Raw genomic sequence first — 221,942 nt, 5'->3', positions numbered from 1 at the left:
GACTAGATCCGGCAACTCCCCCTCTGGGAAGCTCGCCTCGAAAGCATCAAAGTGCGTGGACGCCGAAGCCAGCAGTCGTTCCGCTTCTTCCAGCAGCGGCTCGGGACGATCGAACGACGGCGTGCGAATCAACTCCGCCGCCCGATTCATCTGTACCCGGGCACGCAGTAGCTGCGTGTAAGCACTGTTCAGCTCACGCACCTGGGCCATGTCACGCTGCTGCATCGATGTAAACGCATCGCGCCCAAATTGGTTGGCAAACAGACCCAAGCCGCCGATGGCTAGCACCAAGCAGGTAAAGGTCACGAGTACCAGCGTCCAGCTTGCTTTGACGCTTAAGTTATTGATGAATTTCATGGTGCACTCCGTCGAGATAGGAATGATCAGCTTTTTTGTAGCGGTAGCCACAGCTGTAAACGGTGGCGGATCTCGAACAGCGCCTGCTCGTAAGCATCCAACTTACTCATCAGACGAGGGTCACGGATGTCCCAGAATAAAATCTCGTCAGCCTTTCCTTGCCACTCCCGGCACGCCTGCTGGGCTTTGTCACACAGTACGATCACCACGTCGAACGTGTCATTCTCGAATTGATCCAGCGACTTACTGTGCAGCCCCTCTGTCGAAAGACCCTGTTTTTTCAAGGCTTCAAGGGTTAACGCATGGGGCTCATCAGGTTCCGAGCCCGCACTGAAGGATTCGAAGCGATCACCGGCCATATGGCGAAGTAGCACCTCCCCCATGAGAGAGCGCGCAGAGTTGGCATTGCAGAGAAAGAGCACGCGACGCTTCGACATAATTCAACAACCTCTTATTTAATTTTACATCGTCACCATACGCCCCGATGATGACGGAGATATTGCAACCCAGACAGGCGGCTAGAAATATACGAAAAAACATATATCATGAAAACCACCTATCGATTGTCGACCAAGGAGCCCCAATGGCCCTGTTTGAGGAGTTACCCAATCTCGCACCTGAGTGCTTTCAAACCCCTAGCCTCGAATTATTGGGGTTACCGCCCTCCTCGCTTCCCGCCCCCAAGGTGCTACTGCTATACGGCTCTCTTCGTGAGCGCTCATTTAGCCGCTTGGCGGTTGAAGAGGCCGCCCGCCTGCTGAACGCGATGGGCGCTGAAACACACATTTTTAACCCGCGTGGCCTGCCGCTCCCTGATGCCGAAGATGCCAGCCACCCTAAGGTGGAAGAGCTGCGCTCCCTAGCACAGTGGGCAGATGGGATGGTGTGGTGCTCGCCAGAGCGTCACGGGGCGATGACAGGCATTATGAAAGCACAAATTGATTGGATACCCCTGGCGTTGGGCGGCGTACGCCCTACCCAAGGCAAAACCCTGGCCGTGATGCAGGTCTGCGGTGGTTCACAATCTTTTAACACGGTGAACCAGCTGCGCATTTTGGGCCGCTGGATGCGCATGGTGACGATCCCTAACCAATCGTCCGTGCCCAAAGCCTTTATGGAGTTCGATGACAACGACCGCATGAAGCCCTCGCCGTTTTATGATCGCATCGTGGATGTCATGGAAGAACTCGTAAAATTCACTCTACTGGTACGAGAGCGCAGCGACTTGCTCACCGACCGATACTCAGAGCGTAAAGAGAGTGCCGAAGAGCTCTCCAAGCGCGTTAACCAGCGGGCTATCTAATCAAGGAGCGAGCATGTCACATCAGGAGCAAGCAGCCCCCAGCAGTGCTGACATGGGGCTTTTCGAACGTTATCTGTCGCTTTGGGTCGCCGCTGCGATTGTGGCCGGTATTGCGTTAGGCCAATGGGCTCCCGCCATTCCCGAGGCTCTTTCACACTTTGAATACGCGCAGGTGTCGATCCCGATCGCCGTACTGATATGGGCGATGATTTTTCCGATGATGGCGCAAATTGACTTTAGCGCCATTGCTGGCGTTCGCCGTCAGCCGAAGGGGCTGGCCATCACCACCACGGTAAACTGGCTCATCAAACCCTTCACCATGTTTGCCCTGGCATGGCTGTTTTTCATGGTGATATTTAAACCTTGGATATCGGATGACCTAGCCAGCCAATACCTCGCGGGAGCCATCTTGCTGGGTGCGGCGCCCTGCACCGCGATGGTCTTCGTCTGGAGCTATCTGACCCGTGGCGACGCAGCCTACACGCTAGTGCAAGTGGCGCTCAATGACCTGATTATGCTGTTTGCCTTTGCGCCGATCGTGGTCTTGCTGCTGGGCATCTCTAATATTCAGGTGCCCTGGGATACGGTCCTGCTGTCGGTAGTGCTCTACATCGTCATTCCCCTGGCAGCAGGCTACCTCACGCGGAAAACCCTTATCGCCAAGCGCGGTGCCCAGTGGTACGACAACGTTTTTATGAAGCGCATTGGACCTATCACGCCGATGGGTCTGATCATTACGCTGGTTCTGCTGTTCGCGTTTCAGGGCGATGTCATTCTCGACAATCCGCTGCATATCGTACTGATCGCCGTTCCACTAATTCTGCAGACGTTTTTGATCTTCTTCATTGCCTATGGCTGGGCAAAAGCGTGGCGCGTACCGCACCCTATTGCTGCACCTGGGGCGATGATTGGTGCCAGCAACTTTTTCGAGCTTGCCGTGGCCGCCGCCATCGCGCTGTTCGGCCTTCAGTCGGGCGCTGCGCTAGCTACGGTGGTGGGTGTACTGGTAGAAGTCCCGCTGATGCTGGCCCTAGTGCGCATTGCCAATAACACGCGCCAGCACTTCCCTACTCATGCTTAAGGAGCCTGCTTGATGGCGCACTATTTGATTTTTCTCGGCTCGACCAGAACGTCAACGCCTCCCGCGCCCGCCCGCCTGGGCGAGCGGGTAGCCAAAGCGTGCTTGCGCTTACTCAGCGCCCAGCGCGATACGACGGCGGAGATTATTGACCCGCTCTCATTCGATTTGAGCGGTCCGTTTAAACCGCATTTTGCCTACTCTGCCTCCACCGTACCGGATGACTTGGATGCCCTGGCAACGAAAATCGACCGGGCAGACGGCTACGTGATGGTCAGCCCAGAGTACAATCACGCGATGAGCCCGGCGCTGAGTCATTTATTGAATCACTTTGGCGCGTCGCTATTTGCTTTCAAACCCAGCGCCATCGTGACCTACTCCATGGGCCAGTGGGGCGGCGCCCGCGCGGCGGTGAATATGCGCTCGTTTCTATCCGAGCTGGGCTGCTTGCCCGTTTCAGCGATGATACATATCCCGAAGGCCCACGAAGCCATCGATTGCGATGGACAATTTCAGGCGGAGCAGGAGCGCTGGGAAAGCTATTTTGGTCGGACGCTCGCGCAGCTCATGTGGTGGGCCGACGCCGCCAACGCACATAAAGCCGAGCAAGACCCCACTCGCCTATCGCCCGCGTTTCATCATACCCCTAGCCAACGTGACGCCCCCTCATGTCAGTAACCATTTACCACAACCCTAACTGTGGAACGTCCCGCAATACGTTAGCCATGATCAAGGCGTCAGGGGAGTCGCCTGACGTGATCCACTACCTGGACACACCGCCAAGCCGAGAGCGCTTGGTAGAATTGCTGGCGATGATGACGCTATCGCCGAGAGCGCTGCTGCGCCGCAAAGGCACGCCTTACGATGAACTGTCCTTGGATGACCCAACGCTAGACGATGAGCAGCTTATCGATGCCATGATGGCCCACCCTATTCTCATCAATCGCCCAATCGTCATCACCCCCAAAGGGGCAAAACTCTGCCGACCTTCCGAACAGGTGCTAGCGCTAATGGATCGGCCGGTGGCGCACTTTGTGAAAGAGGATGGTGAGCGTGTTGACTATCCACCCCAATAAGAGGCACTCACGCAGCAATGAACCCGATCATTGATATAGAAGAAACAGCGGCTGCGTTTATCAAGCAACAAGGGGGCGTGGTCACCGTGAGATGCTCCCCCCGTCACGGCTGCTGCGGAGGCACGTCGCGTATCGCCATCGCAGAGACTCACGCACCTGACGACACTTCGGCATTTGAAAGCCACTTTCTCGAAGGGGTCTGGCTCTGGATAGCCCCAGAGCTTGCTCGGCAGGGCTTGCGACTTCGGGTGGAAGGCTGGTGGAAACTGCAGCGACTCTTCGTCGATGGCGCCCCGCTACGCGCAGGGCACCAGGACACGCCCACGCCGTGAATCGGCGTGGTGCGCTTTGCTCACGCCACCTGCTTGGGCAACGCAAGGGCCATGACGGCGCTTGCCGCCACCAAGGCAGCCGCTACCCAGAGGCAGGCGCTCAGGCCGTACGCCATATAGAGCCACCCGGAGAGCAGCGTGCCGACCAAGCGCCCCATGGCATTGGCCATATAGTAAAAGCCGACGTCCATCGAGACGCCGTCGGCCCGGGCATAGTGAACAATCAAGTAGCTATGCCAACTGGAGTTCACGGCAAACAGCACGCCAAACGCCAACAGGCCCACCACTAGCCAGCCTACCTGCGCCAAGGGAAGTAGCGCTAGCAGGATGGCCAAAACGGCCAGGGCAGCGGCCCACCCAGCGGTGATGGTTCTCGCATCGCCTTTTAGCAGGGCTGTGAGTTTTGGTGCTTGGGTTTGTACGCCACCATAGCCGATGATCCAGGCCGCCAATAGGCCACCTACGGTCCAGTGGCTCCAGCCGTGCTGATCATAAAGAAAGACCGGCAGCGCCACGACGAACCACACGTCGCGCGAGGCAAACAGACAAAACCGCGCGGCCGAGAGCACGTTGATGGCGCGGGATTTAGAAAAGATCTCGGTGAACTTGGGTTTGACTTTTTGCTTGCCCAAATCCGCTTTGAGACGCCAGAGCGATAGCAACAGCACGACAGCCAGCATCACCGCCATGGCGATAACGGCTCCGCGAAAGCCAATCAGCGTGAGCAGCACACCGCCAACGAAAAAGCCTAGACCTTTCAGGGCATTTTTAGAGCCGGTCAACATAGCGACCCAGCGATATAAGGCGCTGTTGGCATTGGCACTCGTGGCCGGCACCAGCACCTTCACAGCGCTTTTTGCGCTCATTTTATTGAGGTCTTTGGCAATGCCTGACAGCGCCTGAGCGGCCATGACCCACACCACGGTCAGCATGCTCGCCGGTACCATGAGCATGGCGAGCGCCACGATTTGCAGACCCAACCCCACGTTCATGGTGCGGTTCAAGCCCAATCTCGCCCCTAACCAGCCCCCCACCAAGTTCGTCACCACGCCAAACGCTTCGTAGAAGAGGAACAGCATGGCGATTTCCAACGGCGAGTAGCCGAGCTGGTGGAAATACATCACCACCAGCATCCGCAGCGCGCCGTCGGTCACGGTGAACGCCCAATAGTTGCCTGTAATCAGCATGTACTGGCGCACCTCGAACGGTAGCGCCTTGACTTTATCCAGCAGCGATTCAGCCACGACCCACTGGCTCCTTGCCCACCTTACGTGCCAGCTCGGCGGTACGATTGGCATAGCCCCACTCGTTGTCGTACCAGGCGTAGAGCTTTAACTGAGTGCCGTTCACCACCATGGTAGAGAGGGCATCAATGATCGAGCTGCGCGGGTCGGTGCGGTAGTCGATCGATACCAGCGGGCGCTCTTCATAACCGAGGATGCCTTTCAACGGCCCTTCGGCGGCCGCCTTGAGCGCTTGATTTACCTCCTCGACGGTTACTTCCCGCTCAAGCTCGAACACCATATCGGTGAGCGACGCGTTGGCCAGCGGCACACGGATCGCGTGGCCGTTGAGCTTGCCTTCTAGCTCAGGAAAAATCGCCGTAATGGCTTTCGCCGAGCCCGTGGTAGTAGGGATGAGACTCATGCCGCATGCGCGGGCGCGACGCAGGTCTTTATGAGGAGCATCGAGAATGGTTTGGGTGTTGGTGATGTCGTGTACAGTGGTCATCGAGCCATGACGGATACCGAAATGCTCGAGAATCACTTTAACGACCGGCGCTAGGCAGTTAGTGGTACAGCTAGCGGCCGTGACGATGCGGTGCTTGGCTGGCTCGAACAGGTGATCGTTGACGCCCACCACCACGTTGAGCACGCCCTCCTCTTTCACCGGCGCACTCACTACCACGCGCCCAACGCCTTGATTCAGGTAAGCCTGCAGCTTGTCGGTACTCTTCATTTTACCGGAGCATTCGATGACCACGTCGCAGCTGGACCAATCGCTTTCCGCGATGGTTGTATGGGCGCTAAAGGCCACCTCATGTCCATCAATGACGATGGCATCCTGACGCGACGTCATGCCCTTTCCTGGCGTCCATTGGCCGTGGACGGAATCAAACTCCAATAAATGGGCAAAGGTGGCCGCATCACCACCAGGGTCGTTGATACGCACCAAGGTCACCTCGCCTGTCGCCACCTGCGACCAAAGGCTGCGCAGCGCTAGGCGTCCAATACGGCCAAATCCATTAATACCGATGCGAAGTGACATAAGGGAAGTCTCCAAATATGCAATAAAGGCCCAGCCTACCGCTTATATACGAAAAAACATATGTTGGTAGTCAAAAAAACGCTGCTTGAAAGCCCGCCATGACAGCGGGCCAACAAACAGCAGTCTATTTAGCCGTAACGGCCTGAGATGTAGTCTTCGGTCTTCTTCTGTGCGGGGGTCGAGAACATCACTTTCGTGTCGTTGTACTCGATGATTTCCCCCAGGTGGAAGAACGCCGTGTAGTCCGCCACGCGCGCCGCCTGCTGCATGTTGTGCGTCACGGTCACGATGGTGAACTGCTCTTTCAGCTTGTCCATCAGGTCTTCGATGGTGGCCGTGGAGATGGGGTCCAGAGCGGACGTCGGCTCGTCCATCAAAATCACATCCGGCTGAACGGCAATGGCTCGTGCAATGCACAAGCGCTGCTGCTGACCACCAGAGAGCGAAGTGCCCGGCTCTTGCAGCTTGTCCTTCACTTCGTTCCACAAGCCAGCATCGCGCAGAGCCTTCTCGACCAGCTCGTCCTGGTCGGCTTTACGGCTCACCAGGTCGTGCATACGCGGCGCGTAAGCGATGTTTTCGTAGATCGATTTCGGGAACGGGTTAGGCTTCTGAAACACCATCCCTACCCGGCGGCGCAGCGCCACTTCATCCATCTTGCCAGCATTCACATCCTGGCCGTCCATCTCCACCAGGCCTTCAATATGTACGCTGGGAATCAAGTCGTTCATACGGTTCAAGCAGCGCAAAAAGGTCGATTTACCGCACCCCGAAGGGCCAATCAGCGCGGTCACGTTCTTCTGGAACAGGTCGATGTTCAGCCCTTTCAGCGCTTGGCTCTTGCCGTACCACAGGTTGAGGTCGCGAACACGAATGCTGAGATCGTGACATGCTTGCTCGTTACGCGTGTAGGGCTGGCCAACGTCTGGTGCATGCTGCTGATTCATAACGGGTGCTTGGCTATTCATAAGGTGTCCTCTTGGGCGCCGGCTTACCAGCGGCGCTCGAATTTCTTGCGTAGCACAACGGCAAAGGCGTTGAGCGAAATCAGCACAGACAGTAGCACTAGGATGCCACCAGCGGTTTTTTCAACGAAGGCCTGCTCCGGCTCGCCTGACCAAGTAAAGATCTGCGCGGGCATGACCGTGGCTGCCTGGGTAAAGGAAGCGCTGACATCCGGAATGAAGGCCACCATCCCTACAATGATCAGCGGTGCAGTTTCACCCATCGCCTGCGCCAGGCCAATGATCGAACCGGTCATGATACCGGGCATCGCCAGCGGAAGAACGTGATCACGAACCACTTGCCAGCGCGAGCAACCTACACCAAATGCCGCATGGCGAATGGAGTCCGGCACACTACGCAGTGCCGTACGGGTGGCAATGATGATGACGGGAAGGGTCATCAGCGCCAGCGTCATACCGCCTGCCAGCGGAGATGAGCGCGGCACGCCAAAGAAGTTGATGAAGATCGCCAAACCTAGCAGACCAAACAGAATCGACGGAATCGCTGCCAAGTTGTTGATGTTGATCTCGATGATCTGGGTAAAACGATTATCCGGTGCGAACTCTTCCAGATAGATGGCCGTCATCACGCCAATGGGGAAAGAGATCAGCAGCGTCACGATCATGGTCATGACCGTCCCCACCACCGCCGACAAGATACCGGCGTTCTCGGCGATTTTCGAATCCCCTGAGCCGAAGAACGTTTTATTGAAACGCAAATCCACCTGACCTGAAGCAACCCGCTCGTCGATTTCGGCTTTTTCTTCGTCGCTCAAGCTGTTGCGGTGTCCTTTCAGATACTGGTCCACTTCGCTGTTGGCCAGCATCCAGCGCTGCTCGGAGGTACCGATCATGTCGGGGTTATTGCGCAGCTGCAGCGGAATGACGCGAACCTCGGTGCGGCTAATCAGCGGCACCAACTCCTCGTCAAACGCTTGACGACCATCGCGGCTCGCCTCTTCGGTGTAGTTGATCTCGGTATTGATATAGGCCTGCTGGAACGCAGGCAACCCTTTGCTCAGCATGTCGGCAAAGAACAGCACCAAGAACAGGCCTGCTAAACCCAGCGCGCCCATGGAGACCCACTTCAGGCGGGCCGACTTACGGTGACGCCGCTTAAGCTGCTGGCTGATCTCGTCAAAAGAGTGGCTCATCGAATCAGTTCCTCGGCGTTACAGGTTGTTCACGCGGTATTTTTCGCGGAAGCGACGAATCATTAATACAGAGACCAGGTTGAGCGTCAGAGTGACGACGAACAGCACCAGGCCCAGTGCAAAGGCTGACAGCGTCTCCGCACTCTCGAACTCTTGGTCGCCGGTCAGCGATGCCACGATACGGACGGTCACTGTCGTCATGTCTTCCAAGGGATTGGCCGTCAGGTTCGGGCGCATACCGGCCGCCATGACCACGATCATGGTTTCACCCAGCGCTCGGGACATCCCCAGCAGCGCCGCAGAGATGATACCGGGCAGTGCCGCAGGCACGACCACGTCGCGAATGGTTTCGCCTTTGGTCATTCCCAGTGCCAGCGAGCCCTGGCGCATGCTATCGGGCACCGAGTTGATCACGTCGTCAGAGAGCGAGGAGATAAACGGAATGATCATGATGCCCATGACCACACCCGGCGCAACGGCGTTGTTGTAAGACGCATCCAGCCCAAAGAAGCCGGCAATATTGACGATGATCGGTGCCACGGTAATGGCGGCGAAGAAGCCGTAAACCACGGTGGGAATACCTGCCAGCACTTCGAGCACCGGTTTAGCGATCGTGCGCACCCGTTGAGGCGCGTACTCCGACATGTAAATCGCTGACAACAGACCGATAGGCACCGCGACCAACAGCGCAATGGCCGTGATCATGAAGGTGCCCGCGAACAGTGGCACCGAACCGAACTCAGCGCTGCTGCCGTCACCGCGCCCTGCGGCCGCTAGAAAGCTCGCACCGGGGTTCCAGGTTGTGCCGGTGATGAAGTCCCAGAAACTGTGCATTTGGAAGAAACGCAGCGCTTCCGAGATGATCGAAAACAGAATACCGAACGTGGTAAAGATCGAGATCATCGCCGCGCCGGTCAGCACCCAGCGAATCACCCGCTCGATGGCTTGGCGAGCGTGAAAGTGGGGCTTCACTTGCGCCACCCCAACCGCCAACCCGGCTGCGGCGACCACCAAGCTCGCAGCCAGCAAATACATGGGCGGTATCTCCGCACCTAACAACAGCAGTAGCAACGACCCTAGCGCGCCCACCAGTACCGCAGGCCCTGCCGTTGAGAGAACAGCAAACCAGGCATACTGATCAGGCTGTGCGAACATCGCCGTGCCAGAAGCACGTACCCGCGCAGCCTTCGCTCGGCCTACAAAAAAGGCCACTAGCCCAAGCAGCAAGAGCACTGTGCAAAAGAGTAAAAGTAGCTGGTTTGTTTGCATCGAATTTCTCTCGCATCACCTAATGAAATCGTGTTGGCTGCTACTTTGGATTAAAAACATGACAGCAATATGACAAAGACAGCGCACCCCAAAACAAATGGCCGGTAGCATCCGCTACCGGCCATGTCATCACTATTGAATAGCGATTATTTCAGGTCAGCCGCCACCAGCTTGGTGCGGTCAGCCACTTTCTGACGAGCTTGCTCACGCTCGGCTTCCGGCAGCGGAATCAGACCAAGATCAACCAGGTAACCGTCATCGCCAATCATCTGATCTTCCATGAACATGTTGGCGTATTCGTACATCGGCGGCACTTCGTCAGCGTGCTGGTTCTTCAGGTAGAACCACAGTGAACGAGCTACCGGGTACTCGCCAGAGCTGATGGCTTCGACTTCCGGCTCAACACCGTTGATGGACGCACCCATGATGGTGTCCGGGTTCTCAACCAGGAAGGAGTAGCCGAAGATACCGAAGGCACCGGTGTCTTCTGCCAGGCGCTGAACGATCAGGTTGTCGTTCTCACCGGCGTCGATGTAAACACCGTCGGTACGGATGTCGGTGTAACCTTCTTCACCGTAGATGTCCATCTCGGCAGAAGCGGCTTCCATGACCAGTTCTTCGAACGCGTCACGGGTACCAGACGTGCTGGGCGGGCCATAGATAGAGATGGCGCGGTCCGGCAGAGAAGCGTCAATGTCGCTCCAGTTGGTGTAGGGGTTATCAACCAGTTCGCCGTCTACCGGCACCTGGGCGGCAACCGCCAAGAAGATTTGCTCAAGCGTCAGGTCGATCGGCTCGTTGGTGGCCGCCAGACCCAGAACGATACCGTCAGAACCGATTTTCGCTTCGGTGATGTCAGTAACGCCGTTCTCTTCGCAACGCTCGAGTTCAGAAGACTTCATGCGACGAGACGCATTGGTGATGTCCGGCGTGCCTTCGCCAACACCGTTACAGAACAGACGAATACCACCGCCAGAACCTGTGGACTCGATGACCGGCGTCGGGTAGTTGGTCAGCGCGCCGAACTCTTCAGTCACGTAGCTGGCGAACGGATAAACAGTGCTGGAGCCGACGATGCGAATCTGGTCACGTGCTTGTGCCACACCGGCAACGCTCATTACAGCCGCCGCGATGACGGTAGTTTTTAGAATACGGTTCATGCGAAATACTCCTGTCGATGTAGGGTTCTGGCCTTCGCATGACGTACTTTGCACCCCTTCGATGACATCTTTATGACATCACCCAAAACGTCTCCACTTTTTTAAGAAAATCTCGCGCTACAGCAATAAGCCCAATGCCGCGAGCGTGCATAGCCCCAGCGAAAGACGCTGCAACAGCGGTTTATCCAGTCGGTGTGCGATTGCATCCGCCAGCGCATTACCCAACAAGACGGCAGGTAGAAAAGTGAGCGCCAGCTTGAAATGCCAAACGCTGATCTGCCCTGCCAATGCCAGTGTCAGCAGGGTTAACAGCGAGGTGAGAACAAAAAAGGCGGCTAGGTTGCCGCGCATGCGGTCCGGCGCGAAACCGTGCATGAGCAGCACGATGGGCGGCCCGCCAATGGCCGCTACCGTGCCAAAAACACCGGAAAGAACACCCGCGATAAAGAGAGTGATGCGGTTCACCGGCAGCTCGAAACGGCATAACGTGACCAGTACCGCAAACAGTACGATGGCGGCTATCAGCTTTTCCAGCACTACCATTGGCGCGGCCAGCAACAGCCAAAGCCCCAGACCGTTCCCCGGTAAGCGCCCCACCAAGGCAACGCTCATCTCTTTTAGTCTCACTTCATGCCAATAACGGCGAACCATCATCAACGAGACCGTGAAACCAAACAGCACCAGAATGACCGGCACCAGCCGGGGTTCGATCATCAGTAGCAGCGGTGCGCCCACCACTGCCAAGCCAAACCCCGTCGCCCGCTGCACGAAAGCACCGAGTAGCAGTACGGCGGCGCTGCCAAGCCAATGGGTCAATGGCATGTCTAACCACTGCAGCAGGCTATCCATTACAATGCATCGTCTGCCTTAGGGGCCTGGGTCAGGACTCTCACGCCGATGTTGCCCAGTAAGGCCGCACCTAACATGGTTAGCACCATGGGCCACACATGCTCTACTTGGAACAGGCCCACCAGGACGCCCGCCAGCGCCCCACAGCTAAACTGGATACCGCCGAGCAGCGCGGTCGCTGTGGCACTGATATGGCCAAAATGATCCAGTAGCGATGAGATGGCGTTGGGAGTGATCAAGCCAATCATAGCGGTGAACATCATGACCAACGGCACCACCACATAGAGCGACGCCACATTCAGCGCTGCGGCCAGCACCAACCCCAGAGCAGCCGCTAACTGAACGGCCAATCCCAAGCGCAAATTTTGCTGCGGCGTGCGTTTTCGCAGCAGATAGATATTGACGCGGTTGGAGAGCGCAATCACCACGACGTTCACCCCAAACACCAGAGGGTAGACGCTGGGCGAGAGGGAGAAGTAATCCAAATATAGAAAGGGCGATGCGGTGACGAACGCAAACAGCCCCGCAAACGATGCGGCGACCGCACAGATGTATCCCATGCCCTCTTTATGACGCAGCACGCTGGCATAGTTGCGAATCACTTGACGAGGTGAGGCCGCTGGCAAATTGGTATCGCGGGTTTCGGGCAAGCGGGTTCCTAGCAGCCAGAGTAAGAAACCGGCATAAACGGCCAGAAAAACGAAGATCAGCCACCACCCCGCGATATGCAGCAGCAAGCTGCCCACCGCTGGCGCCACCAGCGGGGCCAGCATCATGATCATAGCCATGGTGGACATGACCTTGGCCGCCTCCCGCCCGCTAAAACAGTCGCGTACGATGGCCGCCGAATTCACGACGCAAGCACCACCGCCCAATGCTTGAATAAAGCGCCAAATCAGCAGTGACGTCAGGCTGTCGGCAGTGGTGATCATCAGGCTTGCCAGCATGAACACGACCAAACCGCTGAGCAGCACTGGCTTGCGCCCTACTCGATCGGAGAGTGGGCCAAAACAGAGCTGCCCGAGCGCGAACCCAAACAAAAACATACTGATCGAGAGTTCGGTATGGTGAATGCTGGCATCGATGCTCTCGGCCAGAACGCCGATGGCAGGCAGATAGGCGTCGATCGCAAACGGCGCCAACGCGGTGTTGGCCGCCACCAGCAGCGCCACTCGACGAGGATTAAGTTCCATAAGCCTCCTTACTATGGGCGTGAGAGAGCGGAGGAGACCGCCAAAAAGATAGGCCGCTAATCATAATCGATTTCAATTCATTTGTCGGTGTCTGTTCGTTGCGCGCGCCCCTTGCTAAAGTACCCCAAAGACAACCAAGGAGCACTGCATGGCCACGAGCTTACTAAGCCAATTAAAAGAGATGACCACCGTGGTGGCTGATACGGGCGACCTTGAAGCGATTCGCCGTTTTCAGCCTCAAGATGCCACGACCAACCCCTCACTGATTCTACAGGCCGCTCAGCAAGAAGAGCGTCGCGCGCGGCTGGCGAGCATTGCCAAAGAGAGCACCGACATCGACGAGGCTGTTGACCGTGTGGCAGTGGATATTGGCAGCGAAATCAGCGAGCTGGTACCCGGCTACGTATCGACCGAAGTCAGCGCCCGCCTCTCGTTTGACCGTGACGCCACGATTGCCAAGGCGCACTCGCTCATCGAACGCTATGCCCAACACGGCGTGGACCCGGAGCGGGTTCTGATCAAGATGGCCTCTACCTGGGAAGGCATTCAGGCCGCCCGCCAGTTGGAGCGCGACGGTATTCGCACCAACCTGACCTTGCTATTCGGCTTTGCTCAGGCGCAGGCATGTGCCGACGCCGGTGCCACACTCATTTCACCGTTCGTTGGCCGTATCCTCGATTGGCACAAAGCCCGTTCGCCGGAAGCCGACTTTAGCGGAGCCAATGACCCGGGCGTGCAGTCAGTGAAGCGCATTTACGACTACTACAAAGGCCACGGTTACCCCACGATCGTCATGGGCGCCAGTTTCCGGAACGTAGGTGAAATTCAGGCGTTGGCAGGCTGTGACCGTTTGACCATTTCCCCCGCGTTACTCAATGAACTTGACGAACAGCAGGGCGAGCTGCCGCGCCAATTGACGCCCATGGGAGCCAGCAGCTCTGTCGACCAAGCGCTGTCCCAGGCTGACTTTCGATGGGAAATGAACGAAGACGAGATGGCGACCGACAAGCTGGCCGAAGGTATTCGGAAGTTCATGGCCGACCAGCGTAAGCTCGAGGAGCTGCTTAGCCAACTACGCCAAGACTAAGACGACGCGACCGTCCGCGCTCGACGCCCTCTTGTCTGCCAGGCAAGGGGGCGCGTTATTTATGCGCCACCGCAGATTGCGCTTCGAGCATTTCGACCAGCGGCTGGAACTGCTCGCGATTATGCTCGTTCATGTGCATCAAAATGCGATGCGCTTCTAGTATACGCGTACGCAGGCCCTCTTCATCGGCAGGCTCGGCGGGCAAGTCCTGCATCGATGAGTTCAGCGTTGAACTCGGCTGCAAAGGAGCTTCCATGAGCGTGAAAAAGCGCGCAAAGCCCATGACGTCGAGCATCTGCCTGACATCCGGGTTATCAGCAATGATGGTCGGGGGTTGCTCCAAACGCCCTTTGACAGCCATGGCGACCTTCGCCAAGAAGCCAAGCGCCGTGGAGTCCACGTTACTGGCTTCCCGCAGGTCGATCATCACCGCCTGAAGGCCAGGGGTTTCCGCGAGACGTTGTGCTTGGGTATCGAGCGTGGCGCATAGCGTCAACCGCACGTCGCCACAGAGCTTTAAGACAAAAACACCAGAGTTGAACGCCGCTTTGATGCGGCCCTCTTCAATCAGCATGACCAAATCCGCTCACCATCATGATTGTCAGGTCATCGGGCAAAGCATCGCGGTCTTGGTTCGCCTCGTCATCCTCATCGCCCTCTTTGAGAAGCGAATTGGTGCTGGCTAGCCGGTCGCGCAACTGCTCAAGCGTGACACTTTCGCTAACGAGTTGCTCAAGTTCCGTGAGCCGCGTGTCGAGCGTTTTACCCGGCAAGCATTCCAATACACCGTCTGAACACAGCCATAACCGAAAGTTGGCCGGTAAAGCACAGCTAAGCGAAGGATACTCCACATCAGGGAAAAGGCCTACCGGCATTCCTTCCCCTGCTAAGCGCTCCAGCTTACCGTCGGCCGCTAGTAGCGGCATGGGTAACTGCGCACCGAGCGAATAGTGAAGAGTCTGTTGCTCGTGGTCAATAACACCGACAAATAAAGTGGCATGTTTTCCGATGTCGGTATCCTGAAGCTCTCGATTCATGGCAGCGAGCCAGTTCGGCGGCAGCTGCTCAGGCGCTTGGCCGTCCCACTCGTTAAGCCATCGGTTGCACAAATATTTGAGCAACACCGTGACGAAGGCAGACGATGCGCCGTGCCCCGACACATCGGCGAAGTAGAACGCGCTGAAACGGTCGTTGTAGCGCTGATAGTCGAGAAAGTCGCCCGACAAATAGAGCGATGGCGCGAACCAGTAGTCGTAGTATACACCGCTGATCACCTTGGGGTGCGCGGGCAGCAGGCGTCGCTGGATGTGCCCGCCGCTTTGCTGATCCATCCGCAGCAGGGCCAGATGCGTTTCGAGGCTCTCATTGAGCTCTGCCAGCCGCGCTCGATCCCGATCACGCTCCTGGGCCAAGGTATGCAGCTCAATCGCTTTACGGATCATTCTGCGCAGCAGTTCGGTGTGGCGCAGCGGATGAACGATGTAGTCCACCAGGCCTACATCGATGGCCTTGATCAAGTCAGCGTCCTGACGGGAGTCGCTGACGACCAACGTAGGCAGCCGATGCGTCAACTGTGACCACTGCTGACGCGGCACGGCTCGGGCGTGAGCCACGATCAGCGCGGTGCCGCTAGGAAGATGGTCAATGTTATCGGCGGCAAACACCCACATGCCGTCGCAGGTAATCGCCTCGGCCAGCGCATCGCGCTCAGGGCCGGGCTCGTCGATTACCGCGATCAACTGCTTAGCGTGATCCATGTCAGGCCTCAATCGGCGAAGTCGTCGTCACCTACATCGGTATCGTCGAAATCAAAATCGTCCATGGCAAACGGGTCATCGCCTAACTCCCCGTCATTGACTTGAAACTGTCGCCGCTGCAAATAAGCATCACGAACGAAGCGGTAGCGGTCTCCGGAAATCAACGACTCTTGATCCAGCAAGTCGGCGCGAAGATGAATGATATCGAGCGCCGTCAAACCTGCACGCAGTTGGTGATCATCGATATATGTGATCGGATGCGCGGCAAAGTCCACCGGTAGGCCCGACGCATCCCGCAAGGTGCGCGGGCCCAGAAGCGGTAACACTAAATAGCGCGAATCATCCCAGCCCCATACGGCCAGCGTTTGACCAAAATCCTCTTTATCGGCGGTAATCTCCATCAGCGTTGCGTAATCGAGCAAGCCACCGATACCCACCGTGGAGTTGATCAAAAATCGTGACGTTGCCAGTCCCGCGTTGGCAGGTTTGCCCTGCAGCAAGCTGTTCAGGGCCGTGCGTATTTCCCCTAAATTAGAGAAAAAGTTACCGACCCCGGTTTGCACCGGCTCGGGGGTAACGGCGTTATACCCCTGCGCCACGGGTTTGAGCGCGTAGCGATCCAGCACGTCATTGAACTCAAATACGCGCCGATTGAATCCTTCCCAGGGGTCCTGAGGGTCAGCCGCCATCGGTGGCTCAGACGCGTTGCCCTCTTGCGGCGACCCCGTACTGGCACACCCGCCCATGCTCAACGTCGCGAGCAGCAGTAACGGCAGCAGTTTTTGCCATGCACTTCGCGCCTGTGTTTGCATTGCCCACCCCTTCAACATGCACTGTCCTTCTTCAACATTGACCGCTTTTCTAGACATCCACTCACCCACTACCCACCCGATTACTGGCGACGAACGACCACGCTTCCCGCGCTGTAGCCCGCGCCAAACGAGCAAATCACGCCGATATCGCCTTCCGATAACGCCTCGCGGTGAAGATGAAAGGCGATGATCGAGCCTGCCGAGCTGGTATTGGCGTAGCGATCTAGGATGATCGGCGCCTGAGCCTCGCTGGGCTCTTCTCCCAGCACTTTACGGGCAATCAAATCATTCATGTGACGATTGGCTTGATGCAGCCACATCCGCGTCAGGTCGCCACCCGACAGTTCTAGAGATGCCAAATGGTCGGTGATGAGCTTGGCCACCATGGGGCACACCTCTTTGAATACGCGGCGCCCCTCCTGCACAAATAGCTTATCCAGTGCCTGCGGGTCGCTGTCGGTGACTCGATTCAAAAAACCCGCATTATTACGAATCGCATTGGAAAACTTGGTGACGAGCCGTGTACCTAAAATGTCATAACGCTCTTTAGCCACGGCCACATCGCTATTTTCCAATACCATAGCCGTACAAGCATCGCCGAAAATAAAGTGGCTGTCACGGTCTCTAAAGTTCAAATGCGCCGAACAGATCTCCGGGTTGACGATCAGCGCCCGCTTGACGCTGCCTGACGCAATCGCATTGGCCGCGGTTTCCAGCGCAAACGTGGCAGAACTACAGGCCACATTCATATCGAAACCGTAGCCAGACGTTCCCAGCGCTTGCTGCACTTCTACCGCCACCGCCGGATAGGCGCGCTCCAGATTCGAACACGCCACGATCACCAGCTCGATATCGGCTGCCTCGACCTGCGCCGCCTTTAGCGCCTGGCGCGCGGCCTGCGTGGCCATGTCGCACTGAATAGAGGGTTCGTCATTGTGCCGCTGTGGCAGTTTAGGTCGCATACGCTCAGGGTCAAGGATGCCCTCGGCATCGAGCACGTAGCGGCTCTTGATCCCCGACGCTTTCTCGATGAACTCACTGCTGGAGTACGCCAGTGCCTCTTGCTCTCCACGCGCGATGGCGTCTGCATGCCGGGCGTTGTGCTGATCGACCCAGGCATTGAAAGCAGCGACCAACGCCGCGTTATCGATGGCGTTTTCCGGCGTATAAAGTCCTGTACCGGTGATCACTACATTGGTCATGCTGTCTCCTTAGGCGGCCTCAAGGCGTCACGCCGAAACCATCCATCAACGAATGTCTTGCAGGCGTGTCCGTCCTGCTCTAAGGGGCATCGCGCTGTGCGATGCACCCAGCGTGTCAAAGACGAGTGATCTCGTCCCAACGTTTTTCCAGGCGCTTCACGGATACCGGCATCTTCGTACCGAGCTGCTGAGCAAACAGCGAAACGCGCAACTCTTGTATCCACCAGCCGAAGGCCACCAGCGCCGGGTCTTCGGCATCGCCGCGTCGCTCGCTGTTACGCCGCGCATCGAAACGTGCTTCGAGCGCTTGGATATCCTGCATCATCATTTGGTCACGGCCGCGTTCGCGTGCCGCCTTTTCAAGCCGGATCAGCGCTGCCTCGGTATAGCGCGGATACTCATCGAGCCACTCCCCGGCATCGCGAATGAAGCCAGGATAGACCAAGCGCTGCATCTGCGCGCTCACATCGCTATAAACGAGCGCTAGCGCAAAGTTGAGCTTCCCTTTGAGCACTTTGGTCACGGCCAAGTGCCCTTTGAGCGCAGCCTCGACACGCTCTAACAGTAACGTCGCGTGTGGCACCAGCGCCTCGTCGGTTACCTTGAGGCGCTCGGCCAGCTCTCCGGCAGAGCGCGGCAGCGGATCCGTGGCAACCACTTGCGTAAAGACCGCCAGCAGCAAATCATCCACGAGCGCCTGTTTACTACCCACCTTAGCAAAGAGTAACGCGCACTTTTCCACGCCCGGTAAGCGCTTGATCGCTTTGACCTGCTCGGGCCGCTTGGCGATGGCTAACCGGGCAACACCTTGTTGGTGGGCCGCCGTTGCTTTTGCCGGATGGTCGAATAGCGCCACCTTGAAATGATGAGAGTCGGCCACCAGCGCTGGGTAGGCCTCCACGCGGATACCGGCCTGAGTCGTCACCCGCGACTCTGGCAGCGGTGATTCTGGCAACTCGTCCAGCGCGGGCGCTTGGCTTGCCTGATCGGCCAGCGCCTGGGCGCCTGCACTCGCCGCCTCTTCGAAACGCCGCTCCAGCGCACGCACGTCGCGCCCTTGGCCCAGCGTTTTGCCCGCATGATCGACGACCCGCACGTTCATAAGGAGGTGCGGCGGCAGTAGATCGAGACGCCAATCATCCGGGTGAACGCGGGTGGCGGTGCGGCGACGAATGAACTCGCCCAGCGCTTCGGTGAGCGGCCGCTCATCGGGCACCAGCGTCTCAAGCGCGGCATCGACCCAGTCGGGAATGGGTACCACTTGGCGGCGAATACTTTTCGGCAACGATTTCAGCAGCGCAATGCACTTTTCACGCAGCAGCCCCGGCACCAGCCACTCCAACGCGTGCACAGGTAGCTGCGGCAGCATGGCCGCAGGGACGGTGAGGGTCACGCCATCATCGTCGGCGTCCGGGTCGAAGTGGTAGCTGACCGGATACGCGACGCCAGACAGCGTTAAATGATCCGGATACTGCGCCTGAGTGACGTCATGGGCGTCCCTGGCTTTGAGAGCGTCGATATCGAACTTGAGCAGCTCAGGCTCTTGGCGCTCGGCCTGCTTACGCCAGTGTTCGAAACCCTTGCCATTGACGACATCGACGGGGATTCGCTCATCGTAGAAGGCAAACAGCGTCTCTTCATCCACCAGAATATCTCGCCGACGGGCGCGATCTTCCAGCGCTTCTACCTCTTCGATCAGCGCACGGTTATGGGCGAAGAATTCTCCTTTGGTTTGGAACTCGCCTTCCACCAGCGCTCGACGAATAAACAACTCCCGCGACTCTTGAGGCGCAATGGGCCCGTAATGAACGCGACGACGCGCCACGATCGGCAAGCCAAACAGGGTGACTTGCTCGAAGGCGACCACCTGAGCACGCTTCATTTCCCAATGAGGCTCGCTGTAGCTGCTTTTCACTAGGTGTTGCGCTTGTGGCTCAATCCACTGCGGGTCGATCTTGGCAACGGTGCGCGCAAACAGCTTGGTGGTTTCAATCAGCTCGAAGGCCATGACCCACTTGGGCGTTTTCTTCGCCAGACCAGAGCCGGGGTGAATCATGAACTTGCGGTTACGCGCGCCGAGGTACTCTCGGTTCTCAAGCAGCGTACCCAAATTGGAGAGCAGGCCAGACAGCAGCGCCTGATGCAGCTTGCCCGACGTTTTGCGTCTGGCCTGTTTGGCCTGCTCTTCGCTCTCGTTCTCATCACGAGGCAACGGCGCGGGTACTTCGATGTCCATATCCCGCAGCAGTTGGCGCAACTGGCGGAAGGTATCGTGCCACTCGCGCATGCGCAGATAGTTAATGTAGTGCTCACGACACCAGCGGCGCAGCTGGTTGCCCGACAATGCCTCGCGGGCGTTTTCGATGCCGTGCCACAGGTTCAGCAGTGCCACGAAGTCGGAGTCCGGGTCGTGCCAGCGCTGGTGCGCTTGATCGGCGGCCTGACGCTTATCGGCGGGCCGGTCACGGGGGTCTTGAATCGCCAGCGCCGACACCACGATCAGCACATCCCGCAGGCTGCCTCGCTCTGCACCGGCCAACACCATACGGGCCAAACGCGGATCAATGGGCAGCTTCGCTAGTTTACGACCCAAACCGCTGAGCTGCTGCTTCTCGTTGACGGCGCCGAGCTCGAACAAAAGCCGGAAACCATCTTTGACGAAACGACCGTCGGGCGGGTCGACGAAGGGGAAGTCTTCGATGCTGCCGAGCTTTAGCGCCAGCATCGACAGGATGACCGACGCAAGGTTGGTGCGCTGAATCTCCGGGTCGGTGAACGCAGGGCGTGACAGAAAATCCTCTTCGTCGTAAAGGCGGATACACACGCCTTCCGCAATTCGCCCACAGCGACCCTTGCGCTGGTTGGCACTGGCCTGACTGACCGGCTCGATGGGCAGCCGCTGGATTTTCGCTCGGTAGCTGTAGCGGCTAATGCGTACAAGGCCAGGGTCGATGACATAGCGAATTCCCGGCACGGTGAGTGAGGTTTCAGCCACGTTAGTCGCCAGCACGATACGCCGTCCCCGGTGGGGAGCAAACACCCGGTTCTGCTCCTCGTTAGAGAGGCGCGCGTACAGCGGCAGAATCTCGGTGCCCTTGAAATCCGCGCGGCGCAGCGTATCGGCGGTTTCGCGGATCTCCCGCTCGCCGGGTAGAAACACCAGCACATCGCGGGGGCCATGCAGCCAGCCTTTTTCACGCTCGATTGTTTCGATCTCACGCACGGCATGCAAAATCCCCTCCTGCAGCGTGCGGTCATCCTCGTCCTCTTCGCTGCGCACCAGCGGGCGGTAGTGGACATCTACCGGGAACGTGCGGCCAGATACCTCGACCACCGGCGCAGGCGTGTTAGTCGAGCCGAAATGGGCCGCAAAGCGCTCTACGTCGATCGTGGCGGAGGTGATGATGACTTTCAGATCTGGGCGCTTGGGCAGCAGCCGCTTGAGGTAACCCAGCAAGAAATCGATGTTGAGGCTGCGTTCGTGGGCTTCGTCGATGATCAGCGTATCGTAGCGCAGCAGCAGCGGGTCGTGCTGCGTCTCAGCCAGCAGTATGCCGTCGGTCATCAGCTTAACGAGGGTGCTCGGCGAGCTTTGGTCGTTAAAGCGCACCTGATAGCCCACCTGCTCGCCAAGCGGCACGCTTAGCTCTTCCGCCAGCCGCCCCGCGACGCTGCGCGCCGCCAGACGCCGTGGCTGCGTATGGCCAATCAGCCCTTTTCGGCCACGGCCCAGCTCCAGGCACATTTTGGGCAGCTGCGTGGTTTTACCCGAGCCGGTTTCCCCCGCCACCACCACCACCTGGTGGTCACGAATCGCAGTGAGAATATCCTCACGTCGCTCTACCACCGGCAGCTCTGCCGGGTAATCCAGCGTCACGCGGAGGCTTTCCCGCTGGGCCAGCAGTTGCTTGGCTTTGTCGACCTCCCGTTCCACCTCGTTCAAGCCGCGGTCGATCGGTTTGTTCTCTCGCTGCCGACGCCGCAGGCCCGCCACCCGACGCGAGAGCCGCTCCTGATCACGCAGCATCACGTGACCCAGCGACTCCTGGAGCGCTGTGAGTGAAGGGGCGTTGTCTTGTGGGGTATCGATACGGGATGAGTGCGTGTCGGTGGTCACGTTAGGCTCGGTTCCATCTCAGAATAAACGTCGGCCCACTCGTAAGTGGGCCGACCATTGTAACGCTTTCGCGAACGAGACGCCTAACGCCCGCTTGACCGAGTGTTCAACCCTTAGGGCGCAGGGGTCGCTTCCTGGTCGCGCAGTTGGCGACGCAGCACCTTACCGACATTGGTTTTCGGCAGCTCGTCGCGGAACTCGATGTATTTCGGCACTTTATAGGCCGTGAGTTCTTTCTTGCACCAAGCGCGCAGCGTGTCAGCGTCAAGCTGGCTGTTTTTGGAGACCACAAACAGCTTGATGGCTTCGCCCGCGTTTTCATCGGCCACGCCGACGGCCGCCGCTTCCAAGACGTCAGGGTGGGCAGCGACGACATCTTCCACTTCATTGGGATAGACGTTGAAGCCCGACACCAGAATCATGTCTTTTTTACGATCAACGATTTTGATGTAGCCGTCACTCTGGAGCACGGCGATATCACCAGTATGGAACCAGCCGTTTTCATCAATGGCGTTGCGCGTCTCTTCCTCACGCTGCCAGTACCCTTTCATGACCTGCGGGCCTTGCACGCAAAGTTCGCCCGGCTCGCCAAACGGTACATCGTTACCATCAGCATCGACGACTTTCACCGACGTGCCCGCGACCGGCTTGCCAATGGTGCCCAGTTGAATGGCATCGTTAGGGTTGAAGCTGACGATGGGGGACGTTTCGGTCAGGCCGTAGCCCTCGGCGATCGGGCAGCCGGTCGTCTCTTCCCAGCGCTGGGCAGCCGCTTTGGTCAGCGCCATACCCCCTGAAATGGTCAGCTTCAATTTGGAGAAGTCGAGCTGCTTGAAGTCGTCCCGATTACACAGCGCGTTAAACAGCGTGTTGAGACCGATAAACCCCGTGAACGGCAGCCCTTTGAGTTCTTTGACGAAATTGGGCAGATCGCGAGGATTGGTGATCAGCAGCGAGTGGTTGCCGGTTTCCATCAGGAACAGGCAGTTCACGGTAAAGGTGTAGATGTGATACACGGGCAGCGGTGCAATCACTAGCTCTTCGCCGTCGGTCAGGTGCTCGCCAATGGCCGAGCGCGCTTGAAGCATGTTGGCCACCAGGTTGCGGTGGGTCAGCATCGCCCCTTTGGGCATACCCGTAGTTCCGCCGGTGTACTGCAGCGCCGCGAGATCGTCCATGTTGCGCTCGACCGGCGTGTGTTTCAGCGACGCGCCCTTCTTCAGCGCATCTCGGAAACCGACGGCACTCGGCAGCGAGTACGCAGGCACCATTTTCTTGACGTGCTTCACTACCGCATTGATCAGCCAGCGCTTGGGGGCGTCGTGCAAGTCGGCAAGCTGTGTCACCAACACATGCTTGATGTCCGTTTTATCAAGCACTTTTTCCAGTTTGTCGGCCATATTGGCCAGAATCACGATGGCTTTGGCGTTGGAGTCTTTGAACTGGTGCGCCATCTCCCTCTCGGTATACAGCGGATTGGTGTTGACCACCACCAGTCCTGCCCGTAAGGCACCGAACACCGCCACGGGAAACTGCAAAACGTTCGGCAGCTGAATGGCGATTCTGTCGCCCGGCACCAAGTCGGTTTCATGTTGCAGCCAAGCCGCAAAGTGGGCCGAGAGACGATCAAGGTCGGAAAAGCTCAGCGTTTTGCCCATGCAGGTAAACGCGGGCTTGCTGTTAAAGCGCGAGACGGCCGAGTGAAAAACGTCCGTAATAGAGTGGTAGTGTTCCAACCCCTCAAGCGCTGGCCCGCTCAAAATAGGGGTGTTGGCGTGTTCGCTCATGGGCTATCTCCGCTATCCGTGTCGATGTGAGACCGACCTTGTTATTGTGGTGTGGTTGTATAAAGAGATTAAACGCCAACGATATACGACGTTTATGATACTGTAAAACGATCGATTGAAACTTGCGTTTCAACTTTAGCTTATGCCCTGTCATGCGGGTTTAGGGGTTGGACAGTATCGCGCGTTGATTTCTCCTTCTCGCCATACCAATAGTTCCCCCGGCTCCATACGCTGCCACGCCTCGTTTTGGGTCAGCGGCTCGGTAGCAATCACCGACACGATATCGTTGGGCGTCGTATGCTCGATGAAGTTGACCGTCATCTCTGCATCGGATAGCTCCGCCTCACCAAAGGGGGCGCGCCGAGTGATATGCGCCAACTTGGTGGAGCAGTAGCTATAAAGATAGACGCCGTCGGAGAGGAGTAAATTAAACACTCCCAGGCCTCTCAGCTGTTCACACAGTGCGTGAAGCATTTCCCATAGCGCCTCCGGTGCAGCCGGTGGGGTAGGAAACGCACTGCGCAGTTCGCCCATGATCCAACAAAACGCGTGCTCACTATCGGTGTTGCCAACGGGGGTATAGACCCCTAAAGGTAGCGTCTGCCAGTCACTGAGTTGACCATTGTGAGCATAACACCAGGGCCGCCCCCACATTTCACGGGTAAACGGGTGTGTGTTGGCCAGTCGCACGCCGCCCACGTTGGCTTGGCGAATGTGGCTGATGACGACGTTGGATTTGATCGGATACTCACAAATCAAGCGGGCAATCGGTGAATCCACGGAGGGGTGAGGGTCTCTAAATTCACGATAGCCGCCCTCTTCATAAAAGGCGATGCCCCAGCCATCGCGGTGAGGACCAGTGCCCCCACCGCGATGCAAGAAGCCAGAGAAACTGAAGCAGATATCGGTTGGCACATTGGCGCTCATGCCCAACAGTTCACACATGGGCCCACTCCTTGGCAGTCCCTCGCATTAGCGGATGACCGGTTCGCGGCGACGCGTGGGCTGAGGCTCCTCCTCCGCTTGGCGACGCGGCGCGGGCTCGACGGCAGACGGACGGCGTCGCCACCACAGCGCAATGCCGATGCCGGCGCCGAGCGCCACGCCGAATACGGCCCACAGCAGGCCGTTACGCATGGCGCTGGCGCTGTGCTCGAAGAAGCCAACGGCGGCGACCATCGCCGAAGGTGCCCAGCCGGTGTAGAACTCACCCTCGTCGACCAGCGGTAACCGGTAGTTGGCCGGCATCCACATGGCCCCCGCCACGCACCACGTCATCACTAATCTTGGTAGGCGCGGCAAAAAGGACAGCGCAAAATAGACCGCCAGCAGAACCAGCAGTGAAAGACCGTAATAACTGAACCACAGCAGTGACATTGAGTCTGCAAACAGCATAATACCCCTCATGTGGGTGGAAGCACCCGACGTTGATTTCCCGTTATGGTACCTATCAATTTATGAAAGCACAGCCTGGTATGCACGAAGGCTCGCCCGTAGCGCGCTATTATCGCGCCGATGACCCTGAATGGCACTGGTTAGAAAATCGCGATAGCGCTGAGGTCAGCGATTTCATCGCGGCGGCCAACCAGCAGCATGCCGACTGGTTTGCTCCTTTCTCGCCCCTGGCGGACACGCTCTACCGCTCGCATTTGGCACGCAGAGAGTTAGCGGTCAAGAGTTTAGAGACAGCGCTTGACCACTTTACGTTCTGGAGCGAGACCGGCGCGGAAGATGATTACCCCTGCTGGTGGCGTCACCCCAACGGCAAGCCTGAGCAAAAAACCTGTTTTCTCGACGTCCGCGAGCGCGCCGCTGACCAGCCCTTCTTTGACATGGGGGACATGGCGCTCTCCCCCGACGAGCAGTGGTTGGCCTGGACGGAGGATACTCAGGGCGACGAGCGCTTTACGCTATGGTTGAAAGCCTTGCCCAGCGGAACGCCCCGCCAGCTACTCAGTGATATCGGCCCCAGCGTTTGTTGGGCGGAAGATCAGCGCGCAGAGGGGGCCACGCTACTGTTCACTCGCTTCGATGACACTCAGCGCCCGGATAGCTTATGGCGGCTATGGGTAGCGTTTGGCGAGGAAGAGAAACAGCCAGTCCCTGAAGTGATCTATCGCGAAGCCGATGCCGAATTCTGGGTCGGCGTGGGCAAAACGCGCTCAAAAGCGTGGTTAATGATCGAGACGGGCTCGAAAGAGACCACGGAAGTGCTCGCCCTCCCTGCCGATCAGCCCAGCGCCCAGCCCATGTGCTTGCATGCTCGCCAACCGGGCGTCGAGGTGAGCATCGACCATCGGCCAGGCACGTTTTATCGGCTGCATAACCAGGCGGGCCCCCACTTTCAACTGGATATGCGTGCCGAAGGCGATAACGCTAGTTGGCTGCCGCTGATTGCGCATCGCGATGACGCAACGCTGGAGGGGGTCGATGCGTTTGAGTGGGGCTTGATACTCGCTGAGCGAAGTCATCAGGATGCGCAGGTACTGCTGCGACATTTGGAGCTGGATAGTCATCACCAAACGCTGCTTGATAGCTACATTGACCTGCCCGAAACGCCCTGTTCACAGCTACTGGAAGACTCGCCACACTTTAACGCGCGCACGCTGCACCTGCGCGAAGAGTCGTTTACCCGCCCTCCGAGCTGGTATGCCTTAAACCTAGATAACGGTGTACGTACGCTCTTAAAACAGGTGCCCGTTCATGGCAGCCTCGCCCCAGAGCAGCTAGTCAGCCGCCGAGTCTGGGCCACCAGCCATGATGGCGAGCAGGTCCCAGTCTCGGTCGTCATGCGAGCAGATTTGGCAGGCCAGCCACTGCCCACCCTGTTATACGGCTACGGCGCCTACGGAGAAGCGCTGGACCCCTGGTTTTCGTTTGCCCGACTGGAGCTTCTGGAGCGCGGCGTCGCGTTTGCCGTGGCCCATGTGCGGGGCGGCGGCGAGCGCGGCGAACCGTGGTACTTGAAAGGCAAAATGGCCCACAAAGAGAACAGCTTTCACGACTTTTTAGCCGCCCGTGACGCCCTCGTCACCGCCAATATCAGTCAGCCTGAGCGAATGGTCGCCTATGGTGCCAGCGCCGGTGGGCTACTGGTGGGCACGTGCCTCAACCGCGCCCCCGAGGCGTTCTGTGCCGCCGTGCTGGATGTCCCTTTTCTGGATGTGCTGCGCACCATGCAAAACCCAGAGCTGCCGCTCACCACCGCCGAGTACACGGAGTGGGGAAACCCGGAAGCGCCAGAGGTCGCCCAGCGTATCGCGGGCTACTCGCCTATCGACAACATCCAACCGCGCCACTACCCAGCGCTGTGGATCGAAGGCAGCTGGTTCGATACCCGGGTGAGCTACTGGGAGCCTGCCAAGTTCTACGCCCGTGTCACGCAAGCACAGCAAGGAGACGCGCCCATTCTGCTGCATACCGACATGAGCAGTGGTCATGGCGGCGCTTCGGGAAGGTTCAAAGCCTGGCGAGATGCCGCGCGCCAGGATGCGTTCATTCTATGGGCGCTGGGGTTGGTGTAACGGGGTCGGCGGGCAGCGCCGCTGTGAGTGCTTGGATGAACTCGCCGAAGGCCTGCCGAGCGCCTCTCACGGCGTCAGGCCATGCGTGCTCAGGACACGCAGCCTCTGCATAGTGCCAAAAGGCAGCCCAGGCGTGGGGAGTCAGCGGCATGTCGGTAAAAAAACGGCATGGCACCTGCTCCCCCAGCATGCGCTGAGCATGGCGCCCTATAAAGTGGCCGCCCAGCCGCGAGCCTTCCAGCACGTAGAGCATGCCTACCCGCTCATACGTATTGACAGGCGCGGTGAACGCCCACGCTGAAGGCACTATTTGGCCCAGCCGCCTGATGTCATGGCGCAGCAGCGGCTCACGCAGGATCAATGCGTAGTGGCCTGGGTCACCACCCACCGTATGAGTCAGCGCCCGCTCTAGCCCGGCAATGGCGGGATAGAGCGCGGCAAGCCCGGCGCCGTAGCGTGCCATGTCCAGCTGGGGGCTCAGCAGCGACGCCAGCGCCGGGTGATGATCGACGCGGTGATGGTCGGCTTTCGTTGCCTGCCGGAGCCGCCGGGCCAGTGTCATAGGCGCTGCCTCACTCGCCATCGTGACGCCAGGGCATGCTTTTGGCCTGCTGAAGAAGCGCACGCAGCTTCAATAGATAAAGGCGGGTACTGGCCGTCCAAGGGCGGCTGTGGCCCAAGCGCTGCTCGACCCATGCTTCGAAGGAGCGACGCGGCGAGACCACGCTCCCCCCATCACGGTAGTCCACTGGCTTATCGGGATTGCCCCCCCACGTGACGTCGTAAATATGCTCCACACGACACAAGTAGAGATTGACAGTGTGGTGCTGATCAAGAGGGAGATCGCTGATCAAAGCGACGCCAGCCACCTCACTGAGCGGCATGCCAGGACAGTCACGCTGCAGAGAGTCGCTGAGCCAAACATGGGTAGCCTCGGCCGCTGCCTGCTGCGCCACCATGCTCATGACGTGAGGCGTCAAGCCCACACCGTGCTGGTAGTACTCCTCGCCCATCTGCAACATCACCCCATCCGCAGCGAAGGTCTCCATGAGCCAGTCACTCAACTCTTCCCAAGCGCTTTCCAGCTCGCCGTGCCGCATCAATACCGTTTTGGCGTGGTCAAAATGGCGCTGAAGACCGTCGATCACCTGCTGGCGCCGCCGCGCCTTGAAGTCACGCAGGCGAAGGTTAAAGCCCTCGCTCAGAGCACGCATGGAATCCAACTGGCTGACCGTGAGCTGCTTGGGCGCTGCGGCGTGGCAGGAGATCAACGCATCCAGCTCCCCCCCTTGAATAATGGGTAGCGAAATAGCACCGCCCACGCCCATGTTGGCCATGTACTCCAAATGCACCGGCGAAGCGCTGCGCAAATCGACGAAGCTTAAATCGGGTGTGGCATCGGCCTGCGCCGCGTAAATCGGCACAGGGGCGGCGGTGGCATCAGGAATCGTGCGCCAAGGGTTTTTCAAATAGAGCTGACGCGCAATGTAGGGAATATCGCTGGCTGGAAAACGCAGTCCTTAATAGCTGCCCGTCACGCCTTCGCGACGCGCCTCGGCCAGCACCTCCCCATCGCCCTCCGGCATGAAGCGGTAGTACAGCACCCGATCAAAGCCACTGAGCGCCAGCAAGTTCTCTATCAACGTCTGACACTGGGTCGCCAGCTCCTCCCCACTCTCGGGCACGGCAGCCACATGGCTGCTGGCCGCCATCGGCGCGGCATGGGCATCGACAGGGTACAGCTCGTAGATCCAACCGTTGCCGTGATGGCTGCTGACCACCACATCGAACTCCTGTTTAGGCGTATCGCACTGGCCAATATAGCGCTCGCCTGGGCCGAGTTCAGGCAGCGCAGCGGTCACATCGTGCAGACAATCCGGCAGCGGCTGACCGAGTCCGATAGGAGGCTCGACGTCGCTCAACAGGGTCTCGGCGTTGGCCGAGCAGTGAGATACCACGCCTTGGGCATCGGTGATCAGCAGTACGCCATGCGGCTGAATGGCGCCTGAGAGGTGCAGCTCCTCCTGCTCACACTGATGGATAAAGCCACGGGGTTGGGTCATGACAAGGCATCCTGGGAGGGGTCGTCGTTAGAAGAGGCGCTGGCGCCGATCAATGTCGTAAATTCGGCCAGCGGTAGCGGCATCGAAAGCAGGTAACCTTGAACAAAGTCACAGCCATTTTCAATCAACCACGTTAATTGTGCAGACGTTTCCACCCCTTCTCCTACGGTGCGAATCCCCAAGGCCTTGGCCATCCCCAAAATAGCCAGCGCAATGGCTTGATCCCCCTCATCGTTGCCACCCAAACCGTCCACGAAGCTCTTATCGATTTTTAGCTCGGCCAGCGGCAGCCGCTTCAAATAGGCCAGCGACGAGTAGCCGGTACCGAAATCATCCACCGCCAGCTTGATGCCCGCTTCGCGCAGTTTTTCAATATTACCCAGCGCCGAGCTAGACCGGTCCACCAGCGTGCTTTCGGTAATTTCTACCTGAACCAGTGAGTAAGGCACTCGGTACTGCTTCAAGCAGCTGAACAGGTGCGTGATGAAGCGCTCTTCCTGAAAGCTGCGCGCCGACACGTTCATGGCGATCGGCGGCGGCGTCAGCCCCTCGTCACGCCACTTGGCCAGTTGGCGGATCAACTGCAAAGCTACGTAGCGGTCCAACTCCAGAATCAGTCCGGTCGCCTCGGCCACCGGGATGAAGTCGGCGGGACTGACCTGCCCCAAATGGGGATCCGTCCAGCGAAGCAGCGCTTCCGCCCCGCATAGCGGGCCCTGGTCGACGCAGACGAACTTCGGCTGATATACCAGCTGCAAACGGCCGCGCTCCATGCCCTCACGCAGCGCATGCTCGATAGCGACATCGCGCATCAAGCGTGCCTGCAACTCGGGCTTGAACAGCTCGAAGCGGTCACGGCCGTTCTCTTTGGCTCGGTACATTGCCGTATCGGCGGCTTTGGTGAGCCCTGCCACGTCGTCACCGTCGTCCGGACAGAACGCCAGCCCAATACTGGACGTCACGAACAGCGCATGGCGGCGTACTTCGAAGGGCTTGGAAAGCGCATCGACAATACGCTTGGCGACCTGCTCGGCACCTTCGATAGAGGTATCCACGAGGATGATCGTGAACTCGTCGCCTCCCAGTCGGGCAACGGTGTCCATATCGCGTACCAACTCTTTGAGCCGGTTGGCCACTTGGATGAGAAGCTCATCCCCCACGTCATGCCCCAAGGTATCGTTAATACTCTTGAAGTTATCCAAATCCAAAAACATCAGTGCGCTGAGCTGCTCGCTGCGTTTGGCATGGGCAATCGCCACTTGCAGCCGGTCCTGAAACAGCGTGCGATTGGGCAAACCGGTCAGCGCATCGTGAGTGGCCAGATACTCAGCCTGGCGCTGAGACTCCTTGATATGCGTAATATCCGAAAAGACCGCCACACACAGCCCATCGTCTTGGCTGTCCGGGGCGATCATGTTGAGCGTTAGCCACTGGGAAAACAGCGTGCCGTCTCGGCGCTTGTTGAACACCTCGCCCTGCCAGTAACCGTGCTGTTTGACGATCTCCCATAGCACGTAGCAGGTGTCTGGCGTCTGCCCCCCGCCCTGGTTTTCGTCTTCGCAATACAGCAAAGGCAGCGCTGGCTGCCCCTCGACGGCGCTGGCGGGGTACCCGGTAATACGGCTAAAGGCGTTGTTGACCGATTGAATGTCACCGAGCGCATTGATCACGACGATGGCCTCGCCCGCTTGTTCGAACACTTTGGAGGCGACCAGCATGTCTCGCTCGGCGTGTTTGCGCGCGGTGATGTCTTCGGACTCGGTCAAAATGAGGTAGGGGTGCCCCTGCTCGTCGCGCAGCACCTGATGCACACAGGAAAGGATCCGCGTAGTGCCGTGCTCGCTGGGCAGCGTGTGCTCGGCCTCCACGATCCGCTGAAAACGCACCGCGTCCATGTCCCTCGCCCATACCGAGCCCGCGTAAATGTCGGGAAACACCTCGAACACGTTGCGGCCGATCAGTTGCTCTTGGGTGAGACCAAAGGCAGTGAGAAACTGCGGGTTGGCAAAGGTATAGCGCCCGTTGAGGTCTTTCAGCGCAATCATTACCGTGCTGTTTTCCATCAGCGCCTGCATTTGCGCCTGGGACTGCCGGAGCTTCGCTTGCACCTGACTGAGGTCGGTCACGTCCATCAGCGTCACCACGAGCAGCTCCACCTCCCCTTGCTGGTTCACGCCGGGGGTGATCAGTCGCTGTAGTAACCGCCCCTCTAGCTCGACGACGTTCTCCACCGGCGAGGCCTGTCGAGAGACGTTTGTCAGCGCCTCTTCCAGGTCGTTGAAGACGGAGGGTAGACGTAGCCCCGACACATGGCGCAATAGCGCCGTTGGGCGGACGCTGAACGAGCGCGCGGCGGGGGCGTTATAGCGTTTGAGACACAGCTCGCTATCGAACACCATGAGCGGAAAATCGAGCGCGTCGTAGAGGTAGGTATACTCATCGTTGAGCTTGGTCAATTCGCCCGTTTTGACGTTGAGCTCTTCGTTTAGGCTGATCAGCTCTTCGTTGGTCGCTTGGAGCTCCTCGTTAGAGGCCTCTAATTCCTCGTTCGTAGCCTGAAGCTCCTCGTTGGAGGCCTGAGCTTCTTCGTTGAGCGACTGCATCTCCTCATTGGCGGTCGCCAACTCTTCGATGAGTGATTGAAGATGTTCCCGGGTGGCTTCTAATTCATCTTCCAAACTATCGGCACCACCGAGCAGAGGTGGCTCCATCAACTGATCGAGCGGCAGGCTGGCAGGCTTTTCGATCTCAGCCAGTGGTGCCAACACGATCAGGATACGCCGGTCGTCCTCCTGTTCGGTGAGCCCGCGCACGCTGAGCCGCATCCACTCGTCGTCAAATCGTCGACGCCGCCCCACCTGGGGCTCCCGCTGCTTGTTGAACTGGTGCAGTAGCGACATCAGCTCGCCGCGAAAAGGATCGATCATGACATCCTGAATGCCCACTTGGGTGCGCCCGGCGGGAAAACGCAAGAACCGCTTCACGTCGCCCGCCGTGTGCTGCACGTTGCCTTGCGCATCACACAAGGCCACGGTAGCACCCATGTGCGCTACCAGTGCATCCAGCAGCTGCTGCATATCACGGTCTCTGCGCTTTAGGGGAGAGTTCGTCCGCCTAGAGGTCGGTGCGTTATCCAGCACGTCGCGACTTTCGCCCTGCTTGGCAAACAGTCGTTCACGTCGATCGATAGGCGTGAACAGCGCCTCGGAGTGGCCAATGCTCTCAGAGCGCCCCAGAAACAGCGCGCCCTTGACTTTGAGACCGAAATGAAACCGCTGCAGAACTTTAGACTGGAGCTCATTATCGAAATAGATCAAAACGTTACGACAAGTAATCAGGTTCAAGCGCAAAAACGGCGGGTCATCGACCAAATTGTGCTTGGCAAACACGATCATGTCGCGCAGCGTTTTATTCACTTCATAGAAGTGTTCATGGGCCGTAAAGTAGCGCGCCAACAGCGGTTGGGGTAACGCCTCCAACGCGGCCCCTAGGTAGCGCCCACGCCGGGCGATTTCCAACGCTTCCTCGTCGATATCCGTGGCAAAGACTTGCACCACCGCCTCGCTATCGAGCACACGTTTCGACTCGGCCACCAACAGTGCGATGGAGTAAGCCTCCTCGCCAGTGGCACAGCCCGCCACCCAGATGCGCAGCGGCCCCTTATCGACTTGCTCCACCATGGGATGGATGACTTTCTTGAGCGCGTCAAAGGCACTGGCATCGCGAAAAAAGGCGGTGACGGAGATGAGAATATCGCGCCCAAGCTGCTCCAACTCAGCGGGGTCCTGCTCCACCAGCGCGACGTACTGCTGCATGTCGGCGACCTGGGTCGCCACCATACGGCGGCGAAGCCGACGGCTGATAGTGCCCGGTTTATAGCCTGAAAAATCGAGCTGGCGACGCTCTTTCAATAGCGTCAGTAAGCGCTGCGGCACCGCGACTTGGTTGCCTTCGAGACTCGCGCACTCCAACCTCGCCAGCTCTGCCAATCGTGGGGCCATCTCTTCGACGTCGAGGATATAATCGATGACCCCAGCATCGATCGCCGATTGGGGCATTCCCTCATACTTGGCGCTGCCGGGCGTTTGCACCATGGTAATGCCACCTGCGGCCAAGATCGCCCGCAGCCCGGCGGTACCGTCAGACCCCGTGCCTGACAGCACGATGCCGACAGAGGCTTCGTGGGCATCACTGGCCAACGAGGAGAAGAAATCGTTCACCGACGGCTTGGGCACCACATGGGGCAATGCAGCCGTGGTGTAAAACACGCCGTCTTTAATCGTGGCATTGGTATTGGCGGGCACGACATAGATCACCCCCGGTTCGGGGCGCTGCAGGTTTTCGAGCCGCGTCACCCTTAGGCGCGTTTCGCGGCTGAGAATATCCACCAGCATGCTCTTGTGGGTAGGGGAGACATGCTGCAGCACGACAAACGCCATGGGCAAGGCAGGATCAAGCGAGCGGATCAATTTCGAAATGGCTTCGAGCCCGCCCGCCGAGGCACCAATACCCACCACAATAGGCGAGAGAGGAGCAGAGGTTGCAGCCGTCATGAGGTTCCCTTACGAATCGATAGGTCTTTTCCCCAGTCTACACAGCTCGATAGCAAAGCTATATGTTCTCGCTCGATAAACTGCCCGCCTGACCGCTGTTTATCATTTATGAGCCAGGTCTTTTCGCCGACCTAGGCGACAAGGTCGTTACACCCCTTAACATGGCCTGCCTCTTTTTAACGCTGTCGTTAAAATATGGCGGGTTACGACCTAATGCGCCTTGCCAGCCCCTTACTTCGCTGAGATTATTCGAACGCCACCCGGCTTGGCGACAGCCAGTCTGATTCTCTCCCTGCTTTAGATGATTCCTGCCTAATGGATGTAAACAACCGTGAGCTAGCGTTACAAACGGGCCTACTCATGCTGCTAACCACCACCGTTATCATCGGTGGCGCTAGCCTAGTATTCGGCGTCGTTCCCAGCTTGCCTCAGCCTCAGGCGCTGGCCGTCCTGCCCGACAGCTCGCTGGTCATTCTGCTCTCAGGCCTTGGCTTGAGTGCCGTCATGGCCAACGCTCCGCGCTGGCGGCGCATCGCAGGCCTTGCCCTATTGATATTGGCGTTTTACACGGCAGTGCATAACGTCATCGCAGGCAACACCGGCGTCTCCTGGCTCACCGGCCAGCCCAGACTTCCCACTCAAGCCGCGCCGACCTTACTGCTGGCGGCCTTCTGTTTGTGGGTAGGCCCCCAGGGCACTTGGCAGCGTCGCGTATGGCAAGTGGGTGGCATCGTGCTGTGGGGCATTGGCAGCTTGACGCTGCTCTATCAGGCGGGCCTTCCACTGCCTAGATGGTTCCCCCGTGCCAGTGCGCTGTTACCGGGGCTACTGTGCTTCTCGTTTGGTTTGGCCATGATCATGGTCAGCCGACACGTGCCGCATTTGGCGACCTCCCTGAGCAAAGCCGCTGTCGCCGCAGGCATCGTGGGGGTGGCGCTGAGTATGAGCGCGTGGTTTTTGATCAGTTGGAATCAACACGAAACGACCCGAGCCGAAGCACACAATACGCTCGCCAGCGTAACGACCAGTATCGAACGAACGTTCAACTCTCGCACCATCGTACTCGAGCGGCTCGCCGAACGCTGGCAAGACGTTTTCGAAGACGAGGCGTCCCGCCAACGGGAAGTCGCTCGCTACTGGAACGACTACCCCAGCATCCTGGCGCTGGCCTATTTCAACCCCTTGGCCCGGGATGTATGGCGCCGCGCTCAGCAGGGCCGCGATCTTTTATGGCTGGATGATCAGCTCGTTAGCTTGCCGGTATTACGCTGGCTCAATCAACAGCAGCAATCCGTCCAGTGGTTCTTTCCTGATCCCGAGCGTCCCGACATCGCCCTGCTGGCGTTGAAGCCTTCCGTCGAGCAGCGCTACCAACTCGTGGCAGTTATCGATATCGCTTATCTGTTGGCCAAAGAGACCCAGATTGCAGATCAAGCCTTCACGCTTTCGATCAGCCATCCCGATGGGCATATCCTCGCTCCAGGCATCGCGCCTGGAGTGCCAGCAGCGTTACAGGAGAGCACACCGCTCAGTGAGCAGCACCTGGGGTTACCCGGCGGAGCTGCGCTGCATTTGAGCCTTTGGCCGCCCCCTTCCTCCGTGTTCGAGCTGGCCAATTTCATTGCCGCCGGTATTGGCGTGGCGGGCCTGCTGCTCACCTACCAGCTAGTCCTGAGCCTGGCGTTGATTGCCGCACGGGCACAGCGCACGCTGGAACTTGCCAAAGCCAAAGAGGCACTGGAGGACCAGCACCGCATTCAGGCCATGATTGCCCGCGACGAGCCGTGCAGAGCCACGCTATTACAGATTTGCCGACTGTTGGAGCAACAAAGCCCCCATTGCCACACCGCGATATGGCGACTGGACAACGCTGCGGCCTACCGAGTGGAGCTGCTCTCCTGCAGCCTTCCCTTTGCCTTGCAGGAATCCATGCCCTTCAACGAGAGCCTCATCACCTTGGCGACCGAGCTGCATCAGCAAGGAGAGATGGCGGCGAACTTGCCGATAACCCCCAGCGCGTCGACGGCGTTTAGCCAGATGGCCGCCCAGTACGGCTACGTTAGCGCCACCGTCCATATACTAAGCAGCGGAGAGGCGCTGCCGTTAGGGGCGGTAGTCTTGCTGTCGAAACAGGACCAGCCCTTATCAGGCCACCGCGCACTCGAGGTAGAGTCATCGCTGCTACCTAGCGCGCTGCGGCTAATGCGTCTGGCCATCGAGCGCTATAACCATCAGCAAACGCTACAAGACAGCGAGCAGCGCTTTCGTTCACTGTTTACCCAAAACCCGGACGGCGTGTTTTCGCTGGATGTCGACGGCTACTTCCTCAGCGTGAACCAGTCGCTGCTGACCCTACTGTCCATGAGCGAAGCCGATATTATCGGCCAACACCTGTACAGTCTGCTGCCGACTGAACAGCGCGAGCCGATCAATGAGGTTTTTAGCCAAGCCCTCACCGGCGTATCACAGCGCTTCGAGATCGAGCTGCCCAGCCAAACGGGCGAGCTACATTTCGTCGATATCTCGTTTCTGCCGACCGTGGTCATGGAAACGGTGGTCGGCGTGTATGGGGTGGTGAAAGAGATGACCGCACTGCGCTTCAATGAAGCGCAGCTGCGCATTTTTCAACGCAGCCTAGAGGCGAGCAGTAACGGCGTCTTGATTTGTGAGGCGCAAAACGACGATTTCCCGATCATTTACGTCAACCCAGCGTTCGTAGAGATCACCGGCTACGACTTTGATGACGTGCGGCACCGAAACTGCCGCTTTTTACAGGGGCCGGATACCGACCCCAAACAAGTGCAGGAGATCTGTGACGCGCTTCTTCAGCAGCGGGACATCAGCTTGACGATTCGCAACTACCGCAAGGATGGTCGCGCCTTCTGGAACAACGTCTTTATTTCTCCGGTACGGGCGCAAGACGGGCAGGCCACGCATTTCGTCGGCATCATCAACGACATCTCCGAGCGCAAAGATCACGAAAACGAACTGGCCTTTCATGCAACGCACGACGCCCTCACCGGGCTTGGCAACCGAGCGCTATTCGAAGACCGTTTGCGCCATGACGTCGATCTCGCCAAACGCCACCGTCAGCAGCTAGCGGTGCTGTTCATCGATTTGGACGAGTTCAAGCCGATCAATGACACGCTGGGCCATGCGGTGGGCGACCAAGTATTGATCAGCGTCGCACGGCGCTTGGAAGAGGTGATTCGCCCCTCGGACACGCTCTGCCGCTTCGGCGGCGATGAGTTCGTACTGCTGCTGCCCGACTTGGACGCGCCGCATCAGGCCCAAGAGGTGGCCGAGCGCTTGCTCCTGGAGCTGGCCCAGCCCTATCGTATTGATCGCCATGAACTCTACCTCTCCGCCAGCATTGGTATCGCATTGAGCGATGAGGGCCTGGAAAACCCTGCAGCGCTCCTGCAACAAGCGGACATGGCGATGTACAAAGCCAAACAGCAAGGGCGCAACACGCTACAAACTTTCACCCACGACATTAATCAAAAGCTGACGCAGCGCGTCACGCTGAGAAACGACCTGCAAGAGGCCATCACACAGGAGCAGTTCGAACTCCACTATCAGCCGCTGCTGGGTCGAGCGGGCGATATCCGAGGGTTCGAAGCGCTCGTGCGCTGGAACCACCCCGTCAAAGGGCCGATATCGCCTGCGCTGTTCATTCCCATTGCCGAAGAGACGGGACAGATCATTGGCTTGAGCCAGTGGGTCATGGAGCGCGCCGCCAAGGATTTCTTACAGCTGCAGCCGCTGTTATCGAGCGACTGTCGCATGGCGGTCAACCTCTCTCCCATGCAGTTTCATCGTCCTAGCTTTTTAAGCTCGCTACGCAAAACGCTAGAGGTCACGGGATTACCGCCGACCGCCCTTGAGCTAGAGCTGACCGAGGGCATTTTGATGAACGACACCGACGCCGCCATCGATACGCTGCACGCCCTGCGCGGCATGGGCATCAGTATTGCGATCGACGATTTTGGCACGGGGTTCTCGAGCCTTAGCTATCTGCGCCATCTCCCCATCGACAAAATCAAAATCGATCGCAGCTTTATCCTCAATATCGAAGACAACAGCAAAGATGCCGCCGTCGTGCAAGGCATCATCGCCCTGGCGCACCATCTGGAACTCAACGTGGTTGCCGAGGGGGTAGAAACCCGCCAACAGGAGCAGCAGCTCCTCTCGCTGGAGTGCGACGTGCTACAAGGGTATTTGTTCGCCAAGCCCATGCCGTTCGACGCCCTCACCCATTGGCTAACCGAGCGTGGCACCCGCCAACATTAAGCGATGACATCGGTGAACGAGCAGCGCCTAGGCGCTGCTTTTTTGTTGGCGAGCACGGCCCCACCATATTTTATGAAAACATTTTCCATAAAAACTTCACAGCGTGCCTTTTTTACGCCATACTAGCCATAAGTTGTATATACCAACGTCTAACCATTTTGACGAGGCACATCATGAGCTATGAAGAGAAGTTTCTGACCATCTGGGACGCACCGGCCACCAACGCGGCGCAAAAAAAGGCCAAGCAAAACGTTCAGCAACGTTCCAACACACCGCAGCCCTCGACGCTGAAAGAAGCGTTCTTGACGATTTGGGACAGCACCAAAAGTAAAGCCGCCAGCTAACCCAGAGGGCAGCGAGCGGCTTCATGGCCAAGGATGGCAATGCCACACGGGCGTCCCATCACGTCATCGGAATCACGGCAATGATGTGCTCTTCGAGGTATTTTTCTGGCACCTCATCTTGCGACACGGCAAATCCACGTACGCTGACCCCTTTACGGTGCACCCGCTCGGCATCGTTACTCAACAAGGGGTGCCAACCTGCCAGCTTACGCCCTTCCGCTACGCGTCGATAACCGCAGGTGTGGGGCAGCCAAGTAAACTCCTTGACCAGCGCGGGGGTTAGCTGCGTACAATCCGGCACACTGTCAAAGCGGTTCTCATAATCACTGCACTGACAGCTATGAGTATCCAACAGTCTGCAAGCCACGTTCAGAATGGCCAGCTCTTGCGTCTCGTCATCGTGCAGCTTGAGCAAGCAGCACTGGCCGCAGCCGTCACACAGCGCCTCCCATTCGGGCTGGGTGAGTTCTTCCAGGGGATAGCGTTCCCAGAAGCGCTCGCGTAGCGCGGTTTCCATCTCTCGTCACCTCGGTTAACCATAGCATCGTTGAAGGTGTCAGCGTACGTCACCATGACTGGTGAGCTCGGCACGACATTCGCTCCATAGTCGACTGAAATCTTGTTCCAACGCGGCGTAATCTTCGCGCAACCAAGGGACGAGCTCGGCCAAGCGATTAGCGCCTGATAGCCGCTGCCCAATCCCCGATACCGCGCGGCACGTAAAGTCGAAATCCGCATAGCGGCGTAGCCAGTCCTGCTCGATCAGGATCGGCATCATCGTCGACAGGCGCTGTGGTGCGGGCCAAGCAGTCAGTAGACGATAGCAGCGCTCGACCAAGGCGTGTTGCTCTGTGCCTGCATGCTGGCGGGCAATAAAGTGGTCCCAAACGATATCCAGGGCAATACCCGCGTAACGCCGTTGCATCTTCGGGGCGCGCCGCTTGGCCAACAGGACACTAGGGTGCTGATCTACCCAGGCATCGACCCGTCGATGATGGCGAATACCGCTTGCGACGCTGGGCGACCACGCCGAGAGATCACTGCCCTTCACCCCATCGGCGATCAAGTTACCGTACAAAAAACCATCGTTTCCTGGCTGTGCCAGCCATGCGTGGGCCAGAAAATTCATGGTAAAGCCCCCCGACGGCGCCTTCGTCCGTTCACGAGCGGTCTGCGGACTGCGCCCGATGAATGTCGAGTAAATAGGGCTCTTTGGCAGGCGGCATTTGCAGGTAAAAGCCCTGCTCGTCAATGGCCGCCATGACATCCGCCGCCTTGACGCGGGCAAGCGTCTTGTCCTCGGTCAGGATCATGGTCAGCACAGGCACCGGCTTACCAAAGGTGTCCATCAGCGCATCCGGCACGCTCTCTATGCCCTTACGCTTGTCCACGTACAGGTACATTTCGTCTTTGCGTGAGCTTTTGAAAATCTCACAAAGTAACTTGTCGCTCATAAAGAGGCCTCCTCGAGCGCTTGGTGAATCGCCTGGGTGAGGCAGTGGCCACGCCAGCCGCCGAGCTCCGTCAGCGGCTGCTCGGCGAGCCGCTGCATCACGAGCACTTCGATATCCCGGCGTCGCAGCAACATTTCCGGGGCAATATTCAACGCGGACGCCTGTTCGGTCACGACCCCTTTGATGGCCTTGAAGCGGCGCTTGAACGCAGGCTGCATGGGGTCCGGCCAGCGCGCAGGCAAGTCACTCTCAGGGCAGAGTTGCGCCTGCTTAACGAGGGCCAGCAAGGCGTCGCCCTCTTTCTTGACCAGCGGCGGTTTGACACCCTCGACCTCGGCCAACTCATAGCGGTTTTTCGGCATCTTTTCCGCCACGGCAAACAGCAGCTTATCGCTCACTAACCAGTTACGCGGCAGGTCGCGGCGGCGCGTTTCGCCTTCGCGCCAGATGGTCATCAACCGGTACGCTTCGAGCTGGCGGGGCGACAGCCGCCACAGCTGACGCTGGCGAGTATACCACTGACCATCGCTTTCGACGCTGCGACCAGCCTGTTCGATCAGGCTTGCGCATTCACTCTCCAGCCAGTCACGACGCCCCAATGCGTCAAGCTGTTCCGCTTGACGCTGCCACACTTTGAGCAAGTAAATCACATCGAGGGCGGCGTATTCACATTGAGAGGGCGTCAACGGACGTTCCAACCAATTGGAGCGCGTCTCTTCCTTGGGAAGCGTTTCTCCCATCCAATGTTCGACCAGCTTTTGGTAGCCCATCCCCGGGTTTTCACCCAAAAAGGCCTGCGCTACTTGGGTGTCTACCAGCGGCGTGGGCAGCACGCCTGCCCAGTGCTGGAACACCTCCAAATCTTCACTGCAGGCATGCAGTAGTTTCACCGCGCTATTTTGCAACAGCGCTTTGAACGATGCCGTACAGGGGGTGGCGAGCGGATCGACCAAATAGGCGACGTCATCGCTGGCGAACTGGATCAGCGCAGGTACCGGGAAGAAGGTATTCTCGCGGAAAAACTCGGTATCGAGGGCAATGACGCGGGCACCGGCCACCTTTTCGCAGGCGGCGTCCAATGCCTCGGCATTATCAATCCATTGATATAAAGAAGAGCTTGAAGAGGACAAAGCAGTTTTCCGGGTTGGCACAACCGCATCAGCGCTTGCGTTTCTTATCAGTGTTAGTCGCCAGCAAAGGGTTGGCGACCGTTAAAGGCGCGGCTAAGCGTGCCGCCATCGACATACTCCAGCTCGCCGCCCATGGGGACACCGTAGGCGAGGCGCGAGAAAGAGACACCGTAATGCGCGAGCTGTGAAGCGATGTAGTGGGCCGTGGCCTCGCCCTCTACAGTGGGGTTGGTGGCCAATACCACTTCACGGACGGTGCCCTCTGCGACGATGCCTTCGAGCACATCGAGGCCGATGGCCTCGGGTCCGATACCGTCGAGCGGCGAAAGATGGCCATGCAGCACGAAATAGCGACCTTGGAAACCGCCGGCCTCTTCGACCGCTAGCTGGTCTGCGGGGGATTCGACGACGCAGAGCAAAGCGTCGTCTCGGCGCGGACTCTCACACAGCGCACAGATCTCTGCCTCGGTCAGCGTTCGACAGCGTTGGCAGTAACCGACCTCTTCAATCGCCTGCTGGATCACCGCTGCCAGACGCTGGCCGCCTGGGCGCTCGCGCTCTAACAAATGCATGGCCATGCGTTGGGCCGTTTTCGGCCCAACGCCTGGCAGCACGCGAAACGCGTCCATCAATTGCTCGACAAGCGGGGAAAATCGCATGATTTAGAAGGGCATCTTATAGCCGGGTGGCAGGTTCAGGCCAGCCGTTGCTTCTTCCATCTTCGCCTTGGAATTGGCCTCCACCTTGCGAACGGCGTCGTTGACGGCGGCCGCTAACAGGTCTTCCAGTAGCTCTTTATCTTCTTCCAGTACGCTCGGATCGATGGTGACATCGCTGACGTCATGGCGACCGTTCATGGTGATCTTGACCATGCCAGCGCCCGCTTCGCCATGCACTTCCGCTTTGGCGACTTCTTCCTGCACGCGCTGCATCTTTTCCTGCATCTCTTGGGCTTGCTTCATGATGTTGCCCATTCCGCCTTTGAACATGCGGTGTTCTCCTCAAATATTGAAACGAATATTGGGTCGCCGTTGGCCGTTACGAACGCGACGCTGGCGTGGGTTTGACACTGGACTCAATTAGCGTAGCCCCAAACGCCTGCTGTAACTTCTGAATATTGGGGTCGTGATGCAATAGATCAACCGCCTGTGCGTGACGCTCCTGCTGCTGACGCTCTTCCTGCTGACGGGGCGTCTCGAGCGCTGTATCTAGCTCGGCCACACTGAACTGAACGTTTCTCGCCATGCCCAGGGCCTTGAGCGCTCGCTCGATTCGACCGTTATGCACATCGGCTTGCATGGCCGATTGGCTGGGATCGAGTCGCAGTATCACGGTCTGCCCATCATCGCTCTGCAGTTGACAGTGCGCGGCCAAATTCCGCGTTAGGCCACCCAAACCCAGCGCGTCAAAATGGGCTAACCATGCCGCATGGTCCCAACGGCCATGCTCGGACACGGAGTCGGCACTGGGCGTCATCGCTGTCGAAGGGGGAGCTGGAGGCTCTGGCTCTGGCTCTGGCTCTGGCTCTGGCTCTGGCTCTGGCTCTGGCTCTGGCTCTGGCTCTGGCTCTGGCTCTGGCTCTGGCGAGAGGGTAGCGGCACTTTCTACGTCTTCAAGCGACCAGGGCGGCGGCGCTTCACTGCTGAGCTCTGGCCGATGCTGCTCAGCCACCTCGACGTGCGAATCGTTGGGTGACGTGGCGGCCTGCACCTCAGCGGGCGCTGGAGGCTCGTCCTCGGCGGCTACGGGTACAGGCTCAGGCTTTTTTGCGCTTGACTCATCCACCGAGTCAACGGTGTCGGTCGCGGCGTCGGCTGGCACGCTTGCCTCGGCGGCGGGTTCGCGGCGCAGAGGTAGCGGCGTTGCCGGCGGTTTCGGCACACCCTGGGGGCGGAACGCCAGCATACGCAACAGCGTCATTTCCAAGGCACTGCGCAAATCCGGGGCATGCACCATATCGCCACGCCCTTGAATACCAATCTGGTAATAGAGTTGGATGTCCTCGGCGGTAAACCGGCTGGCCAACTGCTGAATCTGCGCCCGATCTCCATGGCTGTTGTCCACTGCATCGGGCACCATCTGCGCGACGGCCAAGCGGTGGAGGATGGCCGTCAACTCATCCAGCACGGCAGCAAAATCCGGCCCCTGCTCGGCCAGCTGAGCCACTTCCGCCAACAGCTTCTGCACATCCACGTCCGCCAGCGCATCGACGAGCGCGAGCACATGGCGATGGTCTAGCGTGCCGAGCATGGCAGCCACATCGGCATGGCGAACGGCGCCTTGGCCAAACGCAATGGCTTGGTCGGTCAGACTCATGGCATCGCGCATGGAGCCCTCGGCGGCTTTGCCCAGTAGCCACAGCGCGCTCTCGTCGTAATCGACGCCCTCCTGCCCCAGCACGTAGGTCAAATGCTCGACGACACGCTCAGGCGGCATATGCTTGAGCGTAAACTGCAGACAGCGGGATAGAACGGTTGCAGGGAGTTTCTGCGGGTCGGTCGTCGCCAGCAAGAACTTGACGTGGGGCGGGGGTTCTTCCAGCGTTTTCAGCAGCGCGTTGAAGCTGCTGGTGGACAGCATGTGTACCTCGTCGATGAGATACACTTTATAGCGCCCTTGTGTAGGCGCGTACTGGACATTATCGAGCAGCTCGCGGGTGTCTTCCACTTTGGTACGCGAGGCAGCATCGACTTCGATCAGGTCGACGAAGCGCCCCTCGTCGATGGCTTGGCAGCTATCACACTGACCACAGGGGGTCGAGGTGATGCCTTCGTCGCCGCGCCCATTCGCCGTGCAGTTGAGGCACTTCGCCAAAATCCGCGCCAAGGTGGTTTTGCCGACTCCTCGCGTGCCGGTAAAGAGATAGGCATGGTGCAAACGGCCCTGATCAAGGGCATTGACCAGGGCGCGTTGAACATGGGCCTGGCCCACGAGCTCGTGGAATGTACGTGGCCGCCACTTGCGGGCCAGAACCTGATAGCTCATTGAGCAAAACTTCCTTTGGCGGGCTGACTATCGATGCGACGCGGCCCATCGTGAGCCGCGTTTGCTAAGAGTAAGCGCTTAGTGATTGCGCACCATTCTAGCGGCTGCACCGCAGCCCGCCAACCGCCCGGCGATGCTCAGGCGACTTGTGGCGTCACGCTTACGCGTTTTCGCCACCTTCAGCGGCCGCAGCACGCTGAGCGGCTTCTTTCACCAGCTTTTCCAGCTCGCCGTTTTGGTGCATCTCCATCACGATATCGCAGCCGCCCACCAACTCGCCTTCGACCCACAGCTGAGGGAAGGTCGGCCAGTTGGCAATTTTCGGCAGTTCTGCGCGGATATCCGGGTTGTCCAGAACGTTGACGAAGGCGAAGCGCTCGCCACAGCTCATCAATGCCTGGACGGTTTGAGCAGAGAAACCACACTGGGGCAGCTGAGGCGTGCCTTTCATGTAGATCAGAATGGGGTTTTCGCTGATTTGACGCTGAATATTTTCGGCAGTGGTGCTCATGATGTGCTCCTAACAAGTGATGTGATCCAAGCCAGTCTACGCAATTCGTCCACTGGCTTTAACCCCATGGCTAGCATTGCAAGGTATGGCGGCCAACGCCAATACCTGAGCAAACTACTCGGCCTTAACGCGTGGCCGCCATTCTACGCATGCTGCTCGCGTTGCGCATCCCCCGCCGCATCGCTAGGATGGTGTTTTTGCGCGGAGAGCAGTCATCATGGCGACACGCCATTTCCTTACCCTGCTGGATTTATCCCCAGATGAGCTGGCTTACCTGATCCAGCGTGCCATCAAGATCAAAACGGACTTGAAAGCCAACGGCCCCGTTTATACGCCCCTGCCTAATCGCACGCTGGCGATGATCTTTGAAAAATCCTCCACGCGCACCCGTGTCTCTTTCGAGACAGGGATGGCGCAGTTTGGCGGCCATGCACTGTTTCTCTCTCCTCGCGATACGCAGCTGGGTCGCGGCGAGCCGATCGAAGATACCGCTCGTGTGCTGTCTGAAATGGTCGACGCCGTGATGATTCGTACGTTCTCCCATGAAGGTTTGGAAACGTACGCCAGCGCCAGCAGCGTGCCAGTGATCAACGCGCTCAGCGACGACTATCACCCCTGCCAACTGCTGGCAGACGTGATGACCTGGACCGAGCTTCGTGGCAGCGTGAAAGGACGTACGGCCGTATGGGTGGGCGATGGCAACAACATGTGCCACTCCTGGATCAACGCCGCTCGCCAGTTCGGCTTCCATTTGCGGGTATGTTGCCCGAAAGGATACGAGCCACGCGCTGACATCATGGAAGCGGCTGGCGACTGCGTCACGCTACTCCACGACCCCAAAGACGCTGCCAAAGACGCTGACCTCATCACCACCGACGTGTGGGCATCGATGGGCCAAGAGGCAGAACAAGCCAAGCGCGAAGCGGACTTCGCTGGATTCCAAGTCACCGAAGCCATGCTCGATACTGCCAAACCCGACGCTCTCTTCCTGCACTGTCTGCCAGCCCACCGCGGCGAAGAGATCAGCCACACGCTGCTGGACGACCCGAGGGCGGTGGTTTGGCAGGAAGCCGGGAACCGCTTACACGCCCAAAAGGCATTAATCGAGTTTTTGCTGCTCGGCAAAGTCGACGCGTAGCACTCCCCCACCCTGCCATGCAGGGTGGGGGCTTCGCATAAAAAACGAACACAAAAAAAACGCCGCGTCGTGTATAACGCGGCGTTTTAGAATTTGGTGGAGCCTAGCGGGATCGAACCGCTGACCTCAACACTGCCAGTGTTGCGCTCTCCCAGCTGAGCTAAGGCCCCACGAACTGCAGTAGCCTGCAGCGGGGCGAATAGTAAGTGACAATCTTTACGAGGTCAAGGTTTAAAGTAAACAAGCATCAACTAATTCTCCTTTGCCAAGAGCTGTGGCACTCTATGGATTCGCAGCGTGCGTATCGCCCGAGCCAACGATGATTACCTGCAGGAGCCAGACCCTTGATCAACGTTTTAATTGCCGATGATCACCACCTGGTGAGAACTAGTATTGCTCACCTGCTCAATGAAGAGTGCGATATCAAAATCGTCGGTGAGGTCGATGACGGTGAAAGCGCCGTCACCCAGTGCCGCCAGTTAAAGCCCGACATCGTACTCATGGACATTCGCATGCCAGGAATCGGTGGACTCGAAGCCACACGGCGCATTCACCGCACCTTGGCCGATGTCAAAGTCATCATTCTCACTGCGCATTTGGAAGATAGCGTACTACGACGGATGCTCGAGGCCGGCGCCTCAGGTTTTCTCAGCAAAGGGGCCGATGCCGTCGAGATGACCGAAGCCATCCGTCAAGTCTTTCATGGCCGCCGCTATGTCAGCCAAGAGATTGCCCAGCGCCTCGCCTTGGCGCACTTCACCGACGAAGACAACCCTTTCAGCCACCTTTCACATCGCGAGTTACAAATCGCGCTGATGATCGTCAACTGCCAACGCGTTCAAGACATTTCCGACCGCTTGCACTTGAGCCCGAAGACCGTAAACACATACCGCTATCGCCTGTTTGACAAGCTACAGGTCGCGACGGACGTCGAGCTCACTCACTTGGCATTACGCCATGGACTGGTCGAGGGCTTTGACGCCATCTTGGGATAGACCTACCATCGCCTCTTCTGATGTTTGAGAGCGCCGATGCCCAGCCATGACTTTTGATGCCAAGCAGTTTTTAAGCTCCGTCAGCTCTTCGCCGGGCGTTTATCGTATGATGGACGAGGAGCAAAACACGCTTTACGTGGGCAAGGCGAAGCGCCTGAAAGCGCGGCTGGCAAGCTACTTCCGTGGCCAGCTCAACGCTAAAACTCAGGCCATGGTGGCGCGTATTGCCGACATCCAAATCACCGTTACCCGCAGCGAAACCGAAGCCCTATTGCTCGAACAGACGCTGATCAAAGAGCTTCGCCCGCCGTACAACATTCTGCTGCGTGACGACAAGTCCTACCCCTTCGTGTTCGTCACTGACCGCCACCCCTACCCTGCCCTTGAGTACAAGCGCGCACGTCAGCGGCGTGACGATGGCCGCTATCTAGGCCCCTACCCAAGCAGCGGCGCGGTCAAAGAGAGCCTCACACTGATGCAGAAAATCTTCCGCATCCGTAACTGCGAGGACAGCGTTTTCCCCCACCGCTCTCGCCCCTGTTTGCAGTACCAAATCCAGCGCTGCAGCGCTCCTTGTGTCGACTATATCTCCGAGGAGGAGTACCGGCGGGATGTAGAGCATGCCGTGATGTGCCTTGAGGGTAAGAGCGAGCACGTTACGCAGTTACTGACCCAAGAGATGGAGACCGCCAGCCAAGCGCTCGACTTCGAAGAAGCCGCCCGCCTACGCGACCAAATCCAGCAGTTGCGCCAGCTTCAGCAGCGCCAGTTCGTCGATAATGAAAGCGGCGACGCCGATGTGTTTGCCTTGGCCCAGCGACCTGGCGCGCTCGGCATCTCCATTCTGAGCGTGCGCGATGGCCGCCTTCTAGGCGCCCGGCACCATACGCCGAAAAACGATCTCGACCTACCGCCAGACATGCTACTGACCGAAGTGGTCAGCCAGTACTATTTCGGGCAACCCCATAACGTCCCTGGCGAAGTCATTACCAGCCATCCGCTGGAGGATAGCGCGCTGATTGCAGAGGCTCTATCTCAACAGGCGGGCAAAAAAGTCAGAGTCGCCAGCCAAGTCCGCGGGCACCGCGCCCAGTGGCAGCATTTGGCCATGACCAACGCCGAGCAGCAGCTCGCGTCGCAGTTAGCCAACAAGACTCAGTTGACGCAACGCTTCGAAGCGTTGCAAAACGCCCTCGGCCTCGAACACGTGCCAGAACGCCTGGAGTGCTTCGATATCAGCCACAGTCAAGGCGAGGCGACGGTGGCTTCGTGCGTCGTCTTCGACCATCAAGGCCCACGCAAAAGCGACTATCGCCATTTTCGCATTGAGGGCGTTGCCGCCGGTGATGACTACGCGGCCATGCAGCAAGCACTCACCCGGCGGTTGAAACGGGTCAAAAGTGGCGAAGCCGTGGCGCCCGATATCCTCATCGTGGACGGCGGCAAAGGGCAGCTCAACATGGCACGCGGCGTGCTGAACGATTTGGCGGTCACCAATATCGTGCTTCTGGGCGTTGCCAAAGGCACTACCCGCAAAGCAGGGCTGGAAACGCTTTTTCTCGAGAGTAGCGACAACCCGCTGCCAATGGATCCAGCGTCGCCAGCGCTGCATTTGATTCAGCACATTCGCGACGAGTCGCATCGCTTTGCCATTGCAGGGCACCGAGCCGCACGAGACAAAGCGAGACGCACCTCTACCTTGCAAGACATTCCAGGCATCGGCCCCAAACGACGGCGTGAACTTTTGCGCTTCTTCGGCGGCCTACAGGGCGTACAAAAGGCGAGCCGCGATGAACTGGCCAGGGTACCCGGCATCAACGCCTCGCTCGCAGAAGCCATTTATACGGCATTGAACGGATAAACTTGTTCTTAACATGGATGCAATGCGCTAAGGGGGATAGAATAACCCGCACATTACACTCCGACTTTCATGATTCTCCGGCAAGGATCGCGCCCTGCGATGAATATACCCAACATACTAACACTGGCAAGAATCGTCTTTATTCCACTACTGGTCGTGCTTTTCTATCTACCGTTTAGTTGGAGCATGCCAGTGGCTGCGGGCTTGTTTGCCCTTGCCTCCGTGACGGACTGGCTGGACGGCTACCTCGCCCGTCGCTGGAATCAATCTACGCCCTTCGGCGCCTTCTTGGATCCCGTGGCGGATAAACTGATGGTCGCCGTGGCCCTTGCCCTGCTTATCGAGCGCTTCGATACGTTAGTCCTTACGCTTCCCGCTCTGGTCATCATCGGGCGTGAAATCGTCATTTCGGCGCTGCGCGAGTGGATGGCCGAAATGGGCAAACGTGGCATGGTTGCTGTCTCCTGGATCGGTAAACTGAAAACCACGCTACAGATGATCGCCATTTTGGTGCTTTTGGCTTTCCCACCGGGGCACCAGATTGCCCTCTTAGGCGTTGTCGTTCTGTACGTCGCCGCCGCGCTGACGCTGTGGTCCATGGCCCAGTACCTAAAGGCCGCTTGGCCACACCTGAGCCGCTCCATGTGAGCGGCTTGATTCAGAGTCGCAAAGTAGCTCTTTGAACCCATTGATAAATTGATTGTTTGACAAGCGCGTGGCGATGCGTATAATTCGCCCTCGAGTCGAGCGGGAATAGCTCAGTGGTAGAGCATCGCCTTGCCAAGGCGAGGGTCGAGAGTTCGAATCTCTTTTCCCGCTCCAATTTGGTTGATACCAATGACTTGTTAGGCTGGATGGCAGAGTGGTTATGCAGCGGACTGCAACTCCGTGTACGCCGGTTCGATTCCGACTCCAGCCTCCATTTTCAGTGTAGCGATGGCTTTCATGGCACCGATACACTGCCCGGATGGCGAAATTGGTAGACGCAAGAGACTTAAAATCTCTCGGAGGTAACTCCGTGCCGGTTCAAGTCCGGCTCCGGGCACCATTGATGACTCACTCGAAATAATGAATAGATGACGCTGCGAGATGTTTACATCGACGCGGCTTTTTTTGTGTCTATTCTCCCCTCACTGCCTACCAACCCGCTGATTTTTTTGCGCAAACGCATCGCTTGGGCTATGTCGTCACGCTATGATGCCTCTTCTTACTCTATTCGTGATTGGAAGGAGCGGGCCGAATGAGCACGCTAACATCTGACATCGTGATTATTGGTGGCGGCGTCGCTGGACTGACCTTAGCGTTAGAAGTTGCTGATCATTTGTCAGTTACCCTGGTTCGCCCTGCCCAGGATGACCAAGGCGCCAGTCGCTGGGCACAAGGGGGCATCGCTGCCGTACTATCACCAGATGACCGCTTGGACGATCACATAAAGGACACGCTGATTGCCGGTGACGGCCTGTGTGACGAAGACGCCGTTCGCTTCACCGTGACGCACGGGCCGAATGCGATTCAGTGGCTCATCGACAACGGCGTGCCGTTTACTCCCGACCCCGATCCGAATGCCCGCTACCCCTATCACCTCACCCGTGAAGGCGGACACAATGCCCGTCGTATCATTCACGCCGACGATGCGACGGGCCGCGCCGTCGTCGACACCCTGGTGAGCAAGGTCGCGGCGCACCCTCGCATCACTCAGCGTAGTGACATCACCATTGTGAACTTGCTTCAGGATGCTGACGGCCGCTGCATTGGCGCCCAAGGCGTGGACAGCGCCCAACGGGTACAACGGCTTTTCGCCCACCGGACGATACTAGCGACCGGCGGAGCCAGCGGGCTCTATCGTCATACGACAACGCCCTCGCCCAGTAGCGGCGAAGGAATGATGATGGCCGCAGAGCTTGGTGCAACGCTATGCAATCTGGAGTTCCAGCAGTTCCACCCAACCTGCCTCTTCGACCCCGATGGCCCCGCCTTTCTCATCAGCGAAGCCGTGCGCGGCGAAGGGGGACACCTGCTCAATGAAGCAGGCCACCGCTTCATGCCCGACCTGGATGCCCGCGCCGAGTTAGCACCAAGAGACGTGGTGGCCCGAGCCATCGATGCGCAAATTCAACGGGGCACACTCGGGCACGTTTGGCTAGATATTCGCCACTTGGGTGAAGCCGCCATACGCCATCACTTCCCAACGATTTTGGCCCACTGCGCCACTCGAGGGATCGACATCATTCGTCAACCGATCCCCGTCGTGCCAGCCGCCCACTATAGCTGCGGCGGCGTTGCCACGAACCATGTGGGGGCCACGCAGGTCGCCAATCTCTATGCGATTGGCGAAACCGCCTACACCGGCTTACACGGCGCCAACCGAATGGCTAGCAATTCGCTACTCGAATGCTTGGTATACGCACGCAGCTGTGCGCAGCACTTATGCGCTTCTTTATCACACCCGCCCAAGACACTGCCGACAGACGTCGGAAAGGCGACTCTTCTACGCCCTGACGCTCCTCTAAACACTCACCAACTACTGGAGTGGCGGCGCGCGATGCGTGGCATCATGAGCCAATACGTCTCCATCGTCAGAAGCGATCATGGGCTGGCGGCCGCCAATGAAGCACTGGCCGCACTAACGAAGGAGTGGGAAACGAGCGACTCAACGAAGAACCACCCGGAGAGCGTGCGTTTCAAGCAGGCACTGACGCTGGCCAAAATGACGGTCATGGCTGCCGCACAGCGCCACGAATCGCGAGGATTGCACTACTCGACCGACTGGCCCAACCGTGCCGTGGATACACGCCCCTCGCAATTAACACTGGATCAGTTGGACTGACGCCTCAGCGACCCGGCCGATGAAAACAGCGGCGCAGCGCGCGTTGATTGGCAGTCGCCGAAGAGTCGGGCCACACCCACAGGCGCTGGGAACCGATGCGCAGACCCACCAGCCAGGGTCCTAAATAGTCGCAGCTGACACCCAGCACCACCCCTGCCTCTCCTGTGCTCTGCAGCCAACTACCTTCCCACTGACCGCCACGCTGAACCAAACGAAGCTCACCGCTCGGCTGGGCTCGATACGCCTTGATGGTCAGCCAGACACCGGCGGCGAGCACCATTGCACCTAGCCAAACGCCTAACGTCCACGCGGCGAGTAACACCAAGCCCGTCACCAGGGCGCTTTGTACGCCCATAGCCATTTTAGAGCGTGCGATATGCAGCGTTGTCGGTGGTTTCAGCATGTTCAACGATCATCTGCACGAGGTGGCGCAGCGCCGGATCTTCAGGCCACTCACGGTGCATCAACCACACGAACAAATCTTGATCCTCCTCGTCGATCAACCGCTGGTAAGTCTGTTGCTCCTGCTCGCTCAGCGTATCGAAGCGTTGCTCCAAAAAAGGGATCAACAGCAGATCCAGCTCCCACATACCGCGCCGGGAGTGCCAATAAAGCCGCTTTCGCAGAACGGCAGCAGGGGAAGTATCGTCGCTCAACGTTAGCCTCTCCGAGTAAATGAAATGAAAAGCCAGTATACCGAAGCTGTTGGGTCGCGCCAGCGCCGAGCATCGCCTATGCTGTTATTCAGCTTCGTACTTACTTACCTAGTACCTTGTTTTATCTGAATTGTTTTATGCGGTTATGCGCAGTATGCTGATTTCGAAGTTATCGAGGTCGCATGCGCGTTACGGCCTTTAAAGTTCGCAGGGAGCCAACCGATGACCAAATCTGAACTAATCGAACAAATTGCGATGCGTCAACCGGAGCTATCCGCCAAAGAAGTCGAAACGGCGGTGCGTATTATTTTAGATGATATGACCGATGCGCTCGCCAACGGAGGGCGAGTGGAGATCCGTGGTTTTGGTAGTTTCTCACTCCACTATCGCGAGCCACGCACGGGGCGTAACCCCAAAACCGGTGATCCGGTCGACCTGGACGGCAAGTACGTGCCGCACTTCAAACCGGGTAAGGAGCTGCGTGAGCAAGTCGATGCCAGCCGTGCGCTAGGCTATTAAGCGTCCGAATAGCGCTATCCGACCTTCTGCGGGATGACGCCACGCCCAGACTCAGACACAATAGCAGCATCGTGAACGTCACTGACTAGGAAACTCTCATGCGTTGGATCAAAGGGCTGATTCTGGCCGTTATTTTATTGGTAGTGCTGCTGGTCGGCATTCTGTTTGCCGTCAATAACCAGCAGGCGATTCCCTTGAACCTGATCTGGGCCGAGCTGCCCGCCGTATCGCTGTCCGTGTGGTTGCTGGCCACGTTAGCGGTCGGCGTCATCGTGGGCATGTTGGCCATGCTGGGCGTTTACGTGCGCCTGAAGGCGCAGCTTGCTCGCAGCGAGCGTCACAACAAGCAGCAGCGTAAAGAGCTCGATCGTTTACGTACCCAGGGGTTTAAGGAACTGGCGTAAATGCAGGATGCGGTGCTGCTAGGCGTTCTCTTGGCAGCCATAGCCATCGGCTTTGGCCTGGGGATACGCTATGCCCACCGCCGCCCTCAGCGCCCCGCTCGCCCTCCGGGTCTCTCTCGAGAGTATTTCGTCGGGCTCAACTACTTATTGAACGAGCAGCCCGACGAAGCCATCAAGACCTTCATCCATGCATTGGATGTCAACAGCGATACCGTCGATACCCACATTGCCTTGGGTAAACTGTTTCGTTCACGGGGTGAAGCGGACAAAGCCGTGAGCATCCATCAGAACCTGCTCGCCCGCCCCGCCCTCTCGACCACGACCAACGAAACCATTCAGCTCGAACTCGCACGTGATTTTATCGCCCTAGGCGTGCATGACAGAGCGCAACGATTACTGCGCACTCTGCTGGAACACACCCATCATGAAGGGCTGCGCCTAGAGGCCAAACGGCTGTTGATCGACCTCCTCGAACGGGAAAAAGAGTGGCAGGACGCGTTAGAGGTCGTCCAGCCACTGATGAAACAGCAACCGGCCATGCGTCGCCCCGCTTCTCACTGGCTGTGCGAACTTGCGCAGCAAGAGATCGACCAGTCCAGCCGCGCACTTGCGCGTAAACACCTCAAGAAAGCACTACAGTTGGATGAACGCTGTGTGCGTGCCACCCTGATGCTGGCCGAGCTGGAGATGGATAATGGCCACTACGCCAAAGCCATCGAGCGGCTCGACCACATTCCACAGCAGGACATTGCCCACATTCCGACCATGCTGCCCGCGCTGCAGCGTGCTTACACTCGCAACGATGACCTGCCCGGCCTGGAAACCCATCTGTACAAACTGCTAGGGGAAGCCCCCTATACCAGCGTCATCGTGGCGTTGGGAGCCCTAGTGCATCAACGAGAAGGAGTGGACAGTGCCATCGAACGCACCGGTGAATGGCTGGGCGAGGCACCGAGTTTGGGCGGGCTAGATTACCTGGTGGACCTTTACCTCGAGAGTGAACGACTCGCGGGTAAAGACACACCGGATACGCGACTGTTGCTACTGAAGCACCACACTCACGCCCTGCTGACCGGCAGGCCTCGCCACCGATGCCGACGCTGCGGTTTCAGCAGCGACAGCCTGGCATGGCAATGCCCGAGCTGTCGCCGCTGGGGAACGATCAAACCGATCACTGGCGTCGAGGGCGAATAATCACACGCCGGCAAGCTCTGCCTCGATGGCTGCCAGCGCGGCCATGGGGTCTTCGGCCTGCGTCACCGGACGCCCTACTACCAAGTGAGTGCTGCCCGCCTGCATCGCGTCAGCGGGTGTCATGATGCGCTGCTGGTCGTTCGCCGCGGCAAAGCGTGGCCGAATGCCAGGGGTGACTTTCAAAAAAGCGTTGCCACACTGCGCCTGAATGTGCGCCGCCTCTTGTGCCGAACAGACCACTCCGTCCAAGCCACTCTGCTGCGTCAGGGTGGCCAGTCGCATGACCTGCTCGGCGAGGCTTGCCGTAACGCCGGCCTCTGCCAAGTCCTCCGACTGCATACTGGTCAACACCGTGACCGCAATCAGATGCGTGGTGAGCCGATGGTCGGCAAGCCGCTTGGCGGCCGCTTCCATCATTTTGCGCCCACCCGAAGCGTGTACGTTCACCATCCACACGCCCTGCTCCGCCGCCGCTTGTACGGCACTGGCTACCGTGTTTGGAATGTCATGAAATTTCAGGTCCAGAAACACCTCAAAGCCGCGACCATGAAGCGCTTCCAGCACGGCTGGGCCACTCCGGGTAAATAGCTCTTTACCGACTTTGACGCGGCAACGGGCCGGGTCGAGTTGGTCGGCCATGCAGAGCGCCGCATCGAGTGAAGGGTAATCCAAGGCAATAATCAGGGGGGAATCGGTGGGCACGCGCTTACTCCGTGTTCGTGAACGCTGGTGGACAACGACGTCTTTGACGGGTGATACGCGCTAAGTGTACCAGTCTCACTAAGGGAGCTGTGTAAGCGATTCGCCATCTTCCCGTAGCAAAAGACTTACAAATGCTATCGTTGATCGCTTACAGCGCTTACGTTTTGAAAAGATTAAGTTCATTAAGGCGGCGACCATGAAGGTGACCGCGTTTACTCGCCATCACGTTGAGCACGTGGCTGGCTCCGAAGCACCAAAAAAGGGACATGAATCATGCCAACAACCGTCAAACGCTTTGTTATCGCACTGCTCATCAGCCTAAGCCTGGGCTTGTCCAGTGCCACGTTAGCGCAAACCGTTGCCCTCATTAACGTCAATAGCGCCGATGAAGAGCTGTTGACCGAACTACCGGGTATCGGCCCCAGCCGCGCCGCCGCCATCATTGAAGAGCGCGAAACCAACGGTGCTTTCACCGACGCCGATGATCTGACTCGCGTCAATGGCATTGGGCCTGCCACGGTGGATCGCATGCGCGATCAGGTCACGTTCGACGAGTAACGCGAGCCATCGCCGTGCTCTGCCGCCGCTTGGCACTAGCCAGCGGCGGCAGAATGCCTCCACCGATCAGAGGGTATCGCTGGGGATACGGACCTCACCCTCCATCAATACCCGGGCACTGCGGCTCATCAGCGCCTGATCGATCTGCCAACGCCCATCGACCAAACTGGCTTTCGCCCCAACCCGCAGTGATCCAGACGGATGCCCAAACGTCACCGCGTCATGCTCGACGCTTCCTGCGGCCATATTCACCAACGTGCCTTGAATCGCCGCTGCTGCGCCAATCGCCACTGCCGCCGTGCCCATCATGGCATGGTGTAGCTTGCCCATGGAGAGCGCCCGCACGACAAGGTCAATATCGTCCGCATGGACGGCTTTACCACTCGACGCCGTATAACTGGCCGGGGGGCCTACAAACGCCACTTTAGGGGTGTGCTGACGGCTGGCGGCCTCTTCCACATGGTTAATCAGCCCCATGCGGACGGCCCCATGGGCGCGAATCGTCTCAAACATTGCCAGCGCCTTGGCATCTCCATTGATCGCTTCTTGAAGCTCACATCCGGTATAACCCAACGCCTCGGCATTGACGAACACCGTTGGGATTCCGGCGTTAATCAACGTTGCTTTCAGGACACCAACGCCCGGCACCTCTAGGTCATCGACCACGTTGCCAGTGGGGAAAATCGCGCCCTCGCCGTCGGCAGGGTCCATAAACGCGACGGGGATTTCTGCCGCCGGAAAGGTGACGCCATCCAACTCAAAATCGCCGGTCTCTTGTACCTCACCATCGGTCATAGGCACTTGGGCAACAATGGTTTTCTGAATATTGACCTGCCAAATACGCACTTCCGCGATGCCGTTGTGCGGCACCTTGGCAGGGTCAACTAAGCCGTTGGCGATAGCATAAGGCCCTACCGCCGCGGATAGATTGCCGCAGTTACCGCTCCAGTCCACAAAGGGCTTATCGATAGAGACTTGACCGAACAGGTAATCCACATCGTGATCGGGCGAGTCACTCTTCGAGAGAATCACCGTTTTGCTGGTGCTGGACGTAGCGCCCCCCATGCCATCAATTTGTTTTTCATAAGGGTCGGGGCTGCCTATCACCCGCAGCAGCAGCTTATCCCGCGCCTCACCCGGCACCTGAGCGGCGGAGGGTAGGTCGCTCAGGGTAAAAAAAACGCCCTTACTGGTACCGCCCCGCATATAGGTGGCGGGAATACGGATTTGTGCTTTATGAGCCATGACGCACCTCTTAAACAATAGCCTGGCAACTGCCAGGCTATTCGCTATCCATCACACCCTTACCATCGCGCGGTAGCCACTAGGCAACGGAGGATTCCAAAAAGTCTTGAGCAAACCGCTGCAGCACGCCACCGGCTGAATAGATGGTCACTTCTTCAGCCGTATCCAATCGGCAAACCACCGGCACGCGCTCGGTGCTGCCGCTAGTGCGGTGGATGACCAGCGTGAGCATGGCGCGGGGTTCAGGCGTGCCTTCCACATCGAAGACCTCCGTGCCGTCCAGCTCAAGGGTTTTCCGCGTGGTGCCCTCCTCGAACTGCAGGGGCATGACGCCCATACCGATCAGGTTCGTGCGGTGGATGCGCTCAAAGCCTTCGGCGACAATGGCTTCCACTCCTGCGAGCGCGACGCCTTTGGCGGCCCAGTCACGGGACGAGCCTTGGCCATAATCCGCTCCGGCAATAATGATCAGCGGCTGCTTACGGGCCATGTAGGTCTCGATGGCTTCCCACATGCGGGTCACCTTGCCCTCCGGCTCGATCCGCGCCAGCGACCCCTGCAGCACCTTGCCCTGCTCGTCGTGGACCATTTCGTTGAACAGTTTCGGATTCGCCAGGGTGGCCCGCTGGGCGGTCAGGTGATCCCCGCGGTGGGTGGCGTAGGAGTTAAAGTCCTCCTCCGGCAGGCCCATCTTGTGCAGGTACTCCCCCGCCGCGCTATCGAGCATGATGGCATTGGAAGGCGAAAGGTGGTCGGTGGTGATGTTGTCCGGCAGAATCGCCAGCGGGCGCATGCCCTTCAGCCCGCGCTCTTTCGCCATATTGCCTTCCCAATAGGGCGGGCGGCGAATGTAGGTACTCTGGGGTCGCCATTCATACAGCGGGCTTACCTGCGTACGCGCACTTTTATCCAGATCGAACATCGGGATGTAGGTTTGGCGGAACTGCTCGGGCTTCACCGCCGACTTCACGATAGCATCGATTTCACTATCGTCGGGCCAGATGTCCTTAAGCGTGACCGGATTGCCCTGCGTGTCATACCCCAGCACGTCTTTTTCGATATCAAAGCGGATGGTACCCGCAATGGCATACGCCACGACCAGCGGCGGTGAGGCCAAAAACGCCTGCTTGGCGTAGGGGTGAATACGCCCATCGAAGTTACGGTTACCGGAAAGTACCGCCGTGGCGTACAGGTCGCGGTCAATGATTTCTTGCTGAATGTGCGGCTCCAGCGCACCAGACATCCCGTTACAGGTGGTACAGGCGTAGGCCACCACCCCAAAGCCAAGATTCTCTAACTCGTCCATCAAGTGCGCTTCTTCTAAATACATCTTGACGGTTTTCGAGCCAGGGGCCAGCGACGACTTCACCCACGGTTTACGGGTCAACCCTAATCGGTTGGCGTTGCGAGCAATCAGCCCCGCCGCCACCATATTGCGCGGGTTGGACGTATTGGTGCAGCTGGTGATGGCGGCAATAATCACCGCGCCATCCGGCATTTTGCCTGCCTGCTCATCGGCCCGGGCTTTATCCAAGTCGATGGCGATACCCCGCTTGGCCAGCTCGGACGTAGGCAGGTGGGCATGAGGGTTAGAAGGGCCAGCCAACGTACGCGCCACGCTTGAGAGATCAAACGTTAGCACTCGCTCGTAGTAGGCACTCTTGAGATCATCTGCCCACAGCCCAGTATGCTTAGCGTAGGCTTCCACCAGCGCGACTTGCTCATCTTCACGACCAGTGAGCTTGAGATACTCAATGGTTTGGTTATCGATGTAGAACATCGCTGCCGTGGCACCATACTCCGGCGTCATGTTGGAAATCGTGGCGCGGTCGCCCACGGTCAGCGCGTCCGCCCCTTCGCCGTAGAACTCTAAGTAAGCGCCCACTACCCGCTCTTTACGCAGAAACTCGGTAATCGCCAGCACCATATCCGTGCCGGTAATCCCCGGCTGCAGTTTGCCGGTAAGTTCAACTCCGACAATATCCGGCAGGCGCATCATGGAGGCGCGGCCCAGCATGACGCTCTCCGCTTCCAAGCCGCCGACCCCCACGGAGATTACCCCTAATGCATCCACCATCGGCGTATGGCTATCGGTGCCCACGCAGGTGTCCGGGTAGGCGATACGCATACCCTGCTCATCGGGGCGGCACTGCACCACGGGGGACATCTTTTCCAGGTTGATCTGGTGCATGATGCCGTTGCCGGGGGGAATCACATCGACGTTTTCAAACGCCAGCTTGGTCCAGTTAATAAAGTGGAATCTGTCATCGTTACGACGATCCTCCACTTGGCGGTTTTTCTCGAAGGCATCCTTCTCAAAACCCGCATGTTCGACGGCCAACGAGTGGTCGACGATCAGCTGAGTGGGCACTACCGGGTTGACCTTGGCCGGGTCACCGCCTTTATTAGCAATGGCATCACGCAGGCCAGCTAAATCTACCAGTGCGGTCTGACCAAGAATGTCGTGACATACCACTCGCGCCGGGTACCAGGGAAAATCTAAATCCTGCTTGCGCTCAATGAGCTGTTTTAGCGCATCAGTGAGCAGCTCAGGGTCACAGCGACGTACCAGCTGTTCGGCCAATACGCGCGAGGTGTAGGGCAGTTTGGCATAGGCGCCGTGCTGGATATCCTCGACCGCTTGGCGTGCATCGAAGAACTCTACCGGCTCGCCCTCTACCAGAACGCCCGGTAGCGGCTTGCGATAATTCGTGTTCATAACGCCTCTCACTTAGTCACCACGCAACCGATTAGTCACGCGCTTCGATGGGTACCCATTCGCTCTTCTCTGGACCGATGTAATCGGCGCTGGGGCGAATAATGCGGTTATTGGCACGCTGCTCGAACACGTGCGCAGCCCAGCCGGTCAGCCGTGACATCACAAAAATCGGCGTAAACAGCTTGGTGGGAATATCCATGAAGTGGTAGGCGCTGGCATGGAAGAAATCGGCGTTGCAGAACAGCTTCTTCTCCCGCCACATTACCTCTTCACAGCGAACAGAGACGGGATAGAGTACGGTGTCACCAACGTCATCCGCTAGTTTCTTCGACCACTCCTTGATGATGGCGTTGCGCGGGTCCGACTCCCGATAGATCGCGTGGCCAAAGCCCATGATCTTCTCTTTACGCTCCAGCATGCCCAGCATTTCCCTCTCTGCCTCCTCTGGCGATGCCCAGTTCTCGATCATCGCCATGGCCGCTTCGTTGGCACCGCCGTGTAGCGGGCCGCGCAGCGAACCGATCGCACCGGTGACGCAGGAGTGCATATCCGACAGCGTCGACGCGCACACCCGTGCAGTAAAGGTAGAGGCGTTGAACTCATGCTCGGCATAGAGAATCAGCGAAACGTTCATCACGCGGGCATGCAGTTCGGAGGCGGGTTCGCCGCGCAGCATATGCAGGAAGTGACCGCCTACCGAGGCGTCATCGGTTTTGGTGTCGATACGCACGCCGTCATGGCTGAAACGGTACCAATAACAAATAATCGAGGGGAGCACGGCCAGCAGGCGGTCCGCCACATCCTGCTGCTCGTCAAAGCTCTCTTCAGTTTCCAGGTTGCCCAGCATGGAGGCCCCGGTGCGCATCACGTCCATCGGGTGAGCGTCTTTAGGAATCTGCTCCAGCACGGTTTTCAGCGCATCAGGCAGGCCACGCAGGCCTTTGAGCTTGGCAATGTAGTGGTCCAGCTCGGCTTGGTTAGGCAGCTTTCCTTTCAACAGCAGGTAAGCGACTTCTTCAAATTTGGCCTTTTCAGCCAGCTCTTTGATATCGAAACCACGATAGGTCAGGCCAGAACCGGTTTTACCCACTGTACATAGCGCGGTGGCGCCAGCACTCTGCCCTCGTAATCCTGCACCTGCTAACGGTTTATCAGCCATGTGATGTCTCCTGACGTGCTTATTTATAAGAGTTGTTGGTCAATGTGGTGGGTCAAACTAGTGACAACCGAACGCGCGGCTTACGCGTCTTTCTGCTCGGCGAACAGCGCGTCGAGCTTCTGTTCGAAGTCGTGGTAGTTCAAAAAGTCGTATAGCTCATCGCGGGTTTGCATGGTGTCGACCACCTCACGCTGATGGCCATTCTCTAAAATGCTCTGGTACACCTTCAGCGCGGCCGCGTTCATGGCGCGGAACGCCGACAGCGGGTAGAGCACCATGCGGCAGCCCACTTCACCCAGCTCTTGCTGAGTAAACAGCGGCGTCGCGCCGAACTCGGTAATGTTGGCCAGAATGGGGGCATTCACTCGCTGGCAGAACGCCTGATAGTCATCCAGCGTATGCACCGCTTCAGCGAAGATAGCGTCAGCACCCGCTTCCACGCAGGCGTTCGCCCGCTCGATGGCCGCATCCAGCCCCTCTTTTTGGAACGCATCGGTGCGGGCAATCAGGTAGAAATCCGGGTCCAGCTTGGCATCGGCAGCGGCTTTGATGCGGTCTACCATCTCTTGCTGCGAGACGATAGCCTTGTTCGGCCGGTGGCCGCAGCGCTTTTGCGCGACCTGATCTTCCAGGTGAACGGCGGCCACACCCGCCCGCTGCATCTCTTTCACGGTGCGGGCAATGTTGAATGCACCGCCCCAGCCAGTATCAATATCTACCAGCAGCGGCAGGTCCGTCGCGCCGCAAATACGGTGTGCATCTTCCACTACGTCGTTCATGGTGGTCATGCCCAGATCCGGCAGGCCAAACGACGCGTTCGCCACCCCGCCACCGGAAAGGTAAATGGCTTGATGCCCTACTCGCTCGGCCATCATGGCCGTATAGGCGTTGATGGTGCCTAAAATCGGCAGCGGGCGATTGGCTTCCAGCGCGGCGCGAAAGCGTGCCCCGGGGGTCAGCGTGGAGGAGGTGATCGACATGAGTGTGGACTCCTAATCGGACGTTGTTGTGGATTGTTGTTCGAGGATAGCGGCGTAGCGGTCAGCCACATTGGCACGGGAAGCGCTGACATGGCGACGCATCAATAGCTCGGCCAGTTCGGCGTCACCTGCTTCGATGGCATCGACGATGCGGTGGTGCTCGACAAACGCCCGCTGGGGCCGCGTACCGCTGGCGCTAAACTGAGTACGGTAGAGGCGCACCAAGTAGTAAAGGTCGTCGCACAGCAAATTCATGAGCATTTTGTTGTGGCTGCCCTGAACGATGCGATAATGGAAGTCCAGGTCGCCTTCCCGCTGGTAGTAGGCTTCACCGCGTTTTAAATCGCCTTGGCTTTCATGCAGTGCCAGCACGTCGCGTAGCCCCTGTATTTCCTCTGGTGACATATGCTCGGCGGCCAAGCGGGCCGCCATGCTCTCCAAGGCTTCGCGCACGTCAAACAGCTCCAATAGCTCTTTCATGGAAAGTTTGACCACCCGAGCCCCCACATGGGGTACACGTTCGATCAGACGGTGGGCTTCTAATCGACGCATGGCTTCTCGTAACGGCCCACGGGAGATACCGTAGGTTTTGGAGAGCCCAGGCTCGGTAATTTTACTGCCTGGCGCTAGCTCGCCGCGCACGATGGCGCTCTGTAGCTGATGAAACACGCGCTCCGCGAGCGTGCGTACCTCTGGCGATACCGGCTCGGCAGCGGTTTCATCAGAAGTCGAGGAAGTAGTAGCAAGTAACGTCATGGCAAATTGTCGACAATTAGGGAATAAAAGAACTTTAGCCCGCTGCTTTTCCCCCGTCAACCATACGAAATAGGCGTTTTTATTCACCTTTCGTTGCAAGCATCCGCCTTCTCTCCCAAACAGTGTCAACAATCAGCGTTTTATAAGCCTTTTCTGCCTGACTGCGTGAGAAAGGCGTCGACGACGGCACTGGTGTCATCAAGTCGCGACCTCTAAAATACGTCGCCCCCACTGGCTTGGCGTTTGCTTCATGACAACGGCGTTGACGATTTCAGCCCTGCCCTACTCTACCGATCCTTTGGCGATCTTCGCCAAATTGCGACACCGCCCCGGCGCTGTGCTGCTCGATAGCGGCCGCCCAAAAGCGACGACCGGCCGTTTCGACATCGTCAGCAGCGATCCGCTGGCAACGCTAGCGATCACCTCAGAGGGCGACACGCTCTTCTCATCTGACACGCTGACGCTACCCGTTTCACTTGCAAACGACGTCACGGCGCAGCAGCAGTGGCTGCTAGAGCAGCTACCTGACGCTAACGAGGAGAGCGAACTGCCTTTTCTGGGCGGGCTGATGGGGTATTGGAGCTACGATCTGGGCCGCGATCTCGCCGATATTGCTAGCCAACACCCGGCAGCCACTCACCTACCCTCATTACGCGTAGGGCTATTTGATTGGTGCATTACACTTGACCATGTGAACGAGCAAGCGTGGTTCGTAGGCAGTCCGGCGCGTCGTGAACAGGTGATGGCGTGGCTGGCGGCGCCCGATGCGCCGGTAGCGCCGTTTAAACTTACTCGGCGATTTTCGCCAGAGCTCAGCCAAGCGACCTACACCGAGCGATTCGATGCCGTGCAGCGCTATATTCGCGCCGGGGATTGCTATCAAATCAACCTCGCGCAGCGCTTCTCGGCGCGTTACGAAGGCGACGAGTGGCAGGCCTATCTCCAGCTCAGGGAAGCCACGCCCACGCCTTTTTCCGGCTTCATGGCCTGGGGCGATCACGCCGTTCTGTCGCTTTCTCCCGAGCGTTTCATCCAAAGTCGTGATGGCTTGGTGGAAACGCGCCCCATCAAAGGCACTCGGCCACGGGGCAAAACGTCCGAAGAAGACCGCGTGCTGGCTGAAGACCTGCTCAAGAGCACCAAAGACCGTGCCGAAAACGTCATGATCGTGGATCTTCTGCGTAACGATTTGGGCCGTGTGTGCGTACCTGGCTCCATTCGCGTGCCGCAGCTATGTCAGTTAGAGAGCTACCCCAACGTTCACCACTTGGTCAGCGTGGTGCAAGGTCGTCTGGCACCTCAACACTCACCGCTTTCATTGCTGACGGCCGCCTTCCCCGGCGGCTCGATTACCGGCGCCCCCAAAATACGGGCGATGCAGATCATCGATGAGCTGGAACCCTGCCAACGCAGCGTGTATTGCGGCAGCTTGGGCTATATCGACGTGCGCGGCAGCATGGATACGTCGATTGCCATACGCACGATGGTGGCTGACAGGGGTGACCTACATGTGTGGGGCGGCGGCGGATTGGTGGCCGATTCGCAGGCAGGCGAAGAGTACACCGAGACGCTGGACAAGATTCGCCACTTGATCAGCGCTTTGGAATAAGCGCACTGCCTTCTTACATCGAAAAGAAATATAAAAGCCTAACCAAACGGTATTGGGGAGAAGCCCCTCGCCTTTGGTAGCCTAGAGACATTGCACGCTATTTCACAAAGGAGGCCGCATGTCCTCAACGCTTGAACAGATCAATCGCGATTTTGCCAACGACCCACAAGGACTCATCGAGTGGGCGTTCAGTCAGGGCGAGCGCCCGATCTGCACCACCAACTTCCGCCCGTTCGAAGCCGTCATCCTGCACATGGTGACGCAAGTGCGTCCGGACATTCCCATCGTCTGGATGGATAGCGGCTATAACACCGAAGCGACTTACCAGTTCGCCGATGCGCTGATTCAGCGCTTGAATTTGAATATCGTCAGCTTTTTGCCAACGCGTACTCGCGCTCATCGTGAAGCGCTGGACGGCCCCATGCCCGGCATCGATGACCCGCGCCACGCTGCCTTCACTCAAGAAGTAAAGCTGGAACCTTTTGAACGCGCGCTGCGTGAGATGCAGCCTGACGTATGGTTTACCGCACTGCGCGCCGAAGATACGCCAGAACGGGCAAAGATGCAGGTCGTCAGCCGCAACAGCGACGGCTTACTGAAAGTGGCCCCACTGCTGCAGTGGACCGCCAAAGACATGTACTACTACTTAGAAGCCCACGACCTGCCCAACAACTTCGACTACTTCGATCCCACCAAAGTGGAAGAGAAGCGCGAGTGTGGCTTGCACCTTCAGCACTGAGCGGCCAACCATGGACACATCACCTGCTCCGACGTAGCGTCGGAGCAGGTTTTTTTTGCTCAATACTCGGGCAGCTCGACCCCTTCGAACAGCGCCTGTTCGAAGCGTGGCCCGGCCATGAGCGCCTCGTCCACCCGGTCACGGGTCAAGTGCGGCGCAAAACGCGCCAAGAAGTCGTACATGTAGCCACGCATGAAGGTTCCACGCCGAATGCCGATTTTCGTCGTCGAGCTGGCAAATAGATGGCTAGCATCCAGAGCGACCAAATCGCTATCCAGGGAGGAATCAACGGCCATGTGCGCAACGATGCCCACGCCCATTCCCAAACGTACGTAGGTCTTGATCACGTCCGCGTCGGCAGCGGTGAGGACAACGTTGGGCGTCAGACCTTTTGCTTTGAAGGCATCGTCGAGCTGTGAACGTCCGGTAAAGCCAAAGACGTACGTCACCAACGGGTGCTCGGCCAACGCCTCCAGGGTCAACGGGCCTGATAAGGTGGCCAAGGGGTGCTCTTTCGGCACCAGCACGCAGCGATTCCAGCGATAGCAGGGCAGCAGCACCAAGTCGGTAAACAGTTCCAACGACTCCGTGGCAATGGCAAAGTCCGCCTGCCCCTCGCTCACCATCTGCGCAATTTGCTTAGGCGTGCCCTGCTGCATGTGCAGCGCCACTTCCGGGTATTTCAGGGTGAATTCACTGATGATCGGCGGCAGGGCATAGCGCGCCTGGGTATGGGTGGTCGCAATGGACAGGCTGCCGCGACGTTCGTCGCTGTGCTCTTGAGCCACTTGCTTGATATTCTCAGTAAGCTTGAGCACCTGCCCAGCCAGTTCGATGATCGACTGCCCGGCAGGCGTGACACGGGTCAGGTGCTTGCCGCTGCGGGCAAAAATTTCGACCCCCAACTCATCCTCAAGCAAGCGAATCTGTTTGGAAATGCCCGGCTGGGACGTGAACAGGCTCTGGGCCGTCGCCGAAACGTTGAGATTGTGTCGATTGACTTCCCAGATATAGCGAAGTTGCTGTAGCTTCATATCCTCACCTTATTATCTATGCAGGAAGCACGTAAAAGCGCATCCTCGCGCTGCAACTCTGTGCTTGGTCAAGCGCCCGGTTACCATGGCTCAATGAGCACATTTTTGAATAAAAAAACGGCTTATAATTCCCTTATAGTATAAAAAATAGAGACTATGGATATCTATTAATTTTTTCTATTTAAGGACAAATCGCATCAGGAATTTGCCAGCACCCTTCTCGCCCGCTAACATCTGGCAACTTGGCGCGGTGAAAGTGCGCTAATATATCGCGTAATGACCGTTGCTCCATTTGAGGCAACGAAACAGCAAGAGCAACGCAAACGGGAGAAGCAAATGGCTACCAATGTTGATGTCACCAACGCCAATTTTGAGCAAGAAGTCCTCAACGCCGAACAGCCTGTCCTGCTGAAATTCTGGGCCCCCTGGTGCGGCCCGTGTAAAGTCATGGCACCTGTTGTCGATGAAGTGGCCGCCGAGCGTGGCGACAATCTGAAAGTCGTCAGCGTGAACGTTGATGATGCCCCGGAAATCGCCGCCGAACAGGGCGTCCGCGGTGTACCGACCGTGATGCTGTTCAAGTCGGGCACCAAGGTTGCCTCTCTGGTCGGTGCGCAATCCAAGTCTCAGCTGACGCAGTTCATCGACCAGAACGCCTAAGCCGTTTACGTTACCGCTGGCACTGCCAGCGGTAACGCCGCCCCCCTTTCTTCACGTCTCTCTTTCACCAGCCGCCGCGCCTAGTCATCAAACGTCGCTCTCTTCACGCTTAGACCACACGCCACGCCGCCATGGCGGTCGGCGCGCATCGCCAGGTCGTCTTACCTGCACGTTTCGTTGCCTGCCAGGCCCCAGCAAGTGGGCAATCCAGCGCGTTTGTGGATGACTATCCAGCGCGATTTTCAACGTCATGGTGAGCACTACCGATAGCAACATACCCGCTGCACCAAAGATCCACCCCCATACCACTAGCGAAAGAAACGCCACGAAAGTGGATAACCCCAGCGCTTGGCCCATCACTCGCGGCTCGATCAAGTTACCCAAAATGAAATTGATGACGAGATACGCAGAGGCCAACAAAAATGCCTGTAGCAAACCGCCATCCTGGGAGACCAAGAGCAGCAGCACCGGAGGAATCGCCGCCAGTGCTGAACCGATGTTGGGGATGAAATTGAGCGCAAAGGCCAGCACCCCCCAGAGCAGCGGGAATTCCACCCCCACCATCAGGCATGAGAGCCATACCAGCACGCCGGTCGCCAGACTAATCACGGTTTTCACCGCCAAATAGCGTTTCAACGTCAAACTGAACTCGCTGAACCGCTTGAGGCTTGGCGCGGGATTCTCGAGTGCGCGCGACACCTTATCGCGGAAGTGCAGCGTCTCGAACAGCATGAAGATCACCAGCAGTGCGACGATACTGCCCTGCATGAACAGCGAACCAAGTTCCCCCAACAGCGTGGCAACCCAGGAGCCGTCTTCCTCCATGGCGAACATAGAGCTGAGCTGATCGGGATCGATGGCCAATCCATGGGAAGCCAACGTATTGAGCAGATCCCAATAGTGCTCATAGAGCCTGGACTCGATGTCCGGCAGCGCCTCGACGAAGGTACTAAAGCTATTGACCACCAGTAAGCCAATCAGCGATAGAAACCCCACCAAGACCAACAGCGTAATCAACGCCGACATTCGTCGGCTGAGGCCGCAGTGATGCAGCCACTGAACGGGAGAGGTACATACCACGGCAATGAACACCGCTAGCAACAGCGGCACCAATAAATCAGCCCCTACTTTCATGCCCGCAATGATCACCACCAGCGCAGCGAGCGCCAGCGTGGCATTGAGCGGAATACTTCGATAATCCTCATCCGACAACTTCGACATAGCCCTTTCCTTAGCATGTTATCTATACATGATGGTGGTTTGGCTGGTATTGCACAAACCATGCAAACATTCAGCAACTGTTTTTCGTCTAAGCTTAGCCTGTGAACTTTATGGCCACGCCCCCTTCAAAGCAGCGACATCACACGCTATTCAGCGCACACAACGTACTGGCTCTCTCAGCAAGGAAGTGACCAATGAAAACAGCAACGCACCCTTTGAAACGACTCCGCCATGGCGTGATAGGTGGCGCACTATTAGCCCTCTTGGCCGCCCCGGGCGCTCATGCCGCTCCCCCTGCCCCCCCTAGCCTGAGCGTTCAAGCGCAGTCGTGGGTAGAAGTCGAACCCGATAAAGCCACGCTCTCAGCACGCCTATGGGAGAATACGCCCGCCGTCTCTACCCTAGAAGATACGGACAGTGCCGCGCTTGGCAGCGCTCGCGAACGTCTCGAGCAGCGGGCCAGCGAACTCATCGCCGCCATGGAAGAGATGGGCATCGAGCAACGCGCGATCAATGCCGGTTCACTGAACGTTTATCCTGAGCATGTTGCGGGACCGCGCAATGAAGGGGGCGAGCAAGATACTCTGATGCGCACCCGCTTGGAGCGCCCCTTCAGCGTAGAGCTAACTAATATAGACCAATTAGGCGATGTGCTGGACGCGCTGATTGGCGCTGGCGTCAATGCGCTGGATGGCGTGCAGTTCGACCTGCAGGACCGGGACGCAGCGACCGACGAAGCACTGACCAAGGCGCTGGAAAAAGCCCGCCATAAAGCCGATCTCATGGCGAGCACCCTCGATGTCACGCTTGGCCCGGTTCAGCGCATCGAAGAGACCCAGGCGCCCATCTTTCAACCCCGCATGATGGCCATGCGCGCCGAAAGTGACGCCATGGGCAGCGGTTCAGCCAGCGACTACCGCCCCGGCACCATTCGCATCGATGCCGGGGTGAACGTCGAGTGGGCGCTTAGAGGGCAAGACGCTCGAGGCCGCCCAGGTAGGGTTGCAGGGGAGCCGGAACAGTAATCGACCCATCCGCCTGCTGGTGGTTTTCGAGCACCGCCAGCAGGCAGCGGCCAACAGCAAGGCCAGAACCATTGAGCGTATGCAGGAGCTGCGGCTTTTTGGCTTCCGGATGACGGTAACGCGCTTGCATCCGACGCGCCTGAAAATCTTCGCAGTTGGAGACTGACGAGATTTCCCGATACGTGTTCTGGCTCGGCAGCCACACTTCCAAGTCGTAGGTTTTTGCCGCGCCAAACCCCATGTCGCCCGTACATAGCGTCACTACGCGATACGGAAGTTCAAGCGCCTGCAGAATGGCTTCTGCATGGCCACGCATCTCTTCCAGCGCGTCGTAGCTCTTCTCCGGCTCTACAATTTGCACCATTTCGACTTTATCGAACTGGTGTTGACGAATCATGCCACGGGTATCGCGCCCATGGGAGCCGGCTTCCGAACGGAAACATGGAGTATGCGCCGTGAGCTTCATCGGCAGCGCAGCCAGCTCGACGATCTCATCACGCACGAAGTTGGTCAGCGGTACTTCCGATGTGGGAATCAGGTGGTACTCCCGCTCATCGTTCAGCTTGAACAGATCCTCGCCAAACTTGGGCAGCTGGCCCGTACCCATCAGCGAATCGCGATTCACCATGTAAGGCACGTAGCACTCCTCATAGCCGTGCTGCTGGGTCTGTGTATCCAGCATGAACTGCGCCAGCGCGCGATGCAGGCGCGCAACGGCCCCGCGCATCACTGCAAAGCGCGCGCCGGTCAGCTTGGCCGCCAGCTCAAAATCGAGATAACCAGACTTCTTGCCCAAGTCCACGTGATCCAGCACGTCGAAATCGAACTCTCGCGGCGTCCCCCAGCGGTGCAGCTCGACGTTATCGTCTTCGCTCTTGCCTTCCGGCACGCTCTCATGGGGCAGGTTGGGAATACCGCTAATCGCGTCATCCCACTCGGCCTGCACCTCGGCCAGCTCGCGCTTGGCCGCGTCCAAACGATCGCCTAGATCACTCACCTCGTCCAACAGCGGTTGAATGTCCTCACCGTTGGCCTTGGCCTTACCAATCGCTTTGGAGCGCATATTACGCTCGTTCTGCAGTTGCTCGGTCTGAGTTTGCAGCTCACGACGGCGCGACTCTAGCGCCTGCAGCGCTGCTGTATCGAGTTCGAAGCCCCGGCGGGCCAGTTGTTGCGCAGTCGCATCAAGATCACCGCGCAGCAGTTTCGGATCGAGCATGGATTATCCCTTGGCCTGAATACTGTGGAACACGGCACATCGACGCCGTGGCAAAGAGAGCTATTGTAGGCAAAAGCGAGACAGGGGGCTATGGGGCATGGCCTTAGCAACGCGCAGAGGAAGCGCAGGCATGCGCCATGAGCACATCACATACCCATCCCCAATCATTAGCCAAAAGTGATAGAGTGCCCGCCGCTTCATAGCAAGAACCACTAACAACGGGTTTTAGAAAAGGAGAATGTTGTGCAGGAAACCGCAACGAAAGGAACATTCGGCTGGTGGCGGCGTATCGCGCTGTGGAAAAAAATCCTGGCGGGTTTAGCCCTTGGGGTCTTGGCCGGTGCGCTGCTGGGTGAAACAGCGAGTGTATTTAAGCCACTGGGCGATATTTTCATCAATGCCATCATGATGCTGATCGTACCGCTGGTATTTTCCACCCTGGTGGTGGGCATCACCTCCATGCGGGATCCACAAAAGATGGGACGTATCGGTGCACGCACCATCACGCTTTACCTAGTGACCACTGCCTTTGCCATCACCATTGGCCTCGTCCTTTCCACTCTGCTACAGCCTGGGGTGGGAGTGGGGCTGAGCTTCGATGCCGAGGTCTCGGCCAATGAAGCGCCCTCTCTGGTCTCTATTTTGGTCAACCTCGTGCCGCGAAACCCGCTGGATGCTCTAGCGAACGGCAATATCATGCAGATCATCGTCTTTGCCATTGGTTTGGGAATCTCGCTTACCCTGATCGGCGAGAAGGGCGAGCCGGTCATGAAGGTTTTCGATAGCTTCGCAGAGGCCATGTACAAACTCACCGGCCTCGTGATGGCGTTCGCCCCGTTCGGGGTGTTTGGTTTGATTGCACACGTCTCCGGCCAATACGGATTGGAAATCCTGCTACCGCTCGCCAAACTCATCGGCGTGGTCTACGTGGCCAGCATTCTGCATGTTCTGGTGATTTACTCGGGCTTTATCTCCCTGCTGGGTCGTTTGAATCCCGTGCGTTACCTGAAAGGCAGCCTGGACGCCATTGTCGTCGCTTTCTCTTCTGCGTCCTCGGCAGGCACCCTGCCCGTCTCGATTCGCTGCGCACAGAAAAACCTGGGCGTCTCCGAAGGGGTGTCCGGCTTTGTACTGCCCGTAGGCGCCACCATCAATATGGATGGCACGGCACTGTATCAAGGCGTGGTAGTGCTGTTCATTGCACAGATGACCGGCACCGATCTCAGCATGATGGACTATGGCATGATCGTTGCCACCGGTACGCTGGCTTCGATTGGCACAGCGGGCGTTCCCGGTGCAGGGCTGATTATGCTCTCCATCGTGATGGCGCAAATTGGCTTGCCCTTGGAAGCCATCGCCGTGGTAGCGGGTATCGACCGCATTCTAGACATGGCACGCACCAGCGTGAACGTAGCCGGTGATTTGATGGTCACCACGCTGGTAGGTAAAAGCGAGGGCGAGCTCAACGAGGAGATTTACAACACCAGCCGTTCTTGATGCCAGGTTCTGCCACCTCACACGCCCGCTGCCCTTGGCAGCGGGCGTTTTTTATAGTGGCTGGCAAGCTGCTAGGATACGACTCTTCCACTCTCCCCAAGCGAGCCGCCATGACGTCCACCTTTGAAAAGACCCTTGTCGCTATCGATGCGCTGCACGCCCAAGACCCTCAGACGACCACCCTGCCAAATGGTGACGCCCGGCCCAAAGAGCTGGCTTATGCCCAGCGCATGAGCCGGTGGCTAGAGCGACTGCAGGAGACGCCAAGCGAGCTGTTGCGCATTGCCGTGCGCGCCCAGCATCTGCAGCGCTGGCAGCTGCCGCGAAGCGATTACCCAGAAGGCCGTATTGGCTACTTAACTTGGCGGCGAGACCAAAGTGCCCAGGCAGGCGATACCACGGCGGCAATCATGGAAGAAGCGGGCTATTCCCAAGAGGAGGCCAAGCGCGTGGCCAGCATGATTCGCAAGCAAGGCCTGGGGCGCGATAGCGATGTGCAAGCCCTAGAAGACTGCGCCTGCTTAGTGTTCTTGGAAAACTACTTCGCCGATTTCTCCCGAAAGGTAGAGCACGACCATATGGTGCGCATTGTGCAAAAGACCTGGGGCAAGATGTCGCCGCAGGCGCACACACTGGCTCTGGCGCTACCCATGAACGACGCCTGTTCAGCGCTCGTCAAAGAGGCGTTAGGCAGCCACTGAGACGCCACCTCAAGATGCACCGGCGCAGCAGCTGCGGTAAAGTAGCGCTATCCCCTATCCGCTTCCAGCAGTGACGGCTCAACTCTCTATGATTGCATCCCTGGATTCTCGCACGGCCCCTTTCGAACGAATTGGCAGCCACTATGTGCGTTTTCTCGAAGCCCTCCGCGCGCGTGGGTTCGAAGGTGAAATAGCGCCGGATTACGCCAACCGCACCGTGCTGGCAACGGATAACTCGATTTACCAGCGCCTGCCCCAGGCGGCGGTGTTTCCCAAACACGCCGAAGACTTAGAGCGCCTTGCCAAGCTCGCCTCCGAACTGCCCCATCGGGATATCGTCCTGACCCCACGGGGTGGCGGCACCGGCACCAACGGCCAGTCGCTGACCGATGGCATTGTGGTGGATGTCTCCCGCCATATGAACCAAATCATAGAGATCGATGTGGAAGCCCGCCGGGTGCGGGTACAAGCAGGCGTGGTCAAAGACCAGCTCAACGCCGCGCTGAAACCCCATGGGCTGTTTTTCGCCCCTGAACTTTCAACATCGAATCGCGCCACCATTGGCGGCATGATCTCCACCGATGCCAGTGGCCAGGGTAGCTGCCAGTACGGCAAAACCCGCCACCACGTGTTAGAGCTGGATACGATTCTGCTCGGCGGGCAGCATTTACACAGCCGCCCACTCAACGCGGAAGAGGAGCAGCAGGCGCTGGCTCAAGAAGGCGTGCTGGGTAAAGTACACCAAACCGCCGCTGCGATTATCGATCAACAGCGTGAGTTGATTGATTCGACGTTCCCGCCGCTCAACCGCTGCCTGACCGGCTACGACCTAGCGCATCTGCGCGAAGAGGGCCAGCTTAACCTGAATAGCCTGCTGTGCGGTTCGGAAGGCTCCCTGGGCTTTTTAAACGAAGCCGTGCTCAACGTCTTGCCGATCCCCAAGCACTCCACGCTGGTCAACGTACGCTACCCAAGCTTTATGGATGCCTTGCGGGATGCCAAAGCGTTGATGGCCAGCAGCGCGAAGCCAACGTCCATTGAAACCGTGGACGACACCGTGCTGCAACTGGCGATGGAAGACTTCGTTTGGGACAGCGTGGCAGAATTTTTCCCGGAGGGCAGCACGCCTATTCAGGGCATCAACCTGATCGAGTTCAACGACGATGACCCCGAACAGCTCGCAGCGCGTGTAACAGCGTTTACCCAGCACCTGAGCCAGGATGCCACCGTAGAGCGATTGGGCTACACCCTGGCGGAAGGCCGCCCGCAGATCCAGAAAGTCTACGCCATGCGCAAACGCTCGGTGGGTCTGCTGGGTAACGTTCAGGGGGAGAAGCGTCCGCTGCCGTTCGTGGAGGACACCGCCGTGCCGCCCGAGCACCTGGCCGACTTCATTACCGAGTTCCGCGCCGCGCTGGATGCGCGCAAGCTCTCCTACGGCATGTTTGGTCATGTGGATGCGGGGGTGCTGCATGTGCGCCCGGCACTGGATATGAAAGCCCCCGCCCAGGAAGCTCTGATTCGCGAGATTTCTGATGAAGTCGCTGCGCTCACCCAGAAGTACGGCGGGCTGCTGTGGGGCGAACACGGTAAAGGCGTGCGCTCCGAGTACGGGCCTAAGTTCTTCGGTGAGCTTTACCCCTGCCTGCAGCAGATAAAAGCGGCCTTCGACCCGCACAATCAGCTCAACCCAGGCAAGATCGCGTCACCTTCTGAAAGTACCACGCTGATTGCGAAGGAGAGTGACCCGGAACTGCTCACCGTTGACGGCGTGCCCATGCGCGGCCAGCTCGACCGCACGATTGATGAGCGGGCCTGGCAGGCTTATGACGCAGCGGTGTACTGCAACGGCAACGGCGCTTGCTACAACTACGATGTGGACGACCCCATGTGCCCATCGTGGAAGGCCACCCGCGACCGCCGCCACTCCCCCAAAGGCCGCGCCAGCTTGATTCGTGAGTGGCTGCGCTTGCAGTCGCAAGCGGGCATCGACGTGGTGGAAGAGTCGCACAAAAAGAAAGCCGAGCGCACCTGGGGCTTTATCAAAAGCTTCCCCAAGCGGGTGATGAACACCGTTAGCCGCCAGCAGCACCACGACTACTCCCATGAAGTCTACGACGCCATGGCAGGCTGCTTGGCGTGTAAATCCTGCGCGGGCCAGTGTCCGATCAAAGTCAACGTGCCGCAGTTCCGCTCACAGTTTTTAGAGGTGTATCACGGCCGCTATCTGCGCCCGCTGCGGGATTACGTGATTGGCGGCACCGAATTTATGCTGCCTGCGTTAACCAAGATGGCTCCGCTGTATAACGCCGCCCTTGGCCAGCGCTGGGTAGAGCAACTCATGCAGAAAGGGCTCGGCATTAGCGACTCCCCCGCGCTATCTCGCGCTAGCGTGAAAAAGCAGCTGCGCGCCTGGGGCGTTGCGGAAGCCACGCCCACATCGCTTGCGCTACTCACCGAGCAGCAGCGGGCCAACAGCGTCGTGATTGTGCAAGACGCCTTCACCACCCACTTTGAAGCCAAGCTGGTGATGGATGTGGTAGAGCTGCTATCGCGGCTAAACTTGCGCGTGTTCGTCATGCCGTTTTCCGCCAACGGCAAGCCGCTGCACGTACAGGGCTTTTTAGGTGCTTTTGAGCGCACGGCAGAAAAGCAGGCCAAACGCCTTCGCGCGCTTAGTGAGTTCGAGGTGCCCATGGTGGGCATCGACCCCGCCATGACGCTGACCTACCGCCAGGAGTACGTCAAAGCGCTGGGCCCTGAGCAAGTGCCGAACGTACTGATGCTGCAGGAGTGGCTAGCCACCCGCGTCAACACCCTCGCCCCCGGCCAGCTAACGCTCAAAGACCCTGGCTTTAAGCTGCTTTCCCACTGCACCGAAAAAACCAATGCGCCGGGCAGCCCAAAAGCGTGGCAGCAGGTATTTGCAGCGTTTGGTTTGCAGCTAGAGCTGGCCACCACGGGCTGCTGCGGTATGTCCGGTACCTACGGCCATGAGACCCGTAACGTCGCTACCTCGAAAACGATCTACGCTCAGTCGTGGCAGCCCCAGGTCGAAGCAGAGGAGAACAGCGGTAAGCTACTGGCCACCGGCTACTCCTGCCGCAGCCAGGTGAAACGCTACTCGGCGCAAACCCTGCCCCACCCGCTGCAAGCTCTGCTGACCAGTATCAAACAGGCCAGCCGCTAACGCGGCTGGCCTGCTGGGGCTTGCTGATATCCGTGTGGGCGTTTAGAAAAACAGCCGCTTGAGGGCCAAACCAGGGTCCTCTTCGCGCATAAACGCTTCACCCACCAAAAAGCCATTGACCTCGTGGTCACGCATTAGCTCTACGTCATCACGCGTGTGGATGCCTGACTCGGTGATCACGGTCACGCCTTCAGGGATACGCGGCAGCAGATCCAGAGTGGTATTCAGGCTGGTATCAAAAGTGTGTAGGTTGCGGTTGTTAATACCTACCAGCTTTAGGTCCAGCGCCAGGGCGCGCTCTAGCTCCTCCGCATCGTGAACTTCCACCAGCACATCCATCCCCAATGCGTTGGCCTGCTGGTGCAGGTCGCGCAGCTGAGCGTCATTGAGCGCCGCCACAATTAATAGGATGCAGTCCGCACCGATGGCGCGCGCTTCAATGACCTGGTAGCCGTGGGTAATAAAGTCTTTACGGATCACCGGCAGGTCGCAGGCATCGCGAGCGGCAATGAGGTAATCCTCATGGCCCTGGAAGAAGTCGGCATCGGTGAGCACGGAAAGGCACGCTGCGCCGCCCTGGGCGTAGCTTTTGGCGATATCCGCTGGGTGAAACTCTTCACGCATCACGCCTTTAGAGGGCGAGGCTTTTTTCACCTCGGCGATGACTGCCGCGTCGCCTGCCGCAATACGCTGATTCAATGCAGCAATAAAGCCACGGGGCGCACTCTGCTTCTCCGCTAGCGATAGCAGATCCGCTTCAGATACGGCTTGCTGGCGCTCAGCGACTTCCTGGTCTTTACGGGCCAAAATGCGCGTTAAAATAGTCGGCGTTGCCTGGTCACTCATTGGAAGTTTTACCCTTTAAAGACGCTAGTGAAGTGCGAAAGCTCTCTGAGCTTCTCAAGCGGTAGTTTGGAGGCCTGGGCATCCTGGGCCACCATCACGCCCTCTTTCAAGCTATCGGCCACGCCCGCGCAGTAAAGCGCCGCCCCGGCGTTGAGTGCCACCATATCTGCCGCAGCCCCCTCGCCGCTAAGTGCGGCTTTCACCAAACGCAGGCTATCTTCCGCGCTGGACGCTTTGAGGGTGGCTAGGCTTTGGCGCTCGATACCCAGGGATTCCGGCGTAATGGTGTACTGGGTAATCTCGCCCTCTTTTAGCTCTGCCACCAGAGTGGGTGCTGCCAGGGAGATTTCATCCAGGCCATCTTCAGAATGCACCACCATGACATGGCGGCTACCCAGCTTGCGCAATACTTCGGCCATCAGCGGCACCAGCTCCGCTGAATACACGCCCAGCACTTGATTGGGCGCACTGGCGGGGTTGGTGAGCGGGCCAAGAATATTGAACAGCGTACGCACGCCCATTTCCCGCCGTGGCCCAATGGCATAGCGCATGGCTGGGTGGTGGTTAGGTGCGAACATAAAGCCCACGCCTACCTGTTCAATGCAGCGCGCCACTTGTTCAGGCTTGAGATCGAGATAGATGCCGGCAATATCGAATAAATCGGCGCTGCCAGAAGAAGAGGAGACGCTGCGATTGCCATGTTTAGCAACATGGGCACCGCCAGCGGCGGCCACAAAACTAGACGCCGTGGACACATTAAACAGGTTCGCGCCATCGCCGCCGGTGCCGACGATATCCACCACGTTCTCGGTGTGTAGCTCGACGCGTTTCATTAAATCGCGCATCACCTGGGCGGCGGCGCTGATCTCTTCAGCGCTTTCGCCTTTCATGGCCAGCCCCACCAGCAGGCCGCCAATTTGCGCGTCGGAGGCTTCGCCGGTCATGATCTGGCGCATCAGTGCGTGCATCGCATTGAAAGAGAGGTCATCGCGGCGCATCACCGCGTTAATTGCGTCTCGCATTTGCATGAGCAGGAAAGCCCCTAAAGCGTATGAATTTGGCGATCAGCCGCGTTGTAAAAAATTGGCCAATAACGCATGGCCCTGGCGCGTGAGTATCGACTCAGGGTGAAACTGTACCCCTTCCACATCAAGGGTACGATGGCGAAAGCCCATGATCAGCCCGGGCGTTACGTCATCCTCGGCGGTCCAGGCGGTCACTTCTAGGCAGTCGGGCAGGCTCTCCTGCTCAACGACTAATGAGTGATACCGCGTCACTTCCAGCGGGTTTTCCAGCCCGCTGAACACGCCCTGCCCACGGTGTACCACGGCTGAGGTTTTACCGTGCATCACCTGGGGTGCCCGCACCACTTTGCCGCCGTACACCTGACCGATGGCTTGATGCCCCAGGCAAACGCCCAAAATAGGCAGTTTGCCCGCAAAATGCTCGATGGCCGCTAGAGAAATGCCCGCCTCGTTGGGCGTACACGGGCCGGGCGAAATCACCAGATGGGTAGGCGCCAGGGCGCACATCTGCTCCAGGGTAATCTCATCGTTGCGATAGGTCATCACCTCGGCATCCAGCTCACCCAGGTACTGGACGATGTTAAACGTGAAGCTGTCGTAGTTATCCAGCATCAACACTCTACAGCGCTTAACAGATTGAAATGGTTCAATATCGCTTGAATCTAGCTTCATCGTTACCCAGCTTGTTACCCAGGTTGGCTATCGGTTGAACGTTACCGCTGCAATGATGGGATTGTATCGTCTGAGAGTGGATGCCGCTATGCCAATAGAGTGCAGCGGATTTTGAATCCGCTGCCACACTTAAGCAGGGCCGCGCTTGCACAAGGCTTTGCTGAACAATCAACCGCTTAGCGGTTTACACTTGTTACACACAGCGCATTGGTCGCATGCAGTCTGCGACCAAAACGCGACCAACCCATAACCCAATCCGGTAGACGGCTCGCCCATGCGCTGGATATACTCGCCTAAATTACTGTATATATAACCAGCGAAAGAGAGGCGATGATGTCAGAGAAAACCTACGCTGCTTTGGTCAAGCGCGTTAAGCGGAAGATCAATAGCCCGGCCGCTCAGTCGGAAAACTGCACGGAGATCCAGCGCCAGCCGGACGACGCGGCAGACGATTGGGCGCGACTACTGGCGGATCTAGGCACGGTCGAGAACGTCACCATGGTACCGCTTGACGAGACCGCTGAGCATATCCGCATTCGCTGGAATCCTGCCGAGGCGATGTGATGGATTCGCGGTACCGGGCCACGCTCTGGAGAAAGGCGCTTGAGCGAAAGGGCTGGCGGAGAATATCTTCCATGCGTCTGCCCAGGTGCGTCATCGAGTTTCACGTGATCCAAGACGGCTACCTGTACAGCGGTCGCTGTGGCACGTTTAGCTTTGACGATAACGACATTAGACAGCCTGGCACCATGGCCTTTGTACTGAAGCGGAGAGATAGAGTTATTGAGGGCGTATGGCGGCGCGCTCGGGATCAGAGCGCCGAATGGGGAATGGTTCGCCGTCCTTGGCGATAGGCACAAAAAAACCGCTTAGCGCGGCCCGTGTGCAGTTGCGTTGTGCTGCCCTACCACTCGATAGCATCTACCGCTGCCACCGTCTCAGCCGCCCGCACTTGTTTAACCAACCGTTGCCGTCGCCCGGTGAGCTGCTGAAACTGCGTAAACCGCTCCGCATTACCCACCACAGCTTCAGACAGCTCGGCTAGCGTCTCGGTGCCGTCCTCACCGTTGCGGCCGATCAGAATGTTATCGAGCACTGGCGTTGCCGGGGCGTCGCCTTGCGGTGACGCGTGCCACTCAAGGTAGGCGCGGGCTTCGCGGTTTTGCTCTGTCCAGGACTGCTGCTCAACCTCGGGGTAGTCGCGCACCAACGGTTCGGCTTGCTCGCTGTACGCGGCGTTAATCTGTTTAGTCTTTGCCGCTTGTGCCTCGGCCAGTAACTCAGCCGGGGTTTTAGGCATCGTCACTTCGGCATCTTGTAACCAGCTCATGGGGTGGACTCCTGATCTTCTTCGGGCACTACGTCATATAGCGGTAGCTCAATCGGCCCGTAGTGGTTTTCCAGCGCGATGGGCGCGGGGAACCGTGTTTCGTGCGGGGCGTTGGGGCCGTGACCTAAGCGAATCGTGCATTCGTACTCGCTGCCATTGCGCTTCACGGTGCCGAGTTCGGGGTGTTGAGCCGTCGCGCCGTCGGGTAGTTCGGAAAGATCGTAGTCGGTGCCGTTGACGGTTAACACGGTGCTCGTGAGCGAGGCGGTGGTTTCGGGCTGGGCGCTAACAGGGTCAAGGTTAAGAATTAGTTTCAAAATGCGTACCCCTCTGCCACTAACGTTAAATTACGTACTTGCGAACCTGCTGGAACTGAATAACCAGACATCATATATAACTCTATAGTGGCGTTAGATGTTTTCCCACCTGTCACCCCTAAAGTGGATATTCTCTCTCGGGTTGCAGTATCATCAAAGTCTCCACTACTAAAACCCATCACAACGTCTACGTGTGCAGTAGAAACAAAAGCGCGGGGGAATGTCCATGTGCCGTTATATCGAGATTGGGTTTGGCTGAGTGTAAAGTCTGTTCTAATACATCTCATAAAACCATCTGCAAATAAGGTGTAGCTTCCATTGGCGTTACTTCCACGCTCAATAATCGCCCCAGTTGGTACGCCACCTTCCTGAGATACCGTCCCCAGAATATCCTTATCGCTAAGATAACGAATATGAGGCCCCCAATTAGCTCCATCCCAACGAGTTGAGCGTAACTCATTAGCATTCCCAAAAAAGAAAGCAACTGGCCTAGCGCCTCGGTTGACGACCCAACCTCCTACGGAACTTTCGCTGTAACCTATTTCCGAAACATCTATATTGTTGGCGTTAAAAAACTGATTGAGAGTACCATTGCCCGAAAAAATCTCTGCCCAAGTGACGTTAGCGTGCGTCTGTGAGCCGTCACCGCCCAGCCCAAACGCCCCCTCAGCCATCAAATCGCCAGAGCCGCCCACCACCCCGCGCCCCAGCAGCGGCCCCAGTTGTGCAATGACGCTATTTAACTCAGCACGATCAGGAAACTCAGCAATCAGTTCCGCGCTACTTCCCTGCCGACGGTAAAGCCGCATATACGCCCCGCCGCCAGGCACAGAGAAATATTTCCCGTCAGCGGTGTTCTGGCGACCTTCGGTGATCGTTGGGTAGATAGCGTTCAGGCCCATGGCCGCGTCGCGGAAACGCTGAACCTCGTTAATCAGCTCCGAAATTTTTACGTTGGCGTTGGCTAAATCCTGCTCTGCGCTCATAGCGCCCCCTTAAATTCGTGGTAGATGCGGTGCATGGCGGCGGCGGTCGCCGCGTTGCGCACCGATGCTTTGGCGGTGATCCGGGCTAGCTCGACGTGGTTGGTGTGCTGCTGCCAGCGGTGGTGGTTGCGCAGTACGGCGTTGCGCACCGTTTCGGGATCGGCACCCAGCGCCTTGGCTTCGGCGGTGAGCCGTGGCCCGCCGCCAGCCTTCGCTTCCGCCAATTTTTCCCGATAAACATCGGCTTGGGCGGGGTCGATGTGCCGCGCCTTGGCCGCTGCGCTGTCGATCAACGCCAGGTAGTGCGCCTCGGCATCGTCGCGGCGGGCGAACGTGTGGGCGTTAAGCGTCGTCAACGGTCACCTCCTCGACGCGGTCCAGGTACTCGATGTGGCCGCTTAAACGGATCTCATACGTGCCGGGCAGGTCATAGCTAACCACCAGCGGCGTGCCATCGGTCACGGTATCCATGCCGTTGGTGGCCACCGTTAAGCCAGCGGGCAAGCCCGCTAGCGTGACGGTCAGGCCATCGATACTTTGCTCGGCATCAATCGGGCGCTTGGCGTGAATCTCGCCCGTGGGAGCGTCGACGTAGTGGGTGTCATCGCGCACGGTGTTATCGCACGGAATGTAGAGATATGGCCCTTTAGAGACCCACGCGATACGCCCGCTGGGCTCAGCGACGGCGTAGCGATGCTCTATGATGTCATCCATATATCACCTAAATGATGTATCGAGGCCGAGGGTACGACCTGCGATGGTTGCATTACCGCCTACGGCATAGACGTAGACGCTGTAAGTTGACTGGCCGGAGCTCTCGCTGCCGACGTGAGCCGTGATCGAGAGGGTTTTCGTGCCGCCGGGGCGGGCCACGACCACTTGCCCATTCCGGCGAATTTCTATTCCCCCCAGTTCACCCGATGTCACACCAAAGGACAGATCAACGATGACGTTGGCACCTCTGGCATTGATCGAATCAGCGAGAATCGGCGCCCAACCCTGCCCGGGTGTGATCGTCAGCAAACTGCTAGCAGCGGTGGAGGTACGCAGCGTGACCGCGTTGCCCGCCAACTGCAGTGTGTCGATCGAAGCAATGCCCATCTGGGCGTTAGTAATAGTGACGTTCTGAATCTGGGCCCAATTAACGCTAAGCTGATCCGCCGCGATGTACTCGGCCTGCAGCTTGCCGTTTTGGAACACCAGGCTGCCGTCGCTGCTACGCAGCTTGGTGAATAGCAGCTGCTTGATCAGCGCGTCGTTCATCACCACCGAGCCGCCGTCCAAAATCATGGGGTAAGCGGCGTCATTGCTATCGGGATGTGCGAAGTAGATTCGGTCAGCGCGGAACCCCAGCAGGCTCTCCTCACCATCGTCGCCCAGTCCAAACCCGGACACCCGCCCGCCGTTGTCGATGCGCAACGTCCACATCGCCTCTAACCGCTGGGTAGTCTGGTTGTACTGCGCTTGGGTGGACTGCTGAACGCTGGCCAGCTCGTCGTCAAACTCGGATTGCACCGTGTTGATCTGCTGCGCTAGTGATGAAACAGCGTTAGCGCGGGTCGTGGCCTCGCTCTGGATAGCCGCACTATTGCTGTCCGCTTTACTTTGCGCAGTGTTGATCTGTGAGGTCAGCGAGCTAACGGCGTTAGCGCGGGTGGTTGCTTCGCTCTGAATGGCTGAGGCGTTGTTACCCGCCGTCACCACCAGTTCGTCAATCCGCCGCGCCATCGCGTCGTCAATGCGATAGCCGCGAATGTTGGTCACGTAGAGGTCACCGTTGCCGCCGGTTTCCCGGCGAATCAACACCCGAGCCTGCGTCGCGCCTTGCGGTGCAACCACGGTAAACGGCTCGCTTTTGGCCCATGATGTGCTGGTGGTAGAGATCGTGATGTAGTCCCACTGCTCGCTCAGCCCCTCCCCGCTCCAGCCCACATAAAACCGGAACGTCGCACTGCTGGACGCCCCGGCCGTGGCGTAGTCGATCATCAGCGTGTACACGTCGCCCGCGACAACAGGCATGTACTCGCTGCGCAGACGCTGCAGGTCGGTGTGCCCAGTATTCGGGAAACGTGCTGAATAACGGGCGGGCATCGTTTTCACAGCGTTGGAACCACTGTTGAGATTCCGCTCGGTAATCTGCATTTCCGACCAGACCAGCTCCCAGCCAGCAAACGTGCCGGTGCTGAACAGCCCGTTTTTAACCACCGATTCCCCCGCAATCGCGGTTTCGATCAGCGTGTTCACGGCGGCGATGTCGCCGCCTAATGAGCTGTTAACGGACTGAATCAGGTTGCTCAGCGCGCTATCCGCGTTAGCGCGGGTGGTTGCCTCCTCTTGAATCGCGGCCGTGTTGCCGTTGGCGGTGGCCACCACGTTATCAACACGGTTAGACAAAGCGCTGTCGGCATTAGCGCGGGCGGTTTGCTCTGAGCTGATCGCCGCCGTGTTGCTGTTCGCCGTGGCGACTACCGCGTTAATCCGCTGGCTCAGCGAGCTATCCGCGCTGGCACGGGTCGTCGCTTCGCTTTGAATCGCGGCGGTGTTGTCGTCAGCTTTGCTAATCGCAGTGCTGACCTGCTGAGTCAGCGCCTGATCGGCGCTGGCACGGGTGCTGGCTTCGTTCTGAATCAGCGCGGCGTTGCTGTTGGCTTTGCTTTGCGCCGTGTTGATCTGCGACGTGAGCGCGTCCACCGCGTTAGCCCGGGCGATGGCCTCGCTTTGGATAGCCGAGGCATTGCTGTTACTGGTGGCAACGACGCTATCAATCCGTTGACCCAGCGCCTCATCGGCATCCGCCCGTGCCGTGGCTTCGCTTTGAAGTGCAGCGGTGTTATCCGTGAAACTCGCGGCCTGCTCTTCAATGAGCTGTGCTAATGCCTCGTTTTCATTCGCCCGCACCAGGGCTTCCCGCTCAATTGCAGCGTTGGCATCCCCGATCTGAGCCAGTAGCTGCTCATTCACCACCGTTTGCGCTTCCCACTGGGTCACGCGGGTTTGCACGGTGTACTGATACGACGCCGCGTTAACGCCCTCAGCGGCGATCATCACCCGCTGCAGCGATGCCAGGTACTCATCTTCACTGGCAGAGACCTGCTGCAGTTCTTCGAGTGTGGCTTCACCTCCTTCAATCCGTGCGGTTTGCTGTAGCAGATCTTGGGCGAGGGCCTCGGTTTCCGTTGTCCACGCCTCACGCTCGGCCACAATCGCCGCGGCGTTCTGCTGAGTGCTGGCCTGTAGGGTTTGCACATCCTCTGCCAGCGCATCGGTGGCCGTGGTACGGGCGGTAGTTTCCTGCTGAATGGCAGCGGCGTTACTGTTCAGCTGCGCCTCAAAGCCGCTGAGTTCCTGCGCCACGGCCTGCTGTTGATCGACCAGCGCTTGCTGAATCTGCTCGATAGCCGCCGTGACTTCGGGAATGTCTGTCTCCGCGAAGGTCACCAACAGGCGGTCGACCTCTACACCGTTACCTCCGCCAGCGGTGCTACCCCAAATCGCCACGGCGTGCTGAGCGCCGCCGGTGCCCTCGGGCACGTCGATCACTACATCGTAGAACGCCCACTCAGCGGACGGCGTAAACCGCTGCCACTGCACCGACTGCCCAGCGACCTGATACGCCAACGCAAACTCTGCCGCCGCGCCGGTGGCGGGCTGCTTGGCATAAATCGCTAGGCGGATCTCATGCCCGGAAAACTCTGCCGCCGTTTCCGGCGCGATGATGCGACGCACGCCACCGCTGTTGGGGTTAGCACTGCTGGTGGTCGACGTGACCAACGCGGATTGCAGCCCGCTGTACACGCCGCTGGTGACGGCGCTAATGCCGTTGCCGCTGGTCGCGCTCCAGGCATCAAAATCCGAACCCGGTTCAAACCCACTGTTCAGCGATGGGCGAGCATCGAGGCGGGCAGAGAGGATGCCTACTTGTGTGGCAAGCGAGCTGTACTGATCAATACGAATCTGCCGCTCGTCGAGAATCAGCGCCGCGTTGTCATCCACTTTGCCACTCAGTTGGCTGATCTGAGTGGCCACCACTTCTGCATCGTTAATGCGGATCTGCGTCATCGTGTAGATCGATGCCGCCGTGGCGTCGTACGCCGCCGCAATCGCGTTGAGCTCTAAACCCAGCAGGTCGAACTCGGCTTCTACCGTGTCGCTCAACTGGGTAATCGCAACGGTGCGGTTTTGCGTCTCAGCGGCGATAGCATCGGCACGGGCCTGGGCTTCGGCAGCGAACGAATCAATCCGCTCGCTGCGCTCCTGATCTAACGCATCAATCCGCGCCTGCTGCTCGGCAGTGATTGCCGCTGAACGGGCGGCGGCCTCGTCCGCAATCTCTTGCGTACGCGCCTGGGCTTCGGCAGCGATCGCGTCGGCACGGTCGGAGGCTTCGGCGCTGAGTGCATTAGCCCGCGCCTGGGCTTCAGCGGCTAACCCCTCGGCCCGCGCCTGGGCTTCGGCGTTGAGGGCTTGGGCGCGTGTGGCCGCTTCCTGCGCTACCTGCTGGGCAACGCTGCCCTCTAGCGATGCAGGGCCGTCGATTTTGTCGATACGCTGTTGGAGGGATTGATCGAGGGCGCTTTCGCGGATCTCGCCTGTAAGTGCCTCTAACAGCTTTTCGGGGGTGGTGTCGGTGGTCGCTTGCACCGGATACCACGCGCTCACGCCGTAAGCGTTGGCACCGCGCACGTAGTAGTAATACGTGGTGCCGGGGCTTAGCTCGGTGTCCGTCAGGTCGGTGGAAACCGTCAGGCGCACCGCGTTACTGGTGATCTGGTTTAACGCTAAGGCGACGTTAGACCGCCAGAACTCGAACATCTGCCCCGGGTACGCCCCGCGTGGGCGTAGCGTGATCGTGAAGGTGCCTACTTCAATATCGACGCTATCCGGCGGCACCGGCAGCAACAGGCCCGCGATGTTGGTGGTCAGCGCGGCCCATGGCGAGGCGGTGCCGATGCCGGTGATGCCGCGTACGCGGATCATCCACTGGCCCGGCTCTACGTCGCGCAAATCAACGCTAGTCCCGCTCTCGGTGTACACCGTGCGCCAACGCAGGTCAGTCGGGCCTTGCACTTCTACCAAGTAACGCAATACGCGGGGGTCGTCGCTGGGCGTCCAGCTAATCGTCATGCCCTGGTGTTCGGTGCCACCGGCAAGGTAGGTAAACGCCTGCGCGGTGAGACTGTACGGGGCCACGACCGGGCCGGTGGGCAGTAGCGAGTAGTCAGGCTCCGGCAGGTCTAGTCCTAGCTCGATGCGCCCGTACTTGGTCGGGTCATGCTCCAGCGCGGTGATGTGATACACCCGCGCCGCTTCTTCGATGTTGGCAAGCACGCGAAAGCGCCGGGGCTCTACGGCTTGGCTTGATAAAATCCACACCGCGCCCACGATGGGCGGCGCGGATAGCGGATTAGCCAACGCCACTTCATCACCGTTGAACGATGCCACGGCGCGGCGCTCCACTGCCCCGCTGGGCAGCATGACGTCGAGGAACCAGTTAGCGCCGCTGGCCTGTTCCGGCACGTTATCGAGTGTCAGCGCCTCAGTGCCGGCGACCACAACGCGACCGCCCAGCCGCGCCCCGGCGGTGGTCGGGTCGGAAACGCTGATAATATCGCCGGGCCGCACGTCGGCATGGTCCAGGCTCGCCCGGTAGCTCACGGTTTCGGTTTCGGCGCGCTCGCTGGCCAGCGTCCATTTGCCTAAGCGGTGCGCTTGCCCACGGGAAGTACACGCCACCGCGTTGATCTCCAGCGGCCGCCAGCCGTACAGCTCAATTGCCTCGGCATCTTCGACCACCTCTACCTGCTGACGGTAGTTATCGTTGGGGTCGTTGTAGCTCACCATCGCCACGCTGTGGCGCGCCTTTAGCCCGGTGCCTTCATAGACGAACTCGCCGTCGATGACGTTGGCAGGCGTCACCAATTTCACCGGGTCGGCGGGCATATCGGCCACCGGCATGACGGTGTTGGTGCCCCAATAGGTCATGCCACGAAACGCGCTGGCGAGCGTGTGCAGCGCGGTGATGGCATCTTCCGCGCTGGCTAGCACGGTGTTGAACGTGAAACGCGGCTCTTCGCCGCCGAAGCCGTCCGGCACCCGCTCATCACAGTATTGGGCGATCTGATACAGCGCCCATTTATCGACGTTGGCCAGCGCCGCCCCGTAGCGGGTTTTGGTGGCTAGGTCGTAGTAGCACCATGCCGGGTTATCGCTCCACGCCAGCTTGAAATTGCCGCCCCAAAAACCGCTATAGCTGCGGGTGGCCGGGTCGTAGTTATCCGGCACGCGGATGATGAGCCCTTTTACGTCATAGCTACGGGCGGGAATCTGGTTGCCGAACTGCTGGGCGTCGACTTCCAGGGCCACCAGGGCGGTGTCCGGGTAGCTCAGCTTGGCGTCGATGACTTCGGTGTACGTGGCCCAATAGGTGGCGTTGTTCAGCGTGGCCGCGTCGCTATCCGGGGTAATGCGGCGAACGCGCACGTCCCATGGGCCGCTGCCGGTTAGCTCAATGCGATAGGTGCGCTGGTACGGGCTGGTGGTTTTGCCCGCGATAGTGTCACGCTTACGCTCTGCCCACGTGCCGCCCATGGGGCGTACATCGATGGCCACCTCGACAGATGCGCCCAACAAATCACCGTTGCTGGTGTTCTGTTCGTTCAGCGCAGGCAGCTGCACCGTCACGCGCACGGCGTCTGCATCCAGGTTACCCACAGTGCGCACGATGGGCGCGCCTTGGGTCACCTCGGTAGAGACATCGTTGGCGGTTTCGACGGCGGGGAAACCGGGGATATGTGGCTGGTCAGGCTCGCCCGTGCGCGTATGCACGGTAACGCCCTGAAAGTTGAACGCGCCGCTTTCGTCCTGCAGCGGGGTATCGTCCAAGAACACCGACTGCAGGCCGTTGGCGAGGCCGACAATCTCCCCCTCCCCCAGCGCATCGATGATGCGGGCCTTGCTGGTCGAACGCAGCGTGTTGGGCGCTTCCTGCGGCGTGCGCTGGCTGCCGCCGCCGCCTTTACCGCCACCGCCCGCACCTTCAATCCATTCAGCTGCGCTCATGTGTCTAACTCCTCGGCGGTCATGCCCGCGCTAATCACGATGCTGCCGGTTTTCATGCGCCCGTAAATCACGGGCATGGGCAGCCCCTGCGTTGACGTATTCACCGGGCCGTTAAACAGGAACGAGGGGCGCTGGTCGGGGCGTTCGCGCTCTTCATAATTGCTCTGGGGGGACGGTGCCAGCATCATCGAAACGCCGCCCAACGCAAGGCTGACGCCCAGCCCGGCCACCGCGCCCTTGGTGATGATGCCCGCCCCAAACGCCCCCGCACCGGGCACAAGGAAGCTCGCCCCAATCAAGGCCGCGCCCGCCAGGGCTTTGCCTACGCCATCGCTGCCTGCCCCTTCTATGGCGGGCATTAGGTGCAGGGTGTCCGCATTGCCAAGCGCCAGCGCTAACCCCTGCGCATCCAGCGCGGTGCCGTTCTGTGCGCTACCGCGCACGACCTGCCACTCCCCTTGCTCTAACGCGTCACGAAAGCCCGCCAGCTGGGCGCATAGGGCGCGCACCGCTTCGGCGGTATCGCGCACCGCTAATGAAAAAGGCCCGCCGAAGCGAGCCTTTAGGGAACCGTGCAAGTGTAGGTTGATCATCCATCTAACTCGCTGTGTCTTAACCAATGGGTAATATGGGGCAGCCAGCGGCCTAGCGGCTCGCGTACCGATAGCCGCGAATCATCGACCGGCAGCCGCCCACACGGGTGATGCAGCGCCAGCCCATGCTCCAGCACAATGCCGCCGTGGCTGGGTACGGGGCTGCGTAGCTGGGCCAGCCACATATCGCCGGGGCGCGCTTCGTGCTGCTCGATCATCCGAAAGCCCGCCGCCGCGAACCCGTCGCGGTAGAGGTCTTGGCCGTTACGCCACCACTCCCAAGAGCGTGGAAACTCCGGCAGCGTGATGCCGTGGCTCTCGGCGTAGTAGTCACGAATTAGCCCGTAGCAATCCGCGATGCCATGCACGAACCCCCGCCCTACCAGCGGCGGGCGGCCATCGTGGCCCCACCAGCGGATGGGGGTGGTCTGCTCGCCGTCGGTGGCCACAATGCCCCACGGCACCCCGCTCGCCAGCTGGCCGCGCATATCGGCCTCACTGGGGCAGTCGGGGTAATCCGGGTGGCTATGCACCACCGCCAGCAGCCCCACCGCCTGCGCATGCACCATGTCCACCTTGGCCACCCGGAACGTCTCGGCGGGGCGGGCGGCGACGTTCTCGACCTGTTGGCAGCCCTGCGTGGTAATCAGCCACACCGCCTCATTGGGGTACGCCGCCAGCGCCCCGGCGCGGATCTGTTCAGCAAATTTTTTAAACATAAGCACCACTGTATGGAATACCATCGCACGTTAGAGGCATTGCAATAAGCATTGCTTAACCTGATTCTCCTAGCTTCCATTAATTTAGGAGTACGTAAGAATGTCGAACAACGATGTTTTGAGCGAAGTTAGAGCTGTTTCTTACGCAGTTAGATGCTTAGCGGCAACGCTGAAAGAATCAGGCCACTTGGATGCTGAACGCTACGTAGCGAGAATGCAGTCGCAGATAGATAATATTGACACCTATAACGGCGTCACCAATAAACCTATCTTCACAACTACTCTCAATAGATTTATTGATGATATTGATAGCGTTAAGAAGAGCGACTCGTAGCAATTTCTTCAGCGAGCGCGCTATCAAAACGCGCTCGCATTCGGGCCTCTTCAGCAATTGCGGTTAATTCTTCTGATGATAACCCGTTCTTTTTAAGCACTACCCGATCCTGCTTACCCTCTAGCGCAGCTCTTAATTCTGCTAGTTCAGCGTCTTGCGTGCTAAGCGCCTGAAATAGTGTTTGAACCTGATATTGCAATTCAGCAACGTCTTGCATGGTTTGCTTATCCATAAATCACCTCACACTCGGCCAACACCAGGAAAGGCGCGGGTTGGCAACACGCCGTTTTGCCCAAAGCGTAAGCGGCAATCACTCAGCCGCTTGCCGCACTTGTCGTTACCTGGGGCGGCGGGGGTGCCGCTGGGCTCCCATTCGCCGGTGCCCGCGTAGGGGCATGTCACGCCCTCATAGCGGTACTGCGTGCCGTCCCACCAGCGGTAGCGGTGGGTACAGCTATCGCGCAGCACCTGCCGGGCGGGGATCTTGCGGCCCTGCTGGTCCATTTCGACCGATAGCTCGAACGTGATAGCCGTGCGGTTCTGGGCCTGTTTGCGCTCGATGGTGTAGTGATCGACCGGGAATAGCGCCTCCGGGTCCGGGTCGGTGCCATCGTCTAGGTGCTTGCGGTAGGTGCGCAGCCGCTTGAACGGCACGCCTACCAGGTCGTCAGCGCTCAGCACCAGGCTTAAAAAGGCCAGCTGCATGGCGGTGATGTTAAGCGTGGGCCGGGGTAACGTGCCTTGCCCGCTCCACTCGAACCCTTCGGCCTGAATCGGCAACGGCTGGTACTGGTAGCCGTTGAACAGCGCCGGGCCACCGTTCACCGGCTCCGGGCAGAAACGCAGCACGCCCTCGCCAAAGCGGGTGGCGTCCAGCTCGAACAGCGTCACGATGGCGTCTTGGTGCAGCTGCTGGGATTCCCGCGCAATCAGCTGGCTCATGGCGTGAAATCCTCTTCAAAGGTGGCGGTGATGGAAGCAAACATCGTTCGGGTGGGTCGCTGCCCACTGAGCTGAGTGCACACATATTTGCGTGGGGCGTCTTCCCAGGGTGGCTGCCACAGAAACGGCTCTACCCCTTTTCGGCTGAGCAGGAAGGGGTAGAGCTGGTCGTATTCATCGCGATCGAGCAGCGACCAAGACACGCGCCAGTTTTCGCTGACGCTATTGATGCCGCTGGGGGCGCGCTGTGTGTAGCCATCCCCGAATTTCACAGTATCCACACGAAACTCTGGCTGTGGCTCCATGCCGTAGTCGGGCGCAATATCGGGCAGCGTTTCCATACTCACTTCCTATACAGCAGGCCACCGGGCCGCATTTGCTTTTGCAGTACGCGAACGACTGCCCCTTCTACCGCCTGCCCAATGGTTTGGCCTTGCTGTTGCGCTTGCTCTTGGTTCATCCCCGGGGCGGCGTGCACCGTGACCGGCACGCTCACGCTGAACGACACGTTCTGCTGAGAGGTGTGGTTATGCTGATTGAAGCGCTCAAGGCTAACGGGGCCGGGCGAGCTAACATAGCCGCCATCGGCATAGCCCTGACTCAAACCAAGGGTCGGAATGGCTGGCGGTGAATCGGGCACCACATAACCGCCGTTGGCAAACTGCGCCGCCACGCCTTGGTTAAGGGCTTCGAGCATGGGCCGCACGCCCGGGCGCTCAACGACACTCTTCTGCACCACGAACTCCCCCCGGTGCACAATGCCCGCGGGTTCAAGCCTGCCGCCAGCGCCGGTGTAGCCACCTTCGGAAAAGCCGCCAAACAAGCCACCCACTGCACCGCTTACCCAATTGCCGATAGGTGCCGTCACGGTTTGGCGTAACGTGATGCGGGCGATGTCTTGCGCGATGCCACCTAACACACTGCGCAACCCTTCCCCTTGAATGATGGCGTTCTCAAAGGCGCTTTCAAACGCGAAGCCAAGGTCTTGCGCGGCCTGGTTGTTTTGCTCCGTCACCTCTTTAACAACGTTGCCGGTTTCCCGTTGTGATGCCTGAAAAGACTCCTGCAACATGCCCATGGCCTGCATGTATTGCACGGTGGTCATGCGGCCCGTGGCCAGCGCCAAATTCAGCGTGCCCACGTCCTGCGCGTACTGCCGTGCGGCGCGGCGGTTGGGCTGGATGCGGTCCAGCAGGTTTTCGTAGCTGTTGGCGAGGGTGGTGGTTTTGTCGACTGCCTTTTCGGTGCTGTCTGTTAGGCCGTCGATGGTGATTTGTAATTCGCGCTTAATGTCCTCGCTATCCGCATCAGCGGCATTCATCTCCTCAATGCGTCGTGTGAGCTTAGTAATGGCCTCCTCGCGGGCATTGATTTGATTGTTGATGCTTTCTAGCTGAGCTCGCTGTCGATCAGCGCCTGCGGTAAGGTCGCCTTGCTGGCCTTGGCCGTAGCTGTAGGGCTCGCTAGCAGTGCGCTCAAGCCGTGCCAAGTTTTCCTCTGCTTGCTGCGCAGCGGTTTGAAGGCTGACTAGCTCAGCAGTAAATGCGGCCACCTCAAACTTCAGCATGGAGTCCGCAGCGCCATCCACGCGCAGTGCCAGCTCATCAACAGCACCAGCAGCGGTGATAGCGGGGCGCTCCACCAACCCTAGCTCTTCACGGAAATAGTAAATTGCGCCCGCCGCCACTACGGCTGCGCCGACCGGGCCGCCCACCAGCGCAAGGGCGCCAGAGGCTGCGCGGGTGGCACCGGCCAACGCGGTCTGTGCGGCAGCAGCGGTGGTGGAAACCCCAGCCATGCGCGCCAGCGCCATTTGATAGGCGATAGACTGCTGGGTAGCCGCCAGTTTTGCCGCCGTAGCAGTAGCGAACGCTCCCGCGTAGCGGCCAGCCATCAACGCAGCCAAGACCTTGCCGCCGTCGATCAAATGCCCCACCACCACTTCGGCGCCACCCACCTGCTGAATAAACGCGTTGGTCTCTTGTAGGCCCGCTGTCATGGCAGGAACTAGCTCAGCTAGCAAGGTTTGGCTTACTCCCTGAGCGGCAAACTTTAGGCGATCGACCTCATCGTTATAGCTTGCCATGGCATTGGCGGTGTCTTGGCTGATCGTCAGTCCCAGCGCGTCCGCCTCTGCGCGCATCGCGGCCATGGCACCAGTGCCCTGGTTAACGATCTGCACCAGTTTTACGCCCTCGCTATCCCATAGCTGCTGGGCAAGGCGCACCCGCTCACTGCTGTTTTCCACGCCTTGCATGGCTTCCGCAATGCGTTCGAACTGATCTTCTGGGGCCAGCTGGTTCAGCTCTTGAGCGCTAAGGTTGAGGCGATCCAGCGCCGCGACGGCTACCCCTGTGCCTGCAGCGGCTTCGGCAATACGCCGAGTTTGGCGCTGCCAAGCGGTGGTTAATTGACCAAATTCTACACCGCTTAACTTGGCCACGTAGCTGTACTGGCTCAGCGCCTCGGTGCTGGCCCCAATCCGTAGATTGGTTTTTTGCAGCTGGTCACCCCAGTCGATCTGACTTTGCAAGGTATTGGCCGCAAACATGCCTGCAATAACACCAGCAATAGGCGCGGCGGCGCGACGCAGCACGCCCAAACCTTGGCTAGTGGCGTTAACGTCTTGGTTAAACTGACGGCTACGGCGTGAGCCGCGGTCAAAGCCCTGGTTGAGCTTGCCTAGTTCGTCATCCGTGGCCTTGATGGCCCGAATGCCACCACTGGCATCCCCGGTGATGATTAAGCCAGTTTTATAAGTTTGAGCCATGAGGCCACCTCAAATTGCGGGCACAAAAAAGCCCGCACGTGGCGGGCTGGATGATTGTCTGCTTTAGATCATGGTCTGTACGTTTTACTGCACATATAACCCATAACCGTTACCACCTGGGAAAGACTTCCAGGAGCATATTGAAACGTGTACGCCTCAATGGCTTTATAAGCCGCGGCCTGAAGACCCGGGGCTTCAATGCCTCCAGCCCACATCAGCAAGCTGTCTTCTGATTCTCCACTGCTTACGCGATCTCTGACTTCCATAGCCATCTCGGTTAGCTTTTGTCGGTCTCTGCATTCGTTAATTGTTTGACCGAAAGCTAAAGAAGGAAATAACACGATTAAAAAAACCGCTCTCAAAATCATCTTCATTGCTACGCTCCGTGCCTACGCGCCAGCCATTATGATCTAACTCCACAAAGTCGCCGCAGCCTTCACATAGCTCGGTGTAGGTATCGCCCTTTCTACAAAGGACGCGAAAATGCTTGGCTGCTACGCTTTCGCCAAAGAGCTTTACCGCACAGTTCCGGCAATATTCAGCCACGACAAATTCCCCGTTGAGTCACCCCAACAGGGAACGTAGCGCACTTGGTTAAGTTTGGCTAGGCTTTACCGCGCCAGCGTGCTTTGCAGGCAGCCAGTGGTTTTGGCGAGCGAGCCGACGAAGTTCTGAATATGCGCCAGCTTTTCCTCTGCTTTGCGCTTCTGAATGCCGCGTGTTTGGCAGAGGTGTGTGAGCGCTTTTAGCTCTTCTTGGATGCCTGCCACGCTACCCACCTGCAGAGTGGCCCCGGTGCGGGCGGCTTCTAAGAGTTGCTTAATCAGGCGGCGAATATCGGAGTAGTACATGGCATCCATGCCTACCAAGTGGTGCTCTTGCCATTCGTTCCAGGGCCGCGTGATTGGGTAGTCGATGCTTTCTACCGTGGGGGCGGGTAGCGCTTGCTTGCCCAGGTACTCGCCTTCCAGCGTCATGCGGTGGATGTACTCCACGGCCTCGGGCAGTTGCTCGGGGGTTAGCTCGTCGATGTGTTCGACGTTGAACCGGTGGTGCACCAGCGAGTAAGCAGCGCTGTGCATTAAGCCGCGCTTGGTGGTCAACATGGTGACCGCTGCCCGAAGGCCCGCACGCTCGTCGGGTGTCACGGTGCGCGCAAGTTTTTCCGCCATCCAGTTGAAGGCGTTGATGTAGGCTTCTTTGATCTGCGCGGCCTTCTGGCCAGTAAAGCCCATCACCAAAAACATGAAGCCGTCTTTGTCCATTTCGACCACTTTGGAGCGGCGTTTAACTGCCCCTGCCTGAATCACCTCCTCGTGAGCGCAAAAATGCGCTGACGTGAATTTCTCGCTGCAATCAAGCTTGTCGATCTTGCGAAGCACGTCACGATGGTTCTTTCCGAAAGCAGCAGCAACCTTCAGGGATGTGGTACGTAAAGCACCCTGAACCGACTTGATGAAGTCTTCAGGGTTAGAGGTAATATGGGTGCTGGTAATAGCTGTCATGATGAGGCTCCGTTTATCTATACCTCACGTGAATCCATTTTTGGACTCACGGGAGAAAAGGGATCCGCCACCACTGTCGCCATTCAGATGGGGGCGGACTGCGCAGGGTTGGCGAACCGGGATAAACGGAAACCGGCATACCCGAAGGTATCCCCACGCAGCCCGCCATAACAGGCATAAAAAAAGCGCTGTCATAAGCGCCTTGTGCTGCGCCGTTTAATTCCAGGTCGCCAAACCCGAGCCACTGATTTTGCAGCGGCAAGGGAATGTTGGCCCAACTCGGCGCAGGCGTCAAGCTGCCTGTGCATTATGGCGGCGTTGCCCGCTGTTCCCAAGCCTCCCGATTGACCTGTTTGCATCATCAGTGGAGCGGCGGACGCCCACAAAAAACCCCGCCGGGGCGGGGTTTTCGTCGAGGCTTGCGCCTCTGTCTCGGTACTGTTGGTGCAGCGCCGATCTTCGAAAGGTCTGATGACACCTTCACTTTATGCGTTTTCTTGAACGGCTGCAAATTAAGCGATACTTCCCTTTCTGTGCTCACAACACCTGCAGGCCTTTCCGCTGCGCCGCCAATCGTGCCCTGCTTTGATCGAAGCCTTCTCCCGTTTCGCAAGACGCCATGAACACTTCCATCATGGAGTGGCCGTTCTGCTCTTCGTAGGCTTTGGAGCCCGCCAGCACCACTTCCATGCCGATAGCACTGAGCGCCTTCATCACTCTGCCTGTATTCTGATGATGCTCCTTCCAGTCGGGCTGGATGTCTACGCAAGGAACGCCCAGCAACCGGGTAATGGCAGCCTCCCAGTCGGCGTAACACAGGTAAACCATCGTCGGGAGAATACGCTGGTTGTGGGGGTCGCCTGCGCTGTTGCCCGTCGCTTGCTCGTAATCGTTGATGGGGTCAATAAAGATGGCGGATAGCGTGTCTTGATCGACGCGGCTGCCGTCCTTCCCCACTGCCTGGGTGACGAGCGCCAGCAGCTTACCCATATTGACCATACCCTGCATGACAGGCTGGCCGTCCATGAGCCATGCCACCACGCTTTCTTTGCTGTTGAGTTCCATGTGAGTCATTACTCCAAAGATAAAGGCAGTTGGACGCGCTCTCTCCAATACGCTCGCTCCGACTGCAGCACTGGCTTTTCCCAGCGTCGACGAGCTAGCCCGCGCGCATGATCGCTCGCCAAGGCGCTGCTTTGACTCTCTCGCTGTTCGGCTAGGTACAGCTGCTGAATATCGCTTGGAGCCGATCGCAGCAACGCATCAATTCTAAGGTCGCACCAAACTGCAAAGTCGTCATCAAGCCATCGAGCGAACGCTACGGCAAGCTTTGGGTGAAGCCATGTACCTTGAAATGAGCCGCCCTTTTTACTCACCACAAGACCGAAGTCCGATTTTCGGACATCGGTTTTCTTGAGCGCCCTGGCCAGTGCAGCCATGTAGCGCTTCGTTGATGACAACTCTAGCCATTTCGCAGGCCGCTTGCCAAAGCGCTTGGCTATATCAGTAGCGTTGATCCATGCATCGGTATTGAAATTGACAGTATGGCCATTGTATTGAAGCGGTATAACGCTCGCATTCATGAGAGTGTTCCTTCTGGTGATGAGCCATGTCCACCGGGCATCAGCAATCCACAGAGTCAGCACCAACTGCTGGCCCCATGACTCATCCCGGAAGGCTCTGTGTGTTAGCGGCGGTGGATGCCGCGCATAAAAAGCCCCGGCGGGTGCCAGGGCATTGTTGATTGCTGCTAGAGGTGCAGCGAATTGAAGTCGGTAAAGATCGTTACGCCACAAAAGCCCCAACCCCATCGGGCAGGTGCCGCACGTTCGTAAGCTCCATGGCCTTGAGACGCTGCTGATTTTCAAACTGGTAAACCAGCTCGACGCGGGCGTCGATAGCCTGGGCCATTTGCTGCTGTTGCTCGGCTTCCTGATCAGCCATGCGGTGCTGTTCGTTGAGCGTATCCAGCGCGCCCGTTTCGATGTGCTGGATCTGCGCCAGCAAGGCGTCTTGCTCCTCATGGTTCAACCGTGCAAATTTGGGGTGGCCGTACAGGGCGGTGTAATCGATGCCCTGGTGATGTACGCCGCCCATCCCAGCAATCACGCGCCACTGTGTGCGTAGTGCGTTGAACAGCTCTAGCGCTGGCCAGTGTTCTTCCCACACCCCAAACGTTTCGGGCGCGGCGGCGCGAGGCTTTTTGCGCTGGATGCCCCACGCCTTGGCGTCTTCTTCGGTGTGGTCTTTAATCGACCGGGCACCCGCCCACCACCGGCCAGCGCCGCTTAGTTTTTTGCGGCGGCCTGGCTACGGCCTTCTTGGGCAGCGAACCATGAGAGGATCAGCGGGCGGCGGATGTAGGTGGTTTGCATTAGCTGCTCCACCAGCTCTTTCCTGAACGGCATATCGCTGCCGGTTTCGTCCTTGATGCCGGTGACGTTCTCCAAGTCGTCCAGCAGCTCTTCGTCGTTTTTCTTGCCTGCCTGCTGCGCTTCTACCGTGGCGCGGTAGGTATCCCAGTCGTGCAGTTTCCAGGTGGCTTGGATAGTAGCGGTCTTCTCTTCGCCCGGTACGTGAACGGGTACATCAACGGTGGTGGTGGGGATCTTTTTCAGCACTAATGACATGGTGTGTTCCTTGATGGTGATAAGCGTTAACAAACACGCCGCCTCAGCGGGCGGCGTGGTGTGGTTGGTTGGTTGGTTGGTTTAGGTGAAGACGTACTTCACGTCGTCGTCGTTGCTGCCGGTGGGCAGGTAACGGATTTCCATGCCGTAGTGCATGATGCCTTGGTTGTCGCTGGGCGTGATGTTCGCCGCCTGCGCCTGCAGCCCTTCGGCGGTGATGATGTTGCCGGAGGAAGTGCCGTGAGTGAGCGCGACCGCGCCCAGCGTGACGCCCTGGTGGCTTTCGACCTTTTCAAAGGCGTTGAAGTCGGCCAGCGCGGGGGCTTCGATGGTGATGTTGCCCGTTACGCGGCGGTCAGTAATGTGCACGCCTTCATAGCCCACCAAGTTGCGGTATTCCACCTGGTTGCCTGCGTTTTGGCTGAACGCCTGCAGGCGGGCTGGGTAACCGAACAGGGTAAACGTGCTGTTCTGCTTGTTAATCGGCACTTCACCGGCCACCGTGCTTTCTGCGCCCTGCACGCTGGGGGCGTTTTCGGGGCGGCTGTACAAGCCAGTGAGGTTAAATTGCCAGTACGGCAGGCTCTGGGCATCGGCGCCGATTTCGTAGGTGCCGCGTGCCCCGCGAATCTCTTGCACCTGGCCGTCCTCATACCACCAGATCGTCACGCTATCCATGCCCTGCGACACAGGCTCATAGGTGACGCTTTCGCTATCGACGGTGTTGTCGATGGTTTCGGAGAGCCCACAGGCACGCAGCAGCGGGGAGTACGCGGGCGGCTCGCCAGCGGTACCGGAACCGGAAAACGGCACGCGAATTTGCCGTTCGACGTTGGGGCCGGTATTGATTTGCTCAAACCCACCGAACCCGTAGCGCATGCGTTCACGCTCCACGGTGTTACCCGCGTAGGGGTTGCCTGCATCCAGCATGACCACCTCTAGGATGGTGGCGGTGGCAGGGTCAGGGGCTACACCGTACTGGGTTTCTACGGCCACCACGGCTAGGCGGCGTCGCCATTGCTTACTCATCGGAATCTACCTCGGGCTTGGTCGCCGCCTTGGCGGGCTTGGGCGCTGCGCTGGTGGCGGGCACCGGGGCAGCTGCGGGGTTGGCTTGGGCCGTTTTCGCGGGCTTCGCGGGCGTGGGCTGGGTGTTGTGTACCAGCACGCGCTTGCCGCCACGGATCTCGTAGCGGCCTCCTGCATTGGGCATGGGGGATACCTCCGGGCATAAAAAACCCGCACGCGGCGGGGTTTGGGTGGTGGTGAATGGCGGGTTAGTTGCGCAGCCAGGTATCAGTGGTCCAGAACTCCCGCCACCAAATGAGCTCGCCGCGAATGTCAGTGGTTTGCCCTCCCCGGTACTGCATTGGGTTGTGCTGGGGGCTAAAGCCGTGGCCCATTAGCGCTTCGCGCAATGCTTGGCGTTGGGCTTTGAACTGGTCACGCTTGCACACCAACCACACGCCGTAGGTCAGCCGCACTTCCTGCACCGGGCGCGTGGTTTGGGCATCGCCTTTGGCGGCATCCTCAGCAAAGTAGGCCAGCGCGGCGGGGGTTTGGGCGTCAAAGTTATCAATCGGCTCGGCAAACCACGCTTCGTCTACTGTCGCCATACCTGGGCATTTGTCACGCAATAGCGCCAGTAGGTCGTCGATAATATCCGGGTCAGTCATACCAGCCCCGCCTTGCGGTTGAGGATGTAGTTCAGCCGGTCGTTAAACTGCTGGGGTAGGTCGTCACGCACTAGGTTTTGCGCGGCGTCCATGACCTGCTCATTACCTACCATTTCAGGGATTGAGGGGCCAAAGCGCATTTCTGGGGTGCTTTGGTTGTCGGTGCGGCTAGAACGCCGGAATATCTGACTCTTAGCCAGCCAACCACCCTGCACCAGCTGCCGACCGCGATCCTTACGCACCCGCACGGTGACGCCACGGCGGCGGGCCATGCTGCCCTTGCGCGGCCCGCTTTGCACCCGGCGTTTAGAACTCACCGACACCCAGCGCTCACGGGGCTTGAACTGCGCCAACGGTAAGCGCCGCCCGGCGTAGAGAATCGCCCGGCCATCGCCACGGTCTAACCGCTGAATACGCAACCGCTTACGAATATCGTCCGCGCTAATGTCGTAACGCTGGCGGGTTTCCCGGCTAATCAACGTCGACGCTTTGCGGGTGGTGGCATTGATCGACCACCGCAGCGCTTTTTCTACGTCCTTGGGGTCGAACTGCTGTTTCAGCTTTTGCAGCTCGCGCACGTCAAATTGCAGGTTGGGCATAGCGGCCTCCCCTCACGACACCCAGAGGCGTCTTACGTGTCCATCATCTTCAAGGGTCTGCTGAACTGTCCATGTTCGTGATGGCATCACAATCTGGTCACCTTGTTTGGAGCTGGGAACGTCGGCACACTGGACGCTGATCGTTGTCACGCGCATGGCAACTTGATCTTGGTCATACACCTCATGACTATCATCCTTAATCGCATGCACCCCATGCGCTGCAAACCCCGCACCTTGGTAGTCAACTGCAACACCAGCATCTGCAAAAATGTCGGGCATATCGCCCATCACTTCCTCATCAAACGCGCTCATTACTTTCTTGGCCGTTTGGTAGTCACAGGCTTGGCTGGCGAGGCATCGCCATCCGGCTGGGCGGGCGTTTGCTGCTGTTCATCATCGCCTCTTTGATCGTCGTCGCCGTCATCATCGAGCAACTCTTCCTCTGGGTCGATCACCGGCGCAATCACGCCAGAGGCCAGCAGGCGCTCTTGCTCTTCCTTATTGCGAGGCGTGAAGGGTGAGCCCTGTTTGGCGAGCACCTTTTTTCCTTCCTCAATTTGGCCTCGCACTACTAAAAATTGCTGAGACATTGCGAATACTCCCCTTTGCTGTGAGAACAAGCCCCGCGCCAAGGCGGGGCTTAGCGGTTAGCGCTGGCTTACACCACCTTGGCGTAAACGAAAGCGTCCGGCTCGTGGAAGCCGGGCAGCGGTGCGGCTTGCATCATCAGCCAGCGCACGCTGGGGTCTTCCTCAATCCAGCTTTTCGGATAGCGGGCTACATCGAACATGCCACCTTCGATGGCTCCCATGTCTTGAATTGCGCCGTACAGCATGCCGCAACGGCTGGTGGTGGGACCCATGACCAGCCCGCCTGCGGGAATCATCGGCTGCTCATTGCCTGCCGGGTCTAGGTACCACTCTTCATAGGAGTAGAGATCCAGGCCGGGGTCGTTGAGGTAACCCAGGTAGGTCACGCCATCGGGCAGCTCTTCTGGGCGAATCATGCCGAGATCAATGCGGCGCGTGTTCAGCTTCTTGATCACCGACTCGTTATCAAGGAAGGCGTCCGCCGCTTCGGCGCTCATCACTACGGCGTTCGCGGTGCGGCCACTGTCTTTTGCAATGCGGCGCTTGTACTTGCGAAGGTCGGCAATCGGATCGGCGGTGGCTTGATCCCACGTCACCGCTTCTGTGACCTGGTGAGCCGCGGCCATCTGGTAGTCGATGATGTCATCAACGCCATCACCCACAACGTGCACTTGTCCGCTAGTGAGCGCTTGGGCGGCCATCCACTCTTCACGGCGGTTGATCTGATCGTCCAGATCTTCCATATCGCGCGCCAACTGTTCGCCTGCCCGCTGCAGCGGCGTACGGCCAGAGTAGATGTGCTCCCCTGGCTGACGGTGATTCAGCAGCAGGCCTGCGCTCGTTTCCAGCTTTGGCTTGATGTAGGGCGGCGTATAGCTCCGCATCACGCTGCCGCTACGATCCACGACTTGGCCTGGGCGATTAGGGCGAACAAACGGCGCCATTTTGCGCTGCCCCTTGATGATGTCGATGTCGACATGCTTGGTGACGAAATTCACCGGGTTAGCGCCAAAGAAGGTGGTGCCGAGGAAGCGGCGGGCGCGCTTCATCTGCTCGACCGCCTCCAGCATCGTGCGTGGTTCAAATAGATCCATGGGCATGGGGGTTCTCCTGGGAATTAATGCCAGTGATGTGGGGCTAAGCCCCTGGCGGCGGTGTTAGCGAACGAAAATTGAGAGGGAGCGCAGCGCTTTGCGCACTGACGCCACGGTGTGGCCTGCGCCTAGCGTGAGTTTATCGCCGCGAACGTCGCCACAGATCAGCGCCTCGGCTTCCACATCGCCGTCAGTGGCGTCGACGGCTTCCCAGAGGATGACGCTGGGCGTTTGGCTGCCATCGGTCGCGGCGGAAGCCGAGAGAATGTATTTCTCATCAGCAGTGACTTCCCCCATCACCGCGCCAGCGGGCCGAACTTGGCCAGACGCAACGGTGATGGTCATAAAACGGCGCGGAAAATCGCCCGCCAGCAGCGCAGCGGCTTCGGGGTGTGGTGTAGTGGTCATTCCAGGCATGACGAAAACCTCGTAAAGAGTGGCGTATCAGGGGTGCGCAAAGCGGCGTGAGTGGTGCGAGTTAACCGTTCTTCCAGCGTGCAGTGATGGCATTCACGCCTTGGGCACGGTCTGACGCTTCGGTGTCTTCTTTAGGCGGCGTGGCGGTGGGTGCGCCAGCACCATCTGACTGGATCGCTTGCAGGCTAATGCCGCGGTCTTGAGCGGCTTTGAAGAGCGCTAGGCCTGTGGCCTCCACGCTTGCGCCTTCATCAATAGCGGTGGCGACTTCCTTCTCAAATCCTGCCGAGGCGAGATCCATAATGCCTTTGCAGCGCGCGCGCTCGCTTTGCGTCGCCTCAGTTCGGATTTTGTCCGTGTCGACCGCTTCCGGCTCGGCAATCTGGATGGTTTTAGGGTCGGTGCCCGCCTCGATGGCGGCCTGCAATTCCGCCGTAGTTTTAACGGTCGTCATCGTGACGCTCCTTTGTGTGCTGAAAGATGCAGTTGGTGAGCCTGCCAGTTCGGCAATCAGGCCCTCTAGTGAGCCGAGGCGGTCGGCCATACCGGCCTCCACGGCGAGTGCGCCCGTGGCGATTCCGCCCTGGCGGAAACGGTTGTTCACCTCTTCGCGTGGGATGCCGCGATTGCGGGCCACTTTGTCGAGGAATACGTTCGCCAATTCGTCGGTGCGGGCTTGAAGCTGCGCGCGGCCAGATTCGGTATCCAGATCTGGCCGCTTATTGGGCGCGTTGCTGGAGACGATCTCGTAGGTTTTCTCGCCTGCTTGGTCGTCGCGTTTGCGAATGTTCAACACCACGCCCACGCTGCCTAACTGGGCGGTGTCGTCTACCACCACCTCGTCGGCGGCGCTGGCAATCCAGTAGGCGGCACTGGCACCCATGCCGCCGACATAGGCCTTAACGGGCTTCTTGACACGGGCCTGAAAGATCATTTCCGACAGCTCGTTAATGCCTGTCGCTTCGCCGCCGGGGCTGTCGACGTCCAGCACCAGCGCTTTAACGCTGGGGTTATCGAGCGCTTCCTGAATATCAGTGGCAAGGCTGCCCGTAGACGTGGCGCCGCTGATCTCCGTCATCAGGTTGGCATGGCGGAAGATGGGGCCTGTCACCGGAATAACGGCCACGCCATCGCGCACGGCGACGTTGCGCGTGTTGTCTAGCGGGCGGCCTAGCTTGGCTTCCAGTGCCTGCACGTCGCCTTCACGCGCGGCCACCGCCATGACGGTATCCAGCGCTTCGGCGGTGATCAGCCAGGTGTGATTGGCCGCTAGCTCAAACGCGGTACGCGGCAGGGTCATGGTGTGTCTCCTGGTCTATTCGTCAGCAGTGCTGGCGGGTTCTTGTTCGTGCACTTTGCCGCCTACGTAGATGGGCACGCCCTCAGCACGTTTGCGCTGGATCTCTCGGGCGCGGTCGCGATGCACGTCTTCCCAGTCCTCGCCATGCAGCGCCATGGTTTCGATATGCTCATTACTGGTGCCATTGGCGATACGCTCGGTGGCGGCTCTGGCGTCTACTTGCTCATTCAGCGAGCCCAGCGGCTCCCCGATCCATAGCGCTCTGGTGTAAGCGCGGCGCTTGGCGGGGTCGCGGTACCCGGGCAGGTTGACGATGCCGCGCGCGACCAGCTCATCAATCACTAGCTCATAGGTGGGCTGGCAGAACTGAACCGTGAGGTGGTGGCGACGCTGCTTGATGAACTTCCAAAGCTGGTTGAAGGCAGCGCGGGCAGCTGTGTAACTGGTGCTGAAGTGCATCAGCAGTACCTCAGAGGGCATTTCTAGCGCCGCGCCCATCTCTTTCACGATGGCGACAAAGAACGGGTCAAACTGTGCGTTAGGTCGGTTTGGGTTAATGGTGACCGGCTCGGCGCCCTCTTCCAGATCCCACACGGCGCCCTCGCCTAACGTGAGGCTGTCGCCTTCACTGGGCTGCTCGCCTGAACTGGTGACCACGGGCCGGTCTGGCTTGTTGGGGTCGTCGCTGTCATCGCTCCACATAGGGCCACCGGCTGACATATCAGGATCGTCGGTGGCGGTGTGCTTGATGGCCACGGTAAACATGGCGCTGATCACGGCAGCGGTAAGCTCGGCCTGAGAGAAACGCTCCAGCTTTTGCAGGGCTTCTAAAATGGGCGCCAGATAAGGCACGCCACGCACTTGGCCAGGGCGGCCTTTCTCATTCATCAGATGCAGAATGCGGCGGCGGCCGGTTTGCGCCCCGAAAATGGGGTACCAGTCCCACTCCTGCGGCGTGGTGTAGTCGCTGGGGTAGCCGCTACACACGCGCACATGCGTGGGCTTGCCGAGCCGATCAACACGAACACCGTCACTTTCCGTGGGGGTATCTGTCAGCGGGTTGCCAACGCGCTCGGCTTCAATAAGCTGCAGTTTTGTGCCAAACAGGCAGCCTGGGCGCTGATCGTCTGGTGTCATGGCGAGCACGTCACCGCTGACGAGTGCGCTGATAAACGCCAGCCGTTGGAGCATGTAAAAATCTAGCCCGGCTTCTACGTCGCATTCATTAGGGTCTTCTGCCCACAACCGAAAGCCACGCGCCAGCTCATCGTTCAGCTTATCCGCGGCGTCGTCATCCAGCCCTAGCGCATCGCCGTCGACGTTGGGGCGAACGGTTAGGCCCATGCCCACCACGTTAGTGGCAGTGCGGGTGACAGCAGCACGCGCCAGCATATGGTTTCGGTAGGCATCACGCGTACGGCTAATCAGCATTTCCCGCTCACCTGTCGGCGTGTCTTGGCGGGGGCTGCCTAATCCAGGTAGCCAGCTGAGCATGGAGCGAATCATGCGGCTTGCGCCACGGTGGCGGGTTTCGCTGCCGCTATTGGCCCGCGTACGGCCTTGCGCGCTCGCTAAGCGCTCAAACTCTTGGCGCATCACCTCTTCACGCTTTTGCTCTGCGGCGTTGCCTTTTGAGCGGCCAAATAGCTTCATGATTAAAACCCAATGTAGCGAATGCGATGACGACCACCTGAGGCGGTAGTGGCTCTCTCTTTGGCGGCTAGCCGCTCGAAGCGCTCTTCCATCTTGTACAGCGTGGGCAGGTCTGCCCGGGTGTATTGCCGATCACCAAATCGCCATGACTGCGAGCCGCTCAGGATCTTGTCGATAGCCGTGCGCACCTTAGTGAGGCGCTCGGTATAGGTTTCCGTGGTCATAAGCTGCTCTTAGTGGCCACGCGGGAACGCTTGCGCTTAGGTCGCGGCGCCAGCGTGGCGGGATCGTTGAGGTCTAGGCCAAAGCGCTGCTGGCAAATGCGTAGCGCGGCAAGGGCGTACACGAAGCAGTCGAGCGCTTCGTTTCGGCGGCCGCCGGCATCCCAGCGGTAAACGCGCCGGCCCTTTTCGATTTTGGCCACTTTGATTTCAGCCGTTAGCTGCTTGATCTCGTCTTCATCACAGATGAGATCGTTAGACGGCAGGTGTACGCAGCCGGGCACAGCCATGCCGGGTTGGGGCTGCAGCTTCAGGCGGTTGTAGATGGTTTCTTTGGCGTTGTCGGTGCCCACTTCCGTGAGGAAGACGCCCTTTGCGGTTTTCTTGCGCGGCATGTTGGCAATCGGCTTGCCGTACTTATTGGCGCCCTTGATGGGAATCACCCAGTACGGCCCTTGCTGCTTGCTCATGGCGTACACCTCATCGGTGTAGTGGCCGCCTGAGTCCCAGCACCAGCGCATCACCGGCATCCAGTTGCCATCGGTGCGCTGGTAGCCCTGGTGCAGCTTGTGGGCGACTTTACGCTTTAGCTCGGGGCCTGCTGGGTCGCCATAGATGATCCAGCGGTCTATCAGCCAACACTCTTCGTCCTTACCCCAGCCCCATACGCGGCCTTCATAGCGGTCATCTTGGGTATCAATGCCACCGGTGAGCGCCACCACCCTGTCGGGCACCTGCGGGTAAACTTCCCGCCTGCCGTAGATAGCTTCCCATTCCAGCTTTTCGCCTAGCTCGTCTTCCCAGGTTTCGCCTAGCGTGGTGTTGACGAACGTTTTTAACTTGGAGGGCGACCCTTTGGCCTTGAGGAAGTCGCGCACAATGCGCTCCCAAGTAGTAAAGGGGCTTAGCACTGTCCAGAGGTAGAACGTGATGCTGTCCGGCGTTGGGATCGGCTCATGTAGTGCGCTAAACCAATCGATGCCGTCTCGGGTCCATATCCCTGTTTCAGAGCAGACCCAAACGCCATCTTTAATGCTGTGCTCTCGGCTTTCGTCCTGCAGCTCATGCTGCTTGATCATGCAGCCATTGTGCTCGCAGAGGTAAAACGCAGTTTCCGGCTTGCCTTCATCCCACTTGATGCCAAAGCCTGCATCCTGCCCGCCCCACTTGAGTATTTGTTCCTCTCCACAATGAGGGCACGGCACATGGAAGTTGAGCGTGTGCGGTGACTCTTCGGCAGCGGCTTCGATTTGGCACTGGCCGCGCACCTTGGGCGTTGAACCTCGAATCGACTTCGGGAAGGTGGAGCCTTCTAGGCGCTTATCCCCCAGCGTGGTGGGCGAACCTTCTTTCTCGATGTCTTCATCAAAGGCGGCTAGCTCGTCATAAATCACTACGTCTACCGACTTTTCACGGTAGTTACGCGCGGCTTTGCCCCCATGCACGAACACTTGCTTGCCGTTGGCAAAACGCTTGGCACTGAGGGTGTTGTCCCGGTGTTTCATGCCATGCCAGGGCGCTAGCTCTAACACCACTGGCACGTCACGCACCATGGTTTCTAGGTGCGTTTTCATGAACGATTCCGCGTCAGTGTCGGTAGGGCTGAACGTCAGGATGTTGCGCTTTTTGTGCTCCAACAGGTAACCGGCGGCGGCAAGCAGCATCTTGGTGTAGCCAAGGCGCGCCGACTTGACCACGTTGACGGTGCGGATCTCGTCGTTACCCATCGCATTGAGGATGGCAACCTGAAACGGCAGCGTGGTCCAGCGCCCTTCGTGATAGCTCGACTCAGACGATAGATAGAAGTTTTGGTCTGCCCACTCCACCGCTGTCAGTGGCTCTGGCCGATAAAGCGCCAACAGTCCCTGCCGTACCGAGCGCCGCCACTCTTTAAGCTGTTGTGTCGAAACTATCGCAGTAGTCATCCAGCAGCTCCGGCAACATATTATCGAGCCCGCTGGCTTGGTTACGGGCGCGTGCTAGCTCCCGCATCAGGGTGTCTAGGTGTCGAGTCTCTAGGTCTGGGTGCTTGCGCTTCATGGTTAGCGGTAGCGTGTCGAGAATGGCAGCGATCTCTGCCGCGACCTTTGAAAGCGTGAAGATGGCGAACTCGCTGGGCACTACTTTGCGCGCGGCCAATTCGTTCTTCTGCTGCTGGCCAATGCGGCGCTCTTTGGTCAGCAGGTACTCTTCCTGCTCGCGCTTGTGATCGAGCAGCGGATCAAAGTCAATCCCGTCATCAGGTTGCGATGATTGTTGTTTCGCTTCCACTTCCGCCAGCTTCGAATCCAGTACTGAGCGGCAATCGAAATAGACGCTTCTGCCTATCTTCGCTACGGGCTTAATGCCCCATTTATCAAAGGCTTGAACGCTAATCCCTAGGCTGGCCGCCATCTGGCTTTTGTTCAGCCAGTAGGGCTCGGGCGATGGCTGTCTGCTGGCTGACATCTAAACAACAACCTCGCCTTAGAAAATTCTCATAAATAGCCGAATTCTGCGGCTATGTTCCCCCGTACTTTGCATGCGCCTGCCCAGGAGGACCCGCCGTTTTTTTGCACCAAAAATGTGCATTTAGCCATCAGGGGTAGGCCATTGATCCGATTTGCCAAGATTGCAGGATCGGCACAGAAGCTGTGTATTCTCTTTTGAGTGTTGGCCACCCTTGCTGAGAGGCCGGATATGATCCAGCTCAGGCGCAGCGTTCGCTGTGGTCCCGCGTAACACCTCAGGGGTCGGAACGTTGCATAATGCGCATTCCCAACCATCACGCTCAAAAACTTCAAAGGGATCAAATGCACCAAATGCCTTACGCCCTGCTCGCTCACTCGCTCTGCGGGCAGCCTTCGCCTTACGCTTTAATGACTGACTGGCTGCAACGGCACACTGATCAGAGCATAGCCGCGACTTATTCCCGTACAGGCGTGAAAAAATACAACCACACTGCTGGCAATGGATCGGCTTTCGGCGTTGGCTCTTTTTAACTTCCAGCTTTTTTGACCTAGCTCGACCAACTTCTAAGCGGCAGGATATAGAGCACAGCTTGACGCCTCTGCGTGAGGCAAAACGCTTTCTACAATGTTCGCAATTATGAAAAGTAATTCGGGTATGCGGCCCTGCACGCAGAGGGCTATAAGCTCCAGAGCAAGATCGGCTGCAGAATGTCTCGCCTTCACCTTTAGGTCGCTTAGTGAAATAGCTTTTCTGGCAGTGCTTACATTTGTAGGGACCGCGTCCCTCAGAGCTTGGCCGCGTACCATTGGCACACCGCCTACTGCAATATAGCTTCGAGAGCGCTTCAAAAGGCCTGAGGCTAAATGTTTTCGCGCACGCGTGGCACGACCAGTCAACACGCTTCTTTTTTCGGCCTTTGATGCCAGATGTCTTTTGCTTGTCTCGTTGTTGCCGCTGAAGGTCTCGGCACTGCTTGGAACAATAGACACGCCTGCGGCCTCTCGACGGCTGAACAAGGGTAGCGCTGCAAGCAATGCAGCACCCTGCTGACTGTTCTTTGCTCATACGACTTATAGCCCCTAGCTATCGTCACCTTTGCCGCTCTGGATAATATCAGCAACCGCCGCCCGGTCCGCATTGAACCGACGGCGTAACGCCTCATACTCAGCGAGCAGCAACAGCAAGCCACGCTGGCTGGATAGCAGTCGCTCAGGCGCGGGTAGCTCACTGGTTAGGTGTGTGGGTACCGTCGGGCAGTCGCACAGAACCACGGGCGCTGGGCTGCTGGAGCTCGCGCAGCCAGTCAGTAATACCAGTAGGCAGGTCACCATCCAGCCATTCACGCGCCTCAGCATCAGTCTCTCCCAGTGATTGGAGCGCCGCCGTGCTGGCGCGTATATCGTCAGCAATGATGGTTAGCGCTCTATCTCGCTCGGCAAGCGCATCGTTCAGCGTTTGGATCTGCTGGCGCTGGAACTGCTGGTGGCGCTTGAGTATCTCTGCGCGGTCGTTCGCATGCTCGGCCTGCATCTCTGCACGGTCGCGCTCAGCTGCCACCCGCTGTGTGTACTGATACTGGAATGCAGACAGGCCTATCAGCACCGCTAACAGCCAGGGCGTGACACCACCTAGCAAGCGGCCAATCATTTTAGCCACCTGCCGATGATCTTCTCGTATAGCGCGTCGATGCGGTCACGCACCCACTCAACGCCTAAGAACGCGATAGCTGCGCCTATAGCGATTGCCATATCTTGCGGCATGCCCAGGTACGCTAGCAGCGGCATTAACGCCAACGTAAGAAACCCGCACAGCACCGCTTCCAGTAAACTCTTCATGGGTCGGCCTCCTGCGTGGATGGCGCGCACCAAAGCAATCAGCATTGCAAGACCCGCCGCGTAGATTTGAGGCCACAGGCTAAGCACTACGTTTAACAGCGCCTGCCAGTTGTTAGGGTCTCGGTTGGGCATTGCGTCAGGCTCTTTATTTGAGTGCATGTTGGCCACCTCAGCGGCCGATAGTGTTCAAACAGGGGTGGTGTCTACTTCATCAATCCAGTGACCGTGCCACTGCGCGGGCTTATCTGCCCAGTAGTCGTTATGCAATGCATCACGGTAGGCGCGCCAATCGAAGCACGGGCAGCCTCGGCTCTCATGCCCAGGGAAACCGTTGTGCCCCATGATGACCGCCTGCGGGTAGCGTTGGTGTAGCTCAGTCAGTAGCGCGCGCAGTGTGTCCCACTGGGGCTGTGTGAAATTGTTCTCCGGCGTCTTAGCGTCAGCCGCCACGCCGCCCACTAAACATATGCCAACGTTGCCGGTGTTATAGCCGCCCACATGAGCGCCTGTCTGGCTCTCGGGTCGACCGCGCTCTAGCGTGCCGTCACGACGAATAACGTAGTGGTAACCCACGTCGCGCCAGCCTCTGCCCTGCGGCTTAGGGTCTGTATGCCAGCGGCGTATCTCATCCACGCCAATGTCCATGCTGGCCGTGGTAGCGGCGGCATGCAGTGTGAGATAGCGCATGGATGCCTCGAAGAAAAGGGCCCGGCACGACGGGGCAAGGCGCACCAGGTGGCACGCAATGGGAACAGCGGAAAGCAAAAAGCCCCGCTGGGTGACCAGCAGGGCTTTTGGTGTGGGGTGGCTTAAGCGCGTAGCTTGCGCAGCCTAGAGATAAGAGTGCATCAAACCCGACACTTTGGCAACGGAACAATGAAAAAAACTTGAAACGGAAACTTAGTTTCCATATAATGAATTCATCAACCGGGGAGAACAGACATGAAACTACTTCACACCAGCCCACGCGAAATCACCGAAATCAACTCCTTCGGCCGTTTTGGCGAGTTCCTGTTCTTTGCCGATGAAGCCTACGTCATGACCGCTGGTGAGCACGTTACTTACAGCATCGAGATTGAAGAAGACGCCATCATTGAAGCTGGCCAGCTGTTCTATCACGACGATGCAGAGAAGCTGAACACCCTGGTTGCCGAGCTTGCTGAAAAGCTGAACATCGACGAAGACGACGCCGAAGCCCTGATCGATGAAAGCAAAAGCATCTGGGATATGGATTTAGACATCGAGCCCGAGGATATGGCCGACGCGAGCTGGGACGTTCAAGTTTTCACCGCTCGCGCTGCTCAGATCCTCGGCTACCGCGCCGTACAAGTCGAAGACGAGCAAGGTGCCTCCTACATGGTCAGCATGATGGGCCGCGAAGCGGATCTGGTGAAAGCATGATAGATGCTCGAGTAAACTACACTCCGGAAAAAGCAGGCGAGCTAATCAGACAAGCCGAGAAAGCGGCGGGCAGCAAAACAGTGCTTGCAGAAAGAGTCGGAATGACCAGGCAGTATCTAAACGCCATTCTCAGGGGTGATAAAAAGATGAGCTATGGCTTACAAGTAATGCTCGAATGCATCGGAAATGAACAGCCCCGCCAATAGCGGGGCTAGACCTCAAGCCGCCTGCACCTCTCCTTGCGCCAGCCATTCCCACAACCGCTGGCGGGCGCGCTTACCTGCTACCTGCAAAGCCTCCACGCTCTCAAAATGCCGCACCCCCTCATGCAGCCCCAGGCAACGCAGCAACTCTCCCTGGCGCTCCACCATTTGCCGTGCGGTCACCATCCACTGGCTGGCGCCCATTTTCTCCGGACGCACGCGGGCAGCCTGTAGCAGCATCGCAGCGGCTTGGCGCTTGGGTAACTGGTCCAGCATCAGCGCGCAGGCTTTGTGCCACTGGCTCTCAGGGTGATAACGTAATGCGGCCAGCATTGCTTGATCGCTACGCCCACCGCCGCCAGGCATTTCACCCATTCGCGCTGTAGGGCTAAACGGCTGATAACCGGCGTTCTGGTGCCGGTAGTCCAACTGCAGCTCTAGCATGGTATCGATGATCCGCACCACCGCCGCATCACGCGCTTTCTCGTCGCGCTGAGCCGCTTCAATCACACGCCAAGGGTTGGCTACCCGTTTCCACTCATCAAATTGCATCACTCTCCCCTTAAGCCGCGTCATTTTCCTTTTCTCCACTCGGTACCGCTTTTCAAATGTACTCGGGCCGTATAGTGGTGAGTGCTGCGCACCAGCGCCGCATACTCTCTCAACACCGCCTTAGCCTCATCGAGCCCCACCGCAAGCACTGCGCAGTAACCGCGGTCATAAGCGAGCGCCAGCCAATCATGCTGACTCTGCGCCAGCGCTGCCGTATGCGGCGGCGAGGCTTTGAATTCCATGTACAGCCCAAACCAACCCCCTCGGGCATCCATTACCACCAGATCGCTCACGCCAGCCTTGGCCCCCTGCCTCTTCATCGCCGCGCCAGCTTTATAGCTACGCACGCCGCCATTGGGTACGTGATAGGTCACGTCATGCAGTTGCCCAACAGCGGTACCGCGCTTCTGCTCACCCAGCAGCCAACGGATAAGCACGGCTTGCTCTTTGCCCTCCCAATCAACAGGCCGCTTACGCAGTGAGCCATCCGCATTAGTTGCGCGTGGGCGACGCTTGCAGGCAGGTAGTCCGCGAACGGTCATAGGTCGAGCTCCTGATTTTTATCCCACACAGCAAAGCGGCGGGCGATTTGATCAAGCGAGGCTGCCGCTACAGGGTCAGTGGCTAAGCGCCCCAGGCTTTCCACGTCGCACTGCTCCTCGATCCAGCGGCGGGCGGTGTAATGGCTGTGAGGCCACCCGCTATCCAGCGCATCGATAGTATCCAGCCATTCACAAAAGCGGTTATCGTCTGCCAGCGCCTTGGCGTGGTCTTCTATCGGGTGTACGTTCTCAGTCATGCTGGCCTCGCTGGCGCAAAACAGCATTGCACCAACCACCGCACGACTTACCCTCACTCCCGGGTTTATGGCATGTGAAACGCCCCCTATCCTTAACGGCCTGGCTAAAATCGCGCTGAGTGTGAAGCGCCTTGCTCGCATCAGTACCCTTCCGAGCTGCGCAGCCGTCACACATCGGCACCGAGTCTCTTAGCGCCTCATCTAGCTCACTAGCTGATAAAGAGCGAACGGAAAGAGGCTCGTAGCTCAAGCAGGTAATGCCCGCTCCCGGATCAGTCACCCAGCCACCCTCAGGCCATGCGCCACCCTCTTTCATTTCAATCATGCCCTCTACAACATCACAGCCCGGAAAATGGCGACACGACTCACATAACATCGCCACGGCCTCACGCCACATATAAGGGCTAGGCACGATAGGTTTACGCTCAGCACTCGCTTGCTTATCGGTCGCAATCATCACACCGCACCCCCTACCACCCGATCATTCAACCGCTGCTGCCGCTCCCAACGTTGGTAGTCGGCAATCACGCGCTCCAGCATCGCCCGCGCTTGGTCGTTATGGTCCATCTCTGCACGGCTCTGGATGCCACAGGCCTTCCGCAGCCACCGAGTAGCGCCAGCGGCTTTATATGTACCGTTCGGAAACTCTTGGTACTCGAGCGCGTTCTTAGCGCGCCAGCGATAATCCAGATACAGCCAAAAGCGCGGGTTTTGGCACAGCATCGCGGCTTTACGGGCGTTAAGTCCTCCTTTTTTCACCTTATCCATCATGCTGTTCCTTCTTCCAGCTGGAGAGCTCAGTTCTCGTCGCGGGAGGCGGCGGTGGTGTGCGAAACGGCGGCTTGTGAGGGTTGAGGTTGGCAGGCTCCCCTTGGTCATCCAGCCCCTTAGCGCTACTGCAAAAGGCCAGCACTGCGCAGCCCACCGTTAGGACGACGCCCGAAAGGACGCCGAGCAGGTACCACGTCATGCCATCCATCATGATTTACCCCCAAGCGCCACTAGCTGCTGTGCCGTTTCCATGAGCCAGTGGAGATCACGCCACGCGTCTGGCTCACCTGCGGCATAAGCCTGCTTTGCCTGCGCCATCAACGTGGCGTTCATGGCCGCGCAGCGGTTCAGAAGGTCATCGCTTATACGGTCAGTGCCGAAGATGCTGCGGGTGATCTCTTTAACTTGCTCATCAACAAAGCGCTGCTTTGCCTGGGCAATCTCTTCAGTGGTGAAATTGCGGCTTTCTACGTGCTGTAGCTGCTCGGGCGAGGCTTGGATGCGACTCTGAGCACTGGCCTCCTGCCGCTCTTCCGATGCAATCTCGACTGCCTGAGACGCTGACGACCACAACGCCCCTTCCCCCTCAACAGTCGGCAGCCATGCCTCATCACCAAACACAACCAGCCCTCGCTTCTTTAGGGCCAGTAGCACGTCAACGATCCGTGCCTTTTGCTGGCTGTTCGCGGCATTCATGCCCACATGCACGATGGTGGTCTTAGCCCCTCGGCGAGTCTGGCGGTGCTCGTCGCAGATCAGCGTTAACACCTGGCGCTCTACGTTACTCAGCGGCACGGCGGGCAGTTCACACTCCCCTTGCGTGGTGAGGCGGTAACCCTTGATCGTGCGGCTCACAAACTGCTGGTCGCACAGCTCGTCACAGGCAACGCGCACTTGATGCAGCGATACGGGCAACTTATGGGCATGGGCCAGCGCGGTGAGGTGTTGGGCATCACAGGACGCCGAACGCGCCAGCAGGCGTAGGACGATGTTCTGGTGATCGATGGGTTTTAGGATGCTCACGACGCCACCCCCTCAGCCGCCGCTAACGCCCGGCCCTTCTCCGTTAGCTGCAGCTTTTGCCGAGCGGGCTTGTCTGCCGTCATGCCGGCCACTTCGATATTGCCCAGATCGAGCAGCTCACGGCAGCGGCCGCAGACGCTCGACAGAGGCAGCCCGGTAGCAGTTGCCAGTTCGTTACGCGTCATCGCAATGCCACCGCTGACCAGTGCCGCGATAATCACGCCTTGCGAGCTCTTCATGCGGCCGGAACGGCGATGCTCTTGAAACGCGGCGTGTTTCACTTCATTGCCGCTCGGTTGAAATGCGGTATTCATGGTTAACGACCTCCCAGGGCAGCGCGTAGCGAGCGCATCCCTTGCTCTGAATTCATACGGGGCGGCATGCCCGCCGCTTCGGCTTGGCGCTGTGCGGCTTCGCGGCTGACGCGCTCTGCCAATTCGGCGCGGCTCAATTGGCTGTCGTGGCCGATCAGAGTGCGCGCTTGCAGCTGCTCGCCTGCCATCACCCGGTTAACCAGCGCCGCGTACTCGGTGCGGAACGTGCGCTCCAGCTTGCTGGTGTGGGTACCACTGCTGCCGTGGGTCAGATCCCACCAGCCCACGGCAGCGCCTGCCATGCGCACCGCCTCATGGCTCCAGCGGTGGAGGCTGGGCTGGTTAGCATTCGCCACCATCTCGCGCCACGCCTCCCCCTCACTGGGCAAGCCCATGTCTTCCGGCTTCGGCTGGCACATCGCGGCAAACGCCAGGGGCGTGGGTGGCCATGCTTCGGTACCGGCGCGCACGGCTTCTTGGATCTGCTGGCGCACACGGCGCAAACCGATACCCAACTGAGCTGGAGCGAGGAACTGCAGCTCTGCCAGCCATGCGCCGGTTTCATCGAACACGCCCCACTGGCTAGCGAATTTGGAGCCGTACAGCTCGCCCAAGGTGTTGAACAGTTCGTCCACGTCAGCCGCCGTAACCGTGGGCTGGCTGCCATTCGCCGTCGAATGTGTCTCCCGCGCCTGCTGGCGCTCGGCCTTCGGCGGCGGCTCGCGCCTCTTGAGCGGTGAGACGACGTTTTGGAGTGCTGCTGCGGCGGTTTGCATGGGCGTTGCCTCCGGTGGTGGTCAGGGCGGTTTGCTGACGCTTGGCGTTCTCGGCTACCCAGCGCACAAAGCGGCGGGTCCAATCGGCTTGGGTGTGGGTTCGGGTAGGCTGTGCGGCGAAGTGCTCGCGGAAATCCAGCAGTGCATCGTGAACGTTTGCATCCGGTGCCAGCCCACGCTGCCAGCACGCAGTGGCGTAGGTTTCCGGCTCCGGCTCCCATTCGAGATGCATGGCGGTTGTGCGGGGCTGGCTGAGATCGTCGGCAGCGGGCTCGCCGTCGTCGGCTTGCTGGGCGGCACGCTCAAACACGTTTTGCGGGAAATGCGAATCGCGCTCGCCAGAGTGAGTGGGGGTTAGAGTCATACTGGTAGAGTCAAGGGGTGACACGGGTGACACCCTCCCCCTGTCACCGGTGACACCCTCCCCTGTCAAATTGTCACCCTCAGAGGGTGTCAGGTTGTCACCCTCCCCCTCGCAGCCAGATATAGAAGGGGTGTCAGATTGACACCCTACAAACAGGCCATCGACGGCCAAGAAATACAGGTTGCTCATCTGCCTGCCGTTCTTCGCCTGACGGGTTTCGACTCTGACTAAGCCATGCTTTTCAAGCAGATCGATAGCGCGCTGAACACTGCGTACCGAGCAGCCCATTTCCAGCGCCATGGTGTTGATAGACGGCCAGCTAGCGTGCTGCTCGTCGGCATAGTCCGCTAGCAGCATAAGCGCCAGCCGTGCAGGGGCTTTTACTGAGTCAGGCAGTGTCTTGAGCGACTGACGCGCCCAGTGCATGGCGTGGAGACTCATACAACACCCCCAAACACTGTACGCACAAACAGACCAGCGCTAAGGGCTGTGCCGTTATGCGTGGCTGCATATACTGGAATCATTGAGACTCCACCTCGTCAGCGGCTGGCTGAACAAATACAGACGGGCACAGTTGAGCAGCAGTGAACTTGCCTTCCGTTAACTTTTCGGCTCGAAGAGCCACAGCAGGAGACATGCCATGCTTTCCACGCACCCAGTTGGAAACAGCCCCCTGGTTGACGTTGAGAGCCTCTGCGGTTTGGTTTTGCCCGCCAAAATGGCTAACAAGGCTTTTGAATACGGTGTCCATCGGTCGCCCTCTTATGCGAATGCTCATAGAATAGACCATGCGCAAACTCATTTGCAACGCTATGAGGGCGCGCATAATAATTCAGGCATGGAACTCAAAGACCGAATCAGGCTGGCACGCAAGCAGGCAAAGCTGAGTCAAGTACAAGCAGCCGAAAAAGCGGGCATCGACCAAGCCACCATTTCAAACCTGGAGCGCGGTAGGCACCACAGCTCCACGCATCTGCTGAAAATCGCGGACGCTTTAGGCGTGAGTTACCGCTGGCTCACCACAGGCCTAGGCGATATGCACGGCGTGGAAGACGAGCGAGCAAGCTATATAATAAATACAAGCCCTACGGCGCAGCCTATCAGGCACTACAAGTACCCGGTTGTATCAGGCGTGCAAGCAGGGAAGTTCGGAGAATGCGTTGTGCCCTATCCCTCAGGCATGGAAGAACGCCACGAGATAACCGACTATGCAGCCAAAGGCTCGGCGTTCTGGCTGGAGGTGACTGGCGACTCAATGACAGCACCCCCAGGGGTTTCACCCAGCATTCCAGAAGGATCTCTGGTGCTCGTAGACACGGGCATAGAGCCAACACCAGGACGCCTAGTGGTTGCCCAGCTCGATGAGAGCAACGAAGCCACATTTAAAAAGCTCATCATCGACGGTGGGCAGAAGTACCTAAAGGCGCTCAATCCCGCCTACCCCCTCATTCCTATCAACGGCAACTGTCGTATTATTGGCGTGGCCGTTAAGTCTCAAATGACGCTGTAATCACGCCTGTTAATTTTTTCTACCGCTAAGTAGCCCGCCACTTGGCGGTTTTTTTGTGCCCTCATAAAAAATATGAGCTTTCGCATTGACAGATATTATGAGCCTTCGCATACTTCAATTCATAACACATGAGTTGCAAGGGGAAAGCAATGCAAATCACACAAGGCAATTGGCAAGCCACCATCAACCCAGAGCGTGGCAGCTTAGGTCTTACCCGCACTCAAGCGGTAGATCTCATGCTGCTGGCGGCAGGCAACACCTACAAAGAGATTGCTAAAGCCACTGGTCGCTCTCCTGACACCGTTAACGGCAGCCTCAAGAAGGCCTACCACAAGCTGAGCGTTTACAAGGCCGCTGGCGCGGTTGCCGAAGCCATGCGCCGTGGCTGGATAGCGCCGCTACTCGTCGCGCTCATGATTAGCGTGGTCAACAGCGATGCGGACGCCCTACGCCATCGCCAGCCCACCCGCCACCGCCAGCCAGTGGCCGCTAGCAAGCTAGCGCGCCGCGATGCAGGGAGTGTGTACGCATGAAACCGCGCATCTTGAAAAAGCTCAGCAAAAAAGCTCACGCCATATTTGCCGCCAGTCCGCGCCGCGATTTTCAGAGCGATGCCAAGCGCGTATGGATTGATGACGAGTTTGCAACTGATTGGGCGCGTCAGGCCGGAAGCTCTGAAAGCGGAAAAAAAGAGCGACTACATCGCCAAGGAAAGGTGAGTGTCAATCACGTACCAAGTATTGGTGGTGAGTACGACTCCTATGCAGGTGAAGGAACAGATTTTTACCCCCTATATGAGTGGGCTGCCAACTACGTGCTTATGTCTTCAATGCAATGGGAAGATTTTGATGATATGGGCGAATGCGGTTGGCCAGAGAGCAACATCAAGGGCCGACTAACAGGTAAGAAGGTCATCGAGCGCCTGCGTGAAGCCGCTCAGGAGCTAGACGCATGACCCCCTCTATCGCTCAAACCGTGGTGGCTGTGTTTACAGCCAGCAATCTCAAAACCGCGTTCATGTTTCAGGTGCAGCAAGCCCAGGAGCTAGCGCTGGCCGTCAACCTGCAGCGCAAGTACGCGGTGCAATTTGAGATCTCCCAGCACGGCATCTTCTGCGATAGCTGGCTGGCCACGCGCAACGCCCAGCACGAAAGCCACCGCCAGTTCGCGTGCTTCTACACCCAACCCAGCGCACAGACGCAGATCAACGCCATCCTGCGGCACCTGGAGGCGTTGCTACAGGAAGGTGGCCAATGAAACACGTCGCCAGCATCCGCTTCATCGTCCAGCGCTGGCGCGAACTGGCCATGCGCGACGGCTACACCGACCACACCACCGTGGTTTACGCCGAGCCCGTGGTAGACGGCTGGCTGCCCGCGTTCACCGCGCCCAACGGCACCCAGATCGTCGCCCGAATGAGCGCCCCGTTTCCCAATGAGCGCGCCGCCCGGAACAGCCTGCGCGACCTGCTCCAGCAGGCCCACGACGCCGGACGCATCAATCTCAACGAACACCCTGCTGCACAGGAGCAAGCCGCATGAGCACTCAACGCACCAACACCAAGTGGGCCATCGGCCTCGCGGCCGTTATCGGCGCCATGGGCATGCTGGCCGAGGGCGAAGCCGAAGACGCGCAGCGCGACGTGCTGGCGTACTGCGAAGGCGTGGCCGTGTTTGCCGCCGAGCAGGCGCGCGGCGTGCCGCTCGAGAACCGCGTCGGACACCGCGATTGGGACGACACGATCAACGTTGAGGAGCAATGCCCAGGCATGAAGCCCGCCCTCCCCGCGCTGGACGACTACGCGCCCGCTCAGTACGCGATGCCGACCACTGTTCCCGTTAACCAGCTTGTTCAGTTTTAGGAGGCCACCATGCCAACCGTCAGCGTAGATGTAGACGTAGATCTGGACGACTTCGACACCGACGACCTTTTGGAAGAGCTGAAAAGCCGCGGGCTTAACCACAACGGGGTGGGGCTTGAGGAGGGGTATTGCCCCATTGAATGCAAAAGCACGGGTCAGCTTGCAGAAGCTCTTTTTGAAGCCCGGCGTAATGGCAACGATCAACGTGCCCTGGAGCTGGTAGACCGCCTCATTTACGCAGCCCTCGGCCGAATCATTTAGGTGCCCGCATGATCGATCAAGCCGCCTTCGACCGAATTTTCAAACAGCCAGCGCCCGCTAAGGGCGATGACCAGAAAGGTGACACCAAATGAGCGAAGCAATGCCCGAATGGCCCGACAACCTGACGCGACAGCAGGCCATCAGCTTGCTGGATTCAATCACCGATCAAGAGGATCCGTACTGGGAAAACATCGTAGAGGACTTCTACCACGAAGAAACCGACACGATGCCCAGCGTTTTTCACCTCTTTGCCGCGCTCGGAATCACTAAAGACGAGTACATCGCTGCTACTGGCGCTCAAAACGTCAACTGGCCGGGAGATAAATAACATGTGGTTCAAACACCTACACCTCTACCGCCTGCACGACGTGCAACTCCTCAGCCCCGAGCAAACCGCCACGGTGCTGGCAGAGCATGCCGCCAAGCCCCTGGGCAACGCCGACGCCCGCCGCATTGGCTGGACAGCGCCAGCGGGCCGCATGGGCGGCGGCCAACTGCTCCACACCTTGCAGAACGATGCTCACCGCCTGATCAGCGCCTTGCGCCAAGAGCGCCTGCTGCCCGCCTCGGTCATCAGAGAGGAAGTCGAAGAACGGGTGGCCGAGATCGAGGCCACCGAGGGCCGCAAGGTCACTCGCAAAGAGAAAACCGCGCTCAAGGAACAGATCACCGAAGATCTGCTGCCCCGCGCTTTCGTGCGCAGCCAGAAAATAGACCTCTGGTGGGACACTGAGCGCAACCTGATCGGTGTGAACGCTAGCAGCCGATCACGCGCTGAAGACGTGCTGGACCTGCTGCGCGAAACCTTGGGGAGCTTGAAGGTCACACCGCTGACCAGCCAAACCCTGCCCATCCGCGCCATGACCACGTGGCTAGGTGATGCGTCCTCGCGCCCTGCCGATCTCCAGCTAGGCGACAACGTCTCGCTGAAAGCCAAGGGCGACGATGGCGTTGTGCGGGCACGTCAGGTGGATCTCGACAGCGACGAAATGCAGCAACTGCTCGAAAGTGGCCGGCAAGCGTCACAGCTCGCGCTCAGCATCGAAGGCCAGCTCTCTTTCATCTTGCATGACGACCTAGCGCTAAAGTCGTTGCGCTTCGGTGATGCACTGATTGAAGAAGCCGATCACGCCGACGATGGCGACGATGCCCTAGCTCGCTTTGAAACAGACTTCGTCTTGATGGCAGGAAGCCTGCGCCAGAACGTCGAGCGCCTACTCGAATGGCTGGGCGGTGAGGTAGAGCGCCAGCCAGCAGCTGATAAATGCGGGGTGCTGTCATGAGCTACGAAGCATGGCGTATCAGCTTCCAGAACAGTGAGCAGGCCGCGCGCGCGGCCTATGACCAACTGCAAGCCGCTTTAAGCAGGGCTGGCGTATGGCTCCCTATTGAGCAGGCGAACAAAGACAGTCAGGCCATGCTGCTCTACTCAGAAGAATTTATTTGCCTCGATTTCAACCCTGAAGGCGTGATCGAGGGTTACTGGCAAGACGACGAGGGCTGGATTGGCGCGGTGTGGAATGGCTGCCATGACCAGTGGACCGCACAGCCAGTGCAACCCACTCATTTCATGCCAAAACCAACATTCAAGGTCACACCATGAGCGCGATCAATGTCAACGACCCAGCCAACGGCGAAAGCGTCAGCCTCAGCGAGCTAGGCCGTCGTTATGGAATCTCTCCCGCTTGTCTCTCGCGTCGGTACCACCGCGGCGATCGCGGCCAAAAGCTGATCGGTCAGGTCAGCCGCGAAGAACTGGCCAGAGCCAAAGCTGCGGAATACCGCGAAAGCCTTGTGCGCCAGCACCGGATTGTCGAATTCAACACCGCCGCGCTCTCGCTGCCGCTAAAGCATATTGCGCAGGCCAGCAAAATGGTGGGAGGTGCATCGTGAGCAACCTCAACCTCTTCGGCCATGAACTGGTCGTCGATAACTTCGCTGGTGGCGGTGGTGCGAGCGAAGGCATCGAGCAGGCGTTAGGTCGTTCAGTCGATCTGGCCATCAACCACGACGCCAGCGCCATCGCCGTGCACACCGCAAACCACCCTGGCAGTGAGCACGCCGTGGCCGACGTGTGGGACATTGACCCCGAGCAGGCCACCAACGGCATGCCCGTAGGGCTGGCGTGGTTCTCTCCTGACTGCCGACACCACAGCAAGGCCAAGGGCGGGCGCCCGGTCTCAAAGAGCGTGCGCGGCCTCGCCTGGGTCGCGGCGCGCTGGGCGGCAAAAGTGAAGCCCCGCGTTATCGTGCTGGAAAACGTCGAGGAGTTTCTCGACTGGGGTCCGCTGATCAAAGACTCGGACGGCAAAACGCGACCCTGCCCCAAGCGGAAGGGCCAGACGTTTAACGGGTTCGTGCGCGCACTGCGTCGCCACGGCTACCAGGTAGACTGGCGGATCCTGCGCGCCTGCGACTACGGCGCGCCCACCATCCGTAAGCGCCTATTTCTGATTGCCCGCCGTGACGGCCTGCCCATCGCGTGGCCGAAGCCGACGCACGCAGACCCAAAACTGCCCGCCATGCAGCGGCGCAACTTGAAGCCATGGCGCACCGCTGCCGAGTGTATCGACTGGTCGTTGCCCTGCCCTTCGATTTTCGGCCGAAAGAAACCGCTGGCCACCGCCACGCTAAACCGCATTGCCAAAGGCGTGATGCGCTTCGTTGTGGAGCACCAGCAGCCGTTTATAGTGAAGCTTAATCACACGGCGGCTTACTACACGCCGTTTCGTGGGCAGTCGCTACTGGAGCCGCTGCAAACCATAACCACCACACCGGGCTATGCGCTGGTATCTCCGCATATCACTAAGTTTCGGACAGGCGCGGTCGGTCATGAGCTTTCGATGCCGCTGCATACCATCACGGCAAATGGCAACGCTGAAGGCTCCAAGGCGCGCCCCGGTGGCTCCACGCCTCTTGGCATCGTGACCGCCTTCCTAGCCAAGCACTACACCGGCGTTGTCGGTGCGGATCTGCGCGACCCGTTACCCACGGTCACCACCACCGACCATAACGCCCTGGTCAGCGCCTTCATGATCAATATGAAAGGCAGCCAGCGCAGCGCCAAAGATGCCCGGGAACCGCTGACGACGATCTGCGCCAGCACCACGCACGCCTATCTAACGGCGGCATTCCTGGCGCCCTACTACGGCAGTGGATCTGGTGAGACAGGCCGCGACATTCGCCAGCCAGCGCCTACGGTCACGACGAAAGACCGCCTCCAGCTGGTAACGGTCATGATCGACGGTGAGCAGTACGCCATCGTGGATATTGGCATGCGCATGCTACAGCCGCATGAGCTGGCCAAAGCGCAGGGTTTCCCCTACCACTACCAGTTTGCCGAGATCGACGGCAAGCCGCTGGCCAAGCACAAGCAAGTACGCCTGATCGGCAACAGCGTCTGCCCGCCGCTTGCCCGGGCCATCGTAGAAGCCAACTTCACACACGAACAGCGGTTCATGCCGCTAAGCGAGGTCGCGTAATGGCTATGGATCAACAGTACACCGATGCGCTGAAAGAACTGGAAGAAGTGAAAGCGCAGCGTGACGAATACCGCAACCACCTAGCCGTCATCGCTGACATGACCGGCAACAAGGGCGATATTGGCGCAGCGCATGAAGGGGTGAATGCGGTGATCGAAGAGCTCGCCGCGCGCTTAAAGCTCATCGAGTTTCTGAATCAGCAGAACACCATGCTGCAAGAGCAGAACGATACTCTGGCAGCGCATATGAAGGAGCTTTCTTCAAACGCCTTAGCCTTGGCTGCTGCTTGCGAAAACAAAGCCGACCTACCCCTTCATAAATGGGCAGTGAAATGCGCAATGCTGGTAAGTCGAGTTCAGGCGTCAGTTAATGAATTGCCGTCCACCAGCCTTACCCGCCGCGACGCTCTAAAGCAGGAGGAAGCGCTGAGCAGGCTTGGCCACTTATTGCAGGAGACGCATTTCGATAAAGCGCCAAACGTTGCCCGCGTGGTAATGCAAGTTAATGACGCTATTAATCGGGTTAAGCAGGAAGTCAGACCGCTTCGATTGACAGCATCGGCTGATAACGACTCACACTCTGATTGTGAAATGGAATGCGGCGCCTATGGCACGTACTGCAAATGTAAAGCCGAGGGCCACCAATGACCCAACCCACCCACACCCACCGCGAGAGCGGTGGGAAGTTTGCCGAGCTGCAGCAGCACATGGGCACCGGGCCTCTGCTGGAAGGGCATTGGCTGATCGTTTACGAAGACCTCGACAAGGGTGTTCAGAGCGTCACGACGCAAGACGATTGGTTGAGTCACTGGCGCCCGCTCCTTGCCGACGACTGCCCCGTGTGTCTGGCCAGCGGTCACGACCACATCAAGGGCAACAAAGACCGCCCCTGTGGGCACTGTTACGGGCTGGGCAAGGTACGTGTCGACGGCGAAGCCGCTACCGATCTATGGGAACTCGCCACGGTGGCCACCGACATCATCCACAGCCAACGCGCTCATATCGCCCAACTGAGCGCCATTGCAGAGAACCCCGCCGTTCAAGCGCTGCTCGATCAGCAGCGCCAGCAAGCAATAGACGACAGCACGGCACGCCAAGAGCAGAAATGGCGAGACGGTAACGGCCACGGCCCCGGTGGCCAGCGGTATACAGGAGACTAACGACATGGCGAAACTACTACCAATGAAGGCCGTTAGCGAGCGAGTGGGCTATAGCGAAAGCAAGCTATACGCCATGATTCGTGAAGGAGAGTTCCCGCCAGGGCGCAAGCTGGCCACTGGCGGTGTGCGGTGGCTGGAATCGGACGTTGATGAATGGATCATGCACGCATTCTCGCAGGCACCAGAGGCGCGTCTGCGCCTTGCATGAGCGCCTCAATGTAGTCGCTGTACCACTGCAACATTTCCCGCCGTTCTTTTAGATAGTCCGCATGGTTGTAAGCAGCGCGCACTTTGTCTCCGGGCATGTGCGCCAGCTGCTTTTCAATCAGATCCCCGCGCCAACCATGCTCATTCAGCAGTGTCGACGCGGTTGAACGAAAGCCATGGCCGCTAAACCTGCCCGCCCAGCCCATCCGCTCTAACGCCTTGTTGATAGTGGTTGCGCTTAACGGCTTGCCGGGATGCCGATAGGAGGGAAACATCAGGGGCATGTGCCCGGTGTAACCGTGCAACTCCTGCAACAGTGTCACCACCTGCTTTGATAGCGGCACCACATGCGGGCGCCGCATCTTCATGCGCTCAGCGGGAACCCGCCACTCTGCCCGCATGAAATCAACCTCTTCCCAGCGGCCTTGCCGAAGCTCTCCCGTTCTTAACATAGTGCGCATCAGTACGTGCATGGCAATGGCATTGATACGCCAGCCCCCGCGCGTATCTATCTGGTTAGCTAGCTCGGTGAGATCTTCGGCACTGAGTGATCTACTGTGCTGAACCGGCGGGCGCTGAACAGCCCCCTCAATGGGAGCGGCTGGGTCGTGGTCAGCACGTAATGTGCTAGCGGCATAGCGGTAGATCTGCGCCACCCACTGACGCACCAGCATGGCCACCGAAGGCGCGCCACGCGCTTCGATTTTTTGCACCAGGCGCAAAACGTCAGCAGGCGTTATCTGGCGAACATTCTTTGAGCCAAACGCTGGTCGCATTTCACGCTCAATGCCTTTTCGCACTTGTGACGCATAGTGATCGGTCCAGCGGGGAGAGTGCTTTTCCCACCACTCAATAGCAATGGCATCGAAAGAGTCCTCCTGACTGCGCTTTGATCGGTCGCGCTCTTCCTGCTGCAGCGCCTTAGGATCGATACCCTGAGCAGCATTATGTTTAACCTCGTCGCGCTGCTTTCGCGCTTCTTTGAGGGTCACTTGCGGGTACTGCCCGGGCGTGTAGAGGTTCTCTTTGCCGTGCAGAAAATAGCGGACGCGCCAGTACTTCTTACCACTGGGGCGAACGTCGAGATAAAGGCCATCACTATCAGGGATGCGGTAGGGCTTATCGGCAGGCGCGGCCTTGCGTGCTTTAGTATCTGAGATCGGCACCTGGGTAACGCTCTCGGCAAATGAGTGTACTGATAGTGTTACCCAGGATATTACCCAGGTCTAGGCCTAATTGCGGTGGAGTGTTATGGAGCGATATGCAGAGTTGGCGGGGCGTTACGGGAGGGAGTGCGCAGGCTGTGGAGTTATATACAGTACTATACAGTGTGATAGTGATTATCCAGCATCAACACCCGTTGCACTGCCTGCGCTTGCGCCATCGCCCCGCTTACTCCATCACATAAATAAAACCGCATAACCAGGATGATACCCCAACCGAGAGGCTCATTGCAGGGCTTGCCAGCGCTTAGGAAACTAAGGCTGGCTCTGCCTTGCTCAAGCGGCAAGCGGCGTACTTGAACTCGGGTATTTTGCCGTAGGGGTCCAGGGCCGGGTTGGTGAGCAGATTGGCGGCGGCCTCGGCGTAGGCAAACGGCACAAACACCACCCCATCGGGGATTTTGTCGTCCACTCTGGCGGTCAGCGTGATCGTTCCGCGCCGCGTGGTTATGGTGAGCTTCTCGCCCGGCACTACCCCCAGACGGTTGAGCTCGCCCGGTGAGAGGCTGGCGACCGCCTCTGGCTCTAGGGCGTCGAGCACCTGGGCACGCCGCGTCATGGAGCCCGTATGCCAATGCTCCAACTGGCGGCCCGTGGTCAGTACCGTGGGGTACTCGTCATCCACCGGCTCATCCGGCGGCAGTGGGCGCGTGGGGGCGAATTTAGCCAGCCCGCCAGCGCGCGGAAAGGCGTCGCTAAAGACCACGTCCTGGCCGGGGGCATCCTCGGCTGGGCAGGGGTATGTGACGGAGTTCTCCCGCGCTAGCCGCTCCCAGCTAATGTGATTGAACGAGTGCATGCCCTGCTGCATTTCGGCAAACACGTCTTGCGGGTGCTGATAGCGCCAGCCCAGCCCAAAGCGGTTAGCGATCTCTTGGATGATCCACCAATCCGGCTTAGCGTCTCCTGGCAGCGGTAATGCCGCCCTGCCCAGCTGTACTTGGCGGTTAGTGTTGGTCACGGTGCCGTCTTTTTCGGGCCACGCAGAGGCAGGCAGAATCACGTCGGCGAACTGAGCGGTTTCGGTGATAAAGAGATCCTGCACCACCAAATGCTCAAGCTTACCCAGCGCGGCGCGGGCGTGGGTAAGGTCCGGGTCAGACATCGCTGGGTTTTCACCCAAAATGTACATACCGCGCACCTCGCCTGCGTGAATCGCATTCATCACTTCCACCACCGTCAGCCCAGGCTCATCGCTCAGCGGCGTATTCCATAGCTCTTCAAACGCGGCGCGCAGCTGGCTATCGCCTACTGGCTGGTAGTCCGGCAGCACCATGGGAATCAGCCCCGCATCCGAGGCACCCTGCACGTTATTTTGACCGCGCAGCGGGTGCAGGCCTGTGCCGGAGCGACCGGTGTGACCGCAGGCCAGTGCCAAAGAGATCAAACAGCGGGCATTGTCGGTGCCGTGGGTGTGCTGGGAGATGCCCATCCCCCAGAAAATCATCGCTTTCTCGGCGTTGGCGTAGCGGCGCGCCACCTCACGAATAGTGTCGGGGGCTACGCCGCACAGCGCACTCATGGCGTCGGGTGTGCTGTGAGCCACGCTCTGCTTGAGCGCTTCAAAGCCTTCGGTGTGGGCGTCGATGTAGGCTTGGTTATACAGGCCTTCCGCGATGATCACGTGGAGCAGCGCGTTGAACAGCGATACATCCGCCCCCGGTGTAAAGCGCACGCTCATGGTTGCGTAAGCATCCAACGCCTGCCCGCGAGGGTCGAGAATAATGATCTCGGTGCCCTGCTTGGCTGCCTGCTTGAAGAATGTTGCCGCTACGGGGTGATTCACCGCCGGGTTGCAGCCGGTGAGAATCACCACATCGGCCTCCAGCGCCTGCATAAACGAAGCGGTCACCGCGCCTGAACCCAGGCACTCCATCAGCGCTGCGACGGAACTGGCATGGCAAAGCCGCGTGCAGTGGTCCACGTTATTGCTGCCAAAGCCGGTACGCACCAGCTTCTGGAACAGCCACGCCTCTTCGTTAGAGCACTTGGCGCTGCCAAAGCCCGCCAACACTTTGGGCCCTTGCGCCTGCTTAATCGCCATTAGGCCGCCCGCCGCGATTTCCAGCGCTTCGTCCCAGCTGGCTTCGCGGAAGTGGCTAAATGGATTGGCAGGGTCAAAGGTAGAGTCAAGCGCCTTGGGAATACCCGGTAAGCGTATCAGCGGCTTGGTCAGGCGTGTCGGGTGGCTCACGTAATCAAACCCAAACCGGCCTTTCACGCACAGGCGGTTCTGGTTAGCGGGGCCGTTGCGCCCTTCCACATAGGCCAGGGCATCGTCGTTAATATGGTACGTCAGCTGGCAGCCCACCCCGCAGTAGGGGCACACGGAATCCACCTGCCGCTGGCTTTGAGAATCGCCCTGACCTGCGGCATTGACCACGGTGGCAGGCATTAACGCCCCGGTGGGGCACGCTTGCACGCACTCGCCGCAGCCCACGCAGGTGCTCTGGCCCATCGGGTCGGCAAAATCGAATATCACGGTGGCGGCGGCGCCCCGCTGCGCCATGCCGATAACATCGTTACTCTGCACCTCGCGGCAGGCGCGCACGCACAGGTTACAGGTAATGCAGGCGTCCAAGTTAACGTGCATCGCCGGGTGGCTGGTATCTGACTGGCTCACCTTTGGCGCAGCCGCTGCATGGTTGACGGCTGCTTTGCGGCGTGGCGGCAGCCACGACTTAACGGCCGCTTCGTCGACCGCCAACTGGTCGGCTACTTCCCAGAAGTGGCTGGAGCGGTTAGGGCTTTGGGCGCGGCTGGGCTGGTCGGCCATCAGCAATTCTAATACCGTTTCACGCGCTTGTATGGCACGGGGCGAGTGGGCGCTGCGTACCACCATGCCGGGTTTGGCCTCGCGGATACAGCTTGCCGCTAGCACTCGCTCGCCTTCCACTTCCACCATACAGGCCCGGCAGTTGCCATCGGCGCGGTAGCCGGGGGCATCTTTAAAGCAGAGGTGGGGAATAGTCTCTCCAGCGCGCTTGGCCACCTGCCAAAGGGATTCTCCGGGGTAGGCAGTGACTTCTTGATCATCCAAGACAATAGTGAACGAAGCGGTCATGGTGCACTCCCTTCAGCGGCATCGCTGACGATAATCTGCTGCTGGGCGAGCGCAGGGCGGAAATCCTTGAGTAGCCCTAACATAGGGTTCGGTGCCGCTTGCCCTAGCCCACAAATCGAGGCGTCCTGCATCACCTGCGCCAGTCGAGTGAGCGCCTGCACATCCCATGTGGGTTGCTCTAACAAGCTGAGCATTTTCTCGGTGCCTACCCGGCAAGGCGTGCACTGCCCACAGGATTCATCGGCAAAAAAAGCCAGCAGGTTGGTGGCCACCGCTTGAAGATTGTCTTGCTCAGAGAGCACGATAATCGCCGCTGACCCAATAAAACTGCCGTGCGCCTGCAGCGTGTCAAAATCCAGCGGCACATCGGCTTTGCTGGCGGGCAGAATGCCACCCGAGGCGCCGCCGGGCAGATAAGCGGCCAGCGTATGCCCGTCTGCCATGCCGCCGGCATACTCCTCTATCAACTCGCGCAGCGTGATGCCTGCTGGCGCCAAGTACACGCCGGGCTTGTTCACTCGCCCTGAGACAGAAAAACTGCGTAAACCGCGCCTACCGTTGCGCCCATGCCCGGCAAACCACTCCGCCCCTTTGTGCCAAATGGCGGGAATCCAATAAACGGTTTCAACGTTATTGACCAGCGTGGGGCGGCCAAACAGCCCCTGCTGGGCTACGTAAGGCGGGCGGTGGCGCGGCTTGCCGGGCTTGCCTTCCAAGGATTCGATCAGCGCCGACTCCTCACCGCATATATAAGCGCCCGCGCCCCGGCGCATGATGATGAATCCAGACGCGACGATGCCCGACTGCTCAAGCTCTGCAATCGCTTCATGGAGCACGCGGTGCAGGCCGGGGTATTCGTCGCGCAGATAGATATAGAGCGCCTCGGCCTCTATCGCCCAAGCGCTAATCAGCGCGCCCTCAAGAAACTGATGCGGCGCGCGCTCTAAATAGTAGCGATCTTTAAACGTCCCCGGCTCGCCCTCATCAGCGTTAATCACGCAGTAGCGCGGCCCGGCGGCTTGGCGCACGGCCTGCCACTTTTTAGACGTGGGGAAGCCTGCGCCCCCCAAGCCTCGCAGGCCCGAGACTTCAAGCGCCTGCAGCACATCATCAATGCTGACCTTACCGCTGCGCACATGGGCCAGTAACTGGTAACCGCCAGCCTGCTGATAGGCGTCAAGCCGCTGCCACAAAATCGCTTCAGGGTGAAAGTGGCCGGTATCCACTACGGCCTCGACGCCTTCTGCGGTGGCATACAGCACATGGTGATGGCCCACCTCGGCCACCGGCGCGGTATCGCAGCGGCCCATGCAGGGCGCACGGATCACCCGTACACAGTCAGGATCGACGCGGGCTTCCAACGCTTTGTGTAGCGCACTGGCCCCCGCTAATTGGCAGGAAAGAGAATCACAGACACGAATCGTCGTATCCGGCGGCGGCGCTTGGTGGTCGTGCATCACATCGAAATGGGCATAGAACGTCGCCGTCTCGTACACCGCTGCCATAGGCAGGTTCATGTAGGCTGCTAGGGCACGCAGTTCCACGAGTGACAAATAGCCGTGAGCATCCTGAATGGCGTGTAAATGCTCTATCAGCAGGTCGCGACGTTTCAAGCGGGGCGTTTGGCGCTCATCGCCTAACAAATCGCGAAGCGCCGCCAGCGCCACAGGGGCCACATCGCGCCCTTTTGGGTAGCCGCGACGGCGGCGAGAAGACGTAACAGGTTGAGAGGTCATGACGCGCCATCCAGAGCAAGGCCAAAGAACGTTACAAATACCGCCGTCAAAGCCGCTATGCTCAGTGAAGCGTCCAAACGTTACGAAAGCGACTTGATGGGGCAGCCCGCCACGAGCGACGCCTGCGTTGACGGCTTTTTCATAGCATAGAGGTTAAGCGTCAGCGGGGAAACCATCGCGCCCTTCAGTCTCTTGCCACTTGCCACAGCAGCTCACCCAGCAGAGCAAAACTGGCAACGGGGCGCGACTCTCTTTATTATTTGCCGTCATTTTAATGAGTTAGGAGCGTGGCATGGATAAGCGAACCCCTTGGATCATCACGCTCTTGTTAGCAGCACTCCTCGCCTCCTCCCCAGCGCTCGCCGCGTCGTCGCTCAAGATCATTGCCTCTTTTTCAGTGATCGAGGACTTGGTCAAACGCGTTGCCGGTGACGACATCGCCATTACGACCATCGTACCGATTGGTGAAGACGTACACCGCTGGGAGCTTACCCCGCCTAACGTACTCGCCGTGGAAGAGGCCGATATCGTGTTCTATAACGGCCATGGGCTAGAGCCGTGGATTCGCCATGTCGAAGCGATGGCCAGTGACACGCTCACACTGATGGCCCTGGCCGAAACCGCCGATTACCCCACTCTGGCATTACAACAGGGCCAGCATAAGGGGCGTCCTGATCCGCATATGTGGATGGACCCTAAAGGCGCGGCGGCCTATCTCGATGTCATTACTCAAACGCTCAGCGTGCACTCGCCAGAGAAGGCCGCGGCCTTCCAAACCCGCGCAGCCGAAGCCAAAGAGGCGCTGGTGCTGCTCGACCAGCAACTCACCGAGCGTTTGGAAGGGATTCCTCAAACCAACCGCCTGCTCACCACGAGCGAAGCGGCACTGAGCTATTTCGCCCACGCTTATGGGTTTGAATTCGCTGCCATTTGGGGCATGAATAGCGAAACGATGGGCAGTGCGGATGCCATGGCTGCCATGAGCAAACGGCTCGCCGACAAGCGACCGCCCGCTCTCTTCTATGAGAGCACGACGCCCTATATCCACATGGATGCTCTGGCCCGTGAGACCGGCCTGACACTGGCAGGCCCGCTTTACGTGGATACGTTGAGCGAACCCGACGGCCCCGCTTATAACTACCCTGCCATGCTGCGCTACAACGCAGAGCTGCTGCACGAGGCCCTAGGGGGTGCCAGGGCCGGGGAGTAGCCGCTAGCTTACCAGCTCACGAAGCGAGGCCACGAGCAGGTCCGGGTGGCTCTGCTCGATGGGGTCGCCGTGGTTATAGCCATACGGCAGAGCCACGGTGGTGAAGCCCGCCGCCTTGCCCGCTGCGATATCGTGACGGGAATCCCCCACCATCACGCTCGCCGAAGGGGTAATGTCCAGCGTCTGGGCAACGTGCAGAAGCGGCAGCGGGCTGGGCTTTTTCTCGGCCAGCGAGTCGCCACCCACCGTCGACGTGAACAGCGAAAGCACGCCAAAGTGGCTTAAAATAGGCGCGATGAACCGCTCGGGTTTGTTGGTAATCAAGGCCAGCACAAAACCCGCTTCATGCAGCGCATGAAGCGCTTCAAAGGCACCGGGATAGGGTTGGGTTAACGCATTGGGGGCGGCCCCGTAATGGCGCATGAACGCGTCATAGGCGCTCTGCTGCAGCGCTGCCTCGGGAGGAGCACTAAGCGCCCAGGTCAGCGCTCGCTCCACCAGCACCTGCGCCCCATTGCCCACCCAGTCGCGCACCTGCGCTTCACTCGGTTGAGCCAGCCCCACGTCGTGCAGCGCCCGCTGTACGCCAACGGCCAAATCCGGTACCGAGTCGATTAACGTACCGTCTAGGTCAAAGGCAATTAACCGCTTTCCTTGCAACATGGTATGCACGAGCTGGCCTCACTGATGCGTCTAAGCTACTGGTTCACGATAATGTCGATTAATTCAGTCATCTTACCCGCTTAGACCTTCGTCATACACTGCAGAAAGTTCTATGCTGTGGCTATATTTGCCAAGGAGAGAGTAATGGCCATTCCCCGAATTGTGATTGTGGGCGGCGGTGCAGGCGGGCTAGCCCTTGCCACGCGTCTTGGGCATACATTGGGTAAGAAAAAGCGTGCCGAGATCGTCCTGCTCGACCGCAACGCCACCCACGTATGGAAACCGCTGCTGCACGAACTGGCCACCGGGGTGCTCAACTCCAGCATGGATGAAGTGGATTATCGTGGGCACTCCTCGGCCCACTACTACCGTTACCAGCGCGGTTCTCTCAACGGTTTGGATCGGGAACAGAAGGTCATTCACCTGGCCCCCATCGAAGACGAGGATGGCGTGGAGGTCCTGCCCGCCCGCCAGCTCACTTATGACTATTTAGTGCTGTCACTTGGCAGTATCTCGAATGATTTTGGTACCAAGGGGGTCGCAGAGCACTGCCACTTCATCGACTCCCCCCAGCAGGCCAAAGCCTTCCAGCGGGATATGATCAATACCTTCCTGCGCTATACCGACCCCAACCTGCGTCAGCACACCCAGCTCACCATTGGCATTGTCGGCGGCGGTGCGACGGGGGTGGAGCTTTCGGCGGAATTGTTAGACGCCTCGCGCCTGCTCAATGCCTATGGCGTCACGGCGGTCGATCACCAAACGATCAGCGTACACTTGATCGAAGCGGCCCCACGACTGCTGCCCGGTTTATCCGAACGTATCAGCCAGACCGTTCAACAGGAGTTGGAGAGCATGGGCGTCACCGTGCATGTCGGCACGGCGATTCAAGAAGCCCAGGAGTATCAGCTGGTCACAGGCGACGGAGAGGTGATTGAAACCGATCTCAACGTATGGGCGGCAGGGATCAAAGCGCCGCCGTTTTTGGCCGAGCTAGGCTTGAGCACCAACAAACGCAATCAGATCAACGTCAAGCAGACGCTGCAAAGCGTGGACGACCCGCATATTTTTGCGATGGGTGACTGCGCTTGCTGCCCCCAAGGCGATGAGGCCACGGTACCGCCGCGCGCTCAGGCCGCGCATCAGCAGGCCAAGCTATTGGCGAAGAACCTTGAGCGATGCCTGACCAAAAAGCCGTTGCAAGACTTCATCTACCACGACCACGGCTCGCTGGTATCGCTGGCCCGCTACGATGCGGTCGGGAACTTGATGCGCAGCTCGGCATCGCGGGGGCTGTTTTTGGAGGGCTGGTTGGCGCGCCAAGCCTACGCATCGCTCTACCGTATGCATCAACTCTCTATTCACGGTGCGCCAAAAACCGGGCTTGCCTGGCTGGTGGATAAATTGAACCGCTACCTCAAACCACGCATGAAACTTCACTAAGGACATGCAAAGGGCGGGGATCAGCCCGCCCCTCTTATGTCTTAGCGCGCCTTCCGTCTCAGCGAACCTTAGCGAGCGCCGCGCGCATCTGCTGAATCACGCTGTCGTAGTCGTGCGGGTCGCTTGCCTGATGGGCGTTAAAGATCGCTGAACCCGCTACAAAGGTATCGGCACCGGCGGCGGCGATATCCGCGATATTATCGACTTTGACGCCCCCATCGATCTCCAAGCGAATGGGCAAGCCCGAAGCGTCGATACGTGCCCGTGCCTCACGCAGCTTGTCCAGCGTACCGGGAATGAACGACTGGCCGCCAAAGCCGGGGTTGACGCTCATCAGCAACACCATATCGACTTTGTCCATCACATAATCAAGATACGAAAGCGGCGTTGCCGGGTTAAACACCAACCCCGCCTTACAACCACCGTCACGGATCAGCTGCAACGAGCGGTCGATATGCTCGGAGGCTTCTGGGTGGAAGGTGATGTAGCTGGCACCCGCCTCAATGAAATCGCTGATCATGCGATCCACCGGTTTCACCATCAGGTGCACATCGATCGGCGCCGTCACGCCATGATCGCGCAGCGCCTTACATACCATCGGCCCAATGGTCAGATTCGGTACGTAGTGGTTATCCATCACATCGAAATGCACCACATCGGCACCGGCCGCCAGCACGTTGTCGACCTCCTCGCCCAGCCGCGCAAAATTAGCGGAAAGTATCGACGGGGCAATCAAAAAATCCTGTGCAGCGCTCATGAAAGGGTCCTCGAGTAGGCGGAACGGGGAGAAAGAAACGGAGATAATCACGAGCGGGCCATCTTACCAGAGCCAACTCAGAAGCCCTATGCCCAGGGCCTCCCCAAGAAGTCCCCATCGCTTGTCTCGATATGCCCAGACATATTTCCAAATAGAATATAAAACACAATTGTAATTCCCCAATCCTAGGTTTAACCTTATCGGCATCGCGATGACATCGCCCTCAGCCTTAAGGAGTCTGCAATGACATTATCCTCTGCATTCCGTACCGGCCTTCGCCGCAGTCTATTGGCCGCTGCCGTGGGCACCGCCGTCTCTGGCATGACCTTTTCCAGTGCCGCTGTCGCCCAAGAGCGCGAGCTGCTGAACTCCTCCTACGACATCGCCCGCGAGCTATTCGCCGCGATCAACCCTGAGTTTCAGGCGTGGTGGGAAGAAGAGCATGGCGAAGAGATCGCTATCAGCCAGTCCCACGGTGGCTCCTCTGCCCAAGCGCGCGCCATCATGCAGGGCCTGCGTGCGGACGTAGTGACGTTTAACCAGGTTACCGACGTGCAGGTACTCGCCGATGCTGGCTTGGTGGCGGAAGATTGGCAGGATGCGTTTGAGAACAACGCGTCGCCCTACTACTCCACCACCGCGTTCCTGGTGCGTAAAGGCAACCCGAAAGGCATCGAGAGTTGGGACGACCTCGTCAAAGAGGACGTGCAGATGGTTTTCCCTAACCCGAAAACCTCCGGTAACGGCCGCTATACCTATCTTGCCGCCTGGGGTTTCGCCGAGAACGAGTTCGACGGCGATGAAGAGCAGATTCAAGACTTCATGCGCACGTTCCTGAGCAACGTGGCGGTGTTCGACACCGGCGGTCGCGGCGCGACCACCAGCTTTATCGAGCGCGGCATTGGTGACGTGCTAATCAGTTTCGAATCCGAAGTGAACAACATCCGCAGCGAATACGGCAGCGATGACTACGAAGTGGTCGTCCCGCCGGTAAGCATTCTGGCCGAGTTCCCGGTGGCCGTAGTGGGTGAGAACGCCGAGCGCAACGGCAACAGCGATTTAGCCCAAAGCTACTTGGAGTACCTCTACACCGAAGAGGCCCAGCGCCAATTGGCAGGCTTTAACTACCGCGTCCATAACGAGACGGTGGTCGAAGAGTTTGCCGACCAGTTCCCCGACACCGAGCTGTTCGAAGTCGAAAACGTGTTCGGTAGCTGGGAAGAAGCGATGGAGACCCACTTCGAAGGCGGGGCTCTACTCGATCAACTGCAACGTCGTTAACGGTATCCCATGAGCCAGTTAGCATTTTGGCGATCCGGCAGCACGCGCGTGCTGCCGGGTTTTGGTCTGTCGATGGGCATCAGCGTGCTGTTCATCTCGCTAGTATTGCTACTACCAATGACGGGCCTGTTTGGTCAGCTTTCCGAACTGAGCTTGGCCGAGTACCTTGCGATCATTACCGAGGGCCGCGTGGTCGCCAGTTACATGGTCACCATCGGCGCAGCGGCGGTGGCCGCGCTGGTGAATGCGGTGTTTGGCCTGCTACTGGCCTGGGTACTCGTGCGCTATGAGTTTCCTGGCAAGCGCCTGCTTGATGCCTTGATGGACCTCCCCTTCGCCCTGCCCACTGCCGTGGCTGGCATCACCCTGGCCACGCTCTATGCGGGTAATGGCTGGGTAGGCAGTATCATCGAGCCAATGGGGCTTCAGATCGCCTATACCTGGGTAGGGATTGCGCTGGCGATGGCTTTCACCAGTATTCCCTTCGTGGTGCGCACGGTGCAGCCGGTGCTGGAAGATTTGCCTGCCGAGGTGGACGAAGCCGCGATGTCCCTGGGCGCCACCGATGGCGTGGCGTTTCGCCGAGTGATTATGCCGCATCTATGGCCCGCGCTCGTCACCGGCACCGGGCTTGCCTTCGTGCGCTCACTAGGTGAGTTCGGCGCGATTATTTTTATCGCTGGCAACATGCCCTACGAAACCGAAATTACCGCGCTGATGATCTTCGTCAAACTGCAGGAGTATGACTACGCGGGGGCGTCTGCCATTGCCTCGGTGGTGCTGTTTGTCTCTCTGGCGCTGCTGCTCGCCATCAATATCTGGCAGGGCCGCTTTGTGCGTCGTCTGCATGGAGGGAAAGGATAATGCGCCGGATTGGTGATGCGCCTTTAATGCGGCGCTTATTAATTGGCGCAGCCCTACTGCTGTCTGCGCTATTTCTGCTGCTGCCGCTGGTGGCTATTTTTGCTCAGGCGTTCTCCCAAGGTGTGGCGGTGTTTTGGGAGAACGTGAGCAATACCTTCACCCTGCACGCGATTGGTCTCACGCTGGTCATCGCGTTAATGACCATCCCCATCTGCTTGGTGTTTGGCGTCGCGCTGGCGTGGCTGGTGACGCGCTTTAGCTTCCCTGGGCGGCGCATTCTGCAAACGCTGATTGATATTCCGTTTGCCGTTTCTCCCGTCGTGGCGGGCTTGATCTATCTACTGCTGTATGGCCGCAACGGCTGGATTGGCAGTTGGCTCGACACTCACGATATTCAGCTAATGTTCGCGTGGCCGGGCATTCTGATGGTCACCATCTTCGTCACCTGCCCGTTTGTGGCGCGTGAATTAATCCCGCTTATGCAGGCCCAAGGCTCACGGGAAGAAGAGGCCGCCGTAACGCTGGGCGCTTCCGGCTGGACGACGTTTTGGCGGGTCACACTACCCAACATCCGCTGGGCACTGCTCTACGGCATCATCCTCACCAACGCCCGAGCGGTGGGTGAATTTGGCGCGGTCTCGGTTGTCTCAGGGGCCATTCGTGGGCAAACCAATACGCTACCGCTGCATCTAGAGCAGCTCTATCAGGATTACAACGCCGTGGGCGCGTTCGCGAGCGCCGCCCTGCTGGCCCTGATTGCCCTGTTAACGCTTGCGGCCAAGGCAGGCCTGGAATGGCGCGCATCGCGCCGGGAGGCATTCTCATGAGTATCCGCTTACAGAATATTGCCAAGCACTTTGCCAACACCCAGGCGCTCGAACCGATCAACCTGGATATTCACGAAGGTGAATTAGTAGGTCTACTAGGCCCTTCCGGTTCGGGCAAAACCACCCTGCTGCGGATCATTGCCGGTTTGGAGAACGCCGACCGCTCTCCTCAGCCCGGCAAAATCCTGTTTGGCGACCGTGACGTGACCAACGTGCACGTTCGCGATCGGCGTATTGGCTTCGTGTTTCAGCACTACGCCCTGTTTCGCCATATGAGCGTTTACGACAACGTGGCGTTTGGCCTTACGGTGATGCCGAAGAAGCGCCGCCCCTCCAACGGCGAGATTCGGGCACGGGTGTTTAGACTGCTGGAAATGGTCCAGCTTGAGCACTTGGCGAACCGCCTGCCTGCGCAGCTCTCTGGCGGCCAGCAGCAGCGCGTATCGCTGGCTCGCGCGCTCGCCGTGGAACCTGACGTACTGCTGCTCGATGAGCCGTTTGGCGCGTTGGATGCCAAGGTGCGCCAGGATCTGCGCCGCTGGCTGCGCCGTCTGCACGACGAGCTGAACTTTACCAGCGTCTTCGTCACCCACGACCAAGAAGAAGCGCTGGAGCTGTCTGATCGCGTGGTGGTGATGAGCAACGGTCGCATCGAGCAAATCGACACGCCGGATACCCTTTACCGCGCGCCGAAGAACCGCTTTGTATTTGAGTTCTTGGGTGATGTGAACCACCTAGAGGGGCGCGTTCGCGATGGCGTCCTGACCTGCGGTGACGCGCACCTGAACGTCGACTTGCCCGATGGCGACGAAGAGCTGTTACTGCGCCCCCATGAGGTGCGTCTAGCGGAAGAGCCCAGCGCCGAGAGCCACCTGCCGGTGACGATTACCGCTATCTCCCCGGTCGGGGCCGAAGTGCGCGTAGAGCTCGAGGCCGACTGGCTGGCAAAACCTTGGCAAGCCACCGTGCGCCACGCCGACTTCGAGCGTTTACACATGCGCCGCGGGCAGCGCTTGTTCGCCCATCCACGCCAGTGGCACCGCTTCAAAGAGGACGCTAAAACGCCCGAGCAACAGGCGCGCGTGGCCTAGGCGCTGCTGGCTTCTCGCGTAAACACAGCGCTATACTGGGGCTTTCACCCTCAATGCCTTGTTACGACAGACATTTATCTCGTACAACCACGATGATTGCGGAGAGTTTTATGCGTCGGCGTCACTTTTTACGCGCGTCTGCTGCGCTGTTGGCCACCGTATTGCTGGCGGGCTGTGCCAGCCCTCAATACCTTCAGCTCAACCCTACGCGTAGCGCAAACGTGCCGCAAACCGGCTCTGGCCAGCAGGTCACCGTGGTGGCCGTCGATGCACGGCCGAGTGAAGTGATTGGTACCCGAGCGGGCGGCAGCATGTCGACGGCGCAAATCACCGTCAACAGCCATGAATTGATCCCACAACTGCAGGCCGAAGCAGAACGCGCTGCCAGAGACATGGGCTTTACACCCACGCGGGAAGCCGCCCAGGACCGCCCTAGCCTGACGCTGGAGCTGGCCAGCTTGCACTATGGGCGTGGGGATAGCGGGCAGCCACTGATCGACGAAGCGCGTATCGAAGGAGTGTTCCGCGCCATTGCGCAAAACCAGGGGACGACCTACACCGGCACGTATACCTCTCGCCGTACGCAGGGCTATGCGATCAAACCCGGTGAGGATGCCAATACGCGCATGCTCAATGACCTACTCAGCGATGGCTTGAACCGAGCGTTCAGCGACCCAGAACTAGGCCAGCTGCTCGCTCGTTGAGTTGCTCGCCAAGCGAGCCCTCATACCCGTGGCCCGCGGCGTTCCAGAGCCCACAGGCTCTCGCTGCGGCCACGGTCATCGGCAGGCAGATGGGCAAGCCGCTCGATGCGGAAATTAGGCGCCATCAGCCGTTCGATCTCCTCATCCGGCACGCTGAAAGGCGGCCCCGCGTCGCCAGCGTCATGGGTGAGGCCCACCAATAGCCCCTTCGCTCCTGGCGGAATCAGCTGAGCCAAATGAAAGGCGTAGCGCTCACGGGTCGCTGGCGGCAGCGCAATCAGCGAGGCCCGGTCATAGAACGCGCCCACTTCTGCCGCCTGTTGAATATGCAGATGAAAGAAATCACCGCACCATAGCTCGATGCTGCCCTGACGAGACACCTCGAACCCCGCTTGGCGATAGCGCGAAACGCCGCCGCTGCGCTGGGCCAGGAACTGTTCGATGGCCTCCGGCGCCAGCTCGATTCCTAGCACCGGATGCCCACGATCAGCAAGCCAGCGCATATCCAGGCTCTTACCGCAGAGCGGCACCAGTACTTTGGTCCCCTCTGCCACGCCAAGTGTAGGCCAGTGTTCGACCAGAGCCGGGTGCGCCTCCTCAAGGTTAAAGCCGATCCGCCCCTCTTGCCAACGCTGTCGCCAGGGATTCTCCATGAGCTACCTCTCGATGACTGGGAACTCGCGCTTAGAACCAGCGGTCCCGCTTTTTACGACGGCGCGGCAAATGCGGCACGATCAACCCCACCAGCAGGCCAGCGCCCGCCACACCGCCACCGTACATGAAGTAGCGCATCAGCAAGTCTTCCTCTTGCGTATCCAGACGGGCTTGCAACGCGCGCACCTGTTGGCGCGACTGTTCGGCTTCATTGTCCAGCTCGAGGTTACGGGCTTCCAAATCAGCGATGCGCTGCTCGCGGATGTCTAGCGTTTCGGTCATCGAGGAGACCCGCTGTTCCCAGCTTTCGTTGATACCGTCCAACTCTTGGGTCAGCTCGTCTACCTGAGCTTGCAGCTCGGGGAGCTGCTGGCGCGCGCTGGGCGTTTGCTGCAGCTCGTTGCTGAGTACCCACACGGTATCGCCACTGTTACTGCGAACGCGTGTGTAGTCACCGCTGGTGTCGAGCACTTCGACCTGCTCGCCTGCATTGAGCGTACCCACAATGCGATAGCCATCTGTCGGCCCGCTACGTACATAGGTGCTCAGCTCATCGCTGACCCAGGCTTGGCTATCGGATTGAGCCAGCGCTGCTTGGCTGCTCACGCTTAACAGCACGCCTATCGCGGCGGCGTAACAATTACTGCGAAATTTTTCTACTTGCATGACGTCATGTCCTGATCAAAAAACGCGCGTGGCCGACGAAGCCGCCGCGCGTGTCGCTCAAAGCGTTGCGCATGTCTTAGGCGCTTACCCTTCCCCGCGGGGCGGTAACGGGAAGGGACGAGGAAACTCTGCGACGCGGGCATCACTTTTCACGGCCTTTAGCGGGCCTTCACGCTCCACCTCGTCAATCCGCACAATGGCGTTCAACGGCAGGTAGCTACGCTTGACCCCCTCGAAGGTACGCTGCAGTTTTTCCGCTCCTGGATCCACCACCACCCGCGACGCATCGTCAAAGACAAACTCCTCGACTTCAATAAAGCCCCAGAGTTCGCTCTGAAATATCTCTCTGACGTATAAATCCCAAATTTCACCCTGCTGGTGAACCACCACACGGTAGATCGGCTTGGCCGCCATCTTGGCCTATTCCTCTTGCCACTTGAACGTATCGTTAAGCCGCAAGCCTACCATATTCGCGTGTTGCCCTTTAGCAGACATCGCCAAAGTGAACGAATTCCCCCTATTTTCGCTTCAGAAGCTGCTAATTAGCCCAGAATGGTTTGGGTCGTGTATGGTGAAGAGAGTATTTGGCAAGACCATTCATCACCCCAGAGGAGTCAACACCATGCAAAAGGATCCCAATAAGGGCTATATCGCCCTCTTAGGCTGGAGCCTCAATGCGATCGAAGCGGCGGAAAATTTTGACCGTCGATATATCGTGGTGGCACCCGACTGGGCGGAAGAGTACTGCCAAAAGCACGACATCCCCTATGTCCCCTGGAACTTCGAGCGTCTCAACGACCGCTCCATGGAGATCGCCGAGACGCTGAAAGAGAAAGGCGTCGACGTCGCGATCCCCCTGTTCGAAGAGACCGTGGAGTGGGCGGGCGCCATCAACTCGGTACTGCTGGACAACCCGCGTCTTTACGGACAATCGTTGCTCCTACGTGACAAAGCGCTGATGAAACGTCGCGCCCAGCTTGGCGGGATTCGCGTGGGCATTTTCGAAGAAGCCCATGACAAAGAGGACGTGATTCGCTTCCTCAAGCGGGTCAACCAGACGCTGCTGAAACTCGATGGCGACCCCAACGACCCGATTCACCTCAAAGCGTTTGATAAAGCGGGCTGCCTGGGCCACCGGGTCATTCGAACCCCTGACGAAGTCGATACCATCCCGGATGAAGAGTTTCCGGTGTTGATGGAGTCGCACCTGGACGGTTGGGAATTCGCCGTAGAGGCGTGGATTCATGACGGCAAAATCGCCTTCCTGAACATTTCCGAGTACGTCACGCTAGGCTACTCCGTCTTCGTACCTGCCTCTCCAGAACTGGAAAAATACCGTGAGCAGATCACCGCGCAGATCGAAAAACTGATCAAGGCGTTTGATATTGAGTTTGGCCTGATTCACCCCGAATACTTCGTCACCAGCGACGGCGAGATGTACTTTGGCGAAGTGGCCTACCGTCCGCCGGGCTTCAAGGTGTTCGAACTGCTGGAGCGGGTTTACGGCTTTAACGCTTACCAGGCGTCTATGCTGGTCTTCGATCCGAAAAGCACTAAAGAAGAAGTGGCTGAATTCTTCCCGAAAGAAATCGTCGATGCCGACGGCTTCGCGGGCTGCTTTGGGGTTTACCCGCGCCGCCGGGTCGTCAGCCGTCTGGAAATCCCGGAAGAGACGGAAGATCACCCGTACTTCGAGTCTCACGAACTGACACCACCGGTGGAAGAGACCGTCACGAAACGCACCGCCTTTGGTACGCATTGGGGGTTGATCTACTTTAAAGGCGACGATGCGCATACGATTCGCGATCTGCTCAAACGCCAAGAAGATCTCGACTTCTATGTATAATCCCCGCCAAGGCTGGGATAAGGAGTCACCGTGACGACCAAGCAAGAAGCCACTTCCACCGAAGATGGCAAGCTCGATGGATTACTGAGCAAATTCGATGATGCGGTGCGCCTGCTTTCGCAGGCGCCTGCCTTTTCTAAACCCGCAAAGCTGCCCCGCGTATTGGATACGGCTAGGCGCGTGCTCATGCAGGCGGGCGGCTGTGCTGCTCTAGAGCAGCGCGCGGCGGATTTTGAATCCGCTGGCATCTTTGCCGGGTCGGATTGGGAGACGCCACAATACCTAATCCCCACATTGACGACCTACTCGCTTAAAAGCGCCGATGCCAATGTGGTCGTCATTGAAGCATTGAGCGAGCTGCGGTTACTGGCCGTAGCCAAAGGCGATTACTCCCACCCCCTTATTTCCCAAGAGCAGGCGCACCACTACCTGACTCAAGTCATGGCGATCAATCTATGGCTGCTCTTCAATGCGCCCAGTGAAGCCGAACGGGAAACCCAGGGGCGTTTGGCGAACATCTCTCGCCACCTGTTTCAACACTTGGCCGAGCGCATCGGCTATGAGTACGTCATCGACCAGTTGATCGATGAAATTTGGCGCATCCTCAAACAGCGACCCATTCAGGTCGATGCCATCAAACAGATGATCACTCAGATCGCACTGTGTCAGGCCAACCCCGAGATCGACCTGGGAGCCAGCGGCCACGGGGCCGATAGACTGGTTAGCTCGCTGTACGGTCCGACCCAGGCGTGCCGTGAAGACCCCGGCATCGATATTTACCGCACACGCCTAGAGCGCATGGATAACGCCACGTTACAAGCCGAATCCACCGGTTTTGCCCGCGCCATGCACGATACTGGCCTGGTCTCCCCTTACCATGCGGTGCTGCTGCGCTACCTGTTGGAAGAGGGCGACCATCTGCTATCCGAAGCGCTGGGGCTCTCCTCTACGGGCCGCGACTGTTTGCTGTGCTACCGCGAGCTGGTGCATGCACTGATTCGCAGCGGCGTCTATCCAGCGACGGCACAAGCGGTGTATGGATTAGCGCTTCTGCTAGAGCGCGGCATCCTCTACCAGCCGCCGGTGGCCCCGGCCATGTGGCGTCAGCTCAACCTTCAGCTCTCCGAGTGGGCCGAGGCTCGGCTGTCGCTGGCCTATGGCGAGGTTGCCTCCCCCCGCGCCCGACTCATCGAGGGCGTATTGTGCATGCTGGGCCTGCCGCTGGGCGTGGGCCAGGGCAATAACCCGACCTGCCAATCGGCCCGGGCGCTCTCGATGTGGGCGTATAACGACCCGGACTATCTGCTGCAAATGGTCACCTGGGCCGCGCGGGATGACGAAATCATCATGCACTTCGAAGGCCAGCCCATCTCCTCTAACGAGAGCGTATCGGGCGTGGCCGCCGAACTGCCGATGGACCTCGACCCGGTGTCCTTGATCGTGGTGCCTCACCTGGACCGCATTTACGCGGAAATGGGGCGACGCTGCATTGGCCGGGAAGGCGACCCCCACCGCTGGGTGAACCCCGAATTTCACGGCTGGTGGTCTGGCCGTGGGTTCAGTATCAACGTCGATGTCGCCACGGGAAAACTCAGCGGGGTCGATACGTTCATTCGCCACTTCTATGCCAGCTATCACCCTTACTACAACGGCAACCAGCCGCTGATTCATCCCCAGCCTGCCGGTATCGCCGTCACCGACAGCGCCGCGCGGTTCATCGGCTGGCATGCCATTACGATTTTGCGGGCCTCGCTGGATCCCAACGACGTCATGCGGATCTACTTCTACAACCCCAACAACGACAGCGGCCAGGATTGGGGGGATGGCGTCAAGGTCAGCACGTCCGGCAACGGCGAGCGTTTTGGCGAAGCCTCCCTGCCCTTCGAGCAATTCACCTCACGGCTCTATATTTATCACTACGACCCGCTGGAGCGTGGCGAACTGGCTACCGTCACCGATGAAGAGCTGGAGCGTGTGAAGGGGTTTTTGCACCGTAGTTGGGGAGCGACCCGCCTTCCATCCACTGACTTACAGGCCGACCCAGGGCCCCAGTAACACGGGGCGCCTCAACCACGATAGACACGACCACGATGATACGACTCGATCAACTGCTGGTCAGCCAAGGGCTGGCCAGTTCTCGTACCCGTGCCCAACGGCTGATCAAAAACGGGCGCGTTTTTTTGCGCGATGGTACGCGGCTCACCAAACCCTCGGAAAAGTGGCCCTTGGACACGCCACTGCATATCGACGAAGACCCAGAGGAGCGCTACGCCTCCCGTGCGGGGCTCAAGCTAGAGGGCGTGTTACACGCGCTGGACATGCGCCTCGACGAGCGAGGCGTACTGGACATCGGCCAATCGACGGGCGGCTTCACCGATTGCGCCCTACAGTTTGGCGCTCGACACGTGATTGGTGTGGAAGTGGGTCACGACCAGCTCGCCAGCCACCTGCGCAGCGACCCGCGCGTGACCTGCTTGGAGGGCCTCAACGCCCGCCACATGAGCAGGGCAGCGGCGCTGTTGAACGCGCTGGCCGAGCGCCCCATTGATCTTGCGGTGATGGATGTGTCGTTCATCTCCCAGACGCTGATTCTGCCGGAGATTGCCGCGCTGCTGCCCCCTGGCGGGCAACTTCTATCGCTGGTCAAACCGCAGTTCGAGCTGGACCCTGGGGCGCTGGACAAGCGCGGTATCGTACGCGACCCTCGCCGCTACGCCGACGTCGAGCAACACATTCGCGCCGCCTGCGCACAGTGCGGCCTTGCCATCAGCCACTGGCAAGAGAGCCCCATCACCGGCGGAGATGGCAACCGAGAATTTCTCCTGCTCGCCAGCAAACGCTAACGGCTAGCTCAATGTGGCAGGCGGGAGAGTCGGTTGAGACTGCACTCTCACCGACTCCCCCTGCTCACGATGCAGCCATACATCGAGCTGTTCGAAGGCGATCTTCACTCCCGCCTCCTTGAACAGCTCATCCACCCGACAATTCACCTCATCGGCGGCGAACAGGCGGTCCAACAAGTCGTTGACGAAAATTCGCAGCTCAAAATTAAGGCTATGAGGGCCGTAACTTAGGCAGAACACCTGAGGCTCCGGGTCATCCAGCACGCGGGCATTTTCATCGGCGGCTTGGCGCAATAGCCGATGCACCAACGGTAAGTCGGAGCCATGGGCCACCCCATAGGTCAGCACCACGCGGGTCACGTTATCAGACAGCGACCAGTTAATGAGCTGATCCGTGACGAAGGTCTTGTTAGGAATGATGATCTCTTTACGATCGAAGTCGGTCACCGTGGTGGCCCGAATGCGAATCCGGCTGACCGTGCCGTGAAGATTCCCTAACGTAATGGTGTCACCGATACGAATAGGGCGCTCGAACAGAATGATCAATCCCGAAATGAAGTTGGCGAAGATCTCCTGCAAACCAAATCCCAACCCCACGCTCAACGCCGCCACGAGCCACTGCAATTTGTCCCAAGAGACCCCCAACGTCGCCAGCGACATGACAATGCCCGTTCCCACGATGGTGTAAGAGAGCAGCGAGCTAATGGCATAGGCGCTCCCTTGCTTGAGCGCCAAGCGTGACAGCACCATCACTTCGAGCAGGCCAGGCAGGTTACGGGCCATGATGAAGGTGACGGCGACCACCAGCAGCGCCGTAAAAAAGTCAGAAATAGAGAGCGCGTTGTCGACCAAATCGCCCTCGCCCGCCTCCCAAAGCGACACCTGATCCAAGTAACCCAACACCGAGAGCAGGTCCGACCACACCAAATAGAGCAGCGCACTGAAGCCAATCAGCAGGATCAGCTTGGAAAGACGCAGCGACTGGGCATTGATCTTTTCCATATCCAGCGGCGGCTCCTCGACCACCTCCAGCCCACCTTCGGCCCCCTCTTGCACTTGGGCGCGGCGCCTCGCCAGTGCTCGGCGATACGCCAGCCGACGGGCGGCCACGGCCAAACTGCGTACGACCGTCGCTTCCACCACGACCCAAAGCCCCAGCAAGTAGAGCGTAATGGCAAAGCGCGCCACCAACCTGAGCGCCGTGTACTCGTAACCCCAAGCGACCAGCCCCATCAGCACCAGCGGCACGGCGGCCATCGCCAATCCCAGGATCAACCTGAAAAGCCGCACACCAAAAATCGGCACATGAGCAAGAATGAGCTGCGCCAGCCACCAAGCCATGGCCACCAGCCCGCTCATGAACAGCCCCATGGCCACTGGCCGCATGGCCAGCGGTGTTTCCATCTGTTCAGACATGGCCGCAATGGCCACGACCGGCACCAGGGCAACCCCCAGGCCGATCAACAGGCGGCGCAGCCGCGCGTTATACGCTGGCGCCCAGGTGAAGTGGCGCTCCGCCACACCATCGGGCACCAGCAAGCGCCGCCCCAGTGCGATCACGAACCAGCTCAAGCCAAGCTGAAGCAGCGCAGGCGACAGCCCCAGTGAAAGGCCACCCTCGGCAGTGCGCAGGGCAACGCCCGCTCCCGCAATCGCCAGCGGCCCCGGCGACGCCAACAGCGCATTGAGCAGGACGGCCTTGGGGGTATGCAGTTGGGTGTCGCTCTTCAAACGGCCAATTTGCGAATGAATCAGCGCCAAACGCTGTTTGATCCGACCACGTAAGGCGATCAATACCACGCTCAGCAGCAGCAACGGCGCGCCCACCAGCAAATCCCACGAGAGTCCCTGCCAGCGGGTCGGTAACACGGCACGCCACTCCCCTTCGTACCACTCCTGTTTGAGATGCTGGGGGAGTTGACGCAGCCAGTTCACATCCAGCGGGCGGCTGTTGGCCACCCAAAAGAGCTGCTCATCGATCGTGGCGCGCAGATCGCGAGTAGTGGTGAGCAGCTGCTGTTGATTGAGCTGCAGCTCGATGGCTGAGCTCAGCAAACTGCCATAAGCCTGCTCGAGCTGCTCGACCAATTCGCGACGAGACTGATACAAGCGGGTGAGAGAGTCTACCAAGCCCGGCGTGACATCGACCCCGGCTTCCTCCAGGCGCTGGGTGGCCAAGCGCTCCCCTTGGCGAAGCTGGTCACGCTGACGAATGAGGTCGAACTGTTTCAAACGCAGGTCGGCGATTTCGTCCTGTAAATCACGCCGCGGCACCACGTCCGGCAGCGACTGGCGCTGCTCGCGGAGAATACGCGACAGCAGCTGGCTGCCACGAATCGCTTCCATCTGCTCGTTGAGACTGCGCTGAAGCTGGCGAACATGCTCCAATTGGCGCTGCGCCTCGATGTTCTCCCGCACGATGCCATTGGCGCGGTCGGTTGCCCGCAGTAACTCTAGGCTCAGCGTTTGGTTAAGCTGCTGAGCGTTCAACACGACCGGATGCCCTTCCGCGATGAGTGGGTCATTCTTGGCCGCATCGGCAATGGCCTGCTCGGACTGAAGGCGTCGCTGGCGGTCGATGACGCCCTGCAGCAGGTTAAGCTGCTGCTCCTGCTGATCAATCTGCAAGGCCAGCAAGTCGCGGCGCTGCTGGGCCAGCTCGCGCAAGCGGCTATTGGCACTCAGCTCTCGCTGGTTCAGGCTCACCTCTTGCTCAGCCAGTGCTCGCTCCAAGCGCCACTGAATGAGCTGCGCATCCTCACGGGCCGAGAGCTGGCGGTCGGCGAGCAGCGCCGCTCGGGTATCGTGCTCACGGCGTAGCGTTTCGGCGCGCTGCAGCGCATCGGAAATGGCCTGCTGTGCCCGCTCCGGCAGCGTTTGTGCCGCAAGCAGTTGGGAGTTCACTTCCGCCATTTGGCTCTGTAGCTGCTGCAGCTCGACTACGGCGTCCGCCTGCTCGGCCTCTAACGCCTCTAAAGGCATATCGCTGAGGCGATCAACCGATAGCTGCTGGCTCTCCTCTTCGGCATCACTCAGCTCGCGCTCCAAGCGCAGCAGCTGGTCAGGGGCTTGGTTGACCCGCTGTTCCAGCGCCTGCTGACGCTCTTCGATGGCCTGCAGCCGCTCGTAGGCTTGCAAGGCAGCGGTCAGTGCCGCCTGATCGCGCTGCTGGTCTTCAGTGAGTTCGGTGTCGAGCGATTCCAGCGCCGCTAGGCGTTCGGTCAGCTCTGTTTGAGGAGGGACGCGCTCAACCGGAGTGCTTTGAGCAGTGGCGGTACCTGCTAACATCGCCACCATACATAGGCAGCCGATGGCCGCCTTCAGGGCATTTCTAACCACGTGACGGATGCCTCATTGACATGTCGACCCGCTAAGTCGGGCAAGGGGCTTATTGTCATAGGTAAGCCATCGTGACGCAATCTTGTCCGTGCCCCTTCGCATCGAGAGTTGACTTACACAGGCGGCCTGTATAGAAACAATGCTGGTATATCTCTACTCTTACTTTGCGAGCCACGTTGATGGTTACCCGAAAACTGCTGTTAACCGGTATGGCGGCCTTCGCGAGCGCGACCGTGCTCAGCCAAAGTGCCCTGGCCGATTCCCGAGAAGACATTGAGGCGCGTATTCAGGCACTCAATACCGAGCTTTACCAACTGCGCCAGCAACTGCAGCAAATCGAAGCGCCTGAAGAGGCGGCACGGGGTGTCGAACCGGAACCACTGCCGGTAGAAGCGGCGCTGGAAGACCTGAGCGAGCGACGTCAGTTGGAACAGGAGTCGTCGCGTAACCCGTTCTCGATCACCACGCACCGTACCAACTACCTGTTTCCCATCAGCTACAATTCGAACCAGAATGTCGAGAACTTTCGCAGCATTTCCGATGAAGTGCAGCCGGATAGCGGCGAAGTCAAGTTTCAGTTTAGTGCCAAGTTCAACTTGGCAGAGAATGTCTTTGGTGACATCGGCGACGTTTATTTCGCCTATACCCAGCGTAGCTGGTGGCAGGCCTACAATACCGACGCCTCCTCCCCTTTCCGGGAAACCAACTACGAGCCTGAAGTGTTCATCGACTTCGACAACGCCTGGAGTGGTCTGGGCTGGGTAAATACGCGCAATCGCGTGTCATTCATCCACCAGTCAAATGGCCGTTCCGACCCGCTCTCGCGGAGTTGGAACCGGGTATACCTGGAAAGCACCTTCCAAAGCGGTGATTGGGCGCTCACCCTTGCGCCTCATTGGCGCGTGCCAGAGTCGGAGAGCGACGATGACAACCCAGACATCGAGCGCTTCGTCGGCTATGGCGACATTCGTCTCGCCAAGCGTCTGCAGAACAATCATGAAGTTGCCGGTCAACTGCGCGGTAACCCCAGCGCTGGCAATTACGGCACGCAGGTCGATTACAGCTGGCCCGCATTCAATGGCGTTCGCGCCCATGTGCAGTACTATTACGGCTACGGGGAGAGCATGATCGACTACAACCATCGTGTGCATCGCTTGAGCCTTGGTTTCAGCCTCAACCCACTATTCAGCGCCACCGGGCTGAACCGTTAACCCGGTAGGGTTGTCTATCCGGTGACGACTGCTATGCTGGAGTCGTCACTCATTTACTCGTCAAAGGAAGACATCATGGCAAAACGTAATACAGACACCTCCGCCCGCGCTGACCAGTTGAAAGAGGATCTGCGTCACCTCAGCGAGACCGTCGAAGAGCTTATGAACGCCACCTCCAAAGACGCCAGCGGTGAAATGCGCGACCTGCGTGAGCGTGCCGAACGACGTTTGAAGGATACCCGAGCCCGCCTGGAAGCACGCGGCGAACGTTTCTACGAAGATACCCGCGAAACGCTCTCCGAGCAGGTCGACTGCTGTGACCGTTATGTTCGTGAAAACCCTTGGACTAGCATCGGCATCGGTGCCGCCGCTGGCCTTGTCGTCGGTATGCTGCTCGGACGTCGCTAATGGCTTTGGGTCCTACCCAACGCGTCTTTTCTGCCGCCAAACGCTTGCTAAAAACACTGGTTGCCAACAGTGAAACCCGCCTGCGTTTGGCGGTTTTGGAATTAGAGGAAGAGCGCGCACGTCTATTGGTATTGCTGCTGCTGGCAGGCGCCAGCCTTCTGCTACTGCTACTTGGCGTCGCCACGCTAACCGCTTTGGTGGTCGTGCTCTTTTGGGATACGTATCGCCTGACCGCGATCAGCGTTAGCGCTGGCGTGCTCATTGCACTCAGCATTTTGCTGGCCGTCATTGCCCTGCGCCAAGCCAAGCGTCACACGCTGCTCAAAGAAACACTAAAGCAGCTCGCCGCTGATCGCGCCCTGCTGGAGGTGAATGAGGATGAGCCGTCACGACAGCGTCGTTAAACCGCCTACCCGCGCAGAGCAAAAGGCGGCATTACTGGCTGAGCTCGAGCAGCAGCGCATCGACATGCTGATCGACAGCGACACGCTTTTACGCGCGTCGTCGCCGCTGGACAGTCAATGGAAAAGCCTCAAGCTTCCCCTGTATGCCATCGGCGGCATCGCGGCTTTGCGCATTGCGCGCCATCCTGGCGGTGCCATGGCGGCTGGCCGTAAGGTGCTCGCAGGCTACATGCTCTTTAGGAAATTGAAGTTGCTGACCAAAGTGGCGACGTGATCTCACATCGTGTTCGCTGAGCTGAGGCTTTAGAAAAGCCGCTGCGGAGCAACGCAGCGGCTTTTTCGTGCGCATCGATAGCGTCTAGCACGCTTGACCACAGGCGACGCCGCTGGCCCACGCCCACTGAAAGTTATAGCCACCCAGTTGCCCCGTCACATCCAGCACTTCGCCAATGAAACGCAGCTGTGGAAGGTCTTTGACTTCGAAGGTTTTCGATGAGATTGCGTCAGTACTCACGCCCCCCATGGTGACCTCCGCCGTGCGCCACCCTTCCGTGCCTGCCGGTTTTAGCTGCCATTGGTTGAGCCGCTGGGCCCAAACATCGAGCGCATCGTTGCTATACTGCGCCAACGGGCTGGCCAAGTGAGCATCGGGGTACCACTCTTGCAGCGCCTGGGCAATACGCTTAGGGAAACGCTCGCCTAGCCACGTCGACAGCAGCCTTTTTGGGGTTTCATGACGCGCATGACGCAAAGCGTCAGCCGCGTTTTCGCCCGGCAAGAGGTCGATGGAGATCACGTTACCCGGCTCCCATACGCTGGAAATCTGCAGCATGGACGGCCCAGAGAGCCCCCGGTGAGTGAACAGCATCGGTTCGACGAAGCGCGCCTCCTTGCAGCTTACCGCCGTGGGCAAGCTGACCCCGGAAAGCGCTGCGGCACGCTCTTTCCAGCTATCGCTCAGGGTAAACGGCACCAGGCCGGGGCGAGTGGGCAGCACCTCCAGGCCGAACTGGCGCGCAATTTCGTAGCCAAAGCCCGTCGCGCCCATAGTGGGAATGGAGAGCCCTCCTGTGGCGACCACGACCACGCCTGCATCGATGGTACCCATGGAAGTGGTCAAGCGCATGCCCTCGCCTTGGCGCTCCAGTCGCGAGATGGACGTCTTGAGCGCCATTTCCACTCCCGCCCAGTCACACTCGGTCAATAGAACCCGGACGATTTCTTTGGCAGAGTCGGCGCAAAAGAGTTGCCCAGGCGCTTTCTCCACGTAGTCGACGCCGTGGGTATCGACCAGCGATACAAAATGTTCCGGGCGATAACGTTTCAACGCAGAAATGCAAAAATAAGGATTTTCAGAGTAAAAGTGTCCAGGTGCTGTATCAAGATTGGTAAAGTTACAGCGGCCTCCCCCAGACATTAGGATTTTTTTACCCGCTTTGTTTGCATGGTCGAGCACTAAGACACGTCGCCCGGCATAGCCAGCCTGTGCCGCACACATCAATCCCGCAGCACCCGCGCCGATGACCACGACGTCGTAGACCATAACAGAGGCTCCCAAGATGAAAAGTCGGGCATTTTAGCAGGTAAGACACCCTAAATTACTGTACTTTTTAAAAACCAATGTACAAGAAAAGCATAAGAAAAAACCTAGTCGCAACAACACCGCTGGGCGTTATGGCTAACGATTGCTCTCAGCTGCGCCTCCTGTTCAATACGATAGAGACACCTATGTTCGCTTTTAAACGCTTTTTTTGCTGCCTCTTGCTCCTGCTCGGATGGGCCGCTGGTGCCTATGCGCAATCGCAGCCACCGGTCATTGGTTACCACGTCAAGACCGAAACATGGTCCGATCCGCTGGAAGCGTTGGGCACCTTGAACGCCGATGAGAGCGTTACCCTATCCGCTACCGTCACGGACACCATCGCTGAAATCAATTTCGACGATGGCGAGCAGGTCGAGCGTGGCCGTTTATTGATTCGCCTCGAAGACAGCGAGGAGCAGGCGCTGTTACGGGCTGCCCAAGCCATTACCGATGAACGGCGTAACGCCTCTGGCCGCGCCTCGCAGCTACAGCAGCGCAACCTCGCGGCCAGAGCCGACGTCGAAGATACTCAATCCCAGCTTCGCCAAGCGCAAGCTGATGCCCAAGCGCTGGAAGCCCGCCTGGAAAACTATCGCATCCACGCGCCGTTCAGCGGCCGGGTGGGCTTTCGCAATGTCAGTGTGGGCGCACTCGTTACGCCTGGCATGGCGCTGGTGACTCTCGACAAGCTCGACGTCATGAAACTCGACTTCTCCGTGCCCGAAGTATTTCTAGACCGACTCTCAGCTGGGCTGAGCCTGAGCGCCACCACCGCCGCGTACCCGGATGAAGTGTTTCGCGGCGAGATCTCGAGTATCGGCACCCGTATCGACCCCGTCTCCCGCAGCGTCAACGTGCGCGCCGAGTTGGCCAATCCTGACTTAAAGCTGCGCCCTGGCATGCTGATGGAAGTCATCGTGCAGCAGCGCGTGCGCGATGCGTTAGTGCTGCCCGAAGCCGCCCTTCAACCCAGCGGCAACCGCCATTTTGTCATGGTGATTCAACAGCAAGAGGCCCCGCGCTTAGAGCGTCGTGAAGTCGCTATTGGCGAGCGGCGCAGTGGAGAAGTCGAGGTGTTGGAAGGTATTCGTGAAGGCGACTTGGTCGTGATTCACGGCCTGCAGCTCGCCCGGGAAGGCCAGGAAGTACGCATATTGGGCATTGCTGATGACACGACGGACATTCGCTCGCTGCTGGAGGCTGATCGCTAATGCGTTTATCCGACATTTCCGTCCAGCGGCCCGTTCTGGCCATGGTGATTGCCGCCCTGATCATTGCCTTTGGCTTGCTGGCGCTCAACCGCTTGCCGCTGCAAGAATACCCTACGGTCGACCCGCCCATCGTCAGTATCGATACCCGCTACCCCGGTGCCTCTGCCAGCGTAGTAGAAACACGCATTACCCAAGTGTTAGAAGATCGCATTGCCGGGGTGGAGGGCATCGAACTCATCACCTCGCAAAGTGAAGATGGCCGCTCGCGCATCGAGATCGAGTTTGCCATCACCATGGATATCAACGCTGCCGCTAACGATATCCGCGACCGCATTTCAGGCGCACTACGCAACCTACCCGACGACGCCGACAACCCGGAAGTTACCAAAGCCGACAGCAGCGAAGAGATCGTCGTTTGGCTCAGCCTCTCGGGAGCGGACTACTCAATTGCCGAGCTCACCGACTACGCCAACCGCTTTCTTGTCGATAGCCTCTCGGTGCAGCCGGGCGTTGCCCGCGTTCGCGTGGGCGGCGGGCAGGATTATGCCATGCGCATCTGGCTCGACCGTAACGCCTTGGCGGCTCGCGGCCTCACCGTGGGCGACGTGGAAGATGCACTGCGGGCGGAAAACGTCGAACTTCCCGCAGGTTCGATCGAGTCCGACGACCGCCAGTTCATCGTCCGTCTGCCGCGCAGCTTCTCTACCGCCGATGATTTTCAGCGTTTGGCCCTGGCCCAAAGCAGCAACGGTTATTTGGTACGTCTTTCCGATGTCGCCCGCGTGGAAGTTGGGTCGGTGGAGGATCGCTCGGTGTTCCGAGCCAACGGCGTGCCCATGGTGGGCCTAGGGATGATCATGCAGTCCACCGCCAATGTGATCGAGCTGTCAGAAGCGGTGCAACAGGAGTTGACGCGGCTACAAGGCACTCTGCCCGAAGGCATGTCGCTGGCTCTGAATTACGACGCCTCGGTATTCGTCTCCGGTGCCATCGAGCAGGTGGTGATGACCCTCTTTATCGCCATGGGGCTCGTGGTGGTGGTGATCTTTCTGTTCCTGGGCAACCTGCGCACGACCCTCGTCCCCGCCGTCACGGTGCCGATTGCCGTGATTGGCGCTTTCACGGCGCTCGCGGCGATGAACTTCTCCATCAACCTGCTCACCCTGCTCGCCCTGGTGCTGGCCATCGGGCTGATCGTGGACGACGCCATTGTGGTGCTCGAAAACATCAACCGACGCATGCATGACTACGGCGAAACGCCGCTGGTGGCCGCCTTTCGCGGCACGCGTCAAATCGCCTTTGCGGTGATCGCCACGACGCTGGTGCTAGTCGCCGTCTTTGTGCCGCTCAGCATGCTGCAAGGCGACATTGGCCGGCTGTTCTCGGAATTCGCCCTCACCATGGCAGCGGCGGTGGTCGTCTCTACCCTGCTCGCGCTCACCCTAACGCCGATGATGGCCTCCAAAATTCTTAAGCCCGGCATGCACGATAGCCGCGTTGGCCAAGGCGTGCAGTGGCTGCTGGACGGCACCAAGCGCCGCTACCAGCGAGCGCTGGAAGTCGTGCTGGCGGCCAAGTGGCTGGTGGTCGCCCTGTTTGCGCTGCTGATTGCAGGCACAGCGTGGCTGGCATCGGAACTGCCCAATGAGTACACCCCGCAGGAAGACCGCGGCAACTTCATCGTGCTGGTCAACGGGCCTGAGGGAGCTACCTTCGACTACATGATGGATTACATGGATGAAATCGAAGCGCGGCTGACGCCGTTTGTTGAGAGCGGCGAGCTGGAGCGCGTGGTCGTGCGTGCCCCGCGCGGCTTCGGCAATATCGAGAACTTCAACAGCGGCTTCATCATCGTCAATATGGCCGACTGGGGCAGCCGCCGCAGCGCCTGGGAGATCATGGCCGACGTGCGCCAGCAGCTCCGCTCGCTGCCGGGCGTTCAAGCCTTTCCAGTGATGCGCCAGGGCTTTGGCCAGCGCACCCAAAAGCCGGTGCAGTTTGTGTTGGGCGGCGGCACTTACGAAGAGCTTGCCCGCTGGCGTGATCGATTGATCAATCACGTGCGGGAAAACAACCCGCGTTTGACGGCCATCGAGAGCAACTACGATGAAACCCAGCCGCAGCTGCGGGTCGATATCGATTACGAGCGTGCCGCCTCGCTAGGTGTGACCGTTACCGAGATTGGCCGCACGCTGGAAGTGCTGCTGGGGGGCCGTAACGTGACCCGTTACGTGGACGACGGCGAAGAGTACGACGTCATCGTGGAAGGCGACCGCAGCCGCCAAAACAGCCCCCGCGCGCTGGATAACATTCAGGTCCGCTCGGCGCGCACGGGCGAACTGATTCCACTGGCCAGTCTGGTCACGCTGTCCGACTTTGCCGGTGCCAGTACGCTCAACCGCTTCGACCGAGTACGCGCCATCACCATCGAAGCGAACCTCGCCGACGGCTACCCGCTGGGCGAAGCGCTGGCCTACCTGCAAGATACCGCCGACACCCTGCTGCCAGAAGAGGTACAAACCAACGTGGCGGGGCCATCCCGGGATTTCCAGCAGGCCAGCGGTGCGACGATGTTCCTCCTGGTGCTGGGTGCGGTGGTGGTGTTCCTGGTACTGGCCGCCCAGTTCGAAAGTCTCATCCACCCGTTTGTGATTATGCTCACGGTGCCGCTGGCCATGAGTGGCGCACTGCTCGCGCTGCTGCTCAGCGGCCAGTCACTGAATATCTACAGCCAAGTGGGCCTGGTGCTGCTGATTGGTTTGGCAGCCAAGAACGGTATCTTGATCGTCGAGTTCGCCAACCAATTGCGCGATGAGGGCCAAGGATTTCGCTCGGCGCTGATTGAAGCCTCGGTCACTCGCCTGCGGCCCATTTTGATGACCGCCGTGACCACCATGGCGGGGGCCATTCCACTGATCATCTCCAGCGGCCCGGGGGCAGAGTCGCGCTTGGTGATTGGCACGGTGATCATGGCCGGGGTTGGGGCGGCAACCGTCTTTACGCTGTTCGTCGTGCCAGTGGCCTACGATCTGCTGGCCCGCCACTCTGGCTCGCCTGGAGCAGTGAAGCGCCAGCTCGAAGAAGAAATCGCTAATGCGCCCACGGCTCAACACACGCCGCTTGATACGCCCGAGCGATAAAGCATAACCACCAGAAACACTAAGGGCGCCAACGCGGCGCCCTTAGTGTTTAATCGTCACAACGGCTGTGCTTATTCGCAGTCGCCGATGCGCTCGCCTTCAATCGCGGTGTTCATGGTCAGCTCACCCATGGGGGACTGCGTCAGAATATCCACGGTGCCTTCGATCTGCTCGCCCATGAAGCGCATTTCGCCGTCGATGGTGGCTTCGCCACCTTCAGCGCGGCATACCATGCTGTAGGAGAGGCCGTCGGCATTCATGTCTTGGTCAAGCAGCTCGCAGCCCTCTTCCTCTTCGATGAACCCAAACTCCGCGCCTTCCAGCTCTTCCTGCGTGATGCACTGACGCTCGGTTTCGGTTTGATCGGGAATCTGCATATCGCCGCTGACGCTGGTCACGCTGACGAACTCCCATTCGCCGGGCGTCACGTTGGGTGTTTCCGCCTGGGCGACCATCGGGAAGGCCGCTAGGGCCGCAACTGCCATGTATCGTTTCATCATCGCTTTCATCTCGCTAGGTGATTCGGGACAACCTGCCACTATCCTACCTGATTCGCGCCTCAGGTGCCTGCTTGCCAACAGCACTGCTACACTAAGAAACCATCATGCTGTTGTACCACGAGTGTAACGCTAAAAAGGGCAAATACCATGCAAGACGATGCGTTAGTCAATCACGATTTTCACTGCCCTTACTGTGACACGCCGCTCACCTTCGTGATCGACACCTCCCAGGGCAGCCACGACACCTGGGAGGATTGTCACCAGTGCTGTGCGCCCATTCAGCTACAGGTCATCGTCTCTCCCATGACCGGTGAGCTAGACGCCGTCATCACGGGGCGTGACGACGACGTCCTCTAGCGCTTTACCGCCCTGCCCTCAAGCCCCTTCGGCCTGCTGAATGGCTGCCAAACGCTTGGCCTCGCTGCGGCGCATGAAGTACCACGCCAGCAGCGTCGCCAACGACACCGTCAAAATGATCAGCGTCGCCAGCGCATTGATCTTCGGAGACACCCCCATACGCACGGAAGAGAACACCACCATCGGCAGCGTATTCGCACCGGGGCCCGACACGAAGCTGGCGATGACCAAGTCGTCCAGCGATAGGGTGAACGCCAGCAGCCAGCCCGCGGCCAGCGCGGGCGAGATCACTGGCAGCGTCACGAAGAAGAAGGTTTTGACCGGCGGTGAGCCTAAGTCCATGGCCGCCTCTTCGATAGAGCGGTCCACTTCCCTCAGACGAGCGGCCACCACGACCGCCACGTAGGCACTGCAGAACGTGGTGTGGGCAATCCAGATGGTCGCCATGCCACGGTCGGCGGGCCAGCCGATCAGCTGCGCCATTTGCACGAATAGCAGCAGCAGCGAAAGACCGGTGATCACCTCCGGCATGACCAGCGGCGCGGTCACCATACTCGAGAGCGCCGTTTTCCCCCGAAAATGGCCGTAGCGCGTCATGACGAAGGCAGCGACCGTGCCTAGGCACACCGCCATGCTGGCGGCAAAGAAGGCGATCTCCAGGCTGGTCCAAACCGCCGACAGAATCTGCTGGTCACGGAACAGCTCGCCGTACCACTGGGTGGAAAACCCGGCCCATACCGTCACTAAGCGGGATTCGTTGAACGAATAGACCACCAGCACGACCATGGGTAGATAGAGAAACAGCAGCCCTGCAACCAGCATCACGGTGGTAAAACTTGGGCGTCGACGCGATCTCATCATTCTTCAAGCTCCCGTGACTGGTAACGGTGAAACCACACGATGGGGACAAGCAACAGCAGTAGCATGACCATGGCGAGCGCCGAGGCCACGGGCCAATCCCGGTTGAGGAAGAACTCTTCCCACAGCACCTTACCAATCATCAGCGTATCTGGGCCGCCCAGCAGCTCAGGAATGACGAATTCCCCGACTGCCGGTATGAACACCAGCATCGAGCCTGCGATGATGCCCCCCATCGAGAGCGGCAGCGTGACTTTCAAGAAGGTGTTGAATTTACGTGACCCAAGATCCGACGCCGCTTCCAGCAGCGAGTTATCCAAACGCGTCAAGTGGGCATACAGCGGCAGCACCATGAACGGCAGGTAGGCGTAGACGATCCCTACAATCACCGAAAAATGGGTGTTCATCATCTGTAAGGGGGAGTCGATGATCCCCAAACCGATCAGCAGGTTATTGATCAAGCCGCTATTGCTGAGAATGCCCATCCAGGCGTAGACCCGAATCAGAAATGAGGTCCACGATGGCAGCATGACCAACAGCAGCAGAATGAGCTGCCAGCGGCCCGGCGCACGCGCCATGGCATACGCCATTGGATAACCAATCAGCAAACACACCGCCGTGGCGATGAAGGCGGTCTTGATCGACCCCCAGTACGCCGCCACATAAAGGGAATCGGACAACAAAAACAGATAGTTGCCCACATTCAAAAAGATGTTCAGCGTTTGGTCGGCATACTCCACCAGCGGCCCATAGGGCGGTATGGCAATCGCTGACTCTGACAGGCTGATTTTCAGCACCAGCGCAAACGGGAGCAGGAAAAACAGCGTGAGCCACACCAGCGGGAACGCAATCACGGCGCGACGGCCTAGCTGCATCCGCTTGATCACGCCTGCAATGCGAGATGGCATCATAATAGGCAATCTCCTCTCAGCCACCCGGGCATTAGCGGTTCAGCACGATAGCGCTATGGTCTTCCCAATAAACGTACACGCTATCCTCCCAGGTGGGACGGTCGCCGCGACGCTCGGTGTTGGCCATGCTCACCTTGATCATCTGCCCTGAGGCGGTGCGCACGTAGTAGAGCGAGTAGCCGCCCAAATAGGCGATATCGTCCACTTTGCCCGCTTCCCAGTTGTACTCACACGTCGGCTGTTCGCGAGTCAGCCAGATTTTCTCGGGGCGCAGCGCTGCCCACACCCGACGGTCCACCGCTTGCGTGGTGATGCCGTGGTCGATGTAGATCGGCCGAGACAGCGCCGGTGATTCGATGCGGCAATGATCGGCGGCGTCTTCGATGATCTCGCCTTCGAACAGGTTCACCGTGCCCACGAATTCGGCCACCATACGGCTAGCGGGACTTTCATAAATATCCACCGGCGAGCCGACTTGCTCGATCCAGCCATCGGCCATGATCGCCACCCGATCCGCCATGGTCATGGCTTCTTCCTGGTCGTGGGTCACCATGATGCAGGTCACGCCTACCTGCTCGATGATCTCGACCACTTCCAACTGCATTTCGGTACGCAGCTTTTTATCCAGTGCGCCCATGGGCTCATCGAGAAGCAGCAGCTTGGGTCGCTTGGCGAGCGAGCGGGCCAAAGCCACACGCTGACGCTGACCACCCGAGAGCTGGTGAGGCTTACGCTTGGCGAAGCGCTCCATGTGCACCAGTTTGAGCATCTGGGCAACCCGCGCATCGATTTCAGCTTTAGGTAGCTTGTCCTGCTTCAGGCCGAAGGCGATGTTTTGGGCCACGGTCATATGCGGAAACAGGGCATACGACTGAAACATCATGTTGATGGGACGCTTGTGTGGCGGCATCTCGGTGATGTTCTCGCCACTCAACAAAATGCGCCCTTCACTGGGCGTTTCGAACCCGGCCAGCATGCGCAGCAGCGTCGACTTACCCGACCCCGAGCCGCCCAGCAGGGCAAAAATTTCGCCGCGCTTTACCTGTAAATTCACGTCATCCACGGCAAGCGCATCATCGAATCGCTTGCTCAAACGCTTGACCTCTAAAACGATATCCTCGGCAAATCGAGGTGCCTTCCCCTGGGCGCGAGCCGGAGGAGGAACGGCAGACGAAGCAGAGGAGGCGTCGTTCGACAGGGGCGTAGTGACCATTCGCCACTCCCATCAAAAGGCCCGGTTAACCGGGCGATAAAAGACAAACAGCGAGCCGGGCAGCAGCCCGGCTCGCCGTCAGACGATGATTGGCATTAACGTCCAGATTTGACGCGGTTCCAGGTGCGCGTGCGAGCACGCAATAGTTCCTGGGGTTTCTCGACTTGAACGTAGAGGTTCTTCATCACGTCGGTCTCGGGGTAAATGGCCGGGTCGTTGATCAGTTCATCGGACAGGTACTCGTTAGCCGCCAGGTTGGGGTTGGCGTAACGCACGTACTCGCTTATCTCAGCGGCGATTTCCGGGTCGAGGATGAAGTTGATGAAGGCGTGAGCGTTCTCGGGGTTCGGCGCATCCGCCGGCACCGCCATCATGTCGAACCAGAGGGCAGCGCCCTCTTTCGGAATGCTGTAACCGATGGTGAAGTCGCGACCCGCTTCTTCGGCACGCGCAGCGGCTTGGAAGATATCGCCAGAGTAACCTGCGGCCACGCAAATATCGCCGTTGGCGAGGTCAGACACGTAACGCGAAGAGTGGAAGTACGTAATGTTGTCACGAACGTTGGCGATCAGCTCACCGGCGGCTTCGATGTCTTCGACGGTCTCGTTCAGCGGATCCAAACCAAGGTAAACCATGGCCGGCGACAGCATTTCATCGCCTGAATCCATCATGGCCAGGCCGCAGCCTGCTTCGCTCAGCTGGGTGGTGATTTCCGGGTCGAACAGCAGCGCCCAGCTATCCAACGGAGCATCGTCACCGAGAATTTCGGTGACACGCTCGACGTTATAGCCGATGCCATTCGTACCCCACATGTAAGGAACGGAGTATTCGCTACCTGGGTCGATGGACTCGAGGTTGGCCATCAGCTCAGGGTCGAGGTTGTCCAGGTTGGGCAGCAGCTCGTGGTCGAGCGGCTGAAACACGCCTGCTTTGAGTTGGCGCGTAAAGTAGTAGGTTGACGGCACCACCACGTCATAGCCTGAACGGCCGGACAGCAGCGCAGCGTCGAGAATTTCGTTACTGTCGTACACATCGTACGTTACTTCGATACCGGTACGCTCGGTGAACTTCTCCAGCGTTTCCGGGGCGATATAGTCAGACCAGTTGTATACCCGCACTTCGTCAGCGTGGGCAGCGGCAGCCGCTACGGCGAAAGAGATGGCCGTAACGGCCCCTGAAAGTTTTTGGATGTTCCCCATTGACCTACTCCTAAAATGTAAAGTCCACACCATCACAGCCCACGTTCGGCCACCGGCTGTTCGTTGGCAGGTGTCGTCATGTGCCCACCGAATCCAACTGAAAACAGCTTAGGCGATTATCGCAACCGTGCGAATTTTGCGGTGCAGTGCCGTCTATCGCAAGAGTAACTGAAAAATTCTTGTATTCAGGAGCTACCGCCCCCACCTCAAGGGTCGCTGACGGTAGCCACATCGTTCAATAGCCACTACCTATTGGAAAGATTCGCTTTTCCAATTTTAGCTATTAGTCGTAGTCCGCTACCATGAGCAACAACTTTTTCTACTGCCATTCACCTTTTGTGGAGACGTTCTGAATGTCTTTGATCAACACTGAAGTAAAACCGTTTAAAGCCACCGCTTACCTGAACGGCGAGTTTATCGACGTCACTGAAGCGGATTTGAAAGGTCAGTGGTCCATCTTCTTCTTCTACCCGGCCGACTTCACGTTCGTCTGCCCGACTGAGCTTGGCGACTTGGCCGACAACTACGAAGCCTTCAAGAAGCTGGGCGTCGAGATCTACAGTGTGTCTACCGACACTCACTTCACCCACAAAGCATGGCACGACAGCTCTGACACCATCGGTAAGCTCCAGTACCCGATGATCGCTGACCCGACCCTACAGATTTCTCGCAACTTCGAAGTTCTGATCGAAGAAGCAGGTCTGGCCGAGCGCGGCACCTTCGTCGTCGACCCGGATGGCAAAATTCAGATCGTCGAAATCAATGCTGGCAACATCGGTCGTAATGCCGAAGAGCTGCTGCGTAAAGTGAAGGCTGCTCAGTACGTTCGTGAAAACCCGAACGAAGTGTGCCCGGCCAAATGGAAAGAAGGCGAAGAGACCCTTGCCCCGTCTCTGGACCTCGTAGGCAAAATCTAAATCGCCTACCGCTGCCCCAAAGGCAGCACGACACCCGGGCACTCGGCCCGGGTGTTTTGTTTAAGTACCCGTATCACCGCATCCCTGTTTTCCCTAGCGCCATCGGCTGCCCGACTAATTCGGCAGCGTGCGTTTTAGGTCGAGAACGACTTACTGCTGACTGCGAGGAAGCCACTGTCATGCTGGACGCCAATTTAAAAAATCAGTTGAAAGCTTACCTGGAAAAAGTGACTCAACCGTTCGAGATCGTTGCGTCCCTCGATGACGGTGCCAAGTCACGTGAATTGCTGGGTTTGCTGGAAGATATCAGCAGCCTCACCGATAAGATTACTCTGCACACCGACGGGCAAGACAGCCGTACCCCGTCGTTTGCGATTAACCGCCCCGGCGAAGAGACCGGCGTGGTATTTGCTGGCATCCCCATGGGCCACGAGTTCACCTCGCTGGTACTGGCGCTGCTGCAAGTGGGTGGCCACCCACCCAAGACTTCTCAAGAACTGCTCGATCAGATCAAAGCCCTCGACGGCGAGATGCTGTTCGAGACCTACTACTCGCTCTCCTGCCAGAACTGCCCGGATGTCGTGCAAGCGCTGAACCTGATGGCGATCTTCAACCCGAAGGTGCGCCACGTCGCCATCGACGGTGCGCTGTTCCAGGATGAAGTCGAATCGCGCGAAATCATGTCCGTGCCCAGCATCTACTTGAACGGCAAGCCGTTCGACCAGGGCCGCATGACCCTCGAACAGATTCTGGCCAAAGTAGATACCGGCGCTGCCGAACGTGAAGCCAAGAAGCTGAGCGAAAAAGCCGCGTTTGACACCCTCGTTATCGGCGGCGGCCCGGCAGGTGCGTCGGCAGCGATCTACTCTGCCCGTAAGGGCATCAATACCGGCGTTGCTGCCGAACGTTTTGGCGGCCAAGTTGCCGACACCATGGGCATCGAGAACTTCATCTCCGTCACCCATACCGAAGGCCCCAAGCTGGTCAGCGCCCTTGAAGAACACGTCAAAGAGTACGACGTCGACGTGATGAACCTCCAGCGCGCCACGTCGTTCAAAGCGGCGGAAGCCGAAGGCGGCCTGCACGAAGTCACTTTCGAGTCCGGTGCCAAGCTGAAAAGCAAGACCCTGGTACTGGCGACCGGTGCCCGCTGGCGTGAAATGAACGTGCCCGGCGAGCAAGAGTACCGCAACAAAGGCGTTGCCTACTGCCCTCACTGCGATGGCCCGCTGTTCAAAGGCAAGCGTGTGGCGGTCATTGGTGGCGGTAACTCTGGCGTCGAAGCCGCGATCGACCTAGCCGGTATCGTCGGTCACGTGACGCTGGTGGAGTTCATGGGTGAAATGCGCGCCGACGCGGTACTGCAGAAGAAGCTGAAGAGCTTGCCGAACGTGGATATCGTGCTGAATGCCCAAACGACTGAAGTCACCGGTGACGGCAGCCGTGTCAACGGCCTGACCTACAAAGACCGCAACACCGATGAAGTGAAGAGCATCGAGCTGGAAGGCATCTTCGTACAAATCGGCCTGGTACCCAATACCGAGTGGCTGAAAGGCTCACCCATCGAAATGTCACCCCGTGGCGAGATCATCGTCGATGCCCACGGCATGACCTCGGTGCCCGGCGTGTTCGCCGCAGGCGATGTCACTACCGTGCCCTACAAGCAAATCATCATTGCCATGGGTGAAGGTGCCAAGGCGTCACTGGGTGCCTTCGATTACCTGATTCGTAACTAACCGAATGACTGGCTAAGAGGGCGGCAGCGCCGCCCTACTGAGTTCGTTCCCTTTGACGTGAAGACCGTGACGTCGCGCCCGCCTCCCTGCGGGCGTTTTTTTATGCGCGGGCGCTACACACCGAGCAGGCGGGGTCTCTCGGCACCTGGAAATGGCGCCACTGGCCGGTCAAACCATCGAAGGTAGATAAGCCTTGATGCGTCCTCCCCGCGCCGCTTAAAAGCTTAAACGCTTCCACCGCCTGGAAGCAGCCAATCAGCCCTACCAGCGGAGCCATGACACCGCTCTCTGCACAGCTCAGCGCTTCGTCGTCGCTGTCTGCTGGCGGGTAGAGGCAGGCGTAGCAAGGGCACGCCTCATCAAGCGGGTCGAACACCGCCAGCTGGCCCGAAAAGCGAATCGCCGCGCCGGAAATCAGCGGCACGCCTGCCTGCTGGGAGGCGGCATTGATGGCATAGCGGCTGGAGAAACGGTCGGTACAGTCCAGCACCACATCGGCCGAGGCCACCAGTGCAGTGAGCGCTTCGCCTTCTGCTTGCTGCTCTACCGCCACGACCTGGCACTCAGGATTGAGCGCCTGCATACGCTCCTTGGCTGAACGCGCTTTGTTCACCCCCAGGCTTGCCTGATGATGGGCAATTTGGCGCTGCAAATTGGTTAGCTCGACATGGTCAGCATCGGCGATGGTAATGGTGCCTACGCCCGCCGCCGCGAGATAGAGCGCCACCGGCGAGCCCAGCCCACCGGCACCGATGATCAGCGCATGGGCAGCGCGCAAGCGCTCCTGCCCTTCAATGTCCACCTCAGGCAGCATGATTTGGCGGCTATAGCGCAGCAGCGCCTGGTCGTCCATCATCGCGTTACTTATCCTCAAATTCCTCGAAGTCGGGGATGTGCAGGCTAAAGCTCTCCTTCACCTCCTCCATCACCACGTAGCTTTTCGACTCTTTCACGCCGGGCAGGGTCAGCACCACATCGCCCAATAGCTGACGATACGCGGCCATTTCGGGAATGCGGCACTTCAAAATGTAATCGAACTGCCCAGAGACCAAATGGCACTCCTGAATTTGCGGCAGCTTCTCCACCGCACGGCGAAACTCGTCGAACACGGCAGGTGACTGGGTTTCCAGGCTAATTTCCACGAAGACCAGCAGGTTCGCCTTGAGTGCCCGAGGGTCGAGAATGGCCTGATAGCCGCGAATGATCCCCGCACGCTCCAGGCGCTTGACGCGCTCTAGGCAAGGGGTTGTGGATAACCCAACCTCTGACGCGAGGTCTACATAAGAGATGCGCGCGTTTTCTTGCAGGCAACGCAAAATTTTCAGGTCGATACGGTCCAGCGTTCTATTTTTTGGTTTCATGGCAGGATCCAATACTGATGAATCAGGCAGTTAGTCGAGATGCCCCAGGGTAACCCGTTCATGGCCGCCGATGTCTTGCACGCTTTCAACGTTTTGATAACCCGCATGAATCAGCGCTTGGCGAACAAGGGGCGCCTGCTGGTAGCCGTGCTCCAGCGCCAGCCAGCCGCCCGACGAAAGAAACCTTTGCGCAGCGGTGATCAGATGCAGCAGGTCGGCCATGCCATCGGCCCCGGCCACCAGCGCTGAACGCGGCTCGAAGCGCACGTCACCCTCGGCTAAATGCGGGTCGTCGGCTGCGATGTAAGGCGGATTACTGACGATGATGTCAAAGGCCGCGCCCTCAGGCGGCGCCGTCAGCGCGGCAAACCAGTCGCTTACCAGAAAAGTTGTGTTGGGGATGCGCAGCGACTGAGTATTGTGAGTGGCTAGTGCCACTGCTTCCGGGCGAACATCGACCCCAACGACCTGCCATGCCGGTCGTTCACTGGCAAAGGCCAGCGCGATGGCCCCAGTGCCCGTGCCCAGGTCTAGCAGCCTGCCGACGGACGTTTTGGCACGCGCCAGCACGGCGTCCACTAGCGTTTCGGTATCGGGGCGGGGAATCAGCGTGGAGGGAGAGGTCGCCAGCGGCAACCCCCAAAACTCGCGCTCTCCGGTCAAATAAGCCACAGGCTGGCCCAGGGCGCGGGCGGCGACCAGTGCATCAAAGCGGGCATGTTCCCAAGTAGGGCATTCACCATCGCCCCAGGTGTATAGCCATGTGCGGCTGCGCCCCGTGGCAAAGGCCATCAGCACCTCGGCATCGATCCGTGGCGATGGCGAACCGGCGCGCTGCAGCCGCTGGGCCGCGCTGTTCAGCAAGGCATCGAACGTCATTACGCGTCCTGCAGGGCCGAAAGCTGTTCCGCTTGGTACTCGTGAATCAGCGGCTCGATCACGTCGTCCAACTGCTCACCGCTCACTACTTCGGTCAGCTTGTAGAGCGTCAGGTTGATACGGTGGTCGGTAATGCGCCCCTGAGGAAAGTTGTACGTCCGAATTCGCTCGCTGCGGTCACCAGAGCCTACCAGCGAGCGGCGGGCATCGGCTTGCTCCTGGCGCTGGGAATCCACCGCGTTGCGCTTGAGCTTGGCGGCCAGCAGCGACATCGCTTTGGCGCGGTTCTTGTGCTGGCTACGCTCTTCCTGGCACTCCACGACCACGCCGGTGGGCAGGTGGGTAATCCGGATCGCGGAGTCGGTGGTGTTGACGTGCTGACCACCGGCACCGCTGGAGCGGTAGGTATCGACCCGCAAATCGGCCGGATTGATATCGATATCGCCCACTTCGTCCACCTCGGGCATCACCGCGACGGTGCACGCTGACGTGTGGATACGCCCCTGGGATTCGGTCGCCGGTACGCGCTGCACCCGGTGAGCGCCCGATTCGAACTTGAGCCGTGCATAAACGCCATCGCCCTTCACCCGGGAGATCACTTCTTTATAACCGCCCTGCTCGCCGTGGCTAGCGCTAACAATTTCGACGCGCCAGCCGCGCTTTTCCGCATAGCGGGAGTACATACGAAACAGGTCGCCCGCAAAAATCGCCGCTTCATCGCCCCCGGTGCCCGCGCGCACTTCCAAGAAGACGCCGCGACCATCGTCCGGATCTTTCGGAATCAGCAGGCGCTTGAGTTCTGCATCGAGCGTTTCCAACTGCTCGCGGCCATCGAGAATCTCCATCTCGGCCAGCTCGCGCATCTCGGGGTCGCTATCGCGGCTGAGCTGCTCGGCCTCGGCAATGCCCTGTTCCACGTCGAGGTAGCGTTTCCACGCGGCGACCAGCTCTTCGAGTTCGGCGTACTCACGGGAGTAGTCGCGAAAGCGCTGCTGATGGTTGATCACCTCAGGATCCGACAGCAGCATGGCCAGCTCTTCGAACCGGTCGGAAAAGCTGTCTAAACGTTGGCGCAAAGTCTCTTTCATGCGGGCGTATCATCCTTCTGGCGTTTTGCCGAGGGCGCAGGCTGCTCGAAGGCGGGCTTCGGAGGCAGTAACAGGCGCGGCGCGGCGCTGAGCAAATCGTGGTTTTCCTGGGCGGCCGCTTCGCGAATGGTCAGCGTCGGCTGATGCATGAAGCGGTTAGCGAGCTGGTGCGCCAAACGCTCGACCACTTTGGCAGGGTCTTCGCCTTTGGCCAGGCGCTCCAACGCTTGGTCGCGGGCTTGGTCGCGCAGCGATTCACCGTGACGCCGAAAATCGCGAATCACCTCGCCCCCGTTGCGTACCCGCCGCTCCTGCTGCCAGCTCCCCACGCCGTGTTCGATCAGCGACTCGGCTTGGTCGGCCGCAACCTGGCGATGACGCCGATTTTCTTCGATCACCTCTTCCAGGTCATCGACGGTATAGAGGAACACGTCCGCCAGCTCCCCCACTTCCGGCTCGATATCCCGGGGCACGGCGATGTCTACCATGAAGACCGGGCGATGGCGGCGCTTTTTCAGCGCCCGCTCGACCATACCCTTGCCCAGAATCGGCAGCGGCGAGGCAGTGGAAGAGATGACGATGTCGGCGCGTTCCAGCGCATCGGGAATCTCCGGCAGCGTAATCGCCGTCCCCCCCAGCGAGGAAGAGACCTGCTCGGCGCGCTCTCGAGTACGGTTGGCAACGGTGAGCTGGCGCACCCCGGCTTCGTGCAGGTGACGGGCCACCAGCTCGATGGTCTCACCGGCCCCAATCAGTAACGCGTTGGCGCGGCTGAAATCATCGAATATGCGGCTAGCCATGCTCACGGCAGCATAGGCAACGGACACCGGATTTTTACCGATGCCAGTTTCGGTGCGCACCTGTTTGGCCACGGCAAACGTGTGCTGGAACAGGCGCTCCAGCTCACCGCCCAGGCCTTTGGCCTGACGCGCCTGCTGATAGGCCTCTTTCAACTGGCCGAGAATTTGCGGCTCGCCCAACACCATGGAGTCCAGACCAACGGCCACGCGCATCAAGTGCCGAGCGGCGTCGTTGTCGTGGTAGTGGTAAGCGCAGCGGGAGAGTTCTTCCACGCGTAAATTGTGAAAACGACCCAGCCAGTCCAGCACGGTCTGCTCACCGGCGGCATCCGTCACACAGTAGAGTTCCGTGCGATTACACGTCGATAGCACCGCCGCTTCGCTGATGTGCGGCAGGCTACGCAGCTCGGCCAACGCGCTTTCTAGCTGCGTCGGCGTAAAGGCTACCTGCTCACGCACCGCTACGGTGGCAGTACGATGATTGATTCCCAGGGCAAGAAGCGTCATGGGTTATGCGTCTTCGCTAGTGGATCGGTCGTCACGTCACTGTCGGTCATTGTTTCTTGGCTTGCTGATACAAGTCTAAGAGAGCAGCCTATTGAGTGAATTGCGCTGACTCGGCTCTTTTTCAAGGTGGATCATTCTATCACAGCCGAGCATCTTCTGGCGCACACCACTTTGCCGCAGGCAGCCAAGCCGCTATGCTGAACACTCGGCCACTTGATCGAGATACGCATGCCCCATCGCGCAACACTTCTGGGTATTCCCCTTTCGTTTTCGGGTTTTCCACTGTTTCCCCTGGCCGCCACGCTGCTACTGAGCGGCTGCCAGCTCTCGCCTGCGCTGTTGGGTGACGACGAGCACGCTCGCGTCGAAGACCCCATGGCCTCGGCGCCGCCCGTCACGCGCGGGTTAGATGCCGCTGGGTTGAGCACCCTGCTGGCAGCGGAGCTGGCCGGGCAGCGCGGCGACTATCGCTATGCGGGGCAAGGCTATCTCGACGCCGCGCAGCGCTATCCCTCACCGGGGCTTGCCGAACGCGCTACCTTCGCCGCTCGGTTTGGCAACGACGCTGCGCTAATGGAAGCCTCGGCGCTGCGCTGGCGGGAACTCGACCCCCGCGCAGAAACGCCCAATCGCCTGCTGGCATCGCTGTCGCTGCAGCGGGGCGACTGGCTCGACAGCCTCGAGCAGCGGCTCGCCATTGCTGAAGCAGATGGCAACGGCGAGATTGCCACCTTCGCTGAAATTGCGGTGGCCGAAGAGGCACCGCTGCGGCTACTGGCACAGCAGCTACGCAGCTATCTGGCCCAGCCCGAAATATCTGAACGCGAGTTTCATAGCGACGTCCTGCTCGGCACGGCACTGATCGAAGCCGCCTTAGGCGAAACGCAAACGGCCCAGCGTTATTTAGATGAAGTAGAGCAGCAGGAGCCCGAGTCCGCCGCCCTGTGGCTGGCGAAAGCCCGCTTAGCGCTGGAAACCGGCGACCATCGCGGCGCCCAGCAAGCTGCCCAACAGGGCTTGAGCCTAGCCCCTGACGACGTACGCTTCATCCTGATGCTGGCGCAGGCGGAAATTCGCCTCAACAACATCGCTGCCGCCGAAGTGCAAACCAACGCGCTGCTCGATAGCCACGGCGGCAACCAGGATTTGCGTATCGCGCTGGCGCAGCTCTACTTAGAAGAGGGCCACAGCGAGCCTGCCTACCGGTTACTGCAACCGCTGATCGGTCAAGAGAACATCCCCAACGTCGCCTACTTTCTGATGGGCGCGATTGCGCAGTCGCAGGGTGAAGTGGACAACGCCCTTCTCTACTACCGCCAGGTACACGAGGGCGAAGAGTTCCTGCCCGCCCGGGCCGCTGCCGCCAACATGCTGATTGAAGACGACCGCCTTCTGGACGCCCGTGCGTTCTTGCGCATCGAGCGTATGCGCCACGACGCCTATTTCGGCGACTTGGTCCGCTTAGAAGTGCAGCTATTGGACGAACTCTCACTGCAAGAGGACGCCACGGCGCTGTTGGATCGCGAAATCACCCGCACGCCGGATGACACTAGCCTGCTCTACCTACGCGCCATGCGCGCCTGGGAGATGGGTGACTTGGCAGGCATGGAGCGGGACTTACGGCAAATTCTGCGCACCGAGCCCAACAACGCCGATGCGCTGAACGCGCTGGGCTACACCCTCGCTGACCTCAACCTCCCCGGCAGGCTGGAAGAGGCCCGCGACCTCATTGAGCGTGCCTACGAAGCCGACCCGGATAACCCGGCGGTGCTCGACAGCATGGGGTGGGTGTACTTCCGCCTCGGTCAGCCCGACGACGCGCTGGCATGGTTGGAAAGCGCCTACGCTCAGATGCCCGACCAAGAAATTGCCGCCCACTTGGCTGAGGTGCTGCACTCGCTGGGCCGTAGCGACGAAGCGCGGCAACTCATCGAGCGCGTTCTTCAGCGCGCGACGTATCATCCGCAAATAGACGACCTGCTCGAGCGCTATCCTGAACTTACCCCCTCGCGCACGCCCTAAGGCATACGTTTTGTGGGCGCGCGTCACCGCCGCCCGCGTTTCCTCTCTATCGACAGCACGGACATGGAGCCAGTTATGTTGACTTCTTTTTTGCACAGCACGCCGACCTCGCCACGCTACCGCTCTGCACGCCTATGGGTAGCTGCGCTGGCCATGGCCGCACTGGCGGGGTGTGCCAGCCAAGCGCCCGTCGATGAGAGTGGCCGTCAAGCCGGACAGTGGGAGCGCCAGCAGGCCGAGGTGGAAGCGTTCGATAGCTGGACGCTGGTCGGTAAAGCAGGTCTGCGCACGCCCCAGGAGAACACCAGCGCCAACCTGGACTGGAACCAAACGCCCTACTACTTCCGCATGCTGATCAGCGGCCCCTTCGGTGGCGGCCGCAGCGTTCTGGAAGGCCGTGAAGGACGTTTCTCACTGACCACCAGCGAAGGCCGTTTCGAAGCCGAAACCCCCGAAGCCTTGATGGAAGAGCAGCTTGGCTGGTCGTTACCGGTGCGCGCCATGCCCGACTGGGTGCGCGGCCTGCCCGGCGACCACGCCAGCTACCAGCTCGAAACCGACGAGCTGGGTTTCCCCAGCTTCTTGCAGCAGGACGGCTGGGACATCGATTACCGCGACTGGGAGCAGGCCGAAGGCATGTGGCTGCCGCGCCGCTTGGTGATGAACTACGGCGACGTGCGCATTACGCTGGTCGTCAACCAGTGGCAGGCGACGGAATAGGCTCCTCGGGCTGGCCCAGCGCCAGCCCTTTTTCATACGTTTAGCAGTAGAGAGACGGCATGTCCGCAATACTCCACACCCTTACCCTACCTGCTCCCGCCAAGCTGAACCGTATGCTGCATATCGTAGGGCGTCGCCCAGACGGCTACCATGAACTGCAGACGCTGTTTCAACTCATCGACCTGTGCGACTACCTGAGCATGACACTACGCCACGATGGCGTCATCGAACTCATGACGCCAATGGCAGGCGTCGCCCACGATGACAACCTGATCGTTCGGGCAGCCGCGTTATTGCAGCAGGCCAGCGGCACCCACCTAGGTGCGTCGATCACCATCGAGAAGCACCTGCCCATGGGCGGCGGTCTGGGTGGGGGCAGCTCCAACGCGGCCACCGTGCTCAAAGGACTCAACCAGCTCTGGCAGCTGGGGCTTAGCGATGCCTCCCTGGCAGAGCTGGGGCTAGCCTTGGGTGCCGACGTGCCGGTTTTCGTCCATGGCCGCAGCGCCTGGGCGGAAGGCATCGGCGAAAAGCTGACGCCCGTGACCCTCGACACTCCGTGGTTCGCGGTCATTCACCCCGGCATTAGCGTTTCCACCCCGGCCATCTTCCATGACTCGGAATTGACACGCGACAGCCTCCCCATTACTATGGCGCGCGCACTGCAGGGGGGAGTGGCCGAGTGGCGTAATGACTGCGAAGCTACCGTCAAAAAACGCTACCCGCATATCGCGGAAGCGCTTGACTGGCTCGCGCAGCATGCACCTAGTCGGCTGACGGGCACAGGCGCCTGTTTGTTTGCAGCATTCGATTCCAAAGAAGCTGCGCAAACGGTGGTTGAACAGGCTAATCAGCGCTGGCAAGCATGGGTCGCGCGCGGACTTAACACCTCTCCCCTACAAGATGCTCTGGGCTGCTGAAAGCGCCCGGTCATCGCATTAGGTTATTGCTGGGGTATCGCCAAGTGGTAAGGCACCGGTTTTTGGTATCGGCATTCCCAGGTTCGAATCCTGGTACCCCAGCCAATTCTAATGTTGATCTGCGTTTTCTCCCCTGATCCCCAACACTGCAAAGGTGGCTGCGCGTGTCAAAATTGATGGTTTTCACCGGGAATGCCAATCCCGAACTCGCTCAAAAGATTGCCGAGAGCTTAGACAGCCGTATGGGTAACGCAACGGTTGGTCAATTTAGCGACGGCGAAATCGCGGTCGAGATCAATGAGAACGTGCGTGGTAAGGATGTCTTCATCCTGCAATCCACCTGTGCCCCGACGAACGACAACCTGATGGAACTGATCCTGATGGTCGACGCTCTGCGTCGCGCCTCAGCGACCCGTATTACGGCAGTGGTTCCCTATTTTGGTTATGCCCGCCAGGACCGTCGTGTACGCTCCGCCCGTGTTCCCATCTCTGCCAAAGTCGTGGCGGACATGATGGTGAAAGCAGGCGTTGACCGCGTCATGACCATGGACCTGCACGCTGACCAAATCCAAGGTTTCTTCGACGTACCGGTTGATAACGTGTACGGCTCACCGATCCTGCTGGACGACATCGAGCGTCAAAACTACGACGATCTCGTGGTTGTTTCCCCCGATGTTGGTGGCGTCGTGCGTGCCCGCGCCATCGCCAAGCAGCTCAACGCTGATCTGGCCATCATCGACAAGCGTCGCCCCCAGGCGAACCAAGCCCAGGTGATGCACATCATCGGTGAAATCGAAGGCCGCACCTGCGTGGTCGTCGATGACATGATCGACACCGCCGGCACGCTGTGTAAAGCCGGTGAAGCTCTGAAAGACCACGGCGCTGCGCGCGTTGTTGCGTACGCCACGCATCCGATTTTGTCCGGCCCCGCGGTCGACAACATCACCAACTCTGTACTGGACGAGGTTGTCGTGACCGACACCATTCCGCTCGCCGACCATGCGCGTCGCAGCGGAAAAATTCGCCAGTTGAGCGTTGCTGGCCTGATTGCGGAAGCCATTCGCCGCGTCAGCAACGAGGAATCCGTCAGCGCGATGTTTCACTAACGCCTGACGTTATGAGCCCCCACTTGGGGCCCTGGAAACGTCGTCGTCTGGTCGCGGGCGGCGGCGTTTCCTTACTTAAACCAAGAGGCAAATTCCATGTCTGATTTTATCCTGCAAGCCAGCGTTCGTAACGACCTGGGGAAAGGTGCGAGCCGCCGCCTGCGTCGTGCGAACCAACAAGTACCGGCCGTTGTATACGGCGGTGAGAAAGGCGCTCAGTCGATCTCCGTAGAAAAAACTGCGTTCTACAAGGCGATCGAAGACGAGTCCTTCTTCTCCTCTGTCATCAAGCTGGTGATCGACGGTAAAGAAGAGCAAGTGGTTGTTCGTGACCTGCAGCGTCACCCGTTCAAGCCGCTGCTGACCCACGCTGACTTCCTGCGTGTTGACGCCACTCACGAAATCACCATGAACGTGCCGCTGCACGTGGTGAACGAAGAGAAGTGTGTCGGCATCAAAGACCAGGGCGGCGAACTGCACGTGCTGGCGAACGAAGTCGCCATCAGCTGCTTGCCGAAAGACCTCCCGGACTTCCTAGAAGTGGACATCAGCAAGGTCGAGCTGGGCACTACCCTGCACCTGTCTGACCTGACCCTGCCGGCCGGCGTCACGTCTGTTGACCTGGCCCACGGTGAAGAGCACGACAACGCCATTCTGAGCATCACCAAAGTGAAAGTACGTGGCGATGACGAAGAAGAAGGCGAAGGTGAAGGCGACGCAGAAGGCAGCGCCGAGTAAGCCTTGCTAAAGGTGCTGACAGCCCACGCTGACCAGCGCTACCTGGGCCATGCTCGCATGGCCCAAGGATGTTAAAATCAAGCGCTTCGGCGCTTGATTTTTTTTTGCGGCACGGGGCTCGATAGCCTCAGTCAGCTGCCTGCGGAGGCAGCTCCGTCACACGTCGTCATATCTTCCAGAACCGTTGGAGGTGGGAAAATGAGCCAGGTAACGGCCATTATAGGACTGGGCAACCCAGGCGCTGAATACGACGCCACCCGACACAACGCGGGCTTTTGGCTAGTCGACGCCATTGCACGCAGCGCCCACACCGAACTGCGTCCTGAGAAAAAGTTTTTAGGGCTCTACGCCAAAGCCCGTGTGGGTGACCATGAGCTGCACTTGCTCAACCCCACCACGTTCATGAACCGTAGCGGTGCGGCGGTCGCAGCGCTTACCCAATTCTTCAAACTATCCCCGGAGAATCTGCTGGTCGCGCACGACGAGCTCGACCTTCCCCCGGGGCAGTCACGCTACAAAACCGGCGGCGGGCACGGCGGCCACAACGGGCTGCGCGATATTATCAGCGCCCTGGGCAACCAGAAGCAGTTTCACCGCGTGCGCATTGGCATTGGCCATCCCGGCGAGGCGAAGCAGGTGGTCAATTACGTGCTGGGCCGCCCCGGCAAGGCCGAGCAAGAAGCCATCGAGCGCTCGCTGGACGAGTGCCTGGCCACGCTGCCGCTCGCGCTTTCCGGTGACTGGGCTAAAGCCATGAACCGCCTACATAGCGTAAAATAGCAGCACGCTGTCGGACTCTATTACCACGCGTTACGAACGCACTCTTTTCACACCGGGCAGGTGCACGAACGGTTGCGCCGCCCTAGCGGTCAGGAAGTTATTTTATGGGCTTTAACTGCGGTATCGTCGGCCTACCCAACGTAGGCAAATCCACGCTCTTCAATGCGTTGACCAAATCTGGCATTGATGCGGAGAACTTTCCGTTCTGCACCATCGAACCCAACGTCGGTATCGTACCGATGCCCGACCCGCGACTGGACAAGCTGGCGGCCATCGTAAAGCCCGAAAAAGTGCTGCCCACCACCATGGAGTTCGTGGACATCGCGGGCCTCGTAGCGGGCGCCTCCAAGGGGGAAGGCCTGGGTAACAAGTTCCTGGCCAATATTCGTGAAACCCAAGCGATTGCCCACGTGGTGCGCTGTTTCGATAACGACAACGTCATCCACGTCGCCAACCAGGTCGACCCCCGCGCCGATATCGAGACCATCAACCTGGAACTTGCCCTGGCCGACTTGGACACCGTCGAGAAAGCCAGCCAGCGCCTGGTGCGCGTGGTGAAAGGTGGCGACAAAGACGCCATTGCCACCAAAGCCGTGCTGGACAAGATCCAACCGCATCTGGCCGAAGGCCAGCCGCTGCGCAGCTTTGGGCTAGACGAGGACGAGAAGCGCCAAGTGAAAAGCTTCGGCTTCTTGACCCTCAAGCCCACCATGTACATTGCCAACGTCAATGAAGATGGTTTCGAGAACAACCCCTACCTGGACATCGTCAAAGAGATCGCCGCCGAAGAAGGCGCGGTCGTCGTGCCGGTGTGCAACCAGCTAGAAGCCGAAATTGCCGAGCTCGAAGACGAAGAGCGCAGCATGTTCCTGGCCGAAATGGGTATGGAAGAGCCAGGACTCGACCGCGTGATTCGTGCGGGCTACGCCTTGCTGGGCCTGCAAACCTACTTCACCGCCGGTGTGAAAGAAGTCCGCGCCTGGACCGTGAAACAGGGCGCCAGCGCGCCGGAAGCCGCCGGTGTGATTCACACCGATTTCCAGAAGGGCTTCATTCGCGCCGAAGTCATCGCCTATGACGATTACGTCGCGCTGGGCGGTGAGCAAGGCGCCAAAGACAACGGCAAATGGCGCTTGGAAGGCAAAGAGTACATCGTCAAAGATGGCGACGTGATCCACTTCCGCTTTAACGTATAAGCTAGAAAAGAAATAAATGCTTGACGGGCGGCGTCTCCCTGAGTAATATTCGCCCCCGTTGAACGGCTACGTAGCTCAGCTGGTTAGAGCACATCACTCATAATGATGGGGTCCCCTGTTCAAATCAGGGCGTAGCCACCAACACCGAATTACGCTAGCAATAGCAAGGCCCGCTGACTCAGTCAGCGGGCCTTTTTCGTTTCTAACCGGGCGGTTGAATCAGGAGAGCGTTGGGCGATTCAGGAACACCGTCAGCGCCCGCGTCAGGTAATCCACATCTCGCGTGCCGGACGTTTCACGAATCGAGTGCATCGCCCACTGGGGCAATCCTACGTCGATGGTCGGCACGCCCACTTCCGTAGCGGTAATCGGCCCAATCGTGCTGCCGCAGCCCATATCTGCCCGGGTGACGAATGACTGCACCGGCACATCCGCTTCGCGGCACACATCCCGGAACAGCGCGCCGGTGACACTATTGGTGGCGTAGCGCTGGCTCGCGTTCACCTTGATCACCGGGCCACCGTTGATGGCCGGGCCGTGGCGCTCATCGTGCTTGTCGCGGAAGTTCGGGTGCAGCGCGTGGGCATTATCGCAGGAGATCATCAGCGACGACTGGATCAGCTGAATCAGCGACTCCTCACTGCCGCCACCGACCTGGGCGTTCAAGCGCTTTAGCACATCGCCCAGGAACGGCCCCTGTGCGCCGCAGGCGCTGGCACTGCCCACCTCTTCATGGTCGTTCGCCACCAGCAGCGCTCCTTGGCTGCCATCGCACTCCAGCAGCGCCTCTAGGGCAACGAAGCACGACAGCAGGTTATCCAGCCGTGCGCTGGCCAGCAGCTCTTTGCGCAGCCCAACCAGTGACGGCGGCTGAACGTCGTAAAAGCCCAGCTCGAAATCCACCACCTCGACCGCACGCAGGCCGTGCTGCTCTTCCAGCCACTGCCCCAATAGCTCGTGCAATTTGGCGGTATCGCTCTGCATCAGCACCGGTGCCATTTGCGTTTGCGGATTGATCGAGCGCCCCCCGTTCACGTCGCGGTCCATGTGGATCGCGAGGCTCGGAATCATCGCGATGGGGCGGTCTACGTTCAGCAGCACGCTTTCCAAACGGCCATCGGCATGGCGCACGTGTACACGCCCCGCCAAACCCAAATCGCGGTCGAACCAGGGGGCTAGCAGCACGCCGCCATATACCTGCACGCCCAACTGCAGCCAGCCGGCCGAGTACTGGGTCGCGTTGGGCTTCAGGCGCAGCCCTGGGCTATCGGTGTGAGCGCCCATCATACGCAGGTTAGTCAGTTTGCCAGCGGGTAACTGAAACGCGATCACCGACGAATCGTTACGCGTCACGTAGTAGCGCTTTCCTGGCGCGAGCTGCCAGTTCGCGGTCTCTTCCAGGCGCGTGAAGCCCGCCTGCTCCAAACGCTCAGTCATGCTCTGGGTGGCATGCCATGGCGTAGGCGACTGCTGCAAAAAATCGCACAGCCGCGTTAAACGTTCCGCGTTGAAAGCCTCGGACATGGAATTCCTCATAACAGTAATGATTGAGTCTCACAGGGGAAATGACCTGCTACAATGCTCCCTCGGCCTACGCAACTCATAGGCTAACTGCGGGTCTAGGGAAGAATGAGTGTACACAAATCCGGGAGAGCTTGACTGATGAGCTTGTTTGCAACGCTTTCGCGCTCGGTCGCCCTTGCCGTGATGCTGGTGATCACCAGCCCGGCAGCGCTGGCGCAACTCGCGCCGACCGACGAACAACGCCAAGCGGCAGTGGAAATTGCGGATTCACTCCGCTACGGCCACTATGCTGATATTACTTTCAACGAGCAGTGGTCGCAGGAAGCTTTCCAACGCTATCTGGATATTCTGGATGGTCAGCGCGCCTACCTACTGAACCGAGACATCGAACCCTATCGCCACCTTGAGAACGACATGGCCGACGTGCTGTTCGATGGCGACCTGGACGACGCTTTCGCCCTTTACAACCGCCTGAGCGAGCGTCACACCGCCCGCCTGGAGTGGCTGCTCGCCGAATTGGACGAAGGATTATCGCTGGAGTTCAACAGCGACGAGCGCCTGGAAGTGGATCGTGAAGACGCTCCCTGGGCCACCCGCGACAGCGAGCTGGACGAGCTATGGCGCAAACGGTTGAAAAACGACGCCCTGACCCTCGCTCTTACCGACCAGGACGCGGAGCAGATCGAAGACAACCTGCGCCAGCGCTACGAAGGTCAGCTCTCGCGATTACGCCAAGCGGAATCGGAAGATGTGTTTGGCCTGCTGATGGCCGCTATCTCCGGCACCATCGACCCACACACCGGCTACCTCTCCCCTCGTCAAGGCGAATCCTTCGATATTCAGATGAGCCTCTCGCTGGAAGGCATTGGCGCGCTGCTGCAAGCGGACGGTGAATACGTCAAAGTCTCCAGCCTCGTGCCCGGCGGCCCCGCTGAGCGCGCAGGCGTGCTGGAACCGGCCGACCGCATCATCGCCGTCGGCCAGGAAGAGGGCGAGATGGTCAACGTCGTCGGCATGCGCCTGGATAACGTCGTCGATCTGATTCGCGGCCCCAAAGGCTCCGTGGTACGCCTGGACGTAGTGCCTGCCCAAGCCGTGGACATGACCCGCTCGCAAATCGTCGAGATCACCCGCGACACGGTCAGCCTGGAAGATCAGGCGGCTGACAGCGAAGTGATCGAAGTGATGCGCGACGGCGAGCCACATCGCATCGGCGTCATCAACGTGCCCACCTTCTACGTCGATTTCGACGCCTGGCAAGCCGGTGAAGAAGAGTATCGCAGCACCACCCGCGACGTGGCCCGCGAAATCGAGAACCTCAAACAAGCGGGTGTGGAAGGTATCGTGCTCGATCTGCGCAATAACGGCGGCGGCGCACTGCAAGAGGCCAACTCGCTGATCGGCCTGTTTATCGATCGTGGCCCCACCGTGCAGGTACGCGACGCCCAGGGCCGCATTCAGCTCTACGGCGACACCGAAGCAGGCACCGTGTACGACGGCCCACTCACCGTGCTGGTAAACCGCCTCTCGGCCTCTGCCTCGGAAATCTTCGCCGGTGCCATTCAAGACTATGGCCGCGGCATCGTGGTGGGCGCCTCGACCTTTGGTAAGGGTACCGTTCAAACCCTGAACGAGCTGAGCCACGGCGAGATCAAACTGACCCGCGCCAAGTTCTACCGCATTTCAGGTGACAGCACCCAGAATCGCGGTGTCGAACCGGACATCACCTTCCCTAGCCTGATCGACCCCGAGCGCATTGGCGAAAGCAGCCTGGATAACGCCCTGGCGTGGGACAACGTGCAAAACGTACAGTACCGCCGTTACGGCGAGCCGGAACGCGTGTTGCCCGCGCTGATTGCTCGCCATGAAGAGCGCGCCAAAGAGAACCCCAACTTCCGCTACCTGGAGCGTCAGTCCACGCTGGCTCGCCAGCTGCGTGAACAGCACACCAGCGTCAGCCTGAACCGGGAACAGCGCCAACGCGAGCTAGAAGCCCAAGAAGCCGAACAGCTCTCACTGGAAAACCAGCGCCGCCGCGCCCTGGGGCTGCCTGAACTGGAAGAGTGGATGGACGCGCGTAGCGACGGCACCGCCGCCACGGAAGATGCCGAAGCTGAGAACGACAGCGACGACGAAGAGATGCCTGTGGACCGCGCCCACGTGCTCGAAGCCGCTGAAGTGCTGCTTGACTACGTTCACCTGCAAGAGAGCCAGCGCATGGCCAAGCGTTAACCCACGCTTACTCTGCGCTAGCAACAACAACGCCAGCCCGAGGGCTGGCGTTTTTTGTGGATGCTTGCTGGAACCGAAACGCTGCTAGCAGAGGGCAGCGCGCCGCGCCGGACGATCCCCCATACGCGCCAAGCGCTGCGTCAGCGCCTCAAGCTGCACCGCACTCCCCTGCGCACCTGAATCAATAATCGACTGCGCCCAGGCAGGCAGCTGCGGCGCTAAACGGTAGTAGACCCACTGCCCCTCCCGCTGATCCATCAGCAGGCCGCACTGGCGCAGCTGCGCCAAATGGCGCGACACTTTGGGCTGGGACTCCTTCAGCGCGTAGGTCATCTCACACACGCACAGCGACTGCTCCTGGGCAATCAACAGCACCAGCATCAGCCGCGTTTCATCGCTCAAACACTTAAAGACCTGCAGCGCCTGCAGGCTAGCCGCTTTCCCCACGACACCTTCCCACGCTATAAATTGAAGCAACTAGTTTACGCGAAGCGTGGACAAGCGTTAAGAAATGACTCGCCACAAACAGCCACGCACAAAAAATCACCCAAAATGCCAGTTGGCAGCGGGCGGGCACTCATTTAGATAGGAAAGATGGTAAGCTAGATGGCTCCCCGAGCAGGACTCGAACCTGCGACCCAATGATTAACAGTCATTTGCTCTACCAACTGAGCTATCGGGGAACAACAGAAAGATCTTTAGCAGAACAGCAGCTTGGCTCCTCGAGCAGGACTCGAACCTGCGACCCAATGATTAACAGTCATTTGCTCTACCAACTGAGCTATCGAGGAACATTGTTTGCTGTTGCGTTTGAAGCAGAGCCTATCACTTATCAGTATTCACTTAAAATGTTCTAAGCAATTGTGCTGACAAGTGTTTTGGCTCCTCGAGCAGGACTCGAACCTGCGACCCAATGATTAACAGTCATTTGCTCTACCAACTGAGCTATCGAGGAACTGCTCAAACACGGTGCGTAGTATACTGATTGAATCGCGCGGGTCAAGTATCGATTATGGGGGAATGCTAGCCCCTGGTTTGCTGTGTCCGTATAATGCAGCCATTCGACGGCAGCGCTGCCGCTGTCTCACCGTTATTTCATTCATCCCTCGTCCCCTTTGACGACCCATAGATGACAGGTACCGATGGCGAAGAAGCTCTTCATCAAAACGCACGGCTGCCAAATGAACGAGTACGACTCCTCGCGTATGGCGGACCTACTCGGCGAATCTCACCAGTTGGAGCTCACCGATAACGAGAAGGAGGCCGATGTCATCCTTCTCAACACCTGCTCCATTCGTGAAAAGGCGCAGGATAAGGTGTACCACCAGCTAGGCCGCTGGAAAAAGCTGAAAGACGCCAATCCCGATCTGGTAATTGGTGTGGGTGGCTGCGTGGCCAGCCAGGAGGGTGAGGCGCTGCGCAAACGCGCCCCTTACGTGGACATGATTTTTGGCCCGCAAACGCTGCACCGCGTGCCGAAAATGCTCGACGCCCGCAACAACAACCAAATTGCGGCGGTGGACGTCACCTTTCCGGAAATCGAGAAGTTCGACCACTTGCCCCAGCCCAAGTCCGATGGCGCGACGGCCTTCGTCTCGGTCATGGAAGGCTGCTCTAAGTATTGTACGTTCTGCGTGGTGCCCTACACCCGTGGCGAAGAGGTCTCGCGCCCCTTCGAGGCGGTGATGGATGAAGTCATCCACCTGGCCGACCAGGGCGTGCGAGAGATCAACCTGCTGGGCCAGAACGTGAACGCCTACCGTGGCGAGAACGACGACGGCGACGAGATCGACCTGGCCGAGCTGATTGCCTGCGTAGCCGCCGTCGATGGCATTGACCGTATTCGCTTCACCACCTCGCATCCGGTGGAGTTCACCGACAGCCTCGTGGACGCCTTTGCCGAGATACCGGAGCTGGTCAGCCACCTGCACCTGCCGGTGCAATCAGGTTCTGACCGCATCCTTAGCGCCATGAAGCGCGGGCACACGGCAGAAGAGTACATCGAGAAGATGGAGCGTATACGCGCGAACCGTCCGGATATCAGCTTCTCCTCCGACTTCATCATCGGCTTCCCCGGTGAAACGGAAGAAGATTTCGAAGCGACGATGGATCTGATTCATCGCATCGGCTTCGACCACTCGTTCAGCTTCGTTTACTCGGCGCGCCCCGGCACCCCGGCGTCTGGCTTGGCCGACGACACGCCGGAAAGCGTGAAGAAGCAGCGCCTCGCCATCCTGCAGGAGCGCATTCTGCAGCAGGCGGCGCAAATCAGTCGCCGTATGGTGGGTACCACGCAGCGCATTCTAGTGACCGGGTTTTCACCGAAAGACCCCGGTCAGCTCTCTGGGCGCACCGAAAACAACCGCGTAGTGAACTTCCGCGCGGCCAACCCGACCGAGCTGATCGGCTATTTCGTCGATGTCGAGATCACCGAAGCGCTGCCCAACTCGCTGCGTGGAGAGCTTGCCTCCGGCGAGCGTTATTAATCGCTCGCGTATCCTAGGTAATTGCCCCGGCCCCGCCGGGGCAGTAAGCTGAGACTCACACACATCAACTAACGGGTTTCTTACTCTTGAGCCAGCCATCACCTCAGGCCAATCGCATTATCACCCTAAGCCTTGAACCCAATGACCCGCAGCGTCTCGCAAGTCTCTGCGGCCAACAGGACGAGCATCTAAAGCTGATTGAGAGCCGCCTGGACGTGACGTTGCGCAACCGTGGCAACGTTTTTCAGCTGGCCGGTGCCGCGAACCGTATCAAAGCGGCCGCCAACGTGCTGGAACACCTCTACCGTGAAACCGCCGCCGATGAACTCTCGGCGGATACCGTGCACCTGTTCCTGCAAGAATCCGGCCTGGAAGCGCTGGAGGAGGAAGAGGATGGCGAAGGCGGTAGCGATGAAGTGATCATGCGCACACCGCGCACCATGATCAAACCGCGCGGCTTGAACCAGCAGCGCTACGTGCAGAGCATCCGCGAACACGACATCAACTTCGGCATCGGGCCAGCGGGTACCGGTAAAACGTACCTTGCCGTGGCGGCTGCCGTGGAAGCGCTCAACCAGCAAGAGGTGCGCCGCATTCTGCTGGTACGCCCAGCGGTGGAAGCCGGTGAGAAACTGGGCTTCCTGCCGGGCGACTTGGCGCAAAAAATCGACCCGTACCTGCGCCCGCTGTATGACGCGCTGTACGAAATGATCGGCTTCGAGCAGGTGGCGAAACTGATCGAGCGTCAGGTGATCGAGATTGCCCCGCTGGCCTACATGCGTGGCCGTACGCTGAACAACTCCTACATCATTCTGGATGAAAGCCAGAACACCACGCCGGAGCAGATGAAAATGTTCCTGACGCGAATTGGTTTTGGTTCCACCGCCGTGATCACCGGCGATATTACCCAGGTCGACCTGCCCCGCGGGCAGCGTTCGGGGCTGTCGCAGGTGCTGGACGTCCTCAAAGACACCCCCGGCATCGGCGTGACCCACTTTGCCGCTAAGGACGTGGTGCGTCATCCGCTGGTGCAGCGCATCATCGAAGCCTACGACGAGTTCGAGTCTCAGCAGGAAGTGGCCGAGCGCGCCCGGCGTGAAGCTCGCCAGCAGGAGCGCGAAGCGCGTATGCAGGCCATGGAACGCAACAGCTATAGCGACCGCTCGGGAGAGAACGACCGATGAGCGATATCGTGATCGACCGGCAGGCGGCCATCGACGAGCCGCGACTGCCGTCGCTCGAACAGCTCACCCATTGGGTGAGCTGTGTCTTTTCTCGCCATTCGGATGACGAACGCCAAGAGCTGACCATCCGTTTCGTGGACGAAGAGGAAAGCCAGGCGCTGAATCGCGACTATCGCGGTAAAGACAAGCCCACCAACGTGCTCTCGTTTCCGTTCGAGAACCCACCCGGCATCACCCTGCCGCTGCTGGGCGATCTGATCATTTGCCACGCCGTGGTCGCCCGCGAAGCCGACGAACAGCAGAAACCGCTGGCCCACCACTATGCGCATATGGTCGTACACGGCACGCTGCACTTAATGGGCTACGATCATATCGACGACCAGGAAGCCGAGGAGATGGAGCAGCTAGAGCGCGAGCTGTTGGCGACTCTCGATATTCCTGATCCTTATCACGCGTAAGCCGACCCTCTAAATCAAGCGAACGTTTAGAGTGGTGTCAACGGCCACTCAGTGATAAAACGATGGCGTGTACGTACGATCATCCTGGTAACACCTTTTTTCGTAACTGAGAGATTTGACGCAATGAGCGAAGACCGATCGAGCAACCCCAATCAAAAATCATGGCTCGAGAAACTCTTTGGCGCCCTTTCCGGAGACAACGACGAACCCAGCTCGCGGGATGAGCTGATGACGTTTTTACGCCACACCGCAGGGAAACTGAAGCTGGATCAAGACGCCATCATGATTATTGAGGGGGCGCTCGATATCAGCGATCAGCAGGTGCGTGAAATCTTGATCCCACGCTCTCAGGTGTCGGCCATTACCCTCGACCAAACGCGGGACGACTACCTGCCGTTGATCCAAGAGACCGGCCACTCCCGCTACCCGGTAGTGGGCGAGAACCTGGACGACGTAAAAGGCATTCTGCTGGTCAAAGACCTGCTGCCGCTGCTGTCGCAATCGCAAGAGAGCCGCGACGCGTTCAAACTGGAAGACGTGCTGCGTCCGGCGATGTTCATTCCCGAATCCAAGCGCCTCAATACCCTGCTCAAAGAGTTCCGCGAAACCCATAACCACATGGCGATCGTGGTGGACGAGTACGGCGGCACGGCGGGTATCATCACCATCGAAGATATTCTCGAACAGATCGTCGGGGATATCGAAGACGAGCACGACACCGATGAAGAGGACGACATCCGCACGCTGGAGAACGGCCACTTCGCCATTCGCGCCCTCACGCCCATCGAAGACTTCAACGAACGCTTCGGCACCGAATTCTCCGATGACGAATTCGATACGGTGGGTGGGCTGGTGATGCAGCAGTTTGGTCACCTACCCGGTCGCGGCGAACACACGACGCTGGGCGGCTGGCGGTTCGTCATTCTGAACGCCGATAACCGCCGCATTCGCCTGCTCGAAGCCTACCGCGACAGCAACGCCGCTGACGACGAACCACAGGACGACTAGGCGGTCGTTCTCCCACTGCCTCTACCACCCTAGATAGGATATCGCCATGGGGTTTACACCCACGTTGACGCTACAGCTGCTCGCCGCCCTGGTGGCGGGCGGCTTCACCACGCTGACTGCTTCCCCTTTCGAACTCTGGTGGCTAGGCCCGGTGGCCATGGGTCTGTTGTACGTGGGCCTACACACGCTTACCCCGCGCCAGGCAGCGCTAAAAGGCTGGCTGTATGGCGTGGCGCTGTTTGCCAGCGGCACCTCATGGGTTTACGTCTCGATTCACGACTACGGCTATACCGGTGTGCCGCTCGCGGTCTTTTTAACCGCGCTGTTTGTGGGCGTACTGGCGCTGTTCTTCGCGGGCACGTTCTGGCTCTACCGGCGCTTTATCGGCCCCCGCTGGGCGCTGCTCACTTTCGCAGGCGCGTGGGTGCTGGGCGAAGTGCTGCGCACTTACTTGTTTACCGGCTTCCCCTGGCTGCTGGTGGGCTCTAGCTACGTGGACTCCCCGCTGGCTAGCTGGGCACCCGTTGGGGGCGTGTACTTACTCTCGCTGCTGGTGGTGCTTACCGGCACGCTAGGGGTGGAAGTGCTGCGCCGCCAGTGGTGGGCCGCGCTTCCGCTGGCAGCCATTTGGCTAGCCCCGCTTGCGCTACCCCACCAGTGGACGACACCGGTCAGCGAACCGACTCGCGTGGCGCTGCTGCAGGGGAATTTGCCGCAGCTGCTCAAGTGGACCCCCGAAGGCCAGCGCACCGCCGCCAATACCTACAGCGAGTTGACTCGCGACGTCGCAGACGAGGCAGATCTGATCTTGTGGCCGGAAACCGCGCTGCCCATGATCGATAGCCAGGCGCGGCCCGTGCTGGAACGAGTGCAGGCCAACCTGCCCGTCGACACCGCGCTGCTGACGGGCATCGTGCAGTTGGATGAGGACGACCGCTACTTCAACAGCGTGATTGGCGTTGGCAACGTGGAAGGCAGCTACCAAAAAGAGCACTTGGTGCCGTTTGGTGAGTACCTGCCGCTGGAGAGCCTGCTGCGCGGCGCAATCAACTTCTTCGACTTGCCCATGTCCAGCTTTACCAAGGGCGCTGCGGATCAAACGCCCATGCAAGCGGCCGGTGTCGCTATCGGTAACGCCATTTGCTACGAGATCATCTACCCTGAGCTGGTCGCCCAACGGGCGGCAGACAGCGGCGTGATCGTGACCGTTTCAAACGATACGTGGTTCGGGGCCTCCATTGGCCCGCACCAGCACCTGCAAATGGCGCGCCTGCGCGCCTTGGAGAACGGCCGCTACGTGGTACGTGCCACCAGCAACGGTATTACCGCGATCATCGACCCGCGTGGCAACGTGGTGGACCGCGCGCCGCAGTTCGAGACCACCTACCTCACCGGCGAGTTTTACGCCATGGAGGGGCTCACGCCGTTCACCCGACTGGGCAGCCTGCCCGTTTGGTTGCTGGCGGGGTTACTGCTGCTGCCGGGGTTCGTGCGTCGGCGCTAATGCCCATAGCCCAGCGGCCATAAAAAAGCCCCCAGCCACGTTCGTGGCCGGGGGCTTCGTGTTAGGCGGCTTCGTTAAAACGCGCCGGCTAAGTACTGCTGGGGATTTCTCCTAACACTTCCGGAATGGTCATGCGCACGTAGCGGCCCGGTGCGGGTTCGATCACTTTTAACTCCCCCTCCCCCGGCTGGCGGGCGGGCACCATCTTTTTCGGGTCGGCATCCGCATAGCCGTTCTCCGTCACCCACGCTTGCCAGTGGGGCCACCAGGAGCCTTCGTGGAAGGTCGCGCCTTCCTGCCAGGCGTCGTGACTGTCGGGCAGCGTGTCGTTGGTCCAGTAGCCATACTTGTTCTTATGGGGCGGGTTCACGATACCGGCAATGTGTCCAGAACCGCCCAGCACGAAGGTCGTCGGGCCTTTGGGCAGCAGTGCACCGTAATACGTGCTGTTCCATTTGGCGATGTGGTCTTCTTTAGTGGAGACAAAGTAACTGGGGGCTGAGACTTTACGCAGGTCGATTTTAACCCCATCCAGCTCAATGCCACCGGGCTGTACCAAGCGGTTTTCAAGGTACATATGGCGCAGGTACCACGCATGGGTACCGGCCGTTAGGTTGGTGCCGTCGGTGTTCCAGTAGAGCAGATCGAAGGCCGCCGGAATCTCGCCCTTCAAGTAGTTATTGATATAAAACGACCAGAACAGGTCGTTTTCCCGCAGCAGGTTGAAGGTATAGGCCATGGAGCGGCCATCCAGATAGCCCTTCATCTGCATGGTTTGTTCGATACCCTGCACCACGCGCTCGTTCAGGAACACGCCGATATCGCCCGGATCGCGGAAATCCTGCAGCGTGGCCATGTACGTGACCGACTTCACCTTGCGGCCACGGCGGGTGCTGGTGAGGTAGGCCACGGTAGAGGCCGTCAGCGTGCCGCCCACGCAGTAGCTCAGCAGGTTGACCGACTTCTCACCACAGGCATGCTCGATGGCCTCCATGGCACTGATCGGGCCCATCTGCATATAGTCGGCCCAGGTAATGTCGCGCTGCTCGGGACCTGGGTTACGCCAGGAGATCAGAAAGACCGTGTGACCTTGATCGACCATCCACTTCACCAGCGAGTTATCTTCCCGCAGATCGAGGATGTAGTACTTGTTGATCCAGGGCGGCACGATCAACAGCGGCGTTTTGAACGTTTTTTCGGTGGTCGGCGTGTACTGAATGAGCTGAATCAGCTCGTTTTCATACACCACGGCGCCAGGCGTTACCGCGATATTCTCGCCCACGCCAAAGGCGCTGCGGTCGGTCATGCGCACGTTGATGCCCTCTGCCGAGTTGGCGAGGTCTTCCCGCAGCCGGGTCAGGCCATCGACGAGATTCTGGCCTTTGGTTTCTAGGGTGCGGCGCATCACTTCCGGGTTGGTGGAGACAAAGTTGGTGGGTGACATCGCATTCACCAACTGCCGGGCATAGAACGTCAGGTTGCGCTTATGTACGGGGTCTAACCCGTCGAGGTCGTTAATCAGCTCGTCGACCATCTGCGAAAACAGCAGGTATTGCTGCATGATCGCCATGTAGTAGGGGTCGGTGGTCCAGGCGTCGTCCTTGAAGCGGCGGTCATGTTTGGGCGGCGTCACCAGCGGAGCCACCTGTTCACCGGCCATGGCGCGCACGCCCTGCTGCCATAGCAGCCACTGGTCTTGCAGCAGCCGCGACTGGGTCTGCCACAGCAGATTCGGGTTGCTCATCAGCGAACGGGCGGCGGCTTCGAAGCTCTCGCGCATATCGCTGTAGACGGAGTCGGCGGCTTCGCTGGGCGCCATGCGCGTCAGCAAGTCTCCCAAGAGCGCTTTGTACTGCTCACCAATGTCGTCGAGCTGCTCTTTCCATGCCTCCATCTCTTCTTGCGAATAGTGTTGAGACGGCATTTTCCACCCTGACTGCATACCACTTCCCCCTCACCTGCTGGGCGGCGTCCGCCCTGGCAACGCACTAAAGAACACGACAAAAGAAGGCGGCGCCTTATGGGCGCCGCACGACTCTTTCAACGATTAGCTCTTGCGAGACGACTGACTGGACGCCTTGGCAGGCTGCTCGCCTTTGGCGGCCGCGCTGGCTTGTTCGCTCATTTTTTGTCCGGCTTCGCTAAACAGCTTTTCCATTTCGGATTTGAACTGCAGGCTCATTTCGCTCATCACCCGCGCGTCCTCCTGCATTTGCTGGGAAAGCTCGTTCATCATTTCCGCTTGTTTGGTACCAAAATCGCGCAGGCTTTCGGCGTCGCTGATCTCTGTGGCGCTGCGGATGCGCTCGGTGCCCATTTGGCTGTAGCGTTTCATCGCTTCCAGCTGGTATTGGGTCATTTTTTCCATGTTGTTGAGCATTAGCGAGTTCATCTTACGCATCGGCTCGAACATTTGGCGGGTTTGGGCGTTAAAGGCGTCCATCATTTTATCTTGCATTGTGGTTGCTCCTGTCTCTCGTTCCTTGGCATGAGCCTGGAGTGGCTCATCACATCGCAAATTGTTGCACCGCAAAAAAGAGTAATACGTGGCATGCTGCTTTGCAACATGCCACTAACTCCCACTGCAGGGCCCCTTTTGATAGCGCCTGACTCGCCTACCCTTTGGCTCGAGAGCGCGACGACGCCGTGGCTTTCGCCTTGGTGGTCTTCTCACTGGCCGCCGACGAGGGTTCGCTATCTGCTTGGCTGGCACCGCCACTATGGGCACTACCGGCCTGACGCAGCATATCCAGCATCATCTGCTGATAGGTGCCAAAGTTAGCAAGCCCCTGTGAAAGTCCTTGCTGCATCATGGGTTGCTGCAGGAAAGGACGCATCAAGCTCATGGGGTCGTAACCTTCTACCCCTGATTCCATCTGCCGTTGGATGTTGTCCAGCAGGCTCTGCTGGAACGCTTCCACATCGGGCAGCCCCAGCGACTGCCGAAATTCATCCGGCGTCAGGTCAAACTCAACGTTAATTTTCATAGGGCACTCCTTAACCGTCTTCTTTGAGTGTAGCAGCGAACCACTCAGCGTACCTTGGCGTTATTGCTGGCCTAAACGCGGTGTATCAACGCTGACATCAGCGTTTTGGCCCCGGTGGCGCAGCCAGTGGTCGAGCAGCGTAATCGCCATCATGGCCTCGGCAATCGGCGTTGCCCGAATGCCCACACAGGGGTCGTGACGCCCTTTGGTGATCACCTCGACCGGCTCGCCGTGCACATCGATGGAACGCCCTGGCGTGGTAATACTGGAGGTCGGCTTCAGCGCTAGGCGTGCGACGATGGGCTGGCCGCTGGAGATACCGCCCAGTACGCCGCCCGCATGGTTGGAAAGAAAGCCTTCCGGCGTCATCTCATCGCGGTGTTCGCTGCCGCGCTGGGCAATGCAGCCAAAGCCCGCGCCAATCTCGATCCCTTTTACCGCATTGATACTCATCAAACCGTGCGCTAGGTCAGCATCCAGACGGTCGAAGACCGGCTCGCCCAGGCCTACGGGCACGCCATCGGCAATCACGGTAATTTCCGCGCCCACGGAGTCTTGGTCCCGGCGCAGCTGGTCCATGTAGCTTTCTAGCTCGGCGACTTTATCGGGGTCGGGGCAGAAGAAGGCGTTCTGATCGACGGCTTCCCAGGTTTTGAAGTCGATCTTGATCGGGCCGAGCTGGCTCATGTAGCCGCGAATTTGAATGCCCTGTGCCGCCAGCACCTTTTTGGCAATGGCACCTGCCGCCACGCGCATGGCGGTCTCACGGGCGCTGGAGCGGCCGCCACCCCGGTAGTCCCGGTGACCATACTTGTGATGGTAGGTGTAGTCCGCGTGGGCGGGGCGGAACTGGTCTTTGATCTTGGAGTAATCTTTGGAGCGCTGGTCGGTGTTTTCGATTAGCAGGCCAATCGAGGTGCCGGTGGTCTTGCCTTCGAACACGCCGGACAGAATACGCACCTGATCCGGCTCTTTGCGCTGGGTGGTGTGGCGCGAGCTGCCGGGGCGGCGGCGATCCAAATCGCCCTGCAGATCCTCTTCGCTAATCGCAATGCCCGGAGGGCAGCCATCGACAATGGCCCCTAACGCGGGGCCGTGGCTTTCGCCAAAGGTGGTGACGGTAAACAGTTTGCCAAACGTATTGCCAGACATGGGCGTTAATTCCTCACGCAAAAGACGCCGCATGGGCGTCGAGTTCAGCGGCGCTCAGGGCAAACACGCCCTGGCCGCCACGCTCGAATTCAAGCCAGATAAAGGGCACCTCGGGGAAGGCGGCCTCCACATGGCGGTCAGAGTTGCCGACTTCGACGATCAGCCACCCCTCTTCCGTTAGGTGTGACCGGGCCTCGCGCAGAATACGCCGCACGATATCCAGGCCGTCGCTGCCCGCGCCCAGCGCCAACGAAGGCTCGTGGCGGAACTCGGCGGGCATGGTGGCCAGGTCGCGCTCATCGACATAGGGCGGATTGGAGACGATCAGGTCGAAGCGTTGGCCTTCCAGGCCGTCGAACACGTCAGACTCCACGGCGCGTACACGGTCGCCGACATCGTGGCGGGTAATATTCTGCCGCGCTACGGCCAAGGCATCCTGGCTGATATCCGCCAGCGCCACTTCGCAGGTGGGCAATACCAGCGCCGTGGCAATGCCAATGCAGCCGGAGCCGGTGCACAAATCCAGCACGCGGGCGGGCGGCTCTTCGGGGAACCACGCCGCAAAGCCATCTTCGATCAGCTCGGCAATCGGCGAGCGGGGAATCAGCACGCGCTCGTCTACGTTGAAGGGGTAGCCCGCGAAGAAGGCTTCCCCCAGCAGGTAAGGCAGCGGGCGGCGCGTGGTAACGCGCTCGCGGGCGAGGCGAATGATCCGCTCACGCTCGATGGGCAGCAGCCGCGCATCCAGCACGGCCGGGTCGACGTTCCAAGGAAGATGCAGCGCGCCCAGGCAGAGGGCGACCGCCTCGTCCCAGGGTGACTGCGTGCCGTGCCCATAGTGCAACCCCGCCAAGTAGAACTCGCTGGAGACCCAGCGCAAATAGTCCCGCAGTGTAAAAAGATCGCTGACCAGCGCCGAATCCGGCAGCGATAGCGTCGAAGGGGAGGACTCATCGGTGAGATGCGTGGTCACAAGGGCTCCTGGCGTCAAAAGGTCGTTGGGGGATTGTACCTTTGACGCCGCCCGGTTCACAGCAGCGCCAAGCTCGCTATACTGTCTCGCCTTAGCGTTTTTTATCCACCGCCCCTTTTTTCACCACTACTTAGTTGATTCGAGCCGACCATGACGCGACACCTGCCCAACGATGACGATATCAGTGCCTTTCGCCAAGCGCTGCAGGCGGCAGGGGTACGCCGTATTGCCACCAACCAAGCCGACCCCGGCAAGCCAAAGCGCCAGTCAGATGCCAGCGAAGCGCGTCGCCGAGCGGCGGTCGAGAGCAGTACGCTGCAAACCAGCGGGCGCACGTCCGATGGCCGGGTGGAGGCGGTTCGACCCTCCGAGTATTTAGAGTTCAGCGTGCCGGACCTGCCCTGGCGCACCTTCAGCCAGCTCAAGCGCGGGCAGACGGCGTGGCAGGCGGGGTTGGATCTGCACGGTTACACCTTGGAAGAGGCGCGGCTGGAGCTGGAGAGTTTTTTGCGCGATGCCGCTGCCCAGGGGCTGCGCTGTGTGCTGGTGGTGCATGGCAAAGCGTGGGGCACCACGTCCGATTTTCCGGTACTGAAAAGCCACACCAACGCGTGGCTACGGGAGTGGCCCGGCGTGCTGGCGTTCTGCTCCGCCACCGATATCGATGGCGGCACCGGGGCGGTGTATATCCTGCTGCGCAAGCGCGGCCAGTAGCGATACCTTTTCTGCCATTGCGTTGAATCACTGTTTTTTCGCCGCCACGCCCTCGTCACGACTACTCAGCTGCATCCGAAGCGATGCTCGGCATGCGTCGCTCCAACGCTTCGTCGGCTAGGTGGCGGCCTAACCGAATCAGCTCGTTGGCGCGGTGAAACTCGTAGGTACTGCACACCGTTTTGGGAATTTCGATCAGTACGTCAGGCGGGTAGCCCGCCACTTTGTACTTCGCCAGCGCCGCCTGGGTGATATCGAACGACTCCAGAATCATATCCAGCTTGCCCCACTCGCGCTTACCGCGCAGGTCCACCGTCTCATCGTCGTCGCTGTCGTCACCGCCGCCGCCCAGGCCGCCCCAAAGCCGCCGGGTCGTGGCGCGTACTTCATCCATCCAGCCGCCTATGTTGGCGTCGCGGTCCCGCTCCAAGGCGGTGCGGTCGTCATCGCCCCCCTCCTGGGGCAGCAGCTCGTCCAGCGTTACGGGCTGCGGGCTGTGGGCGGTAACGTTCACGGCAACCACGAAATCCGCCTCGTGGGCGGCGAGAATCGGCATCATGGGGAGCGGGTTGAGCAGCCCGCCATCTACCAGCACCTGCTCGCCGATGTGGACCGGCGTAATCACTCCAGGCACGGCAATCGAGGCGCGAATGGCGCGTAGCAGCGGGCCGTTTTGAAACCAGACTTCGCGTTGGCGCACCAAGTCCGTCGCCACGGTGGTCACTGGGATGGGCAGATCTTCGATCAGTCGGTCGCCCACCAACTCTTCCAATTTGCTCATCACTTTATTGGCGCGCATCGCCCCCATGGGGCTCCAGGTCACGTCGACCAGCTTGAGCACGTCCAAGTAGTCGAGGTTGCACACCCACTCGCGGTACTCCGGCAGCTTGCCCGAGGCATAAATGCCACCGATCAGCGCACCCATGGAGCACCCGGCAATCGAAATGATCTCGAAGCCTCGGGCCTCCAGCGCTTCAATCACACCGATATGGGCGTACCCTCTTGCACCGCCGCTCCCCAGCACCAGGGCCACTTTACGACCGCTCCCCAACGCTCTCCCCGTCAACTGGCTAACCACGTTCTGCCCCTCCTTTTTGGCATGGTGTCTCATACGCACACGTCGTTCTTGTGTTCCAACGTTAACTGGCCGTGTGGCCTTCCCGGCAAATCACCTCGGCCACGCGCTCGACGGCCTGCGGCTCCAAATGCAAATGGTGGCCGCCAGCCAGCACGTGCCGAGTGAGCTGCGGCACCGCCTGCCGCGCCTGGGCTGCCCAGGCACGCTCGCCCAAAATGCCCTGCTCTCCTTCTATCAATAGCACCGGTGCGCGAATCTCGCTCAGTACCGCTAGCACTTGCGGCGGTGTAAAGCGCACCAGAGAGGGCTTGAGCAGGCGGCTGTCGGTACGCATTTGCACTTTGCCATCGGCCGTGGCTTGAGTATTACGCTCGACCAGCGGCGTGGCGGTGATGCTATCCAACGGCGTGACGCCGCCCGCCACCCGGGCCGCAATGGCACTTTCCAGGTCGGGGTAGCGCGGTGTGCGAGACGAGGAGCGCCGGTGAGCGATGATGCCTTTACGCAGTTGGCTGGCCGTCTCTTCTGCCGACGTATTGAGCGCGCCCAACCCGTCCAGCAAAATCAGTCGCGCTACTTTTTCCGGCAGCGCGGCCGCGACCAAGCAAGAGACCGCCGCGCCCATGGAGTGCGCCAGCAGCGTGGTCTGCTCGAGGCCTAGGGCATCCATGGCATCCAGCACATCGTGGGTGTAGTCCCAAAGCGCGTAGTCGCTGCCAGTCGGGGCATGAGCGGAGTGCCCGTGGCCTCGAAAATCGATCGCCACGATGCGAATGCCCAGCGCGCTCACCAAGCGTGGGGCCAAGCGTGTAAAGCTGGCGGCATTATCCAGCCAACCATGCAGCGCCAGCCAGGTGGGTGCGTCGTACTGCCCCCAGCTCAATGCCGCCAACCGCCCACCGGCCAACGAAAGCGGCTGAGGCGCCGCGCCTACTCGGGAAGCGTCGTTCATAACAATGGGTCTCACTGCGAAAATCTGGCGCGTCTGATGATGCGCCTAAATGTGAACATTACGATGCAAACATTGCGGTGCAAACGTTGTGGCTCAAACGTTACCATGCTCGGCGCAGCGCTTGTGCTGCTTTTACGCGGCCATGGGCCACGACGCCGTTCATTTTTTGATGGAGATTGCCATGAAACCTCGCCGCGATACCCGCGTTCGCAACCTTGTGTTCTTTATTACAGTCATCAGTGCTTTGGTCGTGGGGCTGTGGCTGGCTCGCTAAGGGCAGTGCTTGCAATTTTTGCCTCGTGAATAAATACTGTTTATATATACTGTATATAAACACACTATTTATTCTTGAGGATACCGACGATGCCGTCTCAACTCGCCCCCGTTGCGACAGCTTTGCCGTTAACGTCTCAGCCGCTGCCGTTTCCTCCCCAAACGGGCCGCGCCGGCATTAGCGGCTTTCCCTCCCCCGCCCAAGATTACGAGCCGCGCACCCTCGATCTCAACGCGCGGCTGATCAAACACCCCACCCAAACGTTTTACCTCACCGCCACCGGCGACAGCATGGAGGGCTGGGGAATCTTCGAAGGCGATTTACTGGTCGTCGACCGCAGCGTGACGCCCCGCTTAGGGCATATCCTCGTGGCCATGTTCGACGAGGAAGTGCTGATCAAGCGCTACGCACTATATCGCGGCACGCCCCACCTATGCTCTGCCCACCCCCACTATCCGCCGCTGCCGCTAGAAGGCACCGACTGCCAGCTATGGGGCGTGGTGCGCGCCGTCATTCACGAGTACTTGCCATGATCGGGTTAGTGGATGCCAATAACTTCTATGTCTGCTGCGAGCGGGTGTTCAACCCCGCGCTAGAGGGCAAGCCGGTTGGCGTGATGTCGAATAACGACGGCTGTGTGATTGCCCGCTCGGAGGAGATGAAAGCCATGGAGATCGCCATGGGCACGCCCGCGTACCAGTTAGAGGGGCTACGCCGCCGTGGGGCGATTCATCTGCTCTCTTCCAACTACGAGCTGTATGGCGATATGTCGGCACGGCTGGCCCAACTGCTGCGCGATGCCTGCCCCGAGGTCGCCCCCTACTCCATCGACGAGATGTTCATTTACCTGGATGGCTTCGACGATGCCCAGTGCCAAGCCATCGGTGCAGCGCTGCGCCGCCGTATTCGTCGCCATTTAGGGCTGCCCGTGTGCGTGGGCCTTGCGCCGACACACACGCTAGCCAAGCTTGCCAACCACGTGGCCAAAAAGCAGCCGCATTATGAAGGCGTGTGTTTGCTACACGGCGAAAGCACTACCACACAAGTACTGCTGAAACAGCTGGCCGTTAGCGAGGTATGGGGCGTCGGTCGGCGCTTGGCGGAGCGGCTAGCGGTCAGCGGCATTCGCACTGCCTGGGATCTGCGCGAGTGCGACCCCAAGCAGCTGCGCAAACGCTTTTCCGTGGTACTGGCACGCACCGCGCTGGAGCTACGCGGTACGCCCTGCCTAGAGATGAACGCCGTGGAGCAGCCCCGCCAGCGCATCATGACCTCCCGCTCGTTCGGCCAATCCACCGGCGCAAAAGAGGAGCTGCACGCCGCCCTACGCCGTCACGCCCAGCGAAGTGCCGAAAAATTGCGCCAGCAAGGCAGTCTGGCCCGCGCGGTGATGCTGTTTTTAAACACCAATCGCCACCGCAAAGACCAGCCGCAGCTCTCGCCCAGCGCGATGATTCCCCTCGCTGCGCCCACTGACGATACCCGCCTCATTCTAGAAGCCGTGCGTGAAGGGCTCGATCAGATGTATCGCCCCGGCTACACATTCATGAAAGCCGGCGTGATGCTGCTGGACTTGGTGGATGCGCAGCAGTACCAGCTCTCTTTGCTGCAGCCCACGACCAAGGCGCACCCGCACCTGATGAAGACGGTCGACGCCATCAACCAAAAGATGGGGCAAGGCACGCTGCGCTTTGGTATGACCGATGCCGACGCGCCTTGGCAACTGCGCTGCGCGCATCGTTCCAGGCGTTACACCACGTGCTGGGAGGAGTTAATGGAGGCAGGCACTCACCCTGGCGCGATTGCCGACGCCAGGGCAAGGCGAGAAAAACAGCGCTTAGCGGGCGGAAAGCGCTTGGCGAAGACGCGGGCTAATGGCTTCACCGATCACGGCAATGAGTACCAGCAGCGCTAGCAGCACCGGCCAATGGGCGGCAAACGAGACCTGATACAGGCCCAAGGCATCGACAAAGATCACCAGAATGCCCAGCGGGCTGACGTAGCGCACCATGGCCAGCCACAGCGCATAGGGCAACGGCGCTAGCCCCAGCTCGTCGCGGAACGTCTCGCTTTTCAATACGAAGCCCGCCAACAGCACCATGCCCAGACCGCCCAGCGGCATCATCCAGCGGGAGGTGAGGTAATCCAGCCAGTCAAAGACGTTCTTGCCTGCCATCGTCCAATCGGCGCCCAGGTTGAACGACAGCATCGCCAGTGTGCTGATCAGCCACAGCACGATGCCGGTGGCCCAAGCAGCCGACTTACGGCTCATGCCTTTGTTATCGCACAGCCACGAGACCGTCGCTTCCACCATGGAGATCGACGACGTGAGCGCGGCCATGGAGAGCATCAAGAAGAACAGCACGCCGAAGAGCGTCCCCATGGGCATTGCTTGGAACGCCAGTGGCAAGCTCATGAAGATCAGCCCTGGGCCTTCGCCGGGATTCATACCGTTGGCAAAAATCACCGGGAAGATCGCCAGCCCGGCCATGAGTGCTACCACGGTATCCGCCACGGCGACGCTGAGCGTGGTGCGGCCAATGGAGGTGCCTTTGGGGAGGTAGCTGCCATAGGTCAGGATCGCTCCCGACGCTAGCGAGAGCGTAAAGAACGCATGACCCAGCGCCGCCAGCATCCCTTCGCTGGAGAGGCTGCCCGCCTTGAAAGAGAACAGGAAGCGCACCGCGTCACCAAACCCGCCGGAAAACACGCCAAATACGATCAACAGCAGCAGCATGAGTACGAGGCCAGGCATCATCCAACTGACGTTTTTTTCGATGCCCTCTTGAACGCCTTTGCCGACGATGACCATAGTCAGCAGCGTGACCAGCGTACTCCATCCCCCCAGCGTCAGCGGGTTGGCATTGTTGGCCCCAAACACGGCCGCCATGTCGTCGACGCTAGTGCCTGCCAAACCGCCAGAGAGCATTTTCCACAAGTAGGAGAACGACCAGCCCGCCACCACGACGTAGAACGACAAAATCATGAAGCCACACAGCATGGCCATCCAGCCCAGCAGCGACCAAGCGGACGAGCGGCCAGACTCGTTTACCACCCGGCGAATGGCGTCGATGGGGCTACCGCGCCCTCGGCGGCCAAAGGCAATTTCCGTCATCATGACCGGCACACCTACCGCCAAGATACAGGCCAAATAGACCAGCACGAAGGCCCCACCACCGTATTCACCGGTGATGTAAGGGAATTTCCAAATATTGCCGAGCCCTACCGCTGAGCCTGTGGCTGCCAGCATGAAGCCCCAGCGGCCCAGCCACTGAATGCGAGGTTGTCCCGAAGACGCCATGACCTTCCACCCTATCGGAAAAAAGCGCCTATCCTAGTGGATTTTGCCGCGAATGCCCACGTATCACGGCGTGGCATAGCTGGCTTTGGCTTCGGTATCTAGCCGCTGGGCGGTTTGGTCGACGCGACGCAGCCACGCCAACAGCACGGCACCCAACCCCACAAAGCCACCCGCTAACCACAAGCCGACATCGTAATGGCCGGAGGCTTCCGCGAGCATGCCGGTGAGCGCAGGTGCCACAATCTGCGCTGCGCCGTAAGCCAACGTCATTTGTCCCATCAAGCGGGCGGGGCTGGCGGGGTACAGCCTACCCGCCATGGTCAGCACTAAACTGACGCACCCCAGGAACGTGCCGCCGTAGAGCACTGCGCTAATCAAAATGCCCGGTAACGTTGGGCTGATCGCAGGCAGCACAATACCGACTACCTGCACCAGCATGGCCACAATTAGCGCGCCTAAGTAACCAATCCGCCGCGCGATTAAATCCCACAGCATCACGGCGGGGGCTGCGGCCAGCCCCACCAGCGCAAAGGCCCAGTTTCCGGCTCCGGCCAGCAGCGGTTCACGCTCCACAATCGCGACCAAAAACGTTGCGCTGATCACATAGCCATAGCCCGCACAAAAGTAGGCAGGCAGCATAAAACGCATAAAGGTGCGGCTAGGCGGCGTTGCAGGTGCTTGATGACTGGCAGCGCTGCCTACCACCGGTTTCACCGGACGCGGTAACCAGCACCAGGCAGGCACCAGCAGCACCGCCCCCAACGCGCTAAAGCCCCACCACTGCGCTTGCCAGCTCATTGGCAGCGCCAGCATTAGCTCTACTGCTAAGGCCGCGACCACAATGCCAATGCCGACGCCTGCAAAGTGGATGCCCAGCTCGCCCCGCTGATGGTGCTGAATCAGCCAGTGCAAAATCAGCCCTGATGCCAACAGCATCGAGCCGCTGCTAGAAAGCCCCGCCAAAAAGCGCAGCCCCGCCCATACCCAAAATTGCTCGGTTAGCGCCATACCGGCGGTGGTTAATACGGCCAGCACTAAGCCAATGCGAAACAGCGTGTCCTTCAAATAAATCGTGCGAATAGAGGCCGCCAGCACCGCTCCTAGCATATAGCCAGCGTAATTCAACGCTGCTAGCCAACCGCCATCGGCATCACTGATCCAGCTCTGCTGCTGCATCACCGGCAGTAGCGGCGTATAGGCAAACCGCGCAATGCCGATACATAAAATTTGGCTAAATACCCCCGCCAACAGCACTTTAAAGCGCTGGGCCTGAACACTTCTAGTAGGCATGGACACTCCCTCGTCGTGACTATTTTTGTTGTGGTAGTGTGGCTTAAATAGGTAGCCAGCTATCTTCCATCATACGCGGAAACCAGTGCCGTACTATCGGCTAAACGTGGCATGGAGAAGCAGCGCATTAGCGCTCGGAATCTGGCAGACTAACTCTCACGTTCACTACCCTCATAAGCGAGTAAGCACCATGAGCGATACTGCAAAACCCTGGACGCAACCGATGCCCGACGCGCAGTTCAAACTGATGCGCGATATTTTGGCCGCCCCCAGCCCGGTAGGCCTGGAAGGCGCGATGACCTACGGCGTGCTGAAGCCTTACTTCGAGCGCTTCGCCCCCAGCGACTGGCACTTGCACCAGTTCAAAGGCAACGCGGGCGTGGTACTGGATACGCACCCGGGCCGTGATGATATGTTCAAGCTGATGATCATCGGCCATGCGGACAAAATCCGCATGCAGGTTCGCTCGATTGGTGAAGACGGCAAAATCTGGATCAATACCGACTCTTTCCTGCCCGGCGTATTGATCGGTCATGAAGTGACGCTGTTCAGCGAAGACCCGGACGCCCCCGGCAGCTACCGCAGCATCGAGGGCGGCACGGTGGAAGCGCTGGGCGCGATCCACTTCTCCGACCCTGCCCAGCGCGATGGCAGCAAAGGCATCAAGAAAGAGCAGATCTACCTCGACCTGCAGATTCATGGCGAGAACAAGAAGCAGCAGGTGCTGAACCTGGGCGTGCGTCCGGGCGACTCGATCATCTTCAACCGCCCTATCCGCCAAGGCTTTAGCCCGAATACGTTCTACGGCGCATATTTGGACAACGGCCTGGGCTGCTTTGTGACGGCTGAAGTCGCGCGCCTGATCGCCGAAGCAGGCGGCACTGAAAACGTACGGGTCATGTTTGCCATTGCCAGCTACGAAGAGATTGGCCGCTTCGGCAGCCGCGTGCTGGCCGGTGAGCTAAAGCCCGATGCGCTGATTGGTGTGGACGTGAACCACGACTACGTAGCGGCACCCGGCATTGGCGACAAGCGCATGCAGCCGCTGGAAATGGGCAAAGGCTTTACGCTATCGGTGGGTTCGATTGCCAGCGAGCAGCTCAACCGCATCATCGCCAGCGCCGCTAAAGAGCAGGACATTCCCATGCAGCGGGACATCGTGGGTGTGGATACCGGCACTGATGGCATGGCAGGCGTCCTGGCCTCCATCGATAGTGCAGCGACCTCCATGGGGTTCCCGATCCGCAATATGCACACCATTTCGGAAACCGGTAACACCCAAGACGTGCTGGCAGCGATTCACGCGCTGCACCACACCATTCAAGCGCTGGATGCCCTGCCCAATCTCAAGCGGGCGTTCTTGGATAATCACCCGCGTCTCGATCAAGCCAGCCCGCTGGCTCACCAAGGCAGCGCCAAACCCGGTAGCGACGAAGAAGTCTCCGCTTAATCAGCATAAAAAAACCCCGGCCAAACATGGCCGGGGTAGCAGTGACTCCTCCGTAATCCTTCTTCACGAACGTCCTGTTCGTGCATCCCTGGTCTTACAAGCGCTCCGTGCTTGCTCTTACTCCTTGACACCCTCCCTGTGTTACTGCCCACCATGAACCTTATATGTGTCAACGACATTAACGTGAGATAGAAAACACCGCACTTTTATTAAATTTTTTGACGCTTCCCTCTGCCATTCGCCCAAAAACGCCTGCGCATGCTTTTTATAGCGCTTTGTGTCAGCGCTACCTATACTTTTTGAGCATCCTTCGTGATGCTTCTCTACACGGACGTTACCACGCCTGAACCCATTCACCCCCTAGCGGTAGGAGGTCAGCGTGCGACATATCATGATCAGTTCGAAAGTCCACGGTGTGGATATCATGTGCCGCCACTGCGGCAATGCAGAATCCGCCACAACACCGTACCTCAATCGGTTCCGGTTGGAAGGCACCGGTAAAGACAGCGTGCTGCTGCGCTGTTTAAGCTGCCAAACGGCAGTGTCAGCACCCATGAGCCAGCTCAGCACTCTGTTCTATCACTACGCCTGTTAATGGCCTTTGCAACGGCCGCGACCACAGCAACAGTCCGTACGTTGCTGGCTCATAAAAAACCCCGGCCATCGCTGGCCGGGGTTTCATCAGGTCCTCCTTAATCTTACGTCACGAACGTCCTGTTCATGCTTCCTTGTGCGCCGCAAGCACTCCCTGCTTGCACTTCCTTGTAACGCCATCCCTGCGTTATGTGCACACAGTGCGCCCTATCACGGCTCAGTTATCTAACCTGGGATATGAAACGCAAAAAGTTTTTCGTGTCATCGCCGGGCGCGCTCACTCGCGCTTGCGCAGGCGAGTGAGAAAAACATACCATCACGTACGTTTGTTACTCATAAGGACATACCCGTGACCATGAATCTCTCAACGTTTTCTGCCTCTGCTTCATCCACGCGCCTGGCCCCTTACCTCGCAGCAGCCTTCGGGGTCATGCTGGCGACCCCTGCCCTGGCTAATAGCTGGGAAGGTACCGTGGGCGCCGGTGCGGCCTACGCCCCCGACTATCTGGGTAGCGATGATTACGACGTGCAGCCGCTACCGGTACTGAACCTCACGTACGGTGACGATGTTTCCATCAACCTGCGCGACGGGATCGCTTGGCACGCTCTCCGCCAAGGTGACTGGACCGTGTCGCCATATATCGGTTACACCTTCGGCCGAGACAACGAAGGCGACATCAGCCGATTCGAGAAAGTGGATGGCGGCGCGACCCTTGGCCTGCGCGTCAGCTACCAGCAGGGCATGTGGCGCTACAGCATCGCGGGCAGCACGGCGGTGACGGGAGATGTCGAAGGCGCTAACTTCACGGGTGAGGCGGCCTTGCGACTGCCCATGAGCGAGCGCGCGCTCTTCACGCTGACGCCCAGCGTGAGCTACTCCAACGAAAAGTGGACCGAATCGTTCTTTGGGGTTTCTGCCCAAGATAGCGCACGCAGCGGTATCGCTCCTTACTCACCGGATGGCGGCTACTGGCGAGCAGGCGTCAATGCTTCTCTGAGTTACGCGCTCACCCGGGAATGGACCGCCACGGGCTTCGTAGGCACGACCATTCTCACCGGAAACGCGTCGGATAGCCCCATCGTGGATGAGCTGGGCAGTGACTGGCAGGGATTGGGTGGCGTATCGCTGACCTATCGGTTTTAGCATCTGACCGGCCACTCGCACAGGTATCAAAAAGGCGGGCTCAACGGCCCGCCTTTTTTCGCTGTCACGCCATGGCTTAGCGCGTGAACCACGCCATCAGCGCTTCTGCCGTGGGTGCAGAGGAAGGCGGGTTCTGGCCGGTGATCAGTTGGCCATCTTCACGTACGTAGGGAGTGAAGAGATCGGCTTTGCTATAGATACCGCCGCACTTCTGCAACGCATCTTCCACCAAGTGTGGGACCACGTTGGTGAGGCCAACCGCCTCTTCTTCACCGTTGGTGAATCCGGTGACTTGACGGCCTTTCACCACCGGTTCTCCGTTGCTGTCCTTGGCATTCACCAGCACGATAGGCGCGTGGCAGACGGACGCAACCGGCTTACCCTGAGCGATGAAGGTTTCGATCAGTTTGATGGAGTCTTTGTCATCCACCAAATCCCACAAGGGGCCGTGACCACCGGGATAGAACACGGCGTCGAAATCATCAGCGCTCATGTCGCTCAGGCGGTGAGTGTTCGCCAATTCGGCTTTCGCCACCTCATCTTGCTGGAAGCGACGGGTTTCGTCGGTTTGGCTATCTTCCGCATCGCTTTTGGGGTCCAGCGGCGGCTGTCCACCTTTGGGTGAGGCAAGCGTCACTTCTGCTCCCGCATCCTTGAATACGTAGTAAGGCGCTGCCAGCTCTTCCAGCCAAAAGCCGGTTTTTTCGCCTGTATCGCCGAGCTGATCGTGCGAGGTCAATACCACTAGAATACGCTTGCTCATCTCGATGCTCCTAATAGTGAAGAGTGGGATAGCGTGGTGCGTTGCTTCACCTACGTTGGGGCGATCATGGTGGGTTACAAGCCCCCTCCACGTCTCGTGTATAGAAAATCCATCAGTGCCAACGCTCGGATAACGCGATGTTTTCACGCCAATAGATAACACGTAGCATCATTTACGTACTATTTAAGTACAATAAAGATACAATTTAATCTTGTACATTATTTATCCCTAACCTATAGTTAAACACGTTCGCGGCAGGGATACCGCGTCACAAGGGAATGAACGCTAAGGAACAGCGAGATACTGCTCATGGAAAGAGCATGCTCAGGAAGAGCCATGTAACGCCAAGGAAGGAGCACGCTCAGGAAGAGCTAAGTGATGACCATGGAAGGCTAGGTACTGGAAGCATTGGTGCTTAAAAAAGCGTCCTCATTTATGAGGGCGCTTTTTCATGGGCGCCATGTAGCCAACGCGATGACTCCCACCGTCATAGGTGACACGTGAGCTTTCACGAACGCACATTTTTTCGTAACGGTCCGCGACATCGCGCAGACGCTGCCAGCAGCTTTGGCGCAATTCGTCGCCAATTCGATTTCCGCTCCATCGAGATTGGCCGCTGGGTGACGAACGAAGAGCGCGACCGAGCCGCAGCGCTGTTTCACGACGCGCTCTGTGACCTCATGCTGATCTTGCAGGGCACGGAAACGTTGATTTCGCTGAGAGGCACACTGGCACTACAGTACGGCACCGGAGGCCGCCCTGGGGTATCGGCACACTACGACCCCAGTCAGCGCAGCTTTGCACTCGCCAAGAACGCAGGACCGGGCAGCATTGCCCATGAGTGGTTTCACGCCTTTGACCACTACATTGCGCCTAAGTGCTTCCAGGCAGCCCCCCATAACGCCTTTGCATCCGCCGCTTGGTTAGCCGATGCCACGCCCATTCGCCACCCTCTCAACCAACGATTGATCGCCTGCTTTCGGGCCATCTTGCTTCAATCGGACGGCCAGCAGCCTAGCCCGCTATTTCGCCACTCTGCCGCGATGGACAAGGCCCTGGGACAGCTTTACTACAGCAAACCCGAAGAGCTGTGCGCCCGGGCTTTCGAAGCCTTCGTGCAGGACGCTGCCATCACAAATCACTTTTTGGTCAAAGGTACCAAAACTTCGCCTGAAGCCGAGCGCGGCCTGTACCCACAAGGCGAACAGCGTGCGCAGATCAACGGGGCGTTTAGCGACTACTTTTCAGCTCTTGGTGCAGCGCTAGGCTGTGGGCGGTAGCCCAATGTGCGAAATCGTCCGCTAGCGTCTAGGCTAATAGCTCACTCATTTCTCAGAGGACGAGAGCATGCCATCTACTACTACCATCGTGGTTGTCGTTGTCGTGGTTGCCGTGGCGGTTTTTGGCGTTAGCGGCGGCCTACCGTTTTAACATGGCGGATGACGAGCGTCCGCGCTGTCTCTTCATTCGATACATGTTGACGTCAGCATAGTGAAGCAACGCATCGGCACTTTTGCCGTCTTCAGGGTAGATGGCCACCCCTACACTGCAAGACGGCATGCCGATACTGGGTGTACCGCTCTTTTCGTTCGTGACTAACGCATCGAGCAGCTGGGCCGCTTTTTCCATCGCGGTCTCTTTAGAGTGAATATTGGTCAACAGCACCGTGAACTCATCGCCGCCCATACGGGCCACCGTATCGGTTTCCCGGACGCACTCTTTCAAACGACGCGCTATTTCACATAGCACGGCGTCGCCTGCCGCATGACCATGCACATCGTTGATGCGCTTGAAGTCGTTCACATCCAAAAAGAGCAACGCAAAACGCGTTCGATATCGCTTGGCAGCGCTTATCGCCGACGCCAGACGATCGTAAAACAGCGACCGGTTGGTCAGTTTGGTCAACGGGTCGTGGTGTGCAAGAAACCGCAGATCGTCTTCCGCTTGCACCAGGGCGGTCACATTGCGAGCCACCCCGATGCGTACTTGATCCTCCTCCGACCAGCGCGCCGACCACAGCACGTGCACCACGCTTCCACTTTTATGCAGGTAGCGATTGCGAAAATCGAGATGGGGCTGCCCGTTCATCACCCGCTTGATGGAGTCTTGGGTGACCGCCAAATCTTCTGGGTGCATATAGCGAGTAATCAGTGTGCCTACCAGTTCATCCGCGCGGTAGCCCAGCAGCGACTCGCAGGCATCGCTGACGAATAGAATGCGATGCCCTGCATCGACTACGAACACAGTATCGAGCATCAAGTGAATCAACTTGGGATAAAGCGCCTGCAAATCAACGGACATGGGCAGCCTGGTGGGGTGACTTTATCCCGAGTATAGACGGATCACGAACCGTCTGGACACCCATTGTCCAGGCATGTGCACCGCTTGCTCGTCATGCAACCGGGATGGACTCTTGATATTCTTTGATCGTAAATACGAATATATATCATTAAGATTTGCAAAAAGACTATTTTTGCGCTCAAATAAAAAGCTCACATAATCCCGCAACACTCCGACGAGGCTTTCAATGAAACGACTTTTCTTAGTGATGGTAGGTGGCTTGATGAGTAGCGGGCTGGTGCTGGCAGACAGCCAAGACCGCCTGGATCACTTTGAGGGCGCGCCCTCCGAGAACCTCCCCCAAGCCCTTGAGAATATTCAAGAAGGGAACCAACGTCTCAACCAACTCCTTAGCGCTGAGACGCTCTCGGACGAGCAAATGGGTGAGATCCACATGCTGACGTACACGCTTGAAAATGCACTGCAACGCATCGATCAAGAAGTCGATGCCATGGCAATCTCACTGGAAGAGGTGCACCTGGGCTCTGAAACGCTGGATCAAGAGCGCGTGAGCTCGAATGTGTGGGTTAGCAGGAGATATGGCACAGCGGCCTAATGTGGGACTATAAACAACATAGAGGGATAAGGTGGGACGAGCGGCGAAATTTAGCGCCATAGATTCAGAGAGTTACGTGCAGACAGCTAGTATAGGATGACAGCATGTTAGACGCCAGCAGTGCCAAAGATGCGCAAATTGAAAAAAATGCCGTTCATAAGCTGAGCGGCATTTTTTGTAAGATGTTTGGCACTGATGTCAGTTGGATAAAAGTAGCTTAGCGTTGTAATCAGAGCAGCCCGTCCCTTGGACAAACACATCTAGTTCTTCTTGCTTCGTAAGGTTGTAGAAATACTCCCCGCCGAGAGCCTCTAAATCGCCGCGAATTCTGTCACGCAAATCAACGTCGTAGTCACCCAGTAGCTCTGCAACCGTGATGTCTCCATCATCTAGTCTTATGGCTATGAAGCCTTTTCTAGGGTTGATGCCAACTACAGTACCTTCCATGTTGCCTCCTTAAACGACTCACAACCACCCTGCAGACCAAACAGCCCGCCCGATAATCTCCAGCTCTGCCAGACGGTCACGCGGCACGGTCACCTTATCGTACGCGCTGTTGGCGCTGATGATGGCGACCCCATCAAAGTTACGCTGCAGCCGCTTGGCGTAGAGATGTCCATCCAGACGCAGGATATAGATACCCTCGCCCTCAATCGTGGTGCGCGTGTGATCGATCAGCACCGTGTCACCGCTGTGCAGTACCGGCTCCATGCTATCGCCGTCGATACGGATCGCTGAGAGGTGATCCGGCGTCAGCCCCTGCTTGCGCAATGAGTAGCGCGTGAAGCTGATATGCGTAAGCACTCGACAGTTCTCATTCCAGGCACCCGCCCCAGCGCTGCACTGTGCGTCATACAGCGGCACAAAGGCGTAGTCCTCCATGCCAAGCACTTCTGCTTGATGTCCCTCAGTTATCGCTGACTCACCGCTTCCTGTTGCTAGCCACTCTAATGAAACGCCACCAGCAACCGCGATTGCGATAAGCGCTTTCCGACTAGGCTCACCTCCATTCAGATAGCGCTGCAAACCGCTTTGCGATACACCCGCCGCTTTCGCTAAAGCGTTAACACTCCCATGGGCTTCAGCAAGACTACGCAGGCGCTCGATAAACGCTTCATCTCTTTCAAGTTCTTTCTTTGAACTTGAAAGTGTTGGGCTATCTGAGCTTTCAACTTTCATCTTTAGCCAAGTCCTTGAAACATCAGCAAATTAACCATATTCGACTAACTGGATAGTCGAAAAGAACTTTAAAAACCTCTATCCGACTTGATCACCTAACCGAATAGCGTTATGTTTACTCACATGTGAGGGTTAGACAGCCAGAAAAAACGCCACGGAGTGACGCTATGAAACTGGACATACCTACCAACCCAACGGCGCGATGGGAGTGGATCAAATATCAGATCCGGTCTCGTGGCCTTACGTTGGCGGAGCTATCTCGCCGCCTTGGCGTAGAGCTAGGAACGCTGGCATCTGTAAAGCGCACGCCCTACCCACGTATGGAACGAGCTATCGCAGCAGCGTTAGATCTCAAGCCTGCAGTGATTTGGCCTGAGTGCTGGAACAACGATGGCACCCCCTGCCGTCAGCGCCCCAATCGAGCGGAAAAGAGCGCATCAACATTAAGTCTGCATGATAGCGGCTCTAACGCTATCGCGCATCGTCAATTGGCCCGGAGGGCATAACCATGCGCCGTGTCAAAGACGACTTAACGCTAGACATCTTCGAAGTGCCAGTGCCGGTCGTGCCTACGCCAGGCAGCGGTAACTATGCCGCCCAGGTCAGCGAGCTAGTAGGAGTAGTGCTGAAAGAGTGCCCGGTAGACCGCTACGAGATTGCCGCGCAAATGAGCCGCCTCTCAGGTGACGACGTTTCCAAGCACATGCTGGATGCGTGGTCGAGCCCAGGCCGCGCCGACCACAACATCCCGTTCTACCGCATTCCGCTTTTGGAAGAGGTGTGCCAAAGCCATGCCTTTACCGACTGGATCGTCCACCTGCGCGGCGGGCGCGTTGCCTATGGCCGTGAAGCGCTAGCTGCCGAATACGGGAAGCTGTCCCGCATTCAGGAGCGAGTCAATGCGGATCTGCGCAAGCTGAAAAAGATGATGGGAGAAGAGGAATGAACTGGTACTCCGCCAAAGAGTTGGCCGGGCTACCAGGCATGCCCGGCACCGTTCAGGGTGTTAAGGCCAAAGCCAATACTCAGCGCTGGGAAGCACAGAAGCGCATGGGGCGTGGTGGAGGCTATGAATACGCCTTCGCCGTGCTACCCAAAGAAACCCAGAACGCACTGCTGTTGGCACAAGCGGATAACGCCGCTCCTGCGCCTGCTAGCACCGTAGCGCCGCCGCAAGAAGAGCAGCGCCCAGGCCAGCAACAACTTACCGATGCACAGCGCCAAGTGATGGGTGCCCGCGTTGCGTTCGTCCGCGAGATCGAACGCATGAGCAAGATGGTCAGCCAGCAGCGCGCAATCGAAACGTTAGTCGCCCACGCCCAAGCCGACGATCTAACGCCTTACCTCAAACAGCGGGTAGTGCTGGCCAACGACCGTAAAACAGAAACTCGCACCCTTAGCGAACGCACCCTCAAGCGCTGGATCGCTGACTTCCGCAAGCATGGTGAACGCGGCCTCGCCCCCAAACGACGCAAGGCCGATATGAGCATGCCGCTTTGGGCCGGTGACTTTCTCAAGCGCTACCAGAAGCCGCAAAAGCCCAGCGTGGAAGCGGCCTACCAGCTGCTGGTCGAACAGACCGAGCCGCCACACCCTTCTATACATCAGGTGCGCCGCTGGCTAGCCAAGCTTTCACCGGAAGCGCGTGAGCGTGGCCGCATGGGTGCGCATGAGCTGAAAGCCCTACAGCCCTTCAAGCGCCGCACCAGCGACGCGCTACTGCCCAACGATGTATGGGTAGCGGATGGCCACACCTTCGATGCCGAAGTAATTAACCCGCTCACCGGCCAAGCCTTCCGGCCCGAGATCACGCTTATCATTGATTGGGGCACCCGCCGCATCGTCGGCTTTGCCCTCAACCTTGCCGAATCCACGGTGGCCACGCTGGATGCCCTGCGCGATGCCGTGAGCCGCGTGGGCATGTTCAACCTGTTCTATGTCGATAACGGTTCAGGCTTTGACAACGCCACTGTTTATGAAGTGGTCGACCGCCTGGGGGGCAGCATTACCCACTCACTGCCTTATAACTCCCAGGCACGCGGCGTCATTGAGCGAGCCCACAAAACCATCCTAGTGAAACTAGCAAAAGAAATGCCCAGCTTTATTGGCGCAGATATGGATAAAGAAGCCGCCACTAAAACGCACAAGTTAAGCCGCCGCGATATTAAACAAGGGGCGGATGCAGACTCTGAGTGCAACACACTCATTGGATGGTTGATGGGCTTTCATGGTACTTGGCCATCAGCTCGCTCATCACTTCTATCGGACATTTAAATCCAAAGCGTTTTCGAGGTCGCATATTCAGCTCAAAGGCAATGGCGTCCAGCTCTTCCTGGCTATGTGCTGAAAGGTCCGTTCCTTTCGGTAAATATTGACGGATAAGACCATTGATATTCTCATTGGCCCCACGTTGCCAGGGGCTGTGGGGATCGCAAAAATAAATCGCAACGCCCGTTTCTTGAGTGATTTTTGCATGCTGTGCCATTTCACGCCCCTGATCATAGGTCATGCTTTTTCGAGCGGTGGCCGGCATTCGGTTCAGGGCGGCACTAAACCCTGCTACGGCGGATGTGGCGGTGGCGTCGTCCATTTTTGCGAGGATCAGATAGCCACTGCTAAGCTCTACCAAGGTGCCTACCGCGGACGCGTTATTCTTACCTTTGATCAGATCGCCTTCCCAGTGGCCGGGCATTTCACGCTTACTGACCTCGGGCGGACGTAAGTGAATGCTGACCATGTCAGGGATCTGTCCACGTCGATCCACTTCGCCACGGCGAGGCTTGCGTGTGGTTTTACCTTGTCGCAAGCAGTGAATCAGTTCCTTGCGAAGGTGGCCAACAGGCAAGGCATAAATGGCCGTGTAGATGGTCTCTCGGCAGACGTAGGCATCGCGCAAATCAGGGAGTTTCATCGTCTTGAGCTTGCCGCTAATTTGTTCGGGAGACAAGCATCGCCGCAACATATGCACGATGAGATCAAACCGCTCGGTGCCTGGCAAAAGCTTACGCGCAGGACGACAGACCTCTCGACGCTTTTCTCGCTGACGTTGGGCGTACCGGGCGCAGTAACCGTTCTGGGCCATTTGGTTACGGCGTATTTCACGAGAGATGGTTGAAGGAGCTCGCCCCAGGAGCTGGGCAATATGCCGAAGGCTCATCCCTTGGGCTTGACCCACTTGGATGCTGGCACGTTCTTCAATACTGAGTTCGAGGTAAGACATGGGACAACACCTTAGCGAAATGCTCAGGTGTTGCACTCAGTTTCTGCGGCCAAGAGGGCTAAAGCCCGCCTTTATTCCCACGTTTCAAGAGTTCTTTGAACGCTTAAACGACGCCATAGATACCTATAACCACCGGCCCCACAAAGGGCTGCCCAAAGTACGCGATTTAGACAGCGGCAAGCTGCGCCACCAAAGCCCCATGGAAGCCTGGAAAAGTGCCGAGGCCGAAGGCTTTAAAGCGCTCACCGCACCTTCCGATGTCGTTGCCTCGCTCATGCGCCCACAAGAAGTGCGCAAAACCAACCGTGGAGAGGTGCGCATCAATGGCGGCGTCTACTTCATGGATGCCCTACGCGACTTCCACGGCGAAGAGATCCGCGTGGCCTGGGATTACCGCGATACCGGCTGCGTCGGCATCTTCACCCTAGAAGGTGAATACCTCGGCGATGCCCAACTGGATGGCAACGCCACCCCCGCGATGCCCGCCACCATGATCGAACGCGCCGCCGAAAAACGTGAAAAAGGCCAGCTCAACCGCTTGGTGCAGAAAGCCAAGGTGGTCACCGGCAGCGATGTGGAAATCAAAACGATTACTCCCGCCGCCCGCCAATCAGACGAAAAGCAGGCAGCCCAAGGCCGCGCCTACGCCAAGCAACTGGCCGATCAAGGCACACGCTTTCAGATACCCCACAACAAGATGGAGCGATATCGGCTCTGGAAGAAGCTGGATGGACAACTACAGCAAGGAGAAGAAGTACCCGAAGCCGCCCGCGAATGGCACGAGCGTTACCAGCACCACAACGATTTAAAAGCCATCGCCAAAGTGATGGATACCGAAATGGATGCAGGTGGGCGGCAACCCACCCGCACCCGACGGGCCGTCTGAACCACGGCCCATGACACCCGCAGCAATTAAGGAACTGATATGAGCGTCAACACCATTGTACCACTCACCAACGTTGGCCTACTGGCCGCCGCTGTCGAAAGTGCCGCCAACCGCCCACCAGAATTACCTGGCTTGGTGGTCATGTACGGCCCCAGCGGCTACGGCAAAAGCCTAGCAGCCGCCTATGCCGCCAACATGCACCGCGCCTACTACGTCGAGTGCCGCGAAAGCTGGACGAAGAAAGCCTTTGTGGTCGCCATCCTGCGCGAGATGGGCATCATTCCCATGAAGACGCTCAGCGAGATGGTCGACCAGATCGCGGAGCAGCTCTCCCGCTCTGGCCGCCCGTTGATTATTGATGACGTTCAGTACGTCATCGACAAAGCCGCCGCCAACGTTTTAACGGACATCTATAACGCCAGCCAAGGCACCCTGATTCTGATCGGTGAAGAGCGCGTGCCTGCCTCCATGGCTCGCCTGGAGCGCCTGCACAACCGCGTACTGGAATGGGTGCCCGCCCAAGCTGCCAGTCTAGACGACGTATGCGCCCTAGCCGCCAAGAGCTACCCCGATATCACCATCGAAGACGATCTGCTGGACGCTATCAACAACCGCGTTAAAGGCTGCCTGCGCCGTGTGGCGGTGAACCTCTACCAGATCCACTCAGAAGCCACCGCTCAAGGCTGGAAAACGGTAGGCCTACGCGAGTGGAGCGAGCAAGACATCCACACCGGCCAACCACCGGCGCGGAGGGGTTAAGGCATGGCGAAACAAACGCAACTCACCGCTCAAGGCCTAAAGGGAGATCGCCAAGCAATGTGGGAAGCCATCCGTAGCTTCCACACCCAAGGCCGCTCTTTTTCGATCACTGATATTTGGGAGCAAATTGCGATCGGCGTTTCGCAAAATCGCGTACGCGACTACTTCACCGGCCTGAGAAAAGCAGGCTTTATCGAATGCACGGCTTTTCCGAAAGGAGGATCTCGCTACTACACCTTGGTGAAAGACATTGGTGTAGAAGCTCCTCGAGTACGGCGCGATGGCACTCTCCCCCCGCCCCTAGGCAGGGAACAGATGTGGCGAACGCTGAAAATCATTGGTGAGTGTACCGCTGCCGAACTCGCAGATGCCGCCAGTACTCCCGAAGTGTCGGTCAGCCATGAAACCGCCATCGAGTATCTGCGTTACCTCACTTATGCCAAATACGTGACGATCACCCGCCAAGCAACGGCAGGCACGGGGGCCGTTAACGCTAAGTACCGGTTCAACGCCAGCCGCTGGACAGGGCCGATTGCCCCACAGATCCGACGCACTCAACAGCTCTTCGACCCCAACACCAACGAAGTAGTGTACAGCCGCGTCACCAAAACCGAAGGGGGCGAGCCATGAACGCCATTCGCCGCACACGCGCCGTAGATATTTCCAACTGGGGCGAAGAGCCGCCCCGCTGGATCACCCTGCTGGCCAACGAGGTACGCGCCACTAATCGCAAGATGGCCGGTGATCGTATCGGCGTCTCGCGCAGCGCAGTCTCTTTGGCACTGGCCAACCGCTACCCCAGCCCATCTACCAGCAGCATCGAAAAGAAGGTGCTGGAAGCGCTAGACGGCCTGAACTGCCCCGCGCAAGAACGCACTATCAGCGTGGAACAGTGCCGCGAGTACCGCTCGCGCCCAGCGCCCACCCACAACCCCATGGCCATGCGCCTATGGCGCAGCTGCCAAACCTGCCCGAACAACCCCGACCGCCAGCAGGGAGAAGACCAATGACCCTGAAAGCCACCTGCCCCGAATGCGGCATGAGCGGCGACATGGCCGCGTTCGTCACCCAAGGCGAACACAACCAAGCACTAGCCGCCGCGCTGGAAATGCCCGCCTTACTGAGCAGCCGCATCGTGCGCTACCTCGGCATGTTCCGGCCCAAATCGCGCGCCCTGGCCAGCGCCAAAAGCGCCCGCCTGCTGGGCGAGCTGAAAGACGTCATCACCAGTGAAGTGATCGAACGCAAAGGCATCACCCGCCAAGCCCCGCTCAAGGTTTGGGTGATGGCGTTGGATCAACTGCTAGAGCGCCCACCCAGCAACCTACCGCTCACCGGCCACGGCTACCTCTATGAGGTAGTGGCCAACTGCGCTGATCGCCACGCCACCGATGTGGAAAAGCAGAGAGAGGAGCAAGTTCGTAGCGGTGCCAAACAGCCTGCAAACCGCGCCGCCGTTGCCCCCCTGCGCGAGCGTTCCACCGATGACGTACTTGCCGAACACGAACGGTTAGCACAGCGCAAGGCACACGTTCCCCATCAGCGCTCGCCGCAACACGACAAAACCGCTGAAAAAGCCAACGCCCCCAAACGCCTGAGCGACCTACTGAAAGGGGCAGCCAGCCAGGGAGAACAACAATGAATACCTACACCGACAGCGAACTGGAGTACTACGCCGACCGCTTCATGCGTCTGCGCATCTTCCGCCACGGCATCAACTTGGCGCAGTACATGGCGAACCCGGTGACTTACGAACTGCTACCCCCGGCGATAGAGCCGCTATTACCCGCACAGCAAGCGGCGATGCTGCGCCTATGGCAGCGCTGGGACACCGGCCTGGCAGCGGTCGCCGAAACCGCCAGCGAAGACGACGACATCGAGATCCAAGCCGCCGCCTGGGACTGGCGCGACCTGCTCGATCGCTGGCGTGAAGAAGTCGCCCAAGCCGAGCGCGCCTTAAACCGCATGAGCCAGCGCAACGGCGCGTTCGTCGAGCCGATGCGGCATCACCGTCACCACGGGCGTAACCGCACCGCCTCCAACTTTGCCCGTAAAGGAGCCTGAGATGAGCAACACCACTAACGCCATGCTGCGGCTACTCAACATCGACGATATCGGTAAAGCCTCGGTCTGCGATGTGCTGAATGACATGGACACCTCCAACGTCGGCCAAGTGGCCATTCAGCTCGGCAGCAGCGAAGGCCAAGTGCGTGGAGCGCTGATCTGCCTGAACGGCCCCGATACCCAGCGCTATATCGATGCTTTTAACGCTGTTTCTAACGCCATCGAAGAAGAACAGGAGTAACCCATGAACACGACAGTGACCGAGACCACCCAAATCCCCGATGGCTACCGCATGGACGCTAAAGGGCGACTGATCCCCGAAGAGAGCATCAAGCCGATTGATCAGGCTCGCGATGAACTCGCCATCGAGCTGGTGACCAAGGCCATCGAGCTGAACCGCCAACTGCAGCAGTTCAAAGCCGCCGCCTTTGGCGATATCGAAACGTTCGTGCAGCTCTCTGCTGAACAGTACGGCGTCAACGTCGGCGGCAAGAAAGGCAACGTCACGCTGCTGAGCTTCGATGGCCGCTACAAAATCCAGCGCCAAATCTCCGACCACATCACCTTCGATGAGCGTCTGGAAGCGGCCAAAGCCCTGATTGATGAGTGCCTGAAAGACTGGACCGACGGCGCACGCTCAGAAGTGAAGATCATCGTGCAAGACGCTTTCCGCACCGACAAGCAAGGCAACCTGCGCACCAGCGCCATCCTCGCCCTGCGCCGGTACGACTTCGACGACCCGCGCTGGCTGAAAGCCATGGATGCCATCTCTGACGCCGTGCAAATCACTGGCTCCAAAAGCTATGTGCGGGTCTACGAGCGTATCGGTGAAACCGAGCGGTACAAGCCCATCAGCCTGAACATCGCGGAGGTGTGACCCATGCCCAGCAAGTGCGCCTATTTCTACCAACTCCAAGAGCGCGGCATCAGTGCCGCCACCGCTAAAAAGTGGCTCAAGGCAAACCCACCACCGCGCAAATGGAAACACTCAGCATGGCGTTGGGCGAGCGAGAACATGACCGACGAGGTGACCCAATGACCACCGTAGCGAATACCTCCTCCATCCGCGTTAGCCCCGCCATGGGCGGATATGTCGCCACCCTGCGCGGCAAGCGGGCCACCGGTACCACGCACCGCGACGCAGCCCTAAACGTAGCGCGTCAGGTGTATGGCCCAAAGGTCAACGTACGCAGTGACTACCTGCGCGATGCAGATCCACTAGCGGGCATCCAGTACCGCTACCACATCACCCACCAGCGAGGTGTGGCATGAGCGAGAAAGTAAACACCAGCACCAAGGCCATGATCACGATTGAGCCTAACGAAGGTGGCGGCTTCACGGTATGCGCCGGATTCAATGGCGATAAAGCCGAGACGCCACAGCTGCAACAGGCAGGCAAGTTAGCGCTGCTGGGAATGCTGGCCATCAAAGAGGCCTTGGAAGAAGTCGGCGGCACCACTCCAACCACCCTCCATTAAGCGAAACGCCCTGCCAATAGCGGGGCGTCTGCTGGGCGTGGTGGCCCAGCACTGATGAGCAGCCAAGGGGAGAGAAATGGATAGCAAAGCGTTAGACAAAATCAAGAAGTGCCTACGGCTTGCCAAGTCGAGCAATGCCAATGAAGCCGCCGCCGCATTGCGCCAGGCGCAAAAGCTGATGGCCATTCATGGAGTCACCAGCGAAGACGTGGCCTTGAGCGATGTGGAAACGCACACGGCTAAAACCGGCGCAGGAAAAACACCGCCCGCATACGTCACCATGCTGGGCAACATGGTCGCCAGTGCCTTCGGCGCTGAGAAGGTCTATCAGCAGGTTTACGACGGCGAGCGATGGGCGCTGAATGTTGAGTTCTACGGCGTCAATGGTGCTGCCGAAGTAGCAGGCTATGCCTTTGAAGTGTTGGGCCGTCAGCTAAAGCGCGACCGCAGCGCGTTCCTCGCTACCCAGAACAAGCGCCTAAAGCGCGCCACCAAAGTGCGCCGTGGCGACCTCTACGCGTAAGCATGGATTAACGCTGTGGCCACTCAGGTAACCCGCCACCAGCGCACAGAGGCAGAGAACGCCATCGTGGAAGCCTACAAGGCCAAACGCTGGAAGGACCTAGAAACCATGAAGCCCCGCGATAACACCAAAGGCATGCGCAGCCATGACCACGGTGCTATTCACCAGGGCTATCAGGACGGCAAGAAAGTCAGCTTCCACCAAGGCGTGAATGGCAGCCGCCACGCCCAGATCGGTGAGGTAGCGTCATGATCAGCAAAGGCAAGCTGGCCCAAATCCACATCGCTAAGGCCCAACTGGGCCTGACAGATGAAGACTACCGCGCCATCCTCGCCCGCACAGCGGGCGTGACCAGTGCCAAAGAACTCACCAACCGCACCGTTGGCGGCGTGATGTACGAGTTTCGCCGCCTCGGGTTTGAACCCAAGCCCGCCAAGAAAGCAGGCCGGAAGGCACCGCGCCCACCGCGCACACGCCAGAACGTGATGAGCAAGATTGAAGCGATGCTCACCCACGCAGAGCGCCCATGGGCCTACGCCGACAGCATGGCAAAGCGGATGTTCGACGTTGAGCGGGTGGACTGGCTAGACGATGACCAACTGCACCGTCTGATGACCGCGCTAATCATCGACGCCAAACGGCAAGGACGGTACCCCGATGACCTCAAATGAAGATAACCTCGATTTTGGGTTTGATGAGATCCCCGCCGATGCCCTGGAACGCTTGCCCGACCCAGAGCTAGCCCGCCACTGGCCTCAGTCGCTGGTGGACATGCTGCAGGTGATCGAAGCGGAGTACATCGAGATAGGTCTGGAGCCGCGTATTGCCCAACGTCTGGCGTTTTCCACCCTAAGAATACTGGCGTATTACCACGGCGGGCAGGTATTCTATTTAGCCAAAGGGGATCAGCTCGACCGAGCGCTGCGCGACCATCAGATATGGTGCGAGTTTAACGGCAGCAACCACGCCGAGTTGGCACGGCGCTACGATAAGAACGTGATCCAGATCTACAAGATCCTGGCCGAGCAACGGTCACTGCACCGCAACCGCATACAGCCGGGGCTGTTTTGACATCCGAATAAGAAAGCAATCATATACAAGGGGGTGCTATGAAAATATTAGCAGGGATAATGACGTTACTGGCGGTTGGCACTGCACAAGCTTCCGAGGAATGCGCCGATATTTCAAATGACCAGCGTCGATTGGCTTGTTATGACGCAGAGTATCGTCCTGCAACTGAGCAGAAAGCCGTCTCAGAGTGGAACGTAAACGAACAAACGTCCCCCATTGACGATAGTAAAACAGTTGTACTACGCACAGAGTCAATGGAGCCTGTTATGGGTCGCTTTGGAAGAAACAGCAGACCAAGCTTAATTCTGCGTTGCCACGAAAATACAACTGTTATGTACCTGAGTTTTGATGAGCACCATATGGCTGATAGTCAGGGCTATGGGCGTGTAACGATGAGGGTGGATCAGCAGGATGCAGTGAGGCGTGATATGTTAGCCTCTACTGACCACAAGGCGCTGGGTTTATGGAATGGTGGCAGATCTATTCCTGTAATACGAACTCTATTGGATGCTGATATCCTCACTGTTCGTGTCACACCTTATAGCGAATCCCCTATCACTGTTCAGTTTCCGGTTGGTGGACTGGAAGAGGCTATTGTGCCCCTACGTGAAGCGTGCAACTGGTAACGTTCTCACAACTACCAATAACTTAAGGAGAGCTCAGTGAGAGCAATCACCAGAGTTACTGTTATAAGCGCTGCCTTGTTATCGGGTTGTGGCGAAAGCCAAGCCACAAATAATGTCACCATCGATGAAGACGCTATTAAATCAACCGTGATGCAAGACAGCGCTGCCCAAGACTTTTTGGTCACCGATGATGGCGCCATCTACGTTGGAGTGCTGGACAACGGCAGCAACCGTGATGGGTATGCAGCGTCTGTATGTGAAGTGGTGCGGGAAAACGCCACTGGCGAAGGTAATCGCCTAGTACGTATTATCGACATTGCGGCTGTCTCCAGAGGAGAAGGGTTCAAAACACTTGGTCGCCATCAGTGTGAGGTATAACCCCAACCAGCTCCTGAACAACGCCTCCAACAAACCCGCCTCGGCGGGTTGTTTTCTTTAATTCTCGCTAATCCCGACGCCGTACCCTACCGCCCTATCCTGAACCTCACTGCTCTGTGCTTCGCTCACCTGCAATGAGGCTCTCTCGCCATGCCCCGTGACGACATCTCTATCCATTTCCGACGCCGTGAATTTGCCTGCAAATGCGGATGTGGGTTCGATACGGTAGACCTTGAAACCCTAACGCTACTGCAAGATATCCGTCTGCATTTCGATGCCCCGGTCATCATCAACAGCGGTTGCCGCTGTGCGGCCTACAACCGACGCGTAGGCGGTGCTGCCGCCAGCCAGCATGTGTTTGGCCGCGCCGCTGATATCCGCGTGCAAGGCATCGACCCCGCCGTGGTAGCCACCTACGTGGAAACCCAGCACCCCACGGCCAGCGTGGGACGCTACAACACCTTCACCCACGTAGACACACGCACAAGCGGCCCTGCCCGCTGGGGCGGGTGAACCATGCAATGGCGAGAACTAGCCACCACCGTAGGCGGTATGGCCCCACTGATCGGCAGCGCCCTCGGCGGCCACGCTGGGGCAGCCGTGGGCCAACTAGCCGCCAAAGCCTTAGGCGTTGCCGCCACTCCCGACGCCGTCGCCCAAGCACTCGGCGACCCAGACGCCGCCATCAAGCTCCAGCAGCTCGAAAACGATCACCAGCAAACCCTCACCCGCATGGTGCTAGAAGCCGAAAGCGTGCGCCTTGGCGAAGTAAATAAAACCATGCGGGCCGAAGCTGCGAGCAACGACGCCTATGTGCGCCGTTGGCGGCCTACCTTTGGCTATCTCACTGCGATTGCCTGGGTTATCCAGTGCGTGGCCATTGCCTGGTCGATTGTGGCTACGCCTGAGCAAGCAGGTTTGGTAGCCCAAGCCGTTACCGCACTCACCCCCATGTGGGGCGTGGCGCTTGCCATGTTGGGGATTAACGCCACCTGCCGAAGCCGCGACAAACAAGTGGCCGCAGGCCAACAGCCCAGCGGCTTTATGGACGCCGTGATAAAGCGCGTTGGCAGCTAACCCACCGATAAGGGAACCTCATGGAGTTATTCAACTGGAACGCCGCCAAGGTGATCTTCGACGTGATGCAGGCACTGCTCACCGCGCTCATGGCGGCCTACGTGTACTGGCTGAACAAACACCGCGCTAGCCAAGCTGCCATTAAAGGCACCAATGACCGTATCGATGGCGTCGAGCGCAAGGTGGTCAACTTGGAGCACAAAGTGGAACGGCTACCCGATCACGAAGACATCGAAAAGCTACAGGAGCAAATGGCTCGCACCAACGTACTGCTGGCGGAGATCAGCGCTAACCAAAAAAGCACGTCGGTGCAGGTCAATCGCATTAACGACTACTTGCTGAATCAAGGGGGCCGCTCATGATCGGGCAACACTTTTCTGACTTTGAAACTGAAGGCCGTCGCTTGGGCATCCTGCGGATTCTGTCACGCCGCAGCCAGTTCACCACCAACGAATACAGCCTGAACGATGAGCTAAAAGGTGCCTATGCCCACCACATCAGCCGCGACAAGCTACACGGCGATATTGCCTGGCTAGAAGAACAAGGCCTGGTGATTGCCCAGCAGCCCCGCGCTGGCTGGATAGTGACCCTCACCTCACGCGGTGCCGACTGTGCCGAAGGCCTCGCCAATGTACCTGGCGTCGCCAAACCGCGCCCAGGAGCATGAGCCATGCCGCCACGCAATAAGGTGTTTGATTTGCCTCAAGAGGTACGTGAGCAGCTCAACGAACGATTGGTGAGTAGTGGCTTTCAGGGTTACGAAGCGTTAGCCGGATGGCTGGGCGAGCGTGGTTATAACGTTTCCAAAAGCTCTGTTCACCGCTATGGCCAGGATCTCCAGGAGGAGTTCGAAGAGGCAATGGGCGATGTCAAAAAAACGACAGCGCTAGCCAAGGCCATGGTCGCGGATCAAGACGATGAGAGTGGTTCGCTACTCGATGCCACCGCCCGCATTGCACAAGACCACCTGCTACGAATCTTGATAGCGCTGCGCAATGCTGAGCATGAGCCAGAGAAAGCCGCAAAGCATATCGCTACCGTCACCAAAGCGATGGCCGATATTGGGCGCGTGTCACTCAGCCAGAAGAAATGGGCGAAAGAGCTACGTGTGGAAGTGGCCAAAGAAGCCGCCGCCAAAGCTGAGACGGCAGGCCGTGCCCAGGGGCTATCCAATGAAGGCGTCGCGGCACTTCGCGCTGCCATCTTGGAGGGCATGTCGTGAGCGCCGCCATTGATCAAAGTGTGTTGCTGCCCTACCAGCAGCGCTGGGTGAAAGACACGTCTCCCGTCAAGGTCATTGAGAAGTCGCGGCGTATCGGCCTGTCCTACGGCGAAGCAGCAGACGACGTGCTGTATGCCGCCTCCAGCGAAGGGGCTAACGTCTATTACATCTCCTACAACAAAGAAATGACCCAAGGCTTTATTCAGGATTGCGCTGGGTGGGCCAAAGCCTATCAGGCCGCTGCCAGTCAAATCGAAGAATCGGTGATTGAAGCCGAAGACAAGCAGATCCTCAGCTACACCATCAAGTTCGACAGCGGCAACCAGATCCAGGCCTTTACCTCCAACCCGCGTAACTTGCGCAGTAAAGGTCGCCCTGGCGAACGCCTGGTGATTGATGAAGCCGCGTTCGTGGATGACATCCAGGAGCTGCTAAAAGCGGCGATGGCCATGACTATCTGGGGCGGCCAGATCCGTATCATCAGCACCCACAACGGCGAAGATAACCCGTTCAATGAGTTGGTCAATGACATACGCGCCGGTAAGTACGACTACAGCCTGCACCGTGTTGACCTGGACGACGCCCTAGCCGATGGCTTTTACAAGCGCATTTGCAGGGTCACCGGCCAGCAGTGGACCCGTGAGGGCGAAGCCCATTGGCGGCAACAGTTGATCAACCGCTATAAGCCGAACGAAGACGAAGAGCTGTTCTGCATTCCTGCCCAGGGCGGCGGTAGCTACTTAACGCGGGTCATGATTGAGGCGTGCATGGCTCCCGCCCCGGTACTGCGCTTTAACGGCACGCGGGAATTTAACGCCATGCCCGAACCCTTGCGGGCTGCCGAAATGGTCGACTGGATCACCCACAACCTGAAGCCTGTGCTGACCACGCTTAACCCACGCCGACAACATGCGTTGGGGCAAGACTTTGCCCGTAGCGGTGACCTCTCGGTCATTGCCCCCATGGAGATCGGCGATACCCTGCACCGCACGGTGCCCTTCCTGATGGAAATGCACAACGTGCCGTTCAAGCAGCAAGAACAAGTGTTGTTTGCTATTGGTGACGCGCTGCCACGCCTATGCGGCGTCGCCATCGACAGCCGAGGTAACGGCGCGTACATGGGCGAAGCGGCCACGGATAAGTGGGGCTCCATCGTTGACCAAGTGATGGCCACCGAAAACTGGTACCGCGAACGCATGCCCCGTTATAAGGCCCGCTTTGAGGATGGCTCAATCACCATTCCGAAGGATGACGACTTAGTCGATGACCACCGCGCCTTCAAGCTGGTACGCGGCGTTGCCCGCCTACCCGAAGGCAAAACCAGCGGCGAACGCCACGGCGATGGCGCAATGGCTTGCGTACTGGCCGACCACGCCGCCGAGCTGGAAGCCATTGAGATCGAATTCACCCCCGCGCCCCTGCCTGGCTCCCGCCAGGACGACGACAGCGACGACATTGAACCCAGCGGCTTTGGAATAGGAGGCGGCGCATGGTAAGCCCTAAAGCACTCATCAAGCGGTTATTCGGCAGCGACAGCAGCCAGGCGCTAGAGGAAGAACAAACCCAGGATGCCCGCATCGGCCAGCTCAAGCGGGAGTTTGCCGAGCACCCCACCAAGGGGCTAACGCCTGCGAGGCTCTACCAGATCCTGGAGGCTGCCGAGCAAGGCGACCTGAAGGCGCAGTCTGAACTCTTTGACGACATGGAAGAAAAAGATTCGCAAATCGGCGCGGATCTCGGCAAACGCCGCCAGCTAGCAGCAGAGCTGGAGTGGCAGATCGTGCCACCGGATAACGCCACCGCTCAGGAAAAGCGCGCCACAGAACACGCCATTGATGTGTTCAGCGGGCTGGAAGTTGAAGACCTGATACTAGACTTGGGTACCGGCATCGGCCACGGCTGGGCCAACCTGGAGTTACCGTGGCAACGCGATGGAGCACTGCGCTACATCGAGCAGCCCACGCTGCGACCCCATAGCTGGTTCCGGCTCCACCCCGATGACC

Annotated in this window: 234 protein-coding genes, 9 tRNA genes, 1 other RNA gene and 1 pseudogene (2 of these 245 running past the window's edge); 116 read left to right on the top strand and 129 right to left on the bottom strand. The window is 58.9% G+C overall.

Annotation, left to right across the window (positions count from 1 at the left end):
* Both AB6K10_RS10145 and AB6K10_RS10140 read right to left on the bottom strand, forming a co-directional pair.
* On the bottom strand, positions 1-357 hold the start of the coding sequence (locus tag AB6K10_RS10145) for a methyl-accepting chemotaxis protein (protein WP_285262534.1). 1,335 nt of this gene lie to the left of the window's left edge; 357 of the gene's 1,692 nt are visible here — the first part of the coding sequence; its start codon is at positions 355-357; the stop codon falls past the left edge of the window.
* A gap of 26 nt (positions 358-383) precedes the next feature.
* Positions 384-794: an arsenate reductase ArsC gene (locus AB6K10_RS10140; RefSeq protein ID WP_159341750.1), complete on the bottom strand. Its 411-nt coding sequence runs from the start codon at positions 792-794 to the stop codon at positions 384-386.
* A gap of 146 nt (positions 795-940) precedes the next feature.
* On the opposite strand from AB6K10_RS10140, the gene arsH reads away from it, so the two are divergent.
* From arsH to AB6K10_RS10115, 5 genes are read left to right on the top strand one after another with little or no spacing between them, the layout of a single operon-like run.
* The gene (gene arsH / locus AB6K10_RS10135) at positions 941-1,660 is read left to right on the top strand and encodes an arsenical resistance protein ArsH (RefSeq protein WP_339118621.1); all 720 of its coding nucleotides are present in this window, start codon (positions 941-943) and stop codon (positions 1,658-1,660) included.
* Positions 1,661-1,673: 13 nt separating this feature from the next.
* The gene (arsB, locus tag AB6K10_RS10130; RefSeq protein WP_253017357.1) at positions 1,674-2,741 is read left to right on the top strand and encodes an ACR3 family arsenite efflux transporter; all 1,068 of its coding nucleotides are present in this window, start codon (positions 1,674-1,676) and stop codon (positions 2,739-2,741) included.
* Positions 2,742-2,753: 12 nt separating this feature from the next.
* Positions 2,754-3,416, top strand: coding sequence for an NAD(P)H-dependent oxidoreductase (locus AB6K10_RS10125; protein ID WP_339118620.1), 663 nt, complete (start codon positions 2,754-2,756; stop codon positions 3,414-3,416).
* Positions 3,407-3,814 carry an arsenate reductase (glutaredoxin) gene (arsC, locus tag AB6K10_RS10120; protein ID WP_339118619.1) on the top strand — a complete coding sequence of 136 codons (408 nt, stop codon included), beginning with the start codon at positions 3,407-3,409 and terminating at the stop codon, positions 3,812-3,814. The genes AB6K10_RS10125 and arsC overlap by 10 nt, the downstream gene beginning before the upstream one ends.
* Before the next feature lie 17 nt (positions 3,815-3,831).
* Positions 3,832-4,146: a CC/Se motif family (seleno)protein gene (locus AB6K10_RS10115; RefSeq protein WP_339118618.1), complete on the top strand. Its 315-nt coding sequence runs from the start codon at positions 3,832-3,834 to the stop codon at positions 4,144-4,146.
* Between the two features lie 20 nt (positions 4,147-4,166).
* Here the strand turns inward: AB6K10_RS10115 and arsJ are convergent, their stop codons facing one another.
* The 8 genes from arsJ to AB6K10_RS10075 form a co-directional block, all read right to left on the bottom strand.
* Complete coding sequence (arsJ, locus tag AB6K10_RS10110; RefSeq protein WP_305947665.1) at positions 4,167-5,390, bottom strand: organoarsenical effux MFS transporter ArsJ; 1,224 nt, start codon at positions 5,388-5,390, stop codon at positions 4,167-4,169.
* A complete protein-coding gene (locus AB6K10_RS10105; protein WP_339118617.1) occupies positions 5,383-6,414 on the bottom strand; it encodes an ArsJ-associated glyceraldehyde-3-phosphate dehydrogenase in 1,032 nt (343 codons plus the stop codon). Before AB6K10_RS10105 ends, arsJ begins: the two co-directional genes overlap by 8 nt.
* Positions 6,415-6,542: 128 nt before the next feature.
* On the bottom strand, positions 6,543-7,382 hold the full coding sequence (gene pstB / locus AB6K10_RS10100) for a phosphate ABC transporter ATP-binding protein PstB (protein ID WP_044630110.1): 840 nt from the start codon (positions 7,380-7,382) through the stop codon (positions 6,543-6,545).
* A 23-nt stretch (positions 7,383-7,405) separates the two neighbouring features.
* Positions 7,406-8,572, bottom strand: coding sequence for a phosphate ABC transporter permease PstA (pstA, locus tag AB6K10_RS10095; protein ID WP_159341742.1), 1,167 nt, complete (start codon positions 8,570-8,572; stop codon positions 7,406-7,408).
* A gap of 18 nt (positions 8,573-8,590) precedes the next feature.
* The gene (pstC, locus tag AB6K10_RS10090) at positions 8,591-9,841 is read right to left on the bottom strand and encodes a phosphate ABC transporter permease subunit PstC (RefSeq protein WP_159341741.1); all 1,251 of its coding nucleotides are present in this window, start codon (positions 9,839-9,841) and stop codon (positions 8,591-8,593) included.
* A gap of 146 nt (positions 9,842-9,987) precedes the next feature.
* The gene (locus AB6K10_RS10085; RefSeq protein WP_159341740.1) at positions 9,988-11,001 is read right to left on the bottom strand and encodes a substrate-binding domain-containing protein; all 1,014 of its coding nucleotides are present in this window, start codon (positions 10,999-11,001) and stop codon (positions 9,988-9,990) included.
* Between the two features lie 117 nt (positions 11,002-11,118).
* Positions 11,119-11,850, bottom strand: coding sequence for a sulfite exporter TauE/SafE family protein (locus AB6K10_RS10080; RefSeq protein ID WP_339118616.1), 732 nt, complete (start codon positions 11,848-11,850; stop codon positions 11,119-11,121).
* Positions 11,850-13,043, bottom strand: a complete 1,194-nt coding sequence (locus AB6K10_RS10075; protein ID WP_339118615.1) for a multidrug effflux MFS transporter — start codon at positions 13,041-13,043, stop codon at positions 11,850-11,852. The genes AB6K10_RS10080 and AB6K10_RS10075 overlap by 1 nt, the downstream gene beginning before the upstream one ends.
* 148 nt (positions 13,044-13,191) lie before the next feature.
* Here AB6K10_RS10075 and tal point away from each other — a divergent pair, with 148 nt between their 5' ends.
* Positions 13,192-14,130, top strand: a complete 939-nt coding sequence (tal, locus tag AB6K10_RS10070) for a transaldolase (RefSeq protein WP_339118614.1) — start codon at positions 13,192-13,194, stop codon at positions 14,128-14,130.
* A gap of 55 nt (positions 14,131-14,185) precedes the next feature.
* On the opposite strand, the gene AB6K10_RS10065 is transcribed toward tal, so the two are convergent.
* From AB6K10_RS10065 to AB6K10_RS10030, 8 genes are all read right to left on the bottom strand, one after another.
* Positions 14,186-14,704, bottom strand: coding sequence for an STAS domain-containing protein (locus AB6K10_RS10065; RefSeq protein WP_159341736.1), 519 nt, complete (start codon positions 14,702-14,704; stop codon positions 14,186-14,188).
* Positions 14,694-15,887: a PP2C family protein-serine/threonine phosphatase gene (locus AB6K10_RS10060; RefSeq protein ID WP_159341735.1), complete on the bottom strand. Its 1,194-nt coding sequence runs from the start codon at positions 15,885-15,887 to the stop codon at positions 14,694-14,696. Before AB6K10_RS10060 ends, AB6K10_RS10065 begins: the two co-directional genes overlap by 11 nt.
* 8 nt (positions 15,888-15,895) lie before the next feature.
* Positions 15,896-16,699 carry a VacJ family lipoprotein gene (locus AB6K10_RS10055; protein ID WP_253017337.1) on the bottom strand — a complete coding sequence of 268 codons (804 nt, stop codon included), beginning with the start codon at positions 16,697-16,699 and terminating at the stop codon, positions 15,896-15,898.
* An 80-nt stretch (positions 16,700-16,779) separates the two neighbouring features.
* On the bottom strand, positions 16,780-17,901 hold the full coding sequence (locus AB6K10_RS10050) for a beta-ketoacyl-ACP synthase III (RefSeq protein ID WP_339118613.1): 1,122 nt from the start codon (positions 17,899-17,901) through the stop codon (positions 16,780-16,782).
* Between the two features lie 115 nt (positions 17,902-18,016).
* Positions 18,017-21,928, bottom strand: coding sequence for an ATP-dependent RNA helicase HrpA (gene hrpA, locus AB6K10_RS10045; protein ID WP_339119614.1), 3,912 nt, complete (start codon positions 21,926-21,928; stop codon positions 18,017-18,019).
* 203 nt (positions 21,929-22,131) lie between these two features.
* On the bottom strand, positions 22,132-23,805 hold the full coding sequence (locus tag AB6K10_RS10040) for an AMP-binding protein (RefSeq protein ID WP_159341731.1): 1,674 nt from the start codon (positions 23,803-23,805) through the stop codon (positions 22,132-22,134).
* 150 nt (positions 23,806-23,955) lie between these two features.
* The gene (locus AB6K10_RS10035) at positions 23,956-24,750 is read right to left on the bottom strand and encodes a class II glutamine amidotransferase (protein WP_253017336.1); all 795 of its coding nucleotides are present in this window, start codon (positions 24,748-24,750) and stop codon (positions 23,956-23,958) included.
* A gap of 27 nt (positions 24,751-24,777) precedes the next feature.
* Entirely contained in the window at positions 24,778-25,200 is a 423-nt protein-coding gene (locus tag AB6K10_RS10030) for a hypothetical protein (RefSeq protein WP_285262545.1), read from the bottom strand.
* A 62-nt stretch (positions 25,201-25,262) separates the two neighbouring features.
* On the opposite strand from AB6K10_RS10030, the gene AB6K10_RS10025 reads away from it, so the two are divergent.
* Positions 25,263-27,329 (top strand): prolyl oligopeptidase family serine peptidase, encoded by a 2,067-nt coding sequence (locus tag AB6K10_RS10025; protein ID WP_339118612.1) that lies wholly within the window; start codon positions 25,263-25,265, stop codon positions 27,327-27,329.
* On the opposite strand, the gene AB6K10_RS10020 is transcribed toward AB6K10_RS10025, so the two are convergent.
* From AB6K10_RS10020 to AB6K10_RS10005, 4 genes are read right to left on the bottom strand one after another with little or no spacing between them, the layout of a single operon-like run.
* Complete coding sequence (locus AB6K10_RS10020) at positions 27,301-27,891, bottom strand: biliverdin-producing heme oxygenase (RefSeq protein ID WP_339118611.1); 591 nt, start codon at positions 27,889-27,891, stop codon at positions 27,301-27,303. The genes AB6K10_RS10025 and AB6K10_RS10020 overlap by 29 nt on opposite strands.
* A 10-nt stretch (positions 27,892-27,901) precedes the next feature.
* Positions 27,902-28,798, bottom strand: a complete 897-nt coding sequence (locus AB6K10_RS10015) for a hypothetical protein (protein ID WP_339118610.1) — start codon at positions 28,796-28,798, stop codon at positions 27,902-27,904.
* Between the two features lie 51 nt (positions 28,799-28,849).
* Positions 28,850-29,392 carry a hypothetical protein gene (locus AB6K10_RS10010; RefSeq protein WP_339118609.1) on the bottom strand — a complete coding sequence of 181 codons (543 nt, stop codon included), beginning with the start codon at positions 29,390-29,392 and terminating at the stop codon, positions 28,850-28,852.
* Complete coding sequence (locus AB6K10_RS10005; RefSeq protein WP_339118608.1) at positions 29,389-33,945, bottom strand: EAL domain-containing protein; 4,557 nt, start codon at positions 33,943-33,945, stop codon at positions 29,389-29,391. Before AB6K10_RS10005 ends, AB6K10_RS10010 begins: the two co-directional genes overlap by 4 nt.
* Before the next feature lie 315 nt (positions 33,946-34,260).
* Here AB6K10_RS10005 and AB6K10_RS10000 point away from each other — a divergent pair, with 315 nt between their 5' ends.
* Positions 34,261-38,238, top strand: a complete 3,978-nt coding sequence (locus AB6K10_RS10000) for an EAL domain-containing protein (protein ID WP_339118607.1) — start codon at positions 34,261-34,263, stop codon at positions 38,236-38,238.
* Between the two features lie 173 nt (positions 38,239-38,411).
* The gene (locus AB6K10_RS09995; RefSeq protein ID WP_167520872.1) at positions 38,412-38,582 is read left to right on the top strand and encodes a hypothetical protein; all 171 of its coding nucleotides are present in this window, start codon (positions 38,412-38,414) and stop codon (positions 38,580-38,582) included.
* Positions 38,583-38,640: 58 nt separating this feature from the next.
* Here AB6K10_RS09995 and AB6K10_RS09990 read toward each other — a convergent pair whose 3' ends face one another.
* The 8 genes from AB6K10_RS09990 to grxD form a co-directional block, all read right to left on the bottom strand.
* Positions 38,641-39,099: a YcgN family cysteine cluster protein gene (locus tag AB6K10_RS09990; protein WP_253017322.1), complete on the bottom strand. Its 459-nt coding sequence runs from the start codon at positions 39,097-39,099 to the stop codon at positions 38,641-38,643.
* 39 nt (positions 39,100-39,138) lie between these two features.
* The gene (locus tag AB6K10_RS09985; protein WP_339118606.1) at positions 39,139-39,711 is read right to left on the bottom strand and encodes an ACP phosphodiesterase; all 573 of its coding nucleotides are present in this window, start codon (positions 39,709-39,711) and stop codon (positions 39,139-39,141) included.
* A 31-nt stretch (positions 39,712-39,742) separates the two neighbouring features.
* Positions 39,743-40,036, bottom strand: coding sequence for a YcgL domain-containing protein (locus tag AB6K10_RS09980; protein ID WP_253017318.1), 294 nt, complete (start codon positions 40,034-40,036; stop codon positions 39,743-39,745).
* Positions 40,033-41,166, bottom strand: a complete 1,134-nt coding sequence (gene rnd, locus AB6K10_RS09975) for a ribonuclease D (protein WP_159341719.1) — start codon at positions 41,164-41,166, stop codon at positions 40,033-40,035. The genes AB6K10_RS09980 and rnd overlap by 4 nt, the downstream gene beginning before the upstream one ends.
* Before the next feature lie 53 nt (positions 41,167-41,219).
* Positions 41,220-41,825 carry a recombination mediator RecR gene (recR, locus tag AB6K10_RS09970; RefSeq protein ID WP_159341718.1) on the bottom strand — a complete coding sequence of 202 codons (606 nt, stop codon included), beginning with the start codon at positions 41,823-41,825 and terminating at the stop codon, positions 41,220-41,222.
* 3 nt (positions 41,826-41,828) lie between these two features.
* Positions 41,829-42,155 (bottom strand): YbaB/EbfC family nucleoid-associated protein, encoded by a 327-nt coding sequence (locus tag AB6K10_RS09965; protein ID WP_339118605.1) that lies wholly within the window; start codon positions 42,153-42,155, stop codon positions 41,829-41,831.
* Positions 42,156-42,204: 49 nt separating this feature from the next.
* Positions 42,205-44,151, bottom strand: a complete 1,947-nt coding sequence (gene dnaX / locus AB6K10_RS09960) for a DNA polymerase III subunit gamma/tau (protein ID WP_339118604.1) — start codon at positions 44,149-44,151, stop codon at positions 42,205-42,207.
* A 160-nt stretch (positions 44,152-44,311) separates the two neighbouring features.
* Positions 44,312-44,662: a Grx4 family monothiol glutaredoxin gene (gene grxD / locus AB6K10_RS09955; protein ID WP_159341716.1), complete on the bottom strand. Its 351-nt coding sequence runs from the start codon at positions 44,660-44,662 to the stop codon at positions 44,312-44,314.
* A gap of 217 nt (positions 44,663-44,879) precedes the next feature.
* Between grxD and argF the strand changes: the two genes are divergently transcribed.
* The gene (gene argF, locus AB6K10_RS09950) at positions 44,880-45,800 is read left to right on the top strand and encodes an ornithine carbamoyltransferase (protein WP_159341715.1); all 921 of its coding nucleotides are present in this window, start codon (positions 44,880-44,882) and stop codon (positions 45,798-45,800) included.
* Between the two features lie 94 nt (positions 45,801-45,894).
* On the opposite strand, the gene AB6K10_RS09945 is transcribed toward argF, so the two are convergent.
* Positions 45,895-45,970, bottom strand: a tRNA-Ala gene (locus tag AB6K10_RS09945).
* Positions 45,971-46,144: 174 nt separating this feature from the next.
* Here AB6K10_RS09945 and uvrY point away from each other — a divergent pair.
* The 7 genes from uvrY (at position 46,145) to nadB (ending at position 51,483) form a co-directional block, all read left to right on the top strand.
* Positions 46,145-46,795, top strand: a complete 651-nt coding sequence (gene uvrY / locus AB6K10_RS09940; protein ID WP_139525612.1) for a UvrY/SirA/GacA family response regulator transcription factor — start codon at positions 46,145-46,147, stop codon at positions 46,793-46,795.
* A gap of 46 nt (positions 46,796-46,841) precedes the next feature.
* Positions 46,842-48,656, top strand: coding sequence for an excinuclease ABC subunit UvrC (gene uvrC / locus AB6K10_RS09935; RefSeq protein ID WP_339118603.1), 1,815 nt, complete (start codon positions 46,842-46,844; stop codon positions 48,654-48,656).
* 99 nt (positions 48,657-48,755) lie between these two features.
* Positions 48,756-49,304, top strand: coding sequence for a CDP-diacylglycerol--glycerol-3-phosphate 3-phosphatidyltransferase (gene pgsA, locus AB6K10_RS09930; protein WP_339118602.1), 549 nt, complete (start codon positions 48,756-48,758; stop codon positions 49,302-49,304).
* A gap of 99 nt (positions 49,305-49,403) precedes the next feature.
* A tRNA-Gly gene (locus AB6K10_RS09925) sits at positions 49,404-49,478 on the top strand.
* A gap of 26 nt (positions 49,479-49,504) precedes the next feature.
* Positions 49,505-49,578: transfer RNA gene (locus tag AB6K10_RS09920), tRNA-Cys, on the top strand.
* 39 nt (positions 49,579-49,617) lie between these two features.
* A tRNA-Leu gene (locus AB6K10_RS09915) sits at positions 49,618-49,704 on the top strand.
* Between the two features lie 192 nt (positions 49,705-49,896).
* Positions 49,897-51,483, top strand: coding sequence for an L-aspartate oxidase (gene nadB / locus AB6K10_RS09910; RefSeq protein ID WP_339118601.1), 1,587 nt, complete (start codon positions 49,897-49,899; stop codon positions 51,481-51,483).
* 4 nt (positions 51,484-51,487) lie between these two features.
* Here nadB and AB6K10_RS09905 read toward each other — a convergent pair whose 3' ends face one another.
* Together AB6K10_RS09905 and AB6K10_RS09900 are read right to left on the bottom strand one after the other, a co-directional pair.
* Entirely contained in the window at positions 51,488-51,886 is a 399-nt protein-coding gene (locus AB6K10_RS09905) for a hypothetical protein (RefSeq protein WP_339118600.1), read from the bottom strand.
* On the bottom strand, positions 51,846-52,139 hold the full coding sequence (locus tag AB6K10_RS09900) for a succinate dehydrogenase assembly factor 2 (protein ID WP_159341711.1): 294 nt from the start codon (positions 52,137-52,139) through the stop codon (positions 51,846-51,848). The genes AB6K10_RS09905 and AB6K10_RS09900 overlap by 41 nt, the downstream gene beginning before the upstream one ends.
* A gap of 222 nt (positions 52,140-52,361) precedes the next feature.
* On the opposite strand from AB6K10_RS09900, the gene AB6K10_RS09895 reads away from it, so the two are divergent.
* The 3 genes from AB6K10_RS09895 (at position 52,362) to lapB (ending at position 54,256) form a co-directional block, all read left to right on the top strand.
* Positions 52,362-52,658, top strand: a complete 297-nt coding sequence (locus AB6K10_RS09895; RefSeq protein ID WP_139525607.1) for an integration host factor subunit beta — start codon at positions 52,362-52,364, stop codon at positions 52,656-52,658.
* Between the two features lie 98 nt (positions 52,659-52,756).
* Positions 52,757-53,062, top strand: coding sequence for a lipopolysaccharide assembly protein LapA domain-containing protein (locus AB6K10_RS09890; protein ID WP_159341710.1), 306 nt, complete (start codon positions 52,757-52,759; stop codon positions 53,060-53,062).
* Positions 53,063-54,256, top strand: coding sequence for a lipopolysaccharide assembly protein LapB (gene lapB, locus AB6K10_RS09885; RefSeq protein WP_159341709.1), 1,194 nt, complete (start codon positions 53,063-53,065; stop codon positions 54,254-54,256).
* Here the strand turns inward: lapB and pyrF are convergent, their stop codons facing one another.
* Positions 54,257-54,958, bottom strand: a complete 702-nt coding sequence (gene pyrF, locus AB6K10_RS09880; protein ID WP_253017304.1) for an orotidine-5'-phosphate decarboxylase — start codon at positions 54,956-54,958, stop codon at positions 54,257-54,259.
* 273 nt (positions 54,959-55,231) lie between these two features.
* Here pyrF and AB6K10_RS09875 point away from each other — a divergent pair, with 273 nt between their 5' ends.
* Complete coding sequence (locus tag AB6K10_RS09875) at positions 55,232-55,516, top strand: ComEA family DNA-binding protein (RefSeq protein WP_339118599.1); 285 nt, start codon at positions 55,232-55,234, stop codon at positions 55,514-55,516.
* Between the two features lie 66 nt (positions 55,517-55,582).
* Here the strand turns inward: AB6K10_RS09875 and prpF are convergent, their stop codons facing one another.
* The 5 genes from prpF to AB6K10_RS09850 all read right to left on the bottom strand — a co-directional run bounded on the left by prpF (position 55,583) and on the right by AB6K10_RS09850 (position 62,375).
* Positions 55,583-56,761 carry a 2-methylaconitate cis-trans isomerase PrpF gene (prpF, locus tag AB6K10_RS09870; protein WP_339118598.1) on the bottom strand — a complete coding sequence of 393 codons (1,179 nt, stop codon included), beginning with the start codon at positions 56,759-56,761 and terminating at the stop codon, positions 55,583-55,585.
* A 79-nt stretch (positions 56,762-56,840) separates the two neighbouring features.
* The gene (gene acnD / locus AB6K10_RS09865; protein WP_339118597.1) at positions 56,841-59,480 is read right to left on the bottom strand and encodes a Fe/S-dependent 2-methylisocitrate dehydratase AcnD; all 2,640 of its coding nucleotides are present in this window, start codon (positions 59,478-59,480) and stop codon (positions 56,841-56,843) included.
* Between the two features lie 31 nt (positions 59,481-59,511).
* The gene (prpC, locus tag AB6K10_RS09860) at positions 59,512-60,639 is read right to left on the bottom strand and encodes a 2-methylcitrate synthase (protein ID WP_339118596.1); all 1,128 of its coding nucleotides are present in this window, start codon (positions 60,637-60,639) and stop codon (positions 59,512-59,514) included.
* Between the two features lie 80 nt (positions 60,640-60,719).
* Complete coding sequence (gene prpB, locus AB6K10_RS09855) at positions 60,720-61,619, bottom strand: methylisocitrate lyase (protein ID WP_285262560.1); 900 nt, start codon at positions 61,617-61,619, stop codon at positions 60,720-60,722.
* Between the two features lie 12 nt (positions 61,620-61,631).
* Positions 61,632-62,375, bottom strand: coding sequence for a GntR family transcriptional regulator (locus AB6K10_RS09850; protein WP_285262561.1), 744 nt, complete (start codon positions 62,373-62,375; stop codon positions 61,632-61,634).
* 250 nt (positions 62,376-62,625) lie between these two features.
* Here AB6K10_RS09850 and pabB point away from each other — a divergent pair, with 250 nt between their 5' ends.
* Positions 62,626-63,984 (top strand): aminodeoxychorismate synthase component I, encoded by a 1,359-nt coding sequence (gene pabB, locus AB6K10_RS09845; RefSeq protein ID WP_339118595.1) that lies wholly within the window; start codon positions 62,626-62,628, stop codon positions 63,982-63,984.
* 118 nt (positions 63,985-64,102) lie between these two features.
* Positions 64,103-64,723 carry a phosphoadenosine phosphosulfate reductase family protein gene (locus tag AB6K10_RS09840; protein ID WP_285262563.1) on the top strand — a complete coding sequence of 207 codons (621 nt, stop codon included), beginning with the start codon at positions 64,103-64,105 and terminating at the stop codon, positions 64,721-64,723.
* A gap of 59 nt (positions 64,724-64,782) precedes the next feature.
* On the opposite strand, the gene cysB is transcribed toward AB6K10_RS09840, so the two are convergent.
* The gene (cysB, locus tag AB6K10_RS09835) at positions 64,783-65,757 is read right to left on the bottom strand and encodes an HTH-type transcriptional regulator CysB (RefSeq protein WP_339118594.1); all 975 of its coding nucleotides are present in this window, start codon (positions 65,755-65,757) and stop codon (positions 64,783-64,785) included.
* 276 nt (positions 65,758-66,033) lie between these two features.
* On the opposite strand from cysB, the gene trxA reads away from it, so the two are divergent.
* Positions 66,034-66,417 carry a thioredoxin gene (gene trxA, locus AB6K10_RS09830; protein ID WP_159341700.1) on the top strand — a complete coding sequence of 128 codons (384 nt, stop codon included), beginning with the start codon at positions 66,034-66,036 and terminating at the stop codon, positions 66,415-66,417.
* A gap of 87 nt (positions 66,418-66,504) precedes the next feature.
* Here trxA and AB6K10_RS09825 read toward each other — a convergent pair whose 3' ends face one another.
* Positions 66,505-67,638 (bottom strand): AI-2E family transporter, encoded by a 1,134-nt coding sequence (locus tag AB6K10_RS09825; RefSeq protein ID WP_159341699.1) that lies wholly within the window; start codon positions 67,636-67,638, stop codon positions 66,505-66,507.
* 194 nt (positions 67,639-67,832) lie between these two features.
* On the opposite strand from AB6K10_RS09825, the gene AB6K10_RS09820 reads away from it, so the two are divergent.
* Positions 67,833-68,663, top strand: coding sequence for an SIMPL domain-containing protein (locus AB6K10_RS09820; RefSeq protein ID WP_159341698.1), 831 nt, complete (start codon positions 67,833-67,835; stop codon positions 68,661-68,663).
* Here AB6K10_RS09820 and serS read toward each other — a convergent pair.
* Positions 68,605-69,882 (bottom strand): serine--tRNA ligase, encoded by a 1,278-nt coding sequence (gene serS, locus AB6K10_RS09815; RefSeq protein WP_339118593.1) that lies wholly within the window; start codon positions 69,880-69,882, stop codon positions 68,605-68,607. The two genes, AB6K10_RS09820 and serS, sit on opposite strands and share 59 nt — an antisense overlap.
* A 243-nt stretch (positions 69,883-70,125) precedes the next feature.
* Between serS and AB6K10_RS09810 the strand changes: the two genes are divergently transcribed.
* The 3 genes from AB6K10_RS09810 to AB6K10_RS09800 all read left to right on the top strand — a co-directional run bounded on the left by AB6K10_RS09810 (position 70,126) and on the right by AB6K10_RS09800 (position 75,270).
* Positions 70,126-71,379, top strand: a complete 1,254-nt coding sequence (locus tag AB6K10_RS09810) for a dicarboxylate/amino acid:cation symporter (RefSeq protein WP_159341696.1) — start codon at positions 70,126-70,128, stop codon at positions 71,377-71,379.
* A gap of 110 nt (positions 71,380-71,489) precedes the next feature.
* Positions 71,490-72,080 (top strand): DUF4202 domain-containing protein, encoded by a 591-nt coding sequence (locus AB6K10_RS09805; RefSeq protein WP_339118592.1) that lies wholly within the window; start codon positions 71,490-71,492, stop codon positions 72,078-72,080.
* An 88-nt stretch (positions 72,081-72,168) separates the two neighbouring features.
* The gene (locus AB6K10_RS09800; RefSeq protein WP_339118591.1) at positions 72,169-75,270 is read left to right on the top strand and encodes an FAD-binding and (Fe-S)-binding domain-containing protein; all 3,102 of its coding nucleotides are present in this window, start codon (positions 72,169-72,171) and stop codon (positions 75,268-75,270) included.
* 42 nt (positions 75,271-75,312) lie between these two features.
* Here AB6K10_RS09800 and trpC read toward each other — a convergent pair whose 3' ends face one another.
* From trpC to AB6K10_RS09785, 3 genes are read right to left on the bottom strand one after another with little or no spacing between them, the layout of a single operon-like run.
* Positions 75,313-76,116 (bottom strand): indole-3-glycerol phosphate synthase TrpC, encoded by an 804-nt coding sequence (gene trpC, locus AB6K10_RS09795; RefSeq protein ID WP_339118590.1) that lies wholly within the window; start codon positions 76,114-76,116, stop codon positions 75,313-75,315.
* An 8-nt stretch (positions 76,117-76,124) separates the two neighbouring features.
* Entirely contained in the window at positions 76,125-77,144 is a 1,020-nt protein-coding gene (gene trpD / locus AB6K10_RS09790) for an anthranilate phosphoribosyltransferase (protein WP_339118589.1), read from the bottom strand.
* A 36-nt stretch (positions 77,145-77,180) separates the two neighbouring features.
* Entirely contained in the window at positions 77,181-77,753 is a 573-nt protein-coding gene (locus AB6K10_RS09785) for an aminodeoxychorismate/anthranilate synthase component II (RefSeq protein WP_339118588.1), read from the bottom strand.
* Positions 77,754-78,143: 390 nt separating this feature from the next.
* On the opposite strand from AB6K10_RS09785, the gene AB6K10_RS09780 reads away from it, so the two are divergent.
* The gene (locus AB6K10_RS09780) at positions 78,144-78,377 is read left to right on the top strand and encodes a DUF1654 domain-containing protein (protein WP_339118587.1); all 234 of its coding nucleotides are present in this window, start codon (positions 78,144-78,146) and stop codon (positions 78,375-78,377) included.
* A 340-nt stretch (positions 78,378-78,717) separates the two neighbouring features.
* Here the strand turns inward: AB6K10_RS09780 and AB6K10_RS09775 are convergent, their stop codons facing one another.
* Genes AB6K10_RS09775 through AB6K10_RS09740 form a run of 8 tightly spaced genes read right to left on the bottom strand, consistent with a single transcriptional unit; the run spans position 78,718 to position 88,817 of the window.
* The gene (locus tag AB6K10_RS09775) at positions 78,718-79,143 is read right to left on the bottom strand and encodes a hypothetical protein (protein ID WP_339118586.1); all 426 of its coding nucleotides are present in this window, start codon (positions 79,141-79,143) and stop codon (positions 78,718-78,720) included.
* Positions 79,140-79,460 (bottom strand): hypothetical protein, encoded by a 321-nt coding sequence (locus tag AB6K10_RS09770; RefSeq protein WP_339118585.1) that lies wholly within the window; start codon positions 79,458-79,460, stop codon positions 79,140-79,142. The genes AB6K10_RS09775 and AB6K10_RS09770 overlap by 4 nt, the downstream gene beginning before the upstream one ends.
* Positions 79,457-80,446 (bottom strand): hypothetical protein, encoded by a 990-nt coding sequence (locus AB6K10_RS09765; protein WP_339118584.1) that lies wholly within the window; start codon positions 80,444-80,446, stop codon positions 79,457-79,459. The genes AB6K10_RS09770 and AB6K10_RS09765 overlap by 4 nt, the downstream gene beginning before the upstream one ends.
* On the bottom strand, positions 80,443-80,802 hold the full coding sequence (locus AB6K10_RS09760; protein ID WP_339118583.1) for a hypothetical protein: 360 nt from the start codon (positions 80,800-80,802) through the stop codon (positions 80,443-80,445). Before AB6K10_RS09760 ends, AB6K10_RS09765 begins: the two co-directional genes overlap by 4 nt.
* Entirely contained in the window at positions 80,789-81,160 is a 372-nt protein-coding gene (locus AB6K10_RS09755; protein ID WP_339118582.1) for a hypothetical protein, read from the bottom strand. Before AB6K10_RS09755 ends, AB6K10_RS09760 begins: the two co-directional genes overlap by 14 nt.
* A gap of 3 nt (positions 81,161-81,163) precedes the next feature.
* Positions 81,164-87,505, bottom strand: coding sequence for a phage tail protein (locus tag AB6K10_RS09750; protein WP_339118581.1), 6,342 nt, complete (start codon positions 87,503-87,505; stop codon positions 81,164-81,166).
* Positions 87,502-88,098 carry a hypothetical protein gene (locus AB6K10_RS09745; protein ID WP_339118580.1) on the bottom strand — a complete coding sequence of 199 codons (597 nt, stop codon included), beginning with the start codon at positions 88,096-88,098 and terminating at the stop codon, positions 87,502-87,504. The genes AB6K10_RS09750 and AB6K10_RS09745 overlap by 4 nt, the downstream gene beginning before the upstream one ends.
* Positions 88,095-88,817: a Mov34/MPN/PAD-1 family protein gene (locus AB6K10_RS09740; protein WP_339118579.1), complete on the bottom strand. Its 723-nt coding sequence runs from the start codon at positions 88,815-88,817 to the stop codon at positions 88,095-88,097. Before AB6K10_RS09740 ends, AB6K10_RS09745 begins: the two co-directional genes overlap by 4 nt.
* A gap of 100 nt (positions 88,818-88,917) precedes the next feature.
* Between AB6K10_RS09740 and AB6K10_RS09735 the strand changes: the two genes are divergently transcribed.
* Complete coding sequence (locus AB6K10_RS09735) at positions 88,918-89,151, top strand: hypothetical protein (protein ID WP_339118578.1); 234 nt, start codon at positions 88,918-88,920, stop codon at positions 89,149-89,151.
* Here the strand turns inward: AB6K10_RS09735 and AB6K10_RS09730 are convergent.
* From AB6K10_RS09730 to AB6K10_RS09600, 27 genes are all read right to left on the bottom strand, one after another.
* A complete protein-coding gene (locus tag AB6K10_RS09730; RefSeq protein WP_339118577.1) occupies positions 89,132-89,383 on the bottom strand; it encodes a hypothetical protein in 252 nt (83 codons plus the stop codon). The two genes, AB6K10_RS09735 and AB6K10_RS09730, sit on opposite strands and share 20 nt — an antisense overlap.
* Positions 89,384-89,391: 8 nt before the next feature.
* A complete protein-coding gene (locus AB6K10_RS09725; RefSeq protein ID WP_339118576.1) occupies positions 89,392-90,093 on the bottom strand; it encodes a phage minor tail protein L in 702 nt (233 codons plus the stop codon).
* The gene (locus AB6K10_RS09720; protein ID WP_339118575.1) at positions 90,090-90,434 is read right to left on the bottom strand and encodes a phage tail protein; all 345 of its coding nucleotides are present in this window, start codon (positions 90,432-90,434) and stop codon (positions 90,090-90,092) included. The genes AB6K10_RS09725 and AB6K10_RS09720 overlap by 4 nt, the downstream gene beginning before the upstream one ends.
* A 2-nt stretch (positions 90,435-90,436) precedes the next feature.
* Entirely contained in the window at positions 90,437-92,863 is a 2,427-nt protein-coding gene (locus AB6K10_RS09715) for a hypothetical protein (RefSeq protein ID WP_339118574.1), read from the bottom strand.
* Between the two features lie 68 nt (positions 92,864-92,931).
* A complete protein-coding gene (locus AB6K10_RS09710; RefSeq protein ID WP_339118573.1) occupies positions 92,932-93,237 on the bottom strand; it encodes a hypothetical protein in 306 nt (101 codons plus the stop codon).
* Between the two features lie 237 nt (positions 93,238-93,474).
* A complete protein-coding gene (locus AB6K10_RS09705; RefSeq protein ID WP_339118572.1) occupies positions 93,475-94,368 on the bottom strand; it encodes a Rha family transcriptional regulator in 894 nt (297 codons plus the stop codon).
* A gap of 537 nt (positions 94,369-94,905) precedes the next feature.
* Positions 94,906-95,433 (bottom strand): hypothetical protein, encoded by a 528-nt coding sequence (locus tag AB6K10_RS09700; protein ID WP_339118571.1) that lies wholly within the window; start codon positions 95,431-95,433, stop codon positions 94,906-94,908.
* 8 nt (positions 95,434-95,441) lie between these two features.
* Positions 95,442-95,951, bottom strand: a complete 510-nt coding sequence (locus AB6K10_RS09695; protein ID WP_339118570.1) for a KilA-N domain-containing protein — start codon at positions 95,949-95,951, stop codon at positions 95,442-95,444.
* A 202-nt stretch (positions 95,952-96,153) separates the two neighbouring features.
* On the bottom strand, positions 96,154-96,582 hold the full coding sequence (locus AB6K10_RS09690) for a DUF1799 domain-containing protein (RefSeq protein WP_339119613.1): 429 nt from the start codon (positions 96,580-96,582) through the stop codon (positions 96,154-96,156).
* Between the two features lie 74 nt (positions 96,583-96,656).
* Positions 96,657-96,998 carry a hypothetical protein gene (locus tag AB6K10_RS09685; RefSeq protein WP_339118569.1) on the bottom strand — a complete coding sequence of 114 codons (342 nt, stop codon included), beginning with the start codon at positions 96,996-96,998 and terminating at the stop codon, positions 96,657-96,659.
* An 81-nt stretch (positions 96,999-97,079) separates the two neighbouring features.
* Positions 97,080-98,027: a phage tail tube protein gene (locus tag AB6K10_RS09680; protein ID WP_339118568.1), complete on the bottom strand. Its 948-nt coding sequence runs from the start codon at positions 98,025-98,027 to the stop codon at positions 97,080-97,082.
* Entirely contained in the window at positions 98,020-98,211 is a 192-nt protein-coding gene (locus AB6K10_RS09675) for a hypothetical protein (protein ID WP_339118567.1), read from the bottom strand. The genes AB6K10_RS09680 and AB6K10_RS09675 overlap by 8 nt, the downstream gene beginning before the upstream one ends.
* A gap of 64 nt (positions 98,212-98,275) precedes the next feature.
* Positions 98,276-98,674 (bottom strand): hypothetical protein, encoded by a 399-nt coding sequence (locus tag AB6K10_RS09670; RefSeq protein WP_339118566.1) that lies wholly within the window; start codon positions 98,672-98,674, stop codon positions 98,276-98,278.
* Positions 98,671-99,273, bottom strand: a complete 603-nt coding sequence (locus tag AB6K10_RS09665) for a phage tail protein (RefSeq protein ID WP_339118565.1) — start codon at positions 99,271-99,273, stop codon at positions 98,671-98,673. Before AB6K10_RS09665 ends, AB6K10_RS09670 begins: the two co-directional genes overlap by 4 nt.
* Positions 99,274-99,285: 12 nt before the next feature.
* Positions 99,286-99,585, bottom strand: a complete 300-nt coding sequence (locus tag AB6K10_RS09660; RefSeq protein ID WP_339118564.1) for a hypothetical protein — start codon at positions 99,583-99,585, stop codon at positions 99,286-99,288.
* Positions 99,585-99,863, bottom strand: coding sequence for a hypothetical protein (locus AB6K10_RS09655; protein WP_339118563.1), 279 nt, complete (start codon positions 99,861-99,863; stop codon positions 99,585-99,587). The genes AB6K10_RS09660 and AB6K10_RS09655 overlap by 1 nt, the downstream gene beginning before the upstream one ends.
* A 68-nt stretch (positions 99,864-99,931) precedes the next feature.
* The gene (locus AB6K10_RS09650) at positions 99,932-100,963 is read right to left on the bottom strand and encodes a major capsid protein (RefSeq protein ID WP_339118562.1); all 1,032 of its coding nucleotides are present in this window, start codon (positions 100,961-100,963) and stop codon (positions 99,932-99,934) included.
* 57 nt (positions 100,964-101,020) lie between these two features.
* Positions 101,021-101,374, bottom strand: a complete 354-nt coding sequence (locus AB6K10_RS09645) for a head decoration protein (RefSeq protein ID WP_339118561.1) — start codon at positions 101,372-101,374, stop codon at positions 101,021-101,023.
* Positions 101,375-101,435: 61 nt separating this feature from the next.
* The gene (locus AB6K10_RS09640) at positions 101,436-102,674 is read right to left on the bottom strand and encodes a S49 family peptidase (protein ID WP_339118560.1); all 1,239 of its coding nucleotides are present in this window, start codon (positions 102,672-102,674) and stop codon (positions 101,436-101,438) included.
* A gap of 15 nt (positions 102,675-102,689) precedes the next feature.
* The gene (locus tag AB6K10_RS09635) at positions 102,690-104,327 is read right to left on the bottom strand and encodes a phage portal protein (protein WP_339118559.1); all 1,638 of its coding nucleotides are present in this window, start codon (positions 104,325-104,327) and stop codon (positions 102,690-102,692) included.
* A 2-nt stretch (positions 104,328-104,329) separates the two neighbouring features.
* Positions 104,330-104,551 carry a hypothetical protein gene (locus AB6K10_RS09630; RefSeq protein ID WP_339118558.1) on the bottom strand — a complete coding sequence of 74 codons (222 nt, stop codon included), beginning with the start codon at positions 104,549-104,551 and terminating at the stop codon, positions 104,330-104,332.
* A complete protein-coding gene (locus AB6K10_RS09625) occupies positions 104,548-106,473 on the bottom strand; it encodes a terminase gpA endonuclease subunit (protein WP_339118557.1) in 1,926 nt (641 codons plus the stop codon). The genes AB6K10_RS09630 and AB6K10_RS09625 overlap by 4 nt, the downstream gene beginning before the upstream one ends.
* Positions 106,439-106,996, bottom strand: a complete 558-nt coding sequence (locus AB6K10_RS09620) for a terminase small subunit (protein WP_339118556.1) — start codon at positions 106,994-106,996, stop codon at positions 106,439-106,441. The genes AB6K10_RS09625 and AB6K10_RS09620 overlap by 35 nt, the downstream gene beginning before the upstream one ends.
* Positions 106,997-107,119: 123 nt before the next feature.
* Positions 107,120-108,064, bottom strand: coding sequence for an HNH endonuclease (locus tag AB6K10_RS09615; RefSeq protein ID WP_368473618.1), 945 nt, complete (start codon positions 108,062-108,064; stop codon positions 107,120-107,122).
* A 159-nt stretch (positions 108,065-108,223) separates the two neighbouring features.
* Positions 108,224-108,646, bottom strand: coding sequence for a hypothetical protein (locus AB6K10_RS09610; protein ID WP_339118555.1), 423 nt, complete (start codon positions 108,644-108,646; stop codon positions 108,224-108,226).
* Positions 108,643-108,993, bottom strand: coding sequence for a phage holin, lambda family (locus tag AB6K10_RS09605; protein WP_082051396.1), 351 nt, complete (start codon positions 108,991-108,993; stop codon positions 108,643-108,645). Before AB6K10_RS09605 ends, AB6K10_RS09610 begins: the two co-directional genes overlap by 4 nt.
* A gap of 27 nt (positions 108,994-109,020) precedes the next feature.
* The gene (locus AB6K10_RS09600) at positions 109,021-109,521 is read right to left on the bottom strand and encodes an N-acetylmuramoyl-L-alanine amidase (protein ID WP_339118554.1); all 501 of its coding nucleotides are present in this window, start codon (positions 109,519-109,521) and stop codon (positions 109,021-109,023) included.
* Between the two features lie 255 nt (positions 109,522-109,776).
* On the opposite strand from AB6K10_RS09600, the gene AB6K10_RS09595 reads away from it, so the two are divergent.
* Positions 109,777-110,235: a hypothetical protein gene (locus tag AB6K10_RS09595; protein ID WP_339118553.1), complete on the top strand. Its 459-nt coding sequence runs from the start codon at positions 109,777-109,779 to the stop codon at positions 110,233-110,235.
* A gap of 218 nt (positions 110,236-110,453) precedes the next feature.
* Here the strand turns inward: AB6K10_RS09595 and AB6K10_RS09590 are convergent, their stop codons facing one another.
* The 9 genes from AB6K10_RS09590 to AB6K10_RS09550 all read right to left on the bottom strand — a co-directional run bounded on the left by AB6K10_RS09590 (position 110,454) and on the right by AB6K10_RS09550 (position 115,788).
* Complete coding sequence (locus AB6K10_RS09590) at positions 110,454-110,990, bottom strand: hypothetical protein (RefSeq protein WP_339118552.1); 537 nt, start codon at positions 110,988-110,990, stop codon at positions 110,454-110,456.
* Positions 110,991-111,010: 20 nt separating this feature from the next.
* On the bottom strand, positions 111,011-111,532 hold the full coding sequence (locus AB6K10_RS09585) for a VRR-NUC domain-containing protein (protein WP_339118551.1): 522 nt from the start codon (positions 111,530-111,532) through the stop codon (positions 111,011-111,013).
* Entirely contained in the window at positions 111,529-111,789 is a 261-nt protein-coding gene (locus AB6K10_RS09580; RefSeq protein ID WP_339118550.1) for a hypothetical protein, read from the bottom strand. Before AB6K10_RS09580 ends, AB6K10_RS09585 begins: the two co-directional genes overlap by 4 nt.
* A gap of 456 nt (positions 111,790-112,245) precedes the next feature.
* The gene (locus tag AB6K10_RS09575; RefSeq protein WP_368473617.1) at positions 112,246-112,557 is read right to left on the bottom strand and encodes a hypothetical protein; all 312 of its coding nucleotides are present in this window, start codon (positions 112,555-112,557) and stop codon (positions 112,246-112,248) included.
* Positions 112,558-112,767: 210 nt separating this feature from the next.
* Positions 112,768-113,583: a hypothetical protein gene (locus AB6K10_RS09570; protein WP_339118548.1), complete on the bottom strand. Its 816-nt coding sequence runs from the start codon at positions 113,581-113,583 to the stop codon at positions 112,768-112,770.
* Positions 113,580-113,897 carry a hypothetical protein gene (locus tag AB6K10_RS09565; RefSeq protein ID WP_339118547.1) on the bottom strand — a complete coding sequence of 106 codons (318 nt, stop codon included), beginning with the start codon at positions 113,895-113,897 and terminating at the stop codon, positions 113,580-113,582. The genes AB6K10_RS09570 and AB6K10_RS09565 overlap by 4 nt, the downstream gene beginning before the upstream one ends.
* Before the next feature lie 2 nt (positions 113,898-113,899).
* Positions 113,900-114,532, bottom strand: coding sequence for a replication protein P (locus tag AB6K10_RS09560; protein ID WP_339118546.1), 633 nt, complete (start codon positions 114,530-114,532; stop codon positions 113,900-113,902).
* 1 nt (position 114,533) lies between these two features.
* Positions 114,534-115,478, bottom strand: coding sequence for a helix-turn-helix domain-containing protein (locus AB6K10_RS09555; RefSeq protein ID WP_339118545.1), 945 nt, complete (start codon positions 115,476-115,478; stop codon positions 114,534-114,536).
* A 79-nt stretch (positions 115,479-115,557) separates the two neighbouring features.
* Positions 115,558-115,788 carry a Cro/CI family transcriptional regulator gene (locus AB6K10_RS09550; protein WP_339118544.1) on the bottom strand — a complete coding sequence of 77 codons (231 nt, stop codon included), beginning with the start codon at positions 115,786-115,788 and terminating at the stop codon, positions 115,558-115,560.
* Here AB6K10_RS09550 and AB6K10_RS09545 point away from each other — a divergent pair.
* From AB6K10_RS09545 to AB6K10_RS09475, 15 genes are all read left to right on the top strand, one after another.
* Positions 115,678-116,547 carry an XRE family transcriptional regulator gene (locus AB6K10_RS09545; protein ID WP_339118543.1) on the top strand — a complete coding sequence of 290 codons (870 nt, stop codon included), beginning with the start codon at positions 115,678-115,680 and terminating at the stop codon, positions 116,545-116,547. The genes AB6K10_RS09550 and AB6K10_RS09545 overlap by 111 nt on opposite strands.
* Before the next feature lie 149 nt (positions 116,548-116,696).
* Entirely contained in the window at positions 116,697-117,080 is a 384-nt protein-coding gene (locus AB6K10_RS09540; protein ID WP_339118542.1) for a LuxR C-terminal-related transcriptional regulator, read from the top strand.
* Positions 117,077-117,502, top strand: coding sequence for a hypothetical protein (locus AB6K10_RS09535; protein ID WP_339118541.1), 426 nt, complete (start codon positions 117,077-117,079; stop codon positions 117,500-117,502). The genes AB6K10_RS09540 and AB6K10_RS09535 overlap by 4 nt, the downstream gene beginning before the upstream one ends.
* Positions 117,499-117,804, top strand: a complete 306-nt coding sequence (locus tag AB6K10_RS09530; RefSeq protein WP_339118540.1) for a hypothetical protein — start codon at positions 117,499-117,501, stop codon at positions 117,802-117,804. Before AB6K10_RS09535 ends, AB6K10_RS09530 begins: the two co-directional genes overlap by 4 nt.
* Complete coding sequence (locus AB6K10_RS09525) at positions 117,801-118,088, top strand: hypothetical protein (protein ID WP_339118539.1); 288 nt, start codon at positions 117,801-117,803, stop codon at positions 118,086-118,088. Before AB6K10_RS09530 ends, AB6K10_RS09525 begins: the two co-directional genes overlap by 4 nt.
* Complete coding sequence (locus AB6K10_RS09520) at positions 118,085-118,408, top strand: hypothetical protein (protein WP_339118538.1); 324 nt, start codon at positions 118,085-118,087, stop codon at positions 118,406-118,408. Before AB6K10_RS09525 ends, AB6K10_RS09520 begins: the two co-directional genes overlap by 4 nt.
* Before the next feature lie 9 nt (positions 118,409-118,417).
* Complete coding sequence (locus tag AB6K10_RS09515; RefSeq protein ID WP_339118537.1) at positions 118,418-118,669, top strand: hypothetical protein; 252 nt, start codon at positions 118,418-118,420, stop codon at positions 118,667-118,669.
* A gap of 88 nt (positions 118,670-118,757) precedes the next feature.
* Positions 118,758-118,997 carry a hypothetical protein gene (locus tag AB6K10_RS09510; RefSeq protein WP_339118536.1) on the top strand — a complete coding sequence of 80 codons (240 nt, stop codon included), beginning with the start codon at positions 118,758-118,760 and terminating at the stop codon, positions 118,995-118,997.
* Between the two features lies 1 nt (position 118,998).
* Entirely contained in the window at positions 118,999-119,952 is a 954-nt protein-coding gene (locus AB6K10_RS09505) for a recombination-associated protein RdgC (protein ID WP_339118535.1), read from the top strand.
* The gene (locus AB6K10_RS09500; protein ID WP_339118534.1) at positions 119,949-120,272 is read left to right on the top strand and encodes a hypothetical protein; all 324 of its coding nucleotides are present in this window, start codon (positions 119,949-119,951) and stop codon (positions 120,270-120,272) included. Before AB6K10_RS09505 ends, AB6K10_RS09500 begins: the two co-directional genes overlap by 4 nt.
* A complete protein-coding gene (locus AB6K10_RS09495; RefSeq protein WP_339118533.1) occupies positions 120,269-120,562 on the top strand; it encodes a hypothetical protein in 294 nt (97 codons plus the stop codon). The genes AB6K10_RS09500 and AB6K10_RS09495 overlap by 4 nt, the downstream gene beginning before the upstream one ends.
* Positions 120,559-122,151: a DNA cytosine methyltransferase gene (locus tag AB6K10_RS09490; RefSeq protein WP_339118532.1), complete on the top strand. Its 1,593-nt coding sequence runs from the start codon at positions 120,559-120,561 to the stop codon at positions 122,149-122,151. The genes AB6K10_RS09495 and AB6K10_RS09490 overlap by 4 nt, the downstream gene beginning before the upstream one ends.
* Positions 122,151-122,798, top strand: coding sequence for a hypothetical protein (locus AB6K10_RS09485; protein WP_339118531.1), 648 nt, complete (start codon positions 122,151-122,153; stop codon positions 122,796-122,798). The genes AB6K10_RS09490 and AB6K10_RS09485 overlap by 1 nt, the downstream gene beginning before the upstream one ends.
* Positions 122,795-123,310 carry a hypothetical protein gene (locus AB6K10_RS09480; RefSeq protein ID WP_339118530.1) on the top strand — a complete coding sequence of 172 codons (516 nt, stop codon included), beginning with the start codon at positions 122,795-122,797 and terminating at the stop codon, positions 123,308-123,310. Before AB6K10_RS09485 ends, AB6K10_RS09480 begins: the two co-directional genes overlap by 4 nt.
* Positions 123,311-123,314: 4 nt before the next feature.
* A complete protein-coding gene (locus AB6K10_RS09475) occupies positions 123,315-123,518 on the top strand; it encodes an AlpA family transcriptional regulator (protein WP_082051397.1) in 204 nt (67 codons plus the stop codon).
* On the opposite strand, the gene AB6K10_RS09470 is transcribed toward AB6K10_RS09475, so the two are convergent.
* The 3 genes from AB6K10_RS09470 to AB6K10_RS09460 all read right to left on the bottom strand — a co-directional run bounded on the left by AB6K10_RS09470 (position 123,469) and on the right by AB6K10_RS09460 (position 129,540).
* Positions 123,469-124,683 (bottom strand): tyrosine-type recombinase/integrase, encoded by a 1,215-nt coding sequence (locus AB6K10_RS09470; RefSeq protein ID WP_339118529.1) that lies wholly within the window; start codon positions 124,681-124,683, stop codon positions 123,469-123,471. The two genes, AB6K10_RS09475 and AB6K10_RS09470, sit on opposite strands and share 50 nt — an antisense overlap.
* A 304-nt stretch (positions 124,684-124,987) precedes the next feature.
* The gene (fdhF, locus tag AB6K10_RS09465) at positions 124,988-127,804 is read right to left on the bottom strand and encodes a formate dehydrogenase subunit alpha (protein WP_339118528.1); all 2,817 of its coding nucleotides are present in this window, start codon (positions 127,802-127,804) and stop codon (positions 124,988-124,990) included.
* Positions 127,801-129,540: an NAD(P)H-dependent oxidoreductase subunit E gene (locus AB6K10_RS09460; protein WP_339118527.1), complete on the bottom strand. Its 1,740-nt coding sequence runs from the start codon at positions 129,538-129,540 to the stop codon at positions 127,801-127,803. Before AB6K10_RS09460 ends, fdhF begins: the two co-directional genes overlap by 4 nt.
* 292 nt (positions 129,541-129,832) lie before the next feature.
* Between AB6K10_RS09460 and AB6K10_RS09455 the strand changes: the two genes are divergently transcribed.
* On the top strand, positions 129,833-130,750 hold the full coding sequence (locus AB6K10_RS09455) for a metal ABC transporter solute-binding protein, Zn/Mn family (protein WP_159341688.1): 918 nt from the start codon (positions 129,833-129,835) through the stop codon (positions 130,748-130,750).
* Positions 130,751-130,753: 3 nt separating this feature from the next.
* On the opposite strand, the gene AB6K10_RS09450 is transcribed toward AB6K10_RS09455, so the two are convergent.
* Positions 130,754-131,413, bottom strand: a complete 660-nt coding sequence (locus AB6K10_RS09450) for a phosphoglycolate phosphatase (protein ID WP_339119612.1) — start codon at positions 131,411-131,413, stop codon at positions 130,754-130,756.
* Positions 131,414-131,557: 144 nt separating this feature from the next.
* On the opposite strand from AB6K10_RS09450, the gene AB6K10_RS09445 reads away from it, so the two are divergent.
* Positions 131,558-132,856, top strand: a complete 1,299-nt coding sequence (locus AB6K10_RS09445; protein ID WP_339118526.1) for an NAD(P)/FAD-dependent oxidoreductase — start codon at positions 131,558-131,560, stop codon at positions 132,854-132,856.
* A 58-nt stretch (positions 132,857-132,914) separates the two neighbouring features.
* Here the strand turns inward: AB6K10_RS09445 and rpe are convergent, their stop codons facing one another.
* A complete protein-coding gene (gene rpe / locus AB6K10_RS09440; protein ID WP_339118525.1) occupies positions 132,915-133,613 on the bottom strand; it encodes a ribulose-phosphate 3-epimerase in 699 nt (232 codons plus the stop codon).
* Positions 133,614-133,856: 243 nt separating this feature from the next.
* On the opposite strand from rpe, the gene cysP reads away from it, so the two are divergent.
* From cysP to AB6K10_RS09415, 5 genes are all read left to right on the top strand, one after another.
* A complete protein-coding gene (gene cysP, locus AB6K10_RS09435; RefSeq protein WP_339118524.1) occupies positions 133,857-134,894 on the top strand; it encodes a thiosulfate ABC transporter substrate-binding protein CysP in 1,038 nt (345 codons plus the stop codon).
* Between the two features lie 9 nt (positions 134,895-134,903).
* On the top strand, positions 134,904-135,758 hold the full coding sequence (cysT, locus tag AB6K10_RS09430; RefSeq protein WP_159341683.1) for a sulfate ABC transporter permease subunit CysT: 855 nt from the start codon (positions 134,904-134,906) through the stop codon (positions 135,756-135,758).
* A complete protein-coding gene (gene cysW, locus AB6K10_RS09425) occupies positions 135,758-136,585 on the top strand; it encodes a sulfate ABC transporter permease subunit CysW (protein ID WP_285262572.1) in 828 nt (275 codons plus the stop codon). The genes cysT and cysW overlap by 1 nt, the downstream gene beginning before the upstream one ends.
* Positions 136,582-137,676 (top strand): sulfate/molybdate ABC transporter ATP-binding protein, encoded by a 1,095-nt coding sequence (locus AB6K10_RS09420; RefSeq protein ID WP_159341681.1) that lies wholly within the window; start codon positions 136,582-136,584, stop codon positions 137,674-137,676. The genes cysW and AB6K10_RS09420 overlap by 4 nt, the downstream gene beginning before the upstream one ends.
* Positions 137,677-137,786: 110 nt before the next feature.
* The gene (locus AB6K10_RS09415; RefSeq protein WP_159341680.1) at positions 137,787-138,380 is read left to right on the top strand and encodes a YajG family lipoprotein; all 594 of its coding nucleotides are present in this window, start codon (positions 137,787-137,789) and stop codon (positions 138,378-138,380) included.
* Between the two features lie 20 nt (positions 138,381-138,400).
* On the opposite strand, the gene AB6K10_RS09410 is transcribed toward AB6K10_RS09415, so the two are convergent.
* The 3 genes from AB6K10_RS09410 to AB6K10_RS09400 form a co-directional block, all read right to left on the bottom strand.
* A complete protein-coding gene (locus AB6K10_RS09410) occupies positions 138,401-139,033 on the bottom strand; it encodes a thiopurine S-methyltransferase (RefSeq protein WP_339118523.1) in 633 nt (210 codons plus the stop codon).
* Between the two features lie 31 nt (positions 139,034-139,064).
* Entirely contained in the window at positions 139,065-139,700 is a 636-nt protein-coding gene (locus AB6K10_RS09405) for a TIGR04211 family SH3 domain-containing protein (protein ID WP_159341678.1), read from the bottom strand.
* An 84-nt stretch (positions 139,701-139,784) separates the two neighbouring features.
* Positions 139,785-140,114: a DUF1820 family protein gene (locus tag AB6K10_RS09400; RefSeq protein ID WP_009100748.1), complete on the bottom strand. Its 330-nt coding sequence runs from the start codon at positions 140,112-140,114 to the stop codon at positions 139,785-139,787.
* A gap of 208 nt (positions 140,115-140,322) precedes the next feature.
* On the opposite strand from AB6K10_RS09400, the gene AB6K10_RS09395 reads away from it, so the two are divergent.
* The 3 genes from AB6K10_RS09395 to AB6K10_RS09385 are packed head-to-tail and all read left to right on the top strand — an operon-like array spanning position 140,323 to position 144,389.
* Complete coding sequence (locus tag AB6K10_RS09395) at positions 140,323-141,546, top strand: acetyl-CoA carboxylase biotin carboxylase subunit family protein (RefSeq protein ID WP_285262575.1); 1,224 nt, start codon at positions 140,323-140,325, stop codon at positions 141,544-141,546.
* A gap of 30 nt (positions 141,547-141,576) precedes the next feature.
* Complete coding sequence (locus AB6K10_RS09390; protein ID WP_339118522.1) at positions 141,577-143,601, top strand: hypothetical protein; 2,025 nt, start codon at positions 141,577-141,579, stop codon at positions 143,599-143,601.
* 35 nt (positions 143,602-143,636) lie between these two features.
* A complete protein-coding gene (locus tag AB6K10_RS09385) occupies positions 143,637-144,389 on the top strand; it encodes a TlyA family RNA methyltransferase (RefSeq protein WP_339118521.1) in 753 nt (250 codons plus the stop codon).
* 3 nt (positions 144,390-144,392) lie between these two features.
* Here AB6K10_RS09385 and mscK read toward each other — a convergent pair whose 3' ends face one another.
* The gene (gene mscK, locus AB6K10_RS09380) at positions 144,393-147,728 is read right to left on the bottom strand and encodes a mechanosensitive channel MscK (protein WP_339118520.1); all 3,336 of its coding nucleotides are present in this window, start codon (positions 147,726-147,728) and stop codon (positions 144,393-144,395) included.
* A gap of 179 nt (positions 147,729-147,907) precedes the next feature.
* On the opposite strand from mscK, the gene AB6K10_RS09375 reads away from it, so the two are divergent.
* The 4 genes from AB6K10_RS09375 (at position 147,908) to AB6K10_RS09360 (ending at position 150,025) form a co-directional block, all read left to right on the top strand.
* A complete protein-coding gene (locus AB6K10_RS09375; RefSeq protein ID WP_159341673.1) occupies positions 147,908-148,939 on the top strand; it encodes a phospholipase A in 1,032 nt (343 codons plus the stop codon).
* Between the two features lie 75 nt (positions 148,940-149,014).
* On the top strand, positions 149,015-149,347 hold the full coding sequence (locus AB6K10_RS09370) for a YqjD family protein (protein ID WP_159341672.1): 333 nt from the start codon (positions 149,015-149,017) through the stop codon (positions 149,345-149,347).
* On the top strand, positions 149,347-149,751 hold the full coding sequence (locus AB6K10_RS09365; protein ID WP_159341671.1) for a phage holin family protein: 405 nt from the start codon (positions 149,347-149,349) through the stop codon (positions 149,749-149,751). Before AB6K10_RS09370 ends, AB6K10_RS09365 begins: the two co-directional genes overlap by 1 nt.
* Positions 149,726-150,025: a YqjK family protein gene (locus AB6K10_RS09360; RefSeq protein WP_339118519.1), complete on the top strand. Its 300-nt coding sequence runs from the start codon at positions 149,726-149,728 to the stop codon at positions 150,023-150,025. Before AB6K10_RS09365 ends, AB6K10_RS09360 begins: the two co-directional genes overlap by 26 nt.
* Before the next feature lie 84 nt (positions 150,026-150,109).
* Here the strand turns inward: AB6K10_RS09360 and AB6K10_RS09355 are convergent, their stop codons facing one another.
* A complete protein-coding gene (locus AB6K10_RS09355; protein ID WP_305947632.1) occupies positions 150,110-151,294 on the bottom strand; it encodes an NAD(P)/FAD-dependent oxidoreductase in 1,185 nt (394 codons plus the stop codon).
* 185 nt (positions 151,295-151,479) lie between these two features.
* On the opposite strand from AB6K10_RS09355, the gene AB6K10_RS09350 reads away from it, so the two are divergent.
* Positions 151,480-152,544 (top strand): efflux RND transporter periplasmic adaptor subunit, encoded by a 1,065-nt coding sequence (locus AB6K10_RS09350; protein WP_339118518.1) that lies wholly within the window; start codon positions 151,480-151,482, stop codon positions 152,542-152,544.
* Positions 152,544-155,684, top strand: a complete 3,141-nt coding sequence (locus AB6K10_RS09345) for an efflux RND transporter permease subunit (protein ID WP_253017242.1) — start codon at positions 152,544-152,546, stop codon at positions 155,682-155,684. The genes AB6K10_RS09350 and AB6K10_RS09345 overlap by 1 nt, the downstream gene beginning before the upstream one ends.
* A 71-nt stretch (positions 155,685-155,755) precedes the next feature.
* On the opposite strand, the gene AB6K10_RS09340 is transcribed toward AB6K10_RS09345, so the two are convergent.
* The gene (locus tag AB6K10_RS09340) at positions 155,756-156,169 is read right to left on the bottom strand and encodes a DUF3617 family protein (RefSeq protein WP_253017241.1); all 414 of its coding nucleotides are present in this window, start codon (positions 156,167-156,169) and stop codon (positions 155,756-155,758) included.
* Positions 156,170-156,331: 162 nt separating this feature from the next.
* Here AB6K10_RS09340 and AB6K10_RS09335 point away from each other — a divergent pair, with 162 nt between their 5' ends.
* On the top strand, positions 156,332-156,541 hold the full coding sequence (locus tag AB6K10_RS09335) for a CPXCG motif-containing cysteine-rich protein (protein ID WP_159341666.1): 210 nt from the start codon (positions 156,332-156,334) through the stop codon (positions 156,539-156,541).
* An 18-nt stretch (positions 156,542-156,559) separates the two neighbouring features.
* On the opposite strand, the gene AB6K10_RS09330 is transcribed toward AB6K10_RS09335, so the two are convergent.
* The 4 genes from AB6K10_RS09330 to AB6K10_RS09315 form a co-directional block, all read right to left on the bottom strand.
* Positions 156,560-157,402 carry an ABC transporter permease subunit gene (locus AB6K10_RS09330; protein ID WP_159341665.1) on the bottom strand — a complete coding sequence of 281 codons (843 nt, stop codon included), beginning with the start codon at positions 157,400-157,402 and terminating at the stop codon, positions 156,560-156,562.
* Positions 157,399-158,310, bottom strand: coding sequence for an ABC transporter permease subunit (locus tag AB6K10_RS09325; RefSeq protein WP_159341664.1), 912 nt, complete (start codon positions 158,308-158,310; stop codon positions 157,399-157,401). The genes AB6K10_RS09330 and AB6K10_RS09325 overlap by 4 nt, the downstream gene beginning before the upstream one ends.
* 31 nt (positions 158,311-158,341) lie before the next feature.
* Positions 158,342-159,523 (bottom strand): ABC transporter ATP-binding protein, encoded by a 1,182-nt coding sequence (locus tag AB6K10_RS09320; RefSeq protein WP_159341663.1) that lies wholly within the window; start codon positions 159,521-159,523, stop codon positions 158,342-158,344.
* A 95-nt stretch (positions 159,524-159,618) separates the two neighbouring features.
* Positions 159,619-160,722, bottom strand: a complete 1,104-nt coding sequence (locus AB6K10_RS09315) for a polyamine ABC transporter substrate-binding protein (protein WP_159341662.1) — start codon at positions 160,720-160,722, stop codon at positions 159,619-159,621.
* 353 nt (positions 160,723-161,075) lie between these two features.
* Between AB6K10_RS09315 and ahpC the strand changes: the two genes are divergently transcribed.
* Complete coding sequence (gene ahpC / locus AB6K10_RS09310; protein WP_159341661.1) at positions 161,076-161,639, top strand: alkyl hydroperoxide reductase subunit C; 564 nt, start codon at positions 161,076-161,078, stop codon at positions 161,637-161,639.
* A 179-nt stretch (positions 161,640-161,818) separates the two neighbouring features.
* Entirely contained in the window at positions 161,819-163,375 is a 1,557-nt protein-coding gene (gene ahpF / locus AB6K10_RS09305) for an alkyl hydroperoxide reductase subunit F (RefSeq protein ID WP_159341660.1), read from the top strand.
* Between the two features lie 100 nt (positions 163,376-163,475).
* Here ahpF and AB6K10_RS09300 read toward each other — a convergent pair whose 3' ends face one another.
* Genes AB6K10_RS09300 through hemA form a run of 5 tightly spaced genes read right to left on the bottom strand, consistent with a single transcriptional unit; the run spans position 163,476 to position 168,010 of the window.
* Positions 163,476-164,231 (bottom strand): molybdopterin-synthase adenylyltransferase MoeB, encoded by a 756-nt coding sequence (locus AB6K10_RS09300; protein ID WP_339118517.1) that lies wholly within the window; start codon positions 164,229-164,231, stop codon positions 163,476-163,478.
* A 4-nt stretch (positions 164,232-164,235) separates the two neighbouring features.
* Positions 164,236-164,736 (bottom strand): Lrp/AsnC ligand binding domain-containing protein, encoded by a 501-nt coding sequence (locus tag AB6K10_RS09295; protein ID WP_044628221.1) that lies wholly within the window; start codon positions 164,734-164,736, stop codon positions 164,236-164,238.
* Positions 164,737-164,766: 30 nt separating this feature from the next.
* Positions 164,767-165,615: a peptide chain release factor N(5)-glutamine methyltransferase gene (prmC, locus tag AB6K10_RS09290; protein WP_339118516.1), complete on the bottom strand. Its 849-nt coding sequence runs from the start codon at positions 165,613-165,615 to the stop codon at positions 164,767-164,769.
* The gene (prfA, locus tag AB6K10_RS09285; RefSeq protein ID WP_253017234.1) at positions 165,615-166,703 is read right to left on the bottom strand and encodes a peptide chain release factor 1; all 1,089 of its coding nucleotides are present in this window, start codon (positions 166,701-166,703) and stop codon (positions 165,615-165,617) included. Before prfA ends, prmC begins: the two co-directional genes overlap by 1 nt.
* The gene (gene hemA / locus AB6K10_RS09280) at positions 166,700-168,010 is read right to left on the bottom strand and encodes a glutamyl-tRNA reductase (protein WP_159341656.1); all 1,311 of its coding nucleotides are present in this window, start codon (positions 168,008-168,010) and stop codon (positions 166,700-166,702) included. Before hemA ends, prfA begins: the two co-directional genes overlap by 4 nt.
* 228 nt (positions 168,011-168,238) lie before the next feature.
* Here hemA and AB6K10_RS09275 point away from each other — a divergent pair, with 228 nt between their 5' ends.
* The 9 genes from AB6K10_RS09275 (at position 168,239) to AB6K10_RS09235 (ending at position 175,633) form a co-directional block, all read left to right on the top strand.
* Entirely contained in the window at positions 168,239-170,032 is a 1,794-nt protein-coding gene (locus tag AB6K10_RS09275) for a tetratricopeptide repeat protein (protein ID WP_339118515.1), read from the top strand.
* Positions 170,033-170,107: 75 nt separating this feature from the next.
* Positions 170,108-170,752, top strand: a complete 645-nt coding sequence (gene lolB / locus AB6K10_RS09270) for a lipoprotein insertase outer membrane protein LolB (RefSeq protein ID WP_253017229.1) — start codon at positions 170,108-170,110, stop codon at positions 170,750-170,752.
* A 59-nt stretch (positions 170,753-170,811) separates the two neighbouring features.
* On the top strand, positions 170,812-171,672 hold the full coding sequence (ispE, locus tag AB6K10_RS09265; RefSeq protein ID WP_339118514.1) for a 4-(cytidine 5'-diphospho)-2-C-methyl-D-erythritol kinase: 861 nt from the start codon (positions 170,812-170,814) through the stop codon (positions 171,670-171,672).
* 30 nt (positions 171,673-171,702) lie between these two features.
* Positions 171,703-171,777, top strand: a tRNA-Gln gene (locus AB6K10_RS09260).
* A gap of 59 nt (positions 171,778-171,836) precedes the next feature.
* Positions 171,837-172,778, top strand: a complete 942-nt coding sequence (locus AB6K10_RS09255; RefSeq protein WP_026001771.1) for a ribose-phosphate pyrophosphokinase — start codon at positions 171,837-171,839, stop codon at positions 172,776-172,778.
* A 96-nt stretch (positions 172,779-172,874) separates the two neighbouring features.
* Positions 172,875-173,516 (top strand): 50S ribosomal protein L25/general stress protein Ctc, encoded by a 642-nt coding sequence (locus AB6K10_RS09250; protein WP_339118513.1) that lies wholly within the window; start codon positions 172,875-172,877, stop codon positions 173,514-173,516.
* Positions 173,517-173,714: 198 nt separating this feature from the next.
* Complete coding sequence (gene pth, locus AB6K10_RS09245; protein WP_159341651.1) at positions 173,715-174,296, top strand: aminoacyl-tRNA hydrolase; 582 nt, start codon at positions 173,715-173,717, stop codon at positions 174,294-174,296.
* Positions 174,297-174,400: 104 nt separating this feature from the next.
* On the top strand, positions 174,401-175,492 hold the full coding sequence (ychF, locus tag AB6K10_RS09240; RefSeq protein ID WP_159341650.1) for a redox-regulated ATPase YchF: 1,092 nt from the start codon (positions 174,401-174,403) through the stop codon (positions 175,490-175,492).
* A 64-nt stretch (positions 175,493-175,556) separates the two neighbouring features.
* Positions 175,557-175,633 (top strand) — tRNA-Met (locus AB6K10_RS09235).
* A 78-nt stretch (positions 175,634-175,711) separates the two neighbouring features.
* Here the strand turns inward: AB6K10_RS09235 and AB6K10_RS09230 are convergent.
* On the bottom strand, positions 175,712-177,016 hold the full coding sequence (locus tag AB6K10_RS09230; protein WP_339118512.1) for a M18 family aminopeptidase: 1,305 nt from the start codon (positions 177,014-177,016) through the stop codon (positions 175,712-175,714).
* Between the two features lie 138 nt (positions 177,017-177,154).
* Between AB6K10_RS09230 and AB6K10_RS09225 the strand changes: the two genes are divergently transcribed.
* Positions 177,155-179,248 (top strand): carboxy terminal-processing peptidase, encoded by a 2,094-nt coding sequence (locus AB6K10_RS09225; protein ID WP_159341648.1) that lies wholly within the window; start codon positions 177,155-177,157, stop codon positions 179,246-179,248.
* Between the two features lie 84 nt (positions 179,249-179,332).
* Here the strand turns inward: AB6K10_RS09225 and AB6K10_RS09220 are convergent, their stop codons facing one another.
* From AB6K10_RS09220 to AB6K10_RS09205, 4 genes are all read right to left on the bottom strand, one after another.
* Positions 179,333-179,695, bottom strand: a complete 363-nt coding sequence (locus AB6K10_RS09220) for a metalloregulator ArsR/SmtB family transcription factor (protein ID WP_339118511.1) — start codon at positions 179,693-179,695, stop codon at positions 179,333-179,335.
* A 160-nt stretch (positions 179,696-179,855) separates the two neighbouring features.
* Positions 179,856-179,931 (bottom strand) — tRNA-Asn (locus AB6K10_RS09215).
* Between the two features lie 32 nt (positions 179,932-179,963).
* Positions 179,964-180,039, bottom strand: a tRNA-Asn gene (locus tag AB6K10_RS09210).
* A gap of 88 nt (positions 180,040-180,127) precedes the next feature.
* Positions 180,128-180,203: transfer RNA gene (locus AB6K10_RS09205), tRNA-Asn, on the bottom strand.
* 187 nt (positions 180,204-180,390) lie between these two features.
* On the opposite strand from AB6K10_RS09205, the gene miaB reads away from it, so the two are divergent.
* The 5 genes from miaB (at position 180,391) to lnt (ending at position 185,888) form a co-directional block, all read left to right on the top strand.
* The gene (gene miaB, locus AB6K10_RS09200) at positions 180,391-181,734 is read left to right on the top strand and encodes a tRNA (N6-isopentenyl adenosine(37)-C2)-methylthiotransferase MiaB (RefSeq protein WP_159341646.1); all 1,344 of its coding nucleotides are present in this window, start codon (positions 180,391-180,393) and stop codon (positions 181,732-181,734) included.
* Positions 181,735-181,820: 86 nt separating this feature from the next.
* A complete protein-coding gene (locus AB6K10_RS09195) occupies positions 181,821-182,918 on the top strand; it encodes a PhoH family protein (protein ID WP_159341645.1) in 1,098 nt (365 codons plus the stop codon).
* A complete protein-coding gene (gene ybeY, locus AB6K10_RS09190; protein ID WP_339118510.1) occupies positions 182,915-183,376 on the top strand; it encodes an rRNA maturation RNase YbeY in 462 nt (153 codons plus the stop codon). Before AB6K10_RS09195 ends, ybeY begins: the two co-directional genes overlap by 4 nt.
* Positions 183,377-183,499: 123 nt before the next feature.
* Positions 183,500-184,384: an HlyC/CorC family transporter gene (locus tag AB6K10_RS09185; protein ID WP_159341643.1), complete on the top strand. Its 885-nt coding sequence runs from the start codon at positions 183,500-183,502 to the stop codon at positions 184,382-184,384.
* Between the two features lie 46 nt (positions 184,385-184,430).
* Positions 184,431-185,888: an apolipoprotein N-acyltransferase gene (gene lnt, locus AB6K10_RS09180; protein WP_285262590.1), complete on the top strand. Its 1,458-nt coding sequence runs from the start codon at positions 184,431-184,433 to the stop codon at positions 185,886-185,888.
* 88 nt (positions 185,889-185,976) lie between these two features.
* Here the strand turns inward: lnt and phaC are convergent, their stop codons facing one another.
* The 5 genes from phaC to prmB all read right to left on the bottom strand — a co-directional run bounded on the left by phaC (position 185,977) and on the right by prmB (position 191,000).
* Positions 185,977-187,830, bottom strand: coding sequence for a class I poly(R)-hydroxyalkanoic acid synthase (gene phaC / locus AB6K10_RS09175; RefSeq protein ID WP_159341641.1), 1,854 nt, complete (start codon positions 187,828-187,830; stop codon positions 185,977-185,979).
* 105 nt (positions 187,831-187,935) lie between these two features.
* Positions 187,936-188,346 carry a phasin family protein gene (locus tag AB6K10_RS09170; protein ID WP_159341640.1) on the bottom strand — a complete coding sequence of 137 codons (411 nt, stop codon included), beginning with the start codon at positions 188,344-188,346 and terminating at the stop codon, positions 187,936-187,938.
* Positions 188,347-188,503: 157 nt separating this feature from the next.
* Positions 188,504-188,875, bottom strand: a complete 372-nt coding sequence (locus AB6K10_RS09165) for a hypothetical protein (RefSeq protein ID WP_159341639.1) — start codon at positions 188,873-188,875, stop codon at positions 188,504-188,506.
* A gap of 60 nt (positions 188,876-188,935) precedes the next feature.
* Entirely contained in the window at positions 188,936-190,027 is a 1,092-nt protein-coding gene (aroC, locus tag AB6K10_RS09160; RefSeq protein WP_188638118.1) for a chorismate synthase, read from the bottom strand.
* 13 nt (positions 190,028-190,040) lie between these two features.
* Positions 190,041-191,000: a 50S ribosomal protein L3 N(5)-glutamine methyltransferase gene (gene prmB / locus AB6K10_RS09155; protein WP_285262593.1), complete on the bottom strand. Its 960-nt coding sequence runs from the start codon at positions 190,998-191,000 to the stop codon at positions 190,041-190,043.
* Between the two features lie 150 nt (positions 191,001-191,150).
* Here prmB and AB6K10_RS09150 point away from each other — a divergent pair, with 150 nt between their 5' ends.
* Positions 191,151-191,714, top strand: a complete 564-nt coding sequence (locus tag AB6K10_RS09150) for a Smr/MutS family protein (RefSeq protein WP_159341636.1) — start codon at positions 191,151-191,153, stop codon at positions 191,712-191,714.
* 61 nt (positions 191,715-191,775) lie between these two features.
* Here AB6K10_RS09150 and AB6K10_RS09145 read toward each other — a convergent pair whose 3' ends face one another.
* Positions 191,776-192,825, bottom strand: a complete 1,050-nt coding sequence (locus AB6K10_RS09145; protein WP_159341635.1) for a patatin-like phospholipase family protein — start codon at positions 192,823-192,825, stop codon at positions 191,776-191,778.
* A 28-nt stretch (positions 192,826-192,853) separates the two neighbouring features.
* Positions 192,854-193,744, bottom strand: a complete 891-nt coding sequence (locus AB6K10_RS09140; protein ID WP_159341634.1) for an alpha/beta fold hydrolase — start codon at positions 193,742-193,744, stop codon at positions 192,854-192,856.
* A gap of 363 nt (positions 193,745-194,107) precedes the next feature.
* Here AB6K10_RS09140 and AB6K10_RS09135 point away from each other — a divergent pair, with 363 nt between their 5' ends.
* Entirely contained in the window at positions 194,108-194,551 is a 444-nt protein-coding gene (locus tag AB6K10_RS09135; protein ID WP_159341633.1) for a LexA family transcriptional regulator, read from the top strand.
* Positions 194,548-195,933 (top strand): Y-family DNA polymerase, encoded by a 1,386-nt coding sequence (locus AB6K10_RS09130; protein WP_339118509.1) that lies wholly within the window; start codon positions 194,548-194,550, stop codon positions 195,931-195,933. Before AB6K10_RS09135 ends, AB6K10_RS09130 begins: the two co-directional genes overlap by 4 nt.
* On the opposite strand, the gene AB6K10_RS09125 is transcribed toward AB6K10_RS09130, so the two are convergent.
* Both AB6K10_RS09125 and AB6K10_RS09120 read right to left on the bottom strand, forming a co-directional pair.
* Positions 195,856-197,319 carry a sodium-dependent transporter gene (locus AB6K10_RS09125; protein ID WP_159341631.1) on the bottom strand — a complete coding sequence of 488 codons (1,464 nt, stop codon included), beginning with the start codon at positions 197,317-197,319 and terminating at the stop codon, positions 195,856-195,858. The genes AB6K10_RS09130 and AB6K10_RS09125 overlap by 78 nt on opposite strands.
* A 63-nt stretch (positions 197,320-197,382) precedes the next feature.
* Positions 197,383-198,609, bottom strand: coding sequence for a YbfB/YjiJ family MFS transporter (locus AB6K10_RS09120; protein ID WP_339118508.1), 1,227 nt, complete (start codon positions 198,607-198,609; stop codon positions 197,383-197,385).
* A 190-nt stretch (positions 198,610-198,799) separates the two neighbouring features.
* Here AB6K10_RS09120 and AB6K10_RS09115 point away from each other — a divergent pair, with 190 nt between their 5' ends.
* From AB6K10_RS09115 to AB6K10_RS09105, 3 genes are all read left to right on the top strand, one after another.
* Positions 198,800-200,059 (top strand): M20/M25/M40 family metallo-hydrolase, encoded by a 1,260-nt coding sequence (locus AB6K10_RS09115; protein WP_253017206.1) that lies wholly within the window; start codon positions 198,800-198,802, stop codon positions 200,057-200,059.
* A gap of 379 nt (positions 200,060-200,438) precedes the next feature.
* Complete coding sequence (locus tag AB6K10_RS09110) at positions 200,439-200,654, top strand: hypothetical protein (RefSeq protein ID WP_159341628.1); 216 nt, start codon at positions 200,439-200,441, stop codon at positions 200,652-200,654.
* A 354-nt stretch (positions 200,655-201,008) separates the two neighbouring features.
* The gene (locus AB6K10_RS09105; RefSeq protein ID WP_253017205.1) at positions 201,009-201,797 is read left to right on the top strand and encodes a MipA/OmpV family protein; all 789 of its coding nucleotides are present in this window, start codon (positions 201,009-201,011) and stop codon (positions 201,795-201,797) included.
* Positions 201,798-201,873: 76 nt separating this feature from the next.
* Here AB6K10_RS09105 and AB6K10_RS09100 read toward each other — a convergent pair whose 3' ends face one another.
* Positions 201,874-202,560 carry a type 1 glutamine amidotransferase domain-containing protein gene (locus AB6K10_RS09100; protein ID WP_159341627.1) on the bottom strand — a complete coding sequence of 229 codons (687 nt, stop codon included), beginning with the start codon at positions 202,558-202,560 and terminating at the stop codon, positions 201,874-201,876.
* A gap of 500 nt (positions 202,561-203,060) precedes the next feature.
* Between AB6K10_RS09100 and AB6K10_RS09095 the strand changes: the two genes are divergently transcribed.
* A complete protein-coding gene (locus AB6K10_RS09095) occupies positions 203,061-203,840 on the top strand; it encodes a CLCA_X family protein (RefSeq protein ID WP_253017203.1) in 780 nt (259 codons plus the stop codon).
* Between the two features lie 139 nt (positions 203,841-203,979).
* On the opposite strand, the gene AB6K10_RS09090 is transcribed toward AB6K10_RS09095, so the two are convergent.
* Positions 203,980-204,861, bottom strand: a complete 882-nt coding sequence (locus AB6K10_RS09090; protein ID WP_339118507.1) for a GGDEF domain-containing protein — start codon at positions 204,859-204,861, stop codon at positions 203,980-203,982.
* A gap of 226 nt (positions 204,862-205,087) precedes the next feature.
* Here AB6K10_RS09090 and AB6K10_RS09085 point away from each other — a divergent pair, with 226 nt between their 5' ends.
* The gene (locus AB6K10_RS09085) at positions 205,088-205,456 is read left to right on the top strand and encodes a DUF6746 family protein (RefSeq protein WP_339118506.1); all 369 of its coding nucleotides are present in this window, start codon (positions 205,088-205,090) and stop codon (positions 205,454-205,456) included.
* 198 nt (positions 205,457-205,654) lie between these two features.
* On the opposite strand, the gene AB6K10_RS09080 is transcribed toward AB6K10_RS09085, so the two are convergent.
* The 3 genes and pseudogenes from AB6K10_RS09080 to AB6K10_RS09070 form a co-directional block, all read right to left on the bottom strand.
* Complete coding sequence (locus AB6K10_RS09080; protein ID WP_144981079.1) at positions 205,655-205,903, bottom strand: hypothetical protein; 249 nt, start codon at positions 205,901-205,903, stop codon at positions 205,655-205,657.
* Between the two features lie 18 nt (positions 205,904-205,921).
* The gene (locus AB6K10_RS09075; protein ID WP_339119611.1) at positions 205,922-206,338 is read right to left on the bottom strand and encodes a S24 family peptidase; all 417 of its coding nucleotides are present in this window, start codon (positions 206,336-206,338) and stop codon (positions 205,922-205,924) included.
* A 48-nt stretch (positions 206,339-206,386) separates the two neighbouring features.
* Positions 206,387-206,635 (bottom strand): annotated as a pseudogene (locus AB6K10_RS09070) (helix-turn-helix domain-containing protein); the annotation flags it as partial.
* 167 nt (positions 206,636-206,802) lie between these two features.
* Here AB6K10_RS09070 and AB6K10_RS09065 point away from each other — a divergent pair.
* From AB6K10_RS09065 to AB6K10_RS09055, 3 genes are read left to right on the top strand one after another with little or no spacing between them, the layout of a single operon-like run.
* A complete protein-coding gene (locus AB6K10_RS09065; RefSeq protein WP_368473616.1) occupies positions 206,803-207,141 on the top strand; it encodes a transcriptional regulator in 339 nt (112 codons plus the stop codon).
* Between the two features lie 2 nt (positions 207,142-207,143).
* Positions 207,144-207,581 carry a hypothetical protein gene (locus tag AB6K10_RS09060; protein WP_339118505.1) on the top strand — a complete coding sequence of 146 codons (438 nt, stop codon included), beginning with the start codon at positions 207,144-207,146 and terminating at the stop codon, positions 207,579-207,581.
* Positions 207,578-208,909, top strand: coding sequence for a DNA-binding protein (locus AB6K10_RS09055; protein WP_339118504.1), 1,332 nt, complete (start codon positions 207,578-207,580; stop codon positions 208,907-208,909). Before AB6K10_RS09060 ends, AB6K10_RS09055 begins: the two co-directional genes overlap by 4 nt.
* Here the strand turns inward: AB6K10_RS09055 and AB6K10_RS09050 are convergent.
* A complete protein-coding gene (locus AB6K10_RS09050) occupies positions 208,839-209,855 on the bottom strand; it encodes an IS30 family transposase (RefSeq protein WP_339117984.1) in 1,017 nt (338 codons plus the stop codon). The two genes, AB6K10_RS09055 and AB6K10_RS09050, sit on opposite strands and share 71 nt — an antisense overlap.
* On the opposite strand from AB6K10_RS09050, the gene AB6K10_RS09045 reads away from it, so the two are divergent.
* The 25 genes from AB6K10_RS09045 to AB6K10_RS08925 all read left to right on the top strand — a co-directional run.
* Positions 209,854-210,741, top strand: coding sequence for a Mu transposase C-terminal domain-containing protein (locus tag AB6K10_RS09045; protein ID WP_339118503.1), 888 nt, complete (start codon positions 209,854-209,856; stop codon positions 210,739-210,741). The two genes, AB6K10_RS09050 and AB6K10_RS09045, sit on opposite strands and share 2 nt — an antisense overlap.
* 39 nt (positions 210,742-210,780) lie before the next feature.
* On the top strand, positions 210,781-211,500 hold the full coding sequence (locus tag AB6K10_RS09040; RefSeq protein WP_281441616.1) for an AAA family ATPase: 720 nt from the start codon (positions 210,781-210,783) through the stop codon (positions 211,498-211,500).
* 3 nt (positions 211,501-211,503) lie between these two features.
* Positions 211,504-212,130 (top strand): hypothetical protein, encoded by a 627-nt coding sequence (locus AB6K10_RS09035; RefSeq protein ID WP_339118502.1) that lies wholly within the window; start codon positions 211,504-211,506, stop codon positions 212,128-212,130.
* The gene (locus AB6K10_RS09030) at positions 212,127-212,510 is read left to right on the top strand and encodes a hypothetical protein (protein ID WP_281997193.1); all 384 of its coding nucleotides are present in this window, start codon (positions 212,127-212,129) and stop codon (positions 212,508-212,510) included. The genes AB6K10_RS09035 and AB6K10_RS09030 overlap by 4 nt, the downstream gene beginning before the upstream one ends.
* The gene (locus AB6K10_RS09025) at positions 212,507-213,142 is read left to right on the top strand and encodes a hypothetical protein (RefSeq protein ID WP_339118501.1); all 636 of its coding nucleotides are present in this window, start codon (positions 212,507-212,509) and stop codon (positions 213,140-213,142) included. The genes AB6K10_RS09030 and AB6K10_RS09025 overlap by 4 nt, the downstream gene beginning before the upstream one ends.
* Entirely contained in the window at positions 213,139-213,564 is a 426-nt protein-coding gene (locus AB6K10_RS09020; protein ID WP_339118500.1) for a hypothetical protein, read from the top strand. The genes AB6K10_RS09025 and AB6K10_RS09020 overlap by 4 nt, the downstream gene beginning before the upstream one ends.
* 1 nt (position 213,565) lies before the next feature.
* The gene (locus AB6K10_RS09015) at positions 213,566-213,805 is read left to right on the top strand and encodes a hypothetical protein (RefSeq protein WP_339118499.1); all 240 of its coding nucleotides are present in this window, start codon (positions 213,566-213,568) and stop codon (positions 213,803-213,805) included.
* Between the two features lie 3 nt (positions 213,806-213,808).
* Positions 213,809-214,441, top strand: a complete 633-nt coding sequence (locus AB6K10_RS09010; protein ID WP_339118498.1) for a DUF3164 family protein — start codon at positions 213,809-213,811, stop codon at positions 214,439-214,441.
* 3 nt (positions 214,442-214,444) lie between these two features.
* Entirely contained in the window at positions 214,445-214,603 is a 159-nt protein-coding gene (locus AB6K10_RS09005; protein WP_339118497.1) for a hypothetical protein, read from the top strand.
* Positions 214,600-214,836, top strand: a complete 237-nt coding sequence (locus AB6K10_RS09000; protein ID WP_339118496.1) for a hypothetical protein — start codon at positions 214,600-214,602, stop codon at positions 214,834-214,836. Before AB6K10_RS09005 ends, AB6K10_RS09000 begins: the two co-directional genes overlap by 4 nt.
* Positions 214,833-215,042 (top strand): hypothetical protein, encoded by a 210-nt coding sequence (locus AB6K10_RS08995; RefSeq protein ID WP_339118495.1) that lies wholly within the window; start codon positions 214,833-214,835, stop codon positions 215,040-215,042. The genes AB6K10_RS09000 and AB6K10_RS08995 overlap by 4 nt, the downstream gene beginning before the upstream one ends.
* Positions 215,041-215,110, top strand: an RNA gene (locus tag AB6K10_RS08990) — hammerhead ribozyme type II. The genes AB6K10_RS08995 and AB6K10_RS08990 overlap by 2 nt, the downstream gene beginning before the upstream one ends.
* A gap of 8 nt (positions 215,111-215,118) precedes the next feature.
* A complete protein-coding gene (locus AB6K10_RS08985) occupies positions 215,119-215,565 on the top strand; it encodes a DUF2786 domain-containing protein (protein ID WP_339118494.1) in 447 nt (148 codons plus the stop codon).
* A gap of 15 nt (positions 215,566-215,580) precedes the next feature.
* Entirely contained in the window at positions 215,581-215,817 is a 237-nt protein-coding gene (locus tag AB6K10_RS08980) for a hypothetical protein (protein ID WP_339118493.1), read from the top strand.
* Positions 215,814-216,236, top strand: coding sequence for a regulatory protein GemA (locus tag AB6K10_RS08975; RefSeq protein ID WP_339118492.1), 423 nt, complete (start codon positions 215,814-215,816; stop codon positions 216,234-216,236). The genes AB6K10_RS08980 and AB6K10_RS08975 overlap by 4 nt, the downstream gene beginning before the upstream one ends.
* Complete coding sequence (locus tag AB6K10_RS08970) at positions 216,223-216,636, top strand: Mor transcription activator family protein (RefSeq protein WP_339118491.1); 414 nt, start codon at positions 216,223-216,225, stop codon at positions 216,634-216,636. The genes AB6K10_RS08975 and AB6K10_RS08970 overlap by 14 nt, the downstream gene beginning before the upstream one ends.
* Positions 216,637-216,674: 38 nt before the next feature.
* Positions 216,675-217,262, top strand: a complete 588-nt coding sequence (locus AB6K10_RS08965; RefSeq protein ID WP_339118490.1) for a type VI secretion system-associated protein TagO — start codon at positions 216,675-216,677, stop codon at positions 217,260-217,262.
* Between the two features lie 36 nt (positions 217,263-217,298).
* The gene (locus AB6K10_RS08960) at positions 217,299-217,640 is read left to right on the top strand and encodes a hypothetical protein (RefSeq protein WP_339118489.1); all 342 of its coding nucleotides are present in this window, start codon (positions 217,299-217,301) and stop codon (positions 217,638-217,640) included.
* 150 nt (positions 217,641-217,790) lie between these two features.
* Entirely contained in the window at positions 217,791-218,153 is a 363-nt protein-coding gene (locus AB6K10_RS08955; RefSeq protein ID WP_339118488.1) for a D-Ala-D-Ala carboxypeptidase family metallohydrolase, read from the top strand.
* A gap of 3 nt (positions 218,154-218,156) precedes the next feature.
* On the top strand, positions 218,157-218,717 hold the full coding sequence (locus AB6K10_RS08950) for a 3TM-type holin (protein ID WP_339118487.1): 561 nt from the start codon (positions 218,157-218,159) through the stop codon (positions 218,715-218,717).
* Positions 218,718-218,737: 20 nt separating this feature from the next.
* A complete protein-coding gene (locus tag AB6K10_RS08945) occupies positions 218,738-219,079 on the top strand; it encodes a DUF2730 family protein (protein WP_339118486.1) in 342 nt (113 codons plus the stop codon).
* A complete protein-coding gene (locus AB6K10_RS08940; protein ID WP_339118485.1) occupies positions 219,076-219,384 on the top strand; it encodes an ArsR family transcriptional regulator in 309 nt (102 codons plus the stop codon). Before AB6K10_RS08945 ends, AB6K10_RS08940 begins: the two co-directional genes overlap by 4 nt.
* A gap of 3 nt (positions 219,385-219,387) precedes the next feature.
* A complete protein-coding gene (locus tag AB6K10_RS08935) occupies positions 219,388-219,939 on the top strand; it encodes a DUF3486 family protein (RefSeq protein WP_339118484.1) in 552 nt (183 codons plus the stop codon).
* Complete coding sequence (locus AB6K10_RS08930; protein ID WP_339118483.1) at positions 219,936-221,435, top strand: terminase family protein; 1,500 nt, start codon at positions 219,936-219,938, stop codon at positions 221,433-221,435. Before AB6K10_RS08935 ends, AB6K10_RS08930 begins: the two co-directional genes overlap by 4 nt.
* Positions 221,429-221,942: the start of a DUF935 domain-containing protein gene (locus AB6K10_RS08925; RefSeq protein ID WP_339118482.1), read on the top strand. The gene runs 1,094 nt beyond the window's last position; the window shows 514 of its 1,608 coding nt (coding positions 1-514); its start codon is at positions 221,429-221,431; its stop codon lies off the right edge, out of view. Before AB6K10_RS08930 ends, AB6K10_RS08925 begins: the two co-directional genes overlap by 7 nt.

It is taken from the genome of Halomonas sp. BMC6 (assembly GCF_964204995.1).
GTDB lineage: Bacteria > Pseudomonadota > Gammaproteobacteria > Pseudomonadales > Halomonadaceae > Vreelandella.
This window is presented reverse-complemented; position numbering and strand designations above follow the sequence as displayed.

Bases quoted from the DNA above. Each gene is read 5' to 3' on its own strand.
- AB6K10_RS09715 (WP_339118574.1), bottom strand. From the start codon at position 92,863: ATGGCTCAAACTTATAAAACTGGCTTAATCATCACCGGGGATGCCAGT.
- hrpA (WP_339119614.1), bottom strand. From the start codon at position 21,928: ATGCTGCGTGATCAGGAGCGGCTCTCGCGTCGGGTGGCGGGCCTGCGG.
- rpe (WP_339118525.1), bottom strand. From the start codon at position 133,613: ATGAGCGCTGCACAGGATTTTTTGATTGCCCCGTCGATACTTTCCGCT.
- miaB (WP_159341646.1), top strand. From the start codon at position 180,391: ATGGCGAAGAAGCTCTTCATCAAAACGCACGGCTGCCAAATGAACGAG.
- ahpF (WP_159341660.1), top strand. From the start codon at position 161,819: ATGCTGGACGCCAATTTAAAAAATCAGTTGAAAGCTTACCTGGAAAAA.
- ybeY (WP_339118510.1), top strand. From the start codon at position 182,915: ATGAGCGATATCGTGATCGACCGGCAGGCGGCCATCGACGAGCCGCGA.
- AB6K10_RS09590 (WP_339118552.1), bottom strand. From the start codon at position 110,990: ATGCAATTTGATGAGTGGAAACGGGTAGCCAACCCTTGGCGTGTGATT.
- pabB (WP_339118595.1), top strand. From the start codon at position 62,626: ATGACAACGGCGTTGACGATTTCAGCCCTGCCCTACTCTACCGATCCT.
- AB6K10_RS09535 (WP_339118541.1), top strand. From the start codon at position 117,077: ATGAAACCGCGCATCTTGAAAAAGCTCAGCAAAAAAGCTCACGCCATA.
- lolB (WP_253017229.1), top strand. From the start codon at position 170,108: ATGTTGACTTCTTTTTTGCACAGCACGCCGACCTCGCCACGCTACCGC.
- AB6K10_RS09120 (WP_339118508.1), bottom strand. From the start codon at position 198,609: ATGCCTACTAGAAGTGTTCAGGCCCAGCGCTTTAAAGTGCTGTTGGCG.
- AB6K10_RS09165 (WP_159341639.1), bottom strand. From the start codon at position 188,875: ATGAAAATTAACGTTGAGTTTGACCTGACGCCGGATGAATTTCGGCAG.
- AB6K10_RS09015 (WP_339118499.1), top strand. From the start codon at position 213,566: ATGAGCAACACCACTAACGCCATGCTGCGGCTACTCAACATCGACGAT.
- AB6K10_RS09800 (WP_339118591.1), top strand. From the start codon at position 72,169: ATGATTGCATCCCTGGATTCTCGCACGGCCCCTTTCGAACGAATTGGC.
- AB6K10_RS10060 (WP_159341735.1), bottom strand. From the start codon at position 15,887: ATGGATCACGCTAAGCAGTTGATCGCGGTAATCGACGAGCCCGGCCCT.
- AB6K10_RS10030 (WP_285262545.1), bottom strand. From the start codon at position 25,200: ATGCTGTTTGCAGACTCAATGTCACTGCTGTGGTTCAGTTATTACGGT.
- AB6K10_RS09150 (WP_159341636.1), top strand. From the start codon at position 191,151: ATGACGCGACACCTGCCCAACGATGACGATATCAGTGCCTTTCGCCAA.
- AB6K10_RS09035 (WP_339118502.1), top strand. From the start codon at position 211,504: ATGGCGAAACAAACGCAACTCACCGCTCAAGGCCTAAAGGGAGATCGC.
- AB6K10_RS09685 (WP_339118569.1), bottom strand. From the start codon at position 96,998: ATGTCATTAGTGCTGAAAAAGATCCCCACCACCACCGTTGATGTACCC.
- AB6K10_RS09555 (WP_339118545.1), bottom strand. From the start codon at position 115,478: ATGAGTCTCCACGCCATGCACTGGGCGCGTCAGTCGCTCAAGACACTG.
- AB6K10_RS09540 (WP_339118542.1), top strand. From the start codon at position 116,697: ATGCAAATCACACAAGGCAATTGGCAAGCCACCATCAACCCAGAGCGT.
- pth (WP_159341651.1), top strand. From the start codon at position 173,715: ATGAGCCAGGTAACGGCCATTATAGGACTGGGCAACCCAGGCGCTGAA.
- AB6K10_RS09135 (WP_159341633.1), top strand. From the start codon at position 194,108: ATGCCGTCTCAACTCGCCCCCGTTGCGACAGCTTTGCCGTTAACGTCT.
- AB6K10_RS09395 (WP_285262575.1), top strand. From the start codon at position 140,323: ATGCAAAAGGATCCCAATAAGGGCTATATCGCCCTCTTAGGCTGGAGC.
- AB6K10_RS10040 (WP_159341731.1), bottom strand. From the start codon at position 23,805: ATGAGCGAACACGCCAACACCCCTATTTTGAGCGGGCCAGCGCTTGAG.
- AB6K10_RS09345 (WP_253017242.1), top strand. From the start codon at position 152,544: ATGCGTTTATCCGACATTTCCGTCCAGCGGCCCGTTCTGGCCATGGTG.
- AB6K10_RS09705 (WP_339118572.1), bottom strand. From the start codon at position 94,368: ATGACAGCTATTACCAGCACCCATATTACCTCTAACCCTGAAGACTTC.
- AB6K10_RS09025 (WP_339118501.1), top strand. From the start codon at position 212,507: ATGACCCTGAAAGCCACCTGCCCCGAATGCGGCATGAGCGGCGACATG.
- prpF (WP_339118598.1), bottom strand. From the start codon at position 56,761: ATGGCTCATAAAGCACAAATCCGTATTCCCGCCACCTATATGCGGGGC.
- AB6K10_RS09060 (WP_339118505.1), top strand. From the start codon at position 207,144: ATGCGCCGTGTCAAAGACGACTTAACGCTAGACATCTTCGAAGTGCCA.
- phaC (WP_159341641.1), bottom strand. From the start codon at position 187,830: ATGCAGTCAGGGTGGAAAATGCCGTCTCAACACTATTCGCAAGAAGAG.
- AB6K10_RS09475 (WP_082051397.1), top strand. From the start codon at position 123,315: ATGGCGAAACTACTACCAATGAAGGCCGTTAGCGAGCGAGTGGGCTAT.
- AB6K10_RS10025 (WP_339118612.1), top strand. From the start codon at position 25,263: ATGAAAGCACAGCCTGGTATGCACGAAGGCTCGCCCGTAGCGCGCTAT.
- AB6K10_RS09665 (WP_339118565.1), bottom strand. From the start codon at position 99,273: ATGCCCAACCTGCAATTTGACGTGCGCGAGCTGCAAAAGCTGAAACAG.
- AB6K10_RS09850 (WP_285262561.1), bottom strand. From the start codon at position 62,375: ATGACGTTACTTGCTACTACTTCCTCGACTTCTGATGAAACCGCTGCC.
- grxD (WP_159341716.1), bottom strand. From the start codon at position 44,662: ATGAGCACCACTGCCGAAAATATTCAGCGTCAAATCAGCGAAAACCCC.
- AB6K10_RS09385 (WP_339118521.1), top strand. From the start codon at position 143,637: ATGATACGACTCGATCAACTGCTGGTCAGCCAAGGGCTGGCCAGTTCT.
- AB6K10_RS09005 (WP_339118497.1), top strand. From the start codon at position 214,445: ATGCCCAGCAAGTGCGCCTATTTCTACCAACTCCAAGAGCGCGGCATC.
- AB6K10_RS09355 (WP_305947632.1), bottom strand. From the start codon at position 151,294: ATGGTCTACGACGTCGTGGTCATCGGCGCGGGTGCTGCGGGATTGATG.
- AB6K10_RS09055 (WP_339118504.1), top strand. From the start codon at position 207,578: ATGAACTGGTACTCCGCCAAAGAGTTGGCCGGGCTACCAGGCATGCCC.
- arsB (WP_253017357.1), top strand. From the start codon at position 1,674: ATGTCACATCAGGAGCAAGCAGCCCCCAGCAGTGCTGACATGGGGCTT.
- serS (WP_339118593.1), bottom strand. From the start codon at position 69,882: ATGCTCGATCCGAAACTGCTGCGCGGTGATCTTGATGCGACTGCGCAA.
- AB6K10_RS09080 (WP_144981079.1), bottom strand. From the start codon at position 205,903: ATGGAAGGTACTGTAGTTGGCATCAACCCTAGAAAAGGCTTCATAGCC.
- AB6K10_RS09720 (WP_339118575.1), bottom strand. From the start codon at position 90,434: ATGGAAACGCTGCCCGATATTGCGCCCGACTACGGCATGGAGCCACAG.
- AB6K10_RS10125 (WP_339118620.1), top strand. From the start codon at position 2,754: ATGGCGCACTATTTGATTTTTCTCGGCTCGACCAGAACGTCAACGCCT.
- AB6K10_RS09775 (WP_339118586.1), bottom strand. From the start codon at position 79,143: ATGAGCTGGTTACAAGATGCCGAAGTGACGATGCCTAAAACCCCGGCT.
- AB6K10_RS09610 (WP_339118555.1), bottom strand. From the start codon at position 108,646: ATGATTGGCCGCTTGCTAGGTGGTGTCACGCCCTGGCTGTTAGCGGTG.
- AB6K10_RS09840 (WP_285262563.1), top strand. From the start codon at position 64,103: ATGTCCTCAACGCTTGAACAGATCAATCGCGATTTTGCCAACGACCCA.
- AB6K10_RS09300 (WP_339118517.1), bottom strand. From the start codon at position 164,231: ATGATGGACGACCAGGCGCTGCTGCGCTATAGCCGCCAAATCATGCTG.
- AB6K10_RS10035 (WP_253017336.1), bottom strand. From the start codon at position 24,750: ATGTGTGAACTGTTGGGCATGAGCGCCAATGTGCCAACCGATATCTGC.
- AB6K10_RS09630 (WP_339118558.1), bottom strand. From the start codon at position 104,551: ATGACCACGGAAACCTATACCGAGCGCCTCACTAAGGTGCGCACGGCT.
- AB6K10_RS09650 (WP_339118562.1), bottom strand. From the start codon at position 100,963: ATGCCCATGGATCTATTTGAACCACGCACGATGCTGGAGGCGGTCGAG.
- AB6K10_RS09350 (WP_339118518.1), top strand. From the start codon at position 151,480: ATGTTCGCTTTTAAACGCTTTTTTTGCTGCCTCTTGCTCCTGCTCGGA.
- prpB (WP_285262560.1), bottom strand. From the start codon at position 61,619: ATGTCGATCACCTCCTCCACGCTGACCCCCGGGGCACGCTTTCGCGCC.
- AB6K10_RS09100 (WP_159341627.1), bottom strand. From the start codon at position 202,560: ATGAGCAAGCGTATTCTAGTGGTATTGACCTCGCACGATCAGCTCGGC.
- AB6K10_RS09765 (WP_339118584.1), bottom strand. From the start codon at position 80,446: ATGAGCGCAGAGCAGGATTTAGCCAACGCCAACGTAAAAATTTCGGAG.
- prpC (WP_339118596.1), bottom strand. From the start codon at position 60,639: ATGGCTGATAAACCGTTAGCAGGTGCAGGATTACGAGGGCAGAGTGCT.
- recR (WP_159341718.1), bottom strand. From the start codon at position 41,825: ATGCGATTTTCCCCGCTTGTCGAGCAATTGATGGACGCGTTTCGCGTG.
- AB6K10_RS09680 (WP_339118568.1), bottom strand. From the start codon at position 98,027: ATGAGTAAGCAATGGCGACGCCGCCTAGCCGTGGTGGCCGTAGAAACC.
- AB6K10_RS09820 (WP_159341698.1), top strand. From the start codon at position 67,833: ATGAAAACAGCAACGCACCCTTTGAAACGACTCCGCCATGGCGTGATA.
- AB6K10_RS09545 (WP_339118543.1), top strand. From the start codon at position 115,678: ATGCTTTCCACGCACCCAGTTGGAAACAGCCCCCTGGTTGACGTTGAG.
- ispE (WP_339118514.1), top strand. From the start codon at position 170,812: ATGTCCGCAATACTCCACACCCTTACCCTACCTGCTCCCGCCAAGCTG.
- AB6K10_RS09980 (WP_253017318.1), bottom strand. From the start codon at position 40,036: ATGAGCGACAAGTTACTTTGTGAGATTTTCAAAAGCTCACGCAAAGAC.
- AB6K10_RS09730 (WP_339118577.1), bottom strand. From the start codon at position 89,383: ATGGATAAGCAAACCATGCAAGACGTTGCTGAATTGCAATATCAGGTT.
- AB6K10_RS09145 (WP_159341635.1), bottom strand. From the start codon at position 192,825: ATGAGACACCATGCCAAAAAGGAGGGGCAGAACGTGGTTAGCCAGTTG.
- acnD (WP_339118597.1), bottom strand. From the start codon at position 59,480: ATGAACACGAATTATCGCAAGCCGCTACCGGGCGTTCTGGTAGAGGGC.
- AB6K10_RS09530 (WP_339118540.1), top strand. From the start codon at position 117,499: ATGACCCCCTCTATCGCTCAAACCGTGGTGGCTGTGTTTACAGCCAGC.
- AB6K10_RS09085 (WP_339118506.1), top strand. From the start codon at position 205,088: ATGAAACGACTTTTCTTAGTGATGGTAGGTGGCTTGATGAGTAGCGGG.
- AB6K10_RS08935 (WP_339118484.1), top strand. From the start codon at position 219,388: ATGCCGCCACGCAATAAGGTGTTTGATTTGCCTCAAGAGGTACGTGAG.
- AB6K10_RS09090 (WP_339118507.1), bottom strand. From the start codon at position 204,861: ATGTCCGTTGATTTGCAGGCGCTTTATCCCAAGTTGATTCACTTGATG.
- AB6K10_RS09625 (WP_339118557.1), bottom strand. From the start codon at position 106,473: ATGACTACTGCGATAGTTTCGACACAACAGCTTAAAGAGTGGCGGCGC.
- trpC (WP_339118590.1), bottom strand. From the start codon at position 76,116: ATGAGTGACCAGGCAACGCCGACTATTTTAACGCGCATTTTGGCCCGT.
- AB6K10_RS09595 (WP_339118553.1), top strand. From the start codon at position 109,777: ATGAAACTACTTCACACCAGCCCACGCGAAATCACCGAAATCAACTCC.
- AB6K10_RS09750 (WP_339118581.1), bottom strand. From the start codon at position 87,505: ATGAGCGCAGCTGAATGGATTGAAGGTGCGGGCGGTGGCGGTAAAGGC.
- AB6K10_RS09985 (WP_339118606.1), bottom strand. From the start codon at position 39,711: ATGAATTTTCTGGCCCACGCATGGCTGGCACAGCCAGGAAACGATGGT.
- AB6K10_RS09400 (WP_009100748.1), bottom strand. From the start codon at position 140,114: ATGGCGGCCAAGCCGATCTACCGTGTGGTGGTTCACCAGCAGGGTGAA.
- tal (WP_339118614.1), top strand. From the start codon at position 13,192: ATGGCCACGAGCTTACTAAGCCAATTAAAAGAGATGACCACCGTGGTG.
- AB6K10_RS09965 (WP_339118605.1), bottom strand. From the start codon at position 42,155: ATGTTCAAAGGCGGAATGGGCAACATCATGAAGCAAGCCCAAGAGATG.
- AB6K10_RS10085 (WP_159341740.1), bottom strand. From the start codon at position 11,001: ATGAACCGTATTCTAAAAACTACCGTCATCGCGGCGGCTGTAATGAGC.
- AB6K10_RS09905 (WP_339118600.1), bottom strand. From the start codon at position 51,886: ATGCTGAAACCACCGACAACGCTGCATATCGCACGCTCTAAAATGGCT.
- AB6K10_RS09500 (WP_339118534.1), top strand. From the start codon at position 119,949: ATGAGCTACGAAGCATGGCGTATCAGCTTCCAGAACAGTGAGCAGGCC.
- AB6K10_RS09695 (WP_339118570.1), bottom strand. From the start codon at position 95,951: ATGAATGCGAGCGTTATACCGCTTCAATACAATGGCCATACTGTCAAT.
- cysT (WP_159341683.1), top strand. From the start codon at position 134,904: ATGAGCCAGTTAGCATTTTGGCGATCCGGCAGCACGCGCGTGCTGCCG.
- AB6K10_RS09275 (WP_339118515.1), top strand. From the start codon at position 168,239: ATGCCCCATCGCGCAACACTTCTGGGTATTCCCCTTTCGTTTTCGGGT.
- AB6K10_RS09995 (WP_167520872.1), top strand. From the start codon at position 38,412: ATGAGCTATGAAGAGAAGTTTCTGACCATCTGGGACGCACCGGCCACC.
- AB6K10_RS09785 (WP_339118588.1), bottom strand. From the start codon at position 77,753: ATGCTGGATAACTACGACAGCTTCACGTTTAACATCGTCCAGTACCTG.
- AB6K10_RS10005 (WP_339118608.1), bottom strand. From the start codon at position 33,945: ATGACGGCTGCAACCTCTGCTCCTCTCTCGCCTATTGTGGTGGGTATT.
- AB6K10_RS10020 (WP_339118611.1), bottom strand. From the start codon at position 27,891: ATGACACTGGCCCGGCGGCTCCGGCAGGCAACGAAAGCCGACCATCAC.
- AB6K10_RS09895 (WP_139525607.1), top strand. From the start codon at position 52,362: ATGACCAAATCTGAACTAATCGAACAAATTGCGATGCGTCAACCGGAG.
- AB6K10_RS09330 (WP_159341665.1), bottom strand. From the start codon at position 157,402: ATGATGAGATCGCGTCGACGCCCAAGTTTTACCACCGTGATGCTGGTT.
- AB6K10_RS09725 (WP_339118576.1), bottom strand. From the start codon at position 90,093: ATGAGCCAGCTGATTGCGCGGGAATCCCAGCAGCTGCACCAAGACGCC.
- AB6K10_RS09520 (WP_339118538.1), top strand. From the start codon at position 118,085: ATGAGCACTCAACGCACCAACACCAAGTGGGCCATCGGCCTCGCGGCC.
- AB6K10_RS09575 (WP_368473617.1), bottom strand. From the start codon at position 112,557: ATGGATAAGGTGAAAAAAGGAGGACTTAACGCCCGTAAAGCCGCGATG.
- lapB (WP_159341709.1), top strand. From the start codon at position 53,063: ATGCAGGATGCGGTGCTGCTAGGCGTTCTCTTGGCAGCCATAGCCATC.
- argF (WP_159341715.1), top strand. From the start codon at position 44,880: ATGGCGACACGCCATTTCCTTACCCTGCTGGATTTATCCCCAGATGAG.
- AB6K10_RS09325 (WP_159341664.1), bottom strand. From the start codon at position 158,310: ATGATGCCATCTCGCATTGCAGGCGTGATCAAGCGGATGCAGCTAGGC.
- AB6K10_RS09755 (WP_339118582.1), bottom strand. From the start codon at position 81,160: ATGGATGACATCATAGAGCATCGCTACGCCGTCGCTGAGCCCAGCGGG.
- AB6K10_RS09020 (WP_339118500.1), top strand. From the start codon at position 213,139: ATGAATACCTACACCGACAGCGAACTGGAGTACTACGCCGACCGCTTC.
- trxA (WP_159341700.1), top strand. From the start codon at position 66,034: ATGACCGTTGCTCCATTTGAGGCAACGAAACAGCAAGAGCAACGCAAA.
- AB6K10_RS09660 (WP_339118564.1), bottom strand. From the start codon at position 99,585: ATGAGCGCGTTTGATGAGGAAGTGATGGGCGATATGCCCGACATTTTT.
- AB6K10_RS09735 (WP_339118578.1), top strand. From the start codon at position 88,918: ATGTCGAACAACGATGTTTTGAGCGAAGTTAGAGCTGTTTCTTACGCA.
- AB6K10_RS10065 (WP_159341736.1), bottom strand. From the start codon at position 14,704: ATGCTGATTGAAGAGGGCCGCATCAAAGCGGCGTTCAACTCTGGTGTT.
- AB6K10_RS09335 (WP_159341666.1), top strand. From the start codon at position 156,332: ATGCAAGACGATGCGTTAGTCAATCACGATTTTCACTGCCCTTACTGT.
- AB6K10_RS09225 (WP_159341648.1), top strand. From the start codon at position 177,155: ATGAGCTTGTTTGCAACGCTTTCGCGCTCGGTCGCCCTTGCCGTGATG.
- AB6K10_RS09375 (WP_159341673.1), top strand. From the start codon at position 147,908: ATGGTTACCCGAAAACTGCTGTTAACCGGTATGGCGGCCTTCGCGAGC.
- AB6K10_RS09740 (WP_339118579.1), bottom strand. From the start codon at position 88,817: ATGTTTAAAAAATTTGCTGAACAGATCCGCGCCGGGGCGCTGGCGGCG.
- AB6K10_RS10080 (WP_339118616.1), bottom strand. From the start codon at position 11,850: ATGGATAGCCTGCTGCAGTGGTTAGACATGCCATTGACCCATTGGCTT.
- dnaX (WP_339118604.1), bottom strand. From the start codon at position 44,151: ATGAGCTATCAGGTTCTGGCCCGCAAGTGGCGGCCACGTACATTCCAC.
- AB6K10_RS09525 (WP_339118539.1), top strand. From the start codon at position 117,801: ATGAAACACGTCGCCAGCATCCGCTTCATCGTCCAGCGCTGGCGCGAA.
- AB6K10_RS09515 (WP_339118537.1), top strand. From the start codon at position 118,418: ATGCCAACCGTCAGCGTAGATGTAGACGTAGATCTGGACGACTTCGAC.
- AB6K10_RS09010 (WP_339118498.1), top strand. From the start codon at position 213,809: ATGAACACGACAGTGACCGAGACCACCCAAATCCCCGATGGCTACCGC.
- AB6K10_RS09805 (WP_339118592.1), top strand. From the start codon at position 71,490: ATGACGTCCACCTTTGAAAAGACCCTTGTCGCTATCGATGCGCTGCAC.
- AB6K10_RS09505 (WP_339118535.1), top strand. From the start codon at position 118,999: ATGTGGTTCAAACACCTACACCTCTACCGCCTGCACGACGTGCAACTC.
- AB6K10_RS08995 (WP_339118495.1), top strand. From the start codon at position 214,833: ATGAGCGAGAAAGTAAACACCAGCACCAAGGCCATGATCACGATTGAG.
- AB6K10_RS09615 (WP_368473618.1), bottom strand. From the start codon at position 108,064: ATGAGCAAAGAACAGTCAGCAGGGTGCTGCATTGCTTGCAGCGCTACC.
- AB6K10_RS09230 (WP_339118512.1), bottom strand. From the start codon at position 177,016: ATGTCCGAGGCTTTCAACGCGGAACGTTTAACGCGGCTGTGCGATTTT.
- AB6K10_RS09370 (WP_159341672.1), top strand. From the start codon at position 149,015: ATGGCAAAACGTAATACAGACACCTCCGCCCGCGCTGACCAGTTGAAA.
- AB6K10_RS09605 (WP_082051396.1), bottom strand. From the start codon at position 108,993: ATGCACTCAAATAAAGAGCCTGACGCAATGCCCAACCGAGACCCTAAC.
- AB6K10_RS10050 (WP_339118613.1), bottom strand. From the start codon at position 17,901: ATGACCAATGTAGTGATCACCGGTACAGGACTTTATACGCCGGAAAAC.
- AB6K10_RS09580 (WP_339118550.1), bottom strand. From the start codon at position 111,789: ATGACTGAGAACGTACACCCGATAGAAGACCACGCCAAGGCGCTGGCA.
- AB6K10_RS09825 (WP_159341699.1), bottom strand. From the start codon at position 67,638: ATGTCGAAGTTGTCGGATGAGGATTATCGAAGTATTCCGCTCAATGCC.
- AB6K10_RS09340 (WP_253017241.1), bottom strand. From the start codon at position 156,169: ATGGCAGTTGCGGCCCTAGCGGCCTTCCCGATGGTCGCCCAGGCGGAA.
- AB6K10_RS09620 (WP_339118556.1), bottom strand. From the start codon at position 106,996: ATGTCAGCCAGCAGACAGCCATCGCCCGAGCCCTACTGGCTGAACAAA.
- AB6K10_RS09890 (WP_159341710.1), top strand. From the start codon at position 52,757: ATGCGTTGGATCAAAGGGCTGATTCTGGCCGTTATTTTATTGGTAGTG.
- AB6K10_RS10055 (WP_253017337.1), bottom strand. From the start codon at position 16,699: ATGCAAACACAGGCGCGAAGTGCATGGCAAAAACTGCTGCCGTTACTG.
- AB6K10_RS09125 (WP_159341631.1), bottom strand. From the start codon at position 197,319: ATGGCGTCTTCGGGACAACCTCGCATTCAGTGGCTGGGCCGCTGGGGC.
- AB6K10_RS09640 (WP_339118560.1), bottom strand. From the start codon at position 102,674: ATGACCCTGCCGCGTACCGCGTTTGAGCTAGCGGCCAATCACACCTGG.
- AB6K10_RS09075 (WP_339119611.1), bottom strand. From the start codon at position 206,338: ATGGAGGACTACGCCTTTGTGCCGCTGTATGACGCACAGTGCAGCGCT.
- AB6K10_RS09710 (WP_339118573.1), bottom strand. From the start codon at position 93,237: ATGAAGATGATTTTGAGAGCGGTTTTTTTAATCGTGTTATTTCCTTCT.
- AB6K10_RS09405 (WP_159341678.1), bottom strand. From the start codon at position 139,700: ATGCAAGTAGAAAAATTTCGCAGTAATTGTTACGCCGCCGCGATAGGC.
- cysB (WP_339118594.1), bottom strand. From the start codon at position 65,757: ATGAAGCTACAGCAACTTCGCTATATCTGGGAAGTCAATCGACACAAT.
- uvrC (WP_339118603.1), top strand. From the start codon at position 46,842: ATGACTTTTGATGCCAAGCAGTTTTTAAGCTCCGTCAGCTCTTCGCCG.
- AB6K10_RS09480 (WP_339118530.1), top strand. From the start codon at position 122,795: ATGACCCAACCCACCCACACCCACCGCGAGAGCGGTGGGAAGTTTGCC.
- AB6K10_RS09065 (WP_368473616.1), top strand. From the start codon at position 206,803: ATGAAACTGGACATACCTACCAACCCAACGGCGCGATGGGAGTGGATC.
- AB6K10_RS08955 (WP_339118488.1), top strand. From the start codon at position 217,791: ATGCCCCGTGACGACATCTCTATCCATTTCCGACGCCGTGAATTTGCC.
- AB6K10_RS09030 (WP_281997193.1), top strand. From the start codon at position 212,127: ATGAACGCCATTCGCCGCACACGCGCCGTAGATATTTCCAACTGGGGC.
- AB6K10_RS09565 (WP_339118547.1), bottom strand. From the start codon at position 113,897: ATGAATACCGCATTTCAACCGAGCGGCAATGAAGTGAAACACGCCGCG.
- prmC (WP_339118516.1), bottom strand. From the start codon at position 165,615: ATGACGTTCGATGCCTTGCTGAACAGCGCGGCCCAGCGGCTGCAGCGC.
- AB6K10_RS09635 (WP_339118559.1), bottom strand. From the start codon at position 104,327: ATGAAGCTATTTGGCCGCTCAAAAGGCAACGCCGCAGAGCAAAAGCGT.
- AB6K10_RS10075 (WP_339118615.1), bottom strand. From the start codon at position 13,043: ATGGAACTTAATCCTCGTCGAGTGGCGCTGCTGGTGGCGGCCAACACC.
- ahpC (WP_159341661.1), top strand. From the start codon at position 161,076: ATGTCTTTGATCAACACTGAAGTAAAACCGTTTAAAGCCACCGCTTAC.
- AB6K10_RS08950 (WP_339118487.1), top strand. From the start codon at position 218,157: ATGCAATGGCGAGAACTAGCCACCACCGTAGGCGGTATGGCCCCACTG.
- AB6K10_RS09360 (WP_339118519.1), top strand. From the start codon at position 149,726: ATGAGCCGTCACGACAGCGTCGTTAAACCGCCTACCCGCGCAGAGCAA.
- AB6K10_RS09320 (WP_159341663.1), bottom strand. From the start codon at position 159,523: ATGGTCACTACGCCCCTGTCGAACGACGCCTCCTCTGCTTCGTCTGCC.
- ychF (WP_159341650.1), top strand. From the start codon at position 174,401: ATGGGCTTTAACTGCGGTATCGTCGGCCTACCCAACGTAGGCAAATCC.
- trpD (WP_339118589.1), bottom strand. From the start codon at position 77,144: ATGCAAATGCGAGACGCAATTAACGCGGTGATGCGCCGCGATGACCTC.
- pstB (WP_044630110.1), bottom strand. From the start codon at position 7,382: ATGAATAGCCAAGCACCCGTTATGAATCAGCAGCATGCACCAGACGTT.
- AB6K10_RS08940 (WP_339118485.1), top strand. From the start codon at position 219,076: ATGATCGGGCAACACTTTTCTGACTTTGAAACTGAAGGCCGTCGCTTG.
- arsC (WP_339118619.1), top strand. From the start codon at position 3,407: ATGTCAGTAACCATTTACCACAACCCTAACTGTGGAACGTCCCGCAAT.
- AB6K10_RS09185 (WP_159341643.1), top strand. From the start codon at position 183,500: ATGAGCGAAGACCGATCGAGCAACCCCAATCAAAAATCATGGCTCGAG.
- AB6K10_RS10010 (WP_339118609.1), bottom strand. From the start codon at position 29,392: ATGACCCAACCCCGTGGCTTTATCCATCAGTGTGAGCAGGAGGAGCTG.
- cysP (WP_339118524.1), top strand. From the start codon at position 133,857: ATGACATTATCCTCTGCATTCCGTACCGGCCTTCGCCGCAGTCTATTG.
- AB6K10_RS10115 (WP_339118618.1), top strand. From the start codon at position 3,832: ATGAACCCGATCATTGATATAGAAGAAACAGCGGCTGCGTTTATCAAG.
- AB6K10_RS09000 (WP_339118496.1), top strand. From the start codon at position 214,600: ATGACCACCGTAGCGAATACCTCCTCCATCCGCGTTAGCCCCGCCATG.
- AB6K10_RS09550 (WP_339118544.1), bottom strand. From the start codon at position 115,788: ATGGACACCGTATTCAAAAGCCTTGTTAGCCATTTTGGCGGGCAAAAC.
- pgsA (WP_339118602.1), top strand. From the start codon at position 48,756: ATGAATATACCCAACATACTAACACTGGCAAGAATCGTCTTTATTCCA.
- aroC (WP_188638118.1), bottom strand. From the start codon at position 190,027: ATGTCTGGCAATACGTTTGGCAAACTGTTTACCGTCACCACCTTTGGC.
- AB6K10_RS09445 (WP_339118526.1), top strand. From the start codon at position 131,558: ATGGCCATTCCCCGAATTGTGATTGTGGGCGGCGGTGCAGGCGGGCTA.
- AB6K10_RS09990 (WP_253017322.1), bottom strand. From the start codon at position 39,099: ATGGAAACCGCGCTACGCGAGCGCTTCTGGGAACGCTATCCCCTGGAA.
- cysW (WP_285262572.1), top strand. From the start codon at position 135,758: ATGCGCCGGATTGGTGATGCGCCTTTAATGCGGCGCTTATTAATTGGC.
- AB6K10_RS09645 (WP_339118561.1), bottom strand. From the start codon at position 101,374: ATGCCTGGAATGACCACTACACCACACCCCGAAGCCGCTGCGCTGCTG.
- AB6K10_RS09585 (WP_339118551.1), bottom strand. From the start codon at position 111,532: ATGACCGTTCGCGGACTACCTGCCTGCAAGCGTCGCCCACGCGCAACT.
- AB6K10_RS09315 (WP_159341662.1), bottom strand. From the start codon at position 160,722: ATGGGGAACATCCAAAAACTTTCAGGGGCCGTTACGGCCATCTCTTTC.
- AB6K10_RS09250 (WP_339118513.1), top strand. From the start codon at position 172,875: ATGTCTGATTTTATCCTGCAAGCCAGCGTTCGTAACGACCTGGGGAAA.
- AB6K10_RS09675 (WP_339118567.1), bottom strand. From the start codon at position 98,211: ATGCCCAATGCAGGAGGCCGCTACGAGATCCGTGGCGGCAAGCGCGTG.
- AB6K10_RS09485 (WP_339118531.1), top strand. From the start codon at position 122,151: ATGGCTATGGATCAACAGTACACCGATGCGCTGAAAGAACTGGAAGAA.
- AB6K10_RS09420 (WP_159341681.1), top strand. From the start codon at position 136,582: ATGAGTATCCGCTTACAGAATATTGCCAAGCACTTTGCCAACACCCAG.
- AB6K10_RS09780 (WP_339118587.1), top strand. From the start codon at position 78,144: ATGATGTCAGAGAAAACCTACGCTGCTTTGGTCAAGCGCGTTAAGCGG.
- AB6K10_RS09495 (WP_339118533.1), top strand. From the start codon at position 120,269: ATGAGCGCGATCAATGTCAACGACCCAGCCAACGGCGAAAGCGTCAGC.
- AB6K10_RS09050 (WP_339117984.1), bottom strand. From the start codon at position 209,855: ATGTCTTACCTCGAACTCAGTATTGAAGAACGTGCCAGCATCCAAGTG.
- hemA (WP_159341656.1), bottom strand. From the start codon at position 168,010: ATGACGCTTCTTGCCCTGGGAATCAATCATCGTACTGCCACCGTAGCG.
- AB6K10_RS08975 (WP_339118492.1), top strand. From the start codon at position 215,814: ATGATCAGCAAAGGCAAGCTGGCCCAAATCCACATCGCTAAGGCCCAA.
- AB6K10_RS09040 (WP_281441616.1), top strand. From the start codon at position 210,781: ATGAGCGTCAACACCATTGTACCACTCACCAACGTTGGCCTACTGGCC.
- AB6K10_RS09670 (WP_339118566.1), bottom strand. From the start codon at position 98,674: ATGACTGACCCGGATATTATCGACGACCTACTGGCGCTATTGCGTGAC.
- AB6K10_RS09460 (WP_339118527.1), bottom strand. From the start codon at position 129,540: ATGACCTCTCAACCTGTTACGTCTTCTCGCCGCCGTCGCGGCTACCCA.
- AB6K10_RS09105 (WP_253017205.1), top strand. From the start codon at position 201,009: ATGAATCTCTCAACGTTTTCTGCCTCTGCTTCATCCACGCGCCTGGCC.
- AB6K10_RS09130 (WP_339118509.1), top strand. From the start codon at position 194,548: ATGATCGGGTTAGTGGATGCCAATAACTTCTATGTCTGCTGCGAGCGG.
- pstC (WP_159341741.1), bottom strand. From the start codon at position 9,841: ATGCAAACAAACCAGCTACTTTTACTCTTTTGCACAGTGCTCTTGCTG.
- AB6K10_RS09365 (WP_159341671.1), top strand. From the start codon at position 149,347: ATGGCTTTGGGTCCTACCCAACGCGTCTTTTCTGCCGCCAAACGCTTG.
- AB6K10_RS09510 (WP_339118536.1), top strand. From the start codon at position 118,758: ATGAGCGAAGCAATGCCCGAATGGCCCGACAACCTGACGCGACAGCAG.
- AB6K10_RS08965 (WP_339118490.1), top strand. From the start codon at position 216,675: ATGAAAATATTAGCAGGGATAATGACGTTACTGGCGGTTGGCACTGCA.
- arsH (WP_339118621.1), top strand. From the start codon at position 941: ATGGCCCTGTTTGAGGAGTTACCCAATCTCGCACCTGAGTGCTTTCAA.
- prfA (WP_253017234.1), bottom strand. From the start codon at position 166,703: ATGAAAGAGACTTTGCGCCAACGTTTAGACAGCTTTTCCGACCGGTTC.
- AB6K10_RS09450 (WP_339119612.1), bottom strand. From the start codon at position 131,413: ATGTTGCAAGGAAAGCGGTTAATTGCCTTTGACCTAGACGGTACGTTA.
- fdhF (WP_339118528.1), bottom strand. From the start codon at position 127,804: ATGACCGCTTCGTTCACTATTGTCTTGGATGATCAAGAAGTCACTGCC.
- AB6K10_RS10140 (WP_159341750.1), bottom strand. From the start codon at position 794: ATGTCGAAGCGTCGCGTGCTCTTTCTCTGCAATGCCAACTCTGCGCGC.
- AB6K10_RS09170 (WP_159341640.1), bottom strand. From the start codon at position 188,346: ATGCAAGATAAAATGATGGACGCCTTTAACGCCCAAACCCGCCAAATG.
- AB6K10_RS10000 (WP_339118607.1), top strand. From the start codon at position 34,261: ATGGATGTAAACAACCGTGAGCTAGCGTTACAAACGGGCCTACTCATG.
- AB6K10_RS08985 (WP_339118494.1), top strand. From the start codon at position 215,119: ATGGATAGCAAAGCGTTAGACAAAATCAAGAAGTGCCTACGGCTTGCC.
- AB6K10_RS08970 (WP_339118491.1), top strand. From the start codon at position 216,223: ATGACCTCAAATGAAGATAACCTCGATTTTGGGTTTGATGAGATCCCC.
- pstA (WP_159341742.1), bottom strand. From the start codon at position 8,572: ATGAGCCACTCTTTTGACGAGATCAGCCAGCAGCTTAAGCGGCGTCAC.
- AB6K10_RS09415 (WP_159341680.1), top strand. From the start codon at position 137,787: ATGCGTCGGCGTCACTTTTTACGCGCGTCTGCTGCGCTGTTGGCCACC.
- AB6K10_RS09700 (WP_339118571.1), bottom strand. From the start codon at position 95,433: ATGGAACTCAACAGCAAAGAAAGCGTGGTGGCATGGCTCATGGACGGC.
- lnt (WP_285262590.1), top strand. From the start codon at position 184,431: ATGGGGTTTACACCCACGTTGACGCTACAGCTGCTCGCCGCCCTGGTG.
- AB6K10_RS09115 (WP_253017206.1), top strand. From the start codon at position 198,800: ATGAGCGATACTGCAAAACCCTGGACGCAACCGATGCCCGACGCGCAG.
- AB6K10_RS09745 (WP_339118580.1), bottom strand. From the start codon at position 88,098: ATGATCAACCTACACTTGCACGGTTCCCTAAAGGCTCGCTTCGGCGGG.
- AB6K10_RS09410 (WP_339118523.1), bottom strand. From the start codon at position 139,033: ATGGAGAATCCCTGGCGACAGCGTTGGCAAGAGGGGCGGATCGGCTTT.
- AB6K10_RS09295 (WP_044628221.1), bottom strand. From the start codon at position 164,736: ATGAAACCAAAAAATAGAACGCTGGACCGTATCGACCTGAAAATTTTG.
- AB6K10_RS09875 (WP_339118599.1), top strand. From the start codon at position 55,232: ATGCCAACAACCGTCAAACGCTTTGTTATCGCACTGCTCATCAGCCTA.
- AB6K10_RS09045 (WP_339118503.1), top strand. From the start codon at position 209,854: ATGGGACAACACCTTAGCGAAATGCTCAGGTGTTGCACTCAGTTTCTG.
- AB6K10_RS09455 (WP_159341688.1), top strand. From the start codon at position 129,833: ATGGATAAGCGAACCCCTTGGATCATCACGCTCTTGTTAGCAGCACTC.
- AB6K10_RS09140 (WP_159341634.1), bottom strand. From the start codon at position 193,744: ATGAACGACGCTTCCCGAGTAGGCGCGGCGCCTCAGCCGCTTTCGTTG.
- AB6K10_RS09655 (WP_339118563.1), bottom strand. From the start codon at position 99,863: ATGTCTCAGCAATTTTTAGTAGTGCGAGGCCAAATTGAGGAAGGAAAA.
- AB6K10_RS10105 (WP_339118617.1), bottom strand. From the start codon at position 6,414: ATGTCACTTCGCATCGGTATTAATGGATTTGGCCGTATTGGACGCCTA.
- AB6K10_RS09600 (WP_339118554.1), bottom strand. From the start codon at position 109,521: ATGCGCTATCTCACACTGCATGCCGCCGCTACCACGGCCAGCATGGAC.
- nadB (WP_339118601.1), top strand. From the start codon at position 49,897: ATGAGCACGCTAACATCTGACATCGTGATTATTGGTGGCGGCGTCGCT.
- AB6K10_RS08945 (WP_339118486.1), top strand. From the start codon at position 218,738: ATGGAGTTATTCAACTGGAACGCCGCCAAGGTGATCTTCGACGTGATG.